The 227,620-nt window shown below is 70.5% G+C and carries 210 protein-coding genes, 4 tRNA genes and 3 pseudogenes (1 of these 217 cut by a window edge); 119 read left to right on the forward strand and 98 right to left on the reverse strand.

Annotated features, from left to right (window positions below):
- Positions 1–203: 203 nt before the first annotated feature.
- From AV521_RS15540 to rbsD, 7 genes and pseudogenes are all read left to right on the forward strand, one after another.
- Positions 204–488, forward strand: a pseudogene (locus AV521_RS15540) (NUDIX domain-containing protein); the annotation flags it as partial.
- A gap of 125 nt (positions 489–613) precedes the next feature.
- The gene (locus AV521_RS15545; RefSeq protein ID WP_305965166.1) at positions 614–1,324 is read left to right on the forward strand and encodes an SDR family oxidoreductase; all 711 of its coding nucleotides are present in this window, start codon (positions 614–616) and stop codon (positions 1,322–1,324) included.
- Between the two features lie 144 nt (positions 1,325–1,468).
- The gene (locus AV521_RS15550) at positions 1,469–2,485 is read left to right on the forward strand and encodes a LacI family DNA-binding transcriptional regulator (protein WP_076088675.1); all 1,017 of its coding nucleotides are present in this window, start codon (positions 1,469–1,471) and stop codon (positions 2,483–2,485) included.
- Positions 2,482–4,014 (forward strand): sugar ABC transporter ATP-binding protein, encoded by a 1,533-nt coding sequence (locus AV521_RS15555; protein ID WP_076088677.1) that lies wholly within the window; start codon positions 2,482–2,484, stop codon positions 4,012–4,014. Before AV521_RS15550 ends, AV521_RS15555 begins: the two co-directional genes overlap by 4 nt.
- Positions 4,004–5,956 (forward strand): substrate-binding domain-containing protein, encoded by a 1,953-nt coding sequence (locus AV521_RS15560; RefSeq protein WP_076088679.1) that lies wholly within the window; start codon positions 4,004–4,006, stop codon positions 5,954–5,956. The genes AV521_RS15555 and AV521_RS15560 overlap by 11 nt, the downstream gene beginning before the upstream one ends.
- Positions 5,957–6,026: 70 nt before the next feature.
- Complete coding sequence (locus AV521_RS15565) at positions 6,027–6,929, forward strand: ribokinase (RefSeq protein WP_076088681.1); 903 nt, start codon at positions 6,027–6,029, stop codon at positions 6,927–6,929.
- The gene (rbsD, locus tag AV521_RS15570; RefSeq protein WP_076088683.1) at positions 6,926–7,306 is read left to right on the forward strand and encodes a D-ribose pyranase; all 381 of its coding nucleotides are present in this window, start codon (positions 6,926–6,928) and stop codon (positions 7,304–7,306) included. Before AV521_RS15565 ends, rbsD begins: the two co-directional genes overlap by 4 nt.
- A gap of 21 nt (positions 7,307–7,327) precedes the next feature.
- Here the strand turns inward: rbsD and AV521_RS52255 are convergent, their stop codons facing one another.
- Positions 7,328–8,251 (reverse strand): GNAT family N-acetyltransferase, encoded by a 924-nt coding sequence (locus AV521_RS52255; protein ID WP_305965167.1) that lies wholly within the window; start codon positions 8,249–8,251, stop codon positions 7,328–7,330.
- 200 nt (positions 8,252–8,451) lie between these two features.
- Here AV521_RS52255 and AV521_RS15580 point away from each other — a divergent pair, with 200 nt between their 5' ends.
- From AV521_RS15580 to AV521_RS15590, 3 genes are all read left to right on the forward strand, one after another.
- Entirely contained in the window at positions 8,452–9,276 is an 825-nt protein-coding gene (locus AV521_RS15580; RefSeq protein ID WP_076088685.1) for a helix-turn-helix transcriptional regulator, read from the forward strand.
- Positions 9,263–9,490: a DUF397 domain-containing protein gene (locus AV521_RS15585; protein WP_076088687.1), complete on the forward strand. Its 228-nt coding sequence runs from the start codon at positions 9,263–9,265 to the stop codon at positions 9,488–9,490. Before AV521_RS15580 ends, AV521_RS15585 begins: the two co-directional genes overlap by 14 nt.
- Before the next feature lie 80 nt (positions 9,491–9,570).
- Positions 9,571–10,005, forward strand: a complete 435-nt coding sequence (locus tag AV521_RS15590; protein WP_076088689.1) for a hypothetical protein — start codon at positions 9,571–9,573, stop codon at positions 10,003–10,005.
- A 43-nt stretch (positions 10,006–10,048) separates the two neighbouring features.
- Here the strand turns inward: AV521_RS15590 and AV521_RS15595 are convergent, their stop codons facing one another.
- The 3 genes from AV521_RS15595 to AV521_RS15605 are packed head-to-tail and all read right to left on the reverse strand — an operon-like array spanning position 10,049 to position 13,184.
- Positions 10,049–10,888: a sugar phosphate isomerase/epimerase gene (locus AV521_RS15595; protein ID WP_076088691.1), complete on the reverse strand. Its 840-nt coding sequence runs from the start codon at positions 10,886–10,888 to the stop codon at positions 10,049–10,051.
- Positions 10,885–12,036: a dihydrodipicolinate synthase family protein gene (locus tag AV521_RS15600; protein ID WP_076088693.1), complete on the reverse strand. Its 1,152-nt coding sequence runs from the start codon at positions 12,034–12,036 to the stop codon at positions 10,885–10,887. The genes AV521_RS15595 and AV521_RS15600 overlap by 4 nt, the downstream gene beginning before the upstream one ends.
- Complete coding sequence (locus AV521_RS15605; protein ID WP_076088695.1) at positions 12,033–13,184, reverse strand: Gfo/Idh/MocA family protein; 1,152 nt, start codon at positions 13,182–13,184, stop codon at positions 12,033–12,035. The genes AV521_RS15600 and AV521_RS15605 overlap by 4 nt, the downstream gene beginning before the upstream one ends.
- A 266-nt stretch (positions 13,185–13,450) precedes the next feature.
- Between AV521_RS15605 and AV521_RS15610 the strand changes: the two genes are divergently transcribed.
- Positions 13,451–14,503, forward strand: coding sequence for a LacI family DNA-binding transcriptional regulator (locus AV521_RS15610; RefSeq protein WP_076088697.1), 1,053 nt, complete (start codon positions 13,451–13,453; stop codon positions 14,501–14,503).
- Here AV521_RS15610 and AV521_RS15615 read toward each other — a convergent pair.
- A complete protein-coding gene (locus tag AV521_RS15615) occupies positions 14,489–15,706 on the reverse strand; it encodes an FAD-dependent monooxygenase (RefSeq protein ID WP_218639353.1) in 1,218 nt (405 codons plus the stop codon). The genes AV521_RS15610 and AV521_RS15615 overlap by 15 nt on opposite strands.
- Positions 15,707–15,827: 121 nt before the next feature.
- Positions 15,828–16,139 carry a hypothetical protein gene (locus tag AV521_RS15620; protein WP_143658613.1) on the reverse strand — a complete coding sequence of 104 codons (312 nt, stop codon included), beginning with the start codon at positions 16,137–16,139 and terminating at the stop codon, positions 15,828–15,830.
- Between the two features lie 337 nt (positions 16,140–16,476).
- Between AV521_RS15620 and AV521_RS15625 the strand changes: the two genes are divergently transcribed.
- On the forward strand, positions 16,477–17,406 hold the full coding sequence (locus AV521_RS15625; protein ID WP_076088701.1) for a bifunctional helix-turn-helix transcriptional regulator/GNAT family N-acetyltransferase: 930 nt from the start codon (positions 16,477–16,479) through the stop codon (positions 17,404–17,406).
- Positions 17,407–17,448: 42 nt separating this feature from the next.
- Positions 17,449–18,249, forward strand: a complete 801-nt coding sequence (locus AV521_RS15630) for a sugar phosphate isomerase/epimerase (protein ID WP_076088703.1) — start codon at positions 17,449–17,451, stop codon at positions 18,247–18,249.
- Positions 18,250–18,596: 347 nt separating this feature from the next.
- Here AV521_RS15630 and AV521_RS15635 read toward each other — a convergent pair whose 3' ends face one another.
- Positions 18,597–19,193: an alpha/beta hydrolase gene (locus tag AV521_RS15635; protein WP_076088705.1), complete on the reverse strand. Its 597-nt coding sequence runs from the start codon at positions 19,191–19,193 to the stop codon at positions 18,597–18,599.
- A 50-nt stretch (positions 19,194–19,243) separates the two neighbouring features.
- Here AV521_RS15635 and AV521_RS15640 point away from each other — a divergent pair, with 50 nt between their 5' ends.
- Together AV521_RS15640 and AV521_RS15645 are read left to right on the forward strand one after the other, a co-directional pair.
- On the forward strand, positions 19,244–20,185 hold the full coding sequence (locus tag AV521_RS15640; RefSeq protein WP_256725563.1) for a LysR family transcriptional regulator: 942 nt from the start codon (positions 19,244–19,246) through the stop codon (positions 20,183–20,185).
- A 104-nt stretch (positions 20,186–20,289) separates the two neighbouring features.
- Complete coding sequence (locus AV521_RS15645; RefSeq protein ID WP_076088709.1) at positions 20,290–21,708, forward strand: S28 family serine protease; 1,419 nt, start codon at positions 20,290–20,292, stop codon at positions 21,706–21,708.
- 4 nt (positions 21,709–21,712) lie between these two features.
- Here AV521_RS15645 and AV521_RS15650 read toward each other — a convergent pair whose 3' ends face one another.
- The 5 genes from AV521_RS15650 to AV521_RS15670 all read right to left on the reverse strand — a co-directional run bounded on the left by AV521_RS15650 (position 21,713) and on the right by AV521_RS15670 (position 29,895).
- Positions 21,713–22,312, reverse strand: coding sequence for a hypothetical protein (locus tag AV521_RS15650; RefSeq protein ID WP_076089179.1), 600 nt, complete (start codon positions 22,310–22,312; stop codon positions 21,713–21,715).
- Positions 22,313–22,425: 113 nt separating this feature from the next.
- Complete coding sequence (locus AV521_RS15655) at positions 22,426–24,357, reverse strand: glycoside hydrolase family 3 protein (RefSeq protein ID WP_079249276.1); 1,932 nt, start codon at positions 24,355–24,357, stop codon at positions 22,426–22,428.
- 228 nt (positions 24,358–24,585) lie between these two features.
- A complete protein-coding gene (locus AV521_RS15660) occupies positions 24,586–24,978 on the reverse strand; it encodes a hypothetical protein (protein ID WP_076088713.1) in 393 nt (130 codons plus the stop codon).
- An 87-nt stretch (positions 24,979–25,065) separates the two neighbouring features.
- Positions 25,066–28,785 (reverse strand): ABC transporter ATP-binding protein, encoded by a 3,720-nt coding sequence (locus tag AV521_RS15665; RefSeq protein ID WP_076088715.1) that lies wholly within the window; start codon positions 28,783–28,785, stop codon positions 25,066–25,068.
- Positions 28,786–28,971: 186 nt separating this feature from the next.
- Complete coding sequence (locus AV521_RS15670) at positions 28,972–29,895, reverse strand: serine hydrolase (RefSeq protein ID WP_076088717.1); 924 nt, start codon at positions 29,893–29,895, stop codon at positions 28,972–28,974.
- 147 nt (positions 29,896–30,042) lie between these two features.
- Here AV521_RS15670 and AV521_RS15675 point away from each other — a divergent pair, with 147 nt between their 5' ends.
- Entirely contained in the window at positions 30,043–32,409 is a 2,367-nt protein-coding gene (locus tag AV521_RS15675) for a glycosyltransferase family 39 protein (RefSeq protein ID WP_076088719.1), read from the forward strand.
- A 68-nt stretch (positions 32,410–32,477) separates the two neighbouring features.
- Here AV521_RS15675 and AV521_RS15680 read toward each other — a convergent pair whose 3' ends face one another.
- Positions 32,478–33,353, reverse strand: a complete 876-nt coding sequence (locus tag AV521_RS15680; protein ID WP_076088721.1) for an XRE family transcriptional regulator — start codon at positions 33,351–33,353, stop codon at positions 32,478–32,480.
- Positions 33,350–34,195 carry a helix-turn-helix domain-containing protein gene (locus tag AV521_RS15685; RefSeq protein ID WP_076088723.1) on the reverse strand — a complete coding sequence of 282 codons (846 nt, stop codon included), beginning with the start codon at positions 34,193–34,195 and terminating at the stop codon, positions 33,350–33,352. The genes AV521_RS15680 and AV521_RS15685 overlap by 4 nt, the downstream gene beginning before the upstream one ends.
- Before the next feature lie 339 nt (positions 34,196–34,534).
- On the opposite strand from AV521_RS15685, the gene AV521_RS15690 reads away from it, so the two are divergent.
- Positions 34,535–34,906 (forward strand): hypothetical protein, encoded by a 372-nt coding sequence (locus AV521_RS15690; RefSeq protein WP_076088725.1) that lies wholly within the window; start codon positions 34,535–34,537, stop codon positions 34,904–34,906.
- Between the two features lie 93 nt (positions 34,907–34,999).
- Here AV521_RS15690 and AV521_RS15695 read toward each other — a convergent pair whose 3' ends face one another.
- Genes AV521_RS15695 through AV521_RS15705 form a run of 3 tightly spaced genes read right to left on the reverse strand, consistent with a single transcriptional unit; the run spans position 35,000 to position 39,194 of the window.
- The gene (locus AV521_RS15695; RefSeq protein WP_076088727.1) at positions 35,000–36,685 is read right to left on the reverse strand and encodes a thiamine pyrophosphate-binding protein; all 1,686 of its coding nucleotides are present in this window, start codon (positions 36,683–36,685) and stop codon (positions 35,000–35,002) included.
- A 23-nt stretch (positions 36,686–36,708) separates the two neighbouring features.
- Positions 36,709–37,677, reverse strand: coding sequence for an agmatinase (gene speB / locus AV521_RS15700; protein ID WP_076088729.1), 969 nt, complete (start codon positions 37,675–37,677; stop codon positions 36,709–36,711).
- Between the two features lie 56 nt (positions 37,678–37,733).
- Complete coding sequence (locus AV521_RS15705; RefSeq protein WP_076088731.1) at positions 37,734–39,194, reverse strand: sodium:solute symporter; 1,461 nt, start codon at positions 39,192–39,194, stop codon at positions 37,734–37,736.
- A gap of 135 nt (positions 39,195–39,329) precedes the next feature.
- On the opposite strand from AV521_RS15705, the gene AV521_RS15710 reads away from it, so the two are divergent.
- Both AV521_RS15710 and AV521_RS15715 read left to right on the forward strand, forming a co-directional pair.
- Positions 39,330–40,802 carry a PucR family transcriptional regulator gene (locus AV521_RS15710; RefSeq protein ID WP_256725564.1) on the forward strand — a complete coding sequence of 491 codons (1,473 nt, stop codon included), beginning with the start codon at positions 39,330–39,332 and terminating at the stop codon, positions 40,800–40,802.
- A gap of 73 nt (positions 40,803–40,875) precedes the next feature.
- Positions 40,876–41,664 (forward strand): phosphatase, encoded by a 789-nt coding sequence (locus AV521_RS15715; protein WP_076088733.1) that lies wholly within the window; start codon positions 40,876–40,878, stop codon positions 41,662–41,664.
- A gap of 79 nt (positions 41,665–41,743) precedes the next feature.
- Here AV521_RS15715 and AV521_RS15720 read toward each other — a convergent pair whose 3' ends face one another.
- From AV521_RS15720 to AV521_RS15735, 4 genes are all read right to left on the reverse strand, one after another.
- Complete coding sequence (locus tag AV521_RS15720) at positions 41,744–42,103, reverse strand: hypothetical protein (protein ID WP_076088735.1); 360 nt, start codon at positions 42,101–42,103, stop codon at positions 41,744–41,746.
- Positions 42,104–42,364: 261 nt separating this feature from the next.
- Positions 42,365–43,243 (reverse strand): acyl-CoA thioesterase II, encoded by an 879-nt coding sequence (locus tag AV521_RS15725; protein WP_076088737.1) that lies wholly within the window; start codon positions 43,241–43,243, stop codon positions 42,365–42,367.
- Positions 43,244–43,278: 35 nt separating this feature from the next.
- Positions 43,279–44,436, reverse strand: coding sequence for an acyl-CoA dehydrogenase family protein (locus tag AV521_RS15730; RefSeq protein ID WP_059415810.1), 1,158 nt, complete (start codon positions 44,434–44,436; stop codon positions 43,279–43,281).
- 141 nt (positions 44,437–44,577) lie between these two features.
- Positions 44,578–45,189: a TetR/AcrR family transcriptional regulator gene (locus AV521_RS15735; RefSeq protein ID WP_076088739.1), complete on the reverse strand. Its 612-nt coding sequence runs from the start codon at positions 45,187–45,189 to the stop codon at positions 44,578–44,580.
- A 107-nt stretch (positions 45,190–45,296) separates the two neighbouring features.
- Here AV521_RS15735 and AV521_RS15740 point away from each other — a divergent pair, with 107 nt between their 5' ends.
- The 5 genes from AV521_RS15740 to AV521_RS15760 all read left to right on the forward strand — a co-directional run bounded on the left by AV521_RS15740 (position 45,297) and on the right by AV521_RS15760 (position 51,474).
- The gene (locus tag AV521_RS15740; protein WP_076088741.1) at positions 45,297–46,913 is read left to right on the forward strand and encodes a carboxyl transferase domain-containing protein; all 1,617 of its coding nucleotides are present in this window, start codon (positions 45,297–45,299) and stop codon (positions 46,911–46,913) included.
- A gap of 11 nt (positions 46,914–46,924) precedes the next feature.
- Complete coding sequence (locus AV521_RS15745; RefSeq protein ID WP_076088743.1) at positions 46,925–48,850, forward strand: biotin carboxylase N-terminal domain-containing protein; 1,926 nt, start codon at positions 46,925–46,927, stop codon at positions 48,848–48,850.
- 17 nt (positions 48,851–48,867) lie between these two features.
- Complete coding sequence (locus AV521_RS15750; RefSeq protein WP_179023153.1) at positions 48,868–49,791, forward strand: hydroxymethylglutaryl-CoA lyase; 924 nt, start codon at positions 48,868–48,870, stop codon at positions 49,789–49,791.
- A gap of 5 nt (positions 49,792–49,796) precedes the next feature.
- The gene (locus tag AV521_RS15755) at positions 49,797–50,957 is read left to right on the forward strand and encodes an acyl-CoA dehydrogenase family protein (protein ID WP_076089183.1); all 1,161 of its coding nucleotides are present in this window, start codon (positions 49,797–49,799) and stop codon (positions 50,955–50,957) included.
- A gap of 142 nt (positions 50,958–51,099) precedes the next feature.
- Positions 51,100–51,474, forward strand: coding sequence for a hypothetical protein (locus tag AV521_RS15760; RefSeq protein ID WP_143658614.1), 375 nt, complete (start codon positions 51,100–51,102; stop codon positions 51,472–51,474).
- 501 nt (positions 51,475–51,975) lie between these two features.
- Here AV521_RS15760 and AV521_RS15765 read toward each other — a convergent pair.
- Both AV521_RS15765 and AV521_RS15770 read right to left on the reverse strand, forming a co-directional pair.
- Complete coding sequence (locus tag AV521_RS15765; protein ID WP_076088749.1) at positions 51,976–52,293, reverse strand: biliverdin-producing heme oxygenase; 318 nt, start codon at positions 52,291–52,293, stop codon at positions 51,976–51,978.
- Complete coding sequence (locus AV521_RS15770; protein ID WP_256725565.1) at positions 52,290–53,474, reverse strand: polyprenyl synthetase family protein; 1,185 nt, start codon at positions 53,472–53,474, stop codon at positions 52,290–52,292. Before AV521_RS15770 ends, AV521_RS15765 begins: the two co-directional genes overlap by 4 nt.
- A gap of 246 nt (positions 53,475–53,720) precedes the next feature.
- Between AV521_RS15770 and AV521_RS15775 the strand changes: the two genes are divergently transcribed.
- The 6 genes from AV521_RS15775 (at position 53,721) to AV521_RS15800 (ending at position 60,780) form a co-directional block, all read left to right on the forward strand.
- Entirely contained in the window at positions 53,721–54,767 is a 1,047-nt protein-coding gene (locus AV521_RS15775; protein ID WP_076088753.1) for an ABC transporter substrate-binding protein, read from the forward strand.
- A gap of 50 nt (positions 54,768–54,817) precedes the next feature.
- Entirely contained in the window at positions 54,818–55,651 is an 834-nt protein-coding gene (locus AV521_RS15780; protein WP_076088755.1) for a siderophore-interacting protein, read from the forward strand.
- Between the two features lie 117 nt (positions 55,652–55,768).
- A complete protein-coding gene (desA, locus tag AV521_RS15785; RefSeq protein ID WP_076088757.1) occupies positions 55,769–57,211 on the forward strand; it encodes a lysine decarboxylase DesA in 1,443 nt (480 codons plus the stop codon).
- Entirely contained in the window at positions 57,195–58,487 is a 1,293-nt protein-coding gene (locus AV521_RS15790; RefSeq protein ID WP_076088759.1) for a lysine N(6)-hydroxylase/L-ornithine N(5)-oxygenase family protein, read from the forward strand. Before desA ends, AV521_RS15790 begins: the two co-directional genes overlap by 17 nt.
- On the forward strand, positions 58,484–59,014 hold the full coding sequence (locus AV521_RS15795) for a GNAT family N-acetyltransferase (RefSeq protein ID WP_076088761.1): 531 nt from the start codon (positions 58,484–58,486) through the stop codon (positions 59,012–59,014). The genes AV521_RS15790 and AV521_RS15795 overlap by 4 nt, the downstream gene beginning before the upstream one ends.
- Complete coding sequence (locus tag AV521_RS15800) at positions 59,011–60,780, forward strand: IucA/IucC family siderophore biosynthesis protein (protein WP_076088763.1); 1,770 nt, start codon at positions 59,011–59,013, stop codon at positions 60,778–60,780. Before AV521_RS15795 ends, AV521_RS15800 begins: the two co-directional genes overlap by 4 nt.
- 178 nt (positions 60,781–60,958) lie before the next feature.
- Here the strand turns inward: AV521_RS15800 and AV521_RS50825 are convergent.
- The 4 genes and pseudogenes from AV521_RS50825 to AV521_RS15820 form a co-directional block, all read right to left on the reverse strand.
- A pseudogene (locus AV521_RS50825) lies at positions 60,959–61,134 on the reverse strand (HAD family hydrolase); the annotation flags it as partial.
- A gap of 94 nt (positions 61,135–61,228) precedes the next feature.
- Entirely contained in the window at positions 61,229–61,756 is a 528-nt protein-coding gene (locus AV521_RS15810) for a hypothetical protein (protein ID WP_076088765.1), read from the reverse strand.
- A gap of 47 nt (positions 61,757–61,803) precedes the next feature.
- On the reverse strand, positions 61,804–62,466 hold the full coding sequence (locus tag AV521_RS15815; protein WP_076088767.1) for a DUF998 domain-containing protein: 663 nt from the start codon (positions 62,464–62,466) through the stop codon (positions 61,804–61,806).
- A gap of 214 nt (positions 62,467–62,680) precedes the next feature.
- Positions 62,681–64,282 (reverse strand): beta-N-acetylhexosaminidase, encoded by a 1,602-nt coding sequence (locus tag AV521_RS15820; RefSeq protein WP_076088769.1) that lies wholly within the window; start codon positions 64,280–64,282, stop codon positions 62,681–62,683.
- Between the two features lie 98 nt (positions 64,283–64,380).
- Between AV521_RS15820 and AV521_RS15825 the strand changes: the two genes are divergently transcribed.
- Entirely contained in the window at positions 64,381–65,256 is an 876-nt protein-coding gene (locus AV521_RS15825) for a DUF4429 domain-containing protein (RefSeq protein ID WP_076088771.1), read from the forward strand.
- 64 nt (positions 65,257–65,320) lie between these two features.
- On the opposite strand, the gene AV521_RS15830 is transcribed toward AV521_RS15825, so the two are convergent.
- Complete coding sequence (locus tag AV521_RS15830) at positions 65,321–66,886, reverse strand: metallophosphoesterase family protein (RefSeq protein ID WP_076088773.1); 1,566 nt, start codon at positions 66,884–66,886, stop codon at positions 65,321–65,323.
- A 177-nt stretch (positions 66,887–67,063) separates the two neighbouring features.
- Between AV521_RS15830 and AV521_RS15835 the strand changes: the two genes are divergently transcribed.
- Together AV521_RS15835 and glmS are read left to right on the forward strand one after the other, a co-directional pair.
- Positions 67,064–67,321, forward strand: coding sequence for a hypothetical protein (locus tag AV521_RS15835; protein ID WP_076088775.1), 258 nt, complete (start codon positions 67,064–67,066; stop codon positions 67,319–67,321).
- Between the two features lie 12 nt (positions 67,322–67,333).
- Complete coding sequence (gene glmS / locus AV521_RS15840; protein ID WP_076088777.1) at positions 67,334–69,151, forward strand: glutamine--fructose-6-phosphate transaminase (isomerizing); 1,818 nt, start codon at positions 67,334–67,336, stop codon at positions 69,149–69,151.
- 118 nt (positions 69,152–69,269) lie between these two features.
- On the opposite strand, the gene AV521_RS15845 is transcribed toward glmS, so the two are convergent.
- Positions 69,270–69,830: a GPR1/FUN34/YaaH family transporter gene (locus AV521_RS15845; protein WP_076088779.1), complete on the reverse strand. Its 561-nt coding sequence runs from the start codon at positions 69,828–69,830 to the stop codon at positions 69,270–69,272.
- Between the two features lie 115 nt (positions 69,831–69,945).
- A complete protein-coding gene (locus AV521_RS15850; RefSeq protein ID WP_053710488.1) occupies positions 69,946–70,473 on the reverse strand; it encodes a universal stress protein in 528 nt (175 codons plus the stop codon).
- A 327-nt stretch (positions 70,474–70,800) separates the two neighbouring features.
- On the opposite strand from AV521_RS15850, the gene AV521_RS15855 reads away from it, so the two are divergent.
- From AV521_RS15855 to AV521_RS15870, 4 genes and pseudogenes are all read left to right on the forward strand, one after another.
- Positions 70,801–71,091, forward strand: a complete 291-nt coding sequence (locus tag AV521_RS15855) for a hypothetical protein (RefSeq protein WP_179023128.1) — start codon at positions 70,801–70,803, stop codon at positions 71,089–71,091.
- A gap of 378 nt (positions 71,092–71,469) precedes the next feature.
- A pseudogene (locus AV521_RS15860) lies at positions 71,470–72,690 on the forward strand (helix-turn-helix domain-containing protein).
- Positions 72,691–72,891: 201 nt separating this feature from the next.
- Positions 72,892–73,494 (forward strand): oligoribonuclease, encoded by a 603-nt coding sequence (gene orn, locus AV521_RS15865; RefSeq protein WP_076088781.1) that lies wholly within the window; start codon positions 72,892–72,894, stop codon positions 73,492–73,494.
- Between the two features lie 112 nt (positions 73,495–73,606).
- Positions 73,607–73,679: transfer RNA gene (locus AV521_RS15870), tRNA-His, on the forward strand.
- A 1-nt stretch (position 73,680) separates the two neighbouring features.
- Here the strand turns inward: AV521_RS15870 and AV521_RS15875 are convergent.
- Positions 73,681–75,168 carry an MDR family MFS transporter gene (locus tag AV521_RS15875; protein WP_076088783.1) on the reverse strand — a complete coding sequence of 496 codons (1,488 nt, stop codon included), beginning with the start codon at positions 75,166–75,168 and terminating at the stop codon, positions 73,681–73,683.
- 83 nt (positions 75,169–75,251) lie between these two features.
- On the opposite strand from AV521_RS15875, the gene AV521_RS15880 reads away from it, so the two are divergent.
- On the forward strand, positions 75,252–75,851 hold the full coding sequence (locus AV521_RS15880) for a TetR/AcrR family transcriptional regulator (RefSeq protein ID WP_076088785.1): 600 nt from the start codon (positions 75,252–75,254) through the stop codon (positions 75,849–75,851).
- The gene (locus AV521_RS15885) at positions 75,848–76,402 is read left to right on the forward strand and encodes a signal peptidase II (RefSeq protein ID WP_076088787.1); all 555 of its coding nucleotides are present in this window, start codon (positions 75,848–75,850) and stop codon (positions 76,400–76,402) included. Before AV521_RS15880 ends, AV521_RS15885 begins: the two co-directional genes overlap by 4 nt.
- On the opposite strand, the gene sigJ is transcribed toward AV521_RS15885, so the two are convergent.
- On the reverse strand, positions 76,396–77,346 hold the full coding sequence (sigJ, locus tag AV521_RS15890; RefSeq protein WP_076088789.1) for an RNA polymerase sigma factor SigJ: 951 nt from the start codon (positions 77,344–77,346) through the stop codon (positions 76,396–76,398). The two genes, AV521_RS15885 and sigJ, sit on opposite strands and share 7 nt — an antisense overlap.
- A 128-nt stretch (positions 77,347–77,474) precedes the next feature.
- Between sigJ and AV521_RS15895 the strand changes: the two genes are divergently transcribed.
- Positions 77,475–77,861 carry a DoxX family protein gene (locus tag AV521_RS15895; protein ID WP_076088791.1) on the forward strand — a complete coding sequence of 129 codons (387 nt, stop codon included), beginning with the start codon at positions 77,475–77,477 and terminating at the stop codon, positions 77,859–77,861.
- Between the two features lie 425 nt (positions 77,862–78,286).
- Here the strand turns inward: AV521_RS15895 and AV521_RS15900 are convergent, their stop codons facing one another.
- Positions 78,287–79,342 (reverse strand): LacI family DNA-binding transcriptional regulator, encoded by a 1,056-nt coding sequence (locus AV521_RS15900; RefSeq protein WP_076088793.1) that lies wholly within the window; start codon positions 79,340–79,342, stop codon positions 78,287–78,289.
- Positions 79,343–79,713: 371 nt separating this feature from the next.
- Here AV521_RS15900 and AV521_RS15905 point away from each other — a divergent pair, with 371 nt between their 5' ends.
- From AV521_RS15905 to AV521_RS15920, 4 genes are all read left to right on the forward strand, one after another.
- Positions 79,714–81,045, forward strand: coding sequence for an ABC transporter substrate-binding protein (locus tag AV521_RS15905; RefSeq protein WP_076088795.1), 1,332 nt, complete (start codon positions 79,714–79,716; stop codon positions 81,043–81,045).
- Positions 81,042–82,067 carry a carbohydrate ABC transporter permease gene (locus tag AV521_RS15910; protein ID WP_076088796.1) on the forward strand — a complete coding sequence of 342 codons (1,026 nt, stop codon included), beginning with the start codon at positions 81,042–81,044 and terminating at the stop codon, positions 82,065–82,067. Before AV521_RS15905 ends, AV521_RS15910 begins: the two co-directional genes overlap by 4 nt.
- Positions 82,064–82,957 carry a carbohydrate ABC transporter permease gene (locus AV521_RS15915; RefSeq protein ID WP_256725566.1) on the forward strand — a complete coding sequence of 298 codons (894 nt, stop codon included), beginning with the start codon at positions 82,064–82,066 and terminating at the stop codon, positions 82,955–82,957. Before AV521_RS15910 ends, AV521_RS15915 begins: the two co-directional genes overlap by 4 nt.
- 105 nt (positions 82,958–83,062) lie before the next feature.
- Entirely contained in the window at positions 83,063–84,490 is a 1,428-nt protein-coding gene (locus AV521_RS15920; RefSeq protein ID WP_076088798.1) for a GH1 family beta-glucosidase, read from the forward strand.
- A 64-nt stretch (positions 84,491–84,554) separates the two neighbouring features.
- Here AV521_RS15920 and AV521_RS15925 read toward each other — a convergent pair whose 3' ends face one another.
- From AV521_RS15925 to AV521_RS15935, 3 genes are all read right to left on the reverse strand, one after another.
- Entirely contained in the window at positions 84,555–86,021 is a 1,467-nt protein-coding gene (locus tag AV521_RS15925) for a cellulose binding domain-containing protein (RefSeq protein ID WP_076088800.1), read from the reverse strand.
- 132 nt (positions 86,022–86,153) lie between these two features.
- A complete protein-coding gene (locus AV521_RS15930; RefSeq protein WP_076088802.1) occupies positions 86,154–87,545 on the reverse strand; it encodes a HAMP domain-containing sensor histidine kinase in 1,392 nt (463 codons plus the stop codon).
- Positions 87,542–88,249 carry a response regulator transcription factor gene (locus tag AV521_RS15935; RefSeq protein ID WP_076088804.1) on the reverse strand — a complete coding sequence of 236 codons (708 nt, stop codon included), beginning with the start codon at positions 88,247–88,249 and terminating at the stop codon, positions 87,542–87,544. Before AV521_RS15935 ends, AV521_RS15930 begins: the two co-directional genes overlap by 4 nt.
- Before the next feature lie 98 nt (positions 88,250–88,347).
- Here AV521_RS15935 and AV521_RS15940 point away from each other — a divergent pair, with 98 nt between their 5' ends.
- Positions 88,348–88,860: a hypothetical protein gene (locus tag AV521_RS15940; protein WP_076088806.1), complete on the forward strand. Its 513-nt coding sequence runs from the start codon at positions 88,348–88,350 to the stop codon at positions 88,858–88,860.
- A gap of 25 nt (positions 88,861–88,885) precedes the next feature.
- Here AV521_RS15940 and AV521_RS15945 read toward each other — a convergent pair whose 3' ends face one another.
- Both AV521_RS15945 and AV521_RS15950 read right to left on the reverse strand, forming a co-directional pair.
- Positions 88,886–89,764, reverse strand: a complete 879-nt coding sequence (locus AV521_RS15945) for a spermidine synthase (RefSeq protein ID WP_076088808.1) — start codon at positions 89,762–89,764, stop codon at positions 88,886–88,888.
- A 42-nt stretch (positions 89,765–89,806) separates the two neighbouring features.
- Positions 89,807–90,226 carry a hypothetical protein gene (locus AV521_RS15950; protein WP_179023130.1) on the reverse strand — a complete coding sequence of 140 codons (420 nt, stop codon included), beginning with the start codon at positions 90,224–90,226 and terminating at the stop codon, positions 89,807–89,809.
- A gap of 266 nt (positions 90,227–90,492) precedes the next feature.
- Here AV521_RS15950 and AV521_RS15955 point away from each other — a divergent pair, with 266 nt between their 5' ends.
- Positions 90,493–91,962 carry a hypothetical protein gene (locus tag AV521_RS15955; RefSeq protein WP_179023132.1) on the forward strand — a complete coding sequence of 490 codons (1,470 nt, stop codon included), beginning with the start codon at positions 90,493–90,495 and terminating at the stop codon, positions 91,960–91,962.
- A 51-nt stretch (positions 91,963–92,013) separates the two neighbouring features.
- Here AV521_RS15955 and AV521_RS15960 read toward each other — a convergent pair whose 3' ends face one another.
- Positions 92,014–92,610: a histidine phosphatase family protein gene (locus AV521_RS15960; protein WP_076088812.1), complete on the reverse strand. Its 597-nt coding sequence runs from the start codon at positions 92,608–92,610 to the stop codon at positions 92,014–92,016.
- A 221-nt stretch (positions 92,611–92,831) separates the two neighbouring features.
- Between AV521_RS15960 and AV521_RS15965 the strand changes: the two genes are divergently transcribed.
- The 6 genes from AV521_RS15965 (at position 92,832) to AV521_RS15990 (ending at position 99,280) form a co-directional block, all read left to right on the forward strand.
- Positions 92,832–93,776 (forward strand): phosphatase PAP2 family protein, encoded by a 945-nt coding sequence (locus AV521_RS15965; protein WP_076088814.1) that lies wholly within the window; start codon positions 92,832–92,834, stop codon positions 93,774–93,776.
- Complete coding sequence (locus tag AV521_RS15970) at positions 93,673–94,896, forward strand: hypothetical protein (RefSeq protein ID WP_371917042.1); 1,224 nt, start codon at positions 93,673–93,675, stop codon at positions 94,894–94,896. Before AV521_RS15965 ends, AV521_RS15970 begins: the two co-directional genes overlap by 104 nt.
- Positions 94,887–96,476 (forward strand): hypothetical protein, encoded by a 1,590-nt coding sequence (locus AV521_RS15975; protein WP_076088816.1) that lies wholly within the window; start codon positions 94,887–94,889, stop codon positions 96,474–96,476. The genes AV521_RS15970 and AV521_RS15975 overlap by 10 nt, the downstream gene beginning before the upstream one ends.
- Complete coding sequence (locus tag AV521_RS15980) at positions 96,473–97,810, forward strand: AAA domain-containing protein (protein ID WP_076088818.1); 1,338 nt, start codon at positions 96,473–96,475, stop codon at positions 97,808–97,810. Before AV521_RS15975 ends, AV521_RS15980 begins: the two co-directional genes overlap by 4 nt.
- A gap of 374 nt (positions 97,811–98,184) precedes the next feature.
- Positions 98,185–98,553 carry a hypothetical protein gene (locus AV521_RS15985; protein ID WP_076088820.1) on the forward strand — a complete coding sequence of 123 codons (369 nt, stop codon included), beginning with the start codon at positions 98,185–98,187 and terminating at the stop codon, positions 98,551–98,553.
- A gap of 157 nt (positions 98,554–98,710) precedes the next feature.
- Positions 98,711–99,280 carry a hypothetical protein gene (locus tag AV521_RS15990; RefSeq protein WP_076088822.1) on the forward strand — a complete coding sequence of 190 codons (570 nt, stop codon included), beginning with the start codon at positions 98,711–98,713 and terminating at the stop codon, positions 99,278–99,280.
- An 89-nt stretch (positions 99,281–99,369) separates the two neighbouring features.
- Here AV521_RS15990 and AV521_RS15995 read toward each other — a convergent pair whose 3' ends face one another.
- Positions 99,370–100,626 carry a M6 family metalloprotease domain-containing protein gene (locus tag AV521_RS15995; RefSeq protein ID WP_076088824.1) on the reverse strand — a complete coding sequence of 419 codons (1,257 nt, stop codon included), beginning with the start codon at positions 100,624–100,626 and terminating at the stop codon, positions 99,370–99,372.
- Between the two features lie 326 nt (positions 100,627–100,952).
- Here AV521_RS15995 and AV521_RS16000 point away from each other — a divergent pair, with 326 nt between their 5' ends.
- Positions 100,953–102,758, forward strand: a complete 1,806-nt coding sequence (locus AV521_RS16000; RefSeq protein ID WP_076088826.1) for a bifunctional diguanylate cyclase/phosphodiesterase — start codon at positions 100,953–100,955, stop codon at positions 102,756–102,758.
- Here the strand turns inward: AV521_RS16000 and AV521_RS16005 are convergent.
- From AV521_RS16005 to AV521_RS16015, 3 genes are all read right to left on the reverse strand, one after another.
- Complete coding sequence (locus AV521_RS16005; protein WP_076088828.1) at positions 102,737–103,825, reverse strand: LLM class flavin-dependent oxidoreductase; 1,089 nt, start codon at positions 103,823–103,825, stop codon at positions 102,737–102,739. The two genes, AV521_RS16000 and AV521_RS16005, sit on opposite strands and share 22 nt — an antisense overlap.
- A 76-nt stretch (positions 103,826–103,901) precedes the next feature.
- Positions 103,902–104,633 carry a decarboxylase gene (locus AV521_RS16010; protein WP_076089193.1) on the reverse strand — a complete coding sequence of 244 codons (732 nt, stop codon included), beginning with the start codon at positions 104,631–104,633 and terminating at the stop codon, positions 103,902–103,904.
- A complete protein-coding gene (locus AV521_RS16015) occupies positions 104,630–105,427 on the reverse strand; it encodes an aspartate/glutamate racemase family protein (protein ID WP_107480930.1) in 798 nt (265 codons plus the stop codon). Before AV521_RS16015 ends, AV521_RS16010 begins: the two co-directional genes overlap by 4 nt.
- A 150-nt stretch (positions 105,428–105,577) precedes the next feature.
- Here AV521_RS16015 and AV521_RS16020 point away from each other — a divergent pair, with 150 nt between their 5' ends.
- The 3 genes from AV521_RS16020 (at position 105,578) to AV521_RS16030 (ending at position 108,755) form a co-directional block, all read left to right on the forward strand.
- Positions 105,578–106,528 (forward strand): D-2-hydroxyacid dehydrogenase, encoded by a 951-nt coding sequence (locus tag AV521_RS16020; protein WP_076088830.1) that lies wholly within the window; start codon positions 105,578–105,580, stop codon positions 106,526–106,528.
- A gap of 28 nt (positions 106,529–106,556) precedes the next feature.
- The gene (locus AV521_RS16025) at positions 106,557–107,963 is read left to right on the forward strand and encodes an amidase (protein WP_076088832.1); all 1,407 of its coding nucleotides are present in this window, start codon (positions 106,557–106,559) and stop codon (positions 107,961–107,963) included.
- 213 nt (positions 107,964–108,176) lie between these two features.
- Complete coding sequence (locus tag AV521_RS16030) at positions 108,177–108,755, forward strand: HD family hydrolase (protein WP_076088834.1); 579 nt, start codon at positions 108,177–108,179, stop codon at positions 108,753–108,755.
- Positions 108,756–108,857: 102 nt separating this feature from the next.
- On the opposite strand, the gene AV521_RS16035 is transcribed toward AV521_RS16030, so the two are convergent.
- Positions 108,858–109,355 (reverse strand): DUF3830 family protein, encoded by a 498-nt coding sequence (locus AV521_RS16035; RefSeq protein WP_076088836.1) that lies wholly within the window; start codon positions 109,353–109,355, stop codon positions 108,858–108,860.
- Between the two features lie 47 nt (positions 109,356–109,402).
- Here AV521_RS16035 and ehuB point away from each other — a divergent pair, with 47 nt between their 5' ends.
- From ehuB to AV521_RS16065, 6 genes are all read left to right on the forward strand, one after another.
- The gene (gene ehuB, locus AV521_RS16040) at positions 109,403–110,329 is read left to right on the forward strand and encodes an ectoine/hydroxyectoine ABC transporter substrate-binding protein EhuB (RefSeq protein ID WP_076088838.1); all 927 of its coding nucleotides are present in this window, start codon (positions 109,403–109,405) and stop codon (positions 110,327–110,329) included.
- The gene (gene ehuC, locus AV521_RS16045) at positions 110,326–111,069 is read left to right on the forward strand and encodes an ectoine/hydroxyectoine ABC transporter permease subunit EhuC (protein WP_076088840.1); all 744 of its coding nucleotides are present in this window, start codon (positions 110,326–110,328) and stop codon (positions 111,067–111,069) included. The genes ehuB and ehuC overlap by 4 nt, the downstream gene beginning before the upstream one ends.
- Positions 111,066–111,716 carry an ectoine/hydroxyectoine ABC transporter permease subunit EhuD gene (gene ehuD, locus AV521_RS16050; RefSeq protein ID WP_076088842.1) on the forward strand — a complete coding sequence of 217 codons (651 nt, stop codon included), beginning with the start codon at positions 111,066–111,068 and terminating at the stop codon, positions 111,714–111,716. The genes ehuC and ehuD overlap by 4 nt, the downstream gene beginning before the upstream one ends.
- A gap of 10 nt (positions 111,717–111,726) precedes the next feature.
- Positions 111,727–112,503: an ectoine/hydroxyectoine ABC transporter ATP-binding protein EhuA gene (ehuA, locus tag AV521_RS16055; protein WP_076088844.1), complete on the forward strand. Its 777-nt coding sequence runs from the start codon at positions 111,727–111,729 to the stop codon at positions 112,501–112,503.
- Between the two features lie 214 nt (positions 112,504–112,717).
- Positions 112,718–113,476: an IclR family transcriptional regulator gene (locus AV521_RS16060; RefSeq protein ID WP_076088846.1), complete on the forward strand. Its 759-nt coding sequence runs from the start codon at positions 112,718–112,720 to the stop codon at positions 113,474–113,476.
- A gap of 108 nt (positions 113,477–113,584) precedes the next feature.
- A tRNA-Lys gene (locus AV521_RS16065) sits at positions 113,585–113,658 on the forward strand.
- Here the strand turns inward: AV521_RS16065 and AV521_RS16070 are convergent.
- The 4 genes from AV521_RS16070 to AV521_RS16085 all read right to left on the reverse strand — a co-directional run bounded on the left by AV521_RS16070 (position 113,624) and on the right by AV521_RS16085 (position 118,834).
- Positions 113,624–115,279, reverse strand: a complete 1,656-nt coding sequence (locus AV521_RS16070) for an AMP-binding protein (RefSeq protein WP_076088848.1) — start codon at positions 115,277–115,279, stop codon at positions 113,624–113,626. The two genes, AV521_RS16065 and AV521_RS16070, sit on opposite strands and share 35 nt — an antisense overlap.
- Positions 115,280–115,402: 123 nt before the next feature.
- Positions 115,403–116,008 carry a lytic polysaccharide monooxygenase gene (locus tag AV521_RS16075; RefSeq protein ID WP_076088850.1) on the reverse strand — a complete coding sequence of 202 codons (606 nt, stop codon included), beginning with the start codon at positions 116,006–116,008 and terminating at the stop codon, positions 115,403–115,405.
- A gap of 111 nt (positions 116,009–116,119) precedes the next feature.
- Positions 116,120–117,253 carry an SPFH domain-containing protein gene (locus AV521_RS16080; protein ID WP_076088852.1) on the reverse strand — a complete coding sequence of 378 codons (1,134 nt, stop codon included), beginning with the start codon at positions 117,251–117,253 and terminating at the stop codon, positions 116,120–116,122.
- Positions 117,254–117,313: 60 nt separating this feature from the next.
- Complete coding sequence (locus tag AV521_RS16085) at positions 117,314–118,834, reverse strand: peptidoglycan-binding protein (RefSeq protein WP_076088854.1); 1,521 nt, start codon at positions 118,832–118,834, stop codon at positions 117,314–117,316.
- Positions 118,835–119,030: 196 nt separating this feature from the next.
- On the opposite strand from AV521_RS16085, the gene AV521_RS16090 reads away from it, so the two are divergent.
- The 5 genes from AV521_RS16090 to AV521_RS16110 all read left to right on the forward strand — a co-directional run bounded on the left by AV521_RS16090 (position 119,031) and on the right by AV521_RS16110 (position 124,733).
- A tRNA-Lys gene (locus AV521_RS16090) sits at positions 119,031–119,104 on the forward strand.
- A 40-nt stretch (positions 119,105–119,144) separates the two neighbouring features.
- The gene (locus AV521_RS52260) at positions 119,145–119,453 is read left to right on the forward strand and encodes a hypothetical protein (protein ID WP_076088856.1); all 309 of its coding nucleotides are present in this window, start codon (positions 119,145–119,147) and stop codon (positions 119,451–119,453) included.
- Between the two features lie 303 nt (positions 119,454–119,756).
- The gene (locus AV521_RS16100) at positions 119,757–120,506 is read left to right on the forward strand and encodes a FadR/GntR family transcriptional regulator (RefSeq protein ID WP_076088858.1); all 750 of its coding nucleotides are present in this window, start codon (positions 119,757–119,759) and stop codon (positions 120,504–120,506) included.
- 316 nt (positions 120,507–120,822) lie between these two features.
- Positions 120,823–122,802: a glycosyltransferase family 2 protein gene (locus tag AV521_RS16105; protein ID WP_076088860.1), complete on the forward strand. Its 1,980-nt coding sequence runs from the start codon at positions 120,823–120,825 to the stop codon at positions 122,800–122,802.
- On the forward strand, positions 122,799–124,733 hold the full coding sequence (locus AV521_RS16110) for a kelch motif-containing protein (RefSeq protein WP_076088862.1): 1,935 nt from the start codon (positions 122,799–122,801) through the stop codon (positions 124,731–124,733). Before AV521_RS16105 ends, AV521_RS16110 begins: the two co-directional genes overlap by 4 nt.
- Here the strand turns inward: AV521_RS16110 and AV521_RS16115 are convergent, their stop codons facing one another.
- From AV521_RS16115 to AV521_RS16180, 14 genes are all read right to left on the reverse strand, one after another.
- Positions 124,734–125,756, reverse strand: a complete 1,023-nt coding sequence (locus AV521_RS16115; protein ID WP_076088864.1) for a glycoside hydrolase family 6 protein — start codon at positions 125,754–125,756, stop codon at positions 124,734–124,736. It abuts the gene before it with no gap.
- A gap of 99 nt (positions 125,757–125,855) precedes the next feature.
- Entirely contained in the window at positions 125,856–126,524 is a 669-nt protein-coding gene (locus tag AV521_RS16120; protein WP_076088866.1) for a class F sortase, read from the reverse strand.
- Positions 126,525–126,533: 9 nt separating this feature from the next.
- Positions 126,534–127,121, reverse strand: a complete 588-nt coding sequence (locus tag AV521_RS16125; RefSeq protein ID WP_076088868.1) for a hypothetical protein — start codon at positions 127,119–127,121, stop codon at positions 126,534–126,536.
- 106 nt (positions 127,122–127,227) lie between these two features.
- Positions 127,228–128,007, reverse strand: coding sequence for an HAD-IIA family hydrolase (locus AV521_RS16130; protein WP_076088870.1), 780 nt, complete (start codon positions 128,005–128,007; stop codon positions 127,228–127,230).
- Positions 128,008–128,132: 125 nt separating this feature from the next.
- Positions 128,133–129,188 (reverse strand): 2-aminoethylphosphonate ABC transporter substrate-binding protein, encoded by a 1,056-nt coding sequence (locus AV521_RS16135; protein WP_076088872.1) that lies wholly within the window; start codon positions 129,186–129,188, stop codon positions 128,133–128,135.
- A 53-nt stretch (positions 129,189–129,241) separates the two neighbouring features.
- On the reverse strand, positions 129,242–130,039 hold the full coding sequence (locus AV521_RS16140) for an ABC transporter permease (protein ID WP_179023134.1): 798 nt from the start codon (positions 130,037–130,039) through the stop codon (positions 129,242–129,244).
- Entirely contained in the window at positions 130,026–130,808 is a 783-nt protein-coding gene (locus AV521_RS16145) for a 2-aminoethylphosphonate ABC transporter permease subunit (protein WP_076088876.1), read from the reverse strand. The genes AV521_RS16140 and AV521_RS16145 overlap by 14 nt, the downstream gene beginning before the upstream one ends.
- Positions 130,801–131,847 (reverse strand): ABC transporter ATP-binding protein, encoded by a 1,047-nt coding sequence (locus AV521_RS16150; protein ID WP_076088878.1) that lies wholly within the window; start codon positions 131,845–131,847, stop codon positions 130,801–130,803. Before AV521_RS16150 ends, AV521_RS16145 begins: the two co-directional genes overlap by 8 nt.
- A gap of 1 nt (position 131,848) precedes the next feature.
- On the reverse strand, positions 131,849–132,544 hold the full coding sequence (locus tag AV521_RS16155; protein WP_076089195.1) for a phosphonatase-like hydrolase: 696 nt from the start codon (positions 132,542–132,544) through the stop codon (positions 131,849–131,851).
- 14 nt (positions 132,545–132,558) lie between these two features.
- On the reverse strand, positions 132,559–133,683 hold the full coding sequence (locus AV521_RS16160; protein ID WP_076088880.1) for a TIGR03364 family FAD-dependent oxidoreductase: 1,125 nt from the start codon (positions 133,681–133,683) through the stop codon (positions 132,559–132,561).
- 155 nt (positions 133,684–133,838) lie between these two features.
- A complete protein-coding gene (locus AV521_RS16165) occupies positions 133,839–134,594 on the reverse strand; it encodes a GntR family transcriptional regulator (protein ID WP_076088882.1) in 756 nt (251 codons plus the stop codon).
- A gap of 288 nt (positions 134,595–134,882) precedes the next feature.
- Entirely contained in the window at positions 134,883–135,734 is an 852-nt protein-coding gene (locus AV521_RS16170) for a hypothetical protein (protein WP_305965168.1), read from the reverse strand.
- Between the two features lie 98 nt (positions 135,735–135,832).
- Entirely contained in the window at positions 135,833–136,021 is a 189-nt protein-coding gene (locus AV521_RS16175) for a hypothetical protein (protein ID WP_076088886.1), read from the reverse strand.
- A 265-nt stretch (positions 136,022–136,286) separates the two neighbouring features.
- On the reverse strand, positions 136,287–137,432 hold the full coding sequence (locus AV521_RS16180; RefSeq protein WP_076088888.1) for an ROK family transcriptional regulator: 1,146 nt from the start codon (positions 137,430–137,432) through the stop codon (positions 136,287–136,289).
- 56 nt (positions 137,433–137,488) lie between these two features.
- Between AV521_RS16180 and AV521_RS16185 the strand changes: the two genes are divergently transcribed.
- From AV521_RS16185 to AV521_RS16195, 3 genes are all read left to right on the forward strand, one after another.
- Positions 137,489–138,562: a Gfo/Idh/MocA family oxidoreductase gene (locus AV521_RS16185; protein WP_076088890.1), complete on the forward strand. Its 1,074-nt coding sequence runs from the start codon at positions 137,489–137,491 to the stop codon at positions 138,560–138,562.
- Complete coding sequence (locus AV521_RS16190) at positions 138,562–139,068, forward strand: heme-degrading domain-containing protein (RefSeq protein ID WP_076088892.1); 507 nt, start codon at positions 138,562–138,564, stop codon at positions 139,066–139,068. The genes AV521_RS16185 and AV521_RS16190 overlap by 1 nt, the downstream gene beginning before the upstream one ends.
- An 89-nt stretch (positions 139,069–139,157) precedes the next feature.
- The gene (locus tag AV521_RS16195; RefSeq protein WP_076088894.1) at positions 139,158–140,036 is read left to right on the forward strand and encodes an LLM class F420-dependent oxidoreductase; all 879 of its coding nucleotides are present in this window, start codon (positions 139,158–139,160) and stop codon (positions 140,034–140,036) included.
- Positions 140,037–140,153: 117 nt separating this feature from the next.
- Here AV521_RS16195 and AV521_RS16200 read toward each other — a convergent pair whose 3' ends face one another.
- From AV521_RS16200 to AV521_RS16210, 3 genes are all read right to left on the reverse strand, one after another.
- Positions 140,154–141,011 carry a fumarylacetoacetate hydrolase family protein gene (locus AV521_RS16200; protein ID WP_076088896.1) on the reverse strand — a complete coding sequence of 286 codons (858 nt, stop codon included), beginning with the start codon at positions 141,009–141,011 and terminating at the stop codon, positions 140,154–140,156.
- Between the two features lie 126 nt (positions 141,012–141,137).
- Positions 141,138–141,863 carry a membrane protein insertase YidC gene (gene yidC / locus AV521_RS16205; RefSeq protein WP_076088898.1) on the reverse strand — a complete coding sequence of 242 codons (726 nt, stop codon included), beginning with the start codon at positions 141,861–141,863 and terminating at the stop codon, positions 141,138–141,140.
- A 106-nt stretch (positions 141,864–141,969) separates the two neighbouring features.
- Positions 141,970–142,281, reverse strand: a complete 312-nt coding sequence (locus AV521_RS16210) for a DUF6412 domain-containing protein (protein WP_076088900.1) — start codon at positions 142,279–142,281, stop codon at positions 141,970–141,972.
- A 185-nt stretch (positions 142,282–142,466) separates the two neighbouring features.
- Between AV521_RS16210 and AV521_RS16215 the strand changes: the two genes are divergently transcribed.
- Complete coding sequence (locus AV521_RS16215; RefSeq protein ID WP_076088902.1) at positions 142,467–143,312, forward strand: serine hydrolase; 846 nt, start codon at positions 142,467–142,469, stop codon at positions 143,310–143,312.
- Between the two features lie 102 nt (positions 143,313–143,414).
- Here the strand turns inward: AV521_RS16215 and AV521_RS16220 are convergent, their stop codons facing one another.
- Positions 143,415–143,954: a helix-turn-helix domain-containing protein gene (locus AV521_RS16220; protein WP_179023136.1), complete on the reverse strand. Its 540-nt coding sequence runs from the start codon at positions 143,952–143,954 to the stop codon at positions 143,415–143,417.
- Between the two features lie 162 nt (positions 143,955–144,116).
- On the opposite strand from AV521_RS16220, the gene AV521_RS16225 reads away from it, so the two are divergent.
- Entirely contained in the window at positions 144,117–145,514 is a 1,398-nt protein-coding gene (locus AV521_RS16225) for an MFS transporter (RefSeq protein WP_076088906.1), read from the forward strand.
- Between the two features lie 21 nt (positions 145,515–145,535).
- Here AV521_RS16225 and AV521_RS16230 read toward each other — a convergent pair whose 3' ends face one another.
- The gene (locus tag AV521_RS16230; RefSeq protein WP_076088908.1) at positions 145,536–146,327 is read right to left on the reverse strand and encodes a class E sortase; all 792 of its coding nucleotides are present in this window, start codon (positions 146,325–146,327) and stop codon (positions 145,536–145,538) included.
- Positions 146,328–146,572: 245 nt separating this feature from the next.
- Between AV521_RS16230 and AV521_RS16235 the strand changes: the two genes are divergently transcribed.
- The 5 genes from AV521_RS16235 (at position 146,573) to AV521_RS16255 (ending at position 152,168) form a co-directional block, all read left to right on the forward strand.
- Positions 146,573–148,051 (forward strand): beta-1,6-galactanase, encoded by a 1,479-nt coding sequence (locus AV521_RS16235; RefSeq protein ID WP_076088910.1) that lies wholly within the window; start codon positions 146,573–146,575, stop codon positions 148,049–148,051.
- Positions 148,052–148,147: 96 nt separating this feature from the next.
- Positions 148,148–149,188, forward strand: coding sequence for a hypothetical protein (locus tag AV521_RS16240; RefSeq protein WP_076088912.1), 1,041 nt, complete (start codon positions 148,148–148,150; stop codon positions 149,186–149,188).
- A gap of 192 nt (positions 149,189–149,380) precedes the next feature.
- Positions 149,381–149,785 carry a very short patch repair endonuclease gene (locus AV521_RS16245; protein ID WP_076088914.1) on the forward strand — a complete coding sequence of 135 codons (405 nt, stop codon included), beginning with the start codon at positions 149,381–149,383 and terminating at the stop codon, positions 149,783–149,785.
- Positions 149,782–150,777 (forward strand): DNA cytosine methyltransferase, encoded by a 996-nt coding sequence (locus tag AV521_RS16250; RefSeq protein WP_076088916.1) that lies wholly within the window; start codon positions 149,782–149,784, stop codon positions 150,775–150,777. The genes AV521_RS16245 and AV521_RS16250 overlap by 4 nt, the downstream gene beginning before the upstream one ends.
- Before the next feature lie 11 nt (positions 150,778–150,788).
- Positions 150,789–152,168: a DNA cytosine methyltransferase gene (locus tag AV521_RS16255; RefSeq protein WP_076088918.1), complete on the forward strand. Its 1,380-nt coding sequence runs from the start codon at positions 150,789–150,791 to the stop codon at positions 152,166–152,168.
- 51 nt (positions 152,169–152,219) lie between these two features.
- On the opposite strand, the gene AV521_RS16260 is transcribed toward AV521_RS16255, so the two are convergent.
- From AV521_RS16260 to AV521_RS16270, 3 genes are read right to left on the reverse strand one after another with little or no spacing between them, the layout of a single operon-like run.
- Positions 152,220–153,098, reverse strand: coding sequence for a DUF6339 family protein (locus AV521_RS16260; protein WP_076088920.1), 879 nt, complete (start codon positions 153,096–153,098; stop codon positions 152,220–152,222).
- Complete coding sequence (locus tag AV521_RS16265) at positions 153,095–154,090, reverse strand: hypothetical protein (protein ID WP_076088922.1); 996 nt, start codon at positions 154,088–154,090, stop codon at positions 153,095–153,097. Before AV521_RS16265 ends, AV521_RS16260 begins: the two co-directional genes overlap by 4 nt.
- Before the next feature lie 3 nt (positions 154,091–154,093).
- A complete protein-coding gene (locus AV521_RS16270; protein WP_076088924.1) occupies positions 154,094–156,241 on the reverse strand; it encodes a helix-turn-helix transcriptional regulator in 2,148 nt (715 codons plus the stop codon).
- Between the two features lie 530 nt (positions 156,242–156,771).
- Between AV521_RS16270 and AV521_RS16275 the strand changes: the two genes are divergently transcribed.
- The 5 genes from AV521_RS16275 to drmB all read left to right on the forward strand — a co-directional run bounded on the left by AV521_RS16275 (position 156,772) and on the right by drmB (position 168,943).
- Positions 156,772–156,978: a hypothetical protein gene (locus tag AV521_RS16275; RefSeq protein ID WP_143658615.1), complete on the forward strand. Its 207-nt coding sequence runs from the start codon at positions 156,772–156,774 to the stop codon at positions 156,976–156,978.
- A gap of 190 nt (positions 156,979–157,168) precedes the next feature.
- The gene (locus tag AV521_RS16280) at positions 157,169–161,932 is read left to right on the forward strand and encodes a DEAD/DEAH box helicase (protein ID WP_076088928.1); all 4,764 of its coding nucleotides are present in this window, start codon (positions 157,169–157,171) and stop codon (positions 161,930–161,932) included.
- On the forward strand, positions 161,929–163,833 hold the full coding sequence (locus tag AV521_RS16285; RefSeq protein ID WP_076088930.1) for a UvrD-helicase domain-containing protein: 1,905 nt from the start codon (positions 161,929–161,931) through the stop codon (positions 163,831–163,833). The genes AV521_RS16280 and AV521_RS16285 overlap by 4 nt, the downstream gene beginning before the upstream one ends.
- Positions 163,830–167,084 carry a helicase-related protein gene (locus AV521_RS16290; RefSeq protein WP_076088932.1) on the forward strand — a complete coding sequence of 1,085 codons (3,255 nt, stop codon included), beginning with the start codon at positions 163,830–163,832 and terminating at the stop codon, positions 167,082–167,084. Before AV521_RS16285 ends, AV521_RS16290 begins: the two co-directional genes overlap by 4 nt.
- Positions 167,081–168,943 carry a DUF1998 domain-containing protein gene (gene drmB / locus AV521_RS16295; RefSeq protein ID WP_076088934.1) on the forward strand — a complete coding sequence of 621 codons (1,863 nt, stop codon included), beginning with the start codon at positions 167,081–167,083 and terminating at the stop codon, positions 168,941–168,943. Before AV521_RS16290 ends, drmB begins: the two co-directional genes overlap by 4 nt.
- Before the next feature lie 93 nt (positions 168,944–169,036).
- Here the strand turns inward: drmB and AV521_RS16300 are convergent, their stop codons facing one another.
- A complete protein-coding gene (locus AV521_RS16300) occupies positions 169,037–169,675 on the reverse strand; it encodes an ATP-binding protein (protein ID WP_076088936.1) in 639 nt (212 codons plus the stop codon).
- A gap of 262 nt (positions 169,676–169,937) precedes the next feature.
- Here AV521_RS16300 and AV521_RS16305 point away from each other — a divergent pair, with 262 nt between their 5' ends.
- From AV521_RS16305 to AV521_RS16355, 11 genes are all read left to right on the forward strand, one after another.
- Positions 169,938–170,789, forward strand: a complete 852-nt coding sequence (locus tag AV521_RS16305) for a helix-turn-helix transcriptional regulator (RefSeq protein WP_076088938.1) — start codon at positions 169,938–169,940, stop codon at positions 170,787–170,789.
- Positions 170,790–170,797: 8 nt separating this feature from the next.
- Positions 170,798–170,992 (forward strand): hypothetical protein, encoded by a 195-nt coding sequence (locus tag AV521_RS16310; protein WP_076088940.1) that lies wholly within the window; start codon positions 170,798–170,800, stop codon positions 170,990–170,992.
- Between the two features lie 141 nt (positions 170,993–171,133).
- Positions 171,134–171,721 (forward strand): DUF5753 domain-containing protein, encoded by a 588-nt coding sequence (locus AV521_RS16315; RefSeq protein ID WP_076089197.1) that lies wholly within the window; start codon positions 171,134–171,136, stop codon positions 171,719–171,721.
- Between the two features lie 96 nt (positions 171,722–171,817).
- Entirely contained in the window at positions 171,818–172,045 is a 228-nt protein-coding gene (locus AV521_RS16320; RefSeq protein WP_076088942.1) for a hypothetical protein, read from the forward strand.
- Complete coding sequence (locus tag AV521_RS16325) at positions 172,023–172,535, forward strand: DUF6879 family protein (RefSeq protein WP_179023140.1); 513 nt, start codon at positions 172,023–172,025, stop codon at positions 172,533–172,535. Before AV521_RS16320 ends, AV521_RS16325 begins: the two co-directional genes overlap by 23 nt.
- 29 nt (positions 172,536–172,564) lie before the next feature.
- The gene (locus AV521_RS16330) at positions 172,565–173,413 is read left to right on the forward strand and encodes a DUF5753 domain-containing protein (protein ID WP_076088944.1); all 849 of its coding nucleotides are present in this window, start codon (positions 172,565–172,567) and stop codon (positions 173,411–173,413) included.
- 62 nt (positions 173,414–173,475) lie between these two features.
- Positions 173,476–173,691, forward strand: coding sequence for a hypothetical protein (locus tag AV521_RS16335; protein WP_076088946.1), 216 nt, complete (start codon positions 173,476–173,478; stop codon positions 173,689–173,691).
- Between the two features lie 305 nt (positions 173,692–173,996).
- Positions 173,997–174,221 (forward strand): DUF397 domain-containing protein, encoded by a 225-nt coding sequence (locus AV521_RS16340; protein WP_076088948.1) that lies wholly within the window; start codon positions 173,997–173,999, stop codon positions 174,219–174,221.
- 81 nt (positions 174,222–174,302) lie between these two features.
- Positions 174,303–174,767: a hypothetical protein gene (locus AV521_RS16345; RefSeq protein ID WP_076088950.1), complete on the forward strand. Its 465-nt coding sequence runs from the start codon at positions 174,303–174,305 to the stop codon at positions 174,765–174,767.
- 394 nt (positions 174,768–175,161) lie between these two features.
- Complete coding sequence (locus tag AV521_RS16350) at positions 175,162–175,440, forward strand: hypothetical protein (protein ID WP_076088952.1); 279 nt, start codon at positions 175,162–175,164, stop codon at positions 175,438–175,440.
- A 315-nt stretch (positions 175,441–175,755) separates the two neighbouring features.
- Positions 175,756–176,058, forward strand: a complete 303-nt coding sequence (locus AV521_RS16355) for a hypothetical protein (protein WP_076088954.1) — start codon at positions 175,756–175,758, stop codon at positions 176,056–176,058.
- A gap of 122 nt (positions 176,059–176,180) precedes the next feature.
- Here AV521_RS16355 and AV521_RS16360 read toward each other — a convergent pair whose 3' ends face one another.
- On the reverse strand, positions 176,181–177,131 hold the full coding sequence (locus AV521_RS16360) for a GlxA family transcriptional regulator (protein WP_076088956.1): 951 nt from the start codon (positions 177,129–177,131) through the stop codon (positions 176,181–176,183).
- 151 nt (positions 177,132–177,282) lie between these two features.
- Between AV521_RS16360 and AV521_RS16365 the strand changes: the two genes are divergently transcribed.
- The 4 genes from AV521_RS16365 (at position 177,283) to AV521_RS16380 (ending at position 179,232) form a co-directional block, all read left to right on the forward strand.
- A complete protein-coding gene (locus tag AV521_RS16365) occupies positions 177,283–177,726 on the forward strand; it encodes a hypothetical protein (RefSeq protein WP_076088958.1) in 444 nt (147 codons plus the stop codon).
- Between the two features lie 85 nt (positions 177,727–177,811).
- On the forward strand, positions 177,812–178,474 hold the full coding sequence (locus tag AV521_RS16370) for an HNH endonuclease signature motif containing protein (protein WP_076088960.1): 663 nt from the start codon (positions 177,812–177,814) through the stop codon (positions 178,472–178,474).
- A complete protein-coding gene (locus AV521_RS16375; protein WP_076088962.1) occupies positions 178,471–179,157 on the forward strand; it encodes an HNH endonuclease signature motif containing protein in 687 nt (228 codons plus the stop codon). Before AV521_RS16370 ends, AV521_RS16375 begins: the two co-directional genes overlap by 4 nt.
- Positions 179,158–179,232 (forward strand) — tRNA-Leu (locus AV521_RS16380).
- Positions 179,233–179,276: 44 nt separating this feature from the next.
- Here the strand turns inward: AV521_RS16380 and rdgB are convergent.
- Both rdgB and AV521_RS16390 read right to left on the reverse strand, forming a co-directional pair.
- A complete protein-coding gene (rdgB, locus tag AV521_RS16385; protein ID WP_076088964.1) occupies positions 179,277–179,879 on the reverse strand; it encodes an RdgB/HAM1 family non-canonical purine NTP pyrophosphatase in 603 nt (200 codons plus the stop codon).
- Positions 179,880–179,989: 110 nt separating this feature from the next.
- Positions 179,990–181,324 carry an SGNH/GDSL hydrolase family protein gene (locus AV521_RS16390; protein WP_076088966.1) on the reverse strand — a complete coding sequence of 445 codons (1,335 nt, stop codon included), beginning with the start codon at positions 181,322–181,324 and terminating at the stop codon, positions 179,990–179,992.
- Positions 181,325–181,531: 207 nt separating this feature from the next.
- Between AV521_RS16390 and AV521_RS16395 the strand changes: the two genes are divergently transcribed.
- A complete protein-coding gene (locus tag AV521_RS16395; RefSeq protein WP_371917044.1) occupies positions 181,532–182,863 on the forward strand; it encodes a DUF445 domain-containing protein in 1,332 nt (443 codons plus the stop codon).
- A 328-nt stretch (positions 182,864–183,191) separates the two neighbouring features.
- Here the strand turns inward: AV521_RS16395 and bcp are convergent, their stop codons facing one another.
- Complete coding sequence (gene bcp, locus AV521_RS16400) at positions 183,192–183,659, reverse strand: thioredoxin-dependent thiol peroxidase (protein WP_076088968.1); 468 nt, start codon at positions 183,657–183,659, stop codon at positions 183,192–183,194.
- Between the two features lie 93 nt (positions 183,660–183,752).
- Between bcp and AV521_RS16405 the strand changes: the two genes are divergently transcribed.
- The 3 genes from AV521_RS16405 to AV521_RS16415 all read left to right on the forward strand — a co-directional run bounded on the left by AV521_RS16405 (position 183,753) and on the right by AV521_RS16415 (position 184,969).
- On the forward strand, positions 183,753–184,082 hold the full coding sequence (locus tag AV521_RS16405; RefSeq protein ID WP_076088970.1) for a DUF3618 domain-containing protein: 330 nt from the start codon (positions 183,753–183,755) through the stop codon (positions 184,080–184,082).
- 97 nt (positions 184,083–184,179) lie between these two features.
- On the forward strand, positions 184,180–184,482 hold the full coding sequence (locus AV521_RS16410) for a co-chaperone GroES (protein ID WP_076089203.1): 303 nt from the start codon (positions 184,180–184,182) through the stop codon (positions 184,480–184,482).
- A 166-nt stretch (positions 184,483–184,648) separates the two neighbouring features.
- Complete coding sequence (locus AV521_RS16415; RefSeq protein ID WP_076088972.1) at positions 184,649–184,969, forward strand: multidrug efflux SMR transporter; 321 nt, start codon at positions 184,649–184,651, stop codon at positions 184,967–184,969.
- Between the two features lie 15 nt (positions 184,970–184,984).
- On the opposite strand, the gene AV521_RS16420 is transcribed toward AV521_RS16415, so the two are convergent.
- Positions 184,985–187,774, reverse strand: a complete 2,790-nt coding sequence (locus tag AV521_RS16420) for a transglycosylase domain-containing protein (protein WP_076088974.1) — start codon at positions 187,772–187,774, stop codon at positions 184,985–184,987.
- Between the two features lie 1,205 nt (positions 187,775–188,979).
- On the opposite strand from AV521_RS16420, the gene AV521_RS16425 reads away from it, so the two are divergent.
- Genes AV521_RS16425 through AV521_RS16440 form a run of 4 tightly spaced genes read left to right on the forward strand, consistent with a single transcriptional unit; the run spans position 188,980 to position 192,427 of the window.
- Positions 188,980–189,780 carry an ABC-2 family transporter protein gene (locus tag AV521_RS16425; protein WP_076088976.1) on the forward strand — a complete coding sequence of 267 codons (801 nt, stop codon included), beginning with the start codon at positions 188,980–188,982 and terminating at the stop codon, positions 189,778–189,780.
- A 1-nt stretch (position 189,781) separates the two neighbouring features.
- Positions 189,782–190,618: an ABC transporter permease gene (locus tag AV521_RS16430; RefSeq protein ID WP_076088978.1), complete on the forward strand. Its 837-nt coding sequence runs from the start codon at positions 189,782–189,784 to the stop codon at positions 190,616–190,618.
- A 3-nt stretch (positions 190,619–190,621) separates the two neighbouring features.
- Positions 190,622–191,638 carry an ATP-binding cassette domain-containing protein gene (locus AV521_RS16435; RefSeq protein ID WP_076088980.1) on the forward strand — a complete coding sequence of 339 codons (1,017 nt, stop codon included), beginning with the start codon at positions 190,622–190,624 and terminating at the stop codon, positions 191,636–191,638.
- Positions 191,639–191,647: 9 nt separating this feature from the next.
- On the forward strand, positions 191,648–192,427 hold the full coding sequence (locus AV521_RS16440) for a DUF1707 domain-containing protein (protein ID WP_076088982.1): 780 nt from the start codon (positions 191,648–191,650) through the stop codon (positions 192,425–192,427).
- Between the two features lie 23 nt (positions 192,428–192,450).
- Here the strand turns inward: AV521_RS16440 and AV521_RS16445 are convergent, their stop codons facing one another.
- The 3 genes from AV521_RS16445 to AV521_RS16455 form a co-directional block, all read right to left on the reverse strand.
- Positions 192,451–192,846, reverse strand: coding sequence for a hypothetical protein (locus AV521_RS16445; RefSeq protein ID WP_076088984.1), 396 nt, complete (start codon positions 192,844–192,846; stop codon positions 192,451–192,453).
- 114 nt (positions 192,847–192,960) lie between these two features.
- Positions 192,961–193,698, reverse strand: coding sequence for a ribonuclease PH (gene rph, locus AV521_RS16450; protein ID WP_076088986.1), 738 nt, complete (start codon positions 193,696–193,698; stop codon positions 192,961–192,963).
- Between the two features lie 77 nt (positions 193,699–193,775).
- Positions 193,776–194,009, reverse strand: coding sequence for a glucose PTS transporter subunit EIIB (locus AV521_RS16455; protein ID WP_076088988.1), 234 nt, complete (start codon positions 194,007–194,009; stop codon positions 193,776–193,778).
- Positions 194,010–194,207: 198 nt separating this feature from the next.
- On the opposite strand from AV521_RS16455, the gene AV521_RS16460 reads away from it, so the two are divergent.
- Complete coding sequence (locus tag AV521_RS16460; protein WP_076088990.1) at positions 194,208–195,524, forward strand: PTS transporter subunit EIIC; 1,317 nt, start codon at positions 194,208–194,210, stop codon at positions 195,522–195,524.
- A 178-nt stretch (positions 195,525–195,702) separates the two neighbouring features.
- Complete coding sequence (locus AV521_RS16465; protein ID WP_076088992.1) at positions 195,703–196,953, forward strand: PTS transporter subunit EIIC; 1,251 nt, start codon at positions 195,703–195,705, stop codon at positions 196,951–196,953.
- Positions 196,954–197,029: 76 nt separating this feature from the next.
- Here AV521_RS16465 and AV521_RS16470 read toward each other — a convergent pair whose 3' ends face one another.
- Positions 197,030–197,782 (reverse strand): MBL fold metallo-hydrolase, encoded by a 753-nt coding sequence (locus AV521_RS16470; protein WP_076088994.1) that lies wholly within the window; start codon positions 197,780–197,782, stop codon positions 197,030–197,032.
- 228 nt (positions 197,783–198,010) lie between these two features.
- Between AV521_RS16470 and AV521_RS16475 the strand changes: the two genes are divergently transcribed.
- Positions 198,011–198,469, forward strand: coding sequence for a type II toxin-antitoxin system PemK/MazF family toxin (locus AV521_RS16475; RefSeq protein WP_076088996.1), 459 nt, complete (start codon positions 198,011–198,013; stop codon positions 198,467–198,469).
- Here the strand turns inward: AV521_RS16475 and AV521_RS16480 are convergent, their stop codons facing one another.
- From AV521_RS16480 to clpS, 9 genes are all read right to left on the reverse strand, one after another.
- Positions 198,470–198,931: a hypothetical protein gene (locus tag AV521_RS16480; protein WP_076088998.1), complete on the reverse strand. Its 462-nt coding sequence runs from the start codon at positions 198,929–198,931 to the stop codon at positions 198,470–198,472.
- Between the two features lie 134 nt (positions 198,932–199,065).
- Positions 199,066–201,132: a putative Ig domain-containing protein gene (locus AV521_RS16485; protein ID WP_076089000.1), complete on the reverse strand. Its 2,067-nt coding sequence runs from the start codon at positions 201,130–201,132 to the stop codon at positions 199,066–199,068.
- 274 nt (positions 201,133–201,406) lie between these two features.
- Positions 201,407–202,357 (reverse strand): PLP-dependent cysteine synthase family protein, encoded by a 951-nt coding sequence (locus tag AV521_RS16490; protein WP_076089002.1) that lies wholly within the window; start codon positions 202,355–202,357, stop codon positions 201,407–201,409.
- A gap of 17 nt (positions 202,358–202,374) precedes the next feature.
- Positions 202,375–202,653, reverse strand: coding sequence for a MoaD/ThiS family protein (locus AV521_RS16495; RefSeq protein WP_076089004.1), 279 nt, complete (start codon positions 202,651–202,653; stop codon positions 202,375–202,377).
- 86 nt (positions 202,654–202,739) lie between these two features.
- Positions 202,740–202,835: a putative leader peptide gene (locus AV521_RS52695; RefSeq protein ID WP_351025498.1), complete on the reverse strand. Its 96-nt coding sequence runs from the start codon at positions 202,833–202,835 to the stop codon at positions 202,740–202,742.
- A gap of 79 nt (positions 202,836–202,914) precedes the next feature.
- Positions 202,915–203,337, reverse strand: a complete 423-nt coding sequence (locus AV521_RS16500; RefSeq protein ID WP_076089006.1) for a Mov34/MPN/PAD-1 family protein — start codon at positions 203,335–203,337, stop codon at positions 202,915–202,917.
- A gap of 142 nt (positions 203,338–203,479) precedes the next feature.
- Positions 203,480–204,916 (reverse strand): amino acid permease, encoded by a 1,437-nt coding sequence (locus AV521_RS16505; protein ID WP_076089009.1) that lies wholly within the window; start codon positions 204,914–204,916, stop codon positions 203,480–203,482.
- 350 nt (positions 204,917–205,266) lie between these two features.
- On the reverse strand, positions 205,267–205,872 hold the full coding sequence (locus tag AV521_RS16510; protein ID WP_076089011.1) for a DUF2017 domain-containing protein: 606 nt from the start codon (positions 205,870–205,872) through the stop codon (positions 205,267–205,269).
- A 13-nt stretch (positions 205,873–205,885) separates the two neighbouring features.
- A complete protein-coding gene (gene clpS, locus AV521_RS16515; RefSeq protein WP_023550189.1) occupies positions 205,886–206,203 on the reverse strand; it encodes an ATP-dependent Clp protease adapter ClpS in 318 nt (105 codons plus the stop codon).
- A gap of 57 nt (positions 206,204–206,260) precedes the next feature.
- Between clpS and AV521_RS16520 the strand changes: the two genes are divergently transcribed.
- On the forward strand, positions 206,261–207,607 hold the full coding sequence (locus tag AV521_RS16520) for a nicotinate phosphoribosyltransferase (RefSeq protein ID WP_076089013.1): 1,347 nt from the start codon (positions 206,261–206,263) through the stop codon (positions 207,605–207,607).
- A gap of 97 nt (positions 207,608–207,704) precedes the next feature.
- Complete coding sequence (locus AV521_RS16525; RefSeq protein ID WP_076089015.1) at positions 207,705–208,298, forward strand: nicotinamidase; 594 nt, start codon at positions 207,705–207,707, stop codon at positions 208,296–208,298.
- An 8-nt stretch (positions 208,299–208,306) separates the two neighbouring features.
- On the opposite strand, the gene AV521_RS16530 is transcribed toward AV521_RS16525, so the two are convergent.
- The gene (locus AV521_RS16530) at positions 208,307–208,627 is read right to left on the reverse strand and encodes a hypothetical protein (protein WP_076089017.1); all 321 of its coding nucleotides are present in this window, start codon (positions 208,625–208,627) and stop codon (positions 208,307–208,309) included.
- A 121-nt stretch (positions 208,628–208,748) separates the two neighbouring features.
- Entirely contained in the window at positions 208,749–211,106 is a 2,358-nt protein-coding gene (locus AV521_RS16535; RefSeq protein WP_076089019.1) for an immune inhibitor A domain-containing protein, read from the reverse strand.
- 268 nt (positions 211,107–211,374) lie between these two features.
- On the opposite strand from AV521_RS16535, the gene AV521_RS16540 reads away from it, so the two are divergent.
- Complete coding sequence (locus AV521_RS16540; protein ID WP_076089021.1) at positions 211,375–211,620, forward strand: hypothetical protein; 246 nt, start codon at positions 211,375–211,377, stop codon at positions 211,618–211,620.
- Positions 211,621–211,686: 66 nt separating this feature from the next.
- On the opposite strand, the gene AV521_RS16545 is transcribed toward AV521_RS16540, so the two are convergent.
- Together AV521_RS16545 and AV521_RS16550 are read right to left on the reverse strand one after the other, a co-directional pair.
- Positions 211,687–212,439, reverse strand: coding sequence for an RDD family protein (locus AV521_RS16545; protein ID WP_076089023.1), 753 nt, complete (start codon positions 212,437–212,439; stop codon positions 211,687–211,689).
- A 99-nt stretch (positions 212,440–212,538) separates the two neighbouring features.
- Positions 212,539–214,122, reverse strand: coding sequence for an RDD family protein (locus AV521_RS16550; protein WP_076089025.1), 1,584 nt, complete (start codon positions 214,120–214,122; stop codon positions 212,539–212,541).
- Positions 214,123–214,368: 246 nt separating this feature from the next.
- Here AV521_RS16550 and AV521_RS16555 point away from each other — a divergent pair, with 246 nt between their 5' ends.
- A complete protein-coding gene (locus tag AV521_RS16555) occupies positions 214,369–214,782 on the forward strand; it encodes an SsgA family sporulation/cell division regulator (RefSeq protein WP_076089027.1) in 414 nt (137 codons plus the stop codon).
- Between the two features lie 42 nt (positions 214,783–214,824).
- Here AV521_RS16555 and AV521_RS16560 read toward each other — a convergent pair whose 3' ends face one another.
- Positions 214,825–216,240, reverse strand: a complete 1,416-nt coding sequence (locus AV521_RS16560; RefSeq protein ID WP_076089029.1) for an FAD-binding oxidoreductase — start codon at positions 216,238–216,240, stop codon at positions 214,825–214,827.
- Between the two features lie 92 nt (positions 216,241–216,332).
- Here AV521_RS16560 and AV521_RS16565 point away from each other — a divergent pair, with 92 nt between their 5' ends.
- Positions 216,333–217,814, forward strand: coding sequence for a lipopolysaccharide assembly protein LapB (locus tag AV521_RS16565; protein ID WP_256725567.1), 1,482 nt, complete (start codon positions 216,333–216,335; stop codon positions 217,812–217,814).
- A 3-nt stretch (positions 217,815–217,817) separates the two neighbouring features.
- Here AV521_RS16565 and hppD read toward each other — a convergent pair whose 3' ends face one another.
- Positions 217,818–218,963, reverse strand: a complete 1,146-nt coding sequence (hppD, locus tag AV521_RS16570) for a 4-hydroxyphenylpyruvate dioxygenase (protein WP_076089031.1) — start codon at positions 218,961–218,963, stop codon at positions 217,818–217,820.
- A gap of 122 nt (positions 218,964–219,085) precedes the next feature.
- Between hppD and AV521_RS16575 the strand changes: the two genes are divergently transcribed.
- Genes AV521_RS16575 through AV521_RS16595 form a run of 5 tightly spaced genes read left to right on the forward strand, consistent with a single transcriptional unit; the run spans position 219,086 to position 223,286 of the window.
- Positions 219,086–219,565, forward strand: coding sequence for an Lrp/AsnC family transcriptional regulator (locus AV521_RS16575; RefSeq protein WP_179023142.1), 480 nt, complete (start codon positions 219,086–219,088; stop codon positions 219,563–219,565).
- A gap of 32 nt (positions 219,566–219,597) precedes the next feature.
- A complete protein-coding gene (locus tag AV521_RS16580) occupies positions 219,598–220,245 on the forward strand; it encodes an ABC transporter permease (protein WP_076089033.1) in 648 nt (215 codons plus the stop codon).
- Positions 220,238–221,485, forward strand: coding sequence for a betaine/proline/choline family ABC transporter ATP-binding protein (locus tag AV521_RS16585; protein ID WP_076089035.1), 1,248 nt, complete (start codon positions 220,238–220,240; stop codon positions 221,483–221,485). The genes AV521_RS16580 and AV521_RS16585 overlap by 8 nt, the downstream gene beginning before the upstream one ends.
- Complete coding sequence (locus tag AV521_RS16590; RefSeq protein WP_076089037.1) at positions 221,482–222,336, forward strand: ABC transporter permease; 855 nt, start codon at positions 221,482–221,484, stop codon at positions 222,334–222,336. Before AV521_RS16585 ends, AV521_RS16590 begins: the two co-directional genes overlap by 4 nt.
- On the forward strand, positions 222,333–223,286 hold the full coding sequence (locus AV521_RS16595) for a glycine betaine ABC transporter substrate-binding protein (protein WP_076089039.1): 954 nt from the start codon (positions 222,333–222,335) through the stop codon (positions 223,284–223,286). Before AV521_RS16590 ends, AV521_RS16595 begins: the two co-directional genes overlap by 4 nt.
- A 26-nt stretch (positions 223,287–223,312) precedes the next feature.
- Here the strand turns inward: AV521_RS16595 and AV521_RS16600 are convergent, their stop codons facing one another.
- The 3 genes from AV521_RS16600 to AV521_RS16610 are packed head-to-tail and all read right to left on the reverse strand — an operon-like array spanning position 223,313 to position 226,010.
- On the reverse strand, positions 223,313–224,104 hold the full coding sequence (locus tag AV521_RS16600) for a S16 family serine protease (RefSeq protein ID WP_076089041.1): 792 nt from the start codon (positions 224,102–224,104) through the stop codon (positions 223,313–223,315).
- Positions 224,105–224,136: 32 nt separating this feature from the next.
- Positions 224,137–225,246, reverse strand: a complete 1,110-nt coding sequence (menC, locus tag AV521_RS16605) for an o-succinylbenzoate synthase (protein ID WP_076089043.1) — start codon at positions 225,244–225,246, stop codon at positions 224,137–224,139.
- Positions 225,243–226,010 (reverse strand): chorismate synthase, encoded by a 768-nt coding sequence (locus AV521_RS16610; RefSeq protein ID WP_076089045.1) that lies wholly within the window; start codon positions 226,008–226,010, stop codon positions 225,243–225,245. Before AV521_RS16610 ends, menC begins: the two co-directional genes overlap by 4 nt.
- Positions 226,011–226,063: 53 nt before the next feature.
- Here AV521_RS16610 and AV521_RS16615 point away from each other — a divergent pair, with 53 nt between their 5' ends.
- On the forward strand, positions 226,064–227,620 hold the 5' portion of the coding sequence (locus tag AV521_RS16615) for a CdaR family transcriptional regulator (protein WP_256725568.1). It continues 45 nt past the right edge of the window; only the first 1,557 of its 1,602 coding nucleotides appear in the window; the start codon lies at positions 226,064–226,066; the stop codon falls past the right edge of the window.

The following is a 227,620-nucleotide window of genomic DNA, read 5'->3' on the forward strand; positions in this document are numbered from 1 at the left end:
TCTGCGCACCCATGTCGAACTTCATGTCGCCTCCCCCGGTACGGTCTGATAAGAAACGTTTCCGCCCTTGCCATGCTCACAGCTGCCGATCGCATCTGCAACCGTCCTACGTCACAGCCCCGCCACAGAGTCCGACCCGTTGCCGTGCGTACCGGAGCCAACAGGTGGGACGCCGTTGGTGAGTTCCCGACCTGGAGCGGCGGGTGCATACCTACGTCCTCAAGGGCGGGACAGCCCCGGCAGCGAACAGCCTGGTTCCCGCTACCTCCACAGTCGTTGTCGACGACTCCGGGCGCATCCTGCTCCAGTGCCGTCGCGACAAAGGCATGTGGGCTCTGCCCGGAGGCGCCATGCACATCGGAGACTCGCTGCCTGACTGCGCCATCCGCGAGACCCGCGAAGAGACCGGCTTTGAGGTCGAGATCGTCGGCATCGTCGGCACGTACACCAACCCCCGTCACGTCTTCGCCTACGACGACGTCGAGGTGACCGTGCCGACCCGCCGTGCGACCGGGTTCTACCGGGGACTGGGGTTCCACGAGACCGCCTCCTGCCTGAAGTGGACGAAGAAGGGGATGCCGTAGTGGGCGACGAAGACGAAAGGGACGACTCCGTGACCTTGAGCATGCCGATCGCGGGCGCCACCGCCCTGGTGACCGGCGCCAACCGTGGGCTGGGGCGGGTGCTGGCCCGGATGCTGCTGGAGCGTGGCGCGCGGCGCGTCTACGGCGGGGCCCGCGACCCGCGCTCGGTCGTGGAGCCCGGCGTCGTTCCGGTCCGCCTCGATGTCACCGATCCCGCCCAGGTGGCCGCGGCCGCCGAGACCTGCTCCGACGTGACCCTGCTCGTGAACAACGCCGGAGTACTGACCGACAGCCCCTTGCTCGCCGCACCCGGCACGGACGCCGCTCGCACGGAGATGGAGGTCAACTACTTCGGCACCCTCGCCATGTGCCGTGCCTTCGCGCCGCTGCTCGTCACCCACGCCCCCGGCGCCCTCGTCAACGTGCTGTCCATCGGCAGCTGGTTCACCAACCCGGCGATGGGCTCGTACAGCGCCTCCAAGGCCGCCGCCTGGGCCATGACCAACGGGATCCGGGGGGAGCTGAGCGGCACCGGCGTTCTTGTCGTCGGCGTGCACTGCGGGTACATCGACACGGACATGGCCGCCCATGTGACTCACCCCAAGAACACCCCGGAGTCGATCGCCGAGCAGACCTTCGACGCCGTCGAGGCGGGCCGTACGGAAGTCCTCGCCGACGAGCGCACCCGGCGGGCCAAGGCGGAACTGAGCCGGCCCGGGCCCGGCGCCGGCCCTTCCTAGCCTCCGGTCACGATTAGGTTTCGGTCAATCTTCAACCTCTTGCACACCACCCGTGTAATCGATTCCAATCCTTCCTGCGGCCCGGCGTGGAATCGATTACACGACCGGCCGCCAAAGAGTTCTCACAAGGAGGTGAGCCCCGCGATGGCGAGTATCAAGGACGTCGCCGCCTCGGCCGGGGTGTCCGTCGCCACGGTCTCGCGTGTCCTGAACGCGCATCCGTCGGTGAGCGCCGACGCACGGGCGCGCGTACTGACCGCCGTCGAGGAGCTGGGGTACCGGCCCAACGCCGTCGCCCGGTCGCTGCGTACCGACCAGACCCACACCCTCGGGCTCGTCATCAGCGATGTGCTGAACCCCTACTTCACCGAGCTGGCTCGCTCCGTCGAGGAGGAGGCCCGGGCCCTCGGGTACAGCGTGATCATCGGGAACGCCGACGAACGGCCCGAGCTTCAGGATCACCACGTGCGGAATCTGCTCGACCGGCGCATCGACGGGCTGCTCGTCTCCCCCACCGACGGGGGGTCGCCGCTCATGCTCGATGCCGCTCGGGCCGGGACGCCCACGGTGTTCGTGGACCGCTGGATCCCGGGCGTGGCCGTGCCCGTCGTACGGGCCGATGGGCGGGCGGCCGTACGGGATCTGGTCGCGCATCTGTACGCGCTCGGGCACCGGCGGCTCGCCATCATCGCCGGGCCCGCCGCGACCACCACCGGCAGTGAGCGGGTCGAGGCATTCCGGGCCGCTCTCGCCGAGTACGGGCTTCCGCTCCCCGAGGCCTACACGGGCCAGGGCGACTTCCAGGCCGAGAGCGGGCGGCGGGTCACCGAGGGGTTTCTGGATCTGGCTCGGCCGCCGGAGGTCGTCTTCGCCGCCGACAACCTCATGGCACTCGGTGCACTCGACGCGGTACGCGCGCGTGGGCTGCGCGTTCCGGACGACATCGCGCTGGCCGCGTTCGACGACATCCCCTGGTTCGTGCACACCGATCCGCCCGTCACCGCGATCGCCCAGCCGACCGGTGAGCTGGGGCGGGCGGCCGTACGGGCGCTCGTCGACCGCATCGAGGGGCGGGCGGCCGCGTCCGTCACCCTCTCCGCCCGGCTCGTCGTGCGCCGCTCGTGCGGCGAGCATCCCCCGAAGAACAGGAGCACGTCGTGAGCAACCCGGACGAGTTGCTGCGCATCGAGGGCATACGGAAGACCTTCCCCGGCGTGGTCGCGCTCGACGGCGTCGACTTCGATCTGCGCCGGGGCGAGGTCCATGTGCTGCTCGGTGAGAACGGCGCCGGCAAGAGCACGCTGATCAAGATGCTCTCCGGGGCTTATACGCCCGACGCCGGGCGGATCCGGGCAGGCGGCCGCGAAGTGCGGATTCACGGCGCCCAGGACGCCGAGCGGCTCGGGATCGCCACCATCTACCAGGAGTTCAATCTCGTTCCGGATCTGACCGTCGCCGAGAACATCTTCCTCGGGCGGCAGCCTCGGCGCTTCGGGATGATCGACCGCAAGCGGATGGAGGCCGAGGCCGCCGTCCTGCTCGAACGTGTCGGCGTTCGGGTCTCTCCACGCGCGCGTGTGCGTGAACTCGGCATCGCGCGGCTGCAGATGGTCGAGATCGCCAAGGCGCTCAGCCTGGACGCGCGTGTGCTCATCATGGACGAGCCGACCGCCGTGCTCACCTCGGAGGAGGTCGAGAAGCTCTTCGGCATCGTGCGCCAACTGCGCGCGGATGGCGTCGGGATCGTCTTCATCACCCATCATCTGGAGGAGATCGCCGCCCTGGGGGACCGGGTCACCGTCATCCGGGACGGGCGCAGTGTCGGGCAGGTGCCTGCCTCCACGTCCGAGGACGAGCTGGTACGGCTCATGGTCGGGCGGTCCATCGAGCAGCAGTATCCACGGCAACGGGCCGACCGCGGCGCGGCCTTGCTGTCCGTCGAGGGGCTCACCCGGGACGGGGTGTTCCACGACGTGAGCTTCGAGGTGCACGCCGGTGAGGTCGTCGGGATCGCGGGGCTGGTGGGCGCCGGGCGTACCGAGGTCGTACGGGCCGTGTTCGGGGCCGATCCGTACGACGGCGGGGTCGTCGCCGTCTCCGGGACGCGTCTCAAGCGGCATGACGTGAACGCCGCCATGGCGGCCGGGATCGGGCTCGTGCCCGAGGACCGCAAGGGGCAGGGGCTCGTGCTCGACGCCTCCGTCGAGGAGAACCTGGGGCTCGTGACGATGCGGGCCGCCACCCGGGGCGGGCTCGTCGACCGCAAGGGTCAACGGGCCGCCGCCGAGCGGATCGCCGGGCAGCTGGGCGTGCGGATGGCCGGGCTCGGGCAGCGTGTGCGGACCCTGTCCGGTGGCAATCAGCAGAAGGTCGTCATCGGGAAGTGGCTGCTGGCCGACACCAAGGTACTGATCCTCGACGAGCCGACGCGTGGGATCGATGTCGGCGCGAAGGTCGAGATCTATCAGCTGATCAATGAGCTGACCGCCGCCGGGGCCGCCGTGCTGATGATCTCCAGTGATCTGCCCGAGGTGCTCGGCATGAGCGACCGGGTGCTGGTGATGGCCCAGGGCCGGATCGCCGGCGAGTTGCCCGCGGCCGACGCCACACAGGACGCCGTCATGGCGCTCGCCGTCTCCACCCCCACCGCTGAGAAGAACACCGCGAAGGAGGCCTCCCGTGGCCACTGACACGCTCAAGAGCCGGGCGAGCGCGACCGGCGCCCCGGGTGGCCTGCGCCGGCTGCTCCTCGACAACGGCGCGCTCACCGCGCTGATCGTTCTGGTCATCGCCCTGTCGGCGCTGTCCGGGGACTTTCTGACGACGGACAACCTGCTCAACATCGGTGTTCAGGCGGCCGTTACGGCCATCCTCGCCTTCGGTGTGACCTTTGTGATCGTCTCGGCCGGCATCGATCTTTCGGTCGGGTCCGTGGCCGCGCTGTCGGCGACCGTGCTGGCCTGGAGCGCCACGCAGCACGGGGTGCCCGTGGCGGTCGCCGTTCTGCTCGGGCTCGGCACGGGTGTCGTGGCGGGGCTGGTGAACGGTTTCCTCATCGCCTACGGCAAGTTGCCGCCGTTCATCGCGACGCTGGCGATGCTGTCGGTGGGGCGGGGTCTCGCCCTGGTGATCTCGCAGGGGTCGCCGATCGCCTTCCCCACCTCGGTCTCGCACCTCGGGGACACGCTCGGCGGCTGGCTGCCGGTGCCCGTGCTGGTCATGGTGGTGATGGGGCTGGCCGCCGCTCTTGTGCTGGGGCGGACGTACATCGGACGCTCCATGTACGCCATCGGCGGCAACGAGGAGGCCGCACGGCTGTCCGGGCTGCGCGTGCCGAAGCAGAAGCTCGCGATCTACGCGCTGTCCGGGGTGTTCGCGGCCGTCGCCGGTGTCGTGCTGGCCTCCCGGCTGTCGTCGGCGCAGCCGCAGGCCGCCGACGGCTACGAGCTGGACGCGATCGCGGCGGTCGTCATCGGCGGGGCCTCCCTCGCGGGCGGCACCGGCAAGGCGTCCGGCACGCTGATCGGCGCACTGATCCTGGCGGTGCTCAGGAACGGCCTCAACCTGTTGAGCGTCTCGGCCTTCTGGCAGCAGGTCGTGATCGGTGTCGTCATCGCGCTGGCGGTGCTGCTGGACACCGTGCGGCGCAAGGCGGGGGCGACTTCGGTGGCGACCGGCCCCGGGGGAGCCGGCAAGGGCAAGCAGGCGGCGACGTACGCCCTCGCGGCCGTGGTGACCGTGGCGATCGTCGGCGCGGCCTCCTTCCTGCACGGCGGTTCGTCGTCCTCCACGAACCCGAGGATGGGCCTGTCGCTGTCCACCCTCAACAACCCGTTCTTCGTGCAGATCCGGGCGGGGGCCCAGGCCGAGGCGAGGAAACTGGGCGTGGACCTGACCGTCACGGACGCCCAGAACGACGCCTCGCAGCAGGCCAACCAGCTGCAGAACTTCACCAGTTCGAGCCTCGGCGCGATCATCGTGAACCCGGTGGACTCGGACGCGGCGAGCAATTCGGTCAAGGCCGCCGACCAGGCGAAGATCCCGGTGATCGCCGTCGACCGGGGCGTCAACAAGGCCGACGTGGACGCTCTGGTGGCGTCCGACAACGTGGCAGGCGGTGAGCTGGCCGCCAGGACGATCGCCGGGAAACTCGGCGGGAAGGGCAAGATCGTGATCCTGCAGGGCCAGGCGGGTACGTCGGCGGCACGGGAGCGCGCGCAGGGCTTCGCGAACGGCCTCAAGGCCTACCCGGGCATCCAGGTGCTGGCCCAGCAGCCCGCCGACTTCGATCGCACCAAGGGCCTCGACGTGATGTCGAACCTGCTCCAGGCCCACCCGGACGTGCAGGGCGTCATCGCCGCCAACGACGAGATGGCGCTCGGCGCGGCCAAGGCGCTCGGCTCCAAGGCCGGCAAGTCCGTACAGGTGGTCGGTTTCGACGGCACCCCGGACGGCCTGACGGCGGTGAAGAACGGCACGCTGTACGCGTCGGTCGCCCAGCAGCCGACGCAGTTGGGGAGGATTGCCGTGGACAACGCGCTACGGGCGGTCCAGGGCAAGAAGGTGGAGCCGACGGTGAAGGTACCGGTGAAGGTGGTCACGAAGGACGACGTGGCCGGTTTCAGCGGCTGACAGCGGCGGCCGGACATGGACGGCTGTCAATGGGCGGGTCATCTCTCAGGGGAGCAAGGGGAGTCAACTGATGTACGACTACAACCTGTTGGTCGTGGGGTCGGCCAACGCCGACCTGGTGATCGATGTCGAACGGCGGCCGGCCGCCGGTGAGACGGTGCTCGGCGGCGACCTGGCCGTCCACCCGGGCGGCAAGGGCGCCAACCAGGCGGTCGCCGCCGCCCGGCTCGGCGCGAGTACGGCCCTGCTGGCCCGGGTCGGCGACGACGGCCACGGCCGGCTGTTGCTGGACTCCCTGCACGCGGCCGGCGTCGACACGGTCGGCGTGCTGGTGGGCGGGGCGCCGACGGGCGTGGCGCTGATCACGGTGGACCCCTCCGGGGACAACAGCATCGTGGTGTCGCCCGGCGCGAACGCCCGGCTCACCCCGGCGGACGTCCGGGCGGCGGTGAGCCTCTTCCTCGCTTCCCGGGTGGTCTCGGCGCAGTTGGAGATCCCGCTGGAGACGGTCGTGGAGGTCGTGCGGAACCTGTCCCCGGACGGCCGCTTCGTACTCAATCCGTCCCCGCCGCGCCCCCTGCCTACGGAGGTGCTGGCGGTCTGCGATCCGCTGATCGTCAACGAGCACGAGGCGCGGGTGATCCTCGGCGAGTCCTGTGTGAGCGAGGACCCGGCGGACTGGGCACGGCTGCTGCTGGCCAAGGGCCCGCGGTCGGTGGTGGTGACGCTGGGCGCGGAGGGGGCCCTGGTGGCCGACTCCGGTGGTGTCTCCGCCGTGCCGTCGGTGAAGGTGGACGCGGTGGACACCACGGGCGCGGGTGATGCGTTCACGGCCGCGCTGGCCTGGAAGCTGGCGTCGGGTGCGGATCTGCCGGAGGCGGCGGCCTATGCGGCCCGGGTGGGCGCGGCGGCCGTGACGAAACGGGGCGCACAGGAGTCGTACCCGACGGCGCGGGAGGTCGACGCCCTGTGAAGAAGGCGGGGATCCTGAACCGCCATCTGGCTGGTGCCCTGGCCGAGTTGGGACACGGCGACACGGTGCTGGTGTGCGACGCGGGCCTGCCGATCCCGGCCGGGCCCCGCGTGGTGGACCTGGCGTTCCGAGCCGGCGTCCCGTCCTTCGCCGAGGTCCTGGACGGCCTGCTGGCCGAGCTGGTCGTGGAGGGGGCTACGGCGGCGGAGGAAATGGGCGGCGCCAACAGGGTCCTGCTGGAAGGCCGCTTCCCCAGGCTGTCCCTGGTACCGCACGAACGCCTGAAGCAACTCTCGGCGGGCGCACGTCTGGTGGTCCGCACCGGCGAGGCACGGCCGTACGCGAATGTGCTGTTGCGGTGCGGGGTGTTCTTCTAGCGCGGACGGGGCGGAAGAGCGTCAGATGTCGCCCTGGATCAGGGCGTGCAGATGCTCGTCGTGCCACCCGTCCTCGTGGAGCAGCGCGCTGCGCATCGTGCCTTCGACGGAGAAGCCGGCCTTCGTCGCCACTCGGCACGACGCCTGGTTGGCCACCGCGTGGCACAGCCGGAGCCGGTGCAGGCCGAGGTCGTCGAACGCCCACCGGCTGAGGCGCTTCGTTGCCTCGACCACGACGCCGCGCCCGCGTCCTGCGGGCAGGATCCAGTACAGGATTTCGGCGCTGCCACCGGCGAGGTCGATGTCGCCCCAGCCGATCAGGCCCACGGCCTGGCCGCCGTCGGGGTGGGCGATGGCCCATATGGCGCTCTGCTCGTTCTGCCAGCGCTCGTGCATGCGCTCGATTCGCTTGCGTGCTTCCGTCAGCGAGGTCACGACCAGTCGGTTCCACTGGCGAATCGTCGGTTCCTGCCCAGCGGCTACCAACGTGCCGGCGTCGCTGACGCGCCAGGGGCGCAGCTCCAGGCCGCCGTCGAGGGCGAGCACGGGTTGTTGCAGCTTGGCCAGGTAGCCTGCGGGAACGACGGGCGGAATGGGCGAGATGATCATCACGGCATCGTGCCACAGCCCGACGTCAGCGCCGACTGAACAATGACCTGCTCGTCGGCCCCGCGCCCGGCCGGCCGAGCCGTGCCCCCTGCTCTCCGCGACCCGCTTGACGTCCGTCAGGGACTCACTGAGCCGCTCGGCCAGGAAGCGCAGCTCCTCGCCGGTCAGCCGCTGCTCGGCGAGGAGTTCGGCCGCGTGGTCCAGCAGACCCGCCGCCATACCGAGCTGCACGCTCTCGATCTGGTCCGCAAGCCGGGAGACGTATCCCGTGCCGTCACCCATCAGACAGCAGGGTTTGCCGTCCGCACCGGTCCAGGGAAGCAGGCGCCCGCTCATGCGTAGGTCTCCACGAGGTCGAGACAGGGAGGGAGCAATGGCTCGACCAGCCGGGCGAGGAGATGTGTCATGCCGACCTGCTTTCTCACCTGCGGTGACTGCGTTCTGTGGGGAATCGCTCACAGAGTGGGGTCGGGGCTGGCTACGCTGCTAGGGGCGGGGGCTTGACAGCGCCTTTGTCAGGAACGGGAGTTGGCCGCATGAGCGTTGACCGCAGGCCGCGGACGCCGCGCGAGAAGTACGGGGAGGAGCTGAGGCTGCGGCGGATCGCGGCCGGGCTCACCCAGGAACAGCTGGGCGAACTGATCGTGTGCTCACCCACGCTGATCAGTCATTACGAGGCGGGGAGGAGGCTGCCCAAGCCCGATGACGCACGGCGGATCGACCAGGCACTCAAAACGGACGGGTTCTTCACACGGTGGCTGGAGGACCTGGAGTCGAAGTACGCACACTACTTCGCGGCCGTGGCCGAGCTTGAGCAACAGGCCACGCTGATCCAGCAGTTCGCGCTGTCGTTGGTTCCCGGCGTATTCCAGACCGAGGACTACGCGAGTGCCCTCTTCCGCGCCTACCGGCCGACCTATACGGCTGAGGAACTTGACGAGTTCCTCGTCAACCGCACAAAACGCCGCCAAATCCTCGACGGCTCCGAGCAGCCGGTCATCTGGACGCTGCTCGACGAGACGGTGCTGCGGCGCCGCGTCGGTGGCCCGCAGCTCATGGCCGAACAGCTGCACAAGATCGCGGACACGGCCGAGGCAGGGCGGCTGCGGCTTCATGTGCTTCCGTACGGTGTCGGGGCGGACCCGCTTCAGCAGAGCCTGCTCACGCTCATGAGCTTCGAGGACTCTGCTCCGGTGGCCTATGCCGAAGGCTTTCTCACCGGCAATCTGATGGACGATCCGGCGCTGGTGGCCGCCAGCCAGACCGCCTGCGCTCTCGCGCTGAGCGACGCGTTGTCGCAGCAGGAATCACTGGCCGCAGTCAGGGCGGCAGCGGAGGAACACGCACATGGTCAGCAGTGAGCACACCGTCTCCGACTCGTCCATGCTCACCGGGTGGTACAAGTCCAGCTACAGCAGTGGCAACAACGACGAATGCCTGGAGATCGCCTGCGGCCACACCGTCGTCCCCGTCCGCGACAGCAAAGTCACCACCGCACCTGCCCTGATCTTCTCCAGCGACGGCTGGCAGTCATTCGTGACCGCCGTCAAGGACGGTCGGATCGGGGACATCTGAGAGAGGCATCTTGAACCCGAACATGATTGGATCTTCGCCGTCGCCCTTCGCGACAGGAAACCGATCAGGGAACGGGGAACATGCGCAGGACAGTTACCGTCGCAGCCGCCCTCGCCACGGCGGCGCTGCTGCTGACGGGATGCGGCGGCAGCGGCAAGGACTCGGCCAGCGGCAAAGCGGCCTCGCCGAGCGTGCCGTCGGCGGCCAAGACAGCCGACAAGGCCACCCACACCGTGACGCTGCAGGTCGCCGGCGAGGGCAGCACAATGGTGATGTACAACCTGTCGAGCGATGGCTCCGGGACACAGAAGCTGCCGTGGACGAAGACGGAGACCATCCACCTCACGGCTGCTGAACAGCGGGTGGGGTACCTGGTGTCGGTCGTCCCGGGCTCGGTCCAGGGCACCGGCGGGACGCTGAAGATGGCATCCTGCATGATCAAGGTCGATGGCAGGCAAGTCACCGACAACGACGGCGGCAAGAGCAACAAGCCCTGCGAGTACAAGGTCAGGTAGGGCGGACCCCGGCCTGACCCGGTGCGCCGGGTCGGGCCGCGAACTACGAGCGGATCACCTGCTGCACGAACCGCGCCGCCGTCTCCGCCAGCACTTCCCGGCCATCCCTGGCCCATAGATCGTCGTTGAAGAGTTCGACCTCGATCGGGCCCGTGTATCCAGCCGCCTCCACATAGTCCCGCCACTCGCGCATGTCGATCGCACCGTCGCCGATCTGGCCCCGGCCGTTGAGGACACCCTCGGGCAACGGGGTGATCCAGTCGGCGAGCTGGAAGGAGTGGATACGGCCGCTCGCCCCCGCCCGCGCGATCTGCGCCGGAGCCTGGTCGTCCCACCAGATGTGGTACGTGTCCACGGTCACCCCGACCTGGTGCGCCGGGAAGCGTTCGGCCAGGTCCAGGGCCTGGGCCAGGGTCGAGACCACGCAGCGGTCGGACGCGTACATGGGGTGCAGCGGCTCGATGGCCAGGCGGACGCCGTGGTTCTCGGCGTACGGCGCCAGTTCGGCGAGGGCGTCGGCGATGCGTTCGCGAGCCGCCCGCAGGTCCTTGCTGCCGGGCGGGAGGCCGCCCGAGACCAGGACCAGGGTGTCCGTGCCGAGCGTCGCCGCCTCCTCGATCGCACGCCGGTTGTCCGCCAGCGCCGCCGCTCGCGCCTCCGGGTCGATCGCCGTGAAGAAGCCGCCCCGGCACAGCGTCGTCACCGTCAGGCCCGACGCGCGGATCAGTTGCGCCGTCTCCGTCAGGCCGTACTCCCGCACCGGTTCCCGCCACAGGCCCACCTGACCGACACCCAACTGACCACAGGCGCCCACCAGTTCCGGCAGCGCCAGCTGCTTCACCGTCATCTGGTTGATGCTGAGACGCGAGAGTTCGGCCGTCATGAGGTCACCCCGTACAGCGACAGCAGCGTCTTCATCCGCTCCTCCGCGAGCTTCGGGTCCGGGAACAGACCCAGGCCGTCGGCGAGTTCGTAGGCGCGGGCCAGGTGCGGCAGGGAGCGGGCCGACTGGAGGCCGCCAACCATCGCGAAGTGCGTCTGGTGGCCCGCGAGCCAGGCCAGGAACACCACGCCGGTCTTGTAGAAGCGGGTCGGGGTCCGGAAGAGGTGGCGGGACAGTTCCACGGTTGGGTCCAGCAGGCCCCGGAAGCCGGCCGTGTCCCCCGTGTCCAGCACCCGTACCGCCTGAGCCGCCAGCGGGCCCAGCGGGTCGAAGATGCCGAGCAGGGCGTGGCTGAAGCCCTGGTCGTCACCCGCGATCAGCTCAGGGTAGTGGAAGTCGTCGCCGGTGTAGCAGCGGACCCCTCGGGGCAGTCTGCGGCGCAGGCCGATCTCGCGCCGGGCGTCCAGCAGCGACACCTTGACGCCGTCGACCTTGTCCGGGTACGCGGCGATGACGTCCAGGAACACCTCCGTCGCCGGGTCCAGGTCCGTCGCGCCCCAGTAGCCCTCCAGCGCCGGGTCGAACATCGGGCCCAGCCAGTGCAGGATCACCGGCTCGGCGGACTGGCGCAGCAGGTGGCCGTAGACCTCCAGGTACTCCTCGGGGCCGGAAGCGGCGGAGGTCAGGGCCCGGGACGCCATCAGGATCGGCTGGGCGCCCGCCTCCTCGACCACGGCCAGCTGTTCCTCGTAGGCGGCGCGGATCTCCGCGAGCGAACCGCCCGTGAGCTGGTCGGTGCCGACCCCGCAGGCGATCCGGCCCCCGGCCGACCGTGCCTCGGCCGCGCTACGGCGGATCAGCTCGGCCGCGCCCGCCCAGTCCAGGCCCATGCCGCGCTGGGCGGTGTCCATCGCCTCGGCGACGCCGAGTCCGTGGGACCAGAGGTGACGGCGGAAGGCGAGGGTGGCGTCCCAGTCGACGGCGGCGGGCGAGTCGGGGGTCGTGTCGGCGTACGGGTCGGCCACGACATGCGCCGCCGCGAAGACCGTACGGGAGGTGAAGGGGGTGCCCGGTGTCACCGGCAGGGGCTCGGTGCGGGGCTCGTACGGCCGCAACGTCCCATCGAGGGACGGGAGTTGAATAGTCACAAGGAGATCTCCGGTACCTCGATACGGCGCCCCTCGGCCGAGGACTTCAGTCCCAGCTCGGCGAGTTGGACACCACGGGCACCGGCCAGCAGGTCCCAGTGGTACGGGGCGTCGGCGTAGACGTGCTTGAGGAACAGCTCCCACTGGGCCTTGAAGCCGTTGTCGAAGTCCCCGTTGTCCGGCACCTCCTGCCACTGGTCGCGGAAGACCTCCGTCGCGGGGATGTCCGGGTTCCAGACCGGCTTGGGGGTCGCGGAGCGGTGCTGGGCGCGGCAGGTGCGCAGGCCGGCGACGGCGGAGCCCTCGGTGCCGTCGACCTGGAACTCGACCAGTTCGTCGCGGTTGACCCGGACCGCCCAGGAGGAGTTGATCTGGGCGACGGCGCCGCTCTCCAGCTCGAAGATGCCGTAGGCCGCGTCGTCCGCCGTCGCGTCGTAGGGCTTGCCCTGTTCGTCCCAGCGCTGCGGGATGTGGGTGGTGGCGAGGGCCTGGACGGACTTCACTCGGCCGAACAGTTCGTGCAGGACGTATTCCCAGTGCGGGAACATGTCGACGACGATGCCGCCGCCGTCCTCCGCTCGGTAGTTCCAGGAGGGGCGCTGGGCCGGCTGCCAGTCGCCCTCGAACACCCAGTAGCCGAACTCTCCCCGGACGGAGAGGACGCGGCCGAAGAAGCCGCCGTCGATGAGGCGCTTCAGCTTCAGCAGGCCCGGCAGGAAGATCTTGTCCTGGACCACGCCGTGCTTGACGCCCTTCTCCTGGGCGAGACGGGCGAGTTCGAGGGCGCCGGCCAGTCCCGTCGCCGTCGGCTTCTCGGTGTAGACGTGTTTTCCGGCGGCGATCGCCTTCTTGATCGACTCCTCGCGGGCGGAGGTGACCTGGGAGTCGAAGTAGATGTCGACGACCGGGTCGGCGAGAACGGCGTCCACGTCGGTGGAGACGTGATCGAGGCCGTGCCGGTCGGCGATCTCCCTGAGCGCGTGCTCGCGTCGGCCCAGCAGGACCGGCTCCGGCCACAGCACGGTGCCGTCGCCGAGGTCGAGCCCGCCCGCCTCACGCAGGGCGAGGATCGACCGGACGAGGTGCTGGCGGTAGCCCATGCGCCCGGTCACGCCGTTCATGGCGATACGCACCGTCTTGCGTGTCACGTCAGTCCCCTTCGGGGGCGCCGCGCGCCCCGGTCGGTACGGCAAGCGAGTAAGCGAGCAAGCGAGCGCAGCAAGCGCTTTCTATCGTGAGAAGCTAGCCTCTGGACACTGGTCTGTACAAGACCGTGTCCCCTTCGAATTGTTCGAGGGGGCGAACACTCCGGGTCCATGGCTTTAAGGTCTGGTCGACAGTTTCTCGGAACCAGTGGCCTGGCCTGGCTGTCTACGAGGGCGTACGACACGATGCGCGACCGGAGGACGACGACATGACGGTGACCCTGGCGGATGTGGCGGCCCGCGCCCAGGTCTCACCCGCGACGGTGTCGCGCGTGCTGAACGGCAACTACCCGGTGGCTGCCTCGACGCGCGAGCGGGTGCTGCGAGCGGTGGACGAGCTGGACTACGTCCTCAACGGCCCCGCGAGCGCCCTCGCCGCGGCCACGTCGGATCTGGTCGGGATCCTCGTCAACGACATCGCCGACCCGTTCTTCGGGATCATGGCGAGCGCGATCCAGGCCGAGATCTGCGGTCCGGGCGGCCGGGCGGGCGGCGAGCGGCTGGCGGTCGTGTGCAACACGGGCGGCTCGCCGGAGCGGGAACTGACGTATCTGACGCTGCTGCAGCGGCAGCGGGCGGCGGCCGTGGTGCTGACCGGCGGGGCCGTGGAGGACGCGCCGCACGCGGCGGCGGTCGCGGCGAAGCTGCGCAAGCTGGCGGAGGCCGGCACCCGGGTGGTGCTGTGCGGGCGGCCGCCTGCGCCCGGCACCGACGCGGTCGCCCTCACCTTCGACAACCGGGGCGGGGCACGCCGGCTCACCGAGCATCTGCTCGGCCTCGGCCATCGGCGCCTCGGCTACATCGCGGGCCCCGAGGAGCGTACGACGACCCGGCACCGGCTGGAGGGCCACCGGGCCGCGCTGGCGGCGGCGGGGGTCGAGGAGGACCCTCGCTGGACGGTGCACGGGCGGTACGACCGGCAGTCCGGGTACGAGGCCACGCTGGAGTTGTTGCGCCGTGACCCCTCGCTGACGGCGGTCGTCGCAGCGAACGACTCCGTGGCCCTGGGGGCGTCCGCGGCGCTGCGGGAGTCGGGGCTGCGGGTTCCCGAGGATGTGTCGGTGGCCGGGTTCGACGACCTGCCGTTCAGTGTGGACGCGGTGCCTTCGCTCACGACGGTGCGGTTGCCGCTGGCGGAGGCGGGGGCGCGGGCCGGGCGCATCGCCATGGGGCGGGAGGAGGCGCCGCCGGGAGGTGTCGCCTCCGTCCGGGGGGAGTTGATGGTGCGGGGGTCCACCGGGGTGCCGTCAGCGGGGAAGTGACCGGCCCAGAATCGGCAGCGCCGCCTCGCCCCTGCGGCGGTCGTGGTACCAGCGCTTGCCCGTGTCGTAGGCACGCCGTGCGCCGCGGACGGCGGCGAGCTGGGTGGCCAGGTGGACCTGGTACTTCCAGGCGCGCTGCCGGCCGGTGCGGACCGACATGGCGTAGGCGAAGGAGACCGGGTCGCGGTCCAGATAGTCGTCGAGCTGCTCGAACCAGGCCATGCTGGAGCGCGCTCCGGCCTGCGTGGAGTGCAGTTCGGCGCGGCGGTGCTGGTCGTACTCGCGCAGCGCCGTCCGCAGGTCCGGGTACCGGGTAAGAGCGTGGGCCAGCACGATCGCGTCGATGATCGCGAGCCGGGTGCCGGAGCCGAGCGTGAAGTGGGTGGTGTGGGCGGCGTCGCCGGCCAGGACGACATTGCCGTCGACCCAGGTCCGGTTGCTGATGTGCCCGAACCGCTGCCACTTCGCCGGTTCGCCGCGTGATCTGCTGATCAGGGAGTGGCCGTCGAGGGCGCGGTGGAAGATCTTCTCCAGCAGGGGTACGGCGTCCTCGGCTTCGAGCGTGTCGAGCCCCAGGCCCTGCCAGGTCCGCGGTGAGCACTCCACGATGCAGGTGCTGATCCGCCCCTTGATCGACGGGTAGGCGTGGAACCAGATCCAGCCCGCGGGGGTCTCCTCGAAGTCGAAGACGAAGCTGCCGAACTGCCGGTCGGTGCCGAGCCAGATGTAGGGGTTGCGGCCGGTCTCCACGTGGGTGCCGAAGTGCTCGACGCGGCTCTGCCGGATCCGGCTGCCCGCGCCGTCCGCGGCCAGGATCAGGTCGGCCTCCGGCAGGTCGGCGGGGTCGTCGAGCTTCTGGCCGTGCCGGACGTCGACGCCGAGTGCTCGCGCGCGCCGGGTCAGGACCTCCAGCAGGGCGGCGCGGCCCATGCTGTAGCCGTAGCCGCCGAAGTACGCGGTGCCGTCGTGCCGGCTGCCGTGCAGGCGGATCTCCTGGTCCTGCCAGAGCACGGAACCGGCGCTCACCGCCCGTGCGCTCTCGGGGTCGGTGCGGTGCAGGATGTCCAGCAGATCGTTCCAGTACACGACGCCCCAGCCGTACGTCGCCTCCGGCGGATCCCGCTCGATCACGATGATCTCGTGCCCGGCGTCCCGCAGTTTCGCGGCGATCGAGAAGTACAGCCCGGCCGGACCTCCACCCACGCAGACGATCCTCATCCGGTCACCGCCTCACCGTCTGGTCATATGGATCCGGGTGCCCTTGGGGTCGGGCACCCGGATTCACCCTTTGTTCTCAGAGGGCGTCGATCACGCCTGCCGGCATTCAGTCGCAGCCGCCATCTCCCCAACCCCAGCCGCCGTCGCCCCAGCCCCAGCCGCCGTGGTCGTCGCCCCAGCCCCAACCGCCGTGGTCGCCCCAACCGCCGTGGTCGCCCCAGCCGCCGTGGTCGCCCCAGCCGCCGCCGTGGTCGCCCCAACCACCACCGTGGTCGTCGGTGAACGCGGAGGCGGTGACGTGCTCAGGAGCAGCGGTGGTGGCGGCGTGGGCAGCCCCGGCTCCGGCCGCGATGGCCAGGATCGGTGCTGAGCAGACCGCGATGGCCACTCTCTTGATACGAGTCGCGTGCGCGCGCATGATGAGCCCCTCTCCGAGGGTTTGATTGTTTTTCGGCGGCCTCCACGGGCCGTCCGCCAGCGCTCCAGAGCCTGCGCGTAGCTCTGCGCATCGTCCGCCGCCCGCGATGCCCTGCGGGGGCGTCGTCACTGCCGATTCAAAACGGACATATGTGACGTTTGATTTCAAACGTACGATGCGATCGCGAGGATGTCAAAAGCTGGACCAGTCAGAGAAAGAAAGAACCAGCAAAGGAAGTTGGGGCGCCGAAAGGGGTCGATCCATGGACGCGGGCGGGCGGCGGACCTAGGCTCGGAGAGACGATATCTCTGACTGAGTCAAGCATCTGGGGGCGATCATGACCGTCCAGGACGTCCGCGCCTTCAACCGTTTCTACACGGGCCTCATCGGCGCCCTCGACTACGGCCGCCGCCTCTACGCCCCGTACACCCTCACCGAATCCCGCGTGCTGTACGAACTCGCCCGGGTTCCGCACCTGGACGCCGTCGAGCTGCGCACCCAGCTCGACCTGGACGCCGGGTATCTGAGCCGCATCCTGAACAAGTTCGAGGACGCCGGCCTGATCGAGCGCGGGCCCTCGCAGAGCGATCCGCGCCGGCGGCGGGTACGGCTGACCGAACGGGGCCGGGAGGCCGCCGGAGTGCTGGACGAGCGGGCCCGGGAGACGATCGGGGCGCTGCTCGACACCGTGGCCCCGGCCGACCGGCCACGGCTGGCGGAGGCCATGCGGACCATCCAGGACATCCTCGGCGAGCGGCGCGCCGGGTCCCACGAGGTCGTCCTGCGCGAGACCGGTCCCGGTGACCTCGGCTGGATCGTGCAGCGCAACGCCGCGCTGTACGCGGCCGAGTACGGCTGGAACGCCGACTACGAGGGGCTGGTCGCCCGGATCGTCGCCGACTTCGCGGAGGACCATGACCCCCATCTGGAGCGGGTGTGGATCGCCGAACAGGGCAGCCGGCCGGTGGGCTGTGTGATGTGTGTACGGGACGACGCACCCGGTGCCGCCCGGCTGCGGCTGCTGCTCGTCGAGCCCGAGGCGCGCGGGCACGGCGTCGGCGACCGGCTGGTGCGGGCCGTGATCGACTTCGCGCGCGGGGCCGGCTACCGCGAGCTGGTGCTGTGGACCAACGACGTGCTGAGCGGTGCCCGCCGTATCTACCAGCGACACGGCTTCGTGCTCGTCGCCGAGAAACCGCACCGCTCCTTCGGCAGGGATCTCGTGGGACAGGACTGGCGGCTGGATCTGCATGGATCGGGCGAGTGACAAGCAGCGCGAGTGACGGGCAGGGCGAGTAGGGTCCGGGCCATGAAGCTGGCGTTCTCCACTCTCGGTGTCCCCGGCCTGCCCGTCCCTGAGGTCCTGGCGCTCGCGACCGCGCACGGCTACCACGGTGTCGAACTGCGCGCCCACCCGGAGGAGCCGGTGCATCCCGGCCTCTCCCCCGCCGAACGCGCCGGGACCGCGGCGCTGTTCAAGGAGGCCGGGGTCGAGGTGCTGGGCGTCGCGGGGTACGCGCGCGTCGCCGCGCCCGGGGCGGACTCTCCCGTGCTGACGGAGATCCGGGATCTCCTTCAGCTCGCCCACGACCTCGGCGCCCCCTTCATCCGGGTCTTCCCCGGCGCCGACCCGGACCGTCCCCGTGAGGAGTCCGACGCCATCGCCGCCCGGCGGCTCGGCACCGCCGCGGAGGACGCTGCCGCGCTGGGCGTCCGGATCCTGCTGGAGACGCACGACTCGCACCGCACCGGTGCCGCCGCGATCCGGGTCCTCGGGCCGGTCGGGCACCGGCAGGTGGGGGCGCTGTGGGATGTGATGCACACCTGGCTGGGCGGCGAGCAGCCGTCCGACACATATGCGGCTCTCGCGCCGCATCTGGGATATGTGCAGGTCAAGGACATCGCCTCGGCCGACGACACGGTGCCGCTGCCGCTGGGCTCGGGGGTACTTCCGCTCACCGAGTGCGTGGATGTGCTCTGCCGGCGCGGGTGGGACGGGTGGTTGTGCTGGGAGTACGAGAAGCGCTGGCACGAGTCGGCTGCGCCGCTTGCGGGGCTGCTCGGTGCCGGGCGGGATCATTTGCTGCGGCTCTTGGACGAGGCGGCCTAGGTCGGCTACGGGCTCGGGGGCTGGTCGTCGTCGCCGGTTGCGGGTGCGTGATGGTCTGATCGCGCCCACGCGGCGGGTCTTGGCGGACCTGCCGGCCACCAGCACGGCACAACCCACCATCGCCGAGTACGGGTGCGGGTGCGTGATGATCTGATCGCGCCCACGCGGCGGGTCTTGGCGGACCTGCCGGCCACCAGCACGGCACAACCCACCATCGCCGAGTACGGGTACGGGTGCGTTGTGGCTGGTCGCGCCCACGCGGCGGAGCCGCATATCGGTACAGCCCCGCGCCCCGGAGGGTGCGGCCACCGCTCCCTGAAACGCACCGGCACCCTGCCGCTACGGGCTCAGGGGGCCGGACGTGCCGTCAGCGGGGTCGTGGCATGCAGGCACCAGTCCAAGACCGCCGGCCAGGAGCCGTAGCCCGCGTCGAGGTCGAGGTGGGCGGCGGACGGGAGGATGTCGACGGGGATGCCGAGCGGGTCGGCGTAGAGGCGGTCCGCGCCCTCGGGGCAGTACGGGTCGTCGTCACTCGCGACCAGGTGGGTGGGGGCGGGAAGGGCCACGTCCAGGGCGGGCGGGGCGAACGGGGAAACCTGCGGCCGGCCGGCGAGGAAGGATCCGGACGGCGGAGCGACCAGCAGCACCCGGTCCGCGTACCGCAGCTGCTTCAGGCCGCGGTACGCGGCGTGCAGCCACAGCACCGCGGACAGGCTGTGGGCGATCACGACCCGCTCCCCCGGGCCGGATCCGTTCAACTCCTCCAGATGGCGGACCAGTTCGGCGAGCCACACCTCCAGCTCCGGGGTGTCCGGGTCGGACAGCTGGGGATAGCTGACCCGGTGGCCCAGTTCGGTGAGCCGGGTGGTGAGCCAGTGCTGCCAGTGGCCCTCGGGGCGGCGGTTCTGCCAGCCGTGGAGGACGAGGTACGAGTGCGTGGTCATGGGTGCGATGCTTGCCGAGCGCACTGCCTCGGTCCAGTTAATGTTTCGGGGTGGAACAGGTAAGCGGAACCTTCACCATGGATCTGCGGCGGCTGACCGTGCTGCGTGAGCTGGAGCGCCGGGGCAGCCTGGCCCGTACCGCCGAGGCCCTGCATCTGACCCCGTCGGCGGTGTCCCAGCAGATCACGGCGCTGGCCCGGGAGTTCGGGGCGCCGCTGACCGAGCGCGAGGGGCGGGGCGTACGGCTGACCGGGCAGGCCCGGATCCTGCTCGGCCACGCCGAGGCGATCGCCGCCCAGCTGGAGCGCGCACGGGCCGACCTGGCGGCGTACGGGTCGGGCGGGCGCGGGCAGGTCACGATCGGCTGCTTCGGCAGCGGCATCCTCGGACTGGTGCCACCGGCCCTACGCGCGCTGGCCGAGCGGCTTCCGCACGTCCGCGTGGACGTGGTGGAGGCCGAGCCGCCGGATGCGTTCACGGCGCTCGACGGGGGACGGCTGGACGTGGTGGTGGCCGTCGACTTCGCGGCCGCCCCGCCGCACACCGACCGCCGCTACTCCCGTACCGATCTGCTGACGGACATCCTGGACGTGGCAGTGCCGGAGGACCATCCGCTGGCCGCCCGCGACCGCGTCCCGCTGCGCGAACTGGCCGCCGCGCCCTGGATCGTGGGCGCGGCCGAGAGCTGCTGTGGCGCGGTGGCCCGCGCGGTGTGTGCGGCGGCGGGCTTCACCCCGGACATCCGTCACCCGGTGAACGACTGGGGCGCCCTGATCGCCCTGGTGGAGGCGGGCGCCGGGGTGGCGCTGGTGCCGCGCCTGGTCCGGCCGCTGTACGCCCGGCGCCGCCTCGCCGTGCGGCCGGTGGCGGGCGAGCCGCCGTCCCGGAACGCGTTCGCGGCGGTTCGGGCGGGAGCGGAGGGGGATCCGGTACTGGGGGCGGTGCGTGAGCAACTCCATACGGCGGCCGCCGAGTTGGCGGAGGCCGGCTGACCGGTACCTGACGTTGCAGACAACTCCCCCTGGTGTGACGCCAGTTACTCAGATAGCTTCCGGCGCACATGTGTCTCACAACAGTCACACAGGGGAGAGTGCGCATGCGCAAGGCGCTCAGATGGCTGCTGACGCTCGCGGTGCTCATAGGCACGCTGAGCGGTACAGCGGCGGGAGCGGCCACCGCCACCCGGTCCGAGCCCACCGACATCAAGGACCAGTTGCTCGCCATACCGGGCATGAGCCTGATCCAGGAGAAGCCGTACCCCGGCTACCGCTACTTCGTCCTGAACTACACCCAGCCGGTCGACCACCACCACCCGGACCGCGGTACCTTCCAGCAGCGGATCACCGTGCTGCACAAGGACGTGAGCCGCCCGACGGTCTTCTACACCAGCGGCTACAACGTCTCCACGAACCCGTCCCGCAGTGAGCCCACCCGGATCGCGGACGGCAACCAGGTCTCCCTGGAGTACCGCTTCTTCACGCCGTCCCGCCCCGACCCCGCCGACTGGTCCAAGCTCGACATCTGGCAGGCGGCGAGCGACCAGCACCGTGTGTTCGAGGCGCTCAAGCCGATCTACGGCGGCCACTGGATCGCCACCGGCGGCTCCAAGGGCGGTATGACGGCGACGTACTACGAGCGTTTCTACCCGCGCGACATGGACGGCGTGGTCGCCTACGTCGCCCCCAACGACGTCGTCAACAACGAGGACTCGGCCTACGACCGCTTCTTCGCCACGGTCGGCACCAAGGAGTGCCGGGACCGGCTGAACGCCGTGCAGCGGGAGGCGCTGGTGCGCCGGGAGCCACTGGAGAAGCGGTACGCGCGGTACGCCGCCGACAAGGGGTACACCTTCGGCACCATCGGCGGGCTGGACAAGGCGTACGAGGCGGTCGTCCTCGACTATGTGTGGGGTTTCTGGCAGTACAGCCTGCTGAAGGACTGCGGCACCGTCCCGGCGGACGCGGCGGCCGCGAGCGACGACGCGATCTGGACGTCGGTCGACACCATCTCCGGTTTCGCCGCCTACACCGACCAGGGTCTCGCGCAGTTCACGCCGTACTACTACCAGGCCGGCACCCAGCTGGGCTCGCCGACCATCCACTTCCCGTACATCGGGCGGAAGTTGATCCGGTACGGCTATCAGCCGCCGCGCAACTTCGTGCCCCGCTCCATCCCGATGCGTTTCCAGCCCTACGCGATGCGGGACGTGGACACGTGGGTACGGCACCACGCCACGCACATGCTCTTCGTGTACGGCCAGAACGACCCCTGGGGTTCGGAGCGGTTCCGGCTCGGCTCGGGCGCCCGTGACTCCTATGTCTTCACCGCGCCCGGCATGAACCACGGCGCGAACGTCGCGGGCCTGGTGCCGGGTCAGAACGCTCTTGCCACGGGGCGCATCCTGGAGTGGGCGGGGGTGTCCTCGGCCGATGCCGCCCGGGGCAGGCCTCTGGCTCGCTTCGACGCCAAGCTGGATGCCGGGGATGCCGGGCGCGAGGCCGCGATGCGGCCCTAGGAACTCATACCCGCCTTGCGCAGCCCACCGGATCGCTCCCGCCCAGCTGGACGTACAGCGTCGTCGACGCGGGGCAGTCGTCGCGCGTCGGCGCCGCCCTGGTGATCCGGTACTGGGGCCGGTGGGTGCCCGAGCCGTCGCACGGGGTCTCGCGGACCTGGCCCTCTCCGGAGGTGTAGACGCAGTCGCCCGGGATCGTGCGCGGGCCGCCCCCGCCGCCGGGGTCGCCGGGGTGCGGGGGCTCCAGGTTGCGCATGCAGGCGTAGCCCGGGGAGATCGCGGTCTGGGCGCCGATGTGCAGCACGAAGTCGGTCGTCGCCGGGCACAGGGGGCCGTCGGTGACCGCGCCGTCGTAGCGGGCGACGACCCTGGCCGCCGCCCGCTCGCTGGTGCAGGGCACCTCGGTGAAGCTGGTCGTGCCGAAGGAACTGCACTCGCCGACCGCGAGGAACTCGGCGCCGTGACCGCCGGTCGTGGCCGGGGTGGGGCGGGCGTCGCCGACGGGGGCGCCCGCCGGGCCCCGGCAGCCGGTCAGCAGGACGCCCGGCAGCAGGCACGCGAGGCACACAAGGCACACGGCTCCGACGGCACCTGTCCCACGCATCGCCATCCCCCCTGACACCCCGCTCCAGCGTGGCCCTTGACCGCGCGGCCACGCCACCCATCCGGGATGGTTTCCGCCTGTTGGGGGTAGTACGCCGGGTGTGTAGCGTACGGCTAGTACGTCAGCCCGTGCCCGATCGGGTACAGCACCTGCGCGGGGTCGTCGGCCCGCTGCACCGGCACCGGCAGCCTGCCGCGCGGCGCCACGCGTCCGGCGATCACCCGGGCGGCGGCGCGCACTTCGACGTCCGTCCAGCCGTAGGACGCCAAGCAGCCCTTGACGGAGGGGTATTGGGCCACGTCGTAGGGGTTGCGGAGGGCGAGGGCCGCCAGGGGCCTGCCCGTGGCCCGCAGTTGCGACACCAGCGTCCGCTGTGCGTTGCCCGCCGTCACGTTGTACGTCGCCACGACCACCGCGTCCGCGTCCTGCGCGGCCGTGACCGCCTCGGCGATGGCCGCGGCCGAGGGGGTGGTGCCCGTGGACAGGGCGGTGGCGGTGAAGCCCAGCTCGGTGAGGGCGGCGGCCAGCACGCCGGTGGGCGGGCCGGTGGTGCCGCTGGGCGAGTCCGGGTCGGCGCCCACGACCAGGATCCGGCGCTCGGTGCGGGGGTCGAAGGGGAGGGTGTGGTCCTCGTTGACCAGCAGGGTCGTGGTGCGCTCGGCGATCCGGTCGGCGGCGGCCAGGTGGGCCTTGGTGCCCACGGTGCGCTCGATGCCCGCCCGGCTGGTGTGCGGTGGGTCGAAGAGTCCGAGCCGGGCCTTGAGGCGCAGGATGCGCAGGATCGATTCGTCGAGGCGGGACTCGGTCAGCTCGCCGTCCTGTACGGCCTTCAGTACGGCGTGCCAGGCCACGTCGATCGAGGGCGGGTTGAGCAGTTGGTCGACCCCGGCCTTCAGCGCGAGCACCGGCACGCGGTCGTCGCCGTACTTGGTGCGGACGCCCTGCATGCCCAGGGAGTCGGTGATGACGACACCGTCGTAGCCGAGTTCGCCGCGCAGGATGCCGGTGAGGACGGGGCGGGAGAGGGTGGCCGGGTCGCCGGAGTCGTCGAGCGCCGGGAACTGGATGTGCGCGGTCATGATCGAGTCGATGCCCGCGGCGATCGCCGCCCGGAAGGGGACGGCGTCCAGCTTCTCCCACAGGTCCCGGCTGTGGGTGATGACCGGGAAGCCGGTGTGGCTGTCGACGGCGGTGTCGCCGTGGCCCGGGAAGTGCTTGGCGGTCGCCGCGACCCGGGACGCCTGGTAGCCCCGCACCTCGGCGGCCACCAGTGCGCCGACGGCGTCCGGGTCGGCGCCGAACGACCGTACGCCGATGATGGGGTTGGCCGGGTTGACGTTGACGTCGGCGTCCGGGGAGTAGTCCTGGTTGATGCCCATCGCGCGCAGTTCGGCGCCGGAGATCCGGCCGAGGGTGTGCGCGTCGGAGCGGGAGCCGGCGGCACCGACGGCCATGGCGCCGGGGAAGAGGGTGGCGGGCTTGCCGACCCGGCAGACCGCGCCGTGCTCCTGGTCGGTGGAGATGAGCACCGGCAGACCGCGCGGCTGGTCCAGGGAGGCTTTCTGGATGCCCTCGGAGAGGTCCGCGATCTGGTGCGGGTCACGGGTGTTGTGGGCCCAGGTGAAGTAGATGATGCCGCCGACGCGGTACTTCGCGATCAGCTCGGCGGCCGTGCGGACGCCGAGCTCCTTGAGGTTGGCGTCGATGTCGGCCTGGTCGGGGGCGGTGGCGGAGTGGCCGTAGACCCGCATCACGAAGAGCTGGCCGACCTTCTCCTCCAGCGTCATGCCTGAGATCAGGGCGCGCAGCCGGCGGGGGTCGGGGGGTGCGGCGGCGTGGGCGGTGGCCGGTACGGTCAGCGCGGCGGTGAGGCCCGCGGTGGCGGCGAGGACGGCGCGTCTGGACGGTCTGCCGGTGTCGGGCACGTGCGCTCCTTCCAGAGGAGAACCGCTGAAGGAAACTTCCGAGAGGTCACCAATATCCGGGAAGTTTCTTTCCGTCAAGGGAGAGCACAGTAACCGGAAGAGGGGCCGCCATCGGCGCATTGAGGGGGGCGCGCCGATGGCGACGGGCTGCCGGCCGGATGCGGCGGAGAGGGTGAGTCGGCGCTCGCTGCCAGGCGTACAGGCCGACACCGCACCACGGAGACTCGTCCGGCAACCCGCCGTTGGACGGACGAGGGACCGGGCCGGTTCCCGCCGCCCCGATGCCCCGGTGCCCCGGTTCGCGCGGCCGCCGGAAGCGGGCTGACCGGGCGGGCCGTCAGCGGGCCGTCAGCACAGTATCCAGCCCGAGCTGACCGACCCCGAGCCCACCGAACCTCTGATCCACACGCAGCGGTGTCCGGCGTGGACGGTGATCGGGCCCGCGTGGTACCGGTAGCTGCCCTGGTCGACCACCGGCCGGCCACCGCGGGCCTGGACGCTGACGGACATCGTCTGGGTGGTGCCGGGATGGCGGGCCACCGTGATGGCACAGACGTAGCCGTTGTCGTTGTAGATCTGGGTGACCCCGGTACTGAACGGCAGGGTCCGTACCTGGCGGCCGGAGCAGCTGTCGGCCTCGGCCGCCTGGGCGGCTCCGGATGTCACCAGGCCGAGCGTCCCGGCCGCGGCCAGCACGGCCGCTCCCAGCGCCAGACGCCGGCGAATCGCACCACTGTCCACTGTTGTCCTCCCCCAGCCATGATCCTGTCCCCCGATTTCCGTACTGCTGTACGGACGCACGACGTATGTCGGATGGTTGCACGGCCGTCAGCGGGACGCGGTGACCGGCTCCTCCGGTTCGGGGCGTCCGACGAAGGTGCGCCACAGTTCGGCGTACCGGCCGTCGCGGGCCAGGAGTTCGTCGTGGGTGCCGTCCTCCGCGACCCGGCCGTGGTCCATCACGACCACCCGGTCCGCGCGGGCCGCCGTGGTGAGGCGATGGGCGACCACCAGCGTCGTACGGCGGCCCGCCAGGCGGTCGGTGGCCTGGTTGACCTGTGCCTCCGTGGCCAGGTCCAGGGCGGCCGTGGCCTCGTCCAGCAGGAGCACGTCCGGGTCGACCAGCTCGGCGCGGGCCAGGGCGATCAGCTGGCGCTGGCCGGCCGAGAGGTTCCGGCCGCGCTCGGCGACCTCGTGCAGATAGCCGCCGTCGAGGGTGGCGATCATCTCGTGCGCGCCGACCGCCCGTGCCGCCGCCTCCACCTCGGCGTCACCGGCCCCGGGGCGGCCGTATGCGATGGCGTCCCGGACCGTGCCCGGGAAGAGGTAGGCCTCCTGCGGGACGACCCCGAGGCGGTGCCGGTACGAGGTCAGGTCCAGGGCGCGCAGATCCGTGCCGTCGACCGTGACCCGGCCGCCGGTGGGGTCGTAGAACCGGGCCACCAGCTTGACGAGCGTGGACTTGCCGGCGCCCGTCTCGCCGACGAAGGCCACCGTCTGCCCGGCGGGGATCGTCAGGTCGATGCCGGTGAGCGCCTCCTCGTCGGCCCCGTACGCGAAACGCACGTCCTCGAAGGCGATGTCACCGCGCAGGGACAGCACCTCCAGCGGCTCGTCCGCGGACTTCGTGGAGGTCGGCTCGCGCAGCAGTTCCTGGATGCGGCCCAGCGAGACCGTCGCCTGCTGGTAGCCGTCGAAGACCTGGGACAGCTGCTGGACCGGGGCGAAGAACAGGTCGATGTAGAGGAGGTAGGCGACCAGGGCGCCCGTGGTCAGGGTCGCCGCCTCCACCCGGTGCGCGCCCGAGATCAGCACGGAGGCCGCCGCGACGGACGACAGGAGCTGCACGAACGGGAAGTAGACGGATATCAGCCACTGGCCGCGGATCCGGGCGTGCCGGTAGCTGTCGCTGCGCTCGGCGAACCGCCGCCCGCCGTCCCGCTCGCGCCCGAAGGCCTGCACGATCCGCAGCCCGGCGACCGACTCCTGCAGGTCCGCGTTGACCGTCGACACGCGTTCGCGGGCGAGTTCGTACGCCTTCACGCTCGCCCGGCGGAAGAAGAAGGTCGCGACGATCAGCGGGGGCAGCGTCGCGAAGACGACGAGGGCGAGCTGGATGTCGATCACCAGCAGGGCGGCCATGATGCCGAAGAACGTGACGACCGAGACGAAGGCGGTGACCAGCCCGGTCTGCAGGAACGTGGACAGCGCGTCCACGTCGGTCGTCATCCGGGTCATGATCCGGCCGGTCAGCTCGCGCTCGTAGTAGTCGAGCCCGAGCCGCTGGAGCTGGGCGAAGATCTTCAACCGCAGTGAATAGAGCACCCGCTCACCGGTACGGCCGGTCATCCGGGTCTCGCCGATCTGCGCGGCCCACTGGACGACGACGGTCAGCAGACCGAGCAGCGAGGCCGCCCACACGGCGCCGAGGGCCATCTTCGTGACGCCCGCGTCGATGCCGTGCCGGATCAGCACCGGCAGCAGCAGGCCCGCGCCCGCGTCCACGGCGACCAGCAGCAGGCTGAGCAGGAGGGGCGGGCCGAAGCCGCGCAGCAGGCGACGCAGATCGTAGGAGTCCTCGCGCCCGACCGCTCTGGCCTCGTCTATGTCCGGGGTGTCGACGGCCGGGGGCAGCGCCGCCACCTGGGCGAGCAGCTCCGGGGTGGCCGGGGTGCCGGAGAGCGCCTGATCCTTCGGCTCCCGGTCGCCCGTCCACAGCCTCGGGGTCACGCCCCGCTCGGCGTCGAACTCGGCGTCCAGCTCCTCACGGACGGAGGTGTCCTCCTGCACTGCGGCGGGCTCGACACGGCCCGGGGAGACCCCGCCCAGCTCGTCCGGGTCGGTCAGCAGCCGCCGGTAGAGCGCCGAGCGCTGCTGGAGTTCCTCGTGGGTGCCGAGGTCCGCGAGCCGGCCGCCGTCGAGGACGGCGATACGGTCGGCGAGGTTCAGGGTGGAGCGGCGGTGCGCGATGAGCAGGGTGGTACGGCCCTCCATCACCTGCTTCAGCGCCTCGTGGATCTCGTGCTCGACCCGGGCGTCCACGGCCGAGGTGGCGTCGTCGAGGACGAGGAGCCGCGGGTCGGTGAGCAGGGCGCGGGCGAGCGCGATGCGCTGGCGCTGGCCGCCGGAGAGGGTCAGGCCCTGCTCGCCGACCTTGGTGTCGTACCCCTCGGGAAGCTCCCTGATGAAACGGTCCGCCTGGGCGGCGCGGGCGGCGGCCTCGATCTCCTCCTGCGTGGCGTCCGGGCGGCCGTAGGCGATGTTGGAGCGGACGGTGTCCGAGAAGAGGAACGAATCCTCGGGCACGAGCCCGATCGCGGCCCGGAGCGAGTCCAGGGTCAGCTCGCGCACGTCGTGGCCGCCGATCAGGACGGCGCCGTGGGTGACGTCGTAGAAGCGCGGGAGCAGCAGGGAGAGGGTGGACTTGCCGGATCCGGAGGAGCCGACGACGGCGAGGGTCTCGCCGGGGCGTATCTCGAAGGTCAGTCCGTCGAGGACCTTGGATCCGCTGTCGTAGCCGAAGGACACGTCGTCGAACTCGACGGTCGCGGGCGCGTCGGCGGGGAGGGTCTTGGTGCCTTCGTGGAGCGTCGGCTCGGTGTCGATCAGCTCCAGGACGCGCTCGGTGCCGGCCCGGGCCTGCTGGCCGACCGTGAGGACCATCGCGAGCATGCGGACCGGGCCGACCAGCTGGGCGAGATAGCTGGAGAAGGCGACGAAGGTGCCGAGCGTGATGTGCCCGCGTACGGCCAGCCAGCCGCCGAGCGCCAGCATGGCGACCTGGCCGAGGGCCGGTACGGCCTGCAGGGCGGGGGTGTACGTGCTGTTCAGCCGTATGGTGCGCAGCCGTCCCGCGAAGAGCTTGCGCCCGACCTCCCGGAGCTTGCCGGTCTCCTGCTCCTCCTGCCCGAAGCCCTTCACCACGCGTACGCCGCTGACGGCGCCGTCGACCACGCCCGCGACGGCGGCGGCCTGCGCCTGGGCGTACCAGGTGGCGGGGTGCAGCTTGCTGCGGCTGCGCTTGGCTATCCAGGCGAGCGCGGGCGCCACGGCTAGGGCGACCAGGGTCAGCGGCAGCGACAGCCACGCCATGATCACCAGAGACATCAGGAAGAGCAGGACGTTCCCGATGGTCATCGGGAGCATGAAGAGCAGGCCCTGGATCAGCTGGAGGTCGCTGGTGGCCCGGCCGACGACCTGCCCCGTGGACAGTTCGTCCTGACGGCGGCCGTCGAGACGGGTGATCGTGCCGTACATCTCGGTCCGCAGGTCGTGCTGGACGTCGAGGGCGAGGCGGCCGCCGTAGTAGCGGCGGATGTAGGTGAGGACGTAGACGAGGAGGGCCGCGCCGATCAGGGTGCCGGCCCAGGGGGCCATGGAGCGGGTGTGGTTCCCGATCACGTCGTCGATGATCACCTTGGTGATCAGCGGTACGACGGCCATGACGGCCATACCGGCGAGGGAGGAGCCGAGGGCGAGAATCACGTCCTTGGGGTAGCGCCAGGCGTACCCCGCCAGTCTCCGTGCCCATCCCCGTTGCGCTGCCACGCCGGTGCCTCCCTGTTTCGGCTCGTCTTCGGCTCGTCCGCCGGAAGGCACCAACGCCGACGGGCTCGGATTTCATCCCGCCGCAACAATTACCGGGTGCGGTTGTCCGACGGCTGCGGTGCCGTCGGGGGCGGCCCTGCTCGGAGCCGGATGCGCACCCGGTCACGTGAACCGCCTCGTGCGGCGTCAGCTTCCCGGCGGCACGGCCACGAAGGCCTCGCTCGGCTTGCTCGTCGGGACGTAGACCGTGGTCGTCGGCGTGGTCGGCACGAGGTCCTTGTGGACGGCCTTGGCGACGTTCTGGATGGTGGTGACGCCGTAGTCCATGGTGCTGTTGTCCTGCGAGAGCACCGACAGCATGTAGTCGTGGCCGGCGCCGTCGAAGGTGCCGAGGCTGTGCACCCGCCAGCCGTGCGCCGAGCGCTGCAGCCAGCCGTTCTTGACGTGCACGGAGACCGTGGACGGCGCGCCGGCCGGGGTGCCCCAGCGCTGCGCCGGGATGACCTGGCCCATCAACTTCAGGATGTAGGCACGGGAGTTGTCGCTCAGCACGCTGTTCTTGGCGGTGACGAGCTGGAGCAGTTTCTGTTCGTCGGTGACGTTCTCCTGGGTCAGGCCCCAGTAGCCGTTCGCGCCCGGTACGGTCCTCGCCATGCCGGCGGCGGCCAGGAAGCCGTTGATCTTCGTCAGGCCGAGCTGCTTCCACAGCTTGGTCGTCGCGGCGTTGTCCGACTTGGTGATCATGGCCTTGGCGAGCGAGGCCTCGGTGTCCGTCAGATAGCGGTTGTCCTTCTTCGCGTCCCACAGCAGCGTCGCGAGCACGGTGACCTTGACGGTGCTCGCCGAGTCGTAGGAGTTGGCGGCGCGCAGGGTGCAGGTGGTCCCGGTAGCGCGGTCGTACAGGCCGAGGGCGACGGTGCCGTTGCGGCCGGCCAGGGCGGCCGCGATGTCCTTCTGCAGCTTGGCGGCGAGGCCCGCCCTGGCGGACGTACAGCTGACGGTGGGCGTGGCCGCGGCGGCCGGGGTGGCGGCGGTGACGGCCGGTATGAGCAGCGCGGCGCCGAGGGCGGCGGCGACCGCTCCGGTACGCCTTGATGTCCGGGAATTCATGCCCCAGTTGACTCGCTGAGGCGGCCGGAAGGTTGCACTCCTTTCTTACCGAGGAGGATCCGAGACCTTACCCCGCTTTCACCGACCCACAGCTTCCGCCCAGGTGCACCACAGCCCGTACCCATCGCCGGCCTGCACGGTGCACTGGTGACATCTGCCACCGATCCCCTCCCCCACGCCACGACGGCGACCCCGGGTCCGCCGTCCCCGACGCCGGCCGGCGAGCCGGAGCGCGCGCCCCGCTGGTCGCTCCCCGCACTGATCGCGATCATGCTCCTGGCGGCGGTGCTGTACTGCTGGAACCTGTCGGGCGACAGCCTCAACAGCTTCTACAGCGCGGCCATCTACAGCGGCACGCAGAACTGGGAGGCCTGGTTCTTCGGCTCGCTCGACGCCGGGAACTTCCTCACCGTCGACAAACCGCCGTTCGCCAACATGGTCATGAGCGTGTCGTGCCGGATCTTCGGCTTCGGCACCTGGCAGATGATGCTGCCCGAGGTCGCGGCCGGGCTCGGCGCGATCTGGATCCTGCACTCCTCCGTGAAGCGGTCCTTCGGGCACGCGGCGGCCGCCGTGGCCGCGCTCGTTCTCGCGCTGACCCCGATCACGGTCGCCATCGACCGGGACAACAACCCCGACACGATCCTCGTCCTGCTGATGGTCGGCGGCGCGGCGCTCGCACTGCGCGCCACCCGCGACGGCGCGCTGCTGCCGCTGCTCGGCTCGGCCGTGTGCTTCGGCCTCGCCTTCAACACCAAGATGCTGGCGGGCTACATCGCGCTGCCCGCCGTCTTCGCCGTCTATCTGCTCGCGGCGCGGCCGGCGCTCGTACGGCGGATCGTGAACCTGCTGATCGCCGGTGTGGTCCTGGCGGTCGCCAGCTTCTGGTGGGCCGTCGCCGTGTCTCTCGTGCCCGCCTCCGAGCGGCCGTACATCGGCGGTTCGACGGACGGCACCGCCTGGAACCTGATCATGGGCTACAACGGCCTCGGCCGGATCTTCGGCGGCGAGGGCAACGGCGGCGGTGGCGGGGGCGGCGGAGGCGGCTTCTCCGGCTCCGCGGGCCTCAGCCGGATGTTCAACGACATCCTCGGCGGCCAGATCTCCTGGCTGATCCCGTTCGCGGCCATCGCCCTCGTCTCCGGCCTGATCCTGTGCGGCCGCGCCCCGCGCACCGACCTCACCCGGGCCGCCCTCGTCCTCTGGGGCGGCTGGACGGTCCTGCACTACGTCACCTTCGCGACCGCCGAGGGCACGATGCACCCGTACTACACCACCGCCCTCGCCCCGGGCATCGCGGCGCTGTGCGGAGGCGGCGGTGTCCTGCTGCTGCGCGCGTTCCGCGCCGACAAGCGCTGGGCCTGGGTGCTGCCGGCCGGACTCGCCGTCACCGCGGTCTGGGCGATCGTCCTCCTGCGCCGGGCCTCCGGCTGGAACACCTGGCTGTGGCCGGCCGTCGGTGTGGTGATGGCCGCGGCGATCGTCGGCCTGTTCGTCTTCCGCTCCGGCAATCGCGTACGGCTGTTCGCGGCCTCCGTGGTGGCGGCGGTCGTCGCCGCGATCGCGGGCCCGGCGGCGTACGCCTGGTCGGTGCCGTCCGGTTCGGGCGGCGGCATGAGCGGGGTGAACCCGACGGCGGGCCCCTCCACGGGAAGCGGCTTCGGCGGCCCCGGCGGGGGCGGCGGCCGGGGCGGCTTCGGCGGTGACCGCAGCGGTTTCCCGGGCGGTGGGGAGATGCCGGGCGGCATCCGGCAGGGCGGCCAGAACGCCGAGGCGGGCGGCGGCTTCCCCGGTGGCACGACGGCGCCCGGAGGCGCCTCGGGCGGTGCGTCCGGTGAACAGCTGCCGGGCGGCGGAGGGCAGGCCGGCGACTTCCCGGGCGGCGCCCAGAACGGTGAACTCCCCGGCGGCCAGGGCGCGTCGGGCGGTACGGCCCCGGGCGGCACCGGCGGAAGCGGCGGGGCCGGCACCCCGGACGGCAGCTCCGGACGCATGGGCGGCCGTACGGGAGCCGGCATGGGTGGTGGCATGGGAGGCGGCATGGGAGGCGGCATGGGAGGCGCGAACAGCGAGCTGATCGCGTACCTCAAGAAGCACCAGGACGGCGCCATCTGGCTGCTCGCGGTCTCCAACTCGCAGAGCGCGGCCCAGATCGAGCTGAGCGCCAGGGTGCCGGTCATCTCCATGTGGGGCTTCACCGGCTCCGACCAGGCGATGACCGTCGCCAAGCTGAAGGAACTGGTGAAGAAGGGCGAGCTGCACTACATCCAGCTCGGTGGCGGCATGATGGGCGGCGGCCCCGGCGGCGACAGCAACAGCGTGTCCTCCGAGGTCACGGCCTGGGTGACGAAGCACGGGACGCCGGTGAAGGAGAGCGCGTACAGCAAGAGCGCCAACTCGGCGTCGCCGAAGTCGAGTTCGTCCTCGAAGTCGTCCTCGAAATCCTCGTCCGGGACGACATCGCAGACCAACCAGTCCACGCTCTACCGGCTGGACGCGTCGGACGTGAGCTGAGCCCGCCTCGACCCCACGGCGCGCCAAGGGGCCCGATCCCCCTTGGCGCGCCGTGCCGCGCTCGGCGATCAGTGGGTGCCGAAGCAGTGCCGTTCGCCGTCCCGCACCAGGCAGGCGCGCACCTGGCCCAGGTCGGACGGGGAGGCGGCGACCATCGGGGTGGACAAGGAGTCCCTGGCGTCGTTCCGGCTCTTGACCTCGGTCCGCCCCGGAGCCTGATGCGGTACGAGGATCTCCACCCGGTCCCCCACCCTGCCGAGGTCGATCCGCACCCACACCGCACCGCAGACGGTACTGTGCCGGATCTTGACGACGGTCGGCCCCGGGAAGCTCTTCCGGCCCAGGGTCACCGGCACGGGCTCGCCTCCGCAGCCGTACGTCTGGGGGTCCTTGCCCGTGCATCCGCCGCCGTGGCATCCCTGCGCCAGTGCGGAGGGGAACGCGGAGGGCGTGGCACGCCGGTCCGGGGTGGCTCCGCCGAAGACGCCTGTGGCCGCCAGCGCCACGACGACGACCGCGACGACGGCGAGCCCGCCCACGACTGCGGCGAGCAGGCCCCGGGCCGGGCGGCCGGGGGCCGCGGGCGGGACCGGTGTCCCCGCCGGAGCGGGCGAGGGCGCGTCCGCGAGAGGGCGTCCGCGCTCGGCACCGCCGCCCGCCGCGCGCCCGCTCGACACGGCGTCGGCCAGTTCCCACAGGGCGAGCGGGCGGCCGGGGTTCTCGCCCGCCAGCTCGCACAGTTCCGCGACGGCCTGCCGGGGCGGGACGGTCCTGCCGTTGAGATAGCGGTCCCAGGACGACTTGCTGTACGGCGTCTTCGCGGCCAGCGCGGCCAGGCTCAGCCCGGTCCGGACGCGCAGCCCGCGCAGGGTCTCCGCCAGCCGCTCACGCTCCACCCCCCGGTCGACGGACGAACCGCCACCGGATCGGTCGCCCGACGTCATGTGCGCAGTACCCCCCACGTGTCCTCACCGACGACCCCGTCCACCCGCAGATGCGCCCGGCCCTGCAACTGCTCCACCGCGTGCTCGGTGCGGGAGCCGAACGCCCCGTCGGCGATCCCCGGCGACATGCCGTGGTGGCGCAGCAGGCACTGCGCCTCGACGACGGACCACTGCGCGGATCCCATGCCGATCAGGCCCACCCGGGTACTGCTGTAGCCCGCGTACAGCAGCCCGTCCCCGGCACGTCGCACCTTGCAGGGGTAGTCCTTTCCGGCCCGGAACACGAACGCCTGCGTCCGTGTCCCCGTCGGCGCGGCCGGCGCCGTGGCGTCCGCCGGAGCCGGCCGCCCGTCGGTCCGCTCGCGTCCGCCGTCCCATGGCGCCATCACCAGCAGGGCGACCACGGCCGACACGACCACGATCGCCGCCAGTGCGGCTCCGAGCACCCGCCGACCGCGCCGTCGTACGCGCTCCTGCTCACCCGGCCCGGATTCCGGCCCCAGGTCCGCCCCCGCGTCCGACCCCGCTTCCGGCCCCACGTCCGTCTCCCCCGCCCGGCCGGCACCGTCCTCCCCGCCGCGGTCCGCCGCGACGGCCACCTCGTGCAGGGCCAGCAGCCGGGCCGGGTCGATGTCGCAGGCGCGGGCCAGTGCGGCCACCGCCTGCCCTGGCGGTAACGCGCGGCCGTTGAGATACCGGTCCCAGGAGGCACGGCTGTAGCCGGTCCGGCCGGCCAACGCCTGCAGTCCGAGTCCGCTGTGATCCTTCATCCGGCGCATCTGTACGGCGAGTTGCCGTACTCGCGGGTCGAGCGAGGCGGGCAACTGCTTCCAACGAGACATGCTCCACCTCATGTCTGTTGCCACTTCCAACGAGGATGCCCCTCGTGCGCCCGCGGTTCCCGTGGCCGACCGGGCGAGCGCATGCTTTCGGCCGCCTCACCGGGCGTCCGCGCGTCCCGCCGGCGCCTCATGGCGGGGAGCGTTCCCGCAGGTCGGAGGGTGGGACGTCCCGCGCCGACGGCACCTGTCCGGCAGGCCTGTCCCGGCCCCGGACTCGGCCTGCACTGTCGGTGGTGCACGACGGGCGGTGCGGTCCACCCCGCACCGCCCCAGGCACTCGGCGGCCCGCCCCCACGGGGGTGGGGCGAGCCGCACCGGCAATCGACCCAGGGAGCATCCATGCGATTCCGTATCGCGACCGCATCCGTCCTGACCGCGTGCGCCATGGCAGGGGGCGGCCTCGCCGTCTCCGCGCAGGCCGCCTCGGCCGACACGCACACCGTGTCGTCCGCGGCCCGCCCCAGCTGTCCGTATCCGTACGTGTGCTTCTACAACGGCGACACGATGACGGGGAAGTTCAAGGACACCGGGTACTGGCAGACGCTCGGCGCGAGCCGTGACGCGAAGGGCGCCGTCAACACCCGGCACGACGACGTGGCCTACGTACGGTTCTCCAACCACCCCACCATCTGCATGAAGCCGGGCGAGGGATGGGCCTTCAACGGGGCGTACCCGACGCAGGTGTACATCAGCTCTTCGAGCACGTGCTGAGCACGTCGAGCACGTGCCGCTGAGGCACCTCCGGCACCGTTCCTCCGCCCTGGCGCGGGTTCCGCACCCGCGCCAGGGCGGCGCCACGCACTCCTAGCCGAGATGCGTCGGCGCGAACATCCGCAGCAGCGCCGGGAGTACGACCACCGACGGACCCGGTGCCGCCAGTGCCTTCGCCAGGTCCTCCTCCAGGGTCTCGGGGGTCGTACGGACACCGGGCACACCGAAGGACTCCGCCAGCGCCACGTAGTCCGGACGCGTCAGTTCCGTCGCGGTCGCCCGGCCGAAGGCGTCCGTCATGTACTCGCGGAGGATGCCGTAGCCGCCGTCGTCGACGATCAGCCAGGTGACCGGCAGGTCGTACTGCTTGGCGGTCGCCAGTTCCGCGATCGAGTACAGCGCCCCGCCGTCGCCGGACACCGCCAGCACCGGGTGGGTGGGGTCGGCCGCCGCCGCGCCCAGCGCCGCCGGGAAGCCGTAGCCGAGGCCGCCGGCGCCCTGGGCGGAGTGCATGGTGTTCGCGCCCTTGGGGTCGAAGGCCGACCAGGCCCAGTACGCCAGGATCGTCATGTCCCAGAACGACGGGGCACCCGCGGGGAGAGCCCGGCGGACCGAGGCCAGCACACCCTGTTCCAGGGTGAGTTCCTGGGCCGCGATACGCGAGGCGACCTTGGCCAGCAGCTCTCGCACCCGCTCCGGCGCCGACGCGTCCGTGCGCTCCTCCACCGTCTCCAGCAGGGCCTGCAGCGCGAGACGGGCGTCCGCGTGGATGCCCAGCGCCGGGTGGTTGGACTCCAGCTTGCCGAGGTCGGCCTCGATCTGGATCACCCGGCCGCGGGGCTTGAACGTGTGGTAGTTGGAGGACAGTTCGCCGAGGCCCGAGCCCACGACCAGCAGGACGTCCGCGTCCTCCAGGAAGTCCGTCGTATGACGGTCCTCCAGCCAGGACTGGAGCGACAGCGGGTGCTCCCAGGGGAAGGCGCCCTTGCCGCCGAAGGTCGTCACGACCGGCGCCCGGAGCTTCTCGGCCAGCTGACGCAGCTTGCCCGAGGCGTCCGACCGTACGACCCCGCCGCCCGCGATGATCGCCGGGCGGGCCGCACGTGACAGCAAGTCGGCCGCCACCGCGGTCAGTTCGGGGCGCGGGGGAAGGTCCTCCGGGGTCGCGTCGACCGCCGTCACCGCCGGCAGTGCGGTCTCGGCGAGCAGGACGTCCTGCGGGATCTCCACCCAGACCGGGCCGTGCGGTGCCGTCAGCGCCGACTTCCAGGCCGCCGCGACCGCGGACGGGATCTGGGACTGTGTACGGACGGTGTGCACCGACTTCACCACGCCCCGGAACGAGGCCGACTGGTCCGGGAGTTCATGCAGATATCCGTGCCGGCCGCCGCCCAGGCCCGCCGTCGGGATCTGGCTGCTGATCGCCAGCACGGGAGCGGAGGCCGCGGCCGCCTCCTGGAGCGCGGCCAGTGAGGTCAGGGCCCCCGGGCCCGTCGAGAGCAGCAGCGGCGCGGCCTCGCCGGTGATCCTGCCGTACGCGTCCGCCGCGAAGCCCGCGTTGTTCTCCACCCGCAGGCCGACGTACCGCAGGGACGACCGGCGCAGCGCGTCGAACATGCCGAGGGCGTGCTGGCCGGGCAGTCCGAAGACCGTCGTCGCGCCCAGCCCGGCCAGCGTTTCCACGACCAGGTCTCCGCCGTTGCGGCCGGGAGGGGGATTCAGCGCGGCCGCCGTCTGCCGATCGGTCGGGCGGAGTACCAGGTCGTGGTCGTGAGTCACTGCTCTCGGTCCCCTAAGGAGAGTTAGGCGTTGCGGGCCGCCGCGATCTGGCGGCTCATGATGGTGGTCAGTTCGTAGGCCGTGTGCGAGGCCGCGACCGAGGTGATCTCGGCGTGGTCGTACGCGGGCGCCACCTCGACGACGTCCGCCGAGACCAGGTTGCAGGAGGCCAGTCCGCGCAGGATCTCCAGCAGCTCGCGCGAGGTCATGCCGCCCGCCTCGGGCGTGCCGGTGCCGGGCGCGTGGGCCGGGTCGAGGCAGTCGATGTCGATGGAGATGTACAGCGGGCGGTCGCCGATGCGCTGGCGCAGCTGGTCGGCCACCTCGTCGGCGCCGCGGCGGTAGATGTCCGCGGACGTGACGATGCCGAAGCCCATCTTCTCGTCGTCGGTCAGGTCCTGCTTGCCGTACAGCGGGCCGCGGGTACCCACGTGCGACAGCGCCGACGTGTCGAGGATGCCCTCCTCCACGGCGCGGCGGAACGGGGTGCCGTGGGTGTACTCGGCGCCGAAGTAGGTGTCCCAGGTGTCCAGGTGGGCGTCGAAGTGCAGCAGGGCCACCGGGCCGTGCTTCTTCGCGACGCTCCTCAGCAGCGGGAGCGCGATGGTGTGGTCACCACCGAGGGTCATCAGGCGGGCGCCGGTGCCGAGCAGCTCGTCCGCCGCGGCCTCGACGGTCTCGACGGCCTCGTTGATGTTGAACGGGTTCACGGCGATGTCGCCGCCGTCCGCGACCTGGGCGAGGGCGAAGGGGGAGGCGTCCTGCGCGGGGTTGTACGGGCGCAGCAGCCGGGACGCCTCGCGGATGGCGTTGCCGCCGAAGCGGGCGCCCGGCCGGTACGAGACGCCGGAGTCGAACGGCACGCCCACGACGGCGACGTCGGCGGTGCCGACCTCGTCCAGACGGGGCAGCCGGGCGAAGGTGGCGGGGCCGGCGTACCGCGGGATGCGGGAGGAGTCGACGGGACCGCGGGGCGTCTCGTTGCTGCTCATGATGAAATGCCTTCTTTCTTGCGCTTCATCGCGCATGTACTGCTTTCCCTACGACTCTACTGGTGAGCCGGGGCCGGTTCGGACACGAGTTCGGAGGAGCGTCCGGCGAGGCGCTCGCGCCAAGTGGCGAGAACGGTCTCGTCGGTGGGCCTGGTCGCCAGGGATACGGCGACGTAGGCGGCGAGGGAGGCGAGCAGGCCGTAGTAGACGGGCTCGTTGGCGAGGATGCCGTACCCGGCCATCAGACCGATCACGGCGAGGCCGCCGACGAGCACCGAGGCCAGCGCGCCCTGGGCGGTGCCGCGCTTCCACAGCAGGCCGCCGAGGATCGGGACGAGCAGGCCGCCGACGAGCAGGTTGTAGGCGACCGTCAGCGCCTCGACCACGTTGTTCAGGGCGATCGCCGTACCGATCACCGCGACGCCCATGATCAGGATGAAGGCGCGGTTGCCGCCGACCTCGTCGTGATCCCCGGACGACCGCTCGGTGATCCCGCGCAGTCGCGACCAGATGTCGTTGTTGGCGACGGTGGCGCAGGCGATCAGGGCGCCGGAGGAGGTGGACATCACGGCGGCGAGGGCGGCGGCCAGCACCAGGCCGCGCACACCGACGGGGAGTTCGGCCTTGACGACAGTGGCGAAGGCGTCGTCGGGACTGCCCAGCCTGGGGTAGAGCACCTTGGCGGCCGTACCGATCACCGCGCCGGCGAGGGCGTAGGCCAGACAGTAGGTTCCGGCGACCGTGCCGCCCCACCTGGCGGTCCTGTCGCTGCGGGCGGTGAACACGCGCTGCCAGATGTCCTGACCGATCAGCATGCCGAAGGTGTAGATCAGGACGTAGGTGAAGATCGTCTCGCCGCCGATGCCCAGCGGGTCGAAGTACGAGGCCGGCAGCTTGGCCTTCATCGCGCCGAAGCCACCGGCCTTGACGACCGCGATGGGCAGGAGCAGGAGCAGTACGCCGATCGTCTTCACCACGAACTGGACCATGTCGGTCAGGGTGATCGACCACATACCGCCGAGGGTGGAGTAGGCGACGACGATCGAGCCGCCGATGACGATCGCGAGGGTCCGGTTCATGTCGAAGAGGACGTCGAAGATCGTGGCGTAGGCGATGGTGGAGGTGACGGCGAGCATGAGGGTGTACGCCCACATGACCACGCCGGAGATGACCCCGGCGCGTCCGCCGTAGCGCAGGTCCAGCATCTCGGAGACGGTGTAGACCTTCAGGCGGGCGATGCGGGCGGAGAAGAAGACCGACAGGGCGAGCAGGCCGAGCCCGATGGTGAACACCATCCAGGCGCCGGACAGCCCGTACCGGTATCCCAGCCCCACGCCGCCGATGGTGGACGCGCCGCCGAGGACGATCGCCGCCATGGTGCCGGAGTACATGACAGGCCCGAGGCGGCGCCCTGCCACCAGGAACTCGCTCTTCGACCTGGCGCGGCGCATGCCCCACCAGCCCATGGCCAGCATGCCGGCGAGATAGACGACGATCACGGTGTAGTCGACGGCCATGAGGCCCTCCTTCACTCGAAGTCGTACTGGGGGTCGCCGGCGGGTGACGCCCCTCGACACTAGGTGGCCGGAAAGCGGCTGCGAAGTGTACGTTTCATCCATATGAACGGGGTGGGAGTGGAGGCAGTGCACACCATGTCGGAGACGATCACCCCAGCCGTCCCACCGACCCCACCCGTACCGCTCTCGGCGCTGCTGGCCCGCGAGGATCTCGCCCTGCGCCAGATCGCGGGCCCGACGGATCGGGGGACCGTGATCCACTGGGCGCATACGTCGGAGATGGCCGACCCGTACCCGTATCTGCTGGGCGGCGAGCTGCTGCTGACGGCCGGGGTGCACATCCCGGAGGCGGCGGGTTCGGGGACCTACTTCGACGACTACGTCTCCCGGATCGTCGCGGCGGGCGGCGCGGCGCTCGGCTTCGGCCTGGCCCCGGTGCACGACACGGTCCCGCGCGCCCTGGTAGCGGCCTGCGACGCCTACGGCCTCCCCTTGCTGGAGGTCCCGCCGCAGACCACGTTCTCCGGCGTGGCCCGCGCGGTGTGGCAGCTGATGGCGCAGGCCCGGCTGGCCGAACTGCGCCGGGTCACGGAGGCCCAGCAGAGTCTCGCCTCCGCCGCGGCCCGCCCCGACCCGGTCCCCTCGGTCCTACGGCAACTGGCCCACCGCCTGACCGGCCAGGCGGTGCTCTACGGCCCCGACGGCACGGAGATCGCCTCGGCGGGCCGGGAACCGGGGCCGGGGGCACGGGAGGCGCTGACGGACCTGGCGGGGGTGGTACGGCCGACCGGGGCGGGCACCCCCACCTCCGCCACCGACACGCTCGGGGACACCCACCTCGCCGCCTACGCCCTCGGCTCCGGCGGGGGATTCGTCCTGGGCGTGGCCACCGCGCGGCGTGAACCCGGCGACCACACCATCGCCTCCGTGGCCTCCGTGCTGCTGTCGCTGCTGACCGGGGAGCATCACAGCGGGGCCGGGGCCGCGCGGTCCTCGGCGTTCGTGCGGCTGCTGCTCGGGGCGCGGCCGGAGGAGGTCGCCCCGCTGCTCGGGGAGGGGGGCTGGGTCGTCGTACACGCCCGGCCCGAGGCTCAGCTTCCGGACGCCGTCGCCGCCTCGGCGCTCGGCGCCGCGCTGGGCTCACCGCTGGTCGACCTCGCACGAGACGTCGTACGGGTGCTGGTGCCGGGTGGGCGGGTACCCCAGCCGCAGCCGGGCTGGGCGCTCGGGGTGAGCGCCGCGGTGGAGCCGCGCGAGTGGCCGGCGGCCGACACCCAGGCGGCCCGCGCCCTGGCCCGCGCCCGCGCCACCCGCACCCCGCTCATCCGGCACGACGCCCGTCCGGGCTTCACCGACCTGGTGCCGCGGGCGGATGCCGAGGCACACGCCCGCGCACTGCTGGCACCGCTCGCCGACCGGCCCGAGCTCGCCGGGACCCTGCGCAACTGGCTGGCTCTGCACGGCAGTTGGGACCGCACCGCGGTGGCCCTGGACGTCCACCGCAACACGGTGCGCCAACGCATCGCCCGCTGCGCGGCCCTGCTGGACGCCGACCTGGACGACCCGGACGTCCGCATGGAGTTGTGGTTCGCGCTGCGGCAGGTCTGAAGCACGGGCTTCGGCGGTCCCAGCCCTCGATATGCCGAGGACTCCGGTCGCGCGCTGCCCCACAATGGGAGGCATGCCGATATCCGGGACACCCAGCCGCGCCCAGCTCGTCGACCACCTGGTGAGGACCCGTATCGCGGGGGACGTCGCCACGCCCCGCGAGAACAACCTCTCCCACTACCGTCAGCTCGCCAACGGTGTCCGCAATTTCTGGCTCGGCCTGGAGCTGGGCGACCGCTGGACGGACGAGCAGGACGTGCTCGCGGTGATGGCCGAGCGGGTGGGGGTCAACGACGACCCCGAGTACCGGTACGGGCAGGACACCATCGACCCCGAGCTGACCGTGGCCGCGCTGGAGCGGATGGCGGCACGGCTGCGCAAGGCGGCCGAGGGGCAGCAGCGGGTGCTGTTCGCGACCGGGCACCCGGGCGGTCTGCTGGATGTGCACCGGGCCACGGCGGCCGCGCTGCGCACCGCGGGCTGCGAGATCGTCGTCATCCCGGACGGGCTGCAGACGGACGAGGGGTACGTCATGCAGTTCGCGGACGTGGCGGTGCTGGAGCACGGGGCGACGCTGTGGCACACCCACTCCGGGGAGCCGATGCGGGCCATTCTGACGGGACTTGAGCGCGAGGGGCGCCCGCTGCCTGACCTGGTGGTCGCCGACCACGGGTGGGCCGGGTACGCCGGGCAGCACGGAGTCGATTCCGTCGGGTACGCCGACTGCAACGACCCGGCGCTGTTCCTCGCCGAGTCCGAGGGCACCGTCCAGGTCGTCGTACCCCTGGACGACCATGTGCTCAGCCCCCGTCACTACGACCCGATGACGGCGTATCTGCTGGCTGCGGCCGGACTTTCCTGACCGGCCCCGACCACGCCCACGCGGCACTGTGCGGCCCCGCGTTGCGGAGCCGCACAGTGTGTGCGCTGTCGGCGTCGGGTCAGCGGCCGTTGTTTCCCTTGTTGCCGTTGTCGCCACCCTTGTTGCCGTTGTCGCCACCCTTGTTGCCGTTGTCGCCACCCTTGTTGCCGTTGTCGCCACGGCCGTTGTTGCCGTTGTCACCGCGGCCGTTGTCGCCACGACCGTTGTCGCGGTCGCCGCGGCCGTGGTCACGGTCGCGGTCGCCACGGCCGTGACCACGGCCGTGGTGGTGGTGGCCGTGGTGACGACCGCAGTGGTGGTGACCGTGGTGTGCAGGTGCTGCCGAGGCGGTGCCCGCCGCGCCTATGGCGGTTCCGCCCGCCAGCAGGAAGCCCGCTGCGGACATCACGACATAACGCCTGATGCGCTGTGCTCGCATGGGAGATTGCCCTTTCGTTGTCCACCATCCCGAGCGGCTTCATGGGGGGAGGCGCGGGATGGATGGCCGGCGCCGTGCTCACAGATGGGGGAAGGGCACGGCGCGCTCTTGAGGTGTCACCGCAGAAGGTTGGTCACACGTCCGTCGCCGCCGACGTCTGCCGTTCCGGGTACCCGGAAACTCGTCGGCCGGTTACGCCATGTGCTGCGGCTTTCACTCTTAGAGATTAGTGCCCCACCTGTGGCTCGGCATCTCGGCGGCTCAGGCACGCGGAACGCGGACCACACCCTCCTGGATGACGGTGATCGCGAGCTGCCCGTCCTGGGTGTAGATCCGGGCCTGGCCGAGGCCGCGGCCGCCGTGCGCGGACGGGGACTCCTGGTCGTACAGCAGCCACTCGTCGGCGCGGAAGGGCCGGTGGAACCACATCGCGTGGTCCAGGGAGGCCCCCACGACATCCCCCACGGCCCAGCCGCCGCGGCCGTGCGCGAGCAGGATGGAGTCGAGGAGGGTCATGTCGGAGACATAGGTGGCGAGGACGACATGCAGCAACGGCTCGTCAGAAGCACGGTCCAGCTTGCCGTTGGTGCGGAACCAGACCTGTGAGTGCGGCTCGCGCGGCTCGCCGAACTGCCCGTACGGCGGCTCCTCCACGTACCTCAGGTCGATCGCCTCGCGAGCCTCCAGGAACTTCTCGACGACCTCGGGGGCGAGGTGGTCGTAGCCGCGCAGGCGTTCCTGCGAGGTGGGGAGGGTCTCCGGGTCGGGCGAGTGGGGCATGGGTGCCTGGTGTTCCAGGCCCTCCTCGTACGTCTGGAAGGACGCCGAGAGATGGAAGATCGGCTTGCCGTGCTGGACGGCGACCACGCGGCGGGTGGTGAAGGAACGGCCGTCACGGATGCGGTCCACGGTGTAGACGATCGGCGCGCCGGGGTCGCCGGGGCGCAGGAAGTAGGCGTGCAGGGAGTGGGCGGGCCGGTCGGCGGGGACCGTCCGCCCGGCGGCGACCAGCGCCTGCGCGGCGACCTGCCCGCCGAAGACCCGGGGGACGACGGCGGAGCGGGACCGGCCGCGGAAGATGTTCTCCTCGATCTGCTCCAGGTCGAGCAGATCGAGGAGATCCTGAAGTGCCTGGCTCATGGCGTCAGTTGTACCGGCCAGTGATTGCGGGGGCCTTACAGACCCATGTCCTTGGCGATGATCGACTTCATGATCTCGCTGGTGCCGCCGTAGATGCGGTTGACGCGGTTGTCCGCGTAGAGGCGGGCGATCGGGTACTCGTTCATGTACCCGTAGCCGCCGTGCAGTTGCAGGCAGCGGTCGATGACGCGGTGGGCGACCTCGGTGCAGAACAGCTTCGCGGAGGCGGCCTCGGCCGGGGTCAGCTCACCGGCGTCCAGGGCCTCCGTCGCGCGGTCGGCGACGGCCTCGGCGGCGTCTACCTCGGCCTGGCAGGCGGCCAGCTCGAACTTGGTGTTCTGGAAGTGCGCGACCGGCTTGCCGAAGACGGTGCGCTCCTGGACGTACTGCTTGGCGAAGCGCACGGCGGCCTTGGCCTGCGCGTAGGCGCCGAAGGCGATGCCCCAGCGCTCGGAGGCGAGGTTGTGGCCGAGGTAGTAGAAGCCCTTGTTCTCCTCGCCGAGGAGGTCCTCGACGGGCACCTTGACGTCGACGAAGGCCAGCTCGGCGGTGTCGGAGGTCTTCAGGCCGAGCTTGTCGAGCTTGCGGCCGACGGAGTAGCCCTCGGACTTGGTGTCCACGGCGAACAGGGAGATGCCGTGGCGGCGGTCCTCGGCGGTCGGCGCGGCGGTGCGGGCGCACACGATCACACGGTCGGCGTGGACACCGCCGGTGATGAAGGTCTTGGCGCCGTTGAGGACGTAGTGCGTACCGTCCTCGGAGAGCTTGGCGGTGGACTTCATGCCCGCGAGGTCGGAGCCGGTGCCCGGCTCGGTCATCGCGATGGCCCACATCTCCTCGCCGGTGACGAACTTCGGCAGGTACCGCTTCTTCTGCTCGTCCGTGGCCAGCATCTTGATGTACGGCAGGGCGAGCAGCACGTGCACACCGGAGCCGCCGAACTGGACGCCGGCGCGGGCGGTCTCCTCGTAGAGGACGGCCTCGAACTTGTGGCTGTCCAGGCCCGCGCCGCCGAACTCCTCGGGGACGTTGATACCGAAGATGCCCAGCTCACCGAGCTTGTAGTAGAAGTCGCGCGGCGCCTGGCCGGCTGCGAACCACTCGTCGTAGACCGGGACGACCTCGGCCTCGATGAAGGCGCGCAGGGTCTCCCGGAACGCCTCGTGATCCTCGTTGAACACCGTACGGCGCACGCCGCCCACCTCCAGGTACCTGTCTAAGCGCTTGCTCAGACTCGAAGATACCGGCGAGTACGGCAGCCGTCCAGGGTGAGCTTGCCCACCCGGGCCCCCGGGTGGACAGCGAGCGTCAGCCGCGCCGACGGGAGGCGGAGATCACTCCCCTTCCACCGACGACTCCCCCGCCGCCTCGAACGCCCCGCACGCCATCCGGTGCAGCAGCGCCGCCATGGCCCCCCGGCCGGGCAGCGTGCCCGCACGGCCGAGGTGCGGGGTGGAGTTCAGCAGGCCGAACACGGAGTGGACGGCGGAGCGGGCGGAGGGCTCGGTCAGCGCCGGGTACACCTCGCGGACCACCTCGACCCACAGCTCCACGTACTGCCGCTGAAGCTGGCGCACCAGCTTGCGGTCGCTGTCGCGCAGGCGGTCCAGCTCACGGTCGTGCAGAGTGATCAGGGGACGGTCGTCCAGGGCGAAGTCGATGTGGCCCTCGATCAGGGAGTCCAGGATCCGGCTCGCGGGCACCCCGTCGGCCTCCGCCAGGCGCCGCTTCGCCCCCGTCAGCAGCTGGCCGCTGATGCCGACCAGCAGCTCGGCGAGCATCGCGTCCTTGCCCGGGAAGTGCCGGTAGAGACCTGGGCCGCTGATCCCCACCGCGGCACCTATCTCGTCGACACCGACGCCGTGGAAGCCACGCTCGGCGAAGAGCCGGGCGGCCTCCTTCAGGATCTGCTCGCGGCGGGTCGGGGCGTCGGTTCTGGTGACCATGCAGGCAATTCTAGACAGCGAGGTTAGCGGTCGTTAACCTGAAGGAAATGGTTAACGCTCATTAACAGCGGATCGCAGGTTCGATCACCGGGTGAGGGGACCGCAGAATGCAGGAGGCACCGGAGCTGACGGGCGCGGCTGATCCCGCGTCCCAGGCCTGGCGGGCCAATGAACAGGCGCATCTCGCGCTGGTCGAGGAACTGCGCGGCAAGCTGGCCGCGGCGGCCCTCGGCGGTGGCGAGAGGGCACGGGCCCGGCACACCGCGCGAGGCAAGCTGCTGCCGAGGGACAGGGTGGACACACTGCTCGATCCCGGATCGCCGTTCCTTGAGCTGGCCCCCCTCGCGGCCGACGGGATGTACGACGGGCAGGCCCCGGCCGCCGGGGTGATCGCCGGGATCGGGCGGGTCAGCGGCCGTGAGTGCGTGATCGTCGCCAATGACGCCACGGTCAAGGGCGGCACGTACTACCCGATGACCGTGAAGAAGCACCTGCGCGCGCAGGAGGTGGCTCTCGACAACCGGCTGCCCTGCGTCTATCTCGTGGACTCCGGTGGCGCCTTCCTGCCGATGCAGGACGAGGTCTTCCCCGACCGGGACCACTTCGGGCGGATCTTCTACAACCAGGCCCGGATGTCCGGGGCCGGCATCCCGCAGATCGCGGCCGTGCTCGGGTCCTGCACCGCGGGCGGGGCGTACGTCCCGGCGATGAGCGACGAGGCCGTGATCGTCCGCGATCAGGGGACGATCTTCCTCGGCGGTCCGCCCCTGGTGAAGGCCGCCACCGGAGAGGTCGTGACGGCGGAGGAGCTGGGCGGCGGCGAGGTCCACTCGCGCGTGTCCGGTGTCACCGACCATCTCGCCGAGGACGACGCGCACGCGCTCAGGATCGTGCGGAACATCGTCGCCACCCTCCCGGCCCGGCAACCCCTCCCCTGGGAGGTCGCGCCGGTCACGGAACCCAAGGCCGACCCGTACGGGTTGTACGGCGCCGTCCCGGTCGACTCCCGTACCCCCTACGACGTCCGCGAGATCATCGCGCGCGTGGTCGACGGCTCGCGGTTCGCCGAGTTCAAGAGCGAGTTCGGGCAGACGCTCGTCACCGGCTTCGCCCGGATCCACGGCCACCCGGTCGGGATCGTCGCCAACAACGGCATCCTGTTCTCCGAGTCGGCCCAGAAGGGCGCCCACTTCATCGAGCTGTGCGACCAGCGCGGGATCCCGCTGGTGTTCCTGCAGAACATCTCGGGATTCATGGTCGGCAAGGACTACGAGGCGGGCGGCATCGCCAAGCACGGCGCCAAGATGGTGACAGCGGTGGCCTGCACGCGCGTGCCGAAGCTGACGGTGGTGGTCGGCGGCTCGTACGGCGCGGGCAACTACTCGATGTGCGGCCGGGCCTACTCCCCCCGCTTCCTGTGGATGTGGCCCAACGCCAAGATCTCCGTCATGGGCGGCGAGCAGGCCGCGTCCGTCCTCGCGACCGTCAAGCGGGACCAGCTGGAGGCACGCGGCGAGGAGTGGCCCGCCGAGGACGAGGAGGCCTTCAAGGCCCCGATCCGCGCGCAGTACGAACGCCAGGGCAACGCCTACTACGCCACGGCCCGGCTCTGGGACGACGGCGTGATCGACCCGCTGGAGACCCGTCAGGTGCTGGGACTCGCCCTGACGGCCTGTGCCAACGCGCCGCTGGGAGACCCCCAGTTCGGCGTCTTCCGGATGTGAGGAGGGGAACCGTGTTCGACACAGTGCTGGTCGCCAACCGGGGCGAGATCGCCGTACGTGTCATCCGTACGCTCCGCTCGCTGGGCGTGCGCTCGGTGGCGGTCTTCTCCGACGCCGACGCGGACGCGCGGCACGTCCGGGAGGCCGACACGGCGGTACGGATCGGTCCGGCGCCGGCCGCCGAGAGCTATCTGTCGGTGGAGCGGCTGCTGCAGGCCGCCGCCCGCACCGGCGCGCAGGCGGTCCACCCCGGATACGGCTTCCTCGCCGAGAACGCGGGCTTCGCGCGCGCCTGCGAGGAGGCGGGGCTGGCCTTCATCGGTCCGTCCGCGGACGCGATCGCGCTCATGGGCGACAAGATCCGCGCCAAGGAGACGGTGAAGGCGGCCGGAGTCCCGGTGGTCCCCGGCGGACGCGACCCCGAACTGGCCCAGGCAGCCCACGAGCTGGGGGCGCCCGTGCTGCTGAAGCCGTCCGCCGGCGGCGGTGGCAAGGGCATGCGGCTGGTGCGGGACCTGACGGTCCTGGAGGAGGAGATCGCGGCCGCCCGCCGCGAGGCCCGCGCCTCCTTCGGTGACGACACGCTGCTGGTGGAGCGATGGATCGACCGGCCCAGGCACATCGAGATCCAGGTGCTGGCCGACGGCCACGGCAACGTCGTCCACCTCGGCGAGCGCGAGTGCTCGCTGCAGCGACGCCACCAGAAGATCATCGAGGAGGCGCCGAGTGTGCTCCTGGACGAGCGGACCCGGGCCTCGATGGGCGAGGCGGCGGTGCAGGCGGCCCGCTCGTGCGGGTACCGGGGCGCGGGCACGGTGGAGTTCATCGTGCCGGGCAACGACCCCACCCACTACTACTTCATGGAGATGAACACCCGCCTCCAGGTGGAGCACCCGGTCACCGAACTCGTCACCGGACTCGACCTGGTGGAGTGGCAGGTGCGGGTGGCGGCCGGGGAGAGGCTGGGCTTCACACAGGACGACGTACGACTGACCGGGCATGCGGTGGAGGCGCGGATCTGCGCGGAAGACCCCTCACGCGGCTTCCTGCCCTCCGGCGGCACGGTCCTTCTCCTGAACGAGCCGCAGGGCGACGGCGTCCGCACCGACTCCGGGCTCAGCGAGGGCACCGAGGTCGGCAGCCTCTACGACCCGATGCTGTCCAAGGTGATCGCCTACGGCCCCGACCGCGAGACGGCGTTGCGGGGGCTCCGGGCGGCACTCGCGCAGACGGTCACGCTGGGCGTGCAGACCAACGCGGGCTTTCTGCGCCGGCTGCTGGCCCACCCGGCCGTCGTACAGGGGGACTTGGACACCGGTCTGGTCGAGCGGGTCGTGGACGAGCTGGTCTCGACGGACGTGCCCGAGGAGGTCTACGAGGCGGCGGCGGCCGTACGGGCGAAGGCGCTGGAGCCCCGCGCGGACGGCTGGGTCGACCCCTTCGCGGTGCCGAGCGGCTGGCGGCTCGGCGGCACCCCGAAGCCGCCCGCCTTCCACCTGCGGGTGCAGGACCCGGTGACGTACACCCCGCGCGGCACCGCGACGGTCGCCGAGGACACGGTCTCCGTCACCCTCGACGGCGTCCGCCACGCCTTCCACCGGGCCGGTGACTGGATCGGCCGGGACGGCGACGCCTGGCAGGTGCGGGACCACGATCCGGTGGCCGCGTCCCTCGGCAGGGCCGCCCACGCGGGCGCCGACTCCCTCACCGCGCCCATGCCCGGCACGGTCACCGTGGTCAAGGTGGCCGTCGGCGACGAGGTGGCCGCCGGGCAGAGCCTGCTGGTGGTGGAGGCCATGAAGATGGAGCACGTCATCTCCGCCCCGCACGCCGGCACGGTCGCCGAGCTGGACGTGACCCCGGGCACGACGGTCGCCATGGACCAGGTGCTCGCCGTGATCGCACCGCATGACGAGGAAGGGGTGGTGGCGGAGTGACTGTCAACGGTCTCCCCATGGTCGTACCGGCCGCCGATCTGCCCGCGCGGGTGCGGATCCACGAGGTCGGCGCGCGCGACGGGCTGCAGAACGAGAAGTCGGCCGTACCGACCGAGATCAAGGCGGAGTTCATCCGCCGGCTCGCCGACGCGGGCCTGACCACCATCGAGGCCACGAGCTTCGTGCACCCCAAGTGGGTGCCCCAACTGGCCGACGCCGAGGAGCTGTTCCCGAGGGTCAAGGGCCTTCCGGGGGTCGCGCTCCCGGTGCTGGTGCCCAACCAGCGCGGCCTGGACCGGGCGCTGGCGCTCGGCGCCGACCGGGTCGCCGTCTTCGCCAGCGCCACGGAGTCCTTCGCGAAGGCCAACCTCAACCGCACGGTGGACGAGTCACTGGCCGTGTTCGAGCCGGTGGTCCGGCAGGCGAAGGCCGCGGGCGCGCACGTACGCGGCTATGTGTCCATGTGCTTCGGCGACCCCTGGGAGGGAGCGGTCCCGCTCCACCAGGTGGCCCGTGTCTGCACGGCGCTGAGGGACATGGGCTGCGACGAGCTGAGCCTCGGCGACACCATCGGGGTCGCGACCCCGGGCCATGTGCTCGAACTGCTCGCGCTGCTGAACGAGGAGCGCGTGCCGACGAACATGATCGGCGTCCACTTCCACGACACCTACGGCCAGGCGCTCGCGAACACCTACGCGGCCCTGGAGCACGGCGTGACCACCATCGACGCCTCGGCCGGAGGCCTCGGCGGCTGCCCGTACGCCAAGTCCGCCACCGGCAACCTCGCCACCGAGGACCTCGTCTGGATGCTGCACGGCCTCGGCATCGAGACCGGGGTCGACCTCGGCCGTCTGACCGCCACCAGCGTGTGGATGGCCGCCCATCTGGACCGGCCCAGCCCGTCCCGTACCGTCCGCGCTCTCTCCCACAAGGACCAGTGATCAGCATGGACCACCGTCTCAGCCCCGAGCTGGAGGAACTCCGCCGTACGGTGGAGGAGTTCGCGCACGATGTCGTGGCGCCGAAGATCGGCGACTTCTACGAGCGGCACGAGTTCCCGTACGAGATCGTCCGCGAGATGGGCCGTATGGGCCTGTTCGGGCTGCCGTTCCCGGAGGAGTACGGCGGCATGGGCGGCGACTATCTGGCGCTCGGCATCGCCCTGGAGGAGCTGGCCCGGGTGGACTCCTCCGTGGCCATCACACTGGAGGCGGGCGTCTCCCTGGGCGCCATGCCCCTGCACCTCTTCGGCACCGAGGAGCAGAAGCGCGAGTGGCTCCCCCGCCTCTGCACGGGCGAGATCCTGGGCGCGTTCGGCCTGACGGAGCCGGACGGCGGCAGCGACGCCGGTGCCACGCGTACGACGGCCCGCCTGGACCCGGACACGAACGAATGGGTGATCAACGGCACGAAGTGCTTCATCACCAACTCGGGCACGGACATCACGGGTCTGGTGACCGTCACCGCCGTCACCGGCCGCAAGCCGGACGGCAAGCCGCGGATCTCGGCGATCATCGTCCCGTCCGGCACCCCTGGCTTCACGGTCGCCGCGCCGTACTCGAAGGTGGGCTGGAACGCCTCCGACACCCGCGAGCTGTCGTTCGCCGACGTCCGGGTCCCCGCCGCCAATCTGCTCGGTGAGGAGGGCCGGGGCTACGCCCAGTTCCTGCGCATCCTCGACGAGGGCCGCATCGCCATCGCGGCTCTCGCGACGGGCCTGGCACAGGGGTGTGTCGACGAATCGGTGAAGTACGCGAAGGAGCGCCACGCGTTCGGCCGCCCCATCGGCGCCAACCAGGCCATCCAGTTCAAGATCGCCGACATGGAGATGAAGGCGCACACGGCCCGCCTGGCCTGGCGCGACGCGGCGAGCCGCCTGGTGGCCGGCGAACCCTTCAAGAAGGAGGCAGCCCTGGCCAAGCTGTACTCCTCCACCGTCGCCGTGGACAACGCCCGCGACGCCACCCAGGTCCACGGTGGCTACGGCTTCATGAACGAGTATCCGGTGGCCCGCATGTGGCGCGACTCCAAGATCCTGGAGATCGGCGAGGGCACGAGCGAGGTCCAGCGGATGCTGATCGCACGGGAGTTGGGGCTGGTGAGCTAGTCATTGTTCGGCGAATCAGGTGGTTCTCCCGGGGCAGGGCATTGCGTGACGGGCGAGCGGAACGTTGGTCAGCGCGTCCGTCATCTGCCTGGAGGTAACCGTGAAAGCCGCGAAGTATGCGACCGGATTGACGCTGGGACTGATGGTGACCGTCACACTGGTCACCCCGGCCGCTTCCGCCGCGCCGCACTCCGGTGGGGCCGACCGCATCGCCCTCACCAACTCCGACAACGGCCGCACCGTGGCCCGGTCGGTCGGTGACGACACCGGGATCCGGCTGACGGCCTCCCGCGAGCGGGGCTTGACATACACGTGGAGCATGCCGAGCACCCGCGACGCCCACGTCCTGACCCGGACCGTCAGCGGCACTACAGCTGCCGGTGACGCGTACGCGGTCCTGCACGCGGAAAGCCCGGGTACCGGCACCATCACCGCGGTGCGGCAGTGCCGCCCCGACCCCGGGCACAAGTGCCCCCTCGCCATCGCACCGTGGAAGGTCACCATCAAGGTGAGCTGAGGAGCTGAGACGCCGCGCGGCGTCGGTCTTCAGGACATGCTGGTGCCTTAGGACGTGCCGATGCCTCGAAGGCCGACGCCGCGCATCACCCTCTGCCGCTCCCCTCGCTCCTGCCCTGGGCCCCGGTCGGCGGATGGAGCGGATCATCACCGCGAGGACCGGCGAAGCAGCCGACGTCGTCGGCGCAGGACTGGGCGGCGAGCTGAGACGCCGGGCAGACGATAGCGGATCCACCGCCCGGCTCGACCTCCACCAGGTGGCGACTGGAGCGGCTCACTCGGTTGAGTGCCCGGAGCGCAGACACGCCTTCTCCTCGCCATGCGCGTTGGCGGCCACATCGAGATGGCCCGATGCCGTCTTGAGCGTTGTCGAGAACGTCGAAGCAGACACATGCCCTGCTGGGACGTACGTTGGAGCCCCCTCCCGCCACGTCTTGCTCGACACGACGGGAAGGGCGTTCGAAAGGTGCGGCCCTGACCCTGCGGTCGCCATGGGGGTGCGTCAGCCGGACGTCCGCGCCGGCACCAGGGCGAGGACCGGGGAGACGCCGCGGGCCGCGAAATGGCGCAGATCGCGCTCGATCAGCGGGACCTTCCGCAGGTCTTCCGCCGTCCAGAGCCCGGCGACGGCCGGTTCGGTGGTGTGGGAGAGCTCCGTTTCCAGGGTGCGCAACACGACCCGGTAGGCGGCCAGTTGGGCCACATAGCGGTCGAGCGGGAGGCTTCCGGCGAGCAGCGCGGTGGCGAAGGCGGTGGTCTCCAGGGCGTCGTGCCGGGCCCGGGTGCCGGTGCGGAGGCGGCCTGTGGCCGTCGCTGTCATACGCCGCCCCGCTGCCGGAGGGTGTCGTGGAGCCGGTCGACGAGGTGGCCCTTGCGTTCGATGGTGATGTCGAAGTAGGCCGCACTCTCCGCCGTGCGGCACACCCGGTGCACGGCCTCCTTCGCGGCGCGCTTGTGTTCCACCGCCTCGGCCGCGAGGGCGAGCAGCGTCCGGTCGAGGTCCGGGTGGCCGAGGACGTGGCTGCGCAGCCGTTCGCCGGACGGGGTGCGGCGGATGTCGGGCGGTACGGAGTCGAGGAGTTCCAGCAGGACGCGGTTGCTCAGCGCGTCGAGGTCCTCGTGGGTGTTGGCGCCACCGAGTTCCGGCACGAAGTCGGTGACGTCGTTGAACAGCTGGCTGGCGAGCCCGAGTTGACGCATCGCCTCGTCCAGGGTGGCGCGCTCTTCGGTGACGACGCGGAGGGCGGCCAGCGCCGCGTCGAGCGGCATCCGGAACAGCGTGCCCGTCTTGAGCGCGGTCATCGACTCCCAGAAGCCGATCCGCTCCGCGTAGGGGGCGTCGGTCAGTTCGCCGCGGGTGCGGTCCGAGCGGGTCGCGAGGTCGACGGCCTGCCCGGTGAATCCGTTCGCCACCGCCGCGAGCAGGCACTCCACGACGGCCGGGTCGGCCGCGTGCGCCAGTGCGGCCGTGATCAGCCAGGAGCCGGTGTTGAGGGCGAGCGGGACACCGTGGGTGAGGTGCAGCGCGGGTTCGCCGTAGCGGACGGTGCTGCCGTCCTGGATGTCGTCGAGCGCGACCGCGGCCTTCAGCAGGACCCGCACGGCGACGGCGGCCCGCCGGACGGCGGCAAGGTCACCGCCGCCGCCGTCGCCGTCGCCGTCGCCGTCAGAGACCTTGGGTGCGTCGGAGATGTCGTGGAAGCCCCGGTAGTTGCGGTACGCCCAGTACACCATCGAGGGCCGCAGCGGGGCCCCGCCCCCGGGCGCTCCGGGGTGCGGTCGCAGCGCCTCCTGCCCCGCCTTGGAGCCGAGGGCGTCGGCGACCGGCAGATGCAGCGCGCGGTCGAGCGCCGCGGCGTAGGCCGAGCCGTGTCGCGGAGCGCCGGGCGGCCGGCCCGTCAGCGATCCGAGGAACCGGGCCAGATCCTCCTCCAGCAACGCGGCGTCCGCACGGACGACATCCTCCACCGCGCTCACGTCTCCACCCACTGCCGCGGTCACTCCTTCTTCGTACTCGGCCGCCATCGGACAGCCGTCAGCGCGCGGACCAACATAACCGCGCGTGATCGCAACAACCAGGCAGGAAAAGGGAGGTGAGCGTCGGATGCGCGGCGAATGGCCGATTCCGCTCCCATGGCTCCGGACGCCCGGGACCACCCCCGACCCTGGACATCAGGTGAGGTTAGGCTAACCTACCTTCGAACCTGTCCGGCGGGCGCTCCGCCCCGTTCGAAAGCAGTCATACCCATGTCCCAAGCCCGTGCCACCCACCTCACTCGCCGCGGCCTTCTCGTCGCGGGCGGCGCCGTCGGTCTCGGTGCCACGCTCGCGGCCTGCGGGGACGACAAGGGCAAAGACAGTGGCGCGGGCAGCGGGACGAAGGCCGCCAAGTCCGGCCCCTGGTCCTTCAAGGACGACCGCGGCACGACCGTGAAGCTCGACAAGGTCCCGGCGGACATCGTCGCCTTCACCGGTGTCGGCGCGGCCCTCTTCGACTACGGCGTCCAGGTCAAGGGCGTCTTCGGACCGACGAAGACCAGCGCGGGCAAGCCCGATGTCCAGGCCGGTGACATGGACCTCAGCAAGGTGACGATCCTCGGCAACACCTGGGGCCAGTTCAACATCGAGAAGTACGCGTCCCTCGCGCCGGACGTGCTGATCACCACGATGTTCGACAACGCCGGGACGCTCTGGTACGTCCCCGAGGAGTCGAAGAAGAAGATCGCGCAGCTCGCGCCCAGCGTCGGCATCTCCGCCTACGACCGTCAGCTCACCCAGCCGCTGCAGCGGGTGTGGGACCTCGCGGAGTCGCTCGGCGCCGACATGAAGGCCGCCAAGGTGACGGACGCGAAGAAGCGCTTCGAGGCCGCGGCCGCCCGGCTGCGCGCCGCCGCCAAGGCCAAGCCGGACATCAAGGTGATGGCCGGCAGCGCGAGCGACCAGCTCTTCTACGTCTCCGGCACCCGTCTCTCCGTCGACCTGGAGTACTTCAAGGCCCTCGGGGTGAACTTCGTGGAGCCGCCGGAGAGCGCGAAGAAGCAGGGCGGCGGCTGGTTCGAGTCGCTGAGCTGGGAGAACGTCGACAAGTACCAGGCCGACATCATCATGATGGACGACCGCTCCTCGGCGATCCAGCCCGCCGGCATCTCCAAGCCGACCTGGAAGAAGCTGCCCGCGGTGAAGGCCGGTCAGGTCATCTCCCGCTCCCCCGAGCCGATCCTGTCGTACGACAAGTGCGTGCCACTGCTGACGAGTCTGGCCGAGGCCCTGGAGAAGGCCAAGAAGTTCAGCTGACCCTCCCGCACGGAAAAGTCCTGAATCCCACCCCCCTTCAGGAGCCACACATGACGACGGCCGTAGCCGCCCCGTTCCGATTCTTCGCTCTGCAGGTCATACGGACGAGGCGGCTGGGGCCGTCTCTCGTCCGGGTCACCTTCGGCGGGGCCGAACTGGAATCCTTCCACTCCGACGGACGCGACCAGTCCCTGTCGCTGTTCCTGCCGCACCCGGGCCAGCCCGAGCCCGTCGTCCCGCTGGAGCTGGGCGACGGCTGGTGGCAGGCGTGGCGGGAACTGCCGGACGACGTACGGGCGGTGATGCGCTCGTACACGCTGCGCGCCCTGCGCCGGGACGCCCTGGGCCGCACGAACGAGATCGATATCGACTTCGCCCTGCACACCCCCGCAGGCCCCGCCTCCCGCTGGGCCTCCCGCGCCGGCGCCGGCGACCGGGTGCTGCTGCTCGGGCCCGCCATCGCCGACAACCGCGCCATCCGCTTCCGCCCGCCCGAGGACACCGGCCTCGTCATCCTGTGGGGCGACGAGACCGCCGTACCGGCGGCGACCGCCATCCTCGAATCCCTGCCCGCCGGCATCCGCGCCCGCGCCTGGCTGGAGGTGCCGCACGCCGGGGACATCCAGGACATCGCCACGGACGCGGACGCGGAGATCACGTGGCTCGTGCGGCACGACGGCGCCCCCATGGCCGTCGACGCCGTACGGGCCGCGCAACTCCCCCTCGACGGGCGGCCGTACGTCTGGATCGCCGGTGAGTCGGGGCAGGTGAAGGCGCTGCGGCGGTACTTCGTCGGCGACCGCGGGGTCGACCGGCGGCGGGTGACCTTCGTCGGGTACTGGCGGCAGGGAATGACCGAGGAACAGCTGCGGGCCGCGGAGTAACTCCCCTGGTCGTGACAGCGGTCACGGATGAGGCGTGCCTTGATCCAAAAAACTTAGGTTAGGCTAACCTAAGTTGAACCGAAAACCCCGCACGGACTCCCCTCGGAGGACCCCCACATGCGCTCGCACCTGCTCAATGGCCTCACCGCGGAGCACTACCGCAGCTCCGTGACCGAAGGAGTCGAGCGGGTGGCGGCCAAACTCGCCACCACCGACCGTCCGTTCACCGGCGTCACCGTCGGCGCCCTCACCCCCCGCGTCGACGCCATCGACCTGGACCGGCCGCTCGGCGACACCGCCGCCGTCCTGGACGAGCTGGAGGACGTCTATCTGAAGGACGCGGTCTACTTCCACCACCCCCGCTATCTCGCCCACCTCAACTGCCCGGTCGTAATCCCGGCGGTGCTCGGCGAGGCCGTGCTCTCCGCGGTCAACTCCTCCCTCGACACCTGGGACCAGTCGGCCGGCGGCACTCTCATCGAGCGCAAGCTCATCGACTGGACGGCCGCCCGGACCGGCCTCGGGCCCGCCGCCGACGGTGTGTTCACCTCCGGCGGCACCCAGTCCAACCTCCAGGCGCTGCTCCTCGCGCGAGAGGAGGCCAAGACCGACTCCCTCGCCAGACTGCGGATCTTCGCCTCCGAGGTCAGCCACTTCAGCGTGAAGAAGTCCGCGAAACTGCTCGGCCTCGGCGAGGAGGCGGTCGTCTCCGTCCCCGTCGGCCACGACAAGCGCCTGCAGACCGTCGCCCTCGCCCGCGAACTGGAGCGCTGCCGGCGCGACGGGCTGGTCCCGATGGCGGTCGTCGCCACCGCCGGCACCACCGACTTCGGCTCCATCGACCCGCTCCCGGAGATCGCCGAGCTGTGCGCGCAGTACGGCGTCTGGATGCACGTCGACGCGGCCTACGGCTGCGGGCTGCTCGCCTCCCTGAAGTACCGGGACCGCCTCACCGGCATCGAACGCGCCGACTCGGTCACGGTCGACTACCACAAGTCCTTCTTCCAGCCGGTGAGTTCGTCCGCTCTCCTGGTCCGCGACGCGGCCACCCTGCGTCACGCCACCTACCACGCGGAGTACCTCAACCCGCGCCGCATGGTGCAGGAACGTATCCCCAACCAGGTCGACAAGTCCCTGCAGACCACCCGCCGCTTCGACGCCCTCAAGCTGTGGATGACGCTGCGGGTGATGGGCGCCGACGGCATCGGCGCGCTCTTCGACGAGGTCTGCGACCTGGCGGCCGAGGGCTGGGAACTGCTCGCCGCCGACCCCCGCTTCGACGTCGTCGTCCAGCCCACCCTGTCCACCCTGGTCTTCCGCTACATCCCGGCGGCCGTCACCGACCCGGCCGAGATCGACCGCGCCAACCTCTACGCCCGCAAGGCCCTGTTCGCCTCCGGCGACGCCGTGGTCGCCGGCACCAAGGTCGGGGGCCGCCACTACCTGAAGTTCACCCTGCTCAACCCCGAGACCACGGCGGCCGACATCGCCGCCGTCCTCGATCTGATCGCCGGCCACGCCGAGCAGTACCTGGGAGAGTCCCTTGACCGCGCTTCCTGAAGCCAGCCGCACCCATGACTTCGTGGGGATCGGGCTCGGCCCCTTCAACCTCGGCCTCGCCTGTCTGACCGAGCCCATCGACGGCCTCGACGGCGTCTTCCTCGACTCCAAGCCGGACTTCGAGTGGCACGCCGGGATGTTCCTGGACGGCGCCCATCTGCAGACCCCGTTCATGTCGGACCTGGTCACCCTGGCCGACCCCACCTCGCCGTACTCCTTCCTCAACTACCTGAAGGAGAAAGGCAGACTGTACTCGTTCTACATCCGCGAGAACTTCTATCCGCTGCGGGTCGAGTACGACGACTACTGCCGCTGGGCGGCGGGCCAACTGAGCAGCGTCCGGTTCAACACGACCGTCACCGAGGTGACGTACGAGGACGAGGACGAGCTGTACGTCGTCCGCACCCGGACCGGCGAGACGTACCGCGGCCGGCATCTGGTTCTCGGCACGGGCACGGTCCCCTTCGTCCCGCAGGCCTGCCGGGGGCTCGGCGGTGACTTTGTGCACAACTCCCAGTACATGCACCGCAAGGCGGAGCTGCAGGCGAAGAAGTCCATCACGATCGTCGGCAGCGGCCAGAGCGCGGCCGAGATCTACCACGAGCTGCTCTCCGAGATGGACGTCCACGGCTACCAGCTCAACTGGGTCACCCGCTCCCCGCGGTTCTTCCCGCTGGAGTACACCAAGCTGACCCTGGAGATGACGTCCCCGGACTACATCGACTACTTCCGCGCGCTGCCCGAGGAGACCCGCTACCGGCTGGAGAAGCAGCAGAAGGGCCTGTTCAAGGGCATCAACTCGGATCTCATCGACTCGATCTTCGACCTGCTCTACCAGAAGAACGTCACGAGCGGCGACCGGCCGGTCCCGACCCGGCTGCTCACCAACTCCAGCCTGACGAGCGCGCGTTACGACGCCGACGGCGGCTACACCCTGGGCTTCCACCAGGACGAGCAGGACAAGGACTTCGAGATCGGCACCGAGGGCCTGGTGCTGGCCACCGGCTACCACTACGAGCCCCCGGCCTTCCTCGCCCCGATCCGCGACCGTCTGCTCTTCGACGGCCACGGCCGCTTCGACGTCGCCCGCAACTACGCCGTCGACGTCACTGGCCGCGGCGTCTTCCTGCAGAACGCCGGCGTCCACACCCACAGCATCACCAGCCCCGACCTGGGCATGGGCGCGTACCGCAACTCGTACATCATCCGCGAGCTGCTCGGCACCGAGTACTACCCGGTCGAGAAGACCATCGCGTTCCAGGAGTTCTCCGTATGACCTTCGCCTTCCGTGACGTCGATCCGCTGCAGGACGCCGAGCTGCTGCACTCCTGGGTCACCCATCCCAAGGCGTCCTTCTGGATGATGCAGGACGCGAAACTGGAGGACGTCGAGCGCGCCTACATGGAGATCGCGGCGGACGCCCACCACCACGCGCTGCTCGGGCTGCGCCACGGCGAGCCCGCCTTCCTCATGGAGAAGTACGACCCGGCGCACCGTGAGCTGGCCGGCCTGTACGAAGCACTGCCCGGTGACGTCGGCATGCACTTCCTCACCCCGGCGACCGGCACTCCCGTGCACGGGTTCACCAGGTCCGTCATCACCGCCGTGATGGCCCACCTCTTCGAGGATCCGGCGACCCTGCGGGTCGTCGTGGAGCCGGACGTGCGCAACAAGGCCGTGCACGCCCTGAACGAGGCGGTCGGGTTCGTGCCCGAGCGGGAGGTCCGGAAGCCGGAGAAGAAGGCGCTGCTGAGCTTCTGCACCCGTGCGCAGTTCATCGCCGCGACGGGGGTGGCCGCATGAGCCTCGCCGACGCCGTGGCCCATCTGTCCCCCGAGCGCTGGGCGAGGGCCAACCGGCTGCTCATACGCAAGGCGCTCGCCGAGTTCGCCCACGAGCGCCTGATCACGCCCGAGCAGGAGGGTGACGGGTTTGTCGTCCGCAGTGACGACGGACTGACCTCCTACCGTTTCTCCGCCGTCCGACGCGCCCTCGACCACTGGCAGATCGACGCCGACTCCGTCACCCGGCACCGCGAGGGCACCGAACTCCCCCTCTCCGCCCTGGACTTCTTCATCGAGCTGAAGACCTCCCTGGGCCTGAGCGACGAGATCCTGCCGGTCTATCTGGAGGAGATCTCCTCCACCCTGTCCGGCACCTGCTACAAGCTCACCAAGCCCCGCATCACCTCCGCGGAGCTGGCGGACGGCGGCTTCCAGGCGATCGAGACCGGGATGACCGAGGGCCACCCCTGCTTCGTCGCGAACAACGGGCGGCTCGGGTTCGGCATCCACGAGTACCTGTCGTACGCCCCGGAGACCGCGAGCCCCCTCCGGCTGGTGTGGCTGGCCGCGCACCGCTCCCGGGCCGCGTTCACGGCGGGCGTCGGGATCGAGTACGAGGATTTCCTGCGGGAGGAGCTGGGCGAGAAGACGCTGGACCGTTTCCGCGCCACGCTCACCGAGCAGGGCCTCGACCCCGCCGACTACCTGTTCATCCCGGTCCACCCCTGGCAGTGGTGGAACAAGCTCTCCGTCACCTTCGCGGCCGAGGTGGCCCGCCGGCTTCTGGTCTGCCTCGGCGAAGGCGACGACGAGTATCTGGCCCAGCAGTCCATCCGGACCTTCTTCAACTCCTCCCACCCGGAGAAGCACTATGTGAAGACGGCCCTGTCCGTGCTCAACATGGGCTTCATGCGCGGGCTTTCGGCCGCCTACATGGAGGCCACGCCCGCCATCAACGACTGGCTGGCCCAGCTGATCGAGAACGACCCGGCGCTGAAGGCGACGGGCCTGACGATCATCCGGGAGCGGGCGGCCGTCGGCTACCGGCACCTGGAGTACGAGCAGGCCACCGACCGCTACTCGCCGTACCGCAAGATGCTGGCCGCGCTGTGGCGGGAGAGCCCCGTGCCCTCGCTGCGCGACGGCGAGTCCCTCGCGACCATGGCCTCCCTGCTGCATGTCGACCACGCCGGGGCCTCCTTCGCGGGCGCCCTGATCGAGCGGTCCGGACTCACCCCGACGGAATGGCTCCGCCGCTACCTGCGCGCGTACTACACCCCTCTCCTGCACAGCTTCTACGCCTACGACCTGGCGTTCATGCCGCACGGCGAGAACGTCATCCTGGTGCTGAAGGACGGGATCGTGGAGCGGGCGGTCTACAAGGACATCGCCGAGGAGATCACGGTGATGGACCCGGACGCGGTACTGCCGCCGGAGGTCGGGCGGATCCGGGTGGAGGTCCCCGAGGACAAGAAGCTGCTGTCGATCTTCACGGACGTCTTCGACTGCTTCTTCCGCTTCCTCGCCGCGCACCTCGCGGACGAGGGGATCCTGGCCGAGGACGACTTCTGGCGCACGGTCGCGGAGATCACCCGCGAGTACCGTGACGCGAACCCCGAACTGGCCGACAAGTTCCGGCAGTACGACATGTTCGCCCCCGAGTTCGCCCTGTCCTGCCTCAACCGGCTCCAGCTGCGCGACAACCGGCAGATGGTGGACCTGACGGATCCGTCGGGTGCCCTCCAGCTGGTCGGAACCCTGAAAAATCCCATCGCGGGGTTCTGACCCAGACCGACGGGCTCCCCGCAGTACGGTCCTGCGGGGAGCCCGTCGGCACAGGGCCGTCTGCCGACCACCAGCCGCAGGTCCGCCCTTCCCGCGTGACGCGAAGCGCGAACCGCTCCAGCTCCGGTGCTCCAGCGGCACACCAGCTGCCCAGCTGATCTTCGGCCGCGTCCCACAGGACATCCGGACGGACGAGTCTCAGGGCCTCCGCGTTGTCCCTGCCTTGGGCCACGACGGCTCCGACGAGCGCGGACAGGGTATGACCGGGGAGCCCAGCCAGTCGGCCCAGGACGCCCAGTACCGGTCGTCTCGGGTGATCGTCTTGCCGACGTCGAGCACAACGGTGTCAATCACCCTGGCAGCCCACAGTTCGTGAGTGCCGACGTCGGCCCACCGTGCCGGCGCGAGCATCGAGCGGGCGGGCGGCAAGCCGAAAAACCTCCGGGCGTCAGCCGACCCACGCCCGCAACAGCCCCTCCCGCTCCGCCCTCCGAGGCGAGCCGCCTTCCCACGCGCGGCCCCACTCCGACATCGCCACCAGCGTCGTCGCCATCGTCGCGGCGCCCTCCGTGAGGCGGGACAGGAGAGCGCGGGAGAGGTCAACCTCCGTCTGGGAGTAGCCGGCGGCCGCCGCGACGTACGCCGTCAACTCGTCCTCACCGACGGTTGATTCCACGCGGACCGTCATCGTCGGCGGGTCCTCGCCCGTCAGGCTGACGCCCCCGGACAGAGCCACGTCCAGCACCAGGCCCAGAGCCAGGTCCCTGACCGCGCCGGCCTGTCGCTTCAGGGACTTCACGGGGACTTCCGCCACCGTCAGGGCATGCACGTCCTCCCACAGGTAGAGGCCGGACTGTCTGTCGCCGAGGGCCACCACGCCCTCGGCGGTCAGGCGTACCCCGGGAGCCAGGCCGGACGGCTTCGCACCCAGGTACACATCGCTCCCGACGATGCAGAACAGCCCCACCATGGCCATGGGTGTGCTCACTCCCCCCGACGACGGCACCTTCGTCGTGTGACACATCAAACGATCAGGTCGTTTTCCGCAACGCGCGAAGGGACCGGGGAGTTCCCGCCTCGCCGCCCTGCCCCAAGGTCCGAGGACAGCCGGAACAGACCGTGTGTGCCGACAGCCAGTGTCCACACCAGGAGGGGAAATACCGCGACCCGCTCCATTCCTCCCATTCCCAGTCCCAGGTAGTGGTGGGAAAGGAAGAGCCCCAAAGCCACGATCGCCGTGATTCCGAGCAGGCCGGCGGCCCGGCGCATGGGATCCGGAACATTGTTCGACAGGCCGGTTCCCGCCAGCACAAGGCCGATGTTGCCCGCTCCCATGATGAGCAGGGCACCCAGGACGTGCTGGTTCTCGTGGACGTCCGCAGGCGCCAGCCCGGCGAGCGCGAATCCCAGACCGGCACCGGCCAGGAGAATCCGGGCCACCGTCGCAGTCGCGCCTCGGCGCCACAGGGGGCCGGTCAGCACGGCCCCGACGACGAGTAGCGTTCCCAGAGCGATGAACGAGACGTTCATAAGGCCGTGTTCGGGCGAACAGATATACCGTGGCTCGGGCTCCCGCTGCATGGCGCAGTGAGCATTACCCAAGTCACTGATGTTGTTCCGCGCCCAACTGTACGGTCGTGCCCAGGCTGATTGCGTGATCCCGTGGATCACGAAGAACTGCGCCACACCCGCGGTCCACGCGGCATATCCGATCCGAGCCTTCACCTGTCCGCCTTCTGTCGCACGATTCCCGTACGAGCCAGCGGATCATGCGGCCTCGGCCTCAGGCACTCCGGCGAGCCCCCGGAGCAGGGTGGGGCGGACCCTACGAACGGGTCTGGGGGGCACCCCGGAGCGCGGTCCTCCGGGGTGCCCGTCGGCTGCTGTCAGCCGTTCGAGGTCAGCTTGTCGGCCAGGGGACCTGTGGCGACTTGTAGTAGCCGATCCCGAGGGCCTCCCAGCGCGGGGCCTGGGCGGCCAGCCGGACCTTGTACGTGTCCCAGTCGTGCGTGGCCGCCGGGGACCAGCCCAGCTCGGCCGCGCCCGGGAGCCGCGGGAACGCCATGTAGTCGATGTCGGCATTCGTCTTCAGGGTCTCGGACCACAGGGGTGCCTCCACGCCCCTGATGGCGGATGCCGGGGCGCCGGACAGGTAGGCGCCCGGATTCCAGTCGTACGACCGCTGCACCTCGACCAGGCCCGCCCAGTCCAGGCCCAGCTTGGTGTCCTTGGTGTACTTCATGTCGAGGTAGATCCGGTCGGCCGGGGACAGGATCAGCCCGGTGCCGTTCTGCGCGGCCTTGGCGACCTGGGCCTTGTCGGCCGCGCTGGTGCTGTCCAGGCCCCAGTACTGGGCGATGGCGCCCTTGGCCGGATGCGCGCCGGTGAGCTGGTGCCAGCCGATGACCGTCTTGCCGTACTTGGCCACGAGGGGCTGCACGCGGTCCATGAAGGTCACGTAGTCGGTGTGGCTGGTGGAGTGGGCCTCGTCACCTCCTATGTGGAGGTAGCGGCCCGGGGTGATGGCGGCCAGCTCACGGACGACGTCGTTCACGAAGTCGTACGTCGCCTGCTTCGGCACGCACAGCGAGCTGAAGCCGACCTCCGTGCCGGTGTACAGCGGGGGTGCCTGGCCGTTGCAGTTGAGCTGGGCGTAGGAGGCGAGGGCCGCGTTGCTGTGGCCGGGCATGTCGATCTCGGGGACGACCTCCAGATAACGGGCGGCGGCGTAGGAGACGATCTGCCGGTACTCGGCCTTGGTGTAGTAGCCGCCCTTGCCACCGCCGACCTCGGTGGAACCGCCGTAGCCGGCGAGGCGCGGCCAGGAGTCTATGGCGATGCGCCAGCCCTGGTCGTCGCTGAGATGCAGATGCAGCTCGTTGATCTTGTACAGGGCCAGCTGGTCGATGTACCGCTTGACCTGGGCGACGGTGAAGAAGTGCCGGGAGACGTCCAGCATGGCGCCTCGGTAGGAGTAGCGGGGGCGGTCCTCGATGGTGCCGCCGGCGATCTGCCAGGGGCCGGTCTGCACGTTCCTCTTCTCGACGGCCGCCGGGAGGAGCTGACGGAGGGTCTGGACGCCGTGGAAGAGGCCGGCGGGGGCAGTCGCGGTGACGGTGACCCCGGCCGCGTCGCTGTGCAGCCGGTAGCCCTCGGCTCCGAAGTCGCCCTGGACGAGGTGGAGTCGGATGCCGCCGGTGCCGTGGTCGGTGAGCGGCAGCGGATAGCCGGTGGAGGGCCGCAGGACACCGGTGAGATAGCTGCCGATGCGGCGGACCTCTGCGGAGTCGTCGACGCGGACACCGGTCGCGCGGGTGATGCGGTACGGGGCTCCGCCCGGTGCGACCGAGGCGGGCGCCGGGACCACCTGGCCGAGGGGGGTCGGGGCGGCGGCTGTGGCGGCCGGGGCGGCGCCCAGGGTGAAGACCCCGGCCGCCGCGACGAGCAGCAGGGAACCGAGGATGCCAGGTGTCCGGGGAGTCGTGCTGTGGTTGCGTCTCACATGCGCTCCCTTCAGATGGGGGGATGACCGTCGGACGTGGTGGTTCGTCAGACATGGTCGAGACCACTGTCCCGCAGATCCGGTGAAACAATCCCCCCATGGCGGAAATCATCCAGAAGGACGGCACCTGGGCCTTCGACGGCGAGGCCCTGCGGCTCACCCCGGGACGGGACAAGAACGTGAGCCTGCTCCGCCGGGAGCTGGGCGAACTCGTCGTACCGCTCGGGGCGTTGGCCGGGGTCTCCTTCGAGCAGGGGCGGAAGTCGGGGCGGCTGAGGCTGCGGCTGCGCGACGGCGCCGATCCGCTGACGCAGGCCACCGGCGGCCGGCTCGCCGAGCCGAACGACCCCTGTCAGCTGACGGTGGAGTCCGACCGGTACGGCGTCGCCGAGTACTTCGCGGACGAGGTGCGCAACGCGCTGCTGCTGGACGGGGTTTCCCCGGAGCCGGTCACCGAGTATCTGCTGCCGGGGCCCCCGCTGCCGGTGTCCGCCTCCGCCGGGGACGGCACGGCGGGCTTCGACGGGGAGCGGGTGCGGCTGGAGTGGAACTGGAAGACCGAGGACGCCAAGTCCGCCGGCGGCCCCCGTACGATCCCCGTCGCGGACGTCGTCGGCGTTCAGTGGCAGCCCGCGGCCGGACTGGAGAACGGCCATCTGCGGTTCCTGGTGCGCGGCGCCCCGGTCACGGCGCCGCCCAAGTACGACCCGAACGCCGTAGAGCTGTGGGGCTTCAAGAAGGACCCTCTGATGGCGCTGGTGGCCGCCGCCGTACAGGCGCGGCTGCCGCATCCGGCGGCGGAGGCGGACATACGGAACGGGCCGCCGCGGCTCGCCAAGGAGCCGGAGCCCGCCGAGAGCGACCACGACGCCCTGCTGCGCCGCCTGCGCGAGCTGGGCGACCTGCACCGCGACGGCATCCTGACGGCCGAGGAGTTCGCCCTGGCCAAGCAGGCGGTCCTCAAACGCATGTGACAGCACGCGTGACAGCGCGTGCGAGAGTGCGTGTGAGGACCGTCCGCGGGACCCGTTCCGGGACCTACTTCGCCGTGCGGGACACCGTGAAGTGGTCGATGCGGTCGCCGGTCTCGGCGATGCCCGACACCGTCAGCGTGGTCTGCCGGCCCCGTGGGGCGGGGGTGACGTCCACGCGCAGGAAGGAGTAGTTGAGGTAGCGCACCCGGGACCAGGTGACGGTCTCGTTGACCTTGCCGTCCTTGGTGTTGATGAAGGACGCGACCGAGTCGACCTCGTGCTCGTGGCCCTCGTAGGAGTCCGGGGCGCTGAACGCGTACAGGCTGCGGCCCGCCGCGCCTGCGGTGACGTAGACCACGCCCTCGGTCTCGGTGTAGGCGGTGCCGCCGATCGGGAGCTTCTTGGTGACGGCGCCGGCCTTGATGACGTCGGTGCGCTCGTACTGGTGGTTGTGACCGTTGATGACCAGGTCCACCTGGTACTTCTCGAACAGCGGCACCCACTCCTGGCGCACGCCCCCCTCCGAGGCGTGCGCCGTGGACGTGCAGTACGCGCAGTGGTGGAAGAACACGACGATGAAGTCGACGTCGTCGCAGGCCCGGAACTTCTTCAGCTGGGCCTCGAACCACTTGGTCTGGGTTCCACCTGATATGCCCAAGTTCGCCGGGATCTCGAAGGAGACGTCGTTCGGGTCCAGCGAGATGACCGCGGTGTTGCCGTGGACGAAGGAGTAGACGCCGGGCAGGTTCTTCGCGTCCGGTCCGTTGTCCGGGAGGGTCCAGCGAGCCTGCTCGCCACCGTAGCCGTTGGGCGAGTACCAGGCCTCCATGTCGTGGTTGCCGTACGAGACCATCCACGGGACCTGCTTGGCGACCGACTCGGTCTGGTACAGGAACTGGTCCCAGGTGCGCGAGTCGAAGCCCGTGTCGGTGGACTTGCCCTGGCCGGCCGGGTCGCCGTACGCGATGTCGCCGGCGTGCAGATGGAAGGCCGGGTTCTGGCCGAGGATCAGGCTGTCGTTGGCCAGGGCGTGGTAGCTGACGCCCTGGTCGCCGAAGGCGGTGAAGGTGAACGGCGCCTTGCGGGCGGGGGCGGTGGTGAAGGTGCCCAGGGTGCCCAGCAGATGCCGCTCGGCCGGGTCGAAGCCCTCGTGGCCGACGCCGTAGTAGTAGGTCCTGCCCGGGCGCAGGTGGGTGAGCCGGGCGTGCAGGTAGTACTGCGTGTGGTCGCCGCTCGCGCCGACGCCGGCCGGGGTGTAGAGGCTGCGGACCTCGGCCTCGATCTTGCGGGAGAGGTCCCAGGGGTGGGCGCCGATGCGGATGAACGGCTTGTTCACGGCGACGGGGACCTGCCAGGAGACGGTCATCTCCGTGCGCGGGTCGCTGCCGTAGGCGAGGTGGCGGCCGAAGGGGGCGACCAGGGCGCCGTCGACGGTCTCGGCGGAGGAGGCGGTGCGCTGGGTCGGCACGGCCGCCTGTGCTGTGGCACCCGGCACAAACGCGCCACCCGCGACGGCGCCCAGCGTGACGGCGCCGCCTCTGATCATGGTGCGCCGCGAGAATCTGGCGCGCAGGTACTCATGCTGCTCGGCCATGCTCATGCGCTCGGCCAGCTTCTCGGGTACTCCCATACGAGGAATGTCCATGGCGCCTGAAAATGGTCCACATCTCCAACGAGACGCAAGACACAGGATGGACAGCCGGCGAACAGAGATCCACCAGCCCGACAACAGGTCGGCTCATGACCCACTGCCCGATATCGGGCACGATTCTTGCGAATCCGGCGCCGGTACCTCAGGATCTACCGGGTGCACGACGAACTCGTTGATCATCTGACGCGGTCCACGCCCCTGAACCGGGGCGAGGCGCTACGGGTGGTCCAGGACGTGCTCGCCTACTTCGACGAGTCGACGGAGGACTACGTCCGTCGCCGCCACCGCGAGCTCCAGACCCGGGGTCTGGTCAACGCGGAGATCTTCGAACGGATCGGGGCGGATCTGAAATACCGGGCGGTGGCACCGCCTGAGCTGACGCTCAGGCAGCTGCGCCGCATTGTCTACGGCTAGGAATACCTCTATATGTGCGGAATTGTCGGATACATCGGGAAGCGTGACGTCGCCCCTCTCCTCCTGGAGGGCCTGCAGCGGCTGGAGTACCGCGGCTACGACTCCGCGGGCATCGTCGTCACCTCCCCGAAGACGCCCGGCCTGAAGATGGTCAAGGCCAAGGGCCGGGTGCGCGACCTGGAGGCCAAGGTCCCGGCGCGCTTCAAGGGCACCACCGGTATCGCCCACACCCGCTGGGCCACCCATGGCGCCCCCTCCGACGTCAACGCCCACCCGCACATGTCGGCGGACGGCAAGGTCGCCGTCGTGCACAACGGCATCATCGACAACGCCGCCGACCTGCGCCGCAAGCTGGAGGCGGACGGCGTCGAGTTCCTCTCCGAGACCGACACCGAGGTGCTCACCCACCTCATCGCCCGCTCCACGGCCGAGAAGCTGGAGGACAAGGTCCGCCAGGCGGTGCGGGTGATCGAGGGCACGTACGGCATCGCCGTGCTGCACGCCGACCACCCCGACCGCATCGTGGTGGCGCGCAACGGCTCCCCGGTCGTCCTCGGCATCGGCGAGAAGGAGATGTTCGTCGCCTCCGACATCGCCGCCCTGGTCATGCACACCCGGCAGATAGTGACCCTCGACGACGGCGAGATGGCCACACTGAAGGCCGACGACTTCCGCACCTACACCACCGAGGGCACGCGCACCACCGCCGAGCCCACGACCGTGGAGTGGGAGGCCGAGTCGTACGACATGGGCGGCCACGACACCTACATGCACAAGGAGATCTTCGAGCAGGCCGACGCCGTGGACCGCGTGCTGCGCGGCCGCATCGACGACCGCTTCTCCACCGTGCACCTCGGCGGCCTCAACCTGGACGCCCGCGAGGCCCGGCAGATCCGCCGCGTGAAGATCCTCGGCTGCGGCACCTCCTACCACGCGGGCATGATCGGCGCCCAGATGATCGAGGAGCTGGCCCGCATCCCGGCGGACGCCGAGCCGGCCTCCGAGTTCCGCTACCGCAACGCGGTCGTCGACCCCGACACCCTCTACGTCGCCGTCTCCCAGTCCGGTGAGACGTACGACGTCCTCGCCGCCGTGCAGGAGCTGAAGCGCAAGGGCGCCAAGGTCTTCGGCGTCGTCAACGTCGTCGGCTCGGCGATCGCGCGCGAGGCGGACGCCGGGATCTACGTCCACGCGGGCCCCGAGGTCTGCGTGGTCTCGACGAAGTGCTTCACGAACATGACGGTGGCCTTCGCCCTCCTCGCCCTCCACCTCGGCCGCACCCGTGACCTCTCGGTCCGCGACGGCAAGCGGATCATCGAGGGGCTGCGCAAGCTGCCGGAGCAGATCACCGAGATCCTCAAGCAGGAGGAGCAGATCAAGGAGCTGGCCGAGCTGTACGCCGACGCCCGCTCGATGCTCTTCATCGGCCGCGTCCGGGGCTACCCGGTGGCCCGCGAGGCCTCCCTGAAGCTCAAGGAGGTCTCCTACATCCACGCCGAGGCCTACCCCGCCTCCGAGCTGAAGCACGGCCCGCTGGCCCTGATCGAGCCGGCCCTGCCCACGGTGGCGATCGTCCCCGACGACGACCTCCTGGAGAAGAACCGCGCGGCCCTGGAGGAGATCAAGGCCCGCAGCGGCAAGATCCTCGCGGTGGCCCACCAGCACCAGGACAAGGCGGACCAGACGATCGTCGTCCCGAAGAACGAGGACGAACTGGACCCCATCCTGATGGGCATCCCCCTCCAGCTCCTGGCGTACCACACGGCGAAGGCGCTGGGCCGGGACATCGACAAGCCGAGGAACCTCGCCAAGTCGGTAACGGTGGAGTAGTTCCCCAGGGGCGCGGCGAGCTGCGCGATCAACCATGACGGCGCAGCACAGGCGCGACAACAGAACGGACCCCCACGTGGCCACCTTCACGCGGGGGTCCTTTCAGTGCCGCTGAGAATCAGCCGGTGGCCGTCACCCCCCGGCGGGCGGCACGCCCGGGAAGGGCCGTAGGCCAGTGCGCGAGCGCCGCGGTCGCCGCGTACCAGGCCACCGCACCGGACACCGCGGCGACCCAACCCCCGACCTTGGTCAGAGAGGAACTGCCGGCGAAGGCCGCGACGGCCAGCACCAGCATCGCGAGGAACAGCAGCCCGTGCATGAGCTGACCGAGGCTGTCCCCGCCCGCGAGGGTCAGGGTGAGCGCCACGAGGGCGAACAGAAGCAGGAAGAGCCCGGCCGCGTTGGCCGACGACTGGCCCGCGACGGCCCAGGTGAACCAGAGGGCGCCGAGAGCCACAAAACGCGTACCCGAGGCGCTGTCGCCACCCCGGAAGGCCACCAGGCCGACGAGGAACAGGGCGACTCCGCCCACATAGTGGGCCACTGACACGGCGTCGGACGCGGCCACGCCGTGCATCACGCCAGTCGTACCGAGGCCGAACGCCAACAGGGTGATTCCCAGGGCGAGTCGGCCCACTACCGTAGTGCTTCCGCTTCCCGCGGAGACTTCGCTGTCCACGGCGGGCTCCCTTCGTGCTGTGCAGTTGTGCGGTGACCGATATATGCCCTTCACAAGGGCACAAACCACCTCTACGCACGAGTAGTTTCGCGCTGCACAAAGGGAGTTGGAGTACTCAGGGAATGACGATCACGGGCCGCTGCGCCCGCTTGGCGAGCCGCCCCGCGACGGAGCCGAAGATCCGGCCGACGATGCCGTGCGTGGAGCCGACGACGATCGCGTCGGCCTCGTACTCCCGGCCCACCTCTTCGAGTTCGTGGCAGATGTCCCCGCCCCGCTCGACCAGGATCCACGGCACCTCGGCCAGATAGTCCGCGCACGCCAGCTCCAGCCCGAGGACCTCGGTGCGATGGTCCGGCACGTCGACGAAGACGGGCGGCTCGCAGCCGGCCCACACGGTGGTGGGCAGCCGGTTGGCGACATGGACGATGATCAGGCCCGAATGGGAGCGGTGGGCCATCCCGATGGCGTAGGCGAGGGCGCGCTCACTGGAGGTGGAGCCGTCGAAGCCGACGACGACTCCGTGCCGGAAGGCAGGGTCGCATGAGGGGCGTGACTCTTCCGCCGCCAGGGGATCGGCCGCCGTCGGATCGGCGACCGGCCGCTTGCGGTCCGCGGGTTCGAAGAATTCGTGACCGGCCATGGCTGTCTCGGCGTTGTGATCCTTTATGGGTGGGACGACAGTGTGCGCGGAGCTGTTCACGGAGCTGTGTCCGGGAAACATCTTCCCAACCCCATACCCCCAAGGGTACGGCGGCACGCCTCCTGAGCCCAGATCCCGCGCACGCTCCGTAAGCGGTCCCCCGACGTCCGTAGGGGTTCACCGGAGCATGCACGAGCGACGCCCGTAACGCAATGGTTGCTGCCCCGTACAGGCGGTTTGCTCAGGATTCACATACGTGCGGCCGGTGACCGACCGGTCGAACAGACGTTGAACCCGGGTGACCCACCGCCACAGGGAGTACGAGTGATGCCCGGTCCCCGATCCACCTGCGAGCCGCCTTCCGCGCCGGACACCGTGAGCGATGTGATCCGCTGGGCCGCCTTCAGCTGCGTTCTCGTCCCCGTGGTCCTCGTCTGGTACGGCTCCTCGCTGGCCGGCGCGGCGGGCGCCGCGCTGGGCCTGGCCGCGGTCACGGCCGTGTGCCGGATCCTGCTGCGCCGGTCCGAGCGGTGCGCCGAGCGACACGCCTGTTCCGCAAAGCGTTGCGCGGTGCAAAGAGGTGGGCGTCATACCCGCCGACGGACACCGGTCGACTGACCTGTTTCAGTACCCCCGAACGTTTCTTTTCAGCCAACTTCTGAATGTCGCCCCAGGTGACCCCGAACCACCCTCCAACCCCCGTTTGACCTGCACGGAAAGGGTCTACGGGCGGCTGTGCACCCTACGCGGTTTGGCCACTGCGACGAGGCGCACTTCCCTGCACGCCTCGTGAGTGCAACGCTTCGTGATCGAATGCTTCACGCCAAGTTGTCATGTCGACAATCTGGGGCGTGTGGAACTGGTCACCGTGAGACCGCGGGAGCCAGTAGATTCGATCTTGACTGTCTTACGGCGGGGGACTCGTGCAGGACCGAGGGGAAACGTGCAGGAGCGACACAACCGAGGAGCCGCGACCACCGAGGGGGGCTTAGCAGTATGAGCCACGACTCCACTGCCGCGCCGGAGGCCGCTGTCCGGAAACTGTCCGGGCGCCGCCGCAAGGAGATCGTCGCAGTGCTGCTGTTCAGCGGCGGCCCGATCTTCGAGAGTTCCATTCCGCTGTCGGTGTTCGGGATCGACCGCCAGGACGCCGGGGTGCCGCGCTACCGGCTGCTGGTGTGCGCCGGCTAGGAAGGCCCGCTGCGGACCACAGGGGGCCTGGAACTCACCGCGCCGCATGGACTGGAGGCGATCTCACGCGCTGGGACGGTCGTCGTACCGGCCTGGCGTTCGATCACCGCGCCGCCACCGGAAGAGGCGCTCGACGCGCTGCGACGGGCGCATGAGGAGGGCGCCCGCATCGTCGGACTGTGCACCGGGGCCTTCGTCCTCGCGGCAGCGGGCCTGCTGGACGGCCGCCCGGCGACGACCCACTGGATGTACGCGCCGACGCTGGCCAAGCGCTACCCGTCGGTCCACGTGGATCCGCGGGAGCTGTTCGTCGACGACGGCGACGTGCTCACGTCAGCGGGTACGGCGGCCGGTATCGATCTCTGTCTCCACATCGTGCGGACGGACCACGGCAACGAGGCGGCCGGCGCGCTCGCCCGGCGCCTGGTGGTCCCACCGCGCCGAACAGGCGGCCAGGAGCGCTACCTCGATCGATCTTTACCAGAGGAGATCGGCGCCGACCCGCTCGCCGAGGTCGTCGCCTGGGCGCTGGAACACCTCCACGAGCAGTTCGACGTGGAGACCCTGGCGGCACGCGCCTATATGAGCCGCCGTACGTTCGACCGCCGGTTCCGTTCGCTGACCGGAAGCGCTCCGCTGCAGTGGCTGATCACGCAGCGGGTGCTGCAGGCGCAGCGACTGCTGGAGACGTCGGACTACTCCGTGGACGAGGTGGCGGGCCGGTGCGGCTTCCGCTCCCCCGTCGCGCTGCGCGGCCACTTCCGCCGCCAGCTCGGCTCGTCCCCCGCCGCCTACCGGGCCGCCTACCGGGCCCGCCGGCCGCAGGGCGACAAACCGGCCGACGCGGAGCCGGCGCTGCCCGCGCCGGGCCAGCCGGGCCCGCCCCCGGGCCTGCCGGGCCCAGGTGCGATAGGTCACCCGCCCACCATGCTGCACCCGGACCGCGACAACGGAGTCCCGATGCAGACCCGCCGCCAGGCGGCGGGCGCGGTGGGACTGCTGCCGGGGCCGCGGAGCGGTAGCTGAGAGAAGGGGGGCGAGGACAGACTCGCCCCCCTTGTCTTTTCGGCACAGGCCGGTCTTTTCGGCACAGGCCGGCAAAAACAGTCCGTCCGGCATCTGAGGACGAGGCCGAAGGCCGACAGCGGGGCCCGCGGGCGGCAGCCCCCGGACTTCGGCGCCGGCACAGGGCACCCCAAAAGCGCAGCTCCGCTTTAGGGTGGTCGCATGAACGATCGCATGGTGTGGATCGACTGCGAGATGACCGGCCTCTCGCTGTCCGACGACGCTCTCATCGAGGTGGCCGCCCTCGTCACCGACTCCGAGCTGAACGTACTCGGCGAGGGGGTGGACATCGTCATCCGCCCGCCGGACCAGGCGCTGGAGACGATGCCGGAGGTGGTGCGTCAGATGCACACCGCGTCCGGGCTGCTCGCCGAGCTCCCGAACGGCACGACCCTCCAGGACGCCGAGGAGCAGGTCCTCGCGTATGTGAAGGAGTACGTGAAGGAACCCGGCAAGGCCCCGCTGTGCGGCAACTCCGTCGGCACCGACCGCGGCTTCCTGGAGCGGGACATGTCGGCCCTGGAGAGTTACCTCCACTACCGGATCGTGGACGTCTCCAGCATCAAGGAGCTGGCGCGGCGCTGGTATCCGCGGGCGTACTTCAACAGCCCGGAGAAGAACGGCAACCACCGGGCCCTCGCCGACATCCGCGAGTCGATCGCCGAGCTGCGCTACTACCGCGAGGCCGTCTTCGTCCCGCAGCCCGGTCCCGACTCCGACACGGCGAAGGCGATCGCCGCCAAGTACGTCCTGCCTGCTCAGTAAGTCTTCAGAGGTCCCGCGCAAGGGTGCCGTAAAACGTGTGCGCGAGCACCCCCGCGGACCCTGTAGACTTCTTCTCGGCCGGTCGGGGAAACGACTTCCACCGCCGGTCGTGGTGGGTGTAGCTCAGCTGGTAGAGCACCTGGTTGTGGTCCAGGATGTCGCGGGTTCGAGTCCCGTCACTCACCCTCACCAATCAGCCGGTGACTCCGTCGCGAGACGGGTCACCGGCTGATTCTTTTGTGCCGTGTTCTTGTTTCCGGTGCCGGGCCCGCCCCGCAGCGGCACCTCCCGCACCAGCAGCGCGAGTACGAACGCCACCGCGCACACCGCCGCCGTCGTCAGATATATGTGCCGGGTGCCGACCGCCACTGCGTGCCGGTGCGCCTCGCCCCGCGCCGTCCCCGTCACCGCCCGGGTGAACAGCGAGCCGAAGACGGCCACGCCGACGGAGCCGCCGAGGGTGCGGAACAAGTTGGTCGCCGCCATGGCCGCCCCCATGTCCCGCAGCTCCACGCTGTTCTGCGCGAGGGTGGTGGCCATCTGCATGGTGAAGCCCATGCCGAGGCCGACGAGGACCGTCCAGCAGCCTGCGACGAGGCGGGAGGTGCCCGTGTCCATGGTGGCGAGCGCCACCGTGCCGATCGTCAGCAGCAGCGTGCCGAGCACCGGGAACACCTTGTACCGGCCGGTGCGGGACATGACCTTCCCGGCGATGTTGGAGGCGATGACCACGGGGATCATCAGCGGCAGCAGAAGCAGCCCGGAGCTGGTCGCCGTGGCGCCCTGGACGGTCTGCTGGAACAGGGGCAGATAGAGCGCCGAGCCGAACATCACCACTCCGGTCGCCGCCAACAGGCCGATGCCGAGCGGGAAGTTGCGGTGCCCGGTGAACACACGGGGCGGCAGCAGGGGTTCGGTGACGTGCCGCTCCACGGCGACGAACCCCACCGTGCCGAGAACGGCCACCGCGCCCAGGGCGAGTATCCGCCAGGACGTCCAGGCGTACGTCGTACCGGCCCAGGTCGCCGCGAGGACCGTCGCGCCGATGGTGGCCGTGAGCACGGCGGTGCCCGCCCAGTCGATGCGCGGCCGGGTCTTGGGCGGCCGCGCCGGCAGCCGGAGCATCAGCCGGACCCAGACCAGGGCGACGATCCCGAGCGGCAGATTGACGTAGAACGCCCAGCGCCAGCCGAGGTGGCCGGTGACCAGGCCGCCGACCAGGGGTCCGCCGACCACGCCCAGAGCCATCACGGAGGCGGTCATGCCCTGGTAACGGCCCCGCTCCCGGGGCGGCACGAGGATGCCGACCAGGGCGAACGCCCCGGCGGCCAGCCCGCCCGCGCCGATGCCCTGCAGGGCACGGAACTCGATCAGCTGGGCCATCGAGTGGGCGGCGCCGGCGAGCAGCGAGGCCAGCAGGAAGAGCACGATCGAGGCGAGGAAGACCTGCTTGCGGCTGTAGAGGTCACCGAGCTTGCCCCAGACGGGAGTCGACACGGCGGTGGCGAGTGTGTAGGCGGTGACGACCCAGGAGATGTGCTCCAGGCCGCCCAGGTCACGGACGATCGTCGGCATCGCCGTACCGACGACGTTGTTGTCCAGCATGCCCAGCAGCATGGCGAGCATCACGCCGAGCAGCGTCCAGCGGACGTTCTTGGGAGGTGGTGTGGTCATACGGCCCAGAAAAGCACACCGACTCACTAAGTGCAACGAGTCAACTTTTTGCCTGCGGCAACCGAGCGGGTAGGCTACGGACCATGACGGAGACGATGGGCCGGCGCGAACGCAAGAAGGCCGCGACCCGCCAGGCGCTGGCGGACGCGGCACTGGAGCTCTTCCTGGAGCACGGCTTCGACGCGGTGAGCATCAGGGACATCGCGGAGGCGGCCGACGTCTCCACCACGACCCTGTTCAAGCACTTCCCGAGCAAGGAAGCGCTGCTGTTCGACATGGACACGGACCTGGAACAGGCACTGGTCGCCGCCGTACGCGACCGGGCGACCGGCACCCCGCTCGTCCAGGCCCTGCGCGAGCACATGCTGCGCGCCCAGGCGCTCAAGTCCGAGTACGACGAGCAGATCACCGCGTTCCAGCGGCTGGTCACCAGCACCCCGGCGCTCGTGGAGTACTACCGGCGCATGTGGATGCGGCACGAACGCGCCCTGACCGAGGCGATCGCCGCCGACACCGGCGCCCCCGCCGACGACCCCGCCTGCGCCGCCCTGGCCCATCTCGCCCTGGAGGCCCGGTCCCTCGCGGCGACAGCTCCGGACCGGGTCGCCGCCGTCAACGCGGCCTTCGATCTGCTGGAACGCGGCTGGGAGGCGGTACGGGGCGCGGAGGTGCGCAGCTCATGACGCCGGACCCGCGGGACGCACACGGTGAGGGCACCGGGGCGAAGCGGCGGATCGCGCTGCTCCTGGCAGTGGCGGGAGTCGCCTATGCCATCGATCTGTGCAGCAAACTGCTCGTCGTCGCACGGCTGGAGAACCACGCGCCGGTCGAGGTGATCGGCAGCTGGCTGGAGCTGCGGGTCTCCCGGAACCCGGGCGCCGCGTTCAGCATGGGCACGGCCATGACCTTCGTGTTCACGGCCATCGCCGCAGCCGTGGTGGTCGTCGTCGTCCGCCTGGCACGCAAGCTGTACAGCGTCCCGTGGGCCATGGCCCTCGGCCTGCTGCTGGGCGGTGCGCTCGGCAATCTGACGGACCGTGTCTTCCGCTCCCCCGGCGGCCTGCAGGGCGCGGTGGTCGACTTCATCGCCGTCCGTGGCTTCAGTGTGATGAACCTGGCGGACTGGGCGATCGTCAGCGGTGGGGTACTGATCGTGCTCTTCTCCTTCCTGGGCTGGGAGTGGGGACACAGCGAGCCGCAGCGCGCCCTGCCGGGGGACGCCGGCCCTCAGTGACCGGCGGCTCGCCCCTGCGGCAGACGCCCGATGTCCGACACCGGGCCGAGGTGGCCCAGCTTGTCGGGGTTGGACACCGAGTGGATCGCCCGGATCACCCCGTCGGCGATGTCGAGCTCGACCACACTGGCCACGCGCCCCTCGGCGTCCTGGATCACCGCGCCCGGACGGCCGTTGATCCAAGCCGCGCGGAGGGAGGCGCCGAGCGCCCCGACCCGGCGGAGACCACCGACCAGCAGCTGTGCCACGTGGCGCGGCTCGGTGACCGACCTCGCGATCGCGCGCGCCTTGCCGCCGCCGTCGCCCTGGAACACCACCTCCGGGGCGAGCATGCCGAGCAACGCGTCCATGTCGCCGCCCTCGGCGGCCGCGAAGAACTTACGGGCCAGCTCCTCGCCCTCGGCCCGCCGCAGCGGGGGCGGCGGCGCGATGCCGGCCGGCTGCCCGCCGGGAGCGACGCGCTTTCTGGCGCGGACCAGGATCTGCCGGCAGTTCGCCTCGGACTTGCCGACGATCCTCGCCACGTCCGGGTAGCCGTACCCGAAGACCTCGCGCAGCACGAACACCGCGCGCTCCGCCGGGGCAAGGGCCTCCAGCAGCACGAGGAACGCCATCGACAGCGCGTCGGACAGCTCGGCGTGCTCGGCCGGTCCGGGGCGCTCGGTGGACACCACGACCGGCTCGGGCAGCCAGTCGCCCACATAGGTCTCCCGCCGTACACGTGCCGAGCGCAGATGGTTGATGCCGAGCCGGGTCACCGAGGTGGTCAGGTACGCCTTCACGTTGCCGATCGCGGTTCCCGACTGTCGCGCCCGGGTCAGACCCAGGTAGGCGTCCTGCACGAGGTCCTCGGCGTCGCCCACCGATCCGGTCATTCCGTAGGCGATGGAGAACAGCAACGACCGGTATCGGTCCGCGTCCGTGCCAACCACTGATCCCGCCACGGAGTTCCCCCTCCGAAGATCCGCTCGATGTCCGGCAGCGTATCCGAGACGCGCGGCACACGCGGTCCCGTCACAGGCTGCCCGGGTGTCCTGTCCTAGAGGGGCAACAGCGAACAAGGAGGCAGCACATGAACCTCGCCCTGTGGATCGTCACCGGACTGCTCGCCGTCGCCTACCTGCTCGGCGGCGGCGCCAAGGTCGTCATGGCGAAGGAGAGGATCGCCGCCTTCGGGCCCAGTTCGCGATGGGTCGACGACTTCGGCAACGGCGGCGTGAAGGCCATCGGCGCCGTGGAGATCCTGGCCGCCGTGGGTCTGGTCCTGCCCGCCGCACTCGACATCGCCCCGGTGCTGGAGCCGTTGGCCGCCCTTGGCCTGGTACTCCTCATGATCGGCGCGGCGGTCGTCCGACTGCGCCGCCACGAGATCGAGTTCATGGTGGTGGACGTGTTCTACATCGCCCTGGCAGCGTTCGTGGCCTGGGGCCGCTTGGGCCCCGAGTCCCTCGTCCACTGACGGGAAGAGGCGACCGCAAGAGCCTGTCGACGGCGTTCACACAACTGCCCGGCGTAGAGCATCCGATCGCACTGGCTCCGACGAGAGGTTCGGCGGGCGGGGCGCTGACGGCGGCCGTCTCGCGCGGTGGCGGTCTCGGGCTGCTGGGCAGCGGGAACGGCGACCGGGCCTGACTGGCCCGCGAACTGCCGGTCCTGACCGCCGAAAGCGCCGGAAAGCCCCGGGGCGTCGGGACCGACGCCCAGGCCGGGCAGTCGCACCAGGAAGCCGTCGCACGCGGCGAGATCCCCGCGCTCCCGCGGTGGGCCGGCGAGGCCGTCGGCCTCATCGACGACCTGCCCCGTGCCGCCGACCTGGTCGGCACTCTGGCCGCACAGGCCGAGGGCGCGCTGAAACGGGCCGGTGGGGGCTGACGGGTACGAGGGTTACGACGACGCCCGCGCCACCAACTCCGTCGGCAGCACGGCATGTTGGCGTTCCAGGCCCCGCGAGACGGGTGGGCGGCGGTCGGCGATCTCCGTGAGGAGCAGGTCGAGCATCGCGCGGCCCATCTCCTCGATGGGCTGGCGGACGCTGGTGAGCGGTGGGTCCATGTGCCGGGCGATGGCGGAGTCGTCGTAGCCGACCAGCGCCACGTCGTCCGGGATGCGGCGGCCGGCCTCGCGCAGCACCTGCCGGGCACCGGCCGCCATCACGTCCGAGCCGGCGAAGACCGCGTCCAGGTCCGGGCGCCGCTCCAGGAGTACGGACATGGCCCGTCGGCCGCCCTCTTCCGTGAAGTCCCCTGGCTCCACAAGGAGTTCGTCCACCTCACGGCCCGCGTCACACAGCGCGTCGCGGTAGCCGTCGACGCGGCACTGGGCGCCGTACACGTCGAGGCGGCCGGTGATGTGCGCGATGCGGGTGCGGCCGCGGGAGAGCAGATGCTCCACGGCCGAGCGGGCGCCGCCGTAGTTGTCCGAGTCCACCGAGGTGAGCGTCTCGCCGGCCGAGCGCGGGCCGCTGATCACGGCCGGGATCTCCAGCTGGGCCAGCAGATCCGGCAGGGGGTCGTCGGCGTGGACGGAGACGAGGAGTACGCCGTCGACCCGGTGGGCCGCCAGGTACTGGGCCAGGCGCCGCCGCTCCCGGTCGCTGCCCGCGAAGATCAGCAGCAACTGCATCTCGGTGTCGGCGAGTTGGGAGCCGACACCGCGCAGCATGTCGGAGAAGTACGGCTCGGCGAAGAACCGGGTCTCCGGTTCGGGGACGACGAGCGCGATGGCGTCGGTGCGGTTGGCGGCCAGGGCGCGGGCGGCGGTGTTGGGGACGTAGCCGAGTTCCGCGACCGCCGCCTCGACCGCGGCGCGGGTGGCGTCGCTGACCCGGGGCGAGCCGTTGATCACGCGTGAGACCGTGCCCCGGCCGACGCCGGCCCGGGCGGCGACCTCTTCGAGCGTGGGCCGACCCCCGCCGCGGCCCCGCGCTCCCTGGCTTGCCATGGGCTCCGCCTCTCTCGACCGTCTCCTGATGCCGGCCTGGAATGTAACAGGACCGTTCGCCGCGGTGGCCGACCTGGGGGCCGCGCCCCAGACCCCCGTTCGCCGGCCTCCGGCTCCGCCCTCAAGCGCCGGACGGGCTCAGGTGGCTCCAGTTAACGACCCAATAAACGAACGCCGTTGCCGTCGTCCGCTCCCTTGACACCCCGCCCCGCACCGGCGACCCTTCAACACATCACTCATGGGAGCGCTCCCACACTACCTGACACCTACACATCCCGCACGTTCCCCGCCCGAGCCGCAGCGAAGACGAACGGGCCCGATTTCCATGCAGTTGGCCGGGGGGTCGGCACGTCAGGCAACAGGAGGACGCAATGCGCACGAGCATCCGCCGGTCCCAGCGGCTGATGGCCCTCGCGGCCGTGGCCGCCCTGGCCACGGGGCTGCTGGCCGGCTGCGCCAAGGACTCGAACGACGGCTCGTCGGACGGCTCCGGCGGCGGACACGGCAGCGGCAAGGGCAAGATCACGCTGACCGTCGGCACCTTCGGCGTCTTCGGCTACAAACAGGCCGGCCTCTACGACGAGTACATGAAGCTGCATCCGGACATCACCATCCAGGAGAACGTCACGACCCGTACCGATGTGTACTGGCCGAAGGTGCTCACCCGCCTCCAGGCCGGCTCCGGCACGGACGACATCGAGGCCATCGAGATCGGCAACATCACCGAGGCCGTGCAGACCCAGGCCGACAAGTTCGTGGACCTCGGCAAGGAGGTCGACAAGTCCCAGTGGCTGGACTGGAAGAACGCCCAGGCCACCACCAAGGACGGCAAGCTCATCGGGCTCGGGACCGACATCGGGCCGATGGCCGTCTGCTACCGGAAGGATCTGTTCCAGAAGGCCGGGCTGCCGACCGACCGGACCAAGCTCGCCGAGCTGTGGAAGGGCGACTGGTCCAAGTACGTCGACGTCGGCAAGCAGTACATGCAGAAGGCGCCCAAGGGCACCAAGTTCGTGGACTCGGCCTCCTCCGTCTACAACGCGGCGGTGGGCGGCGCGAGCGAGCGGTACTACGACAAGGACGGCAACGTCGTCTGGGACAGGTCCGAGGGCGTGAAGAAGGCATGGGACGCCGCCATGACCGTCGCGACCAGCGACATGTCGGCGAAGTTGAAGCAGTTCGACCCGACCTGGGACCAGGGCTTCGCCAACGGCAGCTTCGCCAGCCTCGCCTGCCCGGCCTGGATGGTCGGCTACATCGAGCAGAAATCGGGTGACGCCGGCAAGGGCAAGTGGGACGTGGCGGCGGCGCCGGCCGCGTCCAACTGGGGCGGCTCCTTCCTCGGCGTGCCGACCGCGACCAAGCACCAGAAGGAGGCCGTCGCGCTGGCGAAGTGGCTGACCGCGCCCGAGCAGCAGGCGAAGGTGTTCGCCAAACAGGCCAGCTTCCCGTCGACCCCGTCGGTGTACCCGAGCCTGAAGCCGCAGGCCGACACCACGGCGTACTTCTCGAACGCGCCGCTCACCCAGATCTTCTCCGACTCGGCGAAGACCATTCCCCCGCAGCCGCTCGGCCCCAAGGACAAGCCGATCGACAACGCGATCAGCGACATCGGGATCCTCCAGGTCGAGCAGAAGGGCAAGTCGCCGGCCCAGGGGTGGGACGCGGCGACCAAGGAGATCAAGGACGTGCTCGGCCAGTGACCAGTCCCGAGCAGGCTCTCGCGCACTCCGCGCCGAGCGCCGACGCCGCGCCCGGCAGCTCGCCGGGCGCGGCCCGGGACGCTCACGGTCGCGGTGAGCCGGCGGGCGCGGACTCCTGGCGCAGCCGGCTGTACCGCTGGGACATGAAGGCGTCGCCGTACGCCTTCGTGTCCCCGTTCTTCGTCCTGTTCGCGGTGTTCACACTGGTCCCGCTGCTCTACACGGCGTGGTACTCGCTGCATCATGTGCAGTTGTCCGCGCTGGACCACCAGAGCTGGGCGGGCCTGGACAACTACAAGAACCTGTGGTCCTCGGACTTCTTCTGGAACGCGCTGCGGAACACTCTGACCATCGGCGTCATCTCGACCGTGCCGCAGCTGCTGGCCGCGCTCGGTCTCGCGCACCTGCTGAACTACAGGCTGCGTGGCTCGACCGTGTGGCGCGTGGTGATGCTGACCCCGTACGCCACCTCGGTGGCCGCGGCGACCCTGGTGTTCACGCTGCTGTATTCGTGGGACGGCGGCATGGTCAACTGGATCCTGCACTTCTTCGGGGCGGATCCGGTCAACTGGCGGGAGTCCGACTGGGGTTCGCGGTTCGCGGTGTCGTCGATCGTGATCTGGCGGTGGACCGGCTACAACGCGCTGATCTATCTGGCGGCGATGCAGGCGATCCCGACCGACCTCTACGAGTCGGCGGCGATCGACGGTGCGAACCGCTGGCAGCAGTTCCGGCATGTGACGGTTCCGCAGCTGCGGCCGACGATCCTGTTCACGGTCGTCGTCTCCACGATCGGCGCGACGCAGCTCTTCGGTGAGCCGCTGCTGTTCGGCGGGGTCAGCGGGTCCAAGGGCGGTTCCGAGCACCAGTACCAGACACTCGGTCTGTACATGTACGACCAGGGCTGGATCATCGGCAACCTCGGCAAGGCGTCCGCGATCGCCTGGTCGATGTTCCTGATCCTGCTGGTCGTCGCCGCGGTCAATCTGCTGCTCACCCGACGGCTGAGGAAGTCCCAATGACGACCGGTGAACTGACTCTGACCGCGGCGAAGGCCCCGAAGGTGAAGCCGCGCCGGGTGATGGGCGCGGGCAAGCAGCTGCACGCGGGGCCGGTGACCTACGCCGTCCTGACCGTCTTCGCCCTAGTCTCCCTCGCCCCGCTGGTGTGGACGGCGATCGCCGCCTCCCGTACCGACCGGCGCCTGGCCCAGACCCCACCGCCGCTGTGGTTCGGCGGCAACCTCTTCAAGAACCTGCAGAGCGCCTGGGACCAGGCGGGGCTGGGCGCCGCGATGCTCAACTCCGTGATCGTGGCGGGCACGATCACGGTGAGCACGGTGCTGTTCGCCACGCTGGCCGGCTTCGCCTTCGCCAAGCTGCGGTTCCGCTTCTCCGGCCTGCTGTTGCTGCTCACCGTCGGCACGATGATGATCCCGCCGCAACTGGCCGTCGTACCGCTGTACTTGTGGATGTCGGACCTCGGCTGGTCGAATCAGCTGCAGACGGTGATCCTGCCGAGCCTCGTCACCGCCTTCGGTACGTTCTTCATGCGGCAGTACCTGGTGCAGGCGCTGCCGACCGAACTGATCGAGGCGGCCCGGGTGGACGGGGCGAGCAGCCTGCGGATCGTCTGGCACGTGGTCTTTCCGGCCGCGCGTCCGGCCATGGCGGTGCTCGGCCTGCTGACGTTCGTGTTCGCCTGGAACGACTTCCTGTGGCCGATCATCGCCCTGAACCAGCAGAACCCGACCGTGCAGGTGGCCCTGAACTCGCTCGGCACCGGCTATGTGCCGGACCAGGCGGTGATCATGGCGGGCGCGCTGCTCGGCACGCTGCCGCTGCTCATCGCCTTCCTGCTGTTCGGCAAGCAGATCGTGGGCGGGATCATGCAGGGGGCGATCAAGGGCTGACGACCCCCGGGCTGAAAGGGGGCCGGGCACCGCCACCCCGGCCCCTCCCCTCTCCCCACCTCACCTCTTTATCGGGTCTCCTACGACCTCTATGGGAGCGCTTCCATGCCTGACTCCGTTTCCCCCTCCCCCGTGACCTTTCCCCCCAGCTTCCTCTGGGGCACCGCGACCTCCGCCTACCAGATCGAGGGCGCGGTGCGGGAGGACGGCCGCACCCCGTCGATCTGGGACACCTTCAGCCATATGCCGGGCAGGACGGCCGGCGGTGAGACCGGTGACATCGCCGTCGACCACTACCACCGCTACCGCGACGACGTGGCACTGATGGCCGGGCTGGGCGTGAACGCGTACCGTTTCTCGGTCTCCTGGCCCCGGGTGCAGCCCACCGGCCGGGGCCCGGCGATCCAGATGGGCCTGGACTTCTACCGCCGCCTGGTGGACGAACTCCTCGCCCACGGCATCAAACCCGCGCTCACCCTCTACCACTGGGACCTGCCGCAGGAGCTGGAGGACGCGGGCGGCTGGCCGCAGCGGGACACCGCGTTCCGGTTCGCCGAGTACGCGCAGCTGGTCGGCGAGGCGCTGGGCGACCGGGTGGAGCAGTGGATCACCCTCAACGAGCCCTGGTGCAGCGCCTTCCTGGGCTACGGCTCCGGTGTGCACGCCCCCGGCCGCACCGACCCGGAGGACGCCCTGCGCGCGGCCCATCACCTCAACCTCGCCCACGGCCTGGCGGCTTCGGCACTGCGTTCGGTGATGCCGGCCCGCAACGAGATCGCGATCAGCCTCAACTCCTCGGTGATACGGCCTCTTTCACAGGACCCGGCCGATGCCGCGGCGGCCCGCCGGATCGACGACCTGGCCAACGGGATCTTCCACGGGCCGCTGTTGCACGGGGCGTACCCGTCGTCGCTGCTCTCTGCGACGGCCCCGGTCACCGACTGGTCGTTCGTCCTCGACGGCGACACCCGCACGATCAACGTCCCACTGGACGCGCTGGGCCTGAACTACTACACCCCTGCCCTGGTCTCGGCGGCGTCCGGGGAGACGCAGCCGGGCCCGCGGACGGACGGCCACGGCGCCAGCGACCACTCCCCCTGGCCGGGCGCCGACGACGTACGGTTCCACCAGACGCCGGGCGAGCGCACGGAGATGGGCTGGACGATCGATCCGACGGGCCTGTACGACCTGGTCATGCGGTACACGAGGGAGGCGCCGGGCCTGCCGCTGTACGTGACGGAGAACGGCGCGGCCTACGACGACAAGCCCGACCCCGACGGCCGCGTCCACGATCCCGAGCGCATCGCGTACCTGCGCGGCCATCTGTCCGCGGTCCACCGGGCCCTCACCGACGGCGCCGATGTGCGCGGCTACTACCTGTGGTCCCTGATGGACAACTTCGAGTGGTCGTACGGCTACGGGAAGCGGTTCGGGGCGGTGTACGTGGACTACGGGACGTTGGAGCGGACGCCCAAGTCGAGCGCCAGGTGGTATGGGGAGGCGGCCCGGTCGGGGGTGTTGCCGACGGAGTGAGGCGAGGGCGCCACCGGGGGCGCGGCACCCGACCGTGGTGCCGCGCCCCCGGTGGGGGGTGGCGTCAGTTGAAGGCGGCGAAGGCCTTCGAGAAGGCGTACTTGTCCTGGACGATCGAGCTGCAGGTCGGGTCGGCGGAGTTCTTCGCGCCGCCGTCGCACTGCTTGTCGCGGGCCGCGGACCACATCGACAGGCCGCCGAGGCCCTTGGACTTGGCGAAGTTCGCCAGCTGGGTGGCGTCGGCCACCTTGAAGACCTCGGAGGAGACGTCGTTGACGCCGATCATCGGGGTGACCGCGACCGCCTTCCAGGCGGCGGGGTCGGACAGTCCGAGGACGCTCTTGACCTGGGCCTGGGTGGCCGTCGCGGCCTGCTGGGCGTAGTCGCCCATGTCGCCGCTGTACGAGGAGCCGTAGTCCATCGCCATGATGTTGACGGTGGAGATCTTCGCGCCGTTGGACTTGGCGTCGGACAGCAGGTTCACGCCGTCCTGGGTGAGGCCCTCGGGCATCACCGGGAGGGTGAAGGAGACGTCCAGGTCCGGGTGGAGCGCCTGGAGCTTCGCTATCGCCTTCGCCCGCAGGGTGTTCGCCGCCGTGTTCGGCAGCGCCCCGCCCTCGACGTCGAAGTCGACCTTGGTGAGCTTGAACGCGTCGACCGCCTTGCCGTACGCCGCCGCCAGCGCGTCGGCGGAGGAGCAGGTGGTGGCCAGTTCGGAGCCGGAGGCGCCACCGAAGGAGACCCGGACATCGCCGCCCTTGGCGCGCAGCGAGCCGATCTGCTGGGCAACCGCATCGCTGGTCAGGTCGGTCACGCCACCCCACTTGGGGGTGCAGCCGCCGCCGTCGGTGATGAAGGCGAGGTTGTAGTTCTTCACACCGGTCGCGTCGGCCGCGCCCACCAGGTCGAAGGCCGGGTAGAGGGAGGTGTCGACGTACGGGGCGAAGCCCGCGGCGGACTTGGTGCCGCTGCCGGTGCTCTGGGAGGAGGTCGGGGTCGGGGTGGCGCTCATGCTCGGGGTGGGGGTGGTGCTCTTGCTCGGTGCGGCGGTCGGGGCCGGCGACTGGGTCCCGGTGGGCCGGCCGCTCGGCTCGGGGGTGGCGCCGCCGTCCGCGGAGCACTGGGAGTTGTCGATACGACAGCCCGTCGGGGCGCCGCTGCCGTCGACCACGAAGCCGACGGTCACCGACTTGCCGGGGGCGAGGCCGGCGGTGTCCCACTTCGCGGGCTTCACGGTGACGTGCGAACCGCTGACGGTCGACTCGCCGTTCCACAGGGAGCTGAGCCTGGCGCCCGCCGGGAGATCGAACTCCAGGGTCCAGGTCTTCTCCTGCTGGCCGCTGTTGTTGGTGACGACGTACTGGCCGGTGTAGCCGGTCGACCAGTCGCTGGTCCTGGTGTACGCGGCGTTCACGCCGGCGGCGTTCGCGGTGCCGGTGAGCAGGACCGCGCCGCCCCCGACGACGGCCGCGGCCACGAGACCGCCTATCGCCTTGTTCCTGCCACTGATCCTGCGCCGGTGCGTGCTCATGCGCGTGCCTGCCTTCGCTGTTCACGGGGGTGGGGTGCGGCAGCACGCTAGCGATCCGGAATCGGGCAAATCACCTGATCGGGACGGCCCTTGCAGACCTTAGGGTTCGCTTAAGGAAGGGATCGGAGACGATTAATGGTCGAGACCAGTCGCGACCGTTTTGCCCGATCGGCGTCTTCGCACCGACCCCCGGTGCCCGCGCCCGACCGGCTTGCGCCCGTCCAGCTGGAACCAGATCCGCACCTCCGTGCCGCCGAGCACCGAGGAGCCGATACGGACGTCGCCGCCGGTGGACTCGGCGAGCCGACGCACGATGTCCAGGCCGAGACCGGTCGAACCGGCGCTCCCGGAGCCGCGGCCACGGGCCATCGCCGCGTCCGGATCGGGTATGCCGGGGCCCGCGTCCGAGACCAGCACGATCACCGCGTCCTCGCCGTTGTGCACGTCGACCGCGAAGGCGGTGCCCTCGGCGGTGTGCCGGAAGACATTGCCGAGCAGGGCGTCCAGCGACGCGGCGAGATCGGCGCGGGCCACGGGTATCCGCACCGGCCGCTCGACGCCGGCCACCCGCCACTTGCGGCCCTCGTCCTCGGCGAGCGCGGACCAGAACTCCATGCGCTCACGGACCACTTCCGCCGCGTCGCACCCGGCGCCGGGCCCGGCCGCGACGGTCTGCGGCTTGGCCTCCCGGGCGGTGCGGATGATGGTGTCGACCTCGCGCTCCAGCTGGGCGACGGCGGCCCGGGTCTGGTCGGCGGCCGGACCGGCGCCGAGGGAGGCCGTGTTCAGCCGGAGCACGGTCAGCGGGGTGCGCAAACGGTGGGAGAGGTCCGCGGCCAGCTCTCTCTCGTTCGCGAGGAGTTGGACGACCTGGTCGGCCATGGAGTTGAACGCCACGGCCGCGAGCCGCAGTTCGGTCGGGCCGTCCTCCGGCACCCGGGCGCCCAGCCTGCCCTCGCCCAGTTCGTGCGCGCCCCGGACCAGCCGCTGGGCGGGCCGCACCATGCGCACCCCGAGCCGGTCGGCGACCGCGACCGAGCCGAGGATCAGCCCGAGGCCGACGGCCGCGAGGACCGCCCAGGCGGTGCCGACGCCGTTGGTCACCTCGGACTCGGGGACGTAGACCTCGACGACCGCGATGTCGCCGGAGCCGAGCGCGACGGGCTGGAGCAGGGTCGATCCGCCGGCCACGGTGGCCGTGGAGGCCCGGCCCAGTTTCCGCACGGCCTGGATGTCACGGCCGGTGGCACGCTGCCGGCCGAGGTCGAGCGCGGACCGACCGGCACCGGCGGGCAGATGCACGGCCATCCCGGAGTCGGCGCCGGCGGAGGCCACGACCCGCTCCAGCTTGTCCCGGTCGGTGGTGATGGACAGCGCGGGCGCCACCGCGGCGGCCTCCCGCTCGGCGTTCGAGAACGCGCGGTCGCGGGCCATCTCCTTGACGACCAGGCCGAGTGGCACGGCGAAGGCGACCACGACCATCGTGGTGACCGCCAGGCAGACCTTGACCAGAGCCCACCTCATCGCACCGGCTCCCCGTCCATGGGTGGCTCCAGCTTCACACCGACCCCCCGGAGCGTGTGCAGATAGCGGGGCCTTGCGGCTGTCTCCCCCAATTTCCGGCGCAACCAGGACAGATGGACATCGATGGTCTGGTCGTCGCCGTAGGACTGCTGCCAGACCTCGGCGAGGAGTTCCTTGCGCGGGACGACCACCCCTGGCCGGCCGGCCAGGAAGGCGAGCAGGTCGAACTCGCGGCGGGTCAGATCGAGGCGGGCCCCGTCCAGCTCGGCCTGGCGGCGCAGCGGGTCGACGGTCAGACCGCCGACCCGGAGCACGGACGAGGGCGCGGCCTCCGCGCTCACGGAGCGGGACCGGCGCAGCACGGCCGCGATCCGCGCGGAGAGGTGGTCGACGGAGAACGGCTTGGTCAGGTAGTCGTCCGCGCCGGCGTTGAGCAGCCGGACGATCTCCGTCTCGTCGTCCCGGGCGGTGGCGATGATGACGGGCACGTCGGTGATGCCGCGGAGCATCTTCAGCGCCTCGGAGCCGTCCAGGTCCGGCAGTCCGAGGTCCAGGATGACCACGTCGAAACGGAAATGGGCGACCTCGCGCAGCGCCTCCAGTGCCGTACCGACGCTGCGCACGGTGTGTGCGGCGTCGGTCAGATGCCGGATGAGCGCCGAGCGTACGAACTGGTCGTCCTCGACCACGAGCACACTTGCCATGCGCCGCACCGTACGCCATGCGGCCCACGCCGGCGGGTGCCTGTGGATAACTCAGGGGGTGTGCGGACGGCGGTGTCTCTGAGGCAGTATGGCCCGCGATGCGCAGAGGACTCGTACACGTACTGGCGTGGCTGCTCGCGACGGGAGCGGCGGTCACGCTGTCGTGGTGGGGTGTGCACACGGTGATGGCCGGGACGGCGTACGACCCGCCGCGCGCCCTGCCGATCGCGGCCGCCGACGCGACCACGCAGGGCACGCAGGCCCTGGGCTCGCCGACACAGCGGCCGAACCCGTCGAAGCGGCCGTCGGCCGGCCCGGCGGCACCGGCCCCGTCCCACACCACCCGGACGCCGAGCCAGTCACCGACCGCCTCCGCTCCCGCGTCGTCCGGCCAGGTCAAGTCCTACGACACCGACGGCGGCCGGGCGGTGTTCGAGCTGGGCGGGTCCAGCGCCACGCTCGTCTCGGCGACACCGGGGGCCGGCTGGTCGATGCAGCTGTGGAAGACCGACACCTGGATCCGGGTGGAGTTCAGCCGGGGCACCAGCCGGGTGTCGGTGATCTGCACCTGGCACGACGGGCCGCCGCATGTGGAGGTCGGGAACTACTGACCGCCGCCTGCCGAACCGTCGCCGCTCAGCGGAACACCGAGGGCGGCGGGGCCGGTGAGGCCACGGCCGCCGCATCCGTCACGGGCGCGGCGCCGCCGGTGAAGTCCGTGAGCGGCTTGCCGTGTTCGACCCGGGCCGGGTGCGGGTCGGAGGCGGCGCGGCGGGTGAGTTCGGCGAGCGGGAGCGGGGCGTCGCAGGCCACGAGGATCGCGTTGCCGAAACGCTTGCCGCGCAGTACGGCCGGGTCGGCGATCAGCGCGAGTTCGGCGAACCGGGCCGCCGCGGTGGCGATCTGGCCGCGCAGATGGGCGAGCGGCGGGCCGTCGGCGAGGTTGGCGGCGTAGACCCCGGACGGTTTCAGGGCCCGGCGGACCTCGTCCAGGAACTCGGTGGAGGTGAGGTGGGCCGGGGTGCGGGCGCCGCTGAAGACATCGGCGATGATCAGGTCCGCCCAGCCGTCCGGCACCTTGGCGAGACCCTCGCGGGCGTCCGCGGAGCGCACCCGGATCCGGGCGTTCGGGTCCAGCGGCAGCTCCCGGCGGACCAGTTGGACCAGGCTCGTGTCCCGTTCGACGACCTGCTGGGTGGAGCGGGGGCGGGTGTGGGCGGCGTACCGGGCGAGGGTGAACGCCCCGCCGCCGAGGTGCACGACGTGCACGGGCCTGCCGGGCGGGGCCACGAGGTCGATGACATGGCCGAGGCGGCGCTGGTACTCGAAGGACAGGTGGGCGGGGTCGTCCAGGTCGACGTGCGACTGGGGCGCGCCGTCGATCAGCAGCGTCCACGCGCGGCCCCGGTCGGGGTCGGGCACGAGCTGTGCGAGCCCGCCGTCGACCGCCTCCACGACGGCTTCGGCAGCGGCTGATCCGCGCCGCCTGCTCCGGATGTTCCTGGACCTGCCCATCACATCATTTTCGCAGGCCGCCCGGGATCGCGCCGCACCGGTTCACTTGCGGTTGTCGGCCGCCTCGATCAGCCGGGCCGCCTCCCCGAGGGCCCGGCGCAGCACCACGGGGTCGGTGGCGAGGTCGGCGTCGCCGGGCGGCAGCAGCCAGTCGGAGCCCTCCACCGGTGGCTCGGGGTTCAGTGCGAGTCCGCGTCCGTCCGTCTCCGTGCAGGTGCTGCCGGGCACGTCCCAGCAGGCCGCCGTGCCGGCCGGGACCAGGAATCCGAGGGTGGCGCAGCCGCCGTCGTGCAGCACGGGCCCCACCGCGTCGCCGGCACCGCGCCGCAGGATGTCGACCGCCTCAAGGCCCTGCCTGGCCGGCACCGTCACGAGGTCACAGGCCGCCGGGTCCTCCTCGGACGACGGCGGCGGAGGTGACGACGGCGACGTACAAGGTTCGTTGCTCTGGCTGGTCTCCATGCCGGCCTCCACCACACAGCCCTGTTGCGGTCCATGGGATCCAACGCGCGAGCGCGTCAACGGCTACGGCACAAGTGCGCCGCAAAGGATGGCACTTCATGGCAGATCATGGATGAGATATCCGGTTTGTAGCCAAACGCAGCGTGGCGGGTCCTTCACAGCAGGTACGTTCATGCCCGCCGGAACCAGGGCGTCACTCGGACAACTCGTCCCGAATCCGTCCCGGATCCGGCATGGTTCGACGGTTCGCACGAGAGGACCCGGCCATGGCGTCGTCAACCGTGACCTCGTCACAGTCCGAACGGCCACCCCGGCCCAACCTCGCCTTCCGGCAACTGCGCGGCAGGCGTTCACCGGCCGAGTTCGCGGCGCTCGTACGGCGCGCCGCGCGCGAGATCGGTGAGCGGGTGAGCTGTGACGCCCGTTACGTCGGAAGGGTCGAGGCGGGCGAGATCCGCTGCCCGAACTACGCCTACGAACGGGTGTTCCTGCACATGTTCCCCGGTCGCACGCTCACCGACCTCGGGTTCGCGCCCCGCTCATCAGTGCGCGGCCGCGCGGCGCGTACGGCGGCGGACGCGCCCGAGACGCTCATCATCGTTGGGCGTCAAGGGGCGGGTGAGACGCCAGGGGCGTTCGAACCGTATGACACACCGGATGTGCAGGACCCGCACGAGCCGTACGCGAAAGACCACCTGAACCACGAGGAGAGCGACGTGCTGCGTCGCGCATTCATGACCGGCGGAGGCGCCACGATGGCCGCCGCCACGCTGAGCCCGCTGGGGCTCACCACGGACGCCGCGGCGGCGGTACGGTCCGCGCGCCGCCCCGGAAGCCCCGAGGCGGCCGCCCTGGAGGAGGCCGTCCGCCGGATCCGGCTGCTCGACGACCGGCACGGCGCGGACGGCCTCTACCGGCGCGCGGCGGCTCCGCTGCGCGCGGCGTACGCGCTGCTGGACGCCGGCGCGACCCGGCAGACCACCGCGGACCGGCTGCACTCCGGCGCCGGTGAACTCGCCATCTCCGTGGGCTGGCTGGCGCATGACTCCGGCCGCTTCGACGACGCCCGCTCGCACTACGCGGAGGCCCTGGCCACGGCCCGCATGACCGGGGATCCGGCGCTGGAGGCGCACGCCTTCTGCAACACCGCGTTCCTGGCACGGGACGCGGGCCGCCCCCGGGAAGCGGTCCGCGCGGCGCAGGCCGCCCAGCGCGCCGCCCGCCCGGTGGGATCCGACCGGCTGATGTCGCTGCTCGCGCTGCGCGAGGCCGGCGGCTGGGCGGGGCTCGCCGACCGCACGGGCTGCGAGCAGGCGCTGGCCCGGGCGCATGCCCTCTTCGGGCGGGGCCGCACGGACGCCGACCCCGAGTGGATGAGCTTCTACGGAGAGGCCGAACTTGAGGGGCTTGAGGCGCAGTGCTGGTCCACGCTGGGCGACTGGCGGCGCGCGTCCCGGCACGCGCGCCGGGCGGCGCATCTGCAGGATCCGCACTTCACCCGGAACATCGCCCTGTACACGGCGGAACTGGCCGACGACCTCGCCCGTGAGGGCCGCCCCGACGAGGCGGCTGCCGCCGGCCTGCAGGTGCTGTCCCTGCTGGACCAGGTCCAGTCCTCCCGCATCCAGGGGATGCTGGCGGGGACAGCGCGGGTGCTGCTGCCGCACCGGCGGGCGTCGGGGGTGTCGGAGTTCCTGGAGCGGCATGCGTCCGTACCGAGGACCGGGCGGGCGTAGCGGTCCGGGGGTGGGGACCGGTGTGCTTGAGCGACCCACCCTCGCCGCCCGTCAGGCGGCCAGGTGCCCCATGTCGTTCCAGCTCTCGATCGCGGGCTCCCCGTAGGCCCAGCCGAGGACCGACAGCGAGGTCGGGTTGAGGCGTATCCGCGCGGCGAACTCCAGCGGCAGGCCCAGCCAGCGGGCGCCTATGGAGCGAAGAATGTGGCCGTGGGCGAAGACCAGCACGTCCCGGTCCGCGGACCGTGCCCACGCAACCACCTCGTCCGCACGCGCGGAGACGTCGGCGATGCTCTCGCCCTCCGGCACCCCGTCCCGCCAGATCAGCCACCCCGGCCGCACGGCCTGGATCTCGTCCGGTGTCATGCCTTCGTAGGCGCCGTAGTCCCACTCCATGAGCGTGTCCCAGGTGGTGGCACGGTCGCCGAACCCGGCCAGTTCGCACGTCTCACGCGCGCGTGCCAGCGGACTGGTGCGCACCTCCACCCCCGGCAGCCCGTCCAGCGGAGCGCGGTGCAGTCGCTCGCCGAGCAGCTTGGCTCCCCGCCGGCCCTCCTCCAGCAGCGGCACATCGGTCCTGCCGGTGTGCTTGCCGGACAGCGACCATTCCGTCTGTCCGTGCCGGGCCAGCAGGATGCGCGGTGCCATGGGGGACCTTTCCGGGAGCGGGACGCCACACAGACGTCACAGGAACAAAAAGAGAGGACTTCTCCATCATCGCTCACACCCGTTCGGGGCAACCCGGCGGGCGATCTCGGCGTCTTTGTGGGCCGGAGGGCCCTCATGGGCGAGATACGTACGCCGTAAGGTGGCACGGTCGCCCACCCGGGCGCACCGCAACAGCACAGCCGAAGGGGGCGGGCGATCGGATGCCGCAGACCGAGACACCGGGCACCGAGGGGGTCCCGCGGGCCCGGCTGCGCTGGTGGACCGAGCTGCCCCTGATCCTCCTGGTCTACGGCTGTTACTCGGCCGGCCGTCTCCTCGCGCGCGGTGACGTGCACAGCGCCGTCGACCACGGTCTGGCGATCCTGCGCTTCGAGCAGACCCTGCACCTCAACGCCGAGCACCCGCTCAACCGGCTGTTCACGCGTGAGCCCTGGCTCGGGGTGCCGGCGGACTTCTGGTACGCCTCGCTGCACTACATGGTCACACCCGCCATCCTGATATGGCTGTTCCGGGCCCGCGCCGAGTACTACCGGCGGGCCCGCACCTGGCTGATGACCTCCACGTTCATCGGCCTGATCGGCTTCACGCTGGTGCCGACCTGCCCGCCCCGGCTGCTCGCCGCCGGGCACGGCTTCGTGGACACCATGGCGCACTACAGCTCGTACGGCTGGTGGGGCGGTGACGCGAGCGCGCCGCGCGGCATGGGCGGGATGACCAACCAGTACGCGGCGATGCCGAGCCTGCACGTCGGCTGGGCGCTGTGGTGTGGGGTGATGCTGTGGCGGCACGGCGGCACCCGCCTCGCGAAGGTCCTCGGTGTGGTCTATCCGCTGGGCACCGCGCTGGTGGTCATGGGCACCGCCAACCACTACTTGCTCGACGCGGTCGCGGGTGTCGCCGTGATGGGCGCCGGCTTCCTGCTGGCACCGCGCGTGACGCGGGTTCTGGACCTGCTCCGGTCCCGTCTGTTCCCGCGCAGCACAGCCGTCGCGGGCGGCACCGCCTCCCCGATTGTCAGTGGCGGATGCCAGACTTCCGCGGGTGAGCGAATTCCACGGCAGCGCGAGTCGCAGCTCGACGCCGGGGCCGAGCCGGACGCCTCCCCCCGCGACGCGGGAGAAGGGGCTGCGGCGCCGGCTCGCTGAGCTGCGCGGTCCCGACGTACCGGCCAAGGCCCTGGACGCGCGTGCCCTCGCGGCGCTGGCCGCGAACCCGGGGTGCTCGCGGCGGGCGATCCTGGACGGCGCCGGGGTGGACAAGGCGCGGCTGGCGAGCGCACTGGGCGCGCCGTCCGGTTTCGGGCAGTCGCAGTTCGCGCTGACCCGGGGCAACGCGTTCGAGGCGCGGGTGAAGGCCGACGGCGGCGCGGAGCTGCTGCGCCTCCCACACGCCCACCTCGACCCGGGCGCCGAGCCGCCGGCCGGGGCCGCCGTGCCCGACCTGACCGCGCACGGCCCCGAGGGGCGTACGGCCCGTACGGCGCTGGCGCTGCGCGAGGCGACGCGCGCGGGCGGCTGGACGCTCCTCGACCATCCGATGCTGGCGCTCGACGTGGCCGGCTCGCTCGCGTTCCTGGAGCCGGACGCGGTGGTGGTGCACCCGGACGGCAGCTGGTCGGTGGTGGAGATCAAGTCCTTCCCGGTGCTGGACGGTTCGGCGGACCCGGCCAAGGTCGGCGCGGCGGCCCGGCAGGCGGCGGTGTACGTGCTCGCCCTGGAGGAGGTCGCTGCCCGGCTCACCGAGGAAAGAGCTCCCTCCCCGCGCGTGCGTCACCAGGTGCTGCTGGTCTGCCCGAAGGACTTCTCCAACCTGGCCGCGGGCTCCGCCGTCGACATCCGCAAACAGCGCGCGGTCACCGCCCGCCAGCTGGCCCGGCTCACCCGGGTCGAGGAGATCGCCGAGGCCCTGCCGGAGGGCATGTGCTTCGCCCCCGACCAGAGCGCCGAGGAGCTGACGGCGGCCGTGGCGGCGGTCCCGGCGACGTACGCGCCCGAGTGCCTGTCCGCCTGCGAACTGGCCTTCCACTGCCGGGAACGCTCCCGCGAGGCGGGCGCCGTCACCCGCCTCGGCCGGCCCCTGCGGGCCGAACTGGGCGGTCTGACCACGGCCGAGGACGTCCTCGCGGCGGCCCGCGGCGAGCTGGGCGACCCGGACGACCCGGCGGTCGCGGCCCTGCGCCGGGCGGCGGCCCTGCGCGCGGAGGCCCTCCGGACGGCCGAGGCACGCGCGCGTGCGGAGGCGGAGGTGGCGGCCCTGTGTCCCTGATCGCCACCCTCGCCCGGCTGGAGGCCGTCAGCAGCGGCCGGGCCCAGCCCGCCGCGACCGTCCGGCACCGGCATCTGTCCGAGCGCCCGCTGGTGTTCGTGCCGCTCACCACCGCCGGTGAGGCCGGCGCCCCGCTCGGCGCGCTGGTCGGCACCGACCGGGACACCCCGCGCCTGCTGGTCGTACCGCAGCCGCGCGACCGCGATCTGCGCTTCACGTTCCTCGCCGACCTGGCGGACGTGGTCCTGCCGTACATCGACTCCTACGCCGAGTCCGTGGAGGCGGCCGAGCGCACCGAGACCGACCCGGAGACCGGCAAGCGGGTCAAGGTCGAGGTGGAGCTGTGCGCGGACGCGCCCCAGCTGATCGTGCCGAGCCGCGCGGGCCTGGACTTCGTCAGGCTCCTCGGCCGCTCGATGCGGTTTCGCCGTACGGCCGAGCAGGACCCGGAGGCGCCTTATCCGGCGCCGCCCCGGGTGCCGCTGCTCGGCCGCTGGCTGACCCACTACGGCGAGCGGTCCCGGGTCCCCGGCTCCTCTCTGCTGCTCGCGCTGACCGATGTGCTGTCCCGGCACTGGGCGACCGGCCAGTCGGGGCTGGAGGACCAGCACCTGGGCGCACTGCTCGCCTGGATCGACCCCCCGGAGGGCCTCTCCGGTGCCGAGGCCGCGCGCCGGGCCGAGCTGGCCCGGGACGCCGCCGGCCAGTTGCTGTGCCCGCCGGCCGGCCCCGCCACCGACCCGGCGTTCGACAACAAGCTGCTGGCCCCGGCCATCGAGCGCTACGACCGTGCGCGCGGCGCCCTCGCCGCCGCCGAGGACGCCCTGGCCGCCGACGACCGGCTGGCCGCGCTCACGGCGGCCGAGCGGGAGATCCGCGACCTGGTGGCGAGCCGCACCCGGCCCACCTGGGACGCGGTGTGGCGGGGCCTGGATCTGCTGCGGGCGCTGCCGCGGGGGGCGCATACCGAGGAGCGCTGGACCCGCGACCGCTGGTCCTTCACCGGCCACCGCGACCGGGTGCTGGCCGGCGAGCCCCCGCAGCCGCGCCGGGACGACGCGGTGACGGCGGCGAACAAGCTGGCCACGCGCGAGCGCGAGCAGGCGCGGCTGGAGGCACAGGAAGCCCTGGACGACCCGCTGGTGATGGCGGGCCGGCGGCTGGCCGGGGAGGCGTTCGCGGGTGAGGTCACCGATGTCGTGCTCGCGTACAGCGAGGGCAAGCGGCCGAGCCCGCGCCCGCTGGTGACGGTCCGCACGGACGACCGGCCGCATCTCGCGGAGCGCGCGAAGGTGTACCGCTCGCTGGGCGGCAAGCCGCAGTCGGCCGAGCTGGTCGGGCAGGAGGCCAAGGGTCTGCTGGTCCTGCGCGTGCTGGACAAGATGGGCCGGGGCAAGGAGCCGGAGCCCGGTTCGGTGCCGGAGAAGGGCGACCGGGTGTGCTTCACCCTCTTCGAGCACGAGCAGCGCGGCGGCGCGAAGCTCCCCGACCCGGAGGACACACCGTGGACGCACGGCGGCCCGCCGGGTGAGGCCGTGCCGGAGGTCCCCGACACCGTGACCGAGGAGGATGTGCTGTGACGACGGTCGACTTCGATCCCGGAGCCGCTGCCGCCCGCGCCACCGACGCGATCCTCCACGACACGCTGCACGGCACCGAGCGCGGTGTGGTCGTCGACTCCCCGCCGGGCGCCGGCAAGTCGACGCTCGTGGTCCGCGCGGCCCTCGAACTGGCGGAAGCGGGCCGCCCGTTGATGGTCGCGGCACAGACGAACGCCCAGGTGGACGACCTCGTCCTGCGGCTCGCCGAGAAGAACCCGGACCTGCCGGTGGGCCGCCTGCACAGCAGCGACACCGACGCCTACGACAAGGCGCTGGACGACCTGCCGCAGGTCCGTACGTCCGCGAAGGCCGCCGATCTGAACGGCCTGCCGGTCGTGCTGTCCACGGCGGCGAAGTGGGCGCATGTGAAGACCGACGAGCCCTGGCGGCACGCGATCGTGGACGAGGCGTACCAGATGCGTTCCGACTCGCTGCTGGCCGTGGCCGGGCTGTTCGAGCGGGCACTGTTCGTGGGCGACCCCGGTCAGCTGGACCCGTTCGCGATCGTCGGCAGCGAGCAGTGGGCGGGCCTGTCGTACGACCCCTCGGCCTCCGCGGTGACCACCCTGCTGGCCCACAACCCCGGCCTGCCGCAGCACCGCCTCCCGGTCTCCTGGCGGCTGCCCGCCTCGGCGGCGCCGCTGGTCTCCGACGCGTTCTACCCGTACACCCCGTTCCGCAGCGGCACCGGCCACGGCGACCGCCGTCTCTCCTTCGCCGTTCCGTCGGACGGCTCCGGCCCCGACCGGGTGATCGACGAGGCCGCGGAATCCGGCTGGGGTCTGCTGGAACTGCCCGCCCGGCACACCCCGCGCACGGACCCCGAGGCGGTCCGCGCAGTGGCGACGGTCGTACGCCGCCTGCTGGACCGGGAAGGCGCGGCGGCCTCGGAGCGCTCGCCCGTCCCCACCCCCCTCACCGCCGGCCGCATCGCCGTCGGCACGGCCCACCGCGACCAGGCGGCGGCGGTCCGCACGGCGCTCGCCGAACTGGGCGTGGCGGATGTCACGGTCGACACCGCGAACCGCCTCCAGGGCCGGGAGTACGACATCACGGTCGTCCTGCACCCGCTCTCCGGCCGCCCCGACGCCACCGCGTTCCACCTGGAGACCGGCCGCCTGTGCGTCCTGGCCTCCCGCCACCGCCACGCCTGCATCGTCGTCTGCCGCGCGGGCGTCGGCGACCTCCTGGACGACTACCCGTCCACGGAACCGGTCCAGCTGGGCACGCTGGTGAAGTTCCCGGACGGCTGGGAGGCAATGATGTCCACATGGGATCACTGGTCCGGACACCGGGTGGTCTGGCGGCCGTGACCGCCGCCCCGGCCCCTGGCCGACGAGCGCCGAGCTCATCGCCGCCACTTCGCCGGACGGAGTCCGGCACGCCGCCGGAGGCGGCCATGAGGAACAGCCCGGACGGCTGGGAGGCGAACCACGCGGTCCTGGCACACCTGGCCGAACACCACGTGAGCTGGCGACCATGACCGGAACACCAGGTGACCTGGCGCCCACGACCAGCACCCCGACACCCGGCCGACGCGCCCCGACCCCATCACCACCACTTCGCCGAACACCGGGTGCGCGGGCGATGGTGCGTCGCCCCGGGCGGCCCCTTGCGGGGGCGCGGGACAATGGACGGTGGCCCACCTGAAGGCGGTGCCCAGCGAACCGTACGAGGAGGACAAGACATGGCGGAGCCCACGCCGCGTCGTAACGAACCGCGGCTACGCCCCGCGCCCCTGATCTTCGAGCCCGCGGAGGCGGCCGCCGATCCCGAGCACTTCTTCGACCTGGAGTCGATCGAGGATCCGCGGGCGCTGCTGGCCCGGGCCACGGAGCTGACCCAGGCGTTCCGCGCGGCCGCCGACCGGGCCGTGGAGTTCCAGGCCGTCGCGGCGGCCCAACTCGCCGACCCGCGCAGATTCGACCGGTTGACCCCGGCGGACATCGCCGAGCAGGCGGAGTGGACCGAGGACTACGCGAAGAAGATGGTCGAGTTCGGGCGGGATCTGATGCAGGGGAACACCGAGGGGCGCACGTCCGCCGACCCCGTGTGACGCCACGCCCGCACCACCCCGCCCCGTGGGGCAACCCCCGCGAGTAAGCCCGTCTGGCATATGCCGAGCGGGCAAGATACTCCTCCCTCACCCTCCCTGTCCCGTTTTTCGGCAACTCAGAAGAACGGCCCGCTCACACCCGGTACATGTAAGTGACATGAGCAGCGCACCGAACGTCACCCGAGTCACCTCCGACGGCGCCGACTGGCTCGCCTCGGCGGGAACGTATCCGCGGAGCACGCCGGCCCTCTGGCAGAAGCGCCCGGACACCCCGGCCGTCCTGCCCTGCGGCACCGTCTTCGACGTGGTGAGCGCGCCCGCGATCTTCGGCCGCCGAATGCTGGACCGGCTCTGGGGCGACGGCCCGGGCTCGGGCCCTGTCGCGGTGTTCCGCGCCCGCGTGCTGCTGTTCACCGCACCGGGTACGGCCCAACGGCTGCCCTCGCTGCTGGCGTGGGAGGAGTGGGGCTCGCACCGTACGGAGGCGGTGCCGCCACTGCTGTGTCATGGCACGGGCGACGCGGTGACCGTCCCGGCTCCGGCCGGTGGCGACACCCCCGGTGAGACACGCTGGCTGGTCGCCCCGGACACCCGTCACCCCTGGCTGCCCGGGCCTGAAGTCGTCCTCTGGGCGGCCGTACGAGCCGCCCGTGCGGCCGTACGCATATCGATTTTTCCTCCCGCCGACCAGGATGCTAAGGTCTACGACGTCAGCAGGCGCCGCTAGCTCAGTTGGTTAGAGCAGCTGACTCNNGCGGGTCCGGTTCGAAAGAATCCGGCCCGCCGTTTTCGTATACGGCTGCGATACGGCAACGCTCAGTCGTCATGCACCCCCGGCGTGATCCGCACCGTCCACGCCCCCGAATCCGTTCTCCCCTCCACCTCCACCCGGGCGCCCTCCCCGGGCACGGTGAAGCTTTCACCGAGGGCGACCGGGGCGTCGGCGAGGGGCGGGTAGACCGAGTTCTCCCAGCAGGCCTCGGTGTGCGGGTGGGCGTCGACGACCTCCACGGGGCCGCCGCCGGACTCCTCCCCGCTTCTGATCCGGTACACCAGAACCCCCTGCCGGCAGCCGGTGCTGTCGTTCCCGGCCGAGCCGCGCGCCTCGAAGGCCAGCGCGCTGTCGGGCCCGGTGCGGACGATCGCCAGTTTCACGCCGTGCCCGAGGCCGAAGGCCGGAGCGCCCGCCGCACCAGCCACCGGGACCCCCGGGCCGGCCTCCAGCGGCTCCAGGGTCAGCCGGGTCGGCCCCGTGCCGCGCACACACATCACCTGGCGCGGATCCAGCCAGCCCAGCCGCCACTTGTGCCACGCGAACAGGTCCGGGGAGAGGCCGAACTGGCTGCCCATCAGGTCCCAGTCGCCGACGTAGGTGTCCCAGTCGCCCTTGCCGTCGTCCGGGCGGTGGTAGAGGTCGGGCAGGTCGAAGACGTGTCCGGTCTCGTGGGCGAGGACCAGCCGGTCGGGCGGGTGTTTCTCGAACACGGTGACGACGCGGCGGATGTCCGTGCCGTCCACATGCGTGGGCGTGTCGAGGTTCACGACCTTCGTGGCGTCGGAGTCGACGCCGGGCGCGTCCGGGTCGGCGACGAAGTACACGAGCTGGTAGCGGGAGAAGTCGACCTCCTTGCCGGCGGCGGCGAACGCGTCGCGCAGATAGGCGGCCCGGTCCTCCACGCTCCAGTCCCGCTTCACACCGTACGCGGTGGACGGCCGGGGCATGCGCAGCCAGTGCCGCAGCGGGTGCGGACGGAGGGAGAATCTGCCGTAGGAGGCCTGCTCGAAGTAGCGGCTGGTGGCGGGGAAGTGATCTGCCGTCAGCTCGGCGGGCGTGGCGTGCGGGGTGCCGTCCGGGAAGGAGAGGAAGATCAGTACGGCGTCGAGCGGGTGGGTCGGGCGCGTGTAGTCCGGGTTCCAGGTGTCGACGCCCTCGGAGTGGTGGGCGTCGGTGCGGTGCAGGGCGCAGGGGATGGTGGAGAAGGGCTGGGCGGCCGAGCGTCCGGTGAGCATCGAAGTGGCGGCGAGCGCCGACAGCGTGGTGCACACGGCGGCGGTGCTGCGCAGCTTGAGCACGGACTCGACCTCCGGATGCGGTTCGCGGGACCCACATCCAGATTGTTGGTATGTGTCGCGCTATGCCCTGTTTATCTGCACCAGTAGGGTGAGTGCGCCGTAGGGCGCGCCCGCGCGCTCCGGCGCTCGACACCCCGAAACACTCACGGAACGTCACAACTGGTCGGGGGCCTGAAGAACGGGCCCACGTGCGGGCAGAAACGATCTGTCAGAAACCGTGTCCGGTCCGGGACACTGGAGAGTGGCTGGAAGGGCCCGGGGCCAGCCTCTATGATCGGCACACTTTCCGGCACGGACAGAGATCGAGTGCACTGCGGGAGCGAGCGGTGAGCGGAACCTCCGAAGGGCCGACGCCCGCGGCAGACCTCGACCGGTCAGCCGTCACAGACAGTGACCACACCACCTACCACCGTGTCTTCGCGACTGCCCCGCTCGCCATGGCCGTAGTGGACCGCACCGGACACGTCGCCGCGGCCAACGCGGCCTTCGGCGAGCTGCTCGGCACCGATCCGGACACACTCACCGGGCGGGTCGCCGCCGACCTGGTGGACCTGGCCTCGGACACCCGGAGCTGGCACGCCTACCGCGAGGTCCTGCGCGGCCGGCAGGCCCGGCTGCGCTGCACCCGCCGGCTGAAACACCCCGAGGGGCACTCGGTGTGGGTGCAGGTCACCGTGGGCCCGCTCGGCGACGGGGAGCCCGCGGTGCTGCTGTCCGTCGCCGACGTCAGCGCCCGCCGCGAACTCCAGGCGCGGCTACGGCACTTGCAGATGCACGACCCGGTGACCCGGCTGCCCAATCGCACGCTGTTCTTCGAGCGGCTGACGGCCGCGCTGGAGGCGGAGTCGTACGAGCAGAGCGGCACCGGCCGGATCGGCCTGTGCTACCTGGACCTGGACGGTTTCAAGGCCGTCAACGACACCCTCGGCCACCGGGTCGGCGACCGGCTGCTCGCGGCCGTCGCCGAGCGCCTGACCCGGGTGGCCGACGAGGCCGGCTACGCCCGGGCCGTCACTCCGCTGGTGGCCCGGCTCGGCGGCGACGAGTTCGCGCTGCTCGTGGAGGACTCCACCGGCACCGAACAGCTCGCGGAGCTGGCCGAGTCGGCGCTCAACGCCCTGGAGCCCCCCTTCGACCTGGCCGGCCAGCGGCTGTCCCTGACGGCGTCGATCGGGGTCGTCGAGCGCCATGCGGCGGGTACGACGGCCACCGGCCTGATGCAGGCGGCGGATACGACGCTGTACTGGGCGAAGGCCGACGGCAAGGCCCGCTGGACCCTGTTCGACCCCGAGCGCAACGCGCACCGGATGACCCGTCAGGCCCTGTCGTCCACTCTGCGCCCCGCCATCGACCGCGGCGAATTCGCGCTCGAATACCAGCCGTTGGTCGGCATGGAGGACGGACGGCTCAGCGGCGTCGAGGCGTTGATCCGCTGGAATCATCCTCAGTTCGGCACACTGACGCCGAATCGGTTCATCGGACTGGCCGAGGAGGACGGCTCGATCGTGCAGCTCGGCCGCTGGGCGCTGAACACCGCCTGCCGCCAGGCCCGCCGCTGGCAGCTCGACCACCCCGAGGACCCGCCCATCTTCGTCAGCGTCAACGTGGCCGTACGGCAGGTATGGGACTCCGACCTGGTGGCCGATGTGGCGGAGACCCTCGCGGAGACCGGACTCGCCCCGCATCTGCTGCAGTTGGAGCTGACCGAGTCCGCGGTGATGGGCTCGGCCGGCCGCCCCCTGCAGGCCCTGCAGGCACTCAGCGACATGGGCGTCCGCATCGCCATCGACGACTTCGGCACCGGCTACTCCAACCTCGCCTACCTCAGCCGGCTGCCGGTCTCGACACTCAAACTCGACGGGTCCTTCGTACGCGGCTTCCAGTACGAGGGCGACGCGCGGGCGCTCGCGCCCAACCCGGCCGACGAGGTCGTCGTGGAGGCGATGATCCAGCTCGCCCACCGGCTCGGCATCACCGTCACCGCCGAGTGCGTGGAGACCTCGGCCCAGGCCAGCCGGCTGCGCCGGATCGGCTGCGACACCGGCCAGGGCTGGCTGTACTCCCGCCCGGTGCCGCCGGATCGTATCGCCGAACTCCTCGGCGCGCAGACCTACGCGGTCGGCAATCCGTAGGCGTCCGCGATCAACTCGTAGGACCGAAGGCGCAGTTCGCCGCGGTGGGCGTGGGAGACGAGCATCAGCTCGTCGGCGCCCGTGCGCTTGTGCAACTCGTCGAGGCCGGAGCGGACCTCGTCGGCGGTGCCGTGCACGATGTTGGACGTCCAGGAGGTGATGAACTCCTCCTCCGCCGGGCTGAACTCGTGCTTCTCGGCCTCGTCCGGGTCGGGGAAGAGCCCGGGCCGGCCGGTGCGCAGCCGGAGCATGTTCAGAGCCATCGCCCGGGTCTGGCGGCGGGCCTCACGCTCGTCGTCGGTGGCGAGGGTGGAGACGCCGATCAGGGCGTACGGCTCGTCGAGGACCTCCGACGGGCGGAAGGTCTGCCGGTACAGGTCCAGCGCCGGGATGGTGTTCTGCGCGGAGAAGTGGTGCGCGAAGGCGAACGGCAGGCCCAGCATGCCGGCCAGCCGGGCGCTGAAGCCGGAGGAGCCGAGCAGCCAGACCGGCGGCCGGTGCGGGGACTGGACACCGCCGGGGGCGGTGGCCTGGACGGGGCCGGGTATCGCGTGGATACGGCGGTACGGATGCCCGTCGGGGAAGTCGTCGTCAAGGAACCGGGTGAGTTCGGCGAGCTGCTGCGGGAAGTCGTCGGCGCCCTCGCCCGGCGTGTCGGTACGGCGCAGGGCCGCGGCCGTGGCCCCGTCCGTGCCCGGTGCCCGCCCGAGGCCCAGGTCGATCCGGCCCGGCGCCATCGCCTCCAGCGTGCCGAACTGCTCGGCGATCACCAGCGGGGCGTGGTTGGGCAGCATGACGCCGCCCGAGCCGAGCCGGATGCGGTCGGTGTGGGCGGCGAGGTGGGCGAGGATCACCGCGGGCGAGGAGGAGGCGACACCCGGCATGGAGTGGTGCTCGGCGACCCAGTACCGGTGGAAGCCGCGCGCCTCGGCGTACCGGGACAGCGCCACGCTGGTGCGCAGCGCGTCGCCGGCGGTACTGCCCGCGCCGACGGTCACCAGGTCCAGTACGGAGAGGGGGACGGGGGCGGTCCCGTGCGTCGTGCCCCGGATCTCGTCTGCCGACACGGTGTGGGCCTCCTGTTTCGCGGCGTGGGGTTTCCTGCGAGGCCCTAACAGGAGACAGTCTCCGCTTATTCCCGCCTCAGACCTGGACGATCGGCTCCCTCGTGAACAGCGTCCCCAGCGAGGGCGCGTTCACCCGGCGGTCGGCCAGCCGCAGCCCCTCCCACACCGTCACCTGGTTGGCCGTGAGCACCGGCTTGGACAGGGCCTTCTCCAGCAGCTGCAGATACGCGGCCGTGTGCAGGGCCGTGTCCGGGAGGAGCACCGCCTCCGCGTCGGGGACGTCCGCGGCCCGCGCCAGCGTCAACACGTCCTCCTCGCCCCAGGTGCCGACCTCCGCGGCCGTGATGATCCCCGAGGAGCGCACCCCGGTCACCTCCAGACCACCGGCCCGCAGGAACTGCGCGAACAGCCCGCCGATGTCCTCCGGGTAGGTCGCTCCGACGGCCACCCGCCGCACCCCGATCTCCCGGGCCGCGTGCACGAAGGCGAACGACGTCGAGGACGCGGGCATCCCGGCCAGCCGGGCGAGCGTGCGCACCTGCTCCTGCGCGCCCTCCCAGCCGTGCACGAACCCGCCGCTGGTGCAGGCCCACACCACCGTCTCGGCCCCGGTCAGCCGCAGGGTCTCCATGCCGGCCGCGAGCCGCTCGGCGGAGCCCATCTCGCGAAGCGCCGCCACCCGGTGCGCGTCCTCGCCGATGTCGGTGTGGACCAGGTCCACCCGGATGTTGCTGCCCAGGAGCTGCTCGATGCGTGGATAGTCGTCCTCGGCGGAGTGGCCCGGGTAGAGGAATCCGAGTGCGGTCATGACGGCCCTTCCTGGCGTTCCTGCGTCTCTTCCGGCAGCACCGGGGGCCAGGCACGCGCCGATTCGTCCAGCAGCGCCTGATACGGCCCCACGGCTCGGGTACCCAGCCGGCGCAGCGCCGCCCACATCGTGACCTGGTTGGCGGACAGCACCGGGATGCGCAGCTCGGCCTCCAGCTGGGGGATCACGTCGTACGTCGGCAGATTGGTGCACGAGATGAAGAGCGCGTCGGCGCTGCCCGGGCGGACCGCCTCCCGCGCCATGGCGACGACGTCCCGGTACGGCACCCGCCAGATCTCCCCGGTCAGCCCCATGAAGGCGCACCCGGTGACCTGGACGCCGGCCTCGGCGACGAACTCCTCCAGCGCCCGGGTGACGGACACCGTGTACGGCGTGACCAGCGCGAGCCGCTGGATGCCCAGCTCGGCCAGCGCGTCCAGCAGCGCCCCGGAGGTCGTCACCGAGGGCGGGGCCCCGGCCAGGCTCATCGCGGCGCGCATCGCCCGCTCCCCGGTGACCCCGCCGACGAAGCTGCCGGAGGTGCAGGCGTAGGCGACGACCTCGGGCGCGACGGCGGTCAGCGCGCGCACGGCGTCGCCGAGCGTCTCGTGCTCACTGACCAGCCGGGCCAGGTCCAGGCTCACCTCGACCGGCACGAACGGGGTCCGGGTCAGATGCAGCGAGACCTCGTCGGGCACCCACCGCCACAGCTCACGGTCGAGGGCGAAGTCAAAAGGGGCGACCACTCCGACACCGCGCTGGAGGCGGGGGCCGCCGAGAAAAGTGACGTCCATGGCAGGTACCGCCTCACACGGGAACGACCAAGGGCAAAGGGCGGCGAGTACGCCCGTGTTGACGAAGGTAGATTCGGGTGCGAGCGTGGTCAATCCGTGCATGTCACCGCGCACGTCATCGCGTATGTCAGACGCCGGGAGCCGCCCCGTATGACGTCCCTCCCCACCCTCCTCGTGCTGGACGCCGAGCCGCCGCCCCGGCTCGGCAGGCTCACCGGCCGCGCCCGGATCGTCCACACGGACGCGGCGCACCTGGCCGAGCGGCTGCCCTCGGCGGACGCCCTCCTGATCTGGGACTTCACCTCGCACGCGGTGCGCGAGGCATGGCCGGGGGACGGGCCGAGGCCGCGCTGGGTGCACACGGCGAGCGCGGGCGTGGATCATCTGATGTGCCCGGAACTCGCGGCGTCCGACACGGTGGTGACCAACGCGCGGGGGATCTTCGACCAGCCGATCGCCGAGTACGTCGCGGCCCTCGTGCTCGCGGTCGCCAAGGATCTTCCGCGCACGCTGGAACTGCAGCGGGAGCGGAGCTGGCGGCACCGGGAGGGCCGGCGGGTGGCGGGCACGCGCGCGTGCGTGGTCGGCTCGGGCCCGATCGGCCGGGCGATCGTACGGACCCTGAAGGCGCTCGGCGTGACGACCGCGCTGGTCGGCCGGGTCCCGCGGACGGGCGTCCACGGCCCGGCCGACCTGGACCGGCTGATGTCCCGCGCGGACTGGGTGATCGCGGCGGCGCCGCTCACCGAGCAGACGAACCGCATGTTCGACACTCACCGCTTCGGCGTCATGCAACCCTCGGCCTTCTTCATCAACGTCGGCCGCGGCCAGCTCGTCGACGAGGACGCCCTCGCCCGCGCGCTGACCCACCGCTGGATCGCGGGCGCCGCGCTCGACGTCTTCACCGCCGAACCCCTCCCCGAGGACAGCCCACTGTGGAATCTGCCCGGTCTGATCATCTCCCCGCACATGAGCGGCGACACGGTCGGCTGGCGGGATGAACTGGGAACGCAGTTCGTGGAGTTGTACGAGCGGTGGGCGGCGGGCAGATCACTGGTGAACGTGGTCGACAAGAAACGCGGCTACGTCCCCGGCCACTGACCGGGCCACCGATCCACCAGGAGGGTGCATGCAACTCACCGACCTGACCGCCGTCCAGCTCCTCGACGGATACCGCAAGGGCGAGTTCAGCCCGGTGGAGGCGACCGAGCAGACGCTGGAACGGGCCCGGCGGATCCAGCCGGAGGTGAACGCGTTCGTCCGGCTCACCGAGGAGGACGCGCTGGCCCGGGCCCGGGAGTCGGCGGAGCGCTGGCGGCGCGGTGAGCCGGCCGGGCTGCTCGACGGGGTACCGGTGACGGTCAAGGACATCCTGCTCATGCGCGGCCACCCGACCCTGCGCGGCTCGAAAACCATTGCCGAGCAAGGGAGTTGGGACGAGGACGCACCCTCGGTGGCCCGGCTGCGGGAACACGGCGCGGTGTTCCTGGGCAAGACGACAACGCCCGAGTTCGGCTGGAAGGGCGTGACGGACTCCCCCCAGTCGGGCATCACCCGCAACCCGCACCGCCCCTCCCGCACCGCCGGCGGCTCCAGCGGGGGCAGCGCGGCGGCGGTCGCGCTCGGCGCGGGCCCGCTGTCGCTGGGCACGGACGGCGGCGGCAGCATCCGCATCCCGGCCGCGTTCTGCGGCATCTTCGGCCTGAAACCGACGTACGGCCGAGTGCCTCTCTACCCCTCCAGCCCGTTCGGCACGCTGTCGCACACGGGCCCGATGACCCGGGACGCGGCGGACGCGGCCCTGCTGCTGGACGTCATCGGCGTGCCGGACGCCCGCGACTGGTCGGCGCTGCCGCCCGCGCCGGTGTCCTTCAGGGAGGCCCTGAAGGGCGGCGTGCACGGCCTGCGGGTGGCGTACTCCCCGTCCCTGGGCGGCCAGGTCGCGGTCCAGCCGGCGGTCGCGTCGGCCGTACGGCGCGCCGTGGCCTCGCTGGCCGACCTCGGCGCGTACGTCGAGGAGACCGACCCCGACTTCAGCGACCCGGTCGAGGCGTTCCACGTCCTCTGGTTCAGCGGCGCGGCCCGCCTCACCGAACGCTTCTCCCCGCGCAAGCGGCAGCTGATGGACCCCGGCCTGCGCGAGATCTGCCTCCAGGGCGCCCGGCTGACCGCGCTCGACTACCTGGCCGCGGTGGACACCCGCATGGACCTCGGCCGCCGCATGGGCCGCTTCCACGAACGGTACGACCTGCTGGTGACACCGACACTGCCGGTGACGGCGTTCGAGGCGGGGGTGGAGGTGCCGCGGGGGTCGGCATACGGGCGCTGGACGGGCTGGACCCCCTTCACCTACCCGTTCAACCTCACCCAGCAGCCCGCGGCGACCGTCCCGGTGGGCACGGACGGAGACGGGCTGCCGGTGGGGATGCAGCTGGTGGCGGCCCGGCACCGGGACGATCTGGTGCTGCGGGCGGCGCATGCGCTGTACGAGGCCGGGGTGGGGTCGGCGGCGCCGGTCGCGTCGGGCGTGGCTTAGCTCGGTTGCGACGGGAAGCAGGTCGGTTGCGCCCGGCGGACGCCGGTTCGCCGCTCCAGACGGCAGCGCTGCCCCGGCTCCCGATCATGTTGGATAGCGGAGAGCTGTCGTCGCGCGGGCGGCGGGAGTTGGAGAACATCCGGTACGCGATCCTCCCCCACTGCCTCAAGGGCGTGGGCGGTACCCCCAGCCGAGGCATGAGAGGAGCCCACGGTGTCCGAGGAGCTGACTGCGGTGGCCCGTTTCCTTTACGAGGCGGGGACGCTGAAGCAGAGCAAGCGGACCGGTTGGTGGATGGCTGGTGTCAAGGACCCTGAGTCGGTCGCGGATCACTCCTGGCGCACCGCCCTCATCGCCACGATCATCGCGAAACTCGAAGGAGCCGACCCGGCCCGAGCCGCATTCCTCGCCGTGTGGCACGACAGCCAGGAAACCCGTACCGGCGACGTCAACCACCTGGGAAAGAAGTACACCAATGGCGAGGCCGACCCCGAGACGATCACCGCGGACCAAGTCGCCGGCATGCCCGCGGTGGTGGCCGATGCGGTCAAGGAGCTGATTGCCGAGTACGAGGGCAAGGAGTCCCTGGAGGCCCGATGCGCGAGGGACGCGGACAAGCTGGAGTGCATGATCCAGGGCGTCGAGTACCGCGATCAGGGGTACGCCAACGTCCAGCGGTGGATCGACAACAGCCGCGGCCGGATCACCACCAAGAGTGGCCAGGAACTCGCGGACGCAGTACTGAAGACAGGGTCCCTGGACTGGCTCCACGCCGCGCTCGGCGAGCGGTAGTACCGACGCCGATCGCCGCACGGCGTGATTCGGCGGCGGGGACGGTGACTGATCAGGCCCGGGTCACCGGTGCCTGCCGTTCCGTCACCCGGTCGTCGCGGTTCAGGCGGCCCGCCGGAAACTGAGCGTCTCCCCCGCCGCCCCCGTCCGCCACAGATCGTTGCAGGCCTCCGCCATCACCTCCAAGCCCTCCACCACCTGGCCCCACACGATCCCCGGTACCCAGCCCACGTCGCCGTTGAGGAGGAGGTTGTTGCGCTCGTAGAACAGGGCCAGGTCGACCACCGTGGTGCCGGGGCGGACCTCGCGGTCGTAGCCGTAGGCCTTCGTGCCCAGCTCGGCGCCGGCGAAGGAGAAGTAACAGAGGTCGCCGGGAATCGGGGTGACCGTCGGGTTCTCCAGTGGGGGTTCCGTGGAGGCGAACGGCGGGAAGAGGGCGTAGATCTCGTTGCGCGCGTATTTGGCGTGGTAGACGTCGCCCGCGAGGGGCAGCGCGTCCCATACCGCCGCGCAGGTCAGCGGTGCGCGGTCGGTCAGGAGGCGGGCCGTGCAGCGCACGTCCCGCTTGTCGAGTGAGACGGTGACGAATCGATCGGCCATGAAAACCAGGGTGCATAGCCGGGAAGCGCTTGGGTAGCCGCGCCGCCATGGCTCCACCACTTGGGAACGACGTACACACATTCCGGTCGGGACTCAGACGCAGCCGACGGTCGGTGCTCGGCGGCCTCGCCGCCCTCGGCACCGTCGGCGCACTGGGTACCGCGGGCTGCACCCGCGTGGCCGAGGCCTCGGGCAAGAAGGGCGGTGACCTGCTCGAACGGCTGAAGGCGCAGGGCATCGTACGGCTCGGGATCGCGGGTGAGGTGCCCTTCGGGTACATCGACAAGGACGGGCAGCTGACCGGGGAGGCGCCCGAGCTGGCCAAGGTGATCTTCAAGCGGCTCGGGGTCGGCAAGGTGCAGCCCGTGCCGACCGAGTTCGGGTCGCTGATTCCGGGACTCAACTCTCAGCAGTTCGATGTCGTGGCAGCCGGGATGTACGTCAATCCGGAGCGCTGCCAGCAGGTGATCTTCGCCGACCCGGACTATCAGATGCTCGATTCGTTCATTGTGCGCAAGGGCAATCCGCTGGGGCTGCATTCCTACAAGGACGTCGTCGCGAAGAAGGCGAAGTTCGCCACCGGCACCGGATACGCCGAGATCGACTACGCCGTCGAGGCCGGATACAAGCAGGGCGACATCCTGATCGTCCCGGACCAGGTGGCCGGGATGAACGCCGTCGAGGCGGGCCGGGTCGACGTCTTCGCCGGTACGGCGCTCACCACCCGCGAGGTGGTGAAGAAGTCGGCCAAGGCCGAGGCCACCGCGCCCTTCGCGCCGCTCGTCAAGGGCAAGCCGCATGTCGACGGTGGGGCCTTCGCGTTCCGGCCGACCGAGACGAACCTGCGGGACGCGTTCAACGTCGAGCTGCACAAGATGAAGCAGAGCGGCGAGCTGTTCCGGATCCTCAGGCCGTTCGGCTTCACCAAGGCCGAGATGACCGGCCTCACCGCGAAGGAGCTGTGCGGCGGATGACCTCGGGGCTGTGGGAACTGGTACTCAAGGGTGTCTGGACCACCATCCAGCTGCTGGTGTTCGGCGCGCTGCTGGCCACGGCGGTGTCGTTCGTCGTCGGCATCGCGCGGACGCATCGGCTGTGGATCGTGCGCTTCGTCGCCGGCGTCTACACCGAGGTGTTCCGCGGCACCTCTGCACTGGTGATGATCTTCTGGGTGTACTTCGTGCTGCCGGTCGTCTCCGGCTGGCAGCTGGTGCCGCTGTGGGCGGGCACGCTCGCGCTCGGTCTGACGTACGGCGCGTACGGCTCGGAGATCGTGCGCGGCGCGCTCAACGCGGTGGACCCGGCGCAGAAGGAGGGCGGGATCGCACTCAGTTTCACGCCGGCGCAGCGGCTCAGGCTCATCGTGCTGCCGCAAGCCGTGCCGGAGATGATCCCGTCGTTCTGCAATCTGCTGATCGAGCTGCTCAAGGGCACCGCGCTGGTGTCGGTCATGGGCATGGGCGATCTGACGTTCAGCGCGAACCTGGTCCGGCTGGCGCTGCAGCAGAGCGCGGAGATCTACACGTACGTCCTGCTGATCTACTTCGCGATCGCCTTCGTGCTCACCCGGCTGATGCGCGGCCTGGAGAAGCGGCTGAAGGCCGGGGTCGGCAAGGCTCCCGGGACGGAGCGGGCGGCGCGTGAGCTCAAGCGGGCCCGGACGACCGGCGTGGGCGTCGCGGGTGGCGCGGGCATGGGCGGAGGTGCCGCATGAAGTGGGACTGGAACGCGGTGAGCGGCTTCATGCCGCACTTCTGGGACGGGCTGCGGGTCACCCTGGAGGCCCTGGCCCTCGGTTCGCTGCTGTCCTTCACTCTCGGTCTGGTGTGGACGCTGCTGATGCGGACGCCCACCCGGTGGGTGCGCTGGCCGGTGGGGGTGGTCACGGAGTTCGTGCGCAACACCCCGCTGCTGGTCCAGCTGTTCTTCCTGTTCTATGTGCTGCCCGAGTGGGGCCTGACCTTCTCCGCGCTGACCACCGGCGTCTGCGCGATCGGCCTGCACTACTCGACGTACACCATGCAGGTCTACCGGGCCGGTATCGAGGCGGTGCCCGTCGGCCAGTGGGAGGCGGCGACCGCGCTGAACCTGCCCCGGCGGCGGACCTGGACCGCGGTGATCCTGCCGCAGGCGATCCGCCGGGTTGTTCCCGCGCTCGGCAACTACGTGATCGCCATGCTCAAGGACACACCGATGCTGATGGTGATCACCGTGCTGGAGATGCTCGGCCAGGCGCGGCTCTACTCCCAGCAGCACTTCCAGTTCACCGAGCCGATCACGGTGATCGGTGTGGCCTTCATCCTCATCTCCTATCTGGCCTCCCTTCTCATGCGAGCCCTGGAGCGACGTCTTGTCCGCTGACACTCCCCTGATGGAAGAACCCGAGCCGGGCGCCGGCGCGACCACGGCCGGCGGTGAGCTGATCCGGCTGGACGGCGTCACCAAGCGCTTCGGCGCGAACACCGTCCTCGACAACCTCAACTTCACCGTCGACGCCGGCAAGCACGTGACCCTGATCGGCCCGTCCGGCTCCGGCAAGACGACGATCCTGCGGCTGCTGATGACCCTCACCCAGCCGGACGAGGGCACGATCACCGTCGACGGGGAGCAGCTGTTCCCCGCGCCGGAGAAGCAGATCCGGGAGGTCCGCAAGAAGATCGGGATGGTCTTCCAGCAGTTCAACCTGTTCCCGAACATGAGCGTGCTGCGGAACATCACCGAGGCTCCGGTGCAGGTCCTCGGCATGTCCAAGGACGAGGCCGAGGAGCGGGCCCGGGGGCTGCTGGAGCTGGTGGGGCTGGCCGACAAGTGCGACGCGCGGCCGACGCAGTTGTCCGGCGGGCAGCAGCAGCGGGTGGCGATCGCCCGGGCACTGGCCATGCGGCCCCAGGTGCTGCTGCTGGACGAGGTGACCTCCGCGCTCGACCCGGAGCTGGTCGCGGGCGTGCTCGATCTGCTCAGGGACATCGCCCGCACCACCGACATCACGATGCTCTGTGTGACCCACGAGATGGGTTTCGCCCGTGACATCTCCGACCAGGTGCTGATGTTCGACGGGGGCCGGGTGATCGAGTCGGGTTCCCCGGACAAGATCTTCAGCGATCCGGAGCAGGACCGGACCCGGGAATTCCTCAGCGCGGTGCTGTGACCACGCGGTGTGGATCCGGCAGATGCCGAGGTCCAGTCGCTGGGTCATGTCGCTGGCATATGCCAGAGGATCTGCGGCGCAGTTGGGAGGGGCACGGCGAGCGCAACAATCTCGCCAACCCCCTCTCCTCGCAGCGGGTTTGCCCGTTATCGTGGAACCGATCCGCAGACCGGATCCCGCGGCCACTGACAGGCGAGCGCAGGGGGAGACCACCGTGGCGCTGATGCACGAGCCGACCGCCCCTTACCACTCCGCCCAGGACGCCCTGCGTGTGCTGGAGACCGTGGCCCGGCACTCCGCCGGCGTCACCGACACCGAGCTGGCCCGCCGTACCGGCCTCGGCTCCGAGCGGCTCACCACCCTGCTGCGCATGCTGCGCCGCGAGGGCTATGTGGAGCAGATCGCCGACGGGGCGTACGTCACGGGCGACACCCTGCGCCGCCTCACCTCCGCGCACGACCGTGAGCGGGCCGTGCGCGACAAGCTCCAGCACACCCTGGACCGGCTGCGCGACTCGGTCGGCGCGGCGATCTACATGAGCCGGTACGTCGACGGCGAGGTCAAGGTCACCCAGTACGCCGCCGGGCCGACGACCCCGGCGGTGAACGAGTGGGTCGACTTCCGCTACTCCGCCCACGCCACGGCGGTCGGCAAGAGCCTGCTCACCCAGCTCGACCACAACGCCCGCCGCGACCACCTCTCCCGGCACAAGATGGCCCGCCTCACCTCGCGCACCATCACCAGCGACAAGCTGCTGCTGTCCCGCCTGGAGTCCCAGCCGCCGACGGTGCCGGTCCTGGACCTCCAGGAGTACGCGGTCGGCACGGTCTGCGCGGCGGTCCCGATCACGGCGGGCGCCTCGGTGGGCTGCCTGGCACTGTCCCTCCCGGTGGAGCACGCGCACCGGCTGAAACAGGCGGCGGACGCGCTCAACCGCAACGCGGCACCGGTGCTGCTGTCCCTCACGATCTAGCCCCCCAGAAGTGATCACGAGGGTGGTCACGAGCACCCCCGCGGACCAGGTAGTATTTTCTTCGTCGCCGGCCGCGGAAGACAAAAATCCGCAGCAGGCGAGAGTCATGCGCCGCTAGCTCAGTTGGTTAGAGCAGCTGACTCTTAATCAGCGGGTCCGGGGTTCGAGTCCCTGGCGGCGCACAGATGAGGGGCCCTTCGCGGAAGCGAGGGGCCCCTCGGCGTCCCCCTCCACAAGCCTCCGGTAGGTCGGCTCCCCCGGCGGCCGCCACCACACCGGATCGGCACACGCGTACCCCTCCCGCCTGAGCAGTGCCCGATGGATCTTGTTCGTGGCCGTCACCGGCATCCGCTCCACCACCCGTACGAACCGGGGCGCCATCTTCGTGCCGAGATCGGGCTGGGCGCGCAGGAAGGCCGCGAAGCCGTCGGGGTCGAAGGTGCCGTCGATGGTCGCCATCACGTGGTCCCCGGTCACCGGATCCGGCACCCCGTACACGGCGACGGCCACCGCGCCCTCGTACCGGGCGACGATGTTCTCGATCATCGCGGCGGCCAGGTTCTCCCCGTCGACACGGATGCTGTCGTCGTTACGACCGGCGAAGTAGAGGTATCCCCGCGCGTCCCGGTAGAAGAGGTCCCCCGTCCAGTAGGCGCCGGCCCGCCGCCGCTCGGCCTCCGCCGCCGGGTTGCGCCAGTAGCCCTCGAAGGGGTTCGGCGCCCGGTTCACCAGCTCGCCTATCGCCTCCTCCCCGTTGAGCAGCCGCCCCGCGGAGTCGAAGACGGCCGGCGGGCACTCGTACCCGGTGGCGGGATCGAGTACCACCAGCCCCGGCCCGGCCGGTCCCACCGCGCCCTGCGGGGTGCCCGGCGCCCACTGGATCGCCGCGCCGCCCTCGGAGGAGCCGTACCCCTCCACCAGCCGCACCCCGAACCGGCGCCGGAAGGCCGCCGCGTCCACCGCGCCCGCCTCGGTGCCGAAGCCGAGCCGCAGCGGGTTGTCCCGGTCGTCCGGGCGCTCCTCGGTGGCGAGGACGTACTGGATCGCCCGGCCGACATAGGTGAAGTACGTCGCCCGGTACCGGCGGACGTCGGCGAGGAACCCGGACGCCGAGAACCGGCGTCGCAGGGCGATCCCCGCCCCCGCCGCCAGCGCGGGCGCCCAGTCGGCGATCACCGCGTTGCCGTGGAACATCGGCATGCAGATGTAGTGCACGTCGTCCGCGCGCACCCCGAACTGCCGGACCAGCGCCTGCCCGGCTGCCGCCAGCCGGCCCTGGGAGCACAGGGCCGCCTTGGGGGCGCCGGTCGACCCCGAGGTGAAGTACAGCAGCAGCCGGTCGGCGGGGGCGGCCCGGGACGGGTCGGGTACGGCGTCGGCGTACGGGGCGAGGAGCGCGCCGTACTCCTCGTCGTCGGTCACGAGGATCCGCACCCCCGGCAGTTCCAGGCCCGCGAGCAGCGGCAGCCGGGCCCGCTCGGTGACCAGGAGCGGGCACTCGGTGTGCAGGATGTCCCGGGCCAGTTCGGGGCCCCGGCGTGTCGGGTTGATCCCGGCGACGGCCGCGCCGGCGAGCGCGGCGGCGCCGAGCCACAGCGGGAACTCCTCGGAGTTGTCGAGGAGTACGCCGATGTGCGGTACGGCACCCGGTGGCAGCAGGCCGGCCAGCAGAGCCGCGCGCGCCGCGGCACCGGAGGCGACCTCGTGCTGGGTCAGCACGCGGTCCTCGCACCACAGCCCGGGCCGGTGGTCACCCCAGCGTGCCGCCACCAGGTCGGCAACGGTGTGCTTCGTGGACTCCATGAGGGCGCAGCGTAATTGACGATCCATCAGATGTGGAGTCCGCGATGAACACGGCCGGGGAGGCCGGGCGCGGGCGTCCGGCCTCAAGAGGACCTCGGTTTCCGTGCTGCGGCGGAGCGGCACTCAGAAGGTGACGTCCGAGCAGGCGTAGAACGCGTTGCCGGTGTCGGCGATCGTCCACACCGCGAGGATGACGTGGTGCCCGCTCAGCCCGGTCGGCAGGGTGCCGCTGTGGCTGAGGGTGGCCGGCGGGCGCTGGCCGTTGTACGGGACCGTCAGGAACGGGGTGGTGTTGAGGTCCGAGCGGGACAGGGCGTGGTCCTCGTTCCAGCCCTGCCTGGTGACGTAGTACTTGAAGTCCGTCGTGGCGTGCATGGCGGTGAACTGCCAGCGGAAGGTGTATGTCTGGCCGCCCGTCACCCGGGTGGTGGGCCAGGCCCCGCCGGAGGGCGTGACCGGCGAGCTGAGCTGGGCGAACCGGCTCAGTCCGCCGTTGCAGATCTGGCCGTCGGCGGGCCCGGCGGCCGGGAAGCCCTTGGGGCCCTCGACGCTCTGCGGCTCGTACTGGATGTCACCGCAGTTCGTCACCGTGCCGTTGGCGCAGAGCTTCTGCCTGCTGATGGGGAGGTCGGTGTAGCCGTGCCCGCTGGCGCCGCCGGTGGAGAGCACGAACACTCCGGCGGTCACCGCCCCGAGCACCACCGCGGACAACTTGGTCTTGGTGCGCATACTGCCGCTCCTGGAGAACGTGGGGAGTTCGGTGAGCTGTGCAGGTAGGTCTAGACCAAGTCTCAGATTATTGCCGTTAGTTGAACATGTCCATACCAATCGTGGTACGGCCTACGACGGCTCCCCGCGCCCCGAGCAGAAGGCCACCGTCAGGTCCCGTACCAGCACCTTCCGTTCGTAGTCGTCGAGTTCGACCAGACCGCGCACGGTCAGCCGGGTCACCGTGTCCTCCACCGAGTCCACGACCGAGCTGAGCATGCTGGACCGCTGCCGGGCGTCCAGCGCGGCGATCCGGCGCCGGTGCATCACCGCGGCGACCTCCGGGGCGTACTCCACCCGGACCGGCCGGACCGCGAACACCTCCAGGCCGACCGGTGCGGTCTCCTCGGCCACCAACCTGGTCAGCGTCTCCCCGGCCGCCGTCACCCCGCCCTGCGTCCCGCCCCCCGGCTCCACCGGCACCCGGGCCAGCGCCGCCTCCACGCACTCGCTCAGGTACGTCTCGTGATCCTCGATGCCGAGCAGCGCCCGCGCGGTGTCCCGCACCCGCCACACCACCAGCACGACCACCCGGAGCGCCATCCCGTCGGGGTCCGCCGCCGCCATGGCCTCGCTGCGCCAGTGCCGCAGCCGCACATCGACCCGGCGGCGCAGCACCAGCGGGTTCACCCAGAGCAGCCCGGTCCGCCGGACCGTCCCCCGGTAGCGGCCGAACAGGCCGAGCACCCACGCCCCACCCGTCCGCCCCCGGGCCAGCCCGCCGAACCCGAGCAACCCGAGCGCCCCCGCCCCGGCGTACGCGGCCCACTGCGCCGGACCGAGCCCCGCCCCCACGGACGCGGGCAGCCGCAGCGCCTCCAGCACGCCGGGCGGCAGCAGTCCCGCCCACCACGAGGCCGCCAGGCACCCGGTGGCCCCGCACGCCCCGGCGAGCACCCCGGCCGCCCCCGGCAGCACCCGCGCCGGGCGCTCCACCAGCTCCGGGTCGACCTCCGGCAGCGGCCGGCTGCGCACCGGCACCTGGCGTCTGAGGCGCGGCTGCTCGCCGGCGCCCTGGCGGCGGGCCACCACGGCGGGCTTGAGCGACACCGTCACCGGGTCGGGGCCGTCGCGAAAGAGCAGATGCACCGGGATCTCGGTGGTCGCCTCGTTCTGGATCAGCCGGGCCGGACGCCCGCCCGGCCCCTCGGCGTCCTCCGGCTGCTTCTCGGATTCGGGCGGTGTGTGTGACGTGGTCGTACTCATGTCTGCCTCCAGCCTCCGCGCCAGATGCGTCATGAACAGGGATGGGGTGGAGCGGAGCGGTCAGAGGCCGGTCACCCCGTCCGTCGCCCCGTCCGGGGCCGCGTCCAGGAACAGCCGACGCCAGGTCTCCGGCCCCGGATAGCCGTCCGCCGCGCCGCCGCGCCAGCCCTGGGCGCGCTGGAAGGCCTCCACCGCACGCCGGTCCGCATCGCCCCAGCGCGGGCCGGGAGCGGCGGCGTAGAACCTGCCGAACCCCTTCTTCACAAGCTGGCGGCCCAGCTGTGTGATGTACGCGTTCTCCGCGCCCGGACGGAAGTAGTTCCGGCCGGGATAGCCGGACACCCCGTGCGAGACGGCCCGGACCGCCGCGGCCACGCCCGGCGCGTGGCCCTTGCCCGCGTGGCTCTTGCCCGCGTGGCCCTTGCCCGCGTGGCCCTTGCCCTGACCCGTGATGTCCTTGCCATGGCCCGAGACGTCCTTGCCCCTGCCGGCGATGTCCTTGCTCTGGCCAGCGATGTCCTTCCCCTTCCCGGTGATGTCCTTGCCCTTCCCCTTCGCCGCGATGTTCTTGCCCTTGCCGGTGACCAGCAGCTCCCAGGTCTGCGGGCCGGGCAGCCCGTTCGCGTCGGCGCCGCTCCAGCCCTGGGCGAGCTGGAACGCCCGGGTGGCCTGCCGGTCCGCCTCGCCCCAGGTCGGTCCGGGCCCCTTGGCGTAGTACGAGCCGGCGCCCCTGGCCACCAGCATCTGACCGAGCCGGGTGACGTACGCGTTGCTGGCGCCGGGACCGAAGGAGGCGGCGCCCGGATAGGTGTTCTTCGGCTTGGCGTCGGCCGCCTGCGCGCCCGCTGTGTCCACGGTCACGCCCTTGTAGCGGTAGGGGACGTACTTGTCGGTGTGGCTCCAGTAGGGGTACGGCGTGGGCTGTGTGCGGGTGTGCGGGGGTGTCTGCTCGTAGACGGTGTAGTTGACGTGCGTGTAGTCCGTCCAGCCGCCGAAGATCACCACATGCGAGCCGCTCTCGGGGTTGTCCGGGTTGTGGTACAGCAGGATGTCTCCGGGCTGCAGCTCCTCCTTGGTGATCTTCACGCCGAACGAGCCGAGGCTGCCGGTCCACTCGTTGCCGGGCAGGCCCCAGGCCATGGAGACATAGCCCGAGCAGTCCTGCCGGTACCCGTCGGACCAGAAGTCGTTCATGCTGTACGGCACCTGGGCGGTCACCCAGGTCTTGGCCCGGTTGATGATCTGGGTCCGGGTGCTCGCGGGGATCGGGTTGCTGGGCCTGGCGGGCTTGCCGGCCGGGCCGTGCAGCGGTGCCCTGGGACCCTGGGGGGTCTGCGGGTCGCCGTCGTCAGGGACGTGGGGGCGCTGCTCGGCGGGCCGTCCGGGGGCGAGGGCGGCGGCCGGGGCGGCCGCGCCGAGGACGGCGGAGGCGGCGGCCACGGCCACGATGCCGCAGGCGGCGGCCGGGCGGCCGGCGGAGCGGGCGGACGACAGGCGGGGACCGACCCGTCGCCCTCGCACGCAGCCGGGGCAGTCGCAGTCGCTCGCGGGGTCGAATTCCGCGAACACCGGAGTCGCCATGCGATCTGCCTCACATTCGGATGGGATTTGTCCGCTAGTGTGCACGTTGGTCAGTTTCCCAACTGTCCACCCGACCGCCACTTTGACGGTCCGAATGATGTACACGGCCCTTCGGCGGCGGGCCGGCCGCCGTGGGGTGGCCCGGAGGTGGTCAAAGGCACCCCCGAAGGTCGGGTAGAGTTATCTCCGTCAGCAGGCGCCGCTAGCTCAGTTGGTTAGAGCAGCTGACTCTTAATCAGCGGGTCCGGGGTTCGAGTCCCTGGCGGCGCACCGACCGAAAGGCCCCTCGCGAAAGCGGGGGGCCTTTCGCATGTACCCGAACGCCCTGGAGGGCGCGGGTCCGTATGTCCGCCGTGAAGCGGGGCCCGGCGTCCTGGTGGGCGGTGACGCGGACCGTGTCGGCGGTCGGCGGGGCTGCCTCGATCCAGCACGGGCGGTCGAGTTCGACGTAGCGGTGGAAGGACGTCGCAAGCCGGCCGCCGAGTGCGCCGTCGCGGTGCCGGCGTCCTGGGCGCTGTACGAGCTGGTGGAGAAGCCGCTCGTGCGCCGCTGGTCCCACCCCCGTACCCCCTCAGCCCGCACCTCGGGGGACTCCCCCGCCCGGGCCGGTGCGGGCTGAGGGCCCCTGTGTCACATCCCCGGCCGGATCGGCGCGCGGCGTCCGGGGGTCCGCCCGCCACGACCCCGCCCACACAAACCACCCGCAACACCGAGCGCCCCACCACCACGCCCAACCGCACCAGACACCTACCACCGGAGATACGACACCGCCCCTGACAGCCCCGCATGCAGGCCACGCCGCCGAAGGCCACGACCTCGCCCGCACAAACCACCCGCAACACCGAGCGCCCCACCACCAGACCCAACCGCACCAGACGTCGGTGCAGGTTCAGCCCCGGCGCGGGTCGCGTACCCTCTGGCCATGGCAGCCCGGGACCTTCAGGAGCGGATCAAGAAGCTGATCGTGGACCGGCGGCTGCCCTCGGGAGCCCCGCTGCCGACCGAGCCGGAGCTGATGGAGTACCTCGGCGCGAGCCGGAACTCCGTGCGCGAGGCGCTGAAGGCGCTGCAGGCGATGGGGATCGTGGAGATCCGGCACGGGTTCGGGACGTACGTCGGCTCGATGTCCTTCGCGCCGATGATCGAGGGGCTGGCCTTCCGCACCGTCGCCGGCCACTACCGGGGCGAGGACTCGCTGCTGCAGCTGCTGGAGCTGCGCGAGGCCGTGGAGACCGGGCTGGTCTCACGGCTGGCCGGGCGGCTGCCCGAGGCGGACCTCGTCGAACTGGACGCCCTCGTGCTCCGTATGGAACGGGAGGCCGCCGAGGGGGCGAGCCTCGCCGAGACCGACCGGGCCTTTCACGCCACCCTCTACCGGGGGCTGGACAACGTGTTGCTGAGCGAGGTGCTGGAGGCGTTCTGGGACGCCTTCCACCGGGTGCAGCGGGATCTGGTGGGCGTGCCGCAGGACCCCAGGGTCACCTGCCGGCAGCACCGGGAGATCCTGGACGCGGTCCGGTCCGGCGACTCGATGCGGGCGGAGGAGGCCATAAGAGACCACTTCGGCAACATCCGTGTCCGTCTCTCCGCCACCGGCGCACCCCGGCCTCCCGAGACCACCGGCGCACCCCGGCAACCCGAGCCCCACACGCGCCACAATGAACGGGTTTGAGCGGTAAACACCGTGTTTCCCGTCTTGCGATCATGCGGAGCACCGTAGAAACCTGGATGTCCAAGCTGCCGCCGTTTGACGGGAGTTGGGGGGAAGCAACCGGTTGCCGGACCCGCGGGGAGGGGGCCCCGTTCATGAACCGGTGCCGAGGGGGGCATCAATGCAACCGGAAGGTCGCCGTCCCGTGTCTGTACGGTGGGGAAGACGTGGGGACTGCGCACTGCCACTGAACCGTGCGTGCGGGCTTTAGGGGAGCTTGCCGCGCGGCAAAGAACCGACGAAACACGCGGTGACCTGCGTGTGGGGGGAATGACTCATGACGTCGACGCCGACGGGCGCCGGACCGAGCCACGCTCACGACGATCCGTCACAGACCGCACAGCTCCGGGCGATCGGGCACCGGACGGGCCAGTTCCGCCGGATAAGGAAGAGCCTGCCGAGATACGACTACGAGCACTACAGCCGGCTCGCGGGCCCCCTGACCCAGCCTGATCCGACCAGGCCCTACAGGGTGCAGTACCGTTCGCTGCTGTCGCAGGAGCCGCATCGCGTCCGCGCCGCGCTCATGCTGGGCGCGGCTCCCGTGCTCTCCCTGGTCCTGCTGTTCTGGCTGCTCCAGCCCGAGCACTGGACCCAACGCGACTATCCCGCCCACGACTTCCTGCCGGCCCTCGACACCGTCATGCTCGTCTCGATCGGACTGATCGAGTTCTTCCGCTGCATGAACGTGCTGTCCAACGCGCACGCCACCCTCGTCGCCCGCGACCCGGTCCCGGTCGTGCCCGAGACCGGCACCCGCGTCGCCTTCCTCACCTCCTTCGTGCCCGGCAAGGAGCCGCTGGAGATGGTGACGAAGACCCTGGAAGCGGCGGTGAAGCTGCGCCACCGGGGCCTGCTGCACGTGTGGCTGCTGGACGAGGGCGACGACCCGGCGGTCAAGGAGGTCTGCGCCCGGCTCGGCGTGCACCACTTCACCCGCAAGGGCGTCGCCCGGTGGAACCAGGCCAAGGGCCCGCACCGCGCCAGGACCAAGCACGGCAACTACAACGCCTGGCTGGAGGCGCACGGCGGCGACTACGACTTCTTCGCCTCCGTCGACACCGACCACGTACCGCTGCCCAACTACCTGGAGCGGATGCTCGGTTACTTCCGCGACCCGGACGTCGGCTTCGTCATCGGCCCGCAGGTCTACGGCAACTACGACACGTTCGTCACCAAGGCCGCGGAGTCCCAGCAGTTCCTCTTCCACGCCCTGATCCAGCGCGCCGGCAACCGCTACGGCGCCCCCATGTTCGTGGGCACCTCGAACGCCGTGCGCATCGGTGCCATCAAGCAGATCGGCGGCCTGTACGACTCGATCACCGAGGACATGGCGACGGGCTTCGAGATGCACCGCGCCAAGAACCCGGCGACGGGCCGGAAGTGGAAGTCGGTCTACACCCCGGACGTGCTGGCGGTGGGCGAGGGACCAGGCGCCTGGACGGACTTCTTCACCCAGCAGCTGCGCTGGTCCCGGGGCACGTACGAGACGATCCTCAAGCAGTACTGGAAGGGCCTGTTCACGCTGGGACCGGGCAAGCTCTTCAACTACACGATGATGATCATCTTCTATCCGATGTCCGCCCTCAACTGGATCCTCGCCGCGCTGAGCTGCGCGCTGTTCCTGGGCCTCGGCGCCTCGGGTGTGAACATCGACCCGACCGTGTGGCTGATGCTGTACGGCAACGCCTCCGCGCTCCAGATCGGCCTGTACATCTGGAACCGGCGGCACAACGTCTCCCCGCACGAGCCGGAGGGTTCGGGCGGTGTGGCGGGCATGGTGATGTCAGCCCTGTCGGCCCCCGTCTACGCCCGCTCCCTGATGGATGCCGTACTGCGCCGCAAGAGCAAGTTCGTGGTGACGCCCAAGGGTGAATCGGCAAGCCCCGACACGTTGTTCGGGACGTTCCGGATCCACTGGTTCTTCATCCTGGTCTTCGCCGGCTCGCTCGCCGCCGGCTTCGCGTTCGGGCACTCCCACCCCGCGATGATCACCTGGGCGTCCTTCGCCCTGCTGATCACCGCGTCACCGATCTTCGCCTGGCAGTACGCGCTGCGGCGGGAGCAGCGGAAGCCCACGGCGGCCGTCGCCGAACCGCAGGCCGCACCTCCGTACACGGGCCACCCGCCGCACGTCCCGCAACAGCGGCCCACCTGGGCGGCGTCCGGGCACGGGGAGCGGAGCGCGGACCGGAGCGGGGAGAACGAGCAGACCATGCAGATCGCCCTTGGCGGACTTGGGGGACGTAAGGAATGAAGGACCAGGCCGGCCGCCGTCGTGCCCGCAGGCTTGCGATCGGTACGGCGGTGGTACTCGCGCTGGCCGGGATGAACGGGCCGTGGCTGTACCGCTTCGGCACCGCGCAATACCACCAGTACAAGATCAACAGACCCGAGTACAAGGCCGAGAACGGCCACTGGGACATCATCGAGTTCCCGCCGGAGTACCGCCAGGACACCATCCACGCGGCGCTCCTGCACACCGGCAAGGTGCTGCTGGTCGCGGGCTCGGGCAACAACCAGGACAACTTCGACAAGAAGAAGTTCGACACCCGGATCTGGGACCCGGTCAAGGGCACGATCAAGAAGATACCCACGCCCAACGACCTGTTCTGCACCGGCCACACCCAGCTGGCCGACGGCAATCTGCTGATCGCCGGCGGCACCAAGCGGTACGAGAAGCTCAAGGGTGACGTCAAGAAGGCCGGCGGCGTCATGATCCTCTACAACGAGAACCCGGACAAGCCGATCACCCTGCCCGCCGGCACCAGGTTCACCGGCAAGACCAACGGAAGGACGTTCGTCTCGCAGGACTCCGTGCTCCTTCCGCGCGCCCGGAAGGTCTTCGACAGCACCGGCAAGTGGCTGCGGAACAACCCCGGTTACGGCCGTGTCTACGTCGAGGCGCAGCAGGAGGGCACCCAGTACGAGACCGGCACCCAGGACAACTACCGGATCCAGGGCCTGAGCGGCGCCGACGCGCGCAACACCTATGGCATCGCGCAGAAGCTCGCGCTCGACAAGAAGGACTTCGAAGGGATCAAGGACTCCTACGAGTTCGATCCGGTCGCCGAGCGGTACATCAAGGTCGACCCGATGAACGAGGCCCGCTGGTACCCGACGCTGACGACCCTGTCGGACGGGAAGATCCTCAGCGTCTCCGGTCTCGACGACATCGGTCAGCTGGTGCCGGGCAAGAACGAGATCTTCGACCCGAAGACCAGGACGTGGACGTACACCCGGACGACCCGGCAGTTCCCGACGTATCCGGCGCTGTTCCTGATGCAGAACGGGAAGATCTTCTATTCGGGTTCGAACGCGGGGTACGGACCGGACAACGTCGGCCGGGAACCGGGCATTTGGGACGTGGACACCAACAAGTTCACCAAGCTGCCCGGGCTCAGCGATCCGGACATGATGGAGACCTCCGGGACCGTGCTGCTGCCTCCGGCGCAGAACGAGAAGTTCATGGTGATCGGGGGCGGCGGCGTCGGTGAGTCCAAGCTGTCGAGCAACAAGACACGGCTCATCGGCCTGAAGGACCCGAATCCCAGGTTCGTGGACGGGCCCGAGCTGGAGGAGGGGACCCGGTATCCGCAGACCTCGATCCTGCCCGACGACACGGTGCTGGTGAGCGGTGGCTCGGAGGACTACCGGGGACGCGGCGACTCCAACATCCTGCGGGCGCGGCTGTACCACCCGGACAGCAACAGCTTCACTCAGGTCGCCGATCCCCTGGTGGGCCGGAACTACCACTCCGGGTCGATCCTGCTGCCGGACGGGCGGGTGATGTTCTTCGGGTCCGACTCGCTGTACGGGGACAAGGCGAACACCAAGCCGGGGAAGTTCGAGCAGCGGATCGAGATCTACACACCGCCGTATCTCTACCGGGACTCCCGGCCGACGCTCAGTGGCGGGCCCCAGACGATCGCGCGGGGTGCGTCGGGGACGTTCACTTCGGATCACGCGTCGAGCATCAAGAAGGTGCGGCTGATCCGGCCGAGTGCGTCCACGCATGTGACGGATGTGGATCAGCGGTCCATCGCGCTGGACTTCAGGACGTCCGGGGACAAGATCACGGTGACCGTGCCGGAGAACCGGGATCTGGTGCAGTCCGGTTGGTACATGGTGTTCGTGGACGACGACCAGGGGACGCCGTCCGAGGCTCAATGGGTCAGGGTCCCGTAGTCACTTGCTGTTCCCGGCAAGGGCGAGTGCGTAACTCGTCCACCAGTCCCCCGCCTTCGGCCCGCCCTTGCACGTGCCGTCGGACTCGCCCGGACGCTTGACCCACAGGTAGGCGTCCACCAGGGGGTCGGCCGTCTTCGTCGTCGGGGGCTCTCCCAGGGCCCGGCCCGGTGGGTTGCACCAGCGCTGGGCCGGGTCGCCGGACGTGTAGGGGCCGTTGCCGTTGCGGCTGGTGTCGATGACGAAGTGTTTGTCGCCCAGCTTCGACGAGAGTTGCTTGCCGTAGGCGATGGAGTCCTGGGTGGAGTAGAAGTTGGAGACGTTGACGGCGAAGCCGTCGGCCTGGGCGATGCCTGCCTGTTGGAGGGGCTGGAGGATCTGGTCGGGGTGGCCCCAGCCGGGGTTGCCCGCGTCCAGGTAGACCTTGGTGTTCTTCAGGGACTTGAGCTTGGCGATCGCGCCCTTGAGGAGGTCGTAGCGCTCCTCGTGGAACTGGGCCGGGGTGCAGCCGTCGGCAAGGTGGAGTACGGCGTCAGGTTCCAGGATCACGATGGCGGAACGGTCCTCGATGCCCTGTGCCACACCGTCGATCCAGGCGCGGTAGGCGTTGCCGTCGGCGGCGCCGCCCTGGGAGTACTGGCCGCAGTCGCGGTGCGGGATGTCGTAGAGGACGAGCAGGGCCGTGCGGTCGGACTTATGAGCGGCCTCGGTGAAGCCGCGCGCCTCCTTCTCCGGGTTCTCCGGGCCGATCCACTCCCCCGTCGGCTGCTCGGCGATCTTCCGGAGCTGTTCGGCCTTCGTCTTGTCGCCGGACTTGGTGTAGGCGGTGAGCTGGCGGGCCGCGGTGCCGTCCGGGTTCACCCAGAACGGGTCGGCGGCCTTGGGCTGTTGGGTGATCCGGCCCCCGGAGTCGCCGTTCTTGTCCCCGCCGCCGGAGGAGCATCCGGCGAGCAGCAGTGCCGCCCCCAGCACGGCCGCCGCCGACGCCCGCGCGGAAGAACGGGCCCCCCTGCTGTCGTACATGCGCTTCCCCCTGGTCCCCCTGGGCGAACTTGGTCCGGGTGCCAATCGTGGCATATCCGGGCGGTCCGTCACGAGGCCGCGTGGTGGGGCGTACCGGAGTCAGCGGGTGGTTCCGGTGAGGTACGCGGACACCACCACGTTGGCCGTGTAGCTGCGGCTGGCGCGGTCGAAGGCGCCGCCGCAGGTGATGAGGCGGAGTTCGGCGCGGCCCGGCCGGTGGGGGCCGTAGGCCTGGCGGGCGTCGAAGCCGGCGCGGGGCAGGACGCGGACGTCGTCGATGGTGAACTCGGCGACCCTGCCGTCCGAGCGGACCACCCGGACCGACTCGCCGGGCCTGAGCGTGCTGAGCTTGTAGAAGACCGCGGGCCGGGTCACGGTGTCGACGTGCCCGACCAGGAGTGCCGCCCCGCCGGCGCCGGGTTTGGGGCCGGCGCCGTACCAGCCGACCACGCCCGGCTGGTCGAAGGGCGGCGGGTCCACGGCGCCCTGGGCGTCCAGGCCGCGGCTCACCACCGGTGCCTGCACGCCCAGTTGGGGGATGTCGACGCGCTGGGGCAGGGCGTCCCCCAGCGGCCGGGCGGCACGGGGCAGCAGGGCGGGGTCTTCGGAGCCGAGGGTGAACACGCCGCCCGTGGCGGGGGTGTCCGCGCCCCGCGGTACGTCGGTCAGCGCGCGCCCCCACAGCCACAGCCCGAGCAGCAGCAGCGCCCAGGCCAGGCCGGTGATCAGCCGCCCGGTGCCGGTGGTGCGCTCGCGCTCGTCGGACATGGGCCGCCTTCAGCGCGGATCGCGGCTCCGACGGGCGCGGAGCCCGACGGCGACCGCCGCGATCCCGGCGAGGGCCAGGCCGGTCACCGCCTGGACGGTGTCGGGCCCGGACTCGGTGGTGGCCACGGTGGCGAAGTGCGCGGTGCCCCCGCCTCCGGCGCGGACGGGGGCGACGGGCGAGGCGCCGTCGACGGGCTCACGGCCGGGCTCCTCGCTCTGCCCGTTCCCCCGCTCGCTCCCCGTGCCCCGATCGGTCCCGGTCCCCCGGCCGCCCACCGTGATCCTCCCGCTGATCACGTAGTCGGCGCAGGTGACCTTGACGTCGTACGCGCCCGGCTTGAGGGAGGAGCGGACGCGGGTCTCGCCGGACAGGGAGCCCTGGCCGCCGGTGAGCCGGGCGTCGGAGACGAAGGCGGGTGAGACGGCGGTGCCCTCGCGCCCGGAGCAGCCACGCACCCGCAGGCCCACGTCGGCGCCGGGCGCGGGGGAGGCAGGGGTCACGGAGACCGAGCCGGCGTCGGCCGCGTGGGCCGGCGCCGGGGCGAGGACGGCGGCGGCCAGGATTCCTGTACAGAGAGTGAGACGAACTGAGCCCATCGTGAACCTCCAGATATCAGGAGGCTCCCCCGGCCCGGGCGCCCCCGCATCCTCGGAGGGCGCCCGATTGCTCCAAATGGGTGGACCGGGGTTTGAAATCCGCAGGTCAGACGAGGTCGACCAGGTCGGCGATGGAGTCGACGACCTGAGAGGGGCGGAAGGGGTAGCGGTCGACGTCGTCGGGCTGGGTGACGCCGCTGAGCACCAGGAAGGTGCGCATTCCCGCCTCCAGGCCCGCGAGGACGTCGGTGTCCATGCGGTCGCCGATCATCGCGGAGGTCTCGGAGTGGGCGCCGATCGCGTTCAGGCCGGCCCGCATCATCAGCGGGTTGGGCTTGCCGACGAAGTACGGCTTCTTGCCGGTCGCGGCGGTGATCAGGGCGGCGACCGAGCCGGTGGCGGGCAGGTCGCCCTCGGTGGAGGGGCCGACGTTGTCGGGGTTGGTGGCGATGAACCGGGCGCCGTCGTTGATCAGCCGTACGGCCTTGGTCAGGGCCTCGAAGGAGTAGGTGCGGGTCTCGCCGAGGATCACGAAGTCGGGGTCGTGGTCGGTGAGGATGTAGCCGATGTCGTGCAGTGCCGTGGTCAGTCCGGCCTCGCCGATGACGTAGGCGCTGCCGCCGGGCCGCTGGTCGCTCAGGAACTGGGCGGTGGCGAGCGCCGAGGTCCAGATGTTCTCCACCGGCACCTCCAGGCCCATGCGGTTCAGCCGGGCGTGCAGATCGCGGGCGGTGTAGATGGAGTTGTTGGTGAGCACAAGGAAGGGCCGCCCGGACTCACGCAGCTTCTTCACGAAGGCGTCGGCGCCGGGGATCGGCACCCCCTCGTGGATCAGGACGCCGTCCATGTCGGTGAGCCATGACTCGATGGGCTTGCGGTCTGCCATGTTGTGCGTCTCCTGGCATGCGTACGGATCAAGAAACGGGGGCGCCGGAACCACGGCGTACCGACGCCCCCAGCCTAGCCATCAGTGGCCTGATCCTGACCCCGGTCTGCTGCCGGTTGTCCAGGTCAGCTGCCGGTCGCCGACTTCCAGTCCTCGACGTAGGACGTGAGGTTCTTGTTGATGTCGTTCCAGTCGGGCTCGAAGAAGTCGACGCCGTCCATCAGCTTGGTCAGGGCGATGGCGTTGGCGTCGGTGGCCTTGACGTCCTGGCGGGCCGCGAAGCCGCCGCCGATCTCGCTGACCTCCTGCTGCTGCTTCTGCGCGAGCATGAAGTCGAGCAGCTTCTTGCCGTTCTCGCTGTGCGGGGCCTTGGTGACCAGGCCGGCCGCGTAGGGCAGGGCGAAGGTGGTGCGCTTGCCGTTCCTGTCGGCCGGGAACCAGATGCCGAGGCCCGGCATGGTCTTGGACTGGGCGTAGTTCATCTGCACATCGCCGTTGGCGACGAGCAGTTCGCCCTTGTCGACCTTGGGCGCGAGCTTGCCGGTGGAGGCGGACGGGCCGACGTTGTTGGCCTGCAGCTTCTTCAGGTAGGCGAGGGCCTGGTCCTTGCCGCCGAAGTCGTGCACCGCCTTGATCAGGACGGCGGTGCCGTCACCGGCGACACCCGGGGTGGAGTACTGCAGCTTGTCCTTGTACTTGGCATCCAGCAGCTCGTCCCAGGTCTTGGGGGCCTGCGTCAGCTCCTTCTTGTTGTAGACGAAGCCGAAGTAGTTGTTGACGACCGAGGTCCAGGTGCCGTCCGTGGCCTTGTCGGCGCCGCTGACCTGGCCTGCGTCCTTGGGCTCGTACTTCTCCAGCAGGCCCTTGTCGCCGGCCTGCTGGATGAAGGGCGGGAGGGTGACCAGCACATCGGCCTGCGGGTTGCTCTTCTCACGGACGGCGCGCTGCACGATCTCGCCGGAGCCGCCCTCGACGTACTTGACCTTGATGCCGGTCTGCTTGGTGAAGTCCGCGAAGACCTTGTCGTACCAGCCGTCGCCGTTCTCGCCCTTGAGGCCGTCGGCGCTGTAGACGGTGACTTCCTTGGCGCCGGAGGCGGAGGAGGAGCCGCCGCAGGCGGACAGCGCGGGGGTGGCGAGGAGAGCGAGGGCTATGGCGAGCGTGCTGCGGGTTCTGGGCATGGCGAGGCCAACTCCTGGCGAAGTAGGGAGTGTTCGGGGAGGTGGGGGGTGGGTCAGCGGTACGACGCCCGGGTGCGGACCCGGGAGACGGCGAACAGGACGAGCAGGGTCGCGGCCATCAGCACCACGGCTACGGCGGAGCCGGCGAACAGGGCGCCGCGGTCGGTGGCCGCGTAGATCAGGACGGGCAGCGGGGTCCAGTCGGGCGGATAGAGCATCATCGTGGCGCTCAGCTCGCCCATGGACAGGGCGAAGCAGAGGCCGGCGGCGGCGGTGAGCGAGGGAAGCAGCAACGGCAGCCGTACCCGCCACAGCACATAGGACGGCCGGGCGCCGAGGGAGGCGGCGGCCTGTTCGTAGGCCGGGTCGAGGCGGGTGATCGCCGCCGACACGGACTGGTGGGCGAAGGCCGTGACCAGCACGGTGTGCGCGAGGATCACGATCCACCGGGTGCCGTTCAGCAGCATCGGCGGCTTGGAGAACGCCACCAGGACGGACAGTCCGACCACGACCGAGGGGACGGCGACCGGGAGCACGAACAGTGCGTCCATGACCCTGCGGTACCGCTTCCGCAGCGCCGCTCCGGCGAGCGCGGCCCAGGTGCCGACGGCCAGCGCGAGCAGGCTGGCCGCGGTGGCCGTGAGCAGGCTGGTGATGAGCGCCTGCAGGGCCTCGCCGCGGGTGGCGGCACGGTAGTTGGCCGTGGTCAGGTCCGAGGGCAGGACGCCGGACCAGTGGGTGGCGAAGGAGGCGCCGAGGACGACGAGGAGAGGAAGGGCGAACAGGGGCAGGAAGAGCAGCAGGAACACCGCCCACACCGCCCACCTGGCCACCCGGCTATGCACCAGCACGACGGCTCACCACCCGGTAGAGGCCGTACAGCCCCACGGAGATCAGGACGTTGACGACGGCGACCACACACGCGCCCGGATAGTCGGACTCCAGGATCGCCTTGCTGTAGACGAGCATCGGGAGGGTCGTGACTCCTTTCGCGCCGGTGAAGAGCACGATCCCGAACTCGTTGAGACAGAGGACCAGGACGAGACTTCCGCCGGCCGCGAGCGAGGGCAGCGCCTCGGGCAGGATCACCTGCCGCACGATCCGCGGCGCCCGCGCCCCGAGCGAACTGGCCGCCTCCAGCTGCGCGGTGTCCAGCTGCGAGAACGCGGCGAGCAGCGGCCGCATCACGAACGGCGTGAAGTAGGTGACCTCCGCCAGCAGCACGCCCCAGGGCGTGGTGAGGAACTGGAAGGACCCGATGACGCCTGTGGTGCCGTAGATGAACAGCAGCGCCAGCGTGATGAGGAAGGACGGGAAGGACAGGTACACGTCGATGAACCGCGCCACCGCCTTCGCCCCGGGGAACGGCACGAACGAGATCACCAGTGAGAGCAGGAAGCCCAGTACCAGGCAACCGGCGGTGGAGGCCAGGGCCAGCCAGATGGTGGTCCACAGCGCGTTGCGGAAGCCTTCGGAGCCGAAGACGTCGGCGTACGGCTGCAGGGAGGTGCCGCCGGAGTCCGGCTGGAAGGACTGCTGGACGACGAGGGCGAGGGGGTAGAGGAAGAAGAGGGCGAGGAGGGCCACCGGGGGCAGGGCCCACAACAGGCGCCTATTCATGGGTGACTCCGGCGGGCAGCAGCACCGCGTCCTCGGAGGCGAAGTGCAGCATCACCGGGTCTCCGTACGCCGGCGGATCCTTGAGTTCACGCAGGTCCGCCATGACCGTGTGCCCGTCGACCTCCACGTACAGCCGGTGCGTGGCTCCCCGCCACTGGATCTCCCTTACGACACCGGCGAGTTGGTTGGGACCCTGCCCCAGCGCGACCAGATGCGGCCGTACGCACAGCGTGGCCCGTGCCCCGGCGAGCGCCCCCTCGGTGTCGACCTTCAGCTCGGTGCCCGCGAAGGAGACGCCCCCGGATCCCACGGTCACCGGCAGCAGATTCGCGCCGCCCACGAAGGAGGCGGTGAACTCGTCGGCCGGGGAACGGTACAGCTCCCTCGGCGTGCCGCAGGCCTGGAGCCTCGCCTTGTCCATCACCGTGATCCGGTCGGCCAGGGTCAGCGCCTCGACCTGGTCGTGGGTGACGTACAGCATCGACACGTCCGGCAACTCGCGGTGCAACCGGGCGAGTTCGGCGAGCATCCCGGACCGCAGCTGGGCGTCCAGCGCGGACAGCGGCTCGTCGAGGAGCAGCACGTCGGGCCGGATGGCGAGCGCGCGGGCGATGGCGACGCGCTGCTGCTGTCCGCCGGACAGCTCGCGTGGGTGGCGGCGGGCGTAGGCGGCCATGCCGGTCATCTCCAGCGCCTCGGCGACCCGCTGCCGCATCTCGCCCTTGGCCGCCTTGCGGGCCTTGAGCCCGAAGGCCACGTTCTCGTCGACCCGCATGTGCGGGAAGAGCGCGTAGCTCTGCACGACCATGCCGACGCCCCGCCGGTACGGCGGCAGGTCCGTCACGTCCCGGCCACCGAGAAGCACCCGCCCGGACTCGGGCCGGACGAACCCGGCGACCGCCCGCAGCGCGGTGGTCTTGCCGGATCCGGACGGCCCGAGCAGCGCCATGACCTCTCCCGGCCCGACGGTCAGGTCGAGCGATTCGAGGACGACGTTGCCGTCGTAGGCGACGGTGACGGAGTCGAAGCGGATGCCCATCTCAGCGCGCTCCCGAGAGCAGGGCGGGCAGGCCTGCGACGGAGTCGAGGACGTGCGTGGCACCGGCGGCGCGGAACGCCTCGTCGCCGTGGGCGCCGGTGCGCACCCCGGCGACCAGCCCGGCCCCGGCGCGTACGCCGCTGAGGACGTCGTAGGAGGTGTCCCCGACGACCGCGATCTGGCGTACGTCCTCGGCGGCCTTGGTGCGGACGAAGGCCTCCAGGACCATGTCCGGGTACGGCCGTCCACGCCCGCCGGCGTCGGCCGGGCACAGGGTGAGCGAGACGGGGAACGAGGAGTCCCGCCAGCCGAGGGCGTCGAGGATGGCGTCCTGGGTGACGCGGGCGAAGCCGGTGGTCAGGACGACGGTACGGCCGCCGGCGGCGAGTTCCTCGACGGCCTCGCGGGCGCCGGGTACGGGCGTGATCAGGCCCGCGTCGACCAGGTCGCCGTACGCCTTCTCGAAGGCGGTGTTGGCGCGCCGGGCGCGGTCCTCGTCGCCGAACAGGTGCCGGAAGACGGAGATCTTGGACTCGCCCATGGTGGCGCGGACGTGGGCGAGGTGCTGGGTGTGCTCGGCCGAGCCGGGTGCGACGCCGAGTTCGGTGGCGGCCGCCTCGAAGGCGCGCTCGACCAGTCCGCCGTCGGCGACGGTCGTGCCGGCCATGTCGAGGACGACGAGACGGATGTCGGTCATGGTGGTCAACGTGCTCACCAGCCCAGTTCGTTCGCGGTGGTCTCGGCTATCGCGGGGGCGCAGGTCATGCCGCGCCCGCCGGGCCCGGTCACCAGCCACACCCCGTCGCGCACCTGCCGGCGGTGCACCACGCGGCCGGGTTCGGTGCACTGTGCGTACACGCCCGCCCAGCGGCGGCGGATGCGCGGCAGCGGCCGGCCGAGCAGGGACTCGACGACGCCGACCAGGTGCTCGTACGGCTCCTCGACGGTGTCGAAGGCGAAGGGGTGCTCGTACTCGTGGGTGTCGCCGATGGTCAGGCCGCCGTCGGCGCGCTGCACCATGAGCAGCTGCATCTTGTGCGTGGCGGCGGTCTCCGGCTGCGGCTGTTCGGTGTTGAGCCGGTCGAGGGCCGGGGAGGCGTACGCCGGGTAGTAGCGGAAGCTGTCGGCGTCCGCGACCGAGGTGGTGAGCGGCTCGCCCAGCGGGTCGGTCTGCATCATCTGCAGGCGGACCCGGCGCACGGGCAGCTCGGGCCCGGCGAGCTCGCGGACCAGTCCGCCGAGCCAGGCGCCGGTGCACAGGACGACCGTGTCGGCCTGGTGGACGTCCCCGTGGTCGTCCCGGACGGTTCCGGCGCCGACCACCTCGCGGACCTCACGGCCCGGCAGGAACGTGTAGTTCGGGGACTTCGACAGCTCGGCGCGCAGGGCGAGTTGGGCGGTGCGCGGCTCGACGGCCGCGTCCCGCTCGCAGTGCAGGGCGGCGGTGAAGTCGCCCCGCAGGGCCGGGTTGAGGGCACGGGCCTCAACCGGGGTGAGGAGCTTGTAGCCGCGGGCGGCGGCGTCCGGCCGGGCCACGGCGGCCTCGGCGACGGCCAGTTCCAGGGCGCCGCGGACGGGGGTCAGGGACCCGTTCGCCCTGAAGCCCAGCGCCGGCACACGCGCGCCGACGCCCTCCCACAGCTCGCGCGCCCGCAGTGCGGTCTCCAGCTCTTCTCCACCCGCGCGGCCACTGACCCAGATCTGCCCGAAGTTGCGCAGCGAGGCGCCGCGCGCCTCGGCCTCACGCTCGATCTGGACGACCTGGTGGCCACGTTCCACTGCGTGCCAGGCGTGCATGGTGCCCACCACGCCTGCTCCGACGACTGTCACTTTCACGACGTCAACGCTCCTCGTGATCGGGGAACCGGAAGGGTCCGGCTGACAACGAGAGCGTGAACGACCCATCACGTTTGGGCTAGACCCGTTATCTTTTCGTGACACTCACGATGGCATACGGAAGGTTGTTTTTCAGCCGCGCAGATGGGTGGCGGTCAGCCCTTGAGATGGGCCGTGAAGGAGAACCGGTCGCCGCGGTACAGGGTGCGTACGCGCTCCAGCGGCCGCCCGTCGGTGTCCCGGGACACCCGGTGGATCAGCAGCATCGGCAGGGCCGGCGGGGTGCCGATGAGCAGGGCCTCCCGGGGCGTGGCCAGCACGGTCTCGATGCGCTCGTCGGCGTCGCCGAAGTGGATGCCCTGGGCCTTCAGATAGGCGTAGAAGGAGGAGTCCGGATCGAAGTCGCCCCGCAGACCCGGCACCCGCTCGACGGAGACGTAGGTGCTCTCCAGGCCGACCCGCTCGTCGTCGGCGAGCAGCACCCGCTCCAGATGCCAGACGGGTTCGCCCCGGGTGAGCCCGGTCTCGGCCGCGAGCGCCTCCGGGCAGGGGAAGCGGTCGAGGGTGACGAGCGTGCGACCGGGCGTACGGCCCTGCCGTCGCACACCCTCGGTGTAGCTGGCGAGGGACAGCGGCTGGGCCAGCTTGGGCCCGGCGACGACGGTACCTCGTCCCTTGCGCCTCAGCCGCCCCTCCAGCACCAGTTCGCGTACGGCCTGCCGCACGGTCTCGCGGGCGACGTCGTACCGCTCGGCGAGATCCCGCTCGGTGGGGATGACGCTGTCCTCCCCCAGTTCGTCCAGCAGCGCGGCGATCCGTGCCTTCACCGCGTAGTACTTGGGGATACGCCCGTGCTCGGGAATGCCGGAGCGGACGGGGGCGCCGGGGGCCTGGTCGTTCGGGTAGTCCACGCAGGGATCGTCGCAGACGGAGCGGGTGTCGCCGGTACGGCCCCCAGGCCCGTCCGGCGAATCCTGTCGCGGACGCGAGGGCCGGCACGCCCATCCGCGACCTCAACCACCGGGCAGGCCCTGGCTCAGCGGCGTCTGCGAGCCAGCAGCGACGCGCTCACGCCAAGGCAGACCAGCACGGCAGTGGCCGCGAGCAGCACGGGCCCCCAGGCCCGCCCGGCGAATCCTGCCGCGGACGCGAGGCCCGGCACACCCATCCGCCACCTCAACCACCGGGCAGGCCCTGGCTCAGCGGCGTCTGCGGACCAGCAGCGACGCGCTCACGCCGAGGCAGACCAGCGCGGCGGTGGCCGCGAGCAGCACGTGGGCGAGGCCGGGCCCGGTCCGGGCCAGCTCGCCGGGTCGCCGCCCCGCTCCCGGCCCGGCCTCGGCGACGGGCGGAGAGGACTCGGGTGTGGGGGTGGAGGTGGAGGTGGAGATACCGGGGGTGACCTGCGGACTCCCGGGCGCGCTGGGCGCCACGCTCCCGACGCCCCACGTACCGTCCGGCTCCGGCGTCGGGTCCGCCCCGTCCTCGCCGATCCCGAACCGGTACGGGTTGGACTCTCCGACCCAGTCCCCGTCGTCGCCCCGGCGCTGGACGACGGCGGCGTTGACGGTGACCCGCTCGGTGACGGCGTCGGCGGGCAGCGCGAGTCTGACCCTGACGCTGACGGTCCCGCCGGGCGGCACCGCGAACCCGTCGAACCCGGCGGCGTCCAGCACGCCGATCAGCTCCTGCTCGTCGGTGCCCTCGAATTTCACCGGCCGGGCTCTGGAGCCGTCGAAGAAGTCCAGCTGGGGCTGGTCCGGGCGCAGCGCGCGTTTGTCGTCGACGAGCACGATCACCGGGTGGATGCCGGCGCAGGTCCGGCGGGTGCTGTTGGTGAGGTCGACGTACCAGGTGCCGTATCCGCCGCCCGGCTCGTAGGAGGCCGGTCCGCCGCGGATCCGGGCGGACAGCGGGAAGGCCCGTGGATCGGCGCCGACGCACGAGGGGGGCGCGCCGGCGCGGGCGGCGGCCGGCGACACGGGGACGAGGACGGTGACGGTGACGGCGGCTGCGGCAAGGCAGAGGGACAGGGACGAGCACAGTCGCATGAACACATGACCATGCCGTATGTCTGGTGGTGCGCGGGGCTGCCACTCCGGATCCCCTCGGGAACTCCGCTCGATCAGCGCAGTCCCCGGGGAGGGGGTCAGCCGGTGATGGTGACGTCCACCGTGACCACGCTGTCCGGATCGCAGGCGCAGACCAGATAGATCGTTCCGACCAGGGTGCCCTTCGCCGTGGGCGTGAGGCCGACGGCGTCGATGGGGCTACGGGCCGTGGTGCCGTCGCCGGTCAGGACCCCTTCGGCACGGCCGCCCTCAGGGGTTCGCCGCATACGCACTCCTCCTCACCGCACCGACTCACCACACCGACCGGTGCGTTGCGTGAGACGACAGTGACCTCTTGATTCGCCTGGTGTGCCTGATGTGCTTGATGCGCTTGATGCGCTTGATGCGCTTGATTCCAGTGTGAAGCGATCAGCCGACGGCACTGCAGTCCCCCAGGGGCGCGGGGAACTGCGCGACCAGCCGACCACGGGCCCGCGCCGGCGACGGCCCGCGGACCAACGGCGCTCGCCCCCGGCGGAAGCGAGGGCACCGTCACGCATCGCCCCGCCCGAACACCGGAGCCAGCAGCAGCTGCGCGGCCCCCTCAGCCACCAGCCGCTCCCCCCGCGAAGAACTCCGTACCGGCACCGCCTCCGCACGCACCCCCTCCCGCCGGGCCCGCGCATCCAGCACGTCTCCGACCCCCCGCACAAACACCTCCGGCGCCCCCGCCACCGTCCGCCCCCCGAGCAGCACCACATCGATGTCCAGCAGCCCCACCAGATTCGCCGCCCCCACCCCCAGCACACGCGCCGCCTCCCCGGGCTCCCCCCGCCCCACGGCCGCGAGGCACAGCACCTCCACGCACCCCCGGTTCCCGCACTCGCACAACGGACCGTCCAGCTGGATCACCTGGTGCCCGAACTCCCCCGCCCCGGTCCGCGCCCCCCTGTGCACCCGCCCACCGATCACCAGACCGGCACCGAGCCCCGTACCGAGATGCAGATACGCGAAGGACCTGGATCCCGCCTCACCCCCCACCGACAGCCCGAGCGCCGCGGCGTTCGTGTCCTTGTCCACCGCCACCGGCACCCCCAACCGCTCCCCGAGCGCGTCCCGCAACGGAAACCCGTCCCATTCGGGAAACCCGGTGACCCGGTGCAACACGCCCCGCGCGTGATCGAGCGGCCCCGGAAGCGCCACCCCCACCCCGAGCAGCGTCCCGACCCCGGCGAGCCCCTCGTCCCCGAGGCCCAGGCCGTCCGCCACCAGCCCCTCCACCGCCCCGGCGACCACCCCGAGCACGGTCTCCGCCCCGGCCCCGAGATCCAGTTCCGCCCGCCGTTCCCCCACCACGGCCCCGTCCAGATCGACCAGCACCGCCCGCAGCTCGTCCCGGTCCAGATGCACCCCCACCGCGTGCCCCGCCTCCGGCACCAGCCGGAGCACGGTCCGCGGTTTGCCCCCCGTCGACGCGCGCCGCCCGGCCTCCGCCGCGAACCCCTCCTCCCGCAGCCGCGCGGTGATCTTGCTGACGGCCTGCGGGGTCAGCCCGGTCCGCTCGGCAAGCTCAAGCCGGCTGATGCCCTCCGCCCCGGCGTCCCGCAGCAGCCCCAGCACCAGCGCGGTGTTGTGACTGCGCACCACACCGAGGTTCGCCCCCACCGGCCCACCACTGCCCGCCCTCGTCCTGTTCACACACCCATTCTCCCCACCACTTGCACTTTGGCAACAGCGTTGCGAAAGTAGGATCCATGACTGCTAGCCCCCTCCGCGTCGGCCTGATCGGCTACGGCCTCGCCGGCTCCGTGTTCCATGCCCCGCTGATCGCCGCCACCGAGGGCCTCGCCCTGGACACCGTGGTCACCTCGAACCCCGAGCGGCAGAAGCAGGCCCAGTCCGAGTTCCCGGGCGTCCGCACGGCGGCCACCCCCGAGGAGTTGTTCGACCGTGCCGACCAGCTGGACCTGGTCGTCATCGCCTCGCCGAACAGGACGCACGTCCCGCTCGCCACGGCCGCCCTCAAGGCGGGCCTGCCGGTCGTCGTCGACAAGCCGGTCTCCGGCACCGCGGCCGAGGCCCGGGACCTCGCCGCCCTCGCCGAGGAGCGCGGCCTGCTCCTGTCCGTCTTCCAGAACCGCCGCTGGGACAACGACTTCCTGACGCTGCGCCGGCTGATCTCCCAGGGTGACCTGGGCGACGTATGGCGCTTCGAGTCCCGCTTCGAGCGGTGGCGCCCCCAGCCCAAGGGTGGCTGGCGCGAGTCCGGCGACCCGGCAGAGATCGGAGGTCTGCTCTACGACCTCGGCAGCCATGTCGTGGACCAGGCCCTGGTCCTCTTCGGCCCGGTCACCGAGGTGTACGCCGAGTCGGTCGTCCGCCGCCCCGGCGCCGAGACCGACGACGACACCTTCATCGCCCTCACCCACGCGGCCGGCGTCCGCTCCCACCTCTACGTCTCCGCGACGGCCGCCCAGCTCGGCCCCCGCTTCCGGGTCCTCGGCTCGCGCGCGGGCTACGTCAAGTACGGCCTGGACCCGCAGGAAGCGGCCCTGCGCGAGGGCGACCGCCCCGGCACCACCGCCGGCTGGGGCACGGAGGACGCGTCCTTGTGGGGCCGTATCGGCTCCGGGGAGTCCCCGCTCACCGGTGGCGGGACCGCCGTACCGACCCTGCCCGGCGACTACCCCGCCTACTACGCGTCCGTCGCCCGCGTCCTGACCGGCGCCGGCCCCAACCCGGTGACCGCCCTGGAGGCGGCGGCCGCCCTCGACGTACTGGAAGCGGCCCGCCGGTCCGCCCGGGACAAGGTGACGGTGACCCTCTGATGCACCACCCGCAGATCACCCCCAGGTCCACTCCCGAGCTCACCCCCTCCGTCGAGGAACTGGAGGCACAGGAACGCCGCCTGGTCTTCCGGCAGTTCACGTACGACGACGCCTGGGCCCTCGGCTCGCTCCTGGTCGAGCTGGCCCGGGAGCGCCAGGCGCCGGTCGCCATCGACATCCACCGCTCCGGCCAGCAGCTCTTCCACGCGGCCCTGCCGGGCTCCACCCCGGACAACGACGCCTGGATCGCCCGCAAGCGCCGGGTGGTGGAGCGCTACGGCGCCTCGTCCTACCTGGTCGGCGCCCGCTTCCGCGCCAAGGGCAGCACGTTCGAGGACTCCTCCCGCCTGGACCCCGACACCTACGCGGCCCACGGCGGCTCGTTCCCGATCCACGTCGAGAACGCGGGCGTCATCGGCGCGGTCACCGTCTCCGGCCTACCCCAGCTGCAGGACCACAGGTTCGTCGTAGCGGCGCTGGAACAGTTCCTGGAGAACGAGAACTGACTGACCGGGGATTACCCGAGGGCACCCTCCGGTTGGCACTGATGTCACATCCGTCACGGCACCACCACCGACCGGAGGAAACCAGACCCATGAGCGACACCCCGAACCCTCTCAAGGAGTCCATCGGCCGGTACGGCATCTGGAACCACGGCCTGCGCGACGAGGATCCGTCCCGCCGTGCCGAGATCGGCGACGCGGCGGCCGAGCTGGAGCAGCTCGGCTACGGCGCCGTCTGGCTGGGCGGCAGCAGCGCCGCCCGGCACGCCGTCCCCCTGCTGGAGACCACGTCGACGCTCACCGTCGGCACCAGCATCCAGAGCATCTGGCAGTACGAGGCCGCAGCGAGCGCCGCCGCCTTCGCCGAGGTCGAGGCGGCCCACCCCGGCCGCTTCGTGCTTGGCCTCGGGATCAGCCACGCCAAGCTGCACGACCAGTACCGCCGCCCGTACTCGGCCCTGGTGTCCTATCTCGACGCCCTGGACGAGGCCGGGGTGCCCGCGAACCGCCGGGTGCTGGCCGCCCTCGGCCCGAAGACCCTCGGTCTCGCGGGCACCCGCGCGGCCGGCGCGATCCCGTATCTGGTCACCCCCGAGCACACGGCTCAGGCCCGCGAGATCCTCGGCGAGACCGCGCTGCTGGCCCCGGAGTTCAAGGTCGTCCTGGAGACCGACGCGGCCAACGCCCGCGCCGCCGCCCGTGACGTCCTCGCCCTCTACCTCGTCCTCCCCAACTACACCAATACCTGGCTCCGGCTCGGCTTCACCGAGGACGACTTCAAGGACGGCGGCAGCGACCGTCTGGTCGACACCTTCTTCGCCTGGGGCGACGAGACGAGGATCCGCTCCCGCATCGACGCCTTCCACAAGGCCGGCGCCGACCATGTGGCCCTCCAGGTCATCGACGCGGGCTCCCGGGAGGGCCTGCCGCGAGAGGCATGGAGGAGGCTCGCTGCCCTTTTGGAGGCGTAGCCGACAAGGGGCACGGGGAACTGCGCGACCAGCCACGAAACACCCGCAGTCGGCGACGAAACCGCGGTTCCCCGGCGCTCCTCAGCGCCGGGTAACCGGCGCTCCCCAGCGGAGCGTCTACGCGTCCTTGAGCTCCTGCCGCTGTCGGCCGAGCCCGGCAATCTCCAGCTCGACAACATCCCCGGCCCTCAAGTACGGCTTGGGCTCGGGCTGCCCCATGGCCACGCCCGCCGGCGTCCCCGTGTTGATGACGTCCCCGGGATGGAGCGTCATGAACTGGCTGACATACCGCACGACTTCCGCCACGGGAAAGATCTGCTCGGCCGTCGTACCGTCCTGCTTCAGCTCCCCGTTGACCCACAGCCTCAGCGACAGCCGCTGCGGATCCGGGACCTCGTCCGCCGTCACCAGCCACGGCCCCAGCGGATTGAACGTCTCGCAGTTCTTTCCCTTGTCCCAGGTCCCGCCCCGCTCGATCTGGAACTCCCGCTCGGACACGTCGTGCGCCACCGCGTACCCCGCGACATGCGCGAGCGCCTCCTCGGCCGACTCCACATAGCGGGCCGTACGCCCGATGACGACGGCCAGCTCCACCTCCCAGTCGGTCTTCACCGACCCGCGCGGGACGAGCACGGTGTCGTTCGGCCCGACCACCGTGTCCGATGCCTTGAAGAAGACGACCGGCTCGGCGGGCGGCTCGGCGCCGGTCTCGCGGGCGTGGTCGTGGTAGTTGAGCCCGATGCACACGACCTTGCCGATCCGGCCGAGCGGCGGCCCGATCCGCAGCCCCGTCGCGTCCAGCGCGGGCAGCTCGCCGGCCTCGGCCGCCGCCCGTACCCGGCCGAGTGCGGCCTCGTCGGCGAGGAGGGCGCCGTCGATGTCGTTCACGATCCCCGACAGATCCCTGAGCGTTCCCCCTGCGTCCAGCAGCGCGGGCCGCTCCGCCCCCGCCGTACCGACTCGCAGCAGCTTCATGGTCACATCTCCCTCGGTCGCGGGCGCCCGGCCGATGGGTGCAGCCATCGGAGGACTGGCCGATCCTCCAATCCCGTAGTCCACTCCGCAAGACCCTGTTCACGTACTGGACCGTAACCAGCCCGCTCACTGATAAAGGGCCGCCCGCTCCACGGCACTCCAGGTCGTGCTGGTGACGACGTACAACGCGGCGGCGAGCGGTACGACCGCCACGGTGACGAGCGTGAAGAAGGACAGCAGCGGCATGACTTTGTTGACCGCGCCGAGCCCCGGCGCCTGCTCGCCGTCCCCGGCCCCCACGGCGACCGGATTGTTCGCCATCATCCGCTTGGTACGCCGGTAGTTGAAGGCGGCGACGGCCGCGACGAGGACGAAGAGCCCCAGGTACACCAGCCCGGCCGGGCCGAACGGCCCGCCGGCGCCGAGCGCGTCGGCCCACTTGCCGCCGAGCGGCGCCGAGAGCAGCCGGTGGGAGAGCAGGCCATTGGCCTCGCCGCCGATCGTGGAGCTGGAGAAGAGGTGGTAGAGCAGGAAGAAGGCGGGCAGCTGGAGCAGTCCGGGCAGGAGGCCGGAGAGCGGTGAGACCTTTTCCTCGGCGTGCAGTTCCATGACCGCCTTCTGCAGCCGCTGCGGGTCCTTGGCGTGCTTCTTGCGCAGTTCTGCGATCTTCGGCTGGAGTGCGGCGCGGGCACGCTGGCCGCGGGCGGCGGCGCGGGACAGCGGGTGGACGAGGAGTCGTACGAGCGCGGTGAACAGGATGATCGCGGCGGCGGCCGCGGAGGCGTGGAAGAGCGGCTGGAGCAGGTCGGCGAGATGCTCGACCAGGCGGGCGAAGAGGGAGAAGACGGACATGGGTGAGCCCTCCGGGGGTCTCGTCGTGCCGGAAGCGTGCTGGAAGTGAGCAGAACGGCAGGACGACCCGCGCGGGGTCACGCATACGGAAGAAGTGAGACGTGCCCTACGCGGCGGTCGCCGGAAGGGCGAGGCCGGGTGCCCTGGGCCGGCGCCGGCCGGGGGCGTCGGGGTCGCGCTGGGGCAGGAAGGCCGTACGCCGGGCCCGGTCGCGGATCGCCGTGCGCACCCGGGTGGGCGGGACGGCGGGTGCGCTGCGGGCGGCGAGGAGGGAGCAGAGGGTGAGCGCGGAACCGGCGGCGGCGGTCGCGGCCAGCGCCACGGTCGCGGTCAGGCTGCCGGTGTCGAGCAGCAGGACCGGCAGCAGAAGAAGGAGCAGCGGGGCGAGCACACGCGACCGCGTGAGACTGCGGACCACTCGGCTCCCCTCCCCACGGTCACGAACCACCGGTGCTTCCCTGCCCTTTATACCTGACCGGCGCCAACACCGAGCAAGCGGCCGGTGATGACCAAAACCCACACACTCCGCCGCGCCTCTGACGGACAATGTGCGGGGCCGGCCGGCCCCGACGATCCCGCCCGCCGCATTCGAAAGGCCCCCGCGTGCCGCGCACTCCCACCTGCGTCCTGAGCGACGCGTCTCCCGCACGCCTCGGCGACGGTCACGCGGTGGACCGGTTCGTGGAGATCGGCTCGTTCACCAAGGTGCTCACCGGTACGGCGCTCATGCGCATGGCCGCCGCGGGCCTGCTCGACCTCGACGATCCCGTCGAGCGCCGGCTCCCGGCCACCCCCGGCACCGGCATCACGCTGCGCAATCTGGCCACCCACACCTCCGGACTGCCCCGCCTCCCGCCCGGCATCGGACTCCTCGAACTCCGCGATCCCTACGCCGCGTTCGACGCCGACGCCCTGCGCCGGCTGCTCGGCCGGCTGGACCAGGTCGCGGTCCGGCCGCCGGGACAGCAGGAGGAGTACTCCAACCTCGGGTACGCCGTGCTGGGCGCGGCGCTGGTCTCGGCGGCCGGTGCGTCGTACGAGGAACTGCTCACCGAGCACGTGCTGCGGCCGCTGGACGTGCACGAGGTGAGCGTGCGGCCGGACCCGGACCGGCGGCTGCTCGCCCCGGGGCTGTTCGGCAGGGCCCGCCGCCCCTGGACCATGGACGGGGCGATCCTTCCGGCGGGCGGCCTGTGGGCCACGCCGCGTGCGGTCGCCGATGTGCTCGTCCGGCTGGCGATCGAGCGCCGGCTGGGTGATCCCGCCCTCTCGTGGCAGCGGTCCGGCCCCCTGCTCTGGCACAACGGCGCCACCCGGCACGCCTCGGTCTTCGCCGGGGCGATGGAGAACGGCCGCTGGGTGGTCGTCCACCGCCTGGGCGGCGACTCGGACGAGACCGACCGCACCGGTGTCGCCCTGGTCAGGGGGAGCGGCCCGGCCCCCTCCTGAGCGACGGCGCACCCCTCAGAGCCTGTACGCGGCTGGGGGTGCCCCCTCTGGGGGAGTGCGTGCCAGGCGTCGCGCGCCCGGCCCGGGAGGTGACTCCGGCTCTCAGGAGGACTCCTGGGCGGGTTCCGTCTCCAGCGGCTCCAGCAGCCGCCTCGGCTTCAGCAGGGCCCGGCTGACCGGGTCCGCCGGGTCGCGGTCGAGGCCGGGGCCCGGTTCCATGACGACGTCCTCAAGCGGTACGACGGTCCGGCAGGCGGGGCATTCGCCGTACGGGCCGAGTTCCGTGCCGCAGTCCACGTGCCGGAAGTACCGCCACCGCGCCTCGGAGAAGTGCTCGCGCCCCCACCGGCCGAGGGCGCGCAGGGTGGGCCACAGGGAGATGCCGCGCTCGGTGAGGACGTACTCGTCGCGCGGCGGCGACTGCTGGTAACGGCGCTTTTCGAGGATGCCCTCGGCGGTCAGGGTCTGCAGCCGGGCGGCCAGGACGGCGCGCGGGATGCCGAGGTGGACCAGGAAGTCGTTGTAGCGCCGGACGCCGTAGAACGCGTCCCGGACGACGAGCAGCGTCCAGCGCTCGCCGACGATCTCGAGCGCGCGGGCGATCGAGCACTCCTGTGTCACGTAGTCCTTGCCCAGTGCCATGCCCTCCACTGTAGCCACTTTCCGACACATTGGTTCAGTGACCGAACCGACGGTGTTACGGTGTGCGGGTCAGGTCAGTTCAATGACCGAACTGACATCGCAAGGGGGCGCGGAGACCCGCCGTACGCTGCTCCGCAGGCCCCGGAAGGACAGGACCACGCCATGACCGGGCTCGACTCCGCCACCACCCCCGCCACCGCGGCCGTACACGGCGCGAGGGCCGCCCGGGACGCCCCCGCACGCCCCCGGGCCACCCTCGCCCTGACCAGCGCGGCCACCGCCGTGGCCCTGATGACGTACACGGCCCCGATGGTCACGCTCCCGGACACCGCCGCCGCGCTGCACACCCCGCTCTCCGGCCAGGCCTGGCTGCTGAACGGCACCCCGCTCGGCCTCGCCGCCCTGCTGCTGGTCGCCGGCAGCCTCGCCGACGACTACGGCCGCCGCCGGATCTTCCTCGGCGGCACCCTGGCCCTCGGCCTCACCACCGCGCTCGGCGCCTTCACGACGTCGACCTGGCAGTTCACGCTCGCCCGCATCGCCCAGGGAGCGGCGAGCGCTGCGATCCTGGCGAGCAGCCTCGGCCTGCTGGTGGCGGCCTTCCCCGCACCGCGCGGCCGGCTGCACGCGACCGGCGTGTGGGGCGCCTTCGTCAGCGGCGGCATCGCGACCGGCCCACTGGTCGCGGGCGCGCTGCCGACGTGGCGGGTGGCGTACGGCGTCCTGGGCGCCGCCGCCCTGGTGGTCGCCGCGCTCGGCACCCGTGCGCTCACCGAGTCCCGTGCCCCGCGCGGCGGCCGGCCGGACATCCCCGGCGCACTGACCTTCGGCCTGGCGCTGGTGGCCCTGGTGGCGGCCCTGACCCTGGGCCGCGACGGCTGGCTGCGCGCACCCGTCGGACTCCTCTTCGCGGCCGCCGCAGTGCTGCTCGCGGTCTTCGCCGCGGTGGAACACCGCACCCGCACGCCGATGATCGACCTGGGCCTGCTGCGCCACACCCGCTTCCTGGCCTCGTCGGCCGGCGGTCTGTTCACCGGCCTCGCGGTGATCGGCCTGTTCAGCTTCCTGCCGGCCCTGCTCCAGCAGACGCTCCGGCTGTCCCCCATGGACACCGCCTGGCTGTTCCTGCTCTGGTCCGGACTGAGCTTCGCGGTCGCCCTCCAGGTCAAGCACCTGGCCGGCCGTATCGCCCCGCGCGTGCAACTCGCCGTCGGCTTCACCCTGCACACCATCGCCGTCCTGACCATGCTCGGCGCCCTCGGCTCCGGCTCCTGGACCCGGCTGCTGCCCGGCCTGATCATCGGCGGAGTGGGCAGCGGCCTGCTGAACGGGGCGCTGCCGTTGCTCGCCGTCGAATCGGTCCCGCGCGAGCGCGCCGCGATGGGTTCCGGCGCCCAGCAGACCTTCCGCTACATCGGCTCCTGCGCCGGCGTGGCCCTGACCATCGCCCTCGCCACCTCGGCCCACACCTTCGCCCAGGGCGCGAACATCGCCCTGCTGGTGTCGGCGGGGCTGGCGGCGGTGGGGGCGGTGAGTGTGGTGGTGCTGCGGGAGCGGTGAGAGCACGATCCGGCGGGTGACTCACCTGGGCCGCATGGAGATGAGCTTCCCCCACACCACCATCCGGTAGCGCGAGGTGAACTCGGGGGTGCAGGTGGTCAGGGTGATGTAGTAGCCGGGTGTGTCGTACCCGTAGGACGGCCGGACGAGGGAGCGCGGGACGGCCCGGATGACCCCCGAGTCCGTCGCCGAGGTCTGCGGCAGCACCTGGTCGACGTCGTAGGTGTACGTCGCCGTCCGCGTCTCCACCTCGATGTCGTCCCCGCGCCGCAGCCGGGGCAGATACCGGAACGGCTCGCCGTGCGTGTTCCGGTGCCCGGCGAGCGCGAAGTTGCCCGCCTGGCCGGGCTGTTGAGTCCCCCGATAGTGCCCGACATAGCCCTGGTTGAGGACGTCCGCCTTGCTCACCCCCTCGGCGACGGGGACGCGCAGCCCCAGCCGGGGGATCGTGAGGACGGCGTACGCCTGAGCCGTCCGGGGCAGGACGACGGGGGTGTACGACCGTTGCGGCGCACGGGACTCGGCGCTTCCCGACGCCGACGCGGAGTCCGAGGTCGAGGGTCCTGGTACGGACACCGGGCCGGTGTCCGTACCGGAGCCGGGGCCCCACTCCCGCTCCAGCGCCTCCACCTTCCGCTCGGCGCCGCGCCTGGCCTCGCGGTTGGTCCACCACAGCTGGTGCACGACCAGCAGCATGAGCAGCACCCCGACGGTGACGAGCGCCTCACCGCCGCTCCACAGCGCCCGCCGGCGCCGGGCACGCCGACGCCGGTCGCCGTGCCGTACGACCCGCACGCCGGACCGAACCCGCATCCGCACCCACCTCCGCACCCACCTCCGGGCCGGCCTCCCACACCGACCTCCGCGGGAGCCGCCCGCACGATAGGCCCGGAGCGCACAACAGGCCATAGCCGCAAGCCGGAAGAAGAACCGCACCCTGTTTTTCAACGGGTTAGAGAAAGGACTGTCACAACTCTCGACAAGCCCACCCGCCACCCCCGATGCTTCCTGCTGCCGAAGCCGCAACGGAGAGGCCTCAAGGGAGAGGCGGAGAAGCCATGATCCGACGCAGAACACTGTTGGCCGCAGCGGGCGGCGGCCTCCTGGGCAGCGCCCTGGCCTCGGGCACGGCACGGGCGGCGGACGCGACGATTTCGATCAACCCGTCCACCACGTACGGCACTTGGGAGGGCTGGGGCACCTCACTGGCCTGGTGGGCGAACGTCTTCGGCACGAGGGACGACTTCGCGGACATCTTCTTCACCACGAAATCGACGACGTACAACGGCACGGCACTGCCCGGCCTGGGCCTGAACATAGCCCGCTACAACCTGGGCGCGAGCAGCTGGAACAGCGTCAACGGCGAGTCGATGACCGCCTCCGCGAACATCCCGACGTTCAAGCAGATCGAGGGCTACTGGCAGGACTGGACGAACGAGGACCCGACCTCCTCGTCCTGGAAGTGGACGGCGGACGCGACGCAGCGCGCCATGCTGCAGAAGGCAGCCCAGCGAGGCGCGACCACCGAGCTGTTCGCCAATTCCCCGATGTGGTGGATGTGCCTGAACCACAACCCGTCGGGCGCGTCGGACGGCGGCAACAACCTCCAGTCGTGGAACTACCGCCGGCACGCCTCCCACCTGGCGTCGGTGGCCCTGTACGCGAAGCAGAACTGGGGAGTGTCGTTCTCGACGGTGGAGGCCTTCAACGAGCCGTCGTCGTCCTGGTGGACGGCGACGGGCACCCAGGAGGGCTGCCACATGGACGCGACGGTCCAGGCGGCCGTACTCCCGTACCTGAGGAGCGAGTTGGACAAACGGGGGCTGACGGCGACGAAGATCTCGGCGTCGGACGAGAACACCTACGACCTGGCGCGCACCACCTGGAACTCCTTCTCGTCGACGACGAAGGGCTACGTGGACCGGGTGAACGTCCACGGCTACCAGGGCTCGGGCGGCCGCCGCGACCTGCTCTACACGGACGTGGTGACCACGGCGGGCAAGTCACTCTGGAACTCGGAAACGGGAGACGGCGACGCCACGGGCCTGACCCTGGCCGGCAACCTCCTCTACGACTTCCGCTGGCTGCACCCCACGGCCTGGGTGTACTGGCAGGTGATGGACCCGAGCGCGGGCTGGGCGACGATCGCGTACGACGCCTCGACGCTCCAGCCCGGCGCAGTACAGACGAAGTACTACGTACTGGCCCAATTCACCCGCCACATCCGCCCGGGAATGACGATCCTGGACACGGGGGTGAGCTACGCGGTGGCGGCGCTGGACAGACAGGCGAAACGCCTGGCGATAGTGGCGGCGAACACCTCGTCATCGGCCACGACCCTGACCTTCGACCTCTCCCGCTTCTCCTCGGTGACCGGCGGCTCGGGAGGCCTGGTCCCCCGCTGGAACACGGTGACGACGGGCGGAGCGGACCTCTACACACCGCACACGGACACGTACCTGTCAGGCAAGACGGTGTCGGCCACGTGGGCCCCGAAGTCGATCCAGACGCTGCAGGTGGACGGAGTGACGGTGTGACGGTGGAGTGACCCTGTGACGATGTGAACGCCCGTTGACGACCCCCTGACCAGCACTTACCCCCCTCCGTCCCGGCTCGGCAGTACGGTGTCCCCCATGCGCCCCGACACGCCTGCCGAGAACGTCGACCACACCGCCGAAGCGGCACGCCTGGAGCGGACCGCCGGACTGTATCCCGAGGACGCCGAGGCCCTGCTCTTGAGGGCGGCGGCCCACCTCGAACTCTCCGGCGACCGCCCCGCGGCCACCGCCCTCTACGACCGTCTGCTGTCCACGACGGCCGGCCTGGAGAACCCGCCCCTGATCCGCGCCCTGAAGGCGTCGAACCTCTGGGAGTACGGCCACGAGGCGGAGGCGAGGGCGATCATCGAGGGCATCCGCACGACGGCCCCCCGGGACCCGGCGCCGTGGGTGATCGTGGCGGAGTCCCTGGAGGCTCACGACGAGCTGGAGGCAGCGGCGGAGACCTTCACGGAGGCAGCGACCCTGCTCCTGCCTCCGGCGGACGGCTCGGAAGCGGGTACGGCGGCCCCCACCCCTTCCACCCACCCCCTCCTCTACGGCCGCCACCGCGTCCGCCGCATGCTGGGCCTGCCGCACGACGACTGGGACACCCTGGCGGACACCCTGCACTCGTCCCCGGTCCCGCTGGACGAACTCCATGACCCGAAACGGATCTGGTCCCTGGGCTCGGACAACCCGGCAGAACTCCAGGCAGAAATCTCCCGCCTCCAAGCCGAACTGGGCACCTACCGCGAGGCCCTCTCCCGCCCGTTCCCGGTAGCGGTGCTGCACTGGCCGGCGGGGGAACTGGCCGAGCTGCTCTCGGCCTACCCGAGCCTGACCACGGAGTACCCCTCCCACGGGACCCACCTCGCGACCATAGAGTCGTCCCTGCGCGAGCTGTCCTCTTCGGGCACGCCCAACCTGGGCATCGTCACGGGCACGGTCCCGTCGTACGAGGCGTTCGCGGCGTCGGAGGGCACGACGCCGGAGGACGTGACGCTGTTGCCGCAGTATGCGACGACTTTGGCGGCACGGGGGCGGGCTGTGGCTTGGCCGCCGCAGAGGGGGGCGGGGTGTTGGTGTGGGGCGGGGGATGTCTATGCGGAGTGCCATGGGGGTCCGGAGGACTGATCGCCGGCCCCCGGGACTTGGTGCGGTGGGACTCGCATCCATGATGAAATCGACACCGCAGCCGTGGTCTCCGGCTCGATCGACTCGGGCCGGGCGGACCCAGCGGTCAATCGAACGGACCGAGCCACGATCTCGTGAGGCAGAGCCGGGTTGAGCACGATGAAGCCGTTGTCGCCCGCCGTCTCGGCGCGCATGAGCAAGCAGGCCAGCAAGGACACGGCGTGCGAGCTGGCGGTCCGTCGCCTGCTCCGCGCGGCCGGACTGCGGGGGTACCGCGTCGAGTACCCGGTACCGGGGATGGCTCGACGCCGGGTCGACGTGGCCTTCACCTCGGTCAAGGTGGCCGTCCTGATCGACGGCTGCTTCTGGCACGGCTGCCCCCAGCACGCCACGCAGCCGAAGTCGAACGCAGAGTGGTGGCGCCAGAAGTTGGACCGCAACATGGCTCGCGATGTGGAGACGACCGAGCACCTCGCATCGGCCGGATGGGAAGTGTTGCGTTTCTGGGAGCATGAGGCACCGGAGGACGTGGCTTTGCGCATCGCAGCGGTGGTCGAACGACGGAAGGCCCAGCGGGGACGGGGGAGCAATCGTTGAGCGGGCTGACCTTCGTCGACGTGTGCTCCGGGGCGGGTGGGCTCGCCCTGGGGCTGGAGCGGGCCGGCTTCGAGCCGCGACTGCTGCTCGATGAGGACGACGACGCCTGCAGGACCCTTCGGGCCAACCGTCCGCACTGGAATGTGCTCCAGGCGGATCTTCTGGACTTCGATCCGAGCGAGTATCCGCAGAGCTACGACGTGGATCTGCTGGCGGCCGGTCTCCCCCGTGTGAAGTCGAGCGCGACGGTGACGCGCCGATCGTCCGACACCGAGCTCCGCCTCATCGAGGCGACCGCCTATCTGATCCACGCTGTCCAGCCACGAGCGCTGATCATCGAGAACGTGCCAACCTTGGTCGATGAGGAATCCTTCGCGCCGATACGGGACTTCCTTCGCAAAGAGTTGGAGCATCTCGGCTACGAGCTGACCTGGTTCGTCCTGAACGCCTCCGCCTTCGGAGTCCCCCAGGATCGCGTGCTGGGCATCCTCGCGGCCGTCAAGCAGGAGTGGGCGAGCGCCTTCCGGCCGCCTCGGTCCACCGTCCACGAGCACGTGTCGGTCGGAGAGGCGCTGGCGCCGTCGATGCGTTCCCGTGGCTGGCCGGACGCCGACCGCTGGGCGGCCCAAGCGACGAGTGTGGCGCCGACCTTGGTGGGCGGCTCCAAAACGCACGGAGGCGCGGACTTCGGACCGAGCGGCACGAAGACCAAGTGGCGACGGATGGGGGTCTACACGAAGTCGTTCGGGAACGAGCTACCCGGCCGCGACTTCGAGTGGGATCCGTCACTCGGGGATGACGGTCTGGTACGGATCACAGTGGACCAGACGGCCATCCTCCAGGGCTTCCCGGAATCGTGGGAGATCGCCGGGCTCAAGACCGCCCGGTACCGCCAGATCGGGCACGCAACACCGCCACCTGTCGGGGAGGCGCTGGGACGGGCCGTGGCCGAAGCACTGAACGGGGATCCGGCAGCCCCCGCTGCCGGCTAGACTTCCGCCACATGACCAGCACGGCGCACCACCAGTCCATCCTCGACAAGCCCTTTGTCCTGGATCTCTTCGCAGGGCCCGGAGGGCTGGATGTCGCCGGACACGCGCTCGACATCCCGAGTCTCGGCATCGAGTGGGACAAAAGTGCGTGTCTCACGCGGTATGCGGCGGGGCTGGACACACTCCACGCCGACGTGAGCGCGGTACGCAGAGACGCCTTCGAGTCGCTGCCGCCAGAGATCAACGTGCTCGCAGGCGGCCCACCGTGCCAGACGTATTCGGTGGCCGGGCACGGCGCCGGGCGCCAGGCCCTGGACAGGGTCAAGAAGTACATCGAACGGCTGATGGCGGGCGAGTCCGACGAAGAGATCGACAAGAGCCTGAAGACCCTCAGCGATCCACGCACCGCACTGGTTCTCGAGCCTCTCCGGTATGCCATTCAGGCGACCCGGAGCCCGAACCGGGAGAAGCGCCCGTACGACGTCATCGTCCTGGAACAGGTCCGCGAGGTCGAAGAGCTCTGGAAGCACTACGCCAAGGTGCTGGAAGAGACAGGACTCCCCGACGGGACCAAGTACAAAGTCGTCGTCGATGTCCTCGACACCGAGACCTACGGGGTGCCGCAGACGCGATCCCGCGCGGTGCTGATCGCTCGGCGTGAAGGGCTCGGTGAGCCCTCGCTTCCCGCGCCGACCCACCATTCCTACGAAGCCAAGGAATGGAACCGAAGGAACGGGAAGAACGAACACGACCAGGCCGCAGGCGAGGTCCATCAGCCGCCCCTCTACGACGGCACGGAACCGGAGAGCGAAGAACACCAGGCAACTGGCGACGAGGACCTACTGCCCTGGAGGTCGATGGGTGATGTCCTCGCGAACCCGGCGGGCTCACATCCGGGGCGCCGCACTCCGTTCCTGGTTCGCTCGAATTACGGCAGCTCCAGTCACCCGGGGCGACGAGGCGTGCGAAGCGACCAGCAGCCCGCCTTCACCGTCACCGGCAAAATCAGCCGCTTCGTCGTCTTTCAACACCTCGACGAGAGCACCGTCTACGAGGGCGCACGGTTCAGCATGAATGAGGCGGGGATGCTGCAGAGCTTCCCGCCGGACTATCCGTGGTCCGGTACGGCGCAGGCTCAGCAGGTGGGCAACGCCGTACCGCCCCTGTTCGGTGCGCACCTGCTGAGCGCCGCGCTCGGGCTTCCCAGGCCGGCCCCGAAGGCACTGCGGAAGCCGTGGCAGCCGGCCACGGAGGAGCAGCGGGCCAAGCTGCGAAGCAACGGCTGCGGGGCCGCCGATGACTGCACCGACAAGTGCCCGCGGCCCAAGGACCAGGTGCCGCCCCCCTCTTCCGTGCGCCCGCGCAAGAACAAGAAGGCGCAGGCGAAGTAGTCCGCGAGCACGGCGCGGAAGGTGCTGCGGCAGCCCGGCACAACTGCCAGGTCAGTCCCCGTTCTTCCTGCCCCTGACCGGCGCAGTCTCGAACAGCTCAGCGAAGTAGCCGGTGAGCGCGGCCACGGACTGCTCCGGGACGGGATCCTCGTCGGGCCCCTGCGGGAGTTCGTGCCGCTCGACCGGTGGTGCCGATTCTGCTTCCGCGATCCAGTCCCGCAAACGGGCAGGGTCTCTGGGCTCGTCCGGTGCGAGGACGTCGTAGGTCAGGGTCGCTCCGGCCGTACTGATCGCGACGCCGAGACCGTTTATCTCTCGTCCGGTGGTGACCTGCCCGCTCTGCAGGAGACGGACCAGAGCCTGGGCGGTGGGACGGTGGTCTATCAGCTCCATCCGCAGAACGGTGTGGATGAGGTCCTGGTTTCCGCAAGCGATCTCGACCGGCTGATAGTCCGGTCCGTTCCGGAAGAGCTCAGCCGCCCACCACAGACGGGAGAAGCACTGACGGTCCGCGGGGCCGCGGAAACGCTCCGCAGCGACGCGTCTTTCCGGCCTGTTCGCCGTCGGCTCCGAACGGTGACGCCAGACGACGTAGTCGGGGGCCACCGCCAGGGCGATGTGGTTCCACAGACGTTTGTCCGCAGCCTCTCGCCGCGTCAGGCGGAGCGTGGCGTGGAGCCGCGGCGCCAACCACGCGTCGGCTCGGGTGCGGTCCTTGCGGAACTCGAACATGGCGTCCTCAACCAGACTTCGGATCGGCTCGACCCACCACCTGGCGTCGTCCTCGGGGAGCGGCTCGACGACCTTGGCGAGATCGATGCCGCCGTGGACCTGTTCACCTTTGAGCAGCTCCTCGGTGAGGAACGGATCGACAGCCGAGGTAGGGAGCAGCGCCAGGCGCTCCGGTACGTGGTTCGGTTGGGTGATCACGTCTCACTCTCCCGGTTCATCTGTTCCAGACTGCGGATGGCATAGGCAAGCGCCCTGGAGGCATCGGCGCGGCGGACCGCCGCGTAGTGGATGCGGGTCTGGAGCTCCACCCAGCCCGAGTCGCCGGTGCGCCGGCGATGCACCTGTCGTAGGGCTTCCTCCACGTGCACGCCGGGGATCACGTCCGGGAGCATCTCCCGTAGCACCTCACCCTGCCAGTCCGTCGGAAAGACCGGGGCGCCGCCGGGTTCCACCTCCAGATCGCCGATGGCACCGTGGAACACGGCGGTCCAGACGTCGGTGGCCATCTGGGCGACCAAGAGGTCACGTACCTTGCTGTCCACACCGGAGCCGTTGCTGTCCAACAGACCGATGACACCCTCGACGTCGGTGTTCACGAACACCGTAGGGACTCTGGCGGAGGTGTCCACGATCCAGGGCGCGTCAGCGTAGGCCTGCAGCCACTCCCGGGAGCTTTTCCTGAACGAGGCTTTCTGGACATCAAGTTGGAGCCCACGGACCGGTTCGTCGGAGACCGTGTCGATGATCCAGCTGCGGTCGGTCTCGGCGATCGACCGTCCGCGCACTCCGTCCACCGTCCCGACGGCGTACACGGCGAGGGAGGCCCGCCCTATGTGGTCGTCACGGAACACCTCCAGGGAGCCCGACCAGTCCCGGCCGTCCTCCGCGTCACGCGTCAGGTCCGCGGACGTGCGCACATTCGTCTCGCCGTCCGTCAGCACGGCGAGGACGCGCAGATCGGACCAGGCCGCGTCGGGCGCGTTCGCCCCGGGCGGCAACGTCGCCGAGAGGCCGATCGTGGCGCTCACCCAGTCGGTGTGGCCCGCGATGCCGAGTGCGACGGCCTGCTGCTGGGTCGAGTACGCGGTGGTCTCCAGCTGGTCGCGGGTGCCGTCGGAGAGCCTGAGGGAGACCGAGGTCACTCTGAGCGTAACCGGCCGGTTGAGCCGCTTGTACGGGTAGATCTTCATGCGTCACTCCCCTTTGCCGGCACGGAGTTCGAGCACGAGGCGGGTGAGTGTGGTCCTGACCGGGTGGCTGGTGACATCGGTGGATCCTCGGAACTTCGCGCGACGCGCGCCGGGCGTGAAGCGCAGGGTCCCGTCCTCCACCTCACAGCCCTCGACGGCCACGAGTTCCGCCCAGTCCAGCTTCGGGCGGCCCCCGGAGCGCACGTCGAGCTGGGCGACCGGCACCATCGGGACGACCTCATCGCCACGCGGGATGCTCACTTCGGCGGTGATCCGCCACTCGCCGTCATCGCCGACCACAGCGTCGAGCCCGTCCAATACCGGCACCACCGGCCCGGCAGGCGCCTTGGCCTTGGGTCGCGCTCTCACGGTCAGCGCCTTGCGCAGTGCCTCACCGCCTTCGCGGTTGCTGCGCTTCGGCCGTGCGACGAGTTCCCTGACCGCGCTGTTGACCTCAGTGGTCAGCCAGTTGATCCTCCGGTACGCGGAGGGCGACCAGCGCAGGGTGAGCTCCTCGGTCTGCCCCCAGCGGTCGTGCTCAGGCGGTTCCGCCGCACGCAGGAATTCCTCTGCCTCCTTCGCGAAGGGGGCAGATTCCCCGGCTGCTTCGCCCACCAGGAGAACGGCCTGGAAGGGGTTGGTCCCGAGCGGCAGGTTGGGGACCACGGCCCTCTTCACGGTCATGCGGTTGCCGCGCAGCGAGTGCACCTGGTTCTGCTTCTCCTTGTCCCCCTCCTCGGCCTCGGTGACCAGGAGGACCGCTTGGTGGGTACCGAGCGTCCCCTGAGCGCCTCCGGAGAGCGGCAGCTTCAGCGGAACGCTTCGCGCCGCCACCTGTCCCGCCTCAGTGAGGCGGTCCACCGTGGTGCCCTCGTAGTGGGCTCGCAGGGCGCGAGTCCGTGAGGGCTGCTCGGTAGCCGGGTCCACCTGCTCCTCCGCTACGACCACCTTGTTGTTGCGCAAGGTGCGGACCGAGACCTCCAGGAGGGGAAGCCTGTTGCCCCCACCGGTCATCGCGGCCCAGAAATCACGCCCCAGAGCCCTTACCAGACGGCGATGCATCCTGCAGATGTCACGTGTGTCTTCGTTGCCCTCCGTACCGTCCATGGTCTCGTCGTCGTCATTGGGCGAGTTCTCTTCGAGGCTGGCCACGTCGTGCGCGCCGACGATGAGGAAGGACGTACCGGGCTCGTCGGTCTCCCGGGTCAGGTGCAGGCGGGCCACGGTCTCCTCGTCCGCCCACCAGGAACGGGCGACCCTCGCGCCGGGCGAATCGGGATCGGGGCGCCCGAACCATGCGGGACCCGCGTACGGCTCGCCGTCGACCTCACGCCAGGGCAGTTCGAGACGGCCGATGACCCGTCGCTCGGTACGCCCCTCGTGGGGCACGGACAGAGTGGAGTTGATGAGCACGAGCCCGAGGGCGCTGGTGGCCCACAGCGTTGCCTTGCCCAGGCCGTACGAACCACCCGCACCGTGCCCGGACTTGAGGCTCTCCAGTTGACGCCTGACCACGGCGGCGAACTTGCCGTCCTCGTAATCGTCGCCGATGAGCCCGGAAGCGTTGTAGTCGTCGACGCGCAGCAGGACCAGTCGGCCCTTCTCGTACATGTCCCGCACTCCGGCGTCCACGACCCGACCGACCTTCTGGTTACCGGCGATCTCCGAGACTGCGGAGTAGTGCGGGAAGAGATCGTTCCAGAGGATCGCCTCACGGAAGGCGTCCAGAGCCTCACCGGTCAGCTCGTGCAGGGTGTAGCGGACACGAACCGGGCGACCGTTCTCCGTCAGTCGCTCGTCGAGGCTGTTCTGGCAGGTCTCGCGTGCAAGGACCTGCACGTCGGCGTCGAAGGCGAAGGCAGCGGCATTGCCCAGGTCACGGCCACCATCGGAGTAGCCCGGGCGGTGGTACCAGGTGACCGGGAGGCCGGCATGGGTGTCGGTGGTGCGGGTGTGCACCGTGCCGATGTCCGTGCCGAGCGCCTTGGCGATGTCCTCCATGACGGTCGGGCGGGGAGTCGACCTCCCTGTGATCCACGCGGAGACGGCGGCTCGGGTCAGCCCGAGATCGTCGGCCAGTTCAGCCTGCGTCTTCCTCGCGAGCTTGAGCTGACGGGCCAGCCAAGGCCCGAACTCCTCACCTGTCTCCACGCGCCAACTGCCCCTTCTTTGGAGTGACATGCAGCTCGCATGCTGTAGACCAGGAGGCTAATTTGACACACGCGGCAGCGTCAACCAAAAGTTGATCGGACTTGATCGCTTCGATCACTCCGAGCTTGCGTCCAACTTGACCGGATCACCCCAATCGATCCCCCTATGCGGGCATTTGCACAAGCGGTAACGGTCAACTCCCCACGCACGTACGGGAGTTCGGGTTGCACGATCGAGCGACTGTCGATATGTTCGATGACGATGGATAAGCCATCTCGCTCGCGAACCCGAAATCGGGGAGGCCGGGCGGCCCGGGGGACAGGTGCACCCAAATCCATCCCCAGGCGACGGGAGGTCGACGCAGAAACCATTTCCCAAAAGGAGCTGGCGGCACGAGGCCTCCATCCACTAGCGTCATCGCCGGAATAGAATCTGACGCAAAAGCAATTATCCGCTTGCAGGGGACGCATGCCCGAATACAACCCCTGTGCGATCAACAGGACACGACGCAACGGGGGGTGGACCACTCTATGGATGGACAGGGCTGCGGTGACTTCTTGGACTCGTGCCGGGAGGTAAGCGCGTTTGAACTGATAATTCAGATTGCGAAAAGCAAGGTCGAGGTGATCGAGATTCTTCACGGATACAACCTTCCCGAAGAGGATCTCGCCGAAAACTTCCCCAACTTGGCCAAGAAGGTTCAAGGCCTGCCGGACGAGACCTCCCCCTCGGCCTGATCAAGCACGCCTCGGGCCCGAGTCGCCCCAGAGTGCGCCCACGCGCCCATGCCTTCACCGAGAGATCACTTTGAAGGCGCGGTGACAACCCAGCACCGCGCAAGGAACACTGGCCGGCCACGCAAAGCCGGCGGCCAGCCCGCTTCTTGACGCTTTCGTCCGGACCTTGACACCTCAGGAGTGCAGAGTAGTGCCGTCTTCGTCCTATCCGGTAATTCAGACCGTTCTCGAGCAGTCCTCCCGCGTATTGCAGACTTACGCCGTGGACCCCGGTCTCGTAGCCGAGCACGCCAATGGTGAGCGTCGAATCACCCAGGGCGGATACGGCGATCGCCAGCTTTTCGAGCTCGTCCAGAACGCGGCAGACGAAATCGCTGAAGAGCCGGGCGGACGAGTTCATGTCGTCCTCACAGAAACCCATCTGTACTGCGCGAACGAGGGAAATCCGGTGACCCCGGAAGGTGCGGAAACAATTCTTCGGATGAGTATGTCGAAGAAGCGCGGCGGTCAGATCGGACGATTCGGAGTCGGCGTCAAATCGGTCCTCGTGGTGACCGACACGCCGCAATTCTTCAGCCGCAGCGGAAGTTTTGGATTCGACCGCGCCTGGTCGTACGAGCAGATCAAGGCCGTGCCCGGTGTGACGGAGCGGTACGGTCCTGAGTTCGACGCCCCCGTCCTGCGGATGGCCCGCCCCCTCGACATCGAGGCCGAATGTGCTTCCGACTCCGTTCTGAATGAGCTGTTGACCTGGGCGACCACCGTCGTCCGCCTACCGCTGCTCCGGAAGGCCGATGACCGGCTGGGCCGGGACATGCACGGAGGCCGCGCAAAGGAGCATGGCGAGCCCCGCGAGGAGTTCCCGGTCGGCTTCCAGCTCTTCTCGCCGCACGTCGCGAAGGTCGTGTTGGAGGACCGCCGGCCCCGGCCCGTGATCCGTCGGACCCTGACCACCCAGCAGACCGGCGACCTGCACACCGTGGTCGAGGAGCGGACCGGGAAGGCCATCGCCACCGACCAGTGGCGCGTGTTCACCACCACCCACGAGCCCGGTTCAGCGGCTCGCGCGGACGCCGGAGAGCTACACGACCGACTCTCGCTCGACCTCGCCTGGGGTGTCCCCGCCCTGGAGAAGGATCCGGAGAGCGGCCTGTACATCAGCCCGCGGTCGCGTGGTCGTGGCAAGTTCTGGTCCTTCTTCCCGACCAAGTACGAGATGTCGCTGAGCGGCATCCTCAACGGAGCCTGGAAGACCAACGAGGACCGACAGAACCTGCTCGACTCCTCTCCCTTCAACCAGGAGATGATCAGAGTGTCGGCGAAGCTGGTCGTCGACTCCCTCCCCGCCCTGGCACCCCCAGAGGACCCGGCCGCCTACCTCCCTCTGCTGCCCGGCCGTGTCAAGGAGGCGATCAGCTGGGCTGACGAGTTCCTGACTCGGGAGATCTGGGCCCGCACCGCGGACCGTCCGTCGCTGCCCGACCAGGACGGCGCCCTGCGCGTCCCGACCGAGCTGCGGATCCATCCGCGGCTCGACAAGGACCCGAAGAAACTTTCCAGTTGGCTGCGGATATGGCACGGGTGCCCCGGGCGCCCCTCGAACTGGCTGCACCCGAGCGTCGAGGCGGACGCCCTGCGCTCCGGAAAGGTCGAGCACATTCTCGCCGCGGCCGAGCACGGGCGGACCGATGTCCGCGAATGGCTGGAGGCCCTGGTCGAGAGCGGCACCGCCGAGGCGTCGAAGGCAGCCATTCGAATCCTCGCGGACATGATCGAGGTCCGCTCCGCGTACGCCGAGGAGGCCCGCAAGGCCCGCATCGTGCTCACCGAGGAGCACGGTCTCGTCGCCCCCGTACACGGCAAGGTGTTCCGCCAAGCCGACCACGACGGACTGCGCGAGTCCCTGGTGTACGTGGTCGACGAGATCGCCCAGGACCCTTCGCTGGCACACGCGCTCAACGCCCTGGGCATCCGCGAGGCAGACGTCGAGGGTCGGTTCGTCAGCATTCTCGACCAGGGCTTCGACCACTACAGCGAGTCCGACTGGGAGCGGTTCTGGGAGCTGTTCCGCCAAGCCGGGGTCCGTCGACTGGCCCACAAGGTCCTGGAGCGGGTGCCCAGTCCGCACTCGACGCTCCGAGTGCGTACCGCCGACGGGCGGTTTCGGCCGGTCGAGGACTGCATGCTGCCGGGCGTCGTGGTCGACGCGAAGCGCGACCCGAACGTCGCCGTCGACATGGAGTTCCACTCCGACGACACGCCCTTCTTCTCCCAGGTCGGTCTGCGGGAGCGACCGTCCGGCGGGGTGCAGCCCGGGGCGGACGAGCCCTGGTTCGAGGAGTACCGCGAAGCAGTCCACGCCGCGTACCTGCGCAGTTTGGACACCCGCGCTCCCCGCCCCTCCCTGAACCGGATAAAGGTCGAGGGAGCCGCGATCGGTGGCCCGCTCCACCTGTTTCGTGTCCTCTCCGAGGAATCCCGCGCCGCCTTCCTGAAGGTGCTGCCCGACGACGCCGTGGTGGACAACTGGACGGGCCAGATCGGCGCGCAGACCAGCACCCGGCAGGCGGTGGTCTCTCCGATCCGATGGATGCTGAGGAAGTACGGCACGGTCGCCACCTCCCAGGGGATCAAGCCGCTGAAGGAGGCCGTCGGCCCCCAGCTCGCCGCCTACCGCGACGTACTGCCGGTCGCCGACATCTCCGCCGAGAAAGCCCGTAAGCTGCGGCTCCCGACCACCGTCGACGAAGTTCCTGCCGACCGCTGGGACGCGCTCCTCGACGAGGTGTCCCGCAGCGAGGACGACTCCTTCGTCGGCGCCACCTACGTGATGCTGACCCGGTTCGGCGCGGACTTCCCCGAAGACTCCCTGACCCGTTGCCGGATCGGCGACACCTGGGGCACCCGCCCCGACGACGAGATCACCCTCGCCGTCGGAGTCGCCGAGTACCGGGCGCTCCGCGCCGAGCAGCTCCCGGCGCTGCTGGTGCCGACCGCCGAGGACGCCGAACTGATGGTCGAGAAGTGGGGCATGCTCCGCTACGCCGACGTGATCAGCCGGGAGACCCGCGAAGTTCCCGAGGGCGACCCGGTGCCGTTGGTCGAGCTGTTCCCCGCCCTGCGGCAGCGGCTGAACAGCGGGAACCGGAACAGCGTGGTGCAACGATGCACCGAGTTGGAGGAGGTCACCCGCACTCCCAACGGCGCGCACGCCTCCCCCCTGGACGCCGTCCGTCAGGACGGCACCGTCAAGGTCCGCGTGCCTCTGGAGCCGGAGCCGATGCTCCGACTGATCGACCGCGAGCTCGGTCTCGGCCTTGGAACGGCAGGTTGCCACGCAGTCCTGGAGCACCAGGACCGCATGGCTCGGGACAGCGAGCTGCAGGCGGCGCAGAAGGCGGTTCGGGAGGCCGAGGACGTCGTGGCCAAGATAGAACTGCTGATCGGTGCGGACGCGCTCCGGACCGGCCTCCCCGAGGGCCTGATGGAAGCCGAGCTGCAGGCGACCGAAGGCGTGGAGCCGTCCGGGCGCCGCATCGCGCAGATGGCGTTCAACGCGCACGGCGACGGGGTGCTCCAGCAGCACGCCCGGGACATCCAGGCGCGCTTCCCCAACGCGCCCGTCGCGTATGGGGGTTCTTCGGCGGCCATCGCATTCGTCTCGGATCTGAAACTGCCCGTCACGTTCGCCGGTTCGAGGACTCCGTCCCCGCCTCCGTCCGAGACTGTCGAAGGCCCTCGGGACTTCCCAAGCCTCCACCACTACCAGGAGGACCTGGTCCGGAACATATCCGCCATGCTCGACCGGCTGGCCCCCCAGCGCGGCATGCTGTCCCTGCCCACCGGTGCCGGCAAGACACGGGTCACCGCCGAGGCCGTGATCCGCTGGGTGAAGCGGGTCGGCGATCTCAAGGGGCCACTGCTTTGGATCGCGCAAACCGAAGAATTGTGTGAACAGGCCTTCCAGAGCTGGAAGTTCGTCTGGAGCAAGGTCGGCGCGGAGCGCCCGCTCACCATCAGCCGACTGTTGAGCAGCAACGAGGTCGGGAACGTTGTCGACCATCCTCACCTGGTGGTCGCCACCGACGCCAAGCTGGAGCGGTGCCTGGGCACCGACCAGTACGCCTGGTTGCGACAGGCCGTTCTGGTGGTCGTGGACGAGGCGCACACCGCCATCTCCAAGCGGTACACCGAGATCCTGGGCCTGCTGGGACTCACCCAGTACGAGACCGGCCGGCATCTGCTCGGCCTGACCGCCACCCCGTTCCGCAACACCAACGAGGACGAGACCCGCCGGCTGATCAACCGCTTCGGCAACAGACGACTCGACCAGGGAGTCTTTCCGTCAGGTGACCCGTATCGCGACCTTCAGGAGTGGGGGATGCTGGCGCAGGTCGAGCACCGCACCCTCGAGGGGGGCCGGATCGAATTGACCCGTGACGAGAAGACGCACGCCGAACGCATGGCGATGCTCTCCCGCTCCGCCGAGCAGCGGCTCGCCGACGACCACGGGCGCAGCCGGCGCATCGTCGACTCGGTGGCCGATCTGCCGGACGACTGTCCGACGTTGCTTTTCGCCACCTCCGTCGACCACGCCAAGTACCTGGCGGCCATGCTCAACGACCGGGGTGTCCCGTCCGCCGCCGTGGACTCGACGACGAGTGCGCAGGACCGTCGTGCTCGCGTCGAGAACTTCCGAAACGGACGCATCCGAGTGCTCACCAACTACGGCGTCCTCACTCAGGGGTTCGACGCACCGGCCACCCAGGCGGTGGTGGTGGCCCGCCCGGTCTACAGCACCAACGTCTACCAGCAGATGATCGGTCGTGGCCTGCGCGGCCCCAGGAACGGTGGCAAGGAATCCTGTCTGATCCTCAACGTCAGCGACAACATCGCCAACTTCGACACCCAGCTCGCCTTCACCCAGTTCGAGCACCTCTGGAGCCGTAAGTGACCGACGCCTATCTCGACAGTCCTCCGCTGACCGCCGAGCAGCGGGCCGTGGTCGAGCAGCCCTGGGACGCACGTGTGCTGGTCACCGCCGGTGCCGGGGCGGGCAAGACGCACACCTTGGTGCGCCGGCTCGATGCGCTGTGCGGTCACGAGGACCCGGACGAGGCGCTGGAAGCGGCCGAGATCCTCGTGCTCACCTTCTCACGGGCTGCCGCCCGCGAGTTGCGGGAGCGGATCGCCCGCCACGGGGAGCGGGCCCGCCGGGTGCGTGCCCAGACCTTCGACGCCTGGGCGTACGGGGTGCTCGTCCAGGCGTACCCGGACGGGGAGTGGGGTGCGGCCTCCTTCGACGAGCGGATCAGGGCCGCGGTCGGGGCGATCGAGAAGGGCGCGCTGGAGTCCGGTGACGCCGTCCCGCCCGCCCATGTGGTGATCGACGAGGTGCAGGACCTGTTGGGCGACCGCCGGGAACTCGTCGAGGCTCTGCTCGACCGCTACCAGGACAGCTGCGGCTTCACCGTGGTCGGCGACGCCGCCCAGTCCGTCTACGGCTTCCAGATCCAGAACCTGGCCGAACGTGCCGACGAGGCGGGCCGATTCTTCGAGTGGCTGCGTTGTTCGTACCCCGACGACTTGGTTGAGCTTCGCCTCACCGAGAACTTTCGTGCCGTCACCCCCGAGGCCCGGGTCGCGCTGACGTACGGTCCCCGGCTCCAACAGGTCAGCGACGCGGACGAAGCGGCGACGTTGTACGAGGACCTGCGCGACCTGCTCCTGGATCCGGCGAACGGGATGGGCGACCTCGCCGATGAGCTCGCGTTGGACGGGTTGCGGAACCTCTCCGACACCTGCGCGATCCTCACCCGCGACAACCGACAGGCCCTGGTGCTCTCCGGACTGCTCCACGAGCACGGCGTCGAGCACCGGCTACGACGCCCCTTGGAGGAGCGGCCGGTGCCGTACTGGGTGGCGGAGTTGTTGCGCCGCACCGGGGCGACCGGACTCACCGAGGATCGGTTCCGCTCTCTGCTCGCGGGCATCCCTCTGCCGTACGAGCCGAACACGAGCGCCCTGTGGACGGTGCTGCGTCGGGCCACGCGCTCGACCGGGCGCAACGTGCTCGATCTGGAGCGGCTGCGCCACCTGCTCGCGGACGGCAGGTTCCCCGACGAGGCGGCCGACCCCGAGACCGCGCGGATCGTCGTCTCCACCGTGCACCGGGCCAAGGGCCTCGAGTTCGACCGGGTGATCATTCTGACCCCGCCGACCATCGCCGAGCTCCACAGACAGCACAACGGTGAGTTGGATCTCCCCGCAGAGGCCCGAGCCTTGTACGTGGCGATGACTCGCGTCCGCCAGGATCTGTATCACGCCGACTCCCCCGAGTTGCCGGTCCTCAGGCGAGCGGGTGGCCGAAGGAACGGCCGCAGGTACGTCGGCGGGTGGCGGTCGTACGACAGATTCGGCATCGTCGCCGAGGCGGGCGACGTCTGCCGGGACAACCCGCCCGGCCACGAGACCGACGCCGTGGCGACGCAGGTGTATCTCCTGGAACAGATCGGCCCTGGGCAGCAAGTGGTGCTGCGCAAGCGCCATGACCTGCCGATGGATGAGTACCAGAGCCCGCCGTACGCCCTGGTGCACAACGGGCGGGAGATCGGTGAGGCGTCCGAACGGTTCCGCGAGGAGCTGTTCCAGGTGCAGAAGGTGAACCGGACGTGGGGCCCCTGGTGGCCCGACGAGATCCACGACCTGTGGATCGACACCCTGGAGACCGTGACGGGCAGCACCGCCGCCGGCGCCAACGCCGGCCTCGGTGACCGAGGCGTATGGATCGTCCCCAGGATCACCGGCATCGGAAAGTATCGACGGGCTGACAACGACGAGGAGCAGCGCGCATGAAGCACGTGGCAGGTCGGCACTCCGAGCACTATCGGGTCCGGGACGAGGAACTCCTGGTGGGTCTCCGCCGCGAGCTCCTCGGCCCGGCTCCGGACGCCGCGCCGGGCGACCGGGACGAGATCCTCACCCAGGACGCGCCGATCGATCGCTATCTGACCGGTGTCCTCTATCCGCGCCCGGCGAACGCGGCGGCGGAGCAACGACTCCGTGAGGACGAGGCCGAGTACGACGGCGTGGACACCACCCCGCAGCGCAGCCGTAACGACGTCGAGGAGTCCGGTACCGAGCAGGAGGTAGGTGCTGCCGGCTCGCGCCGCCCCTCGTCCATGGGCCTCACCTTCGCGGTCGCCCCGGCCACGAGCGCCACGATCGTGGTGTCGGCACGCGCGGCCGTCTACGAGCCGACCGATGCCGAGGGCAAGCCGATCCCGGCCCGCCGTGCCGAGGCGCGCACCACCTCCGACCAGCGGGAGCAGTGGCGGCGCAAGGAACTCGCACTCCCGGACACCACCGTCGACGTGACCACACCCGACCCGGACAAAAGGTTCCCTCTCGCCCCCGGGGCCGCGCTGCGTGTCAACGTCCGCCCCCAGGACCCGACCACAAATACCGTCACGGTCACGGTCACTCTGGTCAACACCCACCACGTCGGAGAGCGGGAGCTCCAGGACGCGTTCTGCCTGTTCCAGTGCGGTCTCACGGTCCGTGCGGCCAACGGCTCCACCGCGTTCGTCGAGCGCCCTGCCCCGGCTGTCCCCCATGACCCTGAAGTCGCCACCAGCCGCCTGCTGCACCGCCACGCCCCGACCTTCGCCGTCGGCCACGGCTGCGCCGCCGAGTGGGACTGGATGCCGCCGCCGATCGGCATGACCGAAGCAGTCCCGGCCGCTGTCACCGAGGTACGGAGCGAGTTCGTGCCCACTGTGGACGTGCTGCTCACCGACTCCAACCCGGAGATCGACAGCTCCGCTCTGTCCATGCTCGGCCTGGCGGAGCGTCCCGACGCCGAGATCCTGGGCGCCCTGAGAGCGCTCGCCACGGGCTACGAGCACTGGATCGCGCGCAAGGGGGACGAGGCGAACGCCCTGGCCGACGGCACGCACGCGAAGCCCGCCCGGGACCAGGTGGAGGCTTGCCACGAGGCGCTCGGTCGCATCCGTCAGGGCATCGAACTGATGGAGACCAAACCCGACTTGATGCGGGCGTTCCGGCTCGCCAACCGCGCCATGGCCGACCAGCGTGCCCGCAGTGCCTGGGTCAAGAACGGTCGAAGCGGCTCCCCCGACGTGACCGCCGGCCGCTGGCGCCCCTTCCAGATCGCATTCATGCTGCTCTGCCTGGCCGGCATCGACGATCCCGGCCATCGCGACCGGGAGACCTCCGACCTGCTCTGGTTCCCCACGGGTGGTGGCAAGACCGAGGCCTACCTCGGTCTGATCGCGCTCACCTCGTTCCTGCGTCGTATCCGAAGGGGCGCGGACGGCGGTGGCGTCACCGTGCTCATGCGTTACACGCTGCGGCTGCTCACCCTCCAGCAGTTCGAGCGCGCCGCGACCCTGCTCTGCGCCATGGAGCGCATGCGCCGGGACAGGCCCGAATTGGGTCTCGAGGAGTTCTCCATCGGCATGTGGGTGGGCCGTTCGGCCACCCCCAACACCCTGGCGGAGGCCGACAGGAGACTCGCCGAGCTCCGGGGTGATCTCGACAAGCGTCTCGCCACGAAGAACCCGGTCCAGTTGCATGCGTGCCCCTGGTGCGGCACGCGCCTCGACGCCCGTGCATACGAGGTCGACGAGGACGCCAAGCGGATGCACGTCCGTTGTCCCGGAGCCGGCTGCGACTTCGCCGAAGGCCTGCCGGTCCACCTGATCGACGAGGCGGTGTACGACGCACGGCCCACGCTCGTGATCGCCACTGTCGACAAGTTCGCCTCGATGCCGTGGCGCCCGGCCACCGCCGCACTCTTCAACCGCGAGGACCCGAGCGACCGTACTCCTCCACCGGAACTGATCGTCCAGGACGAACTCCACCTGATCTCCGGCCCGTTGGGGACACTCACCGGCCTCTACGAAACTGCTGTGGACGCGCTGGCCGATCGCCCCAAAGTGATCGCCTCCACGGCGACCATCCGTCGCGCCGCCGACCAGGGCCGCCACCTCTTCGCCCGCCGAGTGCGACAGTTCCCGCCCGCCGGCCTGGATTCCCGCGACTCCTGGTTCGCAGTGGAGACCCCGCGCGAGGAGAAGGCGAGCCGCCGTTATGTCGGCCTCCTGGCCCCCGGCACCAGCCAGTCCACCCTTCTGATCCGTACGTACGCGACCTTGCTGCACCGGGCCAAGCACGCACGGACCGAGGACGAAGTGCGCGACGCGTACTGGAGCCTCGTCGGCTACTTCAACAGCCTCCGACTGCTCTCCGCAGCCGAACTCCAGGTCCACGACGATGTGGTGGCCTACCTGGAGCTGCTCGCCGAGCGGGAGGGGGTGACCGTCCGCCCTGTCGCCAACTACTCGGAGCTGACGAGCCGGATCGACGCCAGCGAGATCCCCGCCCGCCTAAAAGGCATCGAGAAGAAACTCCCCGACGAGGACGCCGTGGACGTCCTCCTCGCCACCAACATGATCGCGGTGGGCGTCGACGTGGACCGTCTCGGCCTGATGGCCGTGATGGGCCAGCCGCAGACCACCGCCGAGTACATCCAGGCCACCAGCCGTGTCGGCCGCGCCCACCCCGGTCTGGTCGCCGTCATGCTCAACGCGACCCGTTCCCGCGACCGCTCCCACTACGAGAACTTCCTGCACTTCCATTCCGCTCTCTATCGTGAGGTCGAGTCCACCTCCGTCACTCCCTTCTCCGCCCGTGCCCGCGAGCGAGGCCTGCACGCGGTGATCGTCGCCCTGGCCCGCATCCTCGTTCCCGCGGCCCGACCCAACGACGCGGCAGGTCGGGTGGATGCCTACGAGCATCTCCTCCGCGAGGACATCAAGCGGGTTCTCATGGACCGCGTCCGGGAGGTCACCCCGGAGGAGGCCGACGCGGCGTCCCGTGCCTTCGACGAGTTCGTCGACTGGTGGTGCGACGAGGCCGACACGCACGGCGGCCTGCTCTTCGAGCCCCAGAGGGGCAGTCGCACCCCCTCGCTCCTGAAGTCGTACGACGACGAGTCAGAGGACGCCGAGGCATGGCCCACGTTGTGGAGCCTGCGCGACGTCGACGCCGAGTCCGCCCTGTTCATGGAGGCATCCCGATGACCCCGTCCCCCGCACGTCGCCGCCGGACCGGCACGGACGGCGCAGTACCCGCCCGCAACCTGCTCCGTCGTGGCGCGGTCCGTCGTGCCCAGGCGATCACCACGTACGGTGTCGGCTCGCTCGTCGCCGTCGACCACGAGTCCTTCGTCGTCTCCGGTCTGGACGGGGCCGACGAGCACTGGAGGAGCGACGAGGCCCCCCGGATCCACGAGCGGCGCCTCGCCCGACTCCTCGGCGTCCACCACTTCCGGCTGCCGCCCGCCTCCGACGACACCAGCAGGGACGGCCTCCGGGTCCGGCGCTTCCCCCTCATGCACTCCTGCCCGGAGTGCAACGACCTGCGCCGGCACCGCGACTTCACCCCTCCGCCCGGCCGGAGCATCTGCGGCACGTGCGAGGTCGACCTCGTCCCCTCCCGTTTCGTGATCGCCTGCGAGGCCGGCCACCTCGACGAGTTCCCGTACTGGTACTGGGTCCATCGCGTCGCCGGTCACGGCACCACGACCGCCGGACAATGTGGGGGGATCCTCAAGCTGCGTTCCTCCGGACGCAGTTCCTCGCTCCGCTCGATCCTCGTCTCCTGCACCTGCGGAGTGCCCGAAGTCTCGATGGAGGGATCGTTCCGCAGGAGTGCTCTCAAGGACCTGGGCCTTCGCTGCCGTGGCACCCGCCCCTGGCTCGGCACGTCCGCACCCGCCCAGACCTGCGGCCTGACCCCGCGCACCCTCCAGCGCGGTTCCTCCGCCGTGTGGCAACCGGTGCTGAAGTCGGCGCTCTCCATCCCGCCGTGGAGCGACGGCCGCGCCGACCCACTCGCCGAGCACTGGGACGAACTCCGCAAGCTCAATAGCCGCGCGGAGGTCGAAATGTGCCTCAAGTTCACCTTCAAGGGCGAGAGTCCGGTCCCGATCGACGAGGTGATGGCACTCCTCGACGCAGAGCGCGAGGAGGACCCGAACAGCGAGGACGCTCCCACCTTCGACCATCGCTACCGGGCGCTGCGCAACAAGGAGTACGAACGCCTCCGCGCGGGCAACGACGAACGCGAGCGCACCCGCGAGGAGCAGTTCATCTGCGAGACCCCGCTGGGCGACGTGACCGCGCTCCACCCGCTCGGTGTCACCGGCCCGATGCTGGTCAAGAAGCTCCGCGAGGTGCGCGCTCTCAAGGCGTTCACCCGGCTCGCCGACCCCGACTCGACGACCGAGCCCAATGAGGTTCCGCTCTCCGACAGCGGTCTGCAGTGGCTCCCCGCCATGGAGGTGCACGGCGAGGGTGTCTTCCTGCGCCTGGACGAGGAGCGGCTCGGATCCTGGGAAAAGGCCCATGCCGTGGCCGCGCGGGTCGAGAGGATGCGCACCGCGCATCAGAGGGTGCTGGAGCAGCGCGCCGGCGATCCGAGCCGAGCCGCGTCTTCTCCTGCCACGCCCCGCATGGTGCTGCTGCACACGCTGGCCCATGTCCTCATCAACGAATGGAGTCTGGAAGCGGGCTATCCGGCCGCCTCGCTGCGTGAACGTCTGTACGCCGCCGACGACATGGCGGGGATACTCATCTATACCGCGACGAGCGACTCGGCGGGCAGCCTCGGCGGGCTCGTCGCCCAGGGCGAACCGGACTGCCTCGACCGGACGATCCGTTCGGCCGTCCACCGTGCCGAGTGGTGCTCCTCCGACCCGCTCTGCGTCGAGTCCGAGGCATCCGGCACCGGCGGAACGAACCTCGCGGCTTGCCACGCGTGCGTGATGCTCCCGGAGACGAGTTGCGAGAACAACAACATCCTGCTCGACCGTGCACTGATCGTCGGTACTCCGGACGATCCTCACTTGGGCTTCTTCGCAAGCGTGCTGGACCAATGACAATTGACCGACCGCAGGGCGCCGCCGGGAGCCGGCGCCCTGCATCACTGATGCCTCAGACCTGACGAACGCGTCTGCGTGCCAGTTCATCGATTACTGGGCCTCGAAGCGCGTCTGAGCTCGGTCCAGCGTCTCGTCAACATCATGGCCATGTACCTGGAGCCAGTGAAGGAGGTCAGCGATGACCTCGGTGGCCGCCGACTCGGCGATGGCAGCCGTCAGCCTGTTCGACGCGGCCGGACGTACGGAGTGCCACATCTCGTAGAGGCCGAGGACGCTTTCAGCTCTCGAGACATGCACGTTTTGGATGTGACCGTGCGGGGTGCTCAAGCTGGTTGCGAGCTCGACCCACGTGACCTTGCGTTCAGGCAGAAGCTGGACGCCCCAGCGCTCAGAGATGGCAGCGACAAGTGCCATACCACGTCCCGCCTCCGCGTCTGCGGCGGAGTCGACCAACGTCGGTAAGGCACGCGTGTCGGGATCGTGTACCTCGATTCGAAGGCGCGTACCGCACATCAAGACGGCGAGGGTTGCCGGGGTACCCGGCCCCACGTGAGTGACCACGTTGGAAACGAGTTCGCTGACGCAGAGCTGGGCCGTCTCCGTCAGCTCCGGCAAGCCCCAAAGGCGCAGGTGAATCCTCAGCATGCGTCGAAGTGCGGCCACTCCCTCCGGCTCAGCGAGAAACGGCAGCCGCCAAGGTCGTCTCGGCGTACATGCACTGCAGTCCATCTCTCAACTCCTTCTTCGACTAGGCATTTTGTGTTGCTCGGTCAGCAGTGGCCTGTCGCCCTGACGCACGCCCACCGCCCCCAGGGCAGGAGATGCAGGGCGGGCATGCGCGATGCACTTCTGCTCGCCGCGCGAAGCAGCGCGATGTTCAACCTAGAAGGTGCTGAGGTAAATTTGCCAGCCACTTTGGCAAATTAGCTCGATCGTGGCACCCCTCGCGCAGACACGGCAGACTGCGCGTGAGCGCACAGGAAGGAACGGCATGCCTCCGAAGCCAGTCCCCACTCAGCGGCAGAAGCGTCTCGGTCACGAACTGCGCAGGATGCGAGCAGCGGCCGGCATGTCCGCGGAGGAGGCCGCGAAGCTCCTGGGCGTCGACCGAGGGAAGATCTCCTACATGGAGTCCGGGGTACGGAACATCAGCGAGGAACGCCTGCGCACCCTGGCCCATCACTGCGGGTGCACCGACGAGAAGTACGTGAGCGCATTGGTCGACATGGCTTCGGCAGACGCAAAGAATTGGTGGGATCAATACCGCGAGGTCCTCCCCCAAGGTCTCCTCGACATCGCCGAGTTGGAGGCGCGGGCCGTTCGCATGCGTGCGTCGTGCACGATTCACATCCCCGGCCTGCTTCAGACGACGGACTACGCGCTCGCCGTCTTCCGTGCGGTCCTGCCGCAACTGCCGGAGCACGAGGTGGCCATGAGGGTCGCCCATCGCAATCGACGTCAGGAGGTACTCGCCACCAACGCGGCTCCTTCGTTCACCGGCATCGTTCACGAGGCAGCGCTCCGCATGCAATTCGGAGGCCACCAGGTGGCCCGCGAGCAGCTCGAATACCTGCTGTCCCAGTCCGAGAAAGACGGAGTGAGCGTCTTGGTCATTCCCTTCGCCCATGGCGCGTTCCCAGGCGCAGGTCAGACCGTTCTGTACGCCGAGGGGGCGACGGAGCAACTGGACACCGTGCAGATCGACAACTCCCACGGCCCCGATTTCCTCTACAGAGAGGCCGAGTTGGCCAAGTACCGTTCCCACTTGGACCGGATGGAGGACCTGGCGCTGTCCCCCAACGACTCGAGGGACTTCATCCACGCCATTGCACAGGGGCACTAGGAGGAGTTATGCCCGAGATCCAGTGGGAAGAGCCGTTCTGCGGGGAGGGGAACTCCTGCTTCAGGATAGGTGTCGACGACGCCGGCAACGCGTACATATCCGTGCTCGGACAGGAGGACCGTTTCATCACCGACACCCGGGACGCCCTGCGCATCATGATTCGAGACATCAAGGCCGGCAAGGCGGACCACCTGCTGTGGTGAGGTCGAGCCAACCGCAGCGGCCACGCCGGTACGGACGCGAAGTGCCGCGTGTGGGTTCTCTGGCCGACGGTGGCGCGGAGAGCCACCAAGCGGCATTTCACCATCGAAGCGCTCCTCAGGAGCCTGAGCTTGGGGGTTCGGATGAAGCTGGAGCCAGAGTCCAGCGCTGCCGGTGATGTCCAGTATGAACTCGCCGCCCTGGAGAGGAGCGCTACACACCTGCGCTACTTCCTCCCGGCGATTCCCACGGGGCTGATTCAGACACCCGAGTACATGCGGCACGTCATGACGCAGACGTCGGCCTCAGGGGCAGGGGATGTCGACCGAGTCATCGCGTTGAAGCTGGAGCGGCAGGCCGTACTCGACGATCCTGAAAAGGAGTTCGAGTTCCTGCTCACCGAGTCGGCGGTCCGGTGGCAACTGTGCGAGGCCGCCGTCATGGCCCGGCAGATCGAGCATCTCGTGTCGCTCTCGCGTCGTCCGAATGTGGACGTCAAGGTGCTTCCGCTGTCGGCCCGGGTTCCCGAGGTTCCGTTCAACACCTTCACCGTCTACGACACGACTCTGGCGACGTTGGAGGTCTTCACCGGGCGGGTCGTGCTGCGCGAAGTGAAGGACGTTGATCACTACAGGCGGCTCTTCGACGTGTTTGCCGAGCACGCGTATGCCGGTGACGCGGCACGGCAGTTGCTCGGCGAATGGGCGGAGAACTCCTCGGCGTCTGGATAGCCGGGCTGGCAAGTTCTGGCAAGCTGCTGTCCCGCGGGGCGCCGTGTCGGGCACGCTCTGGCACACGGATCGTCGCCTACGACGGAGGTGGACCTCATGCCCCTGCGCAAGCTCGGCAAGGACCCGGAGAGCCCGAGCGGCGGCTCCCCGACCGTCTATCTGGACGAAGAGAAGGACACCTATCTGGTGCAGGGATGGAAAGTGCTGGACGATGAGCGGCTCGGCCAGATGGACATCCCCGGCCATGAGTCCGTGGTGGAGATCCCGCGGCACATGGTCCAGTTCTTCTTGGAGGTACAGCGTGACCGCGGTTCCGACGTTTGAGGAACTGTTCCGCGGCTGCCGCGAATCGGCAGTCCATCTGGAGATGCGGGACTCCTACATGAAGTCGGACCAGGCGTACATCGATTGGGATGCCGGCGCGGCGATCGACCCCGCCGAGAGATGGGCCGACTGGCTCGCCCTGATCTCCGAGGCAACGAGCCGAGGAGTGAAGGTCCGCCGCGCCCGGATCGTGTCCGAGCCGGTGAGCAAGTACATCCGCTTCGAGCACGAGGTGACCGACGGCCTGAACATCACCGCAGGCGAGGAAGTGCGCTGGCTGCCGCGCAGGAAAGCCACCGGTATCGCCCTGCCCGGCAACGACTTCTGGTTGTTCGACTCGTCCCTGCTGCTCGTGAACCACTTCGATGGCGAGGGCGAGTGGCTGGAACCCTCTCTCAGCACCGACCCCCAGGAGATCAAACTGTGCGCGGGTGCCTTTGAGGCGGTGTGGGGACTGGGCATTCCTCACACTGACTACCAACTCGCCTGATCGGCGCAGGTAGAGTCCGACGCAACGCCATGTCGTCCCCTTCCTCCAGCGTCCACGAAGCCCGTAGGGCTCTCGGCCAACGTCTGCGCGAGATCCGGCTCGACGCCGGGCTCACCGCGCGGGCGTTGGCTGCGCTTGCCGGCTGGCACGAATCCAAATGCTCTCGGTACGAGAGCGGGGCTCGCAGTCCTTCCGAAGCCGACCTTCAGGCCTGGGCATTGCACTGTGATGTGCCGCATCTGGCTGCTGATCTCGTCACGACGGCCCGCGGTATCGACGGCATGTACGTCGAGTGGCGGCGCATGGAGCGGTCTGGATTGCGTCACGCGCAAGAGTCTGTCGTTCCGCTTTGGGAACGCACTCGCCGTTTTCGCATTTACTCCTCCTGGCTTATTCCGGGCCCGGTGCAGACGGCCCCCTACATCGAGGCTCTGCTGAAGTCGATCCGGGATCGCCGTCAATTGACCGACGACGTGGAAGAAGCGGTGCGCGTCCGCGTCGCCAAACAGCACGTCATTCACGAAGGCGACCACAGTTTCGCGATAGTGCTGGAGGAGGCCGCCCTGCGCTACCGCATCGGCAGCCTTGAGGTCATGGCCGGGCAGCTCGGCCACCTGCTCACCGCCGCTTCCCTCCCGTCCGTCTCGCTCGGCATCATCCCGCTGACCGCCGACCGGTCGCGCATCTGGCCCGTTGAGGGCTTTTTCCTCTACGACTGCGAGGTGGCCAACGTCGAATTGGTCTCCGCGCACCTCACTGTGACGCAGAGCCACGAGATCGACTTGTATGCGCAGACTTTCGCGGCACTGCAGGAGTTGGCCGTATACGGCTCGAAGGCCCGCGAGCTGATCACGTCGGCGATCGACGCGCTCGGGTGATCCTCGGCAAGTTCTGGCACGTTCGTTGATGGCACGCCGGGGCGCTTTCTAGCGTGATTCACATGGCGGAAACGGTGACTCCGGAGGTGGGTGAGCTCACCTACGACACCAAGCGGGATCGTGTCGGCGAGGTAATGGGAAACCAGGCGGGACGGGTCCTGCTGCGCCTCTTCGGTGGAGGCGTCGAATGGGAAGCGAACCCGGACGAGCTGCGACCGGCCCACGCCAATGAACGCCTGCGGGCACGGGTGAACGAGATGGACACGAGGCGGTTCTGATGCCCACGCGTTCTGTGTGGCGATTCGTAAATTACACGATCAGCCACGTGTGCGAGGGCGGCGTGACATGGGAGATCTTCTGCGTGACCTACAGCTGCGGAGGCTCCCACGTCGCCGACAGGGAGGAGCAGTGCTCCGAGTGGGCCATACGGCACACGGCCAGGACGGGCCATGACCTGTTTCGGCGGACATGCACCGACCACGCTCGTGTGACCAACGCACGGACCCCCACTCCCAAACTCCCGCCCCAGATGGGCGGCGGCGGTCGGTCATGGCCGCGATCAGTTGAGCAGAAAGGTGAAGTGATGCTGGACGGAACCAAGTTGTACGGGATCGACATCAGCGAAGCATCCTTCGTGAAGGCGTGTGGAGGGCCCTGCTCCGAGGGGTGCGTGACCCTCGCTCGGATCGGCGAAGACGCCTGGGCGCTGGGTGACAGCAAGCAGCCGGATGTGGCGCCGCTGCGGTTCACGACGGAGGAGTTGGCCGTGGCCGGTATCGATCCGGCGAGGTTCGGGCTGTCCGTCTGATACCCCTGACCGGTCCCGGATTCCGTGTGGAGGCCGGGACCGGTCCCCCTCTCGACCTTCGACACCCGACAGGAACGACTGGTGCATCACCACGGCTATCTATGGGTGGGGGCGAAAGAGCGTTTTGATCAGGAAGCCCTCCGGCGGCCTCCGTATCCCGAGCCGCCGCCGGCCGGGGGCAGGCCGGAGCTGATGCAGCGCTACCGCGAAGTCGTAGCGGAGTTCCCGATCGTGGACCTTCCTCCGCTGGAGACGGCGTACTGGCTCGTCAAACCACGGTCACTGGTGCGTGGCACATGGGATGAGTCGAAGGACGCCGCCGCCTGGGCCGGGGCGCGCGTGGCCGAGTATGCGCCCCGGTTCACCTCCGAATGGCAGCGGAACTTCGTCGATCTCGCGGTACTGGTCAACTCCACTGCTGCAACCCTGATTTCAGGCAGCGATGTGTCACTCGGGTTCTACCTCGAACGCCCCTCATACCTGTCGCTTGCGGTGGTGACGTGTTCTCCGAACCGTGCGAAGCCTGAGCTGATGTGCCCCCTGTGAACAAGCGCTCTGCTGACCACCGCATTTCCGCTTGCCGACGTGCGAGTGGACGAGCGCCTGGCCGCCGAGGAGAGCGGCCCGGGCACGCCATCGCTCCAGGCCGGTGATGCACGGCTCGACAGTGGTGCGCTACCAGTGGGCATCGCAGTCGAAAAGCGGCGGTTCGTCGCCCCGACGGCCGTGCCGTGGGCGGCCGCTCGGCCGACCCGGCGCAAGGGGAATTACCGCCCGAATGCCATGCTTTCGTCAGTTCGTATGATTTCGGGATGCTGCCGTTACGTGATCACAATACCGGCGCGCCTCCACCCCCATTGGGGTATTTTCTCACTAATCTCCATAACCGCAAGCGGTCGACCTGTCACTGACCGTATCCGTACGCACATCTGGAGATGACATGCACAAGCTTCGCAAGACCGCCGTCATGGTCGCGGCCATCGGCAGCGTCGGGTTCCTCGCTTCCGGCACCGCCTACGCCGGCGGCGGAGGGGGCGGGGGCAGCAGCAGCGCCATGCAGAGCGCCAACTGCCGGTCGCACGACCTCAACCTCGACGTCATCGGCGAGCTCGGGATCCTCAACGGCGCGCTGGGCAACGCGCTCAACGGCGAGGGCGACCCGGGCGCACAGAGCACCCACATCGGCTCGACCATGGGCTGCAACGACAGCGTCGGGTAAGCGGCCGGTCCCGTATTCCCGTACGGCGGACAGCGGCGGCCGGCCAGGTGTCCGGTGGGCCGGCCGGCTTGCCCTCCGCTGATGCGGGAGGTGCCGGCCCGGCCTCGTCCTCCTACGGCCCTACGACGCTACGGCCCGCATCCCCGGTGAACGACAGCGCGGCCGACGAAGCCCCCCAGTAACGGGGGGCTTCTCGGCTTGGTCGGGGCCAGTGGCCCTCCATCCGAAACTTGACAGACCTCGACTCAGGTTCCAACCCCTCGCCTACCTGCGCGTTAGCCTCAGCGCAGACATAACGGACGCTAGGAGGCACTCATGGCCAGGGTTCCCAGTGCGGTTGTTGCCGCTACCGGGCTCGTCGGTGGATACGGCGTTGCCCGCTGGACCAAGAAGCGGCAGCTGGGTGGGGCCGTGCTGGCAGTCGCCGGTACCGCTGCCGCTCAGCAGTGGCGGAAGCAGGCCGGCGGAAAGGCCGCGGGGGCGCTCAGCGCCGCCTACGTCGCCGCGTTCGCCGGGTCGCACCCGCTGGCCAAAAAGGTCGGCGCCTGGCCTTCCGTCCTCGGTGTCGCCGGCGCCGTCGCCCTCGCCTCCTGGGCCGTCGCCGACCGCAAGGCCTAGACACCGCCCGCCAGGGCCTGGAGACACCCGCCAAGGTGTAGAGACACAGAGTCGGCCGCAAGGCCTGGAGGCGGGCGCAGATTCGGCCGCTGGGCAGGGAGGCACAGCAGACTATCTGTCGGCTACAGCGCCCCCGCCCTGAACGCCCGCCGATACGCCTGCGGGCTCGTCCCCACCACCCTCCGGAAGCGTTCCCTGAACGCCGTGGGCGAGCCGAAGCCCGTCTGGGCCGCGATGCGTTCTACGGGATACGGCGTCGTCTCCAGCAGATGCTGGGCCCGCCGTACCCTCGCCCGGTGCAGCCACTGCAGGGGAGTCGTACCCGTCTGTTCGCGGAAGCGGCGGTTGAGGGTGCGGGTGCTCATGCCCGCCCGGGCCGCGATCCCGTCCACCGTCAGATCGCGGTCGCTGTGGTCCTCCAGCCACTGCAGCAGGGGCTCCAACGTGGCACCCGAGGGCGCCGGGGGCAGGTCGTGGACGATGAACTGGGCCTGCCCGCCCTCCCGTTCCAGCGGCATCACGGACATCCGGGCCGTGTGCGCCGCGACCGCCGAGCCGAAGTCCCTGCGGATCATGTGCAGGCACATGTCCAGCGCCGCCGCGGCGCCCGCCGAGGTCAGGAACTGGCCGGTGTCGACGTACAGGACGTTCGGGTCGACCGTCACCCTCGGGTACAGCGCCGCCAGCCGGCCCGCCGCGTACCAGTGCGTCGTCGCACGCAGGCCGTCCAGCAGGCCCGTCGCCGCGAACAGGAACGCGCCCACGCAGATCGACGCGATGCGCGTACCGTTGCGTGCCGCCGCGTGCAGTGCCTCGGCGACGCCCGGCGGCAGTTGCTCCGGCGGCTCCGCCACGCCCGGCAGGACGATCGTGTCCGCCTCCGCCAGCGCGTCCAGGCCGTACGGCGCCCGCACCGTGAAGGCGCCCGCGCTCACCTCCTCCCGCACCGAGCACACCCGCACCCGGTACGGCTCCCGGCCGTCCGGCAGCCGGGCCCGGCCGAAGGTGTCGATGGGGGCGGAGAGGTCGAACGGGATGACGCCGTCCAGCGCCAGTACGGCCACGGTGTGCATGGCGGGATCCTAGGTCTACGACGGATTACAGCCGAGCGGATCCATCAGTACCGCAGGAGGTGACACCCCGCTCAGCTGCTGGCGAGAATCCGTTGAAGAGTGGCGTTTTCGCCGCTTCTGCAAAGATCCCAAAGCCTCCTACCGTCACCGCGTGACCAAGTTCCTCCTCGCCGTCCACGTCCTCGCCGCCATCGTCGCCGTGGGCCCCGTGACCGTCGCCGCCAGCATGTTCCCGCCCGTCGCGCGCCGTCTGCTCGCCGCGCCGGACGACTCCGGCGCCACCGGGACCCTGCACGTGCTGCACCGGATCTGCCGGGTGTACGCCCTTGTCGGTGTCGTCGTGCCGGTCTTCGGGTTCGCCACCGCCGGCGAGATGGGCGTGCTCGGCAGTGCCTGGCTGATCGCGTCGATCGCGCTCACCGCCCTCGCCGCAGTCGTACTGGGCGCGCTGGTACTGCCCCTCCAGAGCGCGCTGATGGAGGGCCGGGGCGCGAACCCCGCGCGGCTCGCCATGGTCACCGGGGTGTTCAACCTGTTGTGGGCCACCGTGACGGTGCTGATGATCGTGCGGCCATGGTCCACGACAGGGGCCTGACTTTCCGGTCCCGGGCGTGACTGTCCGATAAACGGTTCGTTACTCCGTACGGGCGGCGAACGCACGCCCAGAGCGGAGGGGCTCGATGGGGGTCAGCGCATACACCAAGGAGCGGCTGGAGGAAGCGGCTCGCGGGGCGCGGACGTTGTCGGAGGCGTTAGTGAGGTTGGGGGTGGAACCGAAGGGCTGGAAGCGGCGATACATCTACGAGCGGATGAAGAAGCTTGGAGTGGATGTCTCTCACTTTGAGCGGGAGGGGGCCAAGTGGACGCGGGAGGTTCTCGAACCTGTGGTCGCTGCGTCGACGAGCGTGAACGAGGTGCTACGGCGGCTCGGACTCGCGCTGGTCGGCGGGCACCACACGAACATCTCCCGGCGCATCAAGGCCTACGGCCTCGACACCTCGCACTTCGCTTCGGTAGTCCGTACGGAACGGCAGCGGTACAACCAGCGTCGCCGGACGGCCGAGGAGATCCTCGTAGAGGACACGGCAGCACACGCCAGGCGCATCCGCAGCGACCGTCTCAAGAGGGCGATGCGAGAACTGGGTGTGGAGGAGCGCTGCGCCCTGTGCGGGATTGAGCCGGTCTGGCTAGGCGAACCTCTCCCCCTTGAGGTCGACCACATCGACGGCAACTGGCGAGACAACCGGCTCGAGAACCTGCGGCTGCTCTGCCCTAATTGCCACTCGACGACGGACAGTTACCGGGGGCGCGGCAAAGGGCGCGTCAGCGGGTGGGCTTCATGAGCAATGGCATGCAGTACACCCGCGAGCGACTGGCCGAAGCAGCCCGTCTATGCGCCGATATCGACGAGGTCATCGCCTTCTTCGGCGTACGGTCTTACCGCAACCTTCGTCGGCACCTGTACAGGCGCTTTGAACACTTCGGCATCGACATCTCCCACTTCCCACGTCGGCGGCGAGCAGGTGGGCTCTCGCCCAAGCCGGCAGCTGAGGAGCTGCGGCGCGCCGTCGAGGAGGCGACCTCCATCGCAGGTGCTCTCCGTGCACTGGGCAAGCCGTGCAACGGCCAGCACCGCGCACTGTTTCATCAGTGGGTAGCAGAGGATGACCTCGACTGCTCTCACTTCCTGGGGCAGGCACACCAGCGAGGCAGGGCAAGCGCGACCGCCAAACGACCTGAGGAAGTTCTCGCCCGGCACGATGGAAGACAACGGACAAAGACCGCGCTCCTCCGCCGCGCTCTTCGCGACATCGGTGTTCCTGAGGAGTGCGCCAGTTGCGGGGTCGGCCCGCGGTGGCTCGGCAATCCTATGACGCTGGAAGTCGACCACATCAACGGGGACTGGCGCGACAACCGGCGAGCGAACCTCCGGCTGCTCTGCCCCAACTGTCACGCGATCACGAGCACCTGGTGCCGAGGAGGGCGACGAGCGGCTTGCCGCGACCAGTACAGTAGGCACAGCTGAGGGCCCGTACCCCAGCTGGCTAGAGGGCGCCGGTTTAGGTCCGGTGTGTCGTGGGTTCGAGTCCCACCGGGCCCACGCACACGGAGGGGCCGTCCATCGGGACAGCCCCTCTTCCGTTCTCAGCCCAGCAACTCCCGAACCACCGGCACCAAAGCCCGGAACGCCTTCCCCCGATGACTGATCGCGTTCTTCTCCTCCGGGCTCAGCTCGGCGCAGGTCCGGGTGTCGCCCTCCGGCTGCAGGATCGGGTCGTAACCGAAGCCGTTCGTGCCCGCCGGGGCGTGCCGCAGTACGCCCCGCAGCTGACCCTCGACCACCCGCTCCCGCCCGTCCGGCAGGGCCAGGGCCGCCGCGCAGGCGAAATGCGCCCCTCGGTGCTCGTCCGCGATGTCGGAGAGCTGGGCCAGGAGCAGCTCCAGGTTGGCCCTGTCGTCGCCGTGCTTGCCCGCCCAGCGGGCGGAGAAGATGCCGGGGGCGCCGTTCAGGACGTCGACGCAGAGGCCCGAGTCGTCGGCGACCGCCGGCAGCCCCGTGGCCTGCGCAAGCGCATGCGCCTTCAGCAGCGCGTTCTCGGCGAAGGTGACGCCGGTTTCCTTGACGTCCGGGATGTCGGGGTAGGCGTCGGCGCCGACGAGTTCGTGGGAGAGGCCGGCATCGGCCAGGATGGCCCTCAGCTCGGTGATCTTTCCGGCGTTGCGGGTGGCGAGGATCAAGCGGGTCATGCCCGCCAGTATTCCTCGCCGCCGCACCTGCCGTTCCGCCCGCCTGCCCGTCCCCACAGTTCCGCCTGCGCCGTCACTGCGGCTTCGCCTGCCTGGTCCCTACAGGGTCCCTACAGTTCCGCCTGTCCCGCGCCCTTGAGCATGCTCAGGTCGAACACGGCGGCCATCCTGCTGTAGCCCCGGTCGCTGGGGTGGATGTGGTCGCCGGAGTCGTAGTCGGGGCGGAGGCGGCGTGGGTCGTAGGGGTCGCGCAGCGCCTTGTCGAAGTCGACGACCGCGTCGTACACGCCACCGGAACGTATCTGCGCGTTGACCTGCCGGCGCACCGCCTCCCGGGCCGGGGTGTAGCCGCGGTGGCCCTGGAACGGCATCAGCGTGGCGCCGACGGCCTTCAGACCGCGGGCGTGCGCCTCGCGGACGAGGGTGCGCAGGCCGGCGATGATGCTGTTCGGGTCGGCGAGCTGGGGGTTGCGCAGGATGTCGTTGACGCCGAGGTCGATGACGACGACCTTGACGCCGGGCCGGGAGAGCGCGTCCCGGCCGAAGCGGCCGAGTCCGCTCTGGTTCTCGGCGGGCCGGCCGAGTCCGTCGGCGAGGACCTGGTTGCCGCTGATGCCCTCGTTCACGACGCTGTACCGCGGCACCTGTCCCCCGCCCTCGATCGCGCTGCGCAGCCGGCCCGCGAGGATGTCCGGCCAGCGGTGGTTGGCGCCGGTGGTGGACGTGATGCCGTCGGCGATGGAGTCGCCGAACACGACGACCGTGCCGTCCGCTTCGTCGCTGAGGACGTCGAGGGACGTCAAGTAGCGCCAGTACGTGGTCTGTTCGGTGTACGGGGTGCCGGTCGTGTCCTTGGTGGCGTCGCCGTCGGCTACGTAGGAGATCTGCCGGGCGTGCGGGTGGTAGGTGACCGGGCCGGAGGGTGTTGGGGAGTAGGTGGTGACCAGGACGTCGCTGTCGTGTGGGACGGTGAGGCGTACGGCGTCGCTGACGGCCTGTTCGCCGGCCGGGATGACGACGCCGGTGGCGCCGTTGAAGGTGAGGCGGCGCATCGAGTCCGGGTCGGCCGCGGCGGTGCCGGCGCCCGCGGACAGCGCGATCGAGGCGTCTGTGAGGGTCAGCGGGGTCTGGCCGTAGAGGTTGGACAGCGTGATCCGGGCGCTCGTACCACCGGTGCCGGTGTGCACGACATTGCGCACCGAGTGGCCCGCGAGCCCCGTGGTCTCGGTGCCCGGCTCGCCGCCGACCGGGGAGGTGGACCAGGCGCCGACCCAGGTGCCGGTCGAGGCGGGGGCGACGGAGGAGTCGTGGTGCGGGCGGTCGTCGGTGAGGGCGCTGTGTACGGCGCCGTGGTCGGCCGCCACGGTGAGGTAGATCGCGGCGGACACGGCCACGACCAGCGTGACGAGCGCACTCAGTACCGCATAGCCCTGTCGCCTGGTCACGCTGGTGTGGTTCTCCTCGGGGGTGGGAGCCCGAGGCTCCGATCTTGATGAGCCCATGATGCGTCATGGGCCGGGGAGAGCTGGCAGAACCCTGCCCAAACCTCCGTTCGGGCAGACGCCCGGGAACTCTTGTTCCGTTCCGGGAGTCGGTCAGGCAGGGACAATTGTGTGCGGGATCACCGCGGGATCACCGAACGGGTGGAGCTGATGGAACCGACCGAGACGGAGACGACGGCGCCGGCACCGGCGACGGCGCGGGGCGTGTCGTACCGCACCATGACGGCCTTCACCCCGGCCGACGAGGAGCGCAGGCGTGGGGTGCGCCGAATGAAGCTCACGGCGACGGGCCTGCTGTTGTTCGTGGCGCTGGTCTATGTCCTGGCCAACCTCGCCGGGCACCAGGGCGCCGGACCCTGGGCCGGCTATGTGGCCGCGGCCGCCGAGGCCGGCATGGTCGGCGCCCTCGCCGACTGGTTCGCGGTGACCGCGCTCTTCCGGCATCCGCTCGGGCTGCCCATTCCGCACACCGCGATCATCCCCACGAAGAAGGACCAGCTGGGCGTCTCGCTCGGTGAGTTCGTCGGCGAGAACTTCCTCTCCCAGGACGTCGTACGGCAGCGGTTGCGCGCGGTGGGTATCGGCAGTCGGCTCGGGGCCTGGCTGGCCGAGCCGGAGCACGCGGACCGGGTGACGGCGGAACTGGCGACCGCGCTGCGCGGCGCGCTGACGGTGCTGCGGGACTCGGATGTGCAGGCGGTCGTGACCGAGGCCGTCACCCGGCGGGCGAACACCCAGGAGATCGCCCCGGGCCTGGGCAAACTGCTGGAGGGGATCGTCGCCGACGGCGGGCACCGGCGGGTGGTGGACCTGGTGGTGACGCGGGCGCACGACTGGCTGGTGCTGCACCGCGACGAGGTGATGGTGGCGGTGGAGGGCGGCGCCCCGGGCTGGACCCCGAGATTCGTGGACCGCAAGGTCGGCGAGCGCGTCTACAAGGAGCTGCTGCGCTTCTGTGCCGAGATGCGGGACATGCCCGCGCATCCGGCGCGCGGCGCACTGGACCGCTTCCTCACGGACTTCGCCTCCGACCTGCAGTCCGACACGGACACCCGGGCGCGGGTGGAGCGGCTCAAGGGCGAGGTGCTGGGCCGCGGCGAGGTGCAGGACCTGATCGCTTCGGCCTGGACGGCCGTACGGTCCATGATCGTGGCGGCGGCCGAGGACGAGCGGAGCGAACTGCGGCTGCGGGTTCGGGCCGCGCTGCTGTCGCTGGGCGCGCGGATGGCGTCCGAGCCGAAGGTGCAGGAGAAGGTCGACAGCTGGGTCGAGGGCGCGGCGGTACACGTCGTGACGACGTACCGCAAGGAGATCACGTCTCTGATCACCGACACCGTGGCGGGCTGGGACGCCGAGCACACCACCCGGAAGATCGAGGCCCACATCGGCCGGGACCTGCAGTTCATCCGGATCAACGGCACGGTGGTGGGATCACTGGCGGGACTGCTGATCTACGTGGTGACGCGCACGCTGGGGGCGTGAACTTCGCCGTGCGATTCCGCGTGATGCGGCGGGGCGGGGGCACCCGATGTGCTGTCCTCCGGCCGGGGAAGGTCCTTCGAGGGGGATGTCTTTCGACGGGGGTGTCCTGGACGGGGAATGCCTTCGCCGAGGAGGGAGCCCATGACCGCAGCCGAGAAGCCGCCGCCCCCGCTGACGGCGGTGGCGGTGCGGGCGAGGGCGGGGGCGGAGGGTACGCAGGGCGGACGGGGCTTGCCGGGGCCGTCGGTACCGCCGACGGCGAGCGGGTCGTAAGAGCGGCCCGCACCAGGTCACTCCGGGGCGGGCCGCCCTCCGCCGAGACGGGCCGTCAGATACCCAGATCCTTGATGATCTTGGCCACGTGGCCGGTGGCACGGACGTTGTAGAGGGCGCGTTCGACCTTGCCCTCCTCGTCCACGACGATCGTGGAGCGGATGACGCCCAGGTACGTCTTGCCGTAGTTCTTCTTCTCGCCGTAGGCGCCGTAGGCCTCGGTGACCTTCTTCTCCGGGTCGGCGAGGAGGGTGACCTTCAGGGATTCCTTCTCGCGGAACTTCGCCAGCTTCTCCGGCTGGTCCGGGCTGATGCCGATGACGTCGTAGCCGGCGCCGGCCAGCAGATCCAGGTTGTCGGTGAAGTCGCAGGCCTGCTTGGTGCAGCCGGGGGTCAGGGCGGCCGGGTAGAAGTAGACGATGACCTTGCGGCCCTTGTGGGCGGCCAGGGACACCTCGTTGCCGTCGGCATCGGGGAGGGTGAAGGCGGGGGCCACGTCCCCCGGCTGGAGTCGCTCGCTCATCGGGCCAGCGTAACCGGGGGGCCTTGCGGCGCGGTGCGGCCCGCAACTGACAAACTGTCCGGAACAGCATCAGGAGACTTCGGAGGCCGTACGGTGGCGGACACGTCGGACACCAGAACCCCGGCGCAGATCGAGGCGGACATCAAGCGCCGCCGTGAAGTGCTGGCCGAGACGCTCGACGAGATCGGGGTGCGGGTCCATCCGCAGACGATCATCGGGGATGCGAAAGCCAAGGTCGTCGCCAACGTCGACCACACCGTCGGCCGGGCATATGTGCAGGTCAACCGGGCGGTGAGTCAGGTCAGGGCGCAGTTCGTGGACGAGGAGGGCGCCCTGCGGATGGAGCGGGTCGTGCCGGTCGCGCTGGTCGCCGTCGGTGTCGTCGGGCTGCTCGCCATGGGCTCCCGGCGGCGCAGGGGCTGACCCGGAGGCGTACGGGCAGGGCGAAGACAGGTAGGTTCGAGGCGTGAGCCCCAGAGACGAGCACCGCACCCCCCATCACGACAAGCTCCCCATCCGGATGCTGCACGACCGCGTTCTGGTCAAGCAGGACACCGGCGAGGGCGAGCGGCGGTCGGGGGGCGGCATCCTGATTCCCGCCACCGCCGCGGTCGGACGCCGGCTGGCGTGGGCCGAGGTCGTCGCGGTCGGCCAGAACGTACGGACCGTGGAGCCCGGCGACCGCGTTCTGTACGACCCGGAGGACCGGGCCGAGGTCGAGGTGCGGGGTGTGGCGTACGTGCTCATGCGCGAGCGGGATCTGCACGCCGTGGCCGCGGACCGCTTCGAGGGGTCGGAGGACTCCACGGGGCTGTATCTCTGAACCCATCTCGCAAAAGGGGCCGGTGACCATCGTCACCGGCCCCTTTTGCGCTTCCTTTGCTATGTTCGAAGGCGGTCAGCCCGACGAGACGCGCCGTACCGGGATCCCCGACCCCCAGGAAAAGACGACGCACCCCCGTTCAGAGATACCTTCCGGAGGTGCTGTCATGGCTTGGGTTCTGCTGGTCGTCGCCGGTCTGCTGGAGGTCGGCTGGTCGATCGGGATGAAGTACACGGAGGGCTTCACCCGGCTGGTGCCCAGCCTGTTCACCGGCGCCGGGATCGTGGCCAGCATGCTCCTGCTGTCGTACGCCGCGAAGTCCCTGCCCATCGGTACCGCCTACGGCGTGTGGGTCGGTATCGGGGCGGCCGGTGCGGCGGTGCTAGGCATGGTGGTGCTGGGTGAGCCGGTCACCGCCGCCCGGATCTTCTTCGTGTGTCTGCTGCTGGTCGCCGTGGTGGGTCTGAAGGCGACCAGCGGTCACTGAGACATCACCGGGGCATCAGGCGGCGGGATCGCCGCCTCCGGCTCCGGCGGCCGTGCCTGTCGTACCACCGCCGCCGGCGTCGGTGGCGCCTCCTGCGGCCGTACCTCCGCCGGTGGTGTCCGTGCCGGTCGCGCCACCACCCGTGGTGCCACCGCCGGTGGTCGTTCCCCCGCCCGTCGTGTTGCCTCCGGTCGTGGGGGTGCCGCCGGTCGTGGTGCCGCCGCCGGTGGTGGGAGTGCCTCCGTTGGTCGCCGTACCGCCGCCGGTGGGGATACCGGTGGTGCCGCCGGCCGGGCTCTTGGTCGCACCGCCGCCGGACGGGCTGGGGGTCGCACTGCCGCTCTGGCCACCGGTCGTGCCCGGCTGGGCCGAGCCGGTCGCGGCGGGCGGCTGCGGCTCCTCGGCGCCCTGCTCCAGCTGCAGGTCGAAGTCGTTGGCCGGCTGGTCCTGCAGCGCGTCGTGCGTGTACTGGGCCCAGATCTGGGTCGGCGGGCCGCCACCGTTCATCCGGGGCTGGCCGAGGGCGCCGTACAGCCCCACGTGCTTGGCCGTCACCGGGTCCTGGCCCATGACGGAGACCACCGTGGCCAGGTCCGGGGTGTAGCCCGCGAACCAGGCGGCGGTGTCGTTCTCGGCGGTACCGGTCTTGCCGGCCGCCGGACGGTCCGCGGCCTGCGCGGCGGTGGCGGTGCCGTTGTCGACCACGCTCTGCAGGATGGACGTGGTGGTGTCGGCGGCCTCCCGGGTGACGGCCTGCTTGACCGACTGCTCGGGCAGCTTGATCTCGTTCGTGCCGTCCTTGGTGATCTTGTCGATCAGGGTGTACGTGCCGTGCTGGCCGTGGTTGGCGAGGGTCGCGTAGCTCTCCGCCATGTCCAGCACGCTGGCGGTGGCGGTGCCGAGGGCGATCGACGGGTACGGCTGGAGGTCCGGGGTGCCGGAGGGGATGCCGAGGTCGATCGCGGTCTGCTTGACCTTGGACGGGCCGACATCGACCGCCATCTGCGCGTACACGGCGTTCACGGACAGGTCCGTCGCCTTGGTGACGTTGATCTGGCCGTACGACTTCTGGTCCTCGTTCTGCGGGGAATAGGCGCCGCCGCTCCAGCCCTGTACGGGGCGCTCGTTGGTGCCGTCGTACATGGTGTTCGGGGTGATCGTGCGGCCGTCCTGGGTGGTCGAGCCGTTCTGCACCGCCGAGGTGAACACGAACGGCTTGAACGTCGAGCCGACCTGGAAGTCGCCGCGGGTCGCGCCGTTGGTGTACTGCTTCACGTAGTCGATGCCGCCGTACATCGCGACGACCTTGCCGGTCTTCGGGTCGACGGAGGCGCCGCCCGCGCGGACGTAGTTGTCGGCCTTGTTGTTCTTCTTGTCCAGCTTGGAGATCAGCTGGTCGTTCACCGCCTTGACGAAGGCGTTCTGCCTGTTCTTCTGGATGGTGGTGGTGATGCGGTAGCCGCCGGCCGCGAGCTGGTCGGGGTCGATGATGTTGTTCTTGCTCAGGTAGTCCTTGACCGCCTGCACGAGATAGCCGCGCTGGCCGGACAGACCGGTGGAGACCGTCTGCTCCTTCGGCATCGGGAACTTCAGGCCGGCGCGCGCGGACTGGCTGAGCCAGCCCTTCTTGACCATGCCGTCCAGGACGTAGTTCCAGCGGGCGACCGCCGCCGACTTGTTCTCGGGGTGAGCCACGACGTCGTACTCGCTGGGCGCGTTGACGAGCGCGGCGAGGTAGGCGGCGCGGGCCGGGTCCAGGTCCTTGGCGTCCACGCCGTAGTAGGCCTGGGCGGCGGCCTGGATGCCGTAGGCGTTGCGGCCGAAGAAGCTGGTGTTGAGGTAGCCCTCGAAGATCTCGTCCTTGGACTTCTGCCGGTCCAGCTTGATCGAGATGAAGAACTCCTTGGCCTTGCGGGTGACCGTCTGCTCCTGGGCCAGGTAGTAGTTCTTCACGTACTGCTGGGTGATCGTCGAGCCGGACTGCTTGCCCTTGCCGGTCGCGGTGTTCCACAGGGCGCGGACCATCGCCTTGGGGTCGACGGCCGACTCGGAGTAGAAGTCGCGGTCCTCGGCGGCCAGTACGGCGTGCTGGGCGTCCTTGGAGACCTGGGCGAGGCTCACGTTCTCGCGGTTGATGTCGCCGTCGCGGGCCATCTGGGAGCCGTCGGCGTAGAGGTAGACGTTGCTCTGCTTGACGGCCATGGCGTTGGCCGGCGGGATGTTGACCATCGAGTAGCCGACGAAGAAGAGCCCGATGATCAGCAGCATGCCGACGAAGAAGGTGCCGAGCACCATCCGCCAGGTCGGAATGATCCTGCGCCACCCGGTCCGCTTGGGCCGCTTGGCCTTCTTGCCCGTGCCGCCGTCGCCTCCGGCCGGCTGACCGTCGCCGGGGGTGGCGGCGAGGAGGGTGGTGTTCTCCTCGGGAGCCTGGGCGTCGCGCTGGGGGGTGTTGCGGCCGGCGTTGGTGCCGGTGCGGGGGCCCGGGGTGACGGCTCCGGCGGGGCCCGCCGGGGAGGCCTGTCCGGCGGCGGAACCGACGGCACCTGCCGCGCCGGCGGCCTGGGCAGCGCGGTTCGCGCCGGTACCGGTGGTCCGAGGAGTGCGCGGGGTACGCGGGTTACGGCCGGTGGCGCTCTGCTCACCGGCCGGGGAGGTGGCCGCGGTCCTGGCGGGCTCGCCCGGCTCGGCCGCTCGGGGTGCGTTGACCCGCCGGAGGACCTGGGTGGTCTCGGGCGCTCGCGTCTCACCGGAGCCCGCGGCGGCCTCGTCTGACCCGCGGGGCGCCGTGACCCGGCGGAGCACCTGGGTGCTCTCGGCCGGCTTTTCCTGCCCGGAACCGGCCGGCGTCCCCGGCCCCTGCGGCTTCCCGGAGCCACTACGACGCCCAGCGGCCGCGCCGGCTTCCCCGGACGCCTCGGACGCGCCGACTGCCGACGCACCACCGACGGACGCCGAACCCGTGGCCGCACCGCCCGCCGATTCCTTGGCCGACCCTTCGCCGGCCGCCACATCCTCACCGGACACCGAAGCCGCACCGGACGCCAAGCCCTCACGAGCCGCAGCATCCTTGCCGGACACCGAAGCCGCACCGCCCGCCGAGCCGGACCCCGAAACCGAACCCGAACCCGCACCGCCCGCCGAATCCCCACCGGAACCCGAGCCCGCACCGGACGCCGAGCCCTCACGAGCCGCCACATCCCTGGCCGACCCTTGGCCGATAGCCGCATCCTTGCCGGACACCGAAGCCACACCGCCCGCCGAGCCGGACCCCGAAACCGAACCCGAGCCCGCACCGCCCGCCGAATCCCCACCGGAACCCGAGCCCCCACCGGACGCCAAGCCCCCACGAGCCGCCGCATCCCTGGCCGAGCCCTCACCAGCCGCAGCATCCTTACCGGACACCGAAGCCGCACCGGCTGCCGAGGCGGATCCCGAAACCGGGCCCGAGCCCGCACCGGAGACCGTGTCGCCGGTCGGCGTGGGCGTTCCCGGCTCCGTCCGGCGGCCTCGGGCAGCCTGGCGGGCCCGAGCCATGGAGGCCGTCCGGTCCTGGGCCGGACGATCACCCGTTCGGCCGACCTCGGCTTCCCGGCGCTGATCACCACGCGCGGTCTGCCCGGCCTGCTCGGCCGGCCCGGATCCCTCGGCTCGCCCGGTCTCCGCGTCAGGCGTCGGGTTCGCCGGCTTCGGCGTCGCCCCGGACCCTGCCCGCTCGCCCCCGGGGTCACCGGGCCCTTCAGCCTGCAGCGGCTCTGTCGGCGGCACGCCTTCGGTCGGCTGCTGCGGCTGCGGCTCGTCGCTCATGTCGTGCACGGACTCCTGTTTTTCGCGTCGTACGTTCCCGTACGTCTCGTACGCTTCTGCGCCCCCAGGTTGAAGACTCTCGCACCTGGCGTTCCGTTCCCGGATTCCGGCACGCTTCGGCCACAAAATGCGTGGCCGGCGACCGGGCCTCCGGACTAGGCTCCTGCGCTTCGGTGTCGAGCGGTCCCGGGAGGTGGACTGGCGTGGGCACGGGACGGTTGTACATGGCCGTCGCGGCGGGGGGATTCAGACGGTACGCGACGTATCGGGCCGCCACTGCGGCAGGGGTGTTCACGAACACGGTCTTCGGGCTGATCCTCGTGTACACGTATCGCGCGCTCTGGGACGAGCGACCGCATCTGGGCGGCTGGGACCAGTCACAGGTCGTGACCTATGTGTGGGTGGGCCAGGCGTTCCTGTCGACGCTCGCGATCGGCGGCGGAGGCGTCGAGAACGAACTGATGGAACGCATCCGTACGGGGGACGTGGCGATCGACCTGTACCGGCCCGCCGACCTGCAGCTGTGGTGGCTCGCCACCGATCTCGGCCGGGCCTTCTTCCAGCTGCTGGGCCGGGGAGTGGTCCCCTTTGCCTTCGGCGCCCTGTGCTTCCCTGTGTACCTGCCGACGGACGTGGGCACCTGGATCGCCTTCTTCGTCGCCGTGCTGCTGGCGATGCTCGTCGGGTTCGGGATCCGGTACCTGATCGCGCTGAGCGCGTTCTGGCTCCTGGACGGCATGGGTGTGACGCAGATGGCATGGCTCGCCGGCTACTTCTGCTCGGGCATGCTGCTGCCGCTGAACGTCTTCCCGGGGGCGCTCGGCGAGGTCGTACGGGCTCTGCCGTGGTCCTCGCTGCTCCAGGCGCCGAGCCAGATCCTGCTCGGGCACGCGGATCCGCTGGGCACATACGCGTTCCAGGGGGCGTGGGCGGTGGCGCTGCTCGGCGCCGGACGGCTGGTGCAGTCGGCGGCGACGCGCAGGGTGGTGGTCCAGGGTGGGTGACATGGGTGAGGTGAGTCACCTCGACCGCGGCCGGGTGCGGGAGGGGCTGCGGGCCTATCTGATGATCGCCGGGATGTGGGTGCGGTCCACGATGACGTACCGCGCCTCGTTCGTGATGACCACGTTCGGCAGCTTCGCGACGACGTTCTTCGACTTCGTCGGGATCATGCTGATGTTTTCGCGGGTGCACGCCCTGGGCGGCTGGTCGCTGCCCGAGGTGGCCTTTCTCTACGGCCTGTCCGGTACGGCCTTCGGGCTGGCCGACCTGGTGATCGGGTCGATGGAGCGGCTGGGGCGGCGGGTGCGGGACGGCACGCTGGACACGCTGCTGGTGCGTCCGGCGCCGGTGCTGGCGCAGGTGGCGGCCGACCAGTTCGCGCTGCGCCGGCTGGGCCGGGTGGTGCAGGGCGCGCTGGTGCTGGGCTGGTCGCTGACCCGGGTCGACGTCGACTGGACGCCGCTGAAGCTGCTGCTGATGCCGGTGATGGTGGTGAGCGGCTGCGGGATCTTCTGCGCGGTGTTCGTGGCGGGTGCGGCCTTCCAGTTCCTGGCGCAGGACGCCTCGGAGGTGCAGAACGCCTTCACCTACGGCGGGACGACGCTGCTGCAGTATCCGCCGACGGTGTTCGCGAAGGAGCTGGTGCGCGGGGTGACCTTCGTGCTGCCGCTGGCCTTCGTCAACTGGCTGCCCGCGACCTATGTGCTGGGGCGGCCGTATCCGCTGGGGCTGCCCGGGTGGGTGGCGTTCACTCCGCCGCTGGTGGCGGTGGGGTGCTGTGCGCTGGCGGGGCTGGCCTGGCGGACGGGACTTCGTTCGTACCGGAGCACAGGGAGCTGACAGATGACAGAACGCGCATTCACCGAGGGCTTCGCTGAGGGCTTCGCCGGGAACGTCACCGAGGGCTTCATCGCGCTGGAGAACGTGGAGAAGGTCTTCGACGTGCGCAAGAAGACCGGGGTCCTCAAACGGGAGCGGCGCGAGGTACGGGCGGTGGACTCGCTCTCGTTCACCGTGGCGCGCGGGGAGATGGTCGGCTACATCGGGCCGAACGGCGCCGGGAAGTCGACCACGATCAAGATGCTGACCGGCATCCTGACGCCGAGCGCGGGGCGGCTGCGGGTGGCCGGCATCGACCCGTCGCGGGAGCGGCGGCGCCTCGCGCACCGGATCGGGGTGGTGTTCGGTCAGCGTACGACCCTGTGGTGGGACCTGCCGCTGCTCGACTCCTACCGGCTGGCGCACCGCATGTACCGGATCCCGGACGCCCGTTACCGCGAGAACCTGGACCGGTGTGTCGAACTCCTGGAGCTGGGCGCCCTGTTGGACGTGCCCGTACGGCAGCTCTCGCTCGGGCAGCGGATGCGCGGAGACATCGCGGCGGCCCTGCTGCACGACCCCGAGGTGCTGTACCTGGACGAGCCGACGATCGGCCTGGACGTCGTGTCGAAGGCCAAGGTGCGGGGTTTTCTGCGGGAGTTGAACGCCGAGCGGGGCACGACGGTCCTGCTGACCACGCACGACCTGCAGGACATCGAGCAGTTGTGCTCCCGGGTGATGGTGATCGACCACGGACGGCTGATGTACGACGGTCCGCTCACCGGGCTGCACGAGGCAGGCGAGAGCGAGCGGACGCTGGTGGTGGACCTGGAGCGGGAGCTGCCGCCGGTCGAGGTGCCGTCGGCGCGGGTGGTGCGGGTGGAGGGGCCGCGGCAGTGGCTGGCGTTCCCGGCGGGGCAGTCGGCGGCGCCGCTCGTCGCACGGCTCGCGGCGGAGTATCCGCTGGTGGACCTGTCGGTACGGGAGCCGGACATCGAGGCCGTCATCGCCAAGATGTACGCGGAGAAGGCCGTCTCGTAGGCTTCTGTCATGACCGACGACGCAGTCCCGGACCTCCGGGCGTCCGACGCCGACCGTGAGCGGGTCGCCGAGGTCCTCCGGGACGCTCTGGCCGAGGGCCGCCTCGACATGCACGAGTTCGAGGAGCGCCTGGACGCGGTGTACAAGGCGCGCACCTACGGCGAGCTGACGCCGCTCACCCGCGATCTGCCGACGGGCGGCACGGCGGCGCCCGCTACTCCGGTCTCGTTCACCAAGGCGCCTGTGGAGAGCGGGAGTTGGGCGTCCCGGATCGTCGGCGGCGAGGGGTCCTCGACCGGCGGGATCGCGATTCTGTCGGGGTTCGAGCGCAAGGGCCGCTGGACGGTGCCGAAGCGGTTCAACTGTTTCGCGTTCATGGGCGGCGGCGAGATCGACCTGCGTGAGGCCAACTTCGCGGACCACGAGGTCGAGATCAACTGCGTGGCGGTCATGGGCGGGGTCCAGGTGATCGTGCCGCCGGGGGTCGAGGTCGTCGTCCGGGGCATCGGCATCATGGGCGGCTTCGAGCACCCCCGGGACGACGGGCCGCCCGAGCCGGGCGCTCCGCGGGTGATCATCGGTGGGCTCGCCTTCTGGGGCGGGGTCGGCGTGGAGCGCAAGGTCACCCGAGCCGAGCAGAAGCGGCTGAAGGAACAGCGCAGGCAGGAGAGGGTGGAGCGCAGGGAAGCGCGGCACGAGGCGCTGCGCGAGCGGCGCGAGGAGCGGCGGGAGCTGTTCCGGGACCGGCGCGAGGAGCGGGAGCAGCGGCGGCGGGACCGGGAGTACTGAGCCTGGCGGGCGCTTCCGCGCCCTTACTTGGTGCAGACCTTGGTCAATTCGCCCGCCGCGTCCGTCACCGGGCTCACGTCCGGGGTCTTGTCGCCGTTCTTGATGGCCGTACGGACGTTCCCCACGGCCTTGTTCAGGTCGTCGACGGCCTTGTTGACGTCGGCGTTGTCGGTCTTGTCGCCGATCTTCCCCAGGTTCTTCTCGATGGAGTCGAGAGAGGCGTCGGCCTGGGTGGGATCGTTCGCGGCGTTCTCCACGGCCTGCTGCAGGTCGGTGACGCTGTCGGCGATGGAGTCGGCGGTGTGCACACAGTCCAGGGCCTTGTCGACGCTGTCGCAGCCGGTGGCGAGGCCGGCGGTGAGCGTCGCGGTCGCCACGACGACGGCGACGGCGGTGAGACGGCGTCGGCTGACGGCCATGGTGGTGTTCCCCTCCCCTGGGACGGCTGTCCGTAGCTAGGACGCCGGGGAGGGCGCGCGGGTTGCCCGCGCGCACCCTTCCTGTTGGCCTGCCCTTTACTTTCTTTGTGCCCGTTACTTTCCGAGCGCGGCGTCCAGCGTGGCGCGCTGGATCGCGGCCAGGTCGGCGCAGCCGGCGACGGCGAGGTCGAGCAGGGAGTTCAGCTCCTCGCGGGCGAACGGCTCGGCCTCGGCGGTGCCCTGGACCTCGACGAAGCGGCCGTCGCCGGTGCAGACGACGTTCATGTCGGTCTCGGCGCGCACGTCTTCCTCGTAGCAGAGGTCGAGGAGCGGGACACCACCGACGATGCCGACGGAGACGGCGGAGACGGTGCCGGTGAGCGGCTGCCGGCCGGCCTTGATCAGCTTCTTGCCCTGGGCCCAGGCGACGGCGTCGGCGAGGGCGACGTACGCGCCGGTGATGGCGGCGGTACGGGTGCCACCGTCGGCCTGGAGGACGTCGCAGTCGAGGACGATGGTGTTCTCGCCGAGCGCCTTGTAGTCGATGACGGCGCGCAGCGAGCGGCCGATGAGGCGGGAGATCTCGTGCGTACGGCCGCCGATCTTGCCCTTGACGGACTCGCGGTCGCCGCGGGTGTTGGTGGCGCGGGGCAGCATGGCGTACTCCGCGGTGACCCAGCCCTCGCCGCTGCCCTTGCGCCAGCGCGGGACGCCTTCGGTCACGGAGGCGGTGCAGAACACCTTGGTGTCGCCGAAGGAGACGAGGACGGAGCCCTCGGCGTGCTTGCTCCATCCGCGTTCGATGGTGACCGGGCGGAGTTGTTCGGGAGTACGGCCGTCGATGCGAGACATGGCATGGAGCCTAGTCGTACATATGGAAGGGGCTCGTCCCGTACAGGGAAGAGCCCCTCCAAGGTGAACCCGTCAGCTCACATCATGTCTTCGATCTCCGCGGCGATCGGGTCTGCGTCGGTGCCGATGACGACCTGGATGGCGGTGCCCATCTTGACGACGCCGTGGGCGCCGGCGGCCTTCAGGGCGGCCTCGTCGACCAGCGAGGCGTCGGACACCTCGGTGCGCAGGCGGGTGATGCAGCCCTCGATCTCCTCGATGTTGTCCAGCCCGCCGAGCGCGGCGACGATCTTCTCAGCCTTGGTGGCCATGTTCCTTCTCCCTGATCCGAACCGCTTAGTCGCAGTAACCCACAGTTGGCCCATCTTCGCGAGCGGTCTTGCCGTACGTGCCGAATGATGGCGATCACAACAGCGGAACCGTCCGCCAACTGGTCTACACCACCGTGGGGACGGTCGCCAAACCGCATCCGACGAACCGCGTTCGAGCCGAGTGGCCGGAGGTCGCCCATGAGCGCCGAGAGCACACCCGCCGGCGGCACGGTCAGCCCGGCGCGGGAACGCTGGCACCGCCTGTTCCAGGGCCTGCAGAAGATGGGCCGCAGTCTGCAGCTGCCGATCGCGGTGCTGCCGGCGGCGGGCATCCTGAACCGCCTGGGCCAGCCGGACGTGTTCGGCAAGGACGGGCTGGGCTGGACCAACGTCTCCAAGGTGATGATGGGCGCGGGCGGCGCCCTGCTCGACGGCTCACTCGGCCTTCCACTGCTGTTCTGCGTGGGCGTGGCGATCGGCATGGCGAAGAAGGCGGACGGCTCGACGGCGCTCGCGGCGGTGGCCGGCTTCCTCGTCTACTACGGCGTGCTGCACCAGTTCCCCGAGTCCTGCCCCGGCGGCGCGAAGGCGATCCCGCAGGTCGGCTGCCAGGTGAGCAGCGGCGCGGGCGTGGGCTCCGTGGCGCCCTTCACCTTCCAGAACCCGGGCGTCTTCGGCGGCATCGTCATCGGTCTACTGGCCGCCTTCTTCTGGGCCCGCTTCCACCGCACCAGACTGGTGGACTGGCTCGGCTTCTTCAACGGGCGGCGTCTGGTGCCGATCATCATGGCGTTCGTCGCCATCGTCTTCGCGGCGCTGTGCCTGTGGATCTGGCCGCCGATCGGCAGCGGTCTGGAGAGCTTCAGCCACTGGCTGCGGGACGCGGGCGCCTGGGGCGCGGGCGTCTTCGGGGTGGCGAACCGCGCACTGCTGGTGGTCGGCCTGCACCAGTTCCTGAACGTGCCCATCTGGTTCCAGTTCGGCAGCTACACCAAGCCGGACGGCACGGTGGTGCACGGCGACATCAACATGTTCCTGGCGGGCGACCCGCACGCGGGCCAGTTCACCTCGGGCTTCTTCCCGATCATGATGTTCGCGCTGCCGGCGGCCGCGCTGGCGATCACCCACTGCGCCAAGCCGCACCGCCGCAAGGAGGTCGGCGGCCTGATGCTGTCGGTGGCGCTGACGTCGTTCGTGACGGGCATCACCGAACCGATCGAGTACTCCTTCCTCTTCATCGCGCCCGTGCTCTACGCCTTCCACGCCGTGCTCACCGGTGTCTCGATGGCGGTCACCTGGGGGCTCGGAGTGCACGACGGCTTCAGCTTCTCGGCCGGTCTGATCGACTACGTGATCAACTGGAACCTTGCGACGAAGCCCTGGGCGATCATCCCGATCGGCCTGTGCTTCGCGGCGGCCTATTACGCCGTCTTCCGGTTCGCCATCACGAAGTTCGACCTGAAGACGCCGGGCCGCGAACCGGAGGACGAGGTCGAGGACATCACCAAGGCGTGACCTCGCCGAGGCGACCTCAGCAGGCCGCACACCGGGGGCCGTTCGCCCCTTTAGCACATCGGCACGCCGCGTAGCGTATCGGTAGCGGATTTCGTGGTTCCTTATCCCGCCTTCATCGTGCTACAACAGGTCTACACCACTGAGTGGTGTAGACCACCACCGATGGAGGAACCATCCCATGAGCACCGCCACCGCCACGGCGGCTCCCGCGAAGAAGCGGGGATCCGGCCTGTTCCAGGGCCTGCAGAAGGTCGGCCGCAGCCTGCAGCTCCCGATCGCCGTACTGCCGGCGGCGGGCATTCTGCTGCGTCTCGGCCAGGACGACGTGTTCGGCAAGGACGGCCTCGGCTGGAACAAGGTCGCGGCCGTGTTCGCCACGGCCGGCGACGCCGTGTTCAGCAATCTGCCGCTGCTGTTCTGCGTGGGCATCGCCATCGGCTTCGCCAAGAAGGCCGACGGCTCCACGGCGCTGGCGGCGCTGGTCGGCTTCCTGGTGTACAAGAACGTGCTGACCGCGTTCCCGATCACCGAGGCCAAGATAACCAAGGGCGCGGACATCCCCGCGACCTACAACGACCCCAAGGTGCTCGGCGGCATCGTCATGGGCCTCATCGCCGCCGTCGTCTGGCAGCGCTTCCACCGCACCAAGCTGCCCGACTGGCTGGGCTTCTTCAACGGCCGCCGGCTGGTGCCCATCCTGATGGCCTTCATCGGCACCGGCATCGGTGTGGTCTTCGGTCTGATCTGGGAGCCCATCGGCAACGTCATCACCGACTTCGGCAAGTGGATGACCGGCCTCGGCGCGCTCGGCGCGGGCCTCTTCGGTCTCATCAACCGCGGTCTGCTGCCCATCGGCATGCACCAGTTCGTCAACACGGTGGCCTGGCAGGAGATCGGCAACTACAAGGACTCCGCCGGTGCCGTGTGGCACGGTGACCTGCCCCGCTTCTTCCACGGCGACCCGACCGCCGGCCAGTTCATGACGGGCTTCTTCCCGATCATGATGTTCGCCCTCCCGGCCGCCGCGCTGGCGATCACCCACTGCGCCCGCCCGGAGCGCCGCAAGGCCGTCGGCGGCATGATGCTGTCCCTCGCCCTGACCTCGTTCGTCACCGGTATCACCGAGCCGATCGAGTTCGCGTTCATGTTCATCGCCCCGCTGCTGTACGCGATCCACGCCGTCCTCACCGCGGTGTCGATGGCGGTGACCTGGTCGCTGGGCGTGCACCACGGCTTCAGCTTCTCGGCCGGTGCGATCGACTACTTCCTCAACTGGGGCCTGGCCACCAAGCCCTGGATGATCATCCCCATCGGCCTGTTCTTCGCGGTGATCTACTACGTGGTCTTCCGCTTCGCGATCATCAGGTTCAACCTCCCGACCCCGGGCCGCGAGCCCGAGGAGGAGGTCGAGGACCTGACGAAGGCGTGACGGCCACGGCCATGGCATGACGAAGGCCCCGGAACCTCACTGGTTCCGGGGCCTTTCCGATCCGTGTGCGCGCAATCTAGACCTCGTACGTCACCCGTGGCGCTGCCAACTCCACCGGGCCCGTGAACACCTCGCGTGCGTCGCGGAGGTTGACCTGGGGGTCGGTCCACGGCGGGATGTGGGTGAGGACCAGGCGGCGGGCACCGGCGCGGGTCGCCGTCTCGCCCGCCTCGCGGCCGTTGAGATGCAGGTCCGGGATGTTCTCCTTGCCGTGCGTGAACGCGGCCTCGCACAGGAACAGGTCGGTGTCCCGGGCCAGCCCGTCCAGCGCGTCGGTGACACCCGTGTCGCCGGAGTACGTCAGCGACCGCCCGCCGTGCTCGATCCGGATGGCGTACGCCTCCACGGGATGGCGGACCCGCTCGGTGTGCACCGTGAACGGGCCCATCTCGAACGTGGACGGCTTGACGGTGTGGAAGTCGAAGACCTCGCTCATGGAGGAGGCGGAGGGGGTGTCGGCGTAGGCCGTGGTGAGGCGGTGTTCGGTGCCCTCGGGGCCGTACACCGGGAGGGGGTCGCAGCGGCCGCCGTCGTGACGGTAGAAACGCGCGACGAAGTACGCGAGCATGTCGATGCAGTGATCGGCGTGCAGATGGCTCAGGAAGATCGCGTCGAGGTCGTAGAGACCGCAGTGGCGCTGCAGCTCGCCCAGGGCGCCGTTGCCCATGTCGAGAAGCAGCCGGAAGCCGTCGGCCTCGACGAGGTAGCTCGAGCAGGCCGATTCCGCGGACGGGAACGACCCCGAGCAGCCGACGACGGTGAGCTTCATGAAGCAGAAACCTCCGTTGGCGGAAAGATCAGGCGGCAAAGATCAAAAGGGCAGGAAACGGGGGTCGTGCGGTTTGTCGAGCGTAAGGCGCGAAAGCACGGGTCGCTCCTCCGCAAAGGGCCGTTGTGGGCGAACTCACCTGTGCTGTCACCGGTTCGGCTGGACCCGGGGCGCACAAGGTTCACCAGAGGGCGCGCGATCCTCGGCGCGCGCCGGTAACGTCGTCGTATGGACACGTCCTGGTGGCTGGCGCTCGCGGCGGTCGTACTGCTCGCGCTGGTCGCCACGCTCGTCGACGGCTGGGGGCGCGGTCGCCGGCCCGCCGGACGGCGCCTGAGGCCGCTCGGCCGTGCGGGAACGCGCCCGGCGCAGGCCGCCCGGCCGGTCCCCGGGGACATCTGGTGGGCGGACGTCCCCCACGAGGACCGCGCCGAGGTCAAGGACCGGCCGTGTCTGGTGCTGGCCGTGCGCGGGAACCGGGCCACGGTCGCGAAGATCACCAGCAAGTACCACGACGAGCGCGCCGGGGTGATCCCGCTCCCGCCCGGCGCGGTCGGTGACGCCCATGGCCGCCCGAGCTTCCTGGAGACGGACGAGCTGCGTGAGGTACCGGTGGGCGACTTCCGGCGCCGCGTCGGGGTGGTCGACCCGGTGCTGTGGGACCAGGTACGGCACCTGGCCGGCTGATCACTTCACGGTGACCGTGACCGTCCACTCCTGGATGCCCTTGCAGGAGACCTGACCCGGAGCCGTCGGCTGGGCACACAGCGGGCGGGAGGACGTCAGTTTCACGGTTCCGGCGGTCACGGCGTGGTACGCGGCGGTGGCGTCGCCCGGCTGGAGGACGAAGCCGGCGTTGATGCCCTTGAGCGCGCTGCCGCTCACCATGACCGGCTTCCAGGGGCGGGACTTGGTGCCGTCCAGGGTCAGGCGGACCTCGCCGCCCTTGGCCACACACACGGTACGGCCGCCGTCCGCGGCCTTCAGCTGCACGTCGGCGGCGCAGCCGCCCTTGGCCGGTGCGGAGGACGAGGGCGCCGACGGCGACACCTTGCCGCCGCCTGCGTTGTCCGAGCCGCTCTGCGAGCCGCATCCGGCGAGGAGCAGCGCTGCCGCCGCGAGGGCGAGGGATGTCGTGGTACGGCGCATGGGGTTCGCCTTTCTGCCGTGGCCGTGGGGGGGCCGGCCGCCTGATGCAGATGAGACGTAGCAGCACGACGAACGGATCCCGCACGCGGACCGTTTCCGCGTGCGGGATCACCGGGTGGTTCAGGTGGGACGGATCAGCTGGTCGTCAGGGCGGTGTCGTCCACGACGAAGCTGGTCTGCAGCGAGGAGTCCTCCACGCCGTTGAACTTCAGGGTGACCGTCTGGCCCGCCAGCGAGGACAGGTCGAAGGTCTTCTGCGCGTACCCGGAGCCCGCGTTGAGGTTCGAGTACGACGCGAGGGTCGTCGAACCGGCGGTCACCGTCAGCTTGTCGTACGCGGTGCTGCCGGTCTCCGCGGTGTCGATGTGCAGGTAGAAGCTGAGCGTGGCCTTGCAGCCGGCCGGGATCGTCACCGACTGGGACAGCGTGTCGGTGTGCGAGGAGCCGTACCCGTCGAGCCAGGCGTAGTACGAACCGCCGTGCGCCGCCTCACCGGTGTCGTTGGTGATCACGCCGCTGGTCGCGGTCCAGCCGGTGCTGCCCGACTCGAAGCCGGGGTTGGCCAGCAGCTGGGACGAGGTGCAGCCGCCACCGCCGGAGCCGACGGTCCAGGTGAAGGAGGCCGAGCCGGAGGCCCCGGTGGAGTCCTTCGCGGTGACCGTGACCTGGTAGGTGCCCGCGGTGGAGGCGGTACCGGAGATCAGGCCGGTGGAGCTGTTGATGGACAGCCCGGTCGGCAGGCCGGAGGCGCTGTAGGTGAGGGCCGCGCCCCCGCTGTCGGTGGCTTTGATCTGCAGGCTGACCGAGCCGCCCGCGGTGGTGGACTGGCTGCCGGGGTTGGTGACGGTCACCGTGTTGCCGCTGCTGGAGCCGGCGGTGAAGGCGGCGGTGCCGTTCGGGGTGCCCCAGCCGGTCGGGCCGTCGTAGCCGGTGCCCGCGGTGCAGAAGTACGACGGGGAGCAGCTGCCGTTGCTGCCGCTGGTGACGTCGTACAGGTTGCCCGTGTGCTGGTACGGGTACTTCGCCGGATAGTCGCCGGCGCCCGGGGTGCCCGCGAGGGCGTAGACCGAGGCCATGATCGGCGAGGAGGCGCTGGTGCCGCCGTAGACCGCCCAGCCGGAGCCGCCGTAGGTGTCGTAGACCGCGACGCCGGTGGCCGGGTCGGCGACCGCGGAGACGTCGGCCTCCATACGCTTGGAGCAGCCGCTGTCGGTCTGCCAGCTCGGCTTCGGGTCGTAGGCCGAGCAGCCGGAGCCGGTGCCCTCGGTCGAGGAGGTGTTCCACACCGACTCGCTCCAGCCACGGGAGTTGGAGGCGGTGGTGAGCGCGGTGCCGCCGACGGCGGTCACGTACTGGGAGGTCGCCGGGTACTCGGCGCCGTAGGCGGAGTCACCGGAGGAGACGGTGATCGCGACGCCCGGGTGCTTGAAGTACTGGGTGTCCTCGCTGGTCTGGGCGGAGGACTCGGAGCCGCCCCAGCTGTTGGAGACGAACTTGGCGCCGAGCGCGACGGCCTCGTTCTCGGCGGTGCCGAGGTCGGAGTCGGTGGCGGAGTTGGCCTCGACCAGGATGATGTTGCAGTTCGGGCAGACCGCGCTGACCATGTCGATGTCGAGCATCTCTTCACCGGCCCAGCCGGTGTCGTTGGTCGGCAGCGACGTGGTGGAGCCGGTCTGGCTGACCTGCTTGAAGCAGCCGTTGGCCTTGGTGCAGGCGGACAGGCCGTAGGTGGAGCGGTAAGTGCCCAGGTCCGACTCGGCGTTGGGGTCGTTGTAGGCGTCGACGATGGCGACGGTCATGCCGGAACCGCCCGTGGTGGGCAGGTTGTAGGCGCTGTGCAGGTTGGCCGGGGAGAGGCCGGAGGGCGCCGCGGCGGCGAGCGCCGAGGCGAGGCGCTGCCTGATGTCGGTGCGGCGCTGGGCGAAGCAGGACGCGTGCCCCGGCTCGGCGGTGGCGCACAGGTGCGTCGTGGGCACCTTCTGGCCGGCCTTGCCGGTGGAGTGGTAGGTCTGCCGCTCGGGTGCGGTCAGCGCTTTGTCGTTCTGCGTGACCTTGGTGCCGTGCGGGTGGGCCGCGGCGGTCTGGGCGCCGGCCGTCGGTGCCGCGACGAGCCCGGCGACGGTGAGGGTGAGAGCGGGGAAGGAGACGGCGAGGAGTCTTCGCAGGCTCCGTCTCCGCTTGCTCAGGCGTGACTCACGCATGGGGTACTGCCTCCGGTTGACGTGGGGATGCGCACTGGATTGGCAGGCCCGTGACGCGCGTAGCGGCGGTGGGACCGCGCAGTCATGAGCATGACACTCGCAGACACCTGTCATGGCGCTGGGTGAGCGTTACATGACAGGGTGCGGGGAGGAACGTAGCTCCGGCTCCGGCACCACCGGCAGTACCGGGTGCTTTTCTTTGCCTCGCCATAGGAATGGCTTAGCCCCCTCATAAGAGGGGGCTGGTGACCGCTTGATGCGCGTTAATGCGGTGTTACGCCCAGAGCTGGCCCTGCAGCGTCTCGATGGCCTCCTCGGTGGTGGCCGCCGTGTAGACGCCGGTGGACAGGTACTTCCAGCCGCCGTCGGCCACGATGAAGACGATGTCGGCGCTCTCCCCCGCCTTGACCGCCTTCCTGCCCACGCCGATCGCCGCGTGCAGGGCCGCGCCGGTCGAGACGCCCGCGAAGATGCCCTCCTGCTGCAGGAGTTCACGGGTGCGGGTGACCGCGTCGGCCGAGCCGACGGAGAAGCGGGAGGTCAGCACGGAGGCGTCGTACAGCTCCGGTACGAAGCCCTCGTCGAGGTTCCTGAGGCCGTACACCAGGTCGTCGTAGCGCGGCTCGGCGGCGACGATCTGGATCCCCGGCCGGTGCTCGCGCAGATAGCGGCCGACGCCCATCAGGGTGCCGGTGGTGCCGAGGCCCGCCACGAAGTGGGTGATGGAGGGCAGGTCGGCGAGGATCTCGGGGCCGGTGGTGGCGTAGTGGGCGCCCGCGTTGTCCGGGTTGCCGTACTGGTAGAGCATCACCCAGTCGGGGTGCTCGGCGGCCAGCTCCTTGGCCACGCGTACGGCGGTGTTGGAGCCGCCCGCGGCCGGCGAGGAGATGATCTCGGCGCCCCACATGCCGAGCAGGTCCCGGCGCTCCTGCGAGGTGTTCTCCGGCATCACGCACACCATGCGGTAGCCCTTGAGCTTGGCCGCCATGGCGAGGGAGATACCAGTGTTGCCGGAGGTGGGCTCCAGGATCGTGCAGCCCGGGGTGAGCCGGCCGTCCTTCTCCGCCTGCTCGATCATGTGCAGCGCGGGGCGGTCCTTGACCGAGCCGGTGGGGTTGCGGTCCTCCAGCTTGGCCCAGATCCGGACGTCGGCGGCCGGCGAGAGCCGCGGCAGGCGCACCAGCGGGGTGTTGCCCACCGCGGCCAGCGGGGAGTCGTAGCGCATCGCTGCTCAGCGACCGATCAGCGCATGCCGCCGGCGACGGCCGGCAGGATCGTCACGGTGTCGCCGTCGGACAGCTTGGTCTCGATGTGGTTGATGAAACGGACGTCCTCGTCGTTCAGGTACACGTTGACGAAGCGGCGCAGCTTGCCGTCGTCCACGATGCGGGCCTGGATGCCCGTGTGCCGGGTCTCAAGGTCGGCGAACAGCTCGGCGAGGGTGTCACCGCTGCCCTCCACCGCCTTCTGACCGTCGGTGTACTGGCGGAGGATGGTCGGGATGCGGACCTCGATGGCCATGGCTCAGGGCTCCTGTCGGAAGGTGTCGTCGGTTCGGGCGTGCGGCGGCCCGCCGCGGCACACGGGCCGAACGGCGGCAGGGGGAATCAACAGATGGCGCTGTTCAGCCTGCACAGGTCGACGTGCAGCCGCGCCACGAGCAGCGTGCCCGGCGCCTTCTCGCTCACGTCGTACAGAACCATGGGCTCATCGTAACGATTCCCGGTCCGGCAATCGGAGTGTGATCTCGCATGCTGGATGAAATCCGTCCGGATCGCGGGATCAGTAGGCCTCCACGACCTTGACCTCCTCCTCGGTGACCTCCCCGTCCACGATCCGGAACGAGCGGAACTGGAACTCGCCGAGGCCGTCGGTGTCGGCGGTGGACACGAGGACGTAGTGGGCGCCAGGCTCGTTGGCGTAGGAGATGTCGGTGCGGGAGGGGTGGGCCTCGGTCGCGGTGTGGGAGTGGTAGATGATCACCGGCTCCTCGTCGCGGTCGTCCAGCTCGCGGTAGAGCTTGAGCAGGTCGCCCGAGTCGAACTCGTAGAAGGTGGGCGACATCGCCGCGTTCAGCATGGGGATGAAGCGCTCGGGGCGGTCCGAACCCGCCGGGCCCGCGATGACGCCGCACGCCTCGTCCGGGTGGTCCTTGCGTGCGTGGGCGACGATCTGGTCGTACAGGGCCTGGGTGATGGTCAGCATGACGGTCAGGATAAGCAGAGGGCCGCCCCGTACCGAGGTGTGGTACGGGACGGCCCATATGCTGGACGTCCTGAGCGGCGGCCGGCGAGGGTGCCACGAGTACCCTCGCGGCCGGACGTCCTTTCCGTTGGTCTTACGGTGCTCAGCGTTTGCGGAAGGCCGCGGCCTCCGGGTTGCGGCGCCGGAGCGCCCAGTAGGAGACGCCGAGGATCGCGCCCCACAGCGGAGCACAGTACAGCGAGACCCGGGCGTCCTTGTCGATACCCATGAGCACGATCACCATGAAGATGAATGCCAGCGCGAAGATGCTCGTGTACGGCGCTCCCGGCGCGCGGAACTCGCTCTGCGGCAGCTCTCCGCGGTTCGCCTTCGCCCGGTAGCGGATCTGGCAGATCAGGATGACGATCCAGGCCCACATGCCGGAGATGGTCGCGAAGGACACCACGTAGTCGAAGGCCTTGCCCGGCCACTGGTAGTTGATCCAGACGCCGACGAGCATCAGCGCGGCGGAGAACGTGGTGCCGGCCAGCGGGGTGCCGCTGCGCGTCAGATTGGTGAAGAACTTCGGGCCCTGGCCGTTGAGCGCCAGGTCACGCAGCATGCGGCCGGTGGAGTACATGCCGGAGTTGCAGGAGGACAGCGCGGCCGTGAGGACGACGAAGTTCACGATGCCGGCGCCGACGGACAGGCCCATCTTCTGGAAGGCGGCCACGAAGGGGCTCACACCGGGGTGGAACTCGGTCCACGGCACGACCGACAGGATCATGATCAGCGCGCCGACGTAGAAGACGGCGATGCGCCACGGCACGGTGTTGATCGCCTTCGGCAGCACCTTCTCGGGGTCCTTGGACTCGCCCGCGGTGACACCGACCAGCTCGACGGCGAGGAAGGCGAACATGACCATCTGCAGGGTCATCAGCGTGCTGCCGATGCCGTGCGGGAAGAAGCCGCCGTCGTTCCACAGATGGCTGACCGAGGCGGTCTTGCCCGCGTCCGAGAAGCCGATGGTCAGGATGCCGGCGCAGATCAGGATCATGCCGATGATCGCGGTGACCTTGACCATGGAGAACCAGAACTCCAGCTCACCGAAGAGCTTGACGGAGATCAGGTTGGCGCCGTACAGCACGATCGTGAAGATCAGTGCCGAGACCCATTGCGGGATGTCGAACCAGTACGTCATGTAGGCCGCCGCGGCCGTGACCTCGGTGATGCCGGTGACCACCCAGAACAGCCAGTACGTCCAGCCGGTGACGAAGCCCGCGAAGGGGCCGATGAACTCGCGCGCGTACTCGGAGAACGAACCCGACACCGGGCGGTACATCAGCAGCTCGCCGAGCGCCCGCATGATCAGGAAGATCACGAGGCCCGCGACCGCATACGCCAGGATCAGGCTGGGGCCGGCCTTGGAAATGCCCTTGCCCGCGCCGAGAAACAGGCCGGTGCCGATGGCACCGCCGATGGCGATCATCTGGATCTGCCGGGACCCGAGCCCGCGGTGATACCCCTCGCCACCCTCGCTGTCCGCGGCCCGCGCGGCCTCATTGCCGTCGCGAAGCTGGTCGACCTGCGATGAGGTCATGTGTGGTGCGCCCTTTCTCCATGCCGACCCGGGCCTTTCGTCGGCCTCGGATCGGGTTTCGATCCCCCCGGATGATGGAGTTGAGCGGGCCTCTTCGGGTCCGCTCGTGCCTGGCCGACGGTCGTCGGCTCGGTGGCGCACCCGGCCGGACATAGGTGGTGTCGGCCAGGCGATCGTGAAGATTTATCACGGCCGCAATATTGATCACGGGGGCGGGTTGTGGCGCATCACACAGGGAAAAGCGGACAAATGACCCCCGATCGCGGCAAACCAGGCCGCAACGGTGACGGGATCGTTATCCGGATCTGAGCGTCCGCTGAGCGAACACTCGTACACCACACATGCCGCAGTTACGACATCAGCGTGCCGACCAGGGTCTCCTGGAGCCCGCCCAGCCACAGATAGGCCATCACCATCGGCTTGCGCGGGTCCTCGTCGGGGAGCCGGTAGAGCAGATCGGTGTCGTCCTCGTCGGTGATCTCCAGCCGGGTGCCGATCGCGAGCCGCAGGTCGTTGAGGGCGCTGAGCCATCGCCGGGACTCGTCCGGGGCCAGCTTCAGCACCGCCCCGCCCTCGTCCACCGGGGACAGCGCGTCCAGGGCGCGGATCACCGCGAGCGCGTTCTCGCGCTTGCCTGCCCTGAGGTCGTTCTCGGTGTAGCGGCGGAACTCGGCGGAGTGGGCCCGCCGCTCCTCGGCATCGGCGGGCGAGTCCGGGGCCTTCTCCGGGTCGCTGTAGGCGTCCGGGAAGAGCCGGTGCAGCACCGGGTCGGCGGGCGGCTCGCTCGGGCCCTCCGCGAAAAGCTCGGCGAGCGGGTCCGCCGGGGAGTCGGCGCCGGGGCCGGGACCGATCAGCTCCAGGAGCTGGACGGCCAGCGACCGGATGATGGAGATCTCGACGTCGTCGAGCGCGACGGCCGCGCCGCCGCCGGGAAGCGGTTCGAAATGTCCGGGCATGTAAATGGGTTCGCTACTTCCGGTCCTGCTGCAGGGTGGCCCACAGACCGTAGCCGTGCATCGCCTGCACGTCGCGCTCCATCTCCTCGCGGGTCCCGCTGGAGACGACCGCCCGGCCCTTGTGGTGGACATCGAGCATGAGCTTGGTGGCCTTGTCCTTGGAGTAGCCGAAGTACGTCTGGAAGACGTACGTCACATAGCTCATGAGGTTGACCGGGTCGTTGTGCACGATCGTGACCCAGGGGACGTCGGGCTCGGGTACGGCGAAGACCTCCTCCGCCGACTCGGTGCGTTCGATCTCTACGGGCGCGGGTGACGTCACGGTGCCCATGCTGCCACGCTCGGCGAAAATCGTCACACCGACGAAAAGGGAGTACGATCCCCAGTCATGAACACAGCGGACCTTGGGCTGCCGGTGGATGTTCCCTCGACGGCGCTCTTCACGGACCAGTACGAGCTGACGATGCTGCAGGCCGCGCTGAAGGCCGGTACGGCCGAACGGCGGAGCGTGTTCGAGGTCTTCACCCGGCGGCTGCCGAACGGGCGCCGTTACGGTGTGGTCGCCGGCACCGGGCGTGTCCTGGACGCGGTGGAGAACTTCCGCTTCGACGCGGGCGTCCTCGGCTTCCTGCGCGAGCGGAAGATCGTCGACGAGGAGACCCTGACGTGGCTCGCCGGCTACCGCTTCAGCGGGGACATCTGGGGCTACCCCGAGGGCGAGGTCTACTTCCCCGGCTCGCCGATCATGCGGGTCGAGGGCACCTTCGCCGAGTGCGTGCTGCTGGAGACGGTCATCCTCTCCATCCTCAACCACGACTCCGCGATCGCCGCGGCCGCCTCCCGCATGGCCTCGGCCGCCGGGGACCGGCCGCTGATCGAGATGGGTGCCCGCCGCACCCATGAGCTGGCGGCGGTGGCCGCGTCCCGGGCGGCGTACGTCGGCGGCTTCGCGACCACCTCGGACCTGGCGGCCGGCTTCCGCTACGGCATCCCGACCGTCGGTACCTCGGCCCACGCCTTCACCCTGCTGCACGACCGCGAGCGGGACGCCTTCCAGGCCCAGGTCGACACCCTCGGCCGGGGGACCACTCTGCTCGTGGACACCTACGACGTCGCCCAGGCCGTGCGTACGGCGGTGGAGGTGGCCGGCCCGGAACTGGGCGCGGTCCGCATCGACTCCGGCGACCTGCTGCTCGTGGCACACCGGGTGCGGCAGCAGCTGGACGAGCTGGGCGCCACGAACACGAAGATCGTCGTGACCTCCGACCTGGACGAATACGCGATCGCCTCCCTCGCCGCCGCCCCGGTGGACGCGTACGGCGTCGGCACCCAGCTGGTCACCGGCTCCGGGCACCCGACCTGCTCCATGGTCTACAAGCTGGTCGCCCGTGCCAAGTCCGGTGACGACGAGGCGCCGCTCGTGCCGGTCGCGAAGAAGTCCAGCGGCGGCAAGACCTCCCTCGGGGGCCGCAAGTGGGCGGCGCGCCGGCTGGACGCGGACGGGGTGGCGGAGGCCGAGGTCGTGGGCACCGGCCCGGTGCCGACGGAGCTGGCCGACCGCCAGCTGCTGGTCGAGCTGGTCAAGGGCGGTGACGTGATCACCCGTGAACCACTGGACGTCCCCCGGGACCGCCACATCGCCGCCCGGGCGAATCTCCCGCTCTCCGCTACACAGCTCTCCCGAGGGGAACCCGTGATTCCGACGGAGTACGCCACCGGGCACTCGGGTAGCTAGAGCGGGACCGACGTCCGCCCGCGCGCCCGCCCCCTCCCGCACGGGCCCGGAAGTCTCTAGGCTCAGTTACTTAACTCTTAGTCGAAGGACACCCATCATGCGCCGCGCCTTGATCGTCGTAGATGTGCAGAACGACTTCTGCGAGGGGGGCAGCCTTGCGGTGGCCGGGGGTGCGGACGTGGCCGCCGCGATCACGGAACTGATCGGCCAGGCGGCGGGCACCGGATACCGCCATGTGGTGGCCACCCGGGACCACCACATCGCCCCCGGCGGCCACTTCGCCGACGACCCCGACTTCGTCCACTCCTGGCCCGCGCACTGTGTCGCGGGCACGGAGGGCGTCGGCTTCCACCCGAACTTCGCCCCTGCCGTCGCCTCCGGCGCGATCGACGCCGTCTTCGACAAGGGCGCGTACTCGGCCGCCTACAGCGGCTTCGAGGGCAGCGACGAGAACGGCGTCCCGCTGGTCGACTGGCTCCGCGCCCGCCACATCGACGAGGTCGACGTGGCGGGCATAGCCACCGACCACTGCGTACGCGCCACCGCCCTGGACGCCGCGAGAGAGGGCTTCCGCACCCAGGTCCTGCTGGACCTCACGGCGGGGGTCGCCCCGGAGACGACGGAGCGGGCGCTGGAGGAAATGCGGGCAGCAGGAGTGGAGCTCACGGGCAAGCCGGTGGTCAGTGGTTAGCAGAAACCCTATTGCACCACCGCTGACCTGCGAAGAAGCGCCCGGATCGGGTGCCAGAGCTCAGTCACCATGACACCGTTGTCGGCCGGTGCCGTACGCCATATCAGCCCGTCCGGATGGTGCAGCACCGCCGTGACCTCGTCCGGCGTGGGGGGCGCGGCGTTCCCCCGGAGGTAGATCGCGCGCAACCCCAGGTTGCGGAGCCTGGTCAGGGCTCGGGCGCGGTTCTGGGCATGCACCAGTACCCGCACCGCGGCGGAGCCGTAGGGCAGATTCAGCGCCACCACGACCGTGCCGTTCGGCAGTCTGCAGAAGCCTCCAGCGGCCATGCGGTCACATCCCCGTTTTCGTCGGTGTCAATAAGCGGTCCACATGACGCACCTAAACACGAACGGCGGCAACCCGCCAAGAGGCTGCCGCCGATACGCGCCTGACCTGCGAAAATGTGGATTAGTTCACTGCTGGACCAACCTTGAGCAAGATCGTCGAACCATCCCCGGCCTCCTTGACGATCGCGATCTTGGTGTTGGTGTCAGTGACCTTCACGCCCCCGGTGGGATTCGCCGGGTCGTAGTAGGTGCTGGTGTGGTCGTTGAAGACCGGCACCCCCTTCGACGCCTTGATCACCGTCGCCACGTCCGCCTTGTGGAGCGTGATGCCGTCCGTGCCGTAGAGGCTGAACGGGGAGTCGTAGGCCTGCATGCGGTTGCGCAGCAGCGTGCCGTCGGACCACTTCAGCGCCTGCGGGTGGGAGTCGACCGGCAGGATCAGACCGGAACCGGGGTGGCCGTTGGTGCTGTTGGTGTTGTTGTCCGCCTGGGAGGTGTCCCACTTCCAGATCAACAGACCGTTCTGGTACGGGTAGTGCTCCACCCGGCCGGGCCGCTTGGCCGAACCGAAGTTGTACGGGCCGGTCTTGAGCGTCTTGTCGTAGGACACGTACTGCCGGTTCTCGGCAAGGTAGTACTGCTTGTAGTCCTTGGTGAAGGACGCACCGATGCGGGAGAAGCCGTTCGCGGTCCAACCGGCGTCCTGTGTCTCGGCGTTGTCCGAGAAGAGCGGCGCGCCGTCGGCGGTCACGGTGATCTCGTCGGCCGTGAAGCCGTTCTCGGCCACGCCGCTGTCGGTGGCGTACCGGAAGCGCAGGTCGATCTTCTTGCCCGCGTAGGCGTCGAGCGCGTACGACAGTTTCCTGTGCGTCTGCGAGAAGCCGGTCAGCGCCGGCTTGCCGCTGCCGTCCCGCCCGATGGCCTGGCCGTCCGCCGTGCCGTCCAGGGCGGTCCAGTTGGCGCCATCGTCGGTCGACACCTCGGTGTAGACATGGTCGTAGCCGTCCTCGGTGGCCCACCAGCCGTCCAGGTCGAGCTTCGCCGAGGACCTGCCGGTGAGGTCCACGGACCGGGTCAGCGTGTTCTTGAGGTCGTTGCCGCTGCCGCTCCACCACTGGGTCGCACCCTGGGCCGGCTCGGTGATGGCCGTGGTGACCGCCTTGTCCGGCAGGTTGACCAGGAGGGCCTGCTTGTCCCAGGTGTTGTACTCGGCGACGCCCAGTTTGTGCGTGGACTGCGTACCGGCCTTCGCGGTGTCGTAGTTCAGCCAGCCGAGCTGCAGCTTGTCCCAGGCGTTCATGTCGCCCGGCAGATCGCCGATGGACTCCTTGCCGGTGCCGAGCCAGGAGCCGGAGGACATCAGGGTCCAGAAACCAGTCGAGTTGTCGCCGCCTGCGGTGTCGTACTCGTCCGGCAGTCCGAGGTCATGGCCGTACTCGTGGGCGAAGACGCCGAGGCCGCCGTTCTCCGGCTGGATGGTGTAGTCGCCGACCCAGATGCCGGTGTCGCCGACCTGGGCGCCGCCGAGCTTGTTGTTCGCGGGGCCGGTGCTGCCCGAGTCGCTGCCGAAGGCGTACCAGCGGTGGGCCCAGATCGCGTCCTTGCCCTGCGCGCCGCCGCCCGCGGACTCGTCCTCACCGGCGTGCACGATCTGGAAGTGGTCGATGTAGCCGTCCGGCTCGTTGAAGTTGCCGTCGTGGTCGTAGTCGTAGCGGTCCCACTGGTCGTACTGGGCGAGGTCCTTCTTGACGTCGGCGTCCGTCCTGCCGGCCGCCTTCTGCTGCGCCACCCAGGCGTTCAGGCCGTCGCTGACCACGTTCCACACGCTGGGGCAGTTGGTCTGGCCGCAGGCGTTGTTGCCGTAACGGGCCTCGTTGTAGGGGACCTTGACCCAGTCCGTGACCTCGCCGTTCACCGAGTAGCGGCCCGAGGACTGCTTCTCGTAGTACTTCTTCAGCGACTGGGTCGCCTTGCCGGTGCCGAAGTAGAGGTCCTGGTAGTGCTTCTGGTCGTAGTCCTGCTGCCAGGCCGTGGAGTTGTCGTTCCCACGGTCCGGCGCGGCGATGGTGTTGTGCAGCGGGCCGGGAGTGCCGCCGTACCTGGGGTCGGTCCTGTCCCCGAACTCCACGAGGATCGTGAAGATCTTGTCGGTCTTCTCACGGCTCAGCTCGACGTACTTGCTCCTGCCCTTGCGGCTGCCCAGCGCCACGACCTTGGAGCCGTTCCGCTCCTGCGCCTTGGCCTTCCCCGATATGAGCTGGTTCAACGCCTCCCGGCGCTGGGCTTCCCGGGTCTTGCTGAGCGGGCCGTCGAGGTCGTGTGCCCGCTGCTTCACCGGCGCCGGGTCGTGCCGGTCGACCGCCGCGGGCCCGGCCTGGGTGCTCGCCTCCGCGACGGCGAAGGTGGCGAACGTGACGGAGGCCGCCGCGAGCGTCAGGCCGATCGCGGCCGCTCTGAACGTCCAGGATCTGCAGGTCACTTGAGTTCCTCCCCCGCGTCTGTTTGACGCGTTCAAGTGACGCAATTTGACTAGACGTTTAGAAGAAAAGACAGATCTTGACTTGCTCCGGCCAACTGGACTAGGTGGAGTCGACCGGTGCTTTACGGAGGACGTGCCCCCTGTGCGCCCCCCGTGCACCGGTACCGTGGGTTAGGTCACGCTTACCAGGCGGCTCGTTCGGGCATGCACGCGAAGAGAGTCGAATGGCACCCCCAATCACCCGAAGACTTCCGAGGACACGATTGCCATGCCTCGTCCGACTGCCGCACAGCTCGTTTACGGTTCGTGCACCGTGATCTTCTCGACGCTCGCCATGCTGCTGCTGTCCCAGACGAGTTCGGGCCTCGGGATCACCGTCATCGCTCTCGCGGCGCTGGCCCTCGGGCTGCTCGTGGCGATGACGGTGCCGCTGCCACAGGCCCCCGCGGCCCAGGCACCGGCCGGATCCGCCGAGTCCGCACCCAAGGAGCAGCCGGTGTCCACGGCACTCTGAGCGGCGTACACGTCGGCGGCGGGTCCGTGTAGGCCACGGACCCGCCGCCGTCGTCTGCGCCGCCGCTCAGCGAGTGCTGACCACCACCGTCTTGGCCGCCTTGTCGTGCAGGCCCTGTTTGTACGGCTTGTCGAAGTAGCTCCAACCGCCGCTGATCACCGTCCAGATGCAGGCACAGCAGAAGGCGAACGGCACCCAGAGCACCAGGGCGCGGATCAGGTTGGTCTGCACCGAGGGCGTGGCGCCGTTGTCCAGGTTCGCCACCCGCATGTTGAGCCACTGCTTGCCGAGGGTCTGGCCGTACTTGCTCATCATGAAGGTGTCGTACGCGATGTACAGCACGGCCACGATGACGGACTGGCCCACGGACTTGCCGACCTCGACGTGGTCACCGTTCACGTTGTACTCGCGCACGCCGAACGCCCAGGTGAGCAGCCAGACGACGATGCCGACGAGGATCATGTCCACGATCCGCGCGAGCGTGCGCTTGCCGCTGTCGGCGAGCGGGGGCATACCGGCCAGCGGGTCACCGGGGTAACCGCCGGGGCCCGGCCCGTAGGGGCCACCGCCGTACGGACCGCCCCCGTAGGGGGGAGGCTGGCCGCCGCCGTAGGGAGGTGGCTGCTGGCCGCCCGGCGGGGGCGGCTGGCCGCCGGGGGGCGGTTGCGGGCCCCCGCCGCCGGACGGTGGGGGCTGCTGGGCGCCGCCGTGCGGGGTGTCGTACGGCGAGCCCGACCCCTGGTCCGACGGGGGCCGCTTCCTGAACGGGTCGTCCTCGGGGGGCTGCTCTCCGGAGCCGGGGGGCGGTTCGCTGCTCATGGCCCGAGTGGACCGCGAACGCCCCGGCTCCGCATCCGACGGGCGGCCGTACGGAGTACCGGGTACGGCGTTCCAGTGGGCCGTTCCGCCGGCCGGTGCTCAGCCCGCGACGAAGGTGTGCGCCGCCTTGTCGTGCCAGCACTGGTGCCAGGGCCGGTCGAACAGGCACCACAGCACACCCACGATCCCGATGCCGAGCAGTCCGGGCACGCTGTAGACGAGCCAGCGGCGCAGTGCCAGGCCGAAGGCCGGGGGCTCGTGCGCCTCGATGTCCCGCACCTCCAGACCCAGCAGCTTCTTGCCGAGGGTGCGGCCCCATCTGGCGGTCGGCAGCGCCTCGTACACGACGCCGACGAGCAGCAGGACGGCGAGCACGATGCCGAGGCTGGTGGCGGTGGTGCCGTCGAGCAGCCAGACGGTGACCTCCCGGCCGGACAGCCTGGCCGCGTCGATCTTCTGCTGGACGTGGTCGACGGCCTTGGTGCCGAGGGGTACGGCGGCCACGGCCGTCACCGCGCCCACAACCAGGGTGTCGATCAGCCGGGCGGCGAGCCGCTTGCCGAGTCCGGCGGGGCGGGCGGCGGCCTGGCGACGCGCGGCCGCCTGGAACGGGTCCTCCACCACCGGCTTCCACGGCGCCACGGGCTGCTCGTCACCGCCGCCAGCCAGCTGGTGCACCTGCTGCGCCCAGGACGCCTGACCACCCCCGGGTCCACTGGTCACCGGGGTGCCAGGGGCGCCGCCCTGGGCCGGCACCGAGGGCGCCACGGCGGCGGGCGCGGCCTGGGCGGGCGGCACGGGCTGCGCGGCTCGCGGTGGCTGGGCTGCCTGCGGTGCCTGTGCGGCCTGCGGTGCCTGTGCGGCTGCGGCTCGCGCGGCGGCGGCCTTTCCCGCTCCGAAACCGGGGCCGCCGGACTGCGGGGACGGGATCGAGGGGGATGCGGCGGCGGGCGGGGTGGGCGCGCCGACGGGCCCCTGTGGTCCGAAGCCGCCGGGCGCACCGGGAGTACCAGGAGTACCAGGACCACCGGTGCCGCTGGGACTGTTGGGTCCACCGGCCGAAGGCCGCGTGCCATAACCCGGATCCGCCGCCCCCGCGCCCGGAGTACCGGCCCGGCCGCCCGGCGCCTGCGCACCCGGCCGGCCCTGGCCCGGTACCGGGCGGAACGTCATCGTGCCCTCGTCCTGTACGGCCGCGGGCCCCGGGACCGGGCGGCGGAAGATGAACGTGCCGCTGGGATCCCGGTCGTCGCCCTCCGCCGGCGGGACCGAGGCCGCGCCGTCGGTCTGCCCGGCCTGGCCGGGCAGCTGGGCCGAACCCTCCGCGGGCACCCTCGGGTCGACACCCCAGGCGGTACGCCCGCCGCCGTCACCGGCGCCGGCATGGGGGTGCTGCCCGGCGCCCTGGCCGTCGGCGGGCCAGGCGCCGGGCCGGTCCTGACCGCCGGGGCTCGGCTCCGGGTCCTCGTCGAAGAAGTGCGGGCCCGTCTCCTCCACCGCGGGGGTCGCGGGGCGGACCCCCGGCGGCGGGGCGAGCGGTTCGCCGTCCTTCGGCGCCGGCCGGCTGGTGCCGGGCACCCAGGAGGCGCCGTTCCAGTACCGGACGTAGCCGGGGATGGACGGGTCCGGGTAGTAGCCCTCGCGGGGCCTGTCGTCGCCTGGGGCCGGGGTTGGGGCGCTCATGTCCGTCGTCCCGTATCTGCTCGGGGGTGGGAATAGGGGTCTCCACATCTATCAGACCCGGGCAGTCCGCAGCGCCAGTCCCGCAGGACCCACTCCTTTCCGGGCAACCCCGTACCCCGCTCTCACAGGTCCGCGAAAGAAATTTCTCCGAACCCGCGTAATGGCCCAGCCCCTGCCCGCTCTCCCCTGGTGCGGGGCCGCTCCGAGCGGCCCCGGCCAGCGCAGACCAGGAAAGGAACGCAGGTCATGGAGCACACCGTGGTGGAACGCGAGCTGGAACTGAGGCTCATCCTGTCGCCGGAGCGCGGTATCCCGGTACCGGCCCGGCTGAGCTACCGCTCCGACGATCCGTACGCCGTCCACATCATGTTCCACATCAACTCCGAGTCGCCCGTCAGCTGGACGTTCGCCCGGGACCTGCTGGTCGAAGGGGTGTTCCGGCCGTGCGGGCACGGGGATGTGCGGGTGTGGCCGACGAAGGTGGACGGGCGCAGCGTCGTGCTGATGGCGCTCAGCTCGCCGGACGGGGACGCGCTGCTGGAGGCGCCGATCCCGCAGGTGTCGGCCTGGCTGGAGCGGACGCTGCGGGCGGTGCCGCCCGGAACGGAGGGCGGGCAACTGGGCATCGACGACGCGCTCGACCAGCTGCTCGCCCAGTGAGGGGCCGCGGTGAGCGGCTGTGCCGGGAAGGGCGCCCCGGCTTCAGAGGACCTTGCCCGGGTTGAGGATGCCCAGGGGGTCGAAGGCCTGCTTCACGGCCCGTTGCATCTCGATGCCGACCGGGCCGATCTCCCGGGCCAGCCACTCCTTCTTCAGCACGCCGACGCCGTGTTCGCCGGTGATGGTGCCGCCCAGCTCCAGGCCGAGGGCCATGATCTCGTCGAAGGACTCACGGGCCCGCCGGGACTCGTCCTCGTCCTGGGCGTCGAAGCAGACGGTGGGGTGGGTGTTGCCGTCGCCGGCGTGGGCGCAGACCCCGATGGTCAGCCGGTATTTCCCGGCGATGCGCTCGACGCCCTCCAGCATCTCGCTGAGCTTCGAGCGGGGCACGCACACGTCGTCGATCATCGTCGTGCCCTTGACCGCCTCCAGCGCGGTCAGCGAGAGCCGCCGTGCCTGGAGGAGGAGTTCGGACTCGGCCGCGTCCTCGGCCGGGACGACCTCGGTGGCACCGGCGGCCTCGCACAGGGCGCCGACGGCGGCGAGGTCGGCGGCCGGGGCCGGGGTGTCGAAGGCGGCCAGCAGCAGCGACTCGGTGGTCTCCGGCAGGCCCATGTGGGCGAGGTCGTTCACCGCCTTGACGGTCGTGCGGTCCATCAGTTCGAGGAGGGAGGGGACGTGACCGCCCTCCATGATCCGGCAGACGGCGTCGCAGGCGGCCGCGGCGGAGGGGAACTCGGCGGCCAGCACCAGCTGCTGCGGCGGCTTGGGCTTCAGGGCGAGCACGGCCCGTACGACGATGCCGAGGGAGCCCTCGGAGCCGACGAAGAGCCGGGTGAGGTCGTAGCCCGCCACGCCCTTCGCCGTACGCCGGCCGGTGGACATCAGGCGGCCGTCGGCGAGGACGACGTCCAGGCCGAGGACGTACTCGGCGGTCACGCCGTACTTGACGCAGCACAGGCCGCCGGAAGCCGTGCCGATGTTGCCGCCGATCGTGCACATCTCCCAGCTGGAGGGGTCCGGCGGGTAGTACAGGCCGTGTTCCTCGACCGCGCGGGAGAGGGTCGCGTTGATCACACCCGGTTCGACCACGGCGATCCGGTCGACGGGGCTGATCTCCAGGATGCGGTCCATCCTGGTCAGGGACAGCACGATGCAGCCGTCGGTGGCGTTGGCCGCGCCGGACAGTCCCGAGCGGGCGCCCTGCGGGACGACCGGGACGCGTAGCTCGGTGGCGGTGCGCATGACGTGCTGGACCTGCTCGACCGTGCGGGGCAGCACGACCACGGCGGGCGCGCCGGCCGGGCAGAAGCTCGCCATGTCGTGGGCGTAGGAGGCGGTGACGTCGGGGTCGGTCAGGACGGCCTCGGCGGGCAGGCCGGCCAGGAGCCGGTCGGTGAGACCGCTCGTCTCTGCGGTGTCTTCGGAGCGAGGCGCTTCGATACGGCTCATGATCACAGCTTGGCACTCGCGCCCATCGGTGTGAACCCCGTCCATGCCTGCCTTGGGCCGCCCGGATCAGCTCGTCGTATTGACGCACAGTGAGGGCCATGGACAGGGCCATGGACAACCGAGTGCGCGTGCCGGGGACGTCCCTGCTCGCCGAGCCGCCGGCGCCGCGCCGCGCCCGGCGGTGGCTGCGCCGGGTCCTGGTGGCCGCGCTGGCCTGCGGTGTCGTCGCGGGTCTGGGGCTGATGCTGCCCGAAGAGCGGCCGCAGGTGGTCCGGCCGCCGGCCGCCGGTCCGCAGGCGCAGGCACGGGCGGAGGCACAGACGCTGACGGCGGTGACCTCGGGGGTGCCGGTCGCGTTGCCGCAGCTGACGGCGCTCGTCGGCCGGCAGGAGCGGCGGGTGCGGGCACGGCCTCAGGACGCGCGGGCGTGGGCCGTGCTGGGCCGCGCGTATGTGGAGCGGGGGCGGCGGGCGGCCGACCCGGAGGACTTTCCGCGGGCCGAGCAGGCGCTGCGGACGTCCCTGCGGGTGCGGGCGGGGACGCCCGAGGCGCTGGAGGGGATGGCCGCGCTCGCGCTGGCGCGCCGGGACTTTCCGGCGGCGAAGGACTACGGCGAGCAGGCGCTGAAGGCGGCGCCGAACCGGTGGTCGGCGTATCCGCCGCTGATCGACGCCTACACCGGGCTCGGCGACTACAAGGCGGCCCGGACCGCCCTGGACACCCTGCTGGAGCTGCACACCGGCGCGGCGGCCCGGCCCGTGGTGATGGCCCGGGCGTCGGCGGTGTACCAGGACCGGGGCTGGCGCGAGGACGCGGTGGCCCAGCTGACCGACGCGGCGGCCGCCGCCGGCACCCCGGCCGAGCAGGCCCCCTGTATGACCGGGCTCGGGCAGCTGGCCTGGGACCGCGGGGACCCGCAGGACGCGCTGCGGCACTTCGAGGCGGCCGTACGCCTCGATCCCGACCAGCCGGGCGCACAGGCGGGGCGGGGCCGGGCGCTGGTCGCGCTGGGCCGCACGGAGGTGGCGTTCACCGCGTACCGGGCGGCACTCGCCCGGCATCCGAGCCCGCGGGACGCCTATGAACTGGGCGAGCTGTACGAGGCGCGCGGCATGGCCGGGCCGGCCCGGGAACAGTACGAGCGGGTCAAGGCGCTGGTACGGCGGGAGGTGGCGGCCGGGGTCGACGAGGACCTGCTGATCGGCCAGTTCGAGGCCGACCACGGGAACCCGCGGGAGGCCGTAACACGCTTGCGGGCGGAGTGGCGGCGCCAGCCGGGCACCGAGGTGGCCGACGCCCTTGGCTGGGCACTGCACCGGACCGGCGACGACAAGGAGGCGCTGACCTACGCCGAAGCCGCGACGGACACCTCCAAGGGGGGCGTCCGCAGCGCCCTGTACGCGTTCCACCGGGCCCTGATCGAACAGAGCCTGGGCCTGTCGGCCCCGTCCCGCCGCCATCTCCAGGGGGCCCTCCGCATCAACCCGTACTTCTCACCCCTCAGGGCGTCTGCGGCCGTTGCGGCGTTGCGGGCGCTGGGCGACGTTCCCGATGAGCCGCCGCCCGGCGGGATCCCGTAGGCGTCACAGATTCCCGCGCTTGGCCTGTTCCCGCTCGATCGCCTCGAACAGGGCCTTGAAGTTGCCCTTGCCGAAGCCCATGGAGCCGTGGCGTTCGATGATCTCGAAGAAGACGGTCGGGCGGTCCTGGACCGGCTTGGTGAAGATCTGCAGCAGATAGCCGTCCTCGTCGCGGTCGGCGAGGATCTTCAGCTCGCGCAGGGTCTCGATGGGCACCCGGGTGTCGCCGACCCACTCGCCGAGGGTGTCGTAGTAGGAGTCGGGGGTGTTGAGGAACTCGACGCCGGCGGCGCGCATGGTGCGGACCGTCTGCACGATGTCGTTGGTGTTCAGCGCGATGTGCTGGACGCCGGCCCCGCCGTAGAACTCCAGGTACTCGTCGATCTGGGACTTCTTCTTGGCGATCGCGGGCTCGTTGATCGGGAACTTGACCTTCAGGGTGCCGTCCGCGACGACCTTCGACATCAGCGCGCTGTACTCGGTGGCGATGTCGTCGCCCACGAACTCCTTCATGTTCGTGAAGCCCATGACCTTGTTGTAGAAGGCCACCCACTCGTTCATCCTGCCGAGTTCGACGTTGCCGACGCAGTGGTCGACGGCCTGGAAGGTGCGCCGGGCGGGTGGTTCGACCATCGGCTTCGCGGGGACGAAGCCGGGCAGGTAGGGGCCGTCGTATCCGGAGCGGTCGACCAGGGTGTGGCGGGTCTCGCCGTAGGTGGCGATCGCGGCGAGGACGACGGTGCCGTGCTCGTCCTTCAGCTCGTACGGCTCGGCGACCGAGCGGGCGCCGTGCTCGACGGCGTAGGCGTGGGCGGCGCGCGCGTCCGGGACCTCGATGGCCAGGTCGATGACGCCGTCGCCGTGTTCGGCCACATGGCGGGCGAGGAAGCGGCCCCAGTCGGTGCTCGGCTTGATCACCGAGGTGAGGACGAACCGGGCGGAGCCGTTCTCCAGCACATAGCTGGCGGTCTCGCGGCTGCCGTTCTCCGGTCCGGAGTAGGCGACCAGCCGCATGCCGAAGGCGGTGGAGTAGAAGTGCGCCGCCTGCTTGGCGTTGCCCACGGCGAAGACGACCGCGTCCATTCCCTTGACCGGGAAGGGGTCGGCCCGCCGTGCGGTGTCGGGGGTGTGGTGTGTGGTCTGCGTCATGGCGGCAGCGTGGACCCGCTCTGCAAGGTGCGCAATAGTTCGCTTATTCACTGGGCAATCTGCATAGTGATACGACCGTGTCTCCGGTCTTTCTGTACAGGATGACCATCCCTGGAGGTGCCGTGGCGATCGATCATCTGGACGGGCGGATCATCGTGCTGCTCGCACGGGAGCCGCGCATCGGCGTGCTGGAGATGTCCCGGCGGCTGGGGGTCGCGCGGGGCACGGTGCAGGCGCGGCTGGACCGGCTTCAGTCGAATGGAGTCATCCGCGGATTCGGTCCGCAGGTGGATCCGGCGGCCCTCGGATATCCGGTGACCGCCTTCGCCACGCTGCAGATCCGGCAAGGTCAAGGGCCCGATGTGCGGGCGCACTTGGCGACCGTGCCGGAGGTGCTGGAGCTGCTGACCACCACCGGCAGCGGGGACATGCTGTGCCGGCTGGTGGCCCGCTCGAACGCCGATCTTCAACGGGTGATCGACCGGGTCGTCGGTTTTGATGGCATCGTCCGGGCCTCCACGGCGATCGTCATGGAGAACCCCGTTCCGCTGCGGATCATCCCCCTGGTGGAACAGGCCGCCCAGGACGCGAAAGGGACATAGGAAAGGGACGCGGGCCGATCCGGGGTGAGCCGGTGAACTTCTGGGAGTACCTGGGCAATCGTCACCAGCAGCTGCTCGCGGACGCCTTCCAGCACGCCAGCGCGGTCTTCCAGTGCATGGTCCTGGCGACCGTCATCGGGGTGCTGATCGGAGTGGTCACCTATCGCTCCGACTGGGCGGGCAACCTCGCCACCACCGCCACCTCGACCATCCTCACCATCCCCTCGCTCGCGATGATCGGCCTGCTCATCCCGCTCGTGGGCCTGGGCGTGCCGCCCACGGTGATCTCACTGACGCTGTACGGGCTGCTGCCGATCGTGCGGAACGCGATCGTGGGCCTGCGCGGGGTCGACCCGACGCTGGTGGACGCGGCCCGCGGCATCGGCATGTCCCGTCCGATGCGGCTGGTGCGGGTGGAGCTGCCGCTGGCCTGGCCGCCGATCCTGACCGGCATCCGGGTCTCCACGCAGATGCTGATGGGCATCGCCGCGATCGCCGCCTACGCCTCCGGTCCGGGCCTCGGCAACGAGATCTTCCGCGGGCTCGCTTCCCTGGGGAGCAAGAACGCACTGAACCAGGTGCTCGCGGGCACGCTCGGGATCATCATCCTCGCGCTCCTGTTCGACGCCGTGTACGTCCTGATCGGGCGGCTGACGATTCCGAGGGGGATCCGTGTCTGAGACGTCCACCGGAGAGAGCCATGGTGCCTCCATCGAGCTGGAGAACCTGACCAAGCGGTATCCGGGCAGTCAGCAGCCGGCCGTGGACAACGTGAGCATGGAGATCAAGGCGGGCGAGACGGTCATCTTCGTCGGCCCGTCCGGCTGCGGCAAGTCCACGACGCTCAAGATGATCAACCGGCTGATCGAACCGACCGGCGGCCGTATCCGCATCAACGGCGAGGACGTCACCGACATCGACCCGGTGAAGCTGCGCCGCAAGGTCGGGTACGCCATCCAGTCGGCCGGCCTCTTCCCGCACATGACCGTCGCCCAGAACATCGCCCTCGTACCGAAGATGATCGGCTGGCCGAAGGCGCGGATCCGGTCCCGGGTCGAGGAGCTGCTCGACCTCGTCGGGCTCGACCCGGGCGAGTTCCACGGCCGCTATCCGCGCCAGCTCTCCGGCGGGCAGCAGCAACGGGTGGGCGTGGCACGGGCGTTGGCGGCCGATCCCCCCGTGCTGCTGATGGACGAACCGTTCGGCGCGGTCGACCCGATCACCCGCGATCACCTCCAGGACGAGCTGATCCGGCTCCAGCACGAACTGCACAAGACGATCGTGTTCGTCACCCACGACTTCGACGAGGCGATCAAGCTGGGCGACCGGATCGCCGTCCTGCGCGAACGCTCGCACATCGCCCAGTTCGACACCCCGGAGGCGATCCTCACCAACCCGGCCGACGACTTCGTCTCCGGTTTCGTCGGCGCGGGCGCGGCCCTGAAGCGGCTGAACCTGACCCGGGTGCGGGACGTGGAGATGCGGGAGTACCCGACGGTGACCGTGGAGACCCCGCTCCAGGAGATCTTCACCGTGATCCGGGACAGCGGCACGAACGAGATCCTGCTCCTCGACAAGCGCCGCCGCCCCTACAAGTGGCTGCGCCGCGGCGACCTGATGCGGGCCCGGGGCTCGCTGGCCCGCGCGGGCACGCTGGTGCACGACACGGTGACCCGGGACGCGACCCTCAGGGACGCGCTGGAGGCCGTGCTGACGGACAACGCGGGCCGGGTCGCGGTGACCGGGCGGCGCGGCGAGTACATCGGTGTGGTCGACATGGAGACCCTGATGAACTCCGTGCACGAGCTGCTGGAGGCCGACCGGCTGGAGGCGATGGAGGCACAGCACGAGCTGGAGGAGGCGCGCGCCCAGCAGACGCACTTCGAGCAGGAGGGTCCCGGAGGGGTGACGAAGGCGTGAGCACCGACCAACAGCCGCGGCCCGAGGGCGAGCACGAGGTCAAGGGGCTCGCCTTCCGTGACGAGGGCGAGGCGGAGCAGGAGGCCCCGCCGCCGGCCCCGCGCCCGCCCGCCCGGCGCCTGTCCTGGCCGCGGCTGACGGTCCTGCCCGCCTTCCTGGTGGCCGTACTCCTGGCGACCTGGCTGTGGTTCCGGCAGGCGCACCTGGACACGATCTCGCGCAACGCGCTGTCGGGCGGTCAGGTCTCCAAGGCGCTCTGGCAGCACGTGCAGCTGACGGTGATCTCCACGTTCTTCGTGCTGATCATCGCGATCCCGCTGGGCATCGTGCTCACCCGGCGGGCCTTCCGCAGGGCCACCCCGGTGGCGATGGCCTTCGCCAACATGGGCCAGGCGACCCCGGCGATCGGCCTGCTGGCCCTGCTGGTCATCTGGCTCGGCGTCGGCGTCAGGGCGGCCCTGATCGGCATCATCGTCTACGCGATCCTGCCGGTCCTCTCCAACACCATCGCGGGTCTCAAGGCCAACGACCCGACCCTGCTGGAGGCGGCCCGCGGCATCGGCATGTCCCCGCTCGGTGTGCTCGCCCGGGTCGAACTGCCGCTCGCCGTCCCGCTGATCCTCGCGGGCGTCCGTACGGCCCTGGTCCTCAACGTCGGTACGGCGGCCCTGGCGACCTTCGGCGGAGGCGGCGGCCTGGGCGTGCTGATCACCACCGGCATCACCACCCAGCGCATGCCGGTGCTGGTGCTCGGCTCGGTCCTCACCGTGGCGCTCGCCCTGCTGGTGGACTGGCTGGCCTCGCTGGCGGAAGTGCTGCTGCGACCGCGCGGCCTGGAGGTGCGGACATGAGACGCGGCGCATGTCCGCTCGTGGCGGCGGTGCTGGTGTCCGGCTGCGGGCTGACCAGCGGCTCCCCCATGGCCGACGCCGTCAGGCCCGGAGCGGTCGGGGCGGGCGAGCCGCTGAAGGGGGCCCATCTCACCGTCACCTCCAAGGAGTTCACCGAGCAGCTGATCCTCGGCGCGATCATGGGGATCGCCTTCCAGGCGGCCGGCGCGGACGTACTGGACCGCACCGGCATCCAGGGATCGATCGGCGCGCGGGAAGCGGTGAAGGGCGGTTCCGCGGATGCCATGTACGAGTACACGGGCACCGCCTGGATCACGTACCAGGGCAACAGCCACCCGATCCCCGACCCGGAGCAGCAGTGGCAGGCGGTGCGGAACGCCGATCTGAAGAACGGGCTGACCTGGCTGCCGCCCGCACAGCTGAACAACACCTACGCGCTGGCCATGAACCAGGCCACCTTCAAGAAGTACGGCACCCGGACCCTCTCGCAGGTGGCCGCGCTGGCCAAGAAGGACCCCGGCGCCGTCACCCTGTGCGTGGAGAGCGAGTTCGCCAACCGGGCCGACGGGCTGCCCGGGCTGGAGAAGGCGTACGGGATGAGTGTGCCCGCGAAGAACGTCACGCAGATGGACACCGGGATCATCTACACACAGGTCGCGAAGGGGAAGTGCACCTACGGGGAGGTGTTCACCACCGACGGGCGCATCAGGTCGATGAACCTGGCGGTGATGGAGGACGACAGGAAGTTCTTCCCCAACTACAACGCGGCGCCCGTGATCAACACCAAGGTCCTGCAGAAGTGGCCGGCCATCGCGAGCGTCATCGAGCCCGTCACGAAGAAGCTGGACAACACGGTGGCGCAGACCCTGAACGGCAAGGTGGACGTGGACGGCCAGGATCCGCACCAGGTGGCACTGGACTGGATGAAGCAGGAGGGGTTCGTGAAGTAGGGCGAGGGGATCCACCCGCTGTCGGCCTAGCAGCTCGGGATCGAGCCCTTGCCCTTCTCCAGGGCCACCAGGGAGCTCACCGCGCCCTTCAGCGTGGTGACCGGGATCAGCCGGAGGCCCTTGGGCAGGTCCGCCTTGGCGTCGGCGCACTCGTCCTGCGGCACCAGGAAGACGGTCGCCCCGTCCCGCCGGGCGGCCTGCGTCTTCAGGGCCACGCCGCCGACCGCGCCGACCTTGCCGTCCGCGTCGATCGTGCCCGTACCGGCGACGGCGCGGCCGCCGGTGAGGTCGCCGCCGCTGCCGTCGCCGTGCAGCTTGTCGATGATCCCCAGGGTGAACAGCAGACCCGCGCTCGGCCCGCCCACGTCGGCGAGCTTCAGCGTGACCTTGACCTTGTCGGAGCTCAGCCCGAGGTACTTCAGCGCGGCCTGGGTCGCGGCGTCCTGGGACTGCCGCATCTGCGCCACGTTGTGCTGCTCGATCTCCTTGACGGTGTCGCCGCTCGGGTAGACGGCGTCGTGCGGCATGACGGCCCGGTCGGTGCGGAACCAGTTGTGGACCACGTCAACGAAGGTCACCCTGGTGTCCGGACCGGTCGCCACGATCGTGACCATCCGCAGCTGACCGCTGGTACTGCGCGCGGTCGCACCGGAGACGGTGATCACCTGGGTGCCCTTGTTCGCGCCGAGCACGTTCGCCGTCATCCCGGGCTGGGCCACCGCGAACGGCAGCGGCGCGAACGCCGCCGTGGCCAGCAGGGCCACGACGGGCAGAGCGCAGACGGCTACGGCCTGGGAACGCGTGAGACGAGAGAGCACGACATCAATCTAACGTGACCACTGCCCGTGCCTCAGGCCGCGTACAGGTCCCGTCGCTCCCGGGTGAACCGGCGCAGCGCGTCCGGAAGGGGCGCGATGCCGATTCCGGGGCCGGTCGGGACCGGTAGATGGCCGTCCACCAGGACGAACGGCTCGGTGATGTCCTCGGCGAAGTAGCGGGCGGAGGCGGAGGTGTCCCCCGGGAGGGTGCAGCCGGGCAGGGCAGCCAGGGCCAGATTGGGGGCCCGGCCGATGCCGGTCTCCAGCATGCCGCCGCACCACACCGGGACGCCGTGCGCGTGCGCCACGTCGTGGACCCGGCGGGCCTCCAGATAGCCGCCGACCCGGGCGGGCTTGACGTTCACCACCCGGCAGGCGTCCAGCGCGATCGCGGCGGCGGTGTCGCGGGCGTGATGCAGGGACTCGTCCAGGCAGACCGGCGTCCGCAGCCGCTGCTGGAGCCGGGCGTGGGCGTGCAGGTTGTTCTCCTCCAGCGGCTCCTCGATCAGCAGCAGCCCGAACTCGTCGAGTCGCCGCAGATGCTCGGCGTCCGCGAGCGTGTAGGCGGTGTTGGCGTCGACCTGGAGGGGGAGCGCATCGCCGAAGCGGTCGCGGACCGCCCGGACCGGGTCGACGTCCCATCCCGGTTCGATCTTGAGCTTGATCCGGACATACCCCTCGGCCAGGTAGCGCTCCACGTCGTCCAGCAGCTCCGGGACCGAGTCCTTGATGCCGACCGACACCCCGGCCGGCACCCGGTCCCGTACGGCGCCCAGACAGGTCGCGAGCGGCATGCCGTACGACCGCAGCTCGGCGTCCAGCAGGGCCGTCTCCAGGGCCGCCTTCGCCAGCTCGTGACCCTTGATCCCCGCCAGCGCGGGCGCGAGCGCGGCCGTGGTGAGGTGCGGGAGGGCGGCCATGCGCGGGACCAGGAAGTCGCGCAGCACGATCTCGGCGCCGGCGACGAACTCCGAGCAGTACAGCGGCTCGGGGTCGGCGGCGAACTCCGACCAGCCCTCGGCCGCGTCCGTGACGACGTGCAGCAGGAAGGTGTCCTTCGTCGTCATCGTCCCGAAGGACGTACGGAAGGGCGTGACCAGCGGGATCGCCACGTGCACGATCTCGACGCGCTCCAGCTTCATGCCCCGGCCTCCTCAAGGGTGAGCGTGTACCAGCCGTCACGGGACATCCCGGTGGCCCGGAACCCCTCCGCGAAGGCCGACGACAGCACCTCGCGCACGGCGTGCCGCCAGCGCAGCGCCGACGCGGGGTCCGCGGCGCGCAGCTTCACGATGTCCTCGGGCACCCGGCACCAGAGGTACCGGCCGTCCCGGCGGGCCAGGGGACCGCCGTCGGGAGCGGTGGCCGTGACCGGTCCCCGCGGTTCCCCGTCGTACGGCGGGGTCGGCGCGTCCGCCTCCCCGGTCGCACCCAGCTCCCAGGTCACCGTCAGCCGGTCGCTCTCGTCGCCGTCGTTCACGCCGTCGGTCATGGGGCCGTAGAAGTCGACCAGGTACTCCGTGCCGGTGGCGCCCAGCTTGGCCAGGTTGAAGCGGGCGTTGCGGCCGACCAGCGGGTCGAACGTCCAGCGCATGGTGCGGGCGCCCAGGCCGACGGCCCAGTCCCGCTGGGCCAGCTTCACGGCGTGCCCGAGTCCCCGCTCGGCGGCGGCGACCAGCGAGTACGTGCCGTGGTCGGCGCCGAGCACCGCGACGGACGCCCCCGCGAGCCGCTGTCCGTCGAACGCCGCGTGGACCGCGCCGCCGGAGTGCACCAGGCTGTGCAGGACCTCGGCCGGATAGGGCGGGGCGGTGCGGGGCGTCTGCCAGACGTCGCTGAAGTAGTCGGCCACGGCCGCGAGGGAGGCGACGTCGTGGACGGTACGGATGGTGACTCCTGCTGTCATGGCACGAGTGTCGAAGGAGCGGGGCCCGGGTGTGTTGTGCGAGCGGCCAAGACATGCGTACGTTCGTTTCACCATCCGCCAACAGCCTGCTGGGGACCCTCATGGACGCCTGCACCCTCGGTGACCTCCTGGACGTCGTCGGCGGCCCCGCCCTGCGCCTGCACACGGCCCCCGCCGGGCAGGCCGTACCGGTCACCGAGGCGGTCCTGTACGACGGTCATGTCCCGCTCCCCCGGCTGCCCGGCGCGCTCCTGCTGGCGGTCGGCGTGCGGGCGGCCCAGGCCGGGCCGCTGCTGCGGGCGGCGGGCGAGGCCGGGCTGACCGGGGTGGTGGTGCGGGGTGCGGACGGACCGGTCGCGGAGGCGGAGGCGCACGGCGTGGCCCTGCTGTCCGTCGCCGAGGACGCCGCCTGGCACCAGGTGCATCTGCTGCTGGCCTCGGCCATCGCCGCCCGGCCCACCGGGGCGGCCCCCGACAGCGGGCTCGGCGACCTGTTCGCGCTGGCCGACGCGATCGCCACGGCGACCGGCGGGGCCACCGCCATCGAGGACCCCCGGCAGCGGATCCTCGCCTACTCGACCGTCCACGGGCAGCCGGTGGACGAGGACCGCCGGCAGGGCATCCTCGGCCGGCAGGTGCCGGCCAGCGCGGAGAACACCGAGCAGTACCGGCGGCTGTTCGCCGCCGACCGCCCGATCGGGCTGCCCGCACTGTCCGCCGGTGACCTGCCCCGCCTCGCGATGCCGGTACGGGCCGGCGGGGAGACGCTCGGCTCGGTGTGGGTGATCGACGGCGGCTCGCTCGCCCCGGACGCCGAGGACACCCTCGCCCAGGGCGCCTCCACGGCCGCCCTGCTCCTGCTGCGGGCCCGCGCTGCCCGGGAGCTGGCCCGGCACCAGGGCGGCGAACTGCTGCGCCGCCTGCTGGACGGCACGGCGGCGGACGCGGCAACGGCCGCCGGGCGACTGGGAGTTGCCGGGCCCGCCCGGGTGGCGGCCTTCGTGCTGGACTCAGCGGCGAGCGTCCCCGACACCGAGCGCACGGCGCTGCGTCTGCTGGACGTCGTACGGCTGCAGTGCGAGGCCCGCTACGGGCGGCACGCGGGCGTGCTGGTGGACGGGGTGGTGTACGCGGTGCTGCCCGGCCCCGGGGAACGGCATCGCACGCTCGCCGAGGACATCGTGGCGCGGGCCGGGCAGGCGCTGCGGGTGCCGGTGCGGGCGGCGCTCGGCGAGGTCGTGCCGGACGCGGCGGAGCTCGCGGACTCACGGGCGGACGCGGACCTGGTGCTGCGGGTGCTGGACGCGGAGCTGCCGGTGGCCACGGTGGACGAGGTGCGGGCGCGCGTCACCCTGCTTCGGCTGTCCGAAGTGATGGGCGAGCGGCGGGAGTTGAGCGCGGGCGCCTGGCGGCGGGTACTCGCGTACGACGCCGGGAACGGCACGGAATACGCGCGCACGCTCGTCTCCTGGTTCGACGCGGGCTGCGACATGGCGGGCGCGGCGAAACTCCTCGCCGTACACCCCAACACCTGCCGCTACCGGCTCAGGCAGCTCCAGCAGCACGCCGGGGTCGATCTGGACGACCCCGACGAACGGCTGGTGCTGTGG

This window comes from Streptomyces sp. IMTB 2501 (assembly GCF_001953885.1).
Lineage (GTDB): Bacteria > Actinomycetota > Actinomycetes > Streptomycetales > Streptomycetaceae > Streptomyces.

Coding starts and splice junctions, on each gene's coding strand:
- AV521_RS15550 (WP_076088675.1), top strand. CDS start 1,469: ATGGCGAGTATCAAGGACGTCGCCGCCTCGGCCGGGGTGTCCGTCGCC.
- AV521_RS15565 (WP_076088681.1), top strand. CDS start 6,027: ATGTACGACTACAACCTGTTGGTCGTGGGGTCGGCCAACGCCGACCTG.
- AV521_RS52255 (WP_305965167.1), bottom strand. CDS start 8,251: ATGAGCGGGCGCCTGCTTCCCTGGACCGGTGCGGACGGCAAACCCTGC.
- AV521_RS15580 (WP_076088685.1), top strand. CDS start 8,452: ATGAGCGTTGACCGCAGGCCGCGGACGCCGCGCGAGAAGTACGGGGAG.
- AV521_RS15585 (WP_076088687.1), top strand. CDS start 9,263: ATGGTCAGCAGTGAGCACACCGTCTCCGACTCGTCCATGCTCACCGGG.
- AV521_RS15590 (WP_076088689.1), top strand. CDS start 9,571: ATGCGCAGGACAGTTACCGTCGCAGCCGCCCTCGCCACGGCGGCGCTG.
- AV521_RS15595 (WP_076088691.1), bottom strand. CDS start 10,888: ATGACGGCCGAACTCTCGCGTCTCAGCATCAACCAGATGACGGTGAAG.
- AV521_RS15610 (WP_076088697.1), top strand. CDS start 13,451: ATGACGGTGACCCTGGCGGATGTGGCGGCCCGCGCCCAGGTCTCACCC.
- AV521_RS15620 (WP_143658613.1), bottom strand. CDS start 16,139: ATGCGCGCGCACGCGACTCGTATCAAGAGAGTGGCCATCGCGGTCTGC.
- AV521_RS15625 (WP_076088701.1), top strand. CDS start 16,477: ATGACCGTCCAGGACGTCCGCGCCTTCAACCGTTTCTACACGGGCCTC.
- AV521_RS15630 (WP_076088703.1), top strand. CDS start 17,449: ATGAAGCTGGCGTTCTCCACTCTCGGTGTCCCCGGCCTGCCCGTCCCT.
- AV521_RS15635 (WP_076088705.1), bottom strand. CDS start 19,193: ATGACCACGCACTCGTACCTCGTCCTCCACGGCTGGCAGAACCGCCGC.
- AV521_RS15645 (WP_076088709.1), top strand. CDS start 20,290: ATGCGCAAGGCGCTCAGATGGCTGCTGACGCTCGCGGTGCTCATAGGC.
- AV521_RS15650 (WP_076089179.1), bottom strand. CDS start 22,312: ATGCGTGGGACAGGTGCCGTCGGAGCCGTGTGCCTTGTGTGCCTCGCG.
- AV521_RS15655 (WP_079249276.1), bottom strand. CDS start 24,357: ATGCGCCGATGGCGGCCCCTCTTCCGGTTACTGTGCTCTCCCTTGACG.
- AV521_RS15670 (WP_076088717.1), bottom strand. CDS start 29,895: ATGAATTCCCGGACATCAAGGCGTACCGGAGCGGTCGCCGCCGCCCTC.
- AV521_RS15680 (WP_076088721.1), bottom strand. CDS start 33,353: ATGACGTCGGGCGACCGATCCGGTGGCGGTTCGTCCGTCGACCGGGGG.
- AV521_RS15685 (WP_076088723.1), bottom strand. CDS start 34,195: ATGTCTCGTTGGAAGCAGTTGCCCGCCTCGCTCGACCCGCGAGTACGG.
- AV521_RS15690 (WP_076088725.1), top strand. CDS start 34,535: ATGCGATTCCGTATCGCGACCGCATCCGTCCTGACCGCGTGCGCCATG.
- speB (WP_076088729.1), bottom strand. CDS start 37,677: ATGAGCAGCAACGAGACGCCCCGCGGTCCCGTCGACTCCTCCCGCATC.
- AV521_RS15705 (WP_076088731.1), bottom strand. CDS start 39,194: ATGGCCGTCGACTACACCGTGATCGTCGTCTATCTCGCCGGCATGCTG.
- AV521_RS15710 (WP_256725564.1), top strand. CDS start 39,330: ATGTCGGAGACGATCACCCCAGCCGTCCCACCGACCCCACCCGTACCG.
- AV521_RS15715 (WP_076088733.1), top strand. CDS start 40,876: ATGCCGATATCCGGGACACCCAGCCGCGCCCAGCTCGTCGACCACCTG.
- AV521_RS15720 (WP_076088735.1), bottom strand. CDS start 42,103: ATGCGAGCACAGCGCATCAGGCGTTATGTCGTGATGTCCGCAGCGGGC.
- AV521_RS15725 (WP_076088737.1), bottom strand. CDS start 43,243: ATGAGCCAGGCACTTCAGGATCTCCTCGATCTGCTCGACCTGGAGCAG.
- AV521_RS15735 (WP_076088739.1), bottom strand. CDS start 45,189: ATGGTCACCAGAACCGACGCCCCGACCCGCCGCGAGCAGATCCTGAAG.
- AV521_RS15740 (WP_076088741.1), top strand. CDS start 45,297: ATGCAGGAGGCACCGGAGCTGACGGGCGCGGCTGATCCCGCGTCCCAG.
- AV521_RS15750 (WP_179023153.1), top strand. CDS start 48,868: ATGGTCGTACCGGCCGCCGATCTGCCCGCGCGGGTGCGGATCCACGAG.
- AV521_RS15755 (WP_076089183.1), top strand. CDS start 49,797: ATGGACCACCGTCTCAGCCCCGAGCTGGAGGAACTCCGCCGTACGGTG.
- AV521_RS15760 (WP_143658614.1), top strand. CDS start 51,100: ATGGTGACCGTCACACTGGTCACCCCGGCCGCTTCCGCCGCGCCGCAC.
- AV521_RS15765 (WP_076088749.1), bottom strand. CDS start 52,293: ATGACAGCGACGGCCACAGGCCGCCTCCGCACCGGCACCCGGGCCCGG.
- AV521_RS15775 (WP_076088753.1), top strand. CDS start 53,721: ATGTCCCAAGCCCGTGCCACCCACCTCACTCGCCGCGGCCTTCTCGTC.
- AV521_RS15780 (WP_076088755.1), top strand. CDS start 54,818: ATGACGACGGCCGTAGCCGCCCCGTTCCGATTCTTCGCTCTGCAGGTC.
- desA (WP_076088757.1), top strand. CDS start 55,769: ATGCGCTCGCACCTGCTCAATGGCCTCACCGCGGAGCACTACCGCAGC.
- AV521_RS15795 (WP_076088761.1), top strand. CDS start 58,484: ATGACCTTCGCCTTCCGTGACGTCGATCCGCTGCAGGACGCCGAGCTG.
- AV521_RS15800 (WP_076088763.1), top strand. CDS start 59,011: ATGAGCCTCGCCGACGCCGTGGCCCATCTGTCCCCCGAGCGCTGGGCG.
- AV521_RS15810 (WP_076088765.1), bottom strand. CDS start 61,756: ATGGCCATGGTGGGGCTGTTCTGCATCGTCGGGAGCGATGTGTACCTG.
- AV521_RS15825 (WP_076088771.1), top strand. CDS start 64,381: ATGGCGGAAATCATCCAGAAGGACGGCACCTGGGCCTTCGACGGCGAG.
- AV521_RS15830 (WP_076088773.1), bottom strand. CDS start 66,886: ATGGGAGTACCCGAGAAGCTGGCCGAGCGCATGAGCATGGCCGAGCAG.
- glmS (WP_076088777.1), top strand. CDS start 67,334: ATGTGCGGAATTGTCGGATACATCGGGAAGCGTGACGTCGCCCCTCTC.
- AV521_RS15850 (WP_053710488.1), bottom strand. CDS start 70,473: ATGGCCGGTCACGAATTCTTCGAACCCGCGGACCGCAAGCGGCCGGTC.
- AV521_RS15855 (WP_179023128.1), top strand. CDS start 70,801: ATGCCCGGTCCCCGATCCACCTGCGAGCCGCCTTCCGCGCCGGACACC.
- orn (WP_076088781.1), top strand. CDS start 72,892: ATGAACGATCGCATGGTGTGGATCGACTGCGAGATGACCGGCCTCTCG.
- AV521_RS15875 (WP_076088783.1), bottom strand. CDS start 75,168: ATGACCACACCACCTCCCAAGAACGTCCGCTGGACGCTGCTCGGCGTG.
- AV521_RS15880 (WP_076088785.1), top strand. CDS start 75,252: ATGACGGAGACGATGGGCCGGCGCGAACGCAAGAAGGCCGCGACCCGC.
- AV521_RS15885 (WP_076088787.1), top strand. CDS start 75,848: ATGACGCCGGACCCGCGGGACGCACACGGTGAGGGCACCGGGGCGAAG.
- AV521_RS15895 (WP_076088791.1), top strand. CDS start 77,475: ATGAACCTCGCCCTGTGGATCGTCACCGGACTGCTCGCCGTCGCCTAC.
- AV521_RS15900 (WP_076088793.1), bottom strand. CDS start 79,342: ATGGCAAGCCAGGGAGCGCGGGGCCGCGGCGGGGGTCGGCCCACGCTC.
- AV521_RS15905 (WP_076088795.1), top strand. CDS start 79,714: ATGCGCACGAGCATCCGCCGGTCCCAGCGGCTGATGGCCCTCGCGGCC.
- AV521_RS15915 (WP_256725566.1), top strand. CDS start 82,064: ATGACGACCGGTGAACTGACTCTGACCGCGGCGAAGGCCCCGAAGGTG.
- AV521_RS15920 (WP_076088798.1), top strand. CDS start 83,063: ATGCCTGACTCCGTTTCCCCCTCCCCCGTGACCTTTCCCCCCAGCTTC.
- AV521_RS15925 (WP_076088800.1), bottom strand. CDS start 86,021: ATGAGCACGCACCGGCGCAGGATCAGTGGCAGGAACAAGGCGATAGGC.
- AV521_RS15930 (WP_076088802.1), bottom strand. CDS start 87,545: ATGAGGTGGGCTCTGGTCAAGGTCTGCCTGGCGGTCACCACGATGGTC.
- AV521_RS15935 (WP_076088804.1), bottom strand. CDS start 88,249: ATGGCAAGTGTGCTCGTGGTCGAGGACGACCAGTTCGTACGCTCGGCG.
- AV521_RS15940 (WP_076088806.1), top strand. CDS start 88,348: ATGCGCAGAGGACTCGTACACGTACTGGCGTGGCTGCTCGCGACGGGA.
- AV521_RS15945 (WP_076088808.1), bottom strand. CDS start 89,764: ATGGGCAGGTCCAGGAACATCCGGAGCAGGCGGCGCGGATCAGCCGCT.
- AV521_RS15950 (WP_179023130.1), bottom strand. CDS start 90,226: ATGGAGACCAGCCAGAGCAACGAACCTTGTACGTCGCCGTCGTCACCT.
- AV521_RS15955 (WP_179023132.1), top strand. CDS start 90,493: ATGGCGTCGTCAACCGTGACCTCGTCACAGTCCGAACGGCCACCCCGG.
- AV521_RS15960 (WP_076088812.1), bottom strand. CDS start 92,610: ATGGCACCGCGCATCCTGCTGGCCCGGCACGGACAGACGGAATGGTCG.
- AV521_RS15965 (WP_076088814.1), top strand. CDS start 92,832: ATGCCGCAGACCGAGACACCGGGCACCGAGGGGGTCCCGCGGGCCCGG.
- AV521_RS15985 (WP_076088820.1), top strand. CDS start 98,185: ATGGCGGAGCCCACGCCGCGTCGTAACGAACCGCGGCTACGCCCCGCG.
- AV521_RS15990 (WP_076088822.1), top strand. CDS start 98,711: ATGAGCAGCGCACCGAACGTCACCCGAGTCACCTCCGACGGCGCCGAC.
- AV521_RS16010 (WP_076089193.1), bottom strand. CDS start 104,633: ATGACCGCACTCGGATTCCTCTACCCGGGCCACTCCGCCGAGGACGAC.
- AV521_RS16015 (WP_107480930.1), bottom strand. CDS start 105,427: ATGGACGTCACTTTTCTCGGCGGCCCCCGCCTCCAGCGCGGTGTCGGA.
- AV521_RS16020 (WP_076088830.1), top strand. CDS start 105,578: ATGACGTCCCTCCCCACCCTCCTCGTGCTGGACGCCGAGCCGCCGCCC.
- AV521_RS16025 (WP_076088832.1), top strand. CDS start 106,557: ATGCAACTCACCGACCTGACCGCCGTCCAGCTCCTCGACGGATACCGC.
- AV521_RS16035 (WP_076088836.1), bottom strand. CDS start 109,355: ATGGCCGATCGATTCGTCACCGTCTCACTCGACAAGCGGGACGTGCGC.
- ehuB (WP_076088838.1), top strand. CDS start 109,403: ATGGCTCCACCACTTGGGAACGACGTACACACATTCCGGTCGGGACTC.
- ehuC (WP_076088840.1), top strand. CDS start 110,326: ATGACCTCGGGGCTGTGGGAACTGGTACTCAAGGGTGTCTGGACCACC.
- ehuD (WP_076088842.1), top strand. CDS start 111,066: ATGAAGTGGGACTGGAACGCGGTGAGCGGCTTCATGCCGCACTTCTGG.
- ehuA (WP_076088844.1), top strand. CDS start 111,727: ATGGAAGAACCCGAGCCGGGCGCCGGCGCGACCACGGCCGGCGGTGAG.
- AV521_RS16070 (WP_076088848.1), bottom strand. CDS start 115,279: ATGGAGTCCACGAAGCACACCGTTGCCGACCTGGTGGCGGCACGCTGG.
- AV521_RS16075 (WP_076088850.1), bottom strand. CDS start 116,008: ATGCGCACCAAGACCAAGTTGTCCGCGGTGGTGCTCGGGGCGGTGACC.
- AV521_RS16080 (WP_076088852.1), bottom strand. CDS start 117,253: ATGAGTACGACCACGTCACACACACCGCCCGAATCCGAGAAGCAGCCG.
- AV521_RS16085 (WP_076088854.1), bottom strand. CDS start 118,834: ATGGCGACTCCGGTGTTCGCGGAATTCGACCCCGCGAGCGACTGCGAC.
- AV521_RS52260 (WP_076088856.1), top strand. CDS start 119,145: ATGTACCCGAACGCCCTGGAGGGCGCGGGTCCGTATGTCCGCCGTGAA.
- AV521_RS16100 (WP_076088858.1), top strand. CDS start 119,757: ATGGCAGCCCGGGACCTTCAGGAGCGGATCAAGAAGCTGATCGTGGAC.
- AV521_RS16105 (WP_076088860.1), top strand. CDS start 120,823: ATGACGTCGACGCCGACGGGCGCCGGACCGAGCCACGCTCACGACGAT.
- AV521_RS16110 (WP_076088862.1), top strand. CDS start 122,799: ATGAAGGACCAGGCCGGCCGCCGTCGTGCCCGCAGGCTTGCGATCGGT.
- AV521_RS16115 (WP_076088864.1), bottom strand. CDS start 125,756: ATGTACGACAGCAGGGGGGCCCGTTCTTCCGCGCGGGCGTCGGCGGCG.
- AV521_RS16120 (WP_076088866.1), bottom strand. CDS start 126,524: ATGTCCGACGAGCGCGAGCGCACCACCGGCACCGGGCGGCTGATCACC.
- AV521_RS16125 (WP_076088868.1), bottom strand. CDS start 127,121: ATGGGCTCAGTTCGTCTCACTCTCTGTACAGGAATCCTGGCCGCCGCC.
- AV521_RS16130 (WP_076088870.1), bottom strand. CDS start 128,007: ATGGCAGACCGCAAGCCCATCGAGTCATGGCTCACCGACATGGACGGC.
- AV521_RS16135 (WP_076088872.1), bottom strand. CDS start 129,188: ATGCCCAGAACCCGCAGCACGCTCGCCATAGCCCTCGCTCTCCTCGCC.
- AV521_RS16145 (WP_076088876.1), bottom strand. CDS start 130,808: ATGAATAGGCGCCTGTTGTGGGCCCTGCCCCCGGTGGCCCTCCTCGCC.
- AV521_RS16150 (WP_076088878.1), bottom strand. CDS start 131,847: ATGGGCATCCGCTTCGACTCCGTCACCGTCGCCTACGACGGCAACGTC.
- AV521_RS16155 (WP_076089195.1), bottom strand. CDS start 132,544: ATGACCGACATCCGTCTCGTCGTCCTCGACATGGCCGGCACGACCGTC.
- AV521_RS16170 (WP_305965168.1), bottom strand. CDS start 135,734: ATGCGACTGTGCTCGTCCCTGTCCCTCTGCCTTGCCGCAGCCGCCGTC.
- AV521_RS16175 (WP_076088886.1), bottom strand. CDS start 136,021: ATGCGGCGAACCCCTGAGGGCGGCCGTGCCGAAGGGGTCCTGACCGGC.
- AV521_RS16185 (WP_076088890.1), top strand. CDS start 137,489: ATGACTGCTAGCCCCCTCCGCGTCGGCCTGATCGGCTACGGCCTCGCC.
- AV521_RS16190 (WP_076088892.1), top strand. CDS start 138,562: ATGCACCACCCGCAGATCACCCCCAGGTCCACTCCCGAGCTCACCCCC.
- AV521_RS16195 (WP_076088894.1), top strand. CDS start 139,158: ATGAGCGACACCCCGAACCCTCTCAAGGAGTCCATCGGCCGGTACGGC.
- AV521_RS16200 (WP_076088896.1), bottom strand. CDS start 141,011: ATGAAGCTGCTGCGAGTCGGTACGGCGGGGGCGGAGCGGCCCGCGCTG.
- yidC (WP_076088898.1), bottom strand. CDS start 141,863: ATGTCCGTCTTCTCCCTCTTCGCCCGCCTGGTCGAGCATCTCGCCGAC.
- AV521_RS16220 (WP_179023136.1), bottom strand. CDS start 143,954: ATGGCACTGGGCAAGGACTACGTGACACAGGAGTGCTCGATCGCCCGC.
- AV521_RS16225 (WP_076088906.1), top strand. CDS start 144,117: ATGACCGGGCTCGACTCCGCCACCACCCCCGCCACCGCGGCCGTACAC.
- AV521_RS16230 (WP_076088908.1), bottom strand. CDS start 146,327: ATGCGGGTTCGGTCCGGCGTGCGGGTCGTACGGCACGGCGACCGGCGT.
- AV521_RS16235 (WP_076088910.1), top strand. CDS start 146,573: ATGATCCGACGCAGAACACTGTTGGCCGCAGCGGGCGGCGGCCTCCTG.
- AV521_RS16240 (WP_076088912.1), top strand. CDS start 148,148: ATGCGCCCCGACACGCCTGCCGAGAACGTCGACCACACCGCCGAAGCG.
- AV521_RS16245 (WP_076088914.1), top strand. CDS start 149,381: ATGAGCAAGCAGGCCAGCAAGGACACGGCGTGCGAGCTGGCGGTCCGT.
- AV521_RS16255 (WP_076088918.1), top strand. CDS start 150,789: ATGACCAGCACGGCGCACCACCAGTCCATCCTCGACAAGCCCTTTGTC.
- AV521_RS16265 (WP_076088922.1), bottom strand. CDS start 154,090: ATGAAGATCTACCCGTACAAGCGGCTCAACCGGCCGGTTACGCTCAGA.
- AV521_RS16275 (WP_143658615.1), top strand. CDS start 156,772: ATGGATGGACAGGGCTGCGGTGACTTCTTGGACTCGTGCCGGGAGGTA.
- AV521_RS16290 (WP_076088932.1), top strand. CDS start 163,830: ATGAAGCACGTGGCAGGTCGGCACTCCGAGCACTATCGGGTCCGGGAC.
- drmB (WP_076088934.1), top strand. CDS start 167,081: ATGACCCCGTCCCCCGCACGTCGCCGCCGGACCGGCACGGACGGCGCA.
- AV521_RS16300 (WP_076088936.1), bottom strand. CDS start 169,675: ATGGACTGCAGTGCATGTACGCCGAGACGACCTTGGCGGCTGCCGTTT.
- AV521_RS16305 (WP_076088938.1), top strand. CDS start 169,938: ATGCCTCCGAAGCCAGTCCCCACTCAGCGGCAGAAGCGTCTCGGTCAC.
- AV521_RS16310 (WP_076088940.1), top strand. CDS start 170,798: ATGCCCGAGATCCAGTGGGAAGAGCCGTTCTGCGGGGAGGGGAACTCC.
- AV521_RS16315 (WP_076089197.1), top strand. CDS start 171,134: ATGAAGCTGGAGCCAGAGTCCAGCGCTGCCGGTGATGTCCAGTATGAA.
- AV521_RS16320 (WP_076088942.1), top strand. CDS start 171,818: ATGCCCCTGCGCAAGCTCGGCAAGGACCCGGAGAGCCCGAGCGGCGGC.
- AV521_RS16330 (WP_076088944.1), top strand. CDS start 172,565: ATGTCGTCCCCTTCCTCCAGCGTCCACGAAGCCCGTAGGGCTCTCGGC.
- AV521_RS16335 (WP_076088946.1), top strand. CDS start 173,476: ATGGCGGAAACGGTGACTCCGGAGGTGGGTGAGCTCACCTACGACACC.
- AV521_RS16340 (WP_076088948.1), top strand. CDS start 173,997: ATGCTGGACGGAACCAAGTTGTACGGGATCGACATCAGCGAAGCATCC.
- AV521_RS16350 (WP_076088952.1), top strand. CDS start 175,162: ATGCACAAGCTTCGCAAGACCGCCGTCATGGTCGCGGCCATCGGCAGC.
- AV521_RS16355 (WP_076088954.1), top strand. CDS start 175,756: ATGGCCAGGGTTCCCAGTGCGGTTGTTGCCGCTACCGGGCTCGTCGGT.
- AV521_RS16360 (WP_076088956.1), bottom strand. CDS start 177,131: ATGCACACCGTGGCCGTACTGGCGCTGGACGGCGTCATCCCGTTCGAC.
- AV521_RS16370 (WP_076088960.1), top strand. CDS start 177,812: ATGGGGGTCAGCGCATACACCAAGGAGCGGCTGGAGGAAGCGGCTCGC.
- AV521_RS16375 (WP_076088962.1), top strand. CDS start 178,471: ATGAGCAATGGCATGCAGTACACCCGCGAGCGACTGGCCGAAGCAGCC.
- rdgB (WP_076088964.1), bottom strand. CDS start 179,879: ATGACCCGCTTGATCCTCGCCACCCGCAACGCCGGAAAGATCACCGAG.
- AV521_RS16395 (WP_371917044.1), top strand. CDS start 181,532: ATGGAACCGACCGAGACGGAGACGACGGCGCCGGCACCGGCGACGGCG.
- bcp (WP_076088968.1), bottom strand. CDS start 183,659: ATGAGCGAGCGACTCCAGCCGGGGGACGTGGCCCCCGCCTTCACCCTC.
- AV521_RS16410 (WP_076089203.1), top strand. CDS start 184,180: ATGCTGCACGACCGCGTTCTGGTCAAGCAGGACACCGGCGAGGGCGAG.
- AV521_RS16415 (WP_076088972.1), top strand. CDS start 184,649: ATGGCTTGGGTTCTGCTGGTCGTCGCCGGTCTGCTGGAGGTCGGCTGG.
- AV521_RS16430 (WP_076088978.1), top strand. CDS start 189,782: ATGGGTGAGGTGAGTCACCTCGACCGCGGCCGGGTGCGGGAGGGGCTG.
- AV521_RS16435 (WP_076088980.1), top strand. CDS start 190,622: ATGACAGAACGCGCATTCACCGAGGGCTTCGCTGAGGGCTTCGCCGGG.
- AV521_RS16440 (WP_076088982.1), top strand. CDS start 191,648: ATGACCGACGACGCAGTCCCGGACCTCCGGGCGTCCGACGCCGACCGT.
- AV521_RS16445 (WP_076088984.1), bottom strand. CDS start 192,846: ATGGCCGTCAGCCGACGCCGTCTCACCGCCGTCGCCGTCGTCGTGGCG.
- rph (WP_076088986.1), bottom strand. CDS start 193,698: ATGTCTCGCATCGACGGCCGTACTCCCGAACAACTCCGCCCGGTCACC.
- AV521_RS16455 (WP_076088988.1), bottom strand. CDS start 194,009: ATGGCCACCAAGGCTGAGAAGATCGTCGCCGCGCTCGGCGGGCTGGAC.
- AV521_RS16460 (WP_076088990.1), top strand. CDS start 194,208: ATGAGCGCCGAGAGCACACCCGCCGGCGGCACGGTCAGCCCGGCGCGG.
- AV521_RS16465 (WP_076088992.1), top strand. CDS start 195,703: ATGAGCACCGCCACCGCCACGGCGGCTCCCGCGAAGAAGCGGGGATCC.
- AV521_RS16470 (WP_076088994.1), bottom strand. CDS start 197,782: ATGAAGCTCACCGTCGTCGGCTGCTCGGGGTCGTTCCCGTCCGCGGAA.
- AV521_RS16475 (WP_076088996.1), top strand. CDS start 198,011: ATGGACACGTCCTGGTGGCTGGCGCTCGCGGCGGTCGTACTGCTCGCG.
- AV521_RS16480 (WP_076088998.1), bottom strand. CDS start 198,931: ATGCGCCGTACCACGACATCCCTCGCCCTCGCGGCGGCAGCGCTGCTC.
- AV521_RS16485 (WP_076089000.1), bottom strand. CDS start 201,132: ATGCGTGAGTCACGCCTGAGCAAGCGGAGACGGAGCCTGCGAAGACTC.
- AV521_RS16490 (WP_076089002.1), bottom strand. CDS start 202,357: ATGCGCTACGACTCCCCGCTGGCCGCGGTGGGCAACACCCCGCTGGTG.
- AV521_RS16495 (WP_076089004.1), bottom strand. CDS start 202,653: ATGGCCATCGAGGTCCGCATCCCGACCATCCTCCGCCAGTACACCGAC.
- AV521_RS52695 (WP_351025498.1), bottom strand. CDS start 202,835: ATGGTTCTGTACGACGTGAGCGAGAAGGCGCCGGGCACGCTGCTCGTG.
- AV521_RS16500 (WP_076089006.1), bottom strand. CDS start 203,337: ATGCTGACCATCACCCAGGCCCTGTACGACCAGATCGTCGCCCACGCA.
- AV521_RS16505 (WP_076089009.1), bottom strand. CDS start 204,916: ATGACCTCATCGCAGGTCGACCAGCTTCGCGACGGCAATGAGGCCGCG.
- AV521_RS16510 (WP_076089011.1), bottom strand. CDS start 205,872: ATGCCCGGACATTTCGAACCGCTTCCCGGCGGCGGCGCGGCCGTCGCG.
- clpS (WP_023550189.1), bottom strand. CDS start 206,203: ATGGGCACCGTGACGTCACCCGCGCCCGTAGAGATCGAACGCACCGAG.
- AV521_RS16520 (WP_076089013.1), top strand. CDS start 206,261: ATGAACACAGCGGACCTTGGGCTGCCGGTGGATGTTCCCTCGACGGCG.
- AV521_RS16525 (WP_076089015.1), top strand. CDS start 207,705: ATGCGCCGCGCCTTGATCGTCGTAGATGTGCAGAACGACTTCTGCGAG.
- AV521_RS16530 (WP_076089017.1), bottom strand. CDS start 208,627: ATGGCCGCTGGAGGCTTCTGCAGACTGCCGAACGGCACGGTCGTGGTG.
- AV521_RS16540 (WP_076089021.1), top strand. CDS start 211,375: ATGCCTCGTCCGACTGCCGCACAGCTCGTTTACGGTTCGTGCACCGTG.
- AV521_RS16545 (WP_076089023.1), bottom strand. CDS start 212,439: ATGAGCAGCGAACCGCCCCCCGGCTCCGGAGAGCAGCCCCCCGAGGAC.
- AV521_RS16550 (WP_076089025.1), bottom strand. CDS start 214,122: ATGAGCGCCCCAACCCCGGCCCCAGGCGACGACAGGCCCCGCGAGGGC.
- AV521_RS16555 (WP_076089027.1), top strand. CDS start 214,369: ATGGAGCACACCGTGGTGGAACGCGAGCTGGAACTGAGGCTCATCCTG.
- AV521_RS16565 (WP_256725567.1), top strand. CDS start 216,333: ATGGACAGGGCCATGGACAACCGAGTGCGCGTGCCGGGGACGTCCCTG.
- hppD (WP_076089031.1), bottom strand. CDS start 218,963: ATGACGCAGACCACACACCACACCCCCGACACCGCACGGCGGGCCGAC.
- AV521_RS16595 (WP_076089039.1), top strand. CDS start 222,333: ATGAGACGCGGCGCATGTCCGCTCGTGGCGGCGGTGCTGGTGTCCGGC.
- menC (WP_076089043.1), bottom strand. CDS start 225,246: ATGAAGCTGGAGCGCGTCGAGATCGTGCACGTGGCGATCCCGCTGGTC.
- AV521_RS16610 (WP_076089045.1), bottom strand. CDS start 226,010: ATGACAGCAGGAGTCACCATCCGTACCGTCCACGACGTCGCCTCCCTC.